The sequence below is a fragment of the Synechococcus sp. KORDI-100 genome (genome assembly GCF_000737535.1).
Lineage (GTDB): Bacteria > Cyanobacteriota > Cyanobacteriia > PCC-6307 > Cyanobiaceae > Parasynechococcus.
This window is the reverse complement of record NZ_CP006269.1, coordinates 2,020,166-2,242,963: the sequence shown is the minus strand read 5'-3', so window position 1 is coordinate 2,242,963 and position 222,798 is coordinate 2,020,166. Positions and strand designations below refer to the sequence as shown.

At 58.4% G+C, this 222,798-nt stretch carries 240 protein-coding genes, 5 tRNA genes, 1 other RNA gene and 1 pseudogene (2 of these 247 only partly in view); 122 read left to right on the top strand and 125 right to left on the bottom strand.

All coding sequences use genetic code 11. From position 1 onward, the window contains the following. Positions 1-766 carry the 3' portion of a bile acid:sodium symporter family protein gene (locus KR100_RS11605; RefSeq protein ID WP_038546137.1) on the top strand. Its footprint begins 176 nt before the window's first position, so the window shows 766 of its 942 coding nt (coding positions 177-942); the start codon falls outside the window, past its left edge; it ends in the stop codon at positions 764-766. A 1-nt stretch (position 767) separates the two neighbouring features. Here the strand turns inward: KR100_RS11605 and KR100_RS11600 are convergent, their stop codons facing one another. Further along, positions 768-1,088 carry a DUF3303 domain-containing protein gene (locus KR100_RS11600; RefSeq protein WP_038548761.1) on the bottom strand — a complete coding sequence of 107 codons (321 nt, stop codon included), beginning with the start codon at positions 1,086-1,088 and terminating at the stop codon, positions 768-770. Between the two features lie 366 nt (positions 1,089-1,454). On the opposite strand from KR100_RS11600, the gene KR100_RS11595 reads away from it, so the two are divergent. The 5 genes from KR100_RS11595 to KR100_RS11570 all read left to right on the top strand — a co-directional run bounded on the left by KR100_RS11595 (position 1,455) and on the right by KR100_RS11570 (position 7,746). Further along, complete coding sequence (locus KR100_RS11595; RefSeq protein ID WP_038546134.1) at positions 1,455-4,226, top strand: RNA helicase; 2,772 nt, start codon at positions 1,455-1,457, stop codon at positions 4,224-4,226. After that, the gene (locus KR100_RS11590) at positions 4,223-4,732 is read left to right on the top strand and encodes a DUF1997 domain-containing protein (RefSeq protein ID WP_038546131.1); all 510 of its coding nucleotides are present in this window, start codon (positions 4,223-4,225) and stop codon (positions 4,730-4,732) included. Before KR100_RS11595 ends, KR100_RS11590 begins: the two co-directional genes overlap by 4 nt. Before the next feature lie 113 nt (positions 4,733-4,845). Further along, positions 4,846-5,643, top strand: coding sequence for a hypothetical protein (locus tag KR100_RS16120; RefSeq protein WP_156098084.1), 798 nt, complete (start codon positions 4,846-4,848; stop codon positions 5,641-5,643). Between the two features lie 5 nt (positions 5,644-5,648). Next, positions 5,649-6,497 (top strand): ABC transporter permease, encoded by an 849-nt coding sequence (locus KR100_RS11575; protein WP_038546122.1) that lies wholly within the window; start codon positions 5,649-5,651, stop codon positions 6,495-6,497. After that, positions 6,490-7,746, top strand: coding sequence for a sugar ABC transporter (locus tag KR100_RS11570; protein ID WP_156098083.1), 1,257 nt, complete (start codon positions 6,490-6,492; stop codon positions 7,744-7,746). Before KR100_RS11575 ends, KR100_RS11570 begins: the two co-directional genes overlap by 8 nt. Before the next feature lie 11 nt (positions 7,747-7,757). Here KR100_RS11570 and KR100_RS15415 read toward each other — a convergent pair whose 3' ends face one another. Beyond that, a complete protein-coding gene (locus KR100_RS15415; RefSeq protein ID WP_081858917.1) occupies positions 7,758-10,688 on the bottom strand; it encodes a rhamnan synthesis F family protein in 2,931 nt (976 codons plus the stop codon). 80 nt (positions 10,689-10,768) lie between these two features. Between KR100_RS15415 and KR100_RS11560 the strand changes: the two genes are divergently transcribed. Continuing rightward, positions 10,769-11,575, top strand: a complete 807-nt coding sequence (locus KR100_RS11560; RefSeq protein ID WP_156098082.1) for a hypothetical protein — start codon at positions 10,769-10,771, stop codon at positions 11,573-11,575. Here KR100_RS11560 and KR100_RS11555 read toward each other — a convergent pair. After that, complete coding sequence (locus KR100_RS11555) at positions 11,551-13,659, bottom strand: rhamnan synthesis F family protein (protein ID WP_038546116.1); 2,109 nt, start codon at positions 13,657-13,659, stop codon at positions 11,551-11,553. The two genes, KR100_RS11560 and KR100_RS11555, sit on opposite strands and share 25 nt — an antisense overlap. Next, positions 13,659-14,354, bottom strand: coding sequence for a hypothetical protein (locus KR100_RS11550; protein ID WP_162176531.1), 696 nt, complete (start codon positions 14,352-14,354; stop codon positions 13,659-13,661). The genes KR100_RS11555 and KR100_RS11550 overlap by 1 nt, the downstream gene beginning before the upstream one ends. 54 nt (positions 14,355-14,408) lie before the next feature. Between KR100_RS11550 and KR100_RS11545 the strand changes: the two genes are divergently transcribed. Beyond that, a complete protein-coding gene (locus KR100_RS11545; protein WP_038546107.1) occupies positions 14,409-15,347 on the top strand; it encodes a hypothetical protein in 939 nt (312 codons plus the stop codon). A gap of 2 nt (positions 15,348-15,349) precedes the next feature. Next, the gene (locus tag KR100_RS11540; RefSeq protein ID WP_156098081.1) at positions 15,350-16,618 is read left to right on the top strand and encodes a sulfotransferase family protein; all 1,269 of its coding nucleotides are present in this window, start codon (positions 15,350-15,352) and stop codon (positions 16,616-16,618) included. Here the strand turns inward: KR100_RS11540 and KR100_RS11535 are convergent. The 9 genes from KR100_RS11535 to KR100_RS11495 form a co-directional block, all read right to left on the bottom strand. Continuing rightward, complete coding sequence (locus tag KR100_RS11535; protein ID WP_038546101.1) at positions 16,590-19,154, bottom strand: glycosyltransferase; 2,565 nt, start codon at positions 19,152-19,154, stop codon at positions 16,590-16,592. The two genes, KR100_RS11540 and KR100_RS11535, sit on opposite strands and share 29 nt — an antisense overlap. Before the next feature lie 14 nt (positions 19,155-19,168). After that, the gene (gene rfbB / locus KR100_RS11530) at positions 19,169-20,299 is read right to left on the bottom strand and encodes a dTDP-glucose 4,6-dehydratase (protein ID WP_239420327.1); all 1,131 of its coding nucleotides are present in this window, start codon (positions 20,297-20,299) and stop codon (positions 19,169-19,171) included. Continuing rightward, on the bottom strand, positions 20,296-21,171 hold the full coding sequence (gene rfbD, locus KR100_RS11525; protein ID WP_038546098.1) for a dTDP-4-dehydrorhamnose reductase: 876 nt from the start codon (positions 21,169-21,171) through the stop codon (positions 20,296-20,298). Before rfbD ends, rfbB begins: the two co-directional genes overlap by 4 nt. After that, on the bottom strand, positions 21,168-21,758 hold the full coding sequence (gene rfbC / locus KR100_RS11520; protein WP_038546095.1) for a dTDP-4-dehydrorhamnose 3,5-epimerase: 591 nt from the start codon (positions 21,756-21,758) through the stop codon (positions 21,168-21,170). Before rfbC ends, rfbD begins: the two co-directional genes overlap by 4 nt. Then, entirely contained in the window at positions 21,748-22,689 is a 942-nt protein-coding gene (gene rfbA, locus KR100_RS11515; protein WP_038546091.1) for a glucose-1-phosphate thymidylyltransferase RfbA, read from the bottom strand. Before rfbA ends, rfbC begins: the two co-directional genes overlap by 11 nt. A 54-nt stretch (positions 22,690-22,743) precedes the next feature. Then, positions 22,744-23,265 carry an isoprenylcysteine carboxylmethyltransferase family protein gene (locus KR100_RS11510; RefSeq protein ID WP_038546090.1) on the bottom strand — a complete coding sequence of 174 codons (522 nt, stop codon included), beginning with the start codon at positions 23,263-23,265 and terminating at the stop codon, positions 22,744-22,746. After that, positions 23,265-23,792 (bottom strand): L,D-transpeptidase, encoded by a 528-nt coding sequence (locus KR100_RS11505; RefSeq protein ID WP_038546087.1) that lies wholly within the window; start codon positions 23,790-23,792, stop codon positions 23,265-23,267. Before KR100_RS11505 ends, KR100_RS11510 begins: the two co-directional genes overlap by 1 nt. Positions 23,793-23,893: 101 nt before the next feature. After that, positions 23,894-24,301, bottom strand: coding sequence for a hypothetical protein (locus KR100_RS11500; RefSeq protein WP_051847512.1), 408 nt, complete (start codon positions 24,299-24,301; stop codon positions 23,894-23,896). After that, positions 24,298-24,858: an acireductone dioxygenase gene (locus KR100_RS11495; protein WP_038548747.1), complete on the bottom strand. Its 561-nt coding sequence runs from the start codon at positions 24,856-24,858 to the stop codon at positions 24,298-24,300. Before KR100_RS11495 ends, KR100_RS11500 begins: the two co-directional genes overlap by 4 nt. A gap of 103 nt (positions 24,859-24,961) precedes the next feature. Between KR100_RS11495 and KR100_RS11490 the strand changes: the two genes are divergently transcribed. Further along, complete coding sequence (locus tag KR100_RS11490; protein ID WP_239420326.1) at positions 24,962-25,636, top strand: precorrin-2 C(20)-methyltransferase; 675 nt, start codon at positions 24,962-24,964, stop codon at positions 25,634-25,636. On the opposite strand, the gene KR100_RS11485 is transcribed toward KR100_RS11490, so the two are convergent. Both KR100_RS11485 and dusB read right to left on the bottom strand, forming a co-directional pair. Beyond that, positions 25,609-27,615, bottom strand: coding sequence for a glycosyltransferase (locus KR100_RS11485; protein WP_038546081.1), 2,007 nt, complete (start codon positions 27,613-27,615; stop codon positions 25,609-25,611). The two genes, KR100_RS11490 and KR100_RS11485, sit on opposite strands and share 28 nt — an antisense overlap. Beyond that, on the bottom strand, positions 27,566-28,603 hold the full coding sequence (dusB, locus tag KR100_RS11480) for a tRNA dihydrouridine synthase DusB (protein WP_051847672.1): 1,038 nt from the start codon (positions 28,601-28,603) through the stop codon (positions 27,566-27,568). The genes KR100_RS11485 and dusB overlap by 50 nt, the downstream gene beginning before the upstream one ends. A gap of 6 nt (positions 28,604-28,609) precedes the next feature. Here dusB and KR100_RS11475 point away from each other — a divergent pair, with 6 nt between their 5' ends. Further along, positions 28,610-29,077, top strand: a complete 468-nt coding sequence (locus KR100_RS11475) for a DUF1823 family protein (protein ID WP_038546078.1) — start codon at positions 28,610-28,612, stop codon at positions 29,075-29,077. Here the strand turns inward: KR100_RS11475 and KR100_RS11470 are convergent, their stop codons facing one another. After that, on the bottom strand, positions 29,078-29,461 hold the full coding sequence (locus KR100_RS11470; protein ID WP_038546075.1) for a L,D-transpeptidase: 384 nt from the start codon (positions 29,459-29,461) through the stop codon (positions 29,078-29,080). 118 nt (positions 29,462-29,579) lie between these two features. Between KR100_RS11470 and der the strand changes: the two genes are divergently transcribed. The 6 genes from der to proC all read left to right on the top strand — a co-directional run bounded on the left by der (position 29,580) and on the right by proC (position 34,279). After that, on the top strand, positions 29,580-30,947 hold the full coding sequence (der, locus tag KR100_RS11465) for a ribosome biogenesis GTPase Der (protein ID WP_038546072.1): 1,368 nt from the start codon (positions 29,580-29,582) through the stop codon (positions 30,945-30,947). 3 nt (positions 30,948-30,950) lie between these two features. Further along, positions 30,951-31,859, top strand: a complete 909-nt coding sequence (locus tag KR100_RS11460) for an energy-coupling factor transporter transmembrane component T (RefSeq protein ID WP_038546069.1) — start codon at positions 30,951-30,953, stop codon at positions 31,857-31,859. 14 nt (positions 31,860-31,873) lie between these two features. Continuing rightward, positions 31,874-32,140, top strand: a complete 267-nt coding sequence (locus KR100_RS11455) for a PipX family protein (RefSeq protein ID WP_038548741.1) — start codon at positions 31,874-31,876, stop codon at positions 32,138-32,140. Positions 32,141-32,145: 5 nt separating this feature from the next. Next, positions 32,146-32,802 carry a YggS family pyridoxal phosphate-dependent enzyme gene (locus tag KR100_RS11450; protein WP_204207706.1) on the top strand — a complete coding sequence of 219 codons (657 nt, stop codon included), beginning with the start codon at positions 32,146-32,148 and terminating at the stop codon, positions 32,800-32,802. A 77-nt stretch (positions 32,803-32,879) separates the two neighbouring features. Next, positions 32,880-33,443: a cell division protein SepF gene (locus KR100_RS11445; RefSeq protein ID WP_038548737.1), complete on the top strand. Its 564-nt coding sequence runs from the start codon at positions 32,880-32,882 to the stop codon at positions 33,441-33,443. Positions 33,444-33,499: 56 nt separating this feature from the next. Further along, on the top strand, positions 33,500-34,279 hold the full coding sequence (proC, locus tag KR100_RS11440; RefSeq protein WP_051847670.1) for a pyrroline-5-carboxylate reductase: 780 nt from the start codon (positions 33,500-33,502) through the stop codon (positions 34,277-34,279). Between the two features lie 53 nt (positions 34,280-34,332). On the opposite strand, the gene KR100_RS11435 is transcribed toward proC, so the two are convergent. The 5 genes from KR100_RS11435 to hpf are packed head-to-tail and all read right to left on the bottom strand — an operon-like array spanning position 34,333 to position 38,978. After that, a complete protein-coding gene (locus KR100_RS11435) occupies positions 34,333-35,502 on the bottom strand; it encodes a glycosyltransferase family 4 protein (protein ID WP_038546059.1) in 1,170 nt (389 codons plus the stop codon). A 33-nt stretch (positions 35,503-35,535) separates the two neighbouring features. Further along, positions 35,536-36,891, bottom strand: coding sequence for an MFS transporter (locus KR100_RS11430; RefSeq protein ID WP_239420325.1), 1,356 nt, complete (start codon positions 36,889-36,891; stop codon positions 35,536-35,538). After that, positions 36,888-37,697: a DNA repair protein RecO gene (gene recO, locus KR100_RS11425; protein ID WP_038546053.1), complete on the bottom strand. Its 810-nt coding sequence runs from the start codon at positions 37,695-37,697 to the stop codon at positions 36,888-36,890. The genes KR100_RS11430 and recO overlap by 4 nt, the downstream gene beginning before the upstream one ends. Next, a complete protein-coding gene (gene deoC, locus KR100_RS11420) occupies positions 37,698-38,375 on the bottom strand; it encodes a deoxyribose-phosphate aldolase (RefSeq protein ID WP_038546050.1) in 678 nt (225 codons plus the stop codon). Positions 38,376-38,390: 15 nt separating this feature from the next. Continuing rightward, positions 38,391-38,978, bottom strand: coding sequence for a ribosome hibernation-promoting factor, HPF/YfiA family (hpf, locus tag KR100_RS11415; RefSeq protein WP_038546047.1), 588 nt, complete (start codon positions 38,976-38,978; stop codon positions 38,391-38,393). Between the two features lie 10 nt (positions 38,979-38,988). On the opposite strand from hpf, the gene lipB reads away from it, so the two are divergent. The 5 genes from lipB (at position 38,989) to queA (ending at position 44,671) form a co-directional block, all read left to right on the top strand. Further along, on the top strand, positions 38,989-39,690 hold the full coding sequence (gene lipB, locus KR100_RS11410) for a lipoyl(octanoyl) transferase LipB (RefSeq protein WP_038548734.1): 702 nt from the start codon (positions 38,989-38,991) through the stop codon (positions 39,688-39,690). A 31-nt stretch (positions 39,691-39,721) separates the two neighbouring features. Further along, positions 39,722-41,671 (top strand): AMP-binding protein, encoded by a 1,950-nt coding sequence (locus KR100_RS11405; RefSeq protein ID WP_051847505.1) that lies wholly within the window; start codon positions 39,722-39,724, stop codon positions 41,669-41,671. Positions 41,672-41,717: 46 nt separating this feature from the next. Further along, positions 41,718-42,161: a YlqD family protein gene (locus KR100_RS11400; protein WP_038546044.1), complete on the top strand. Its 444-nt coding sequence runs from the start codon at positions 41,718-41,720 to the stop codon at positions 42,159-42,161. A gap of 65 nt (positions 42,162-42,226) precedes the next feature. After that, positions 42,227-43,567: a dihydrolipoamide acetyltransferase family protein gene (locus tag KR100_RS11395; protein WP_038546041.1), complete on the top strand. Its 1,341-nt coding sequence runs from the start codon at positions 42,227-42,229 to the stop codon at positions 43,565-43,567. A 3-nt stretch (positions 43,568-43,570) separates the two neighbouring features. Further along, positions 43,571-44,671: a tRNA preQ1(34) S-adenosylmethionine ribosyltransferase-isomerase QueA gene (queA, locus tag KR100_RS11390; RefSeq protein ID WP_204207813.1), complete on the top strand. Its 1,101-nt coding sequence runs from the start codon at positions 43,571-43,573 to the stop codon at positions 44,669-44,671. Here queA and KR100_RS11385 read toward each other — a convergent pair. Continuing rightward, entirely contained in the window at positions 44,656-45,219 is a 564-nt protein-coding gene (locus tag KR100_RS11385; protein WP_162176529.1) for a carbonic anhydrase, read from the bottom strand. The two genes, queA and KR100_RS11385, sit on opposite strands and share 16 nt — an antisense overlap. Before the next feature lie 64 nt (positions 45,220-45,283). On the opposite strand from KR100_RS11385, the gene KR100_RS11380 reads away from it, so the two are divergent. The 4 genes from KR100_RS11380 to KR100_RS16115 all read left to right on the top strand — a co-directional run bounded on the left by KR100_RS11380 (position 45,284) and on the right by KR100_RS16115 (position 48,352). Then, entirely contained in the window at positions 45,284-46,834 is a 1,551-nt protein-coding gene (locus KR100_RS11380; RefSeq protein WP_156098079.1) for a cation:proton antiporter, read from the top strand. Positions 46,835-46,837: 3 nt separating this feature from the next. Next, complete coding sequence (locus KR100_RS11375) at positions 46,838-47,500, top strand: DUF1345 domain-containing protein (RefSeq protein WP_071839903.1); 663 nt, start codon at positions 46,838-46,840, stop codon at positions 47,498-47,500. Positions 47,501-47,605: 105 nt separating this feature from the next. Further along, positions 47,606-47,917 carry a hypothetical protein gene (locus KR100_RS11370; protein WP_038546033.1) on the top strand — a complete coding sequence of 104 codons (312 nt, stop codon included), beginning with the start codon at positions 47,606-47,608 and terminating at the stop codon, positions 47,915-47,917. 42 nt (positions 47,918-47,959) lie between these two features. Further along, positions 47,960-48,352: a hypothetical protein gene (locus tag KR100_RS16115; protein ID WP_156098078.1), complete on the top strand. Its 393-nt coding sequence runs from the start codon at positions 47,960-47,962 to the stop codon at positions 48,350-48,352. On the opposite strand, the gene KR100_RS11365 is transcribed toward KR100_RS16115, so the two are convergent. Continuing rightward, the gene (locus tag KR100_RS11365; protein ID WP_038546029.1) at positions 48,327-49,334 is read right to left on the bottom strand and encodes a hypothetical protein; all 1,008 of its coding nucleotides are present in this window, start codon (positions 49,332-49,334) and stop codon (positions 48,327-48,329) included. The genes KR100_RS16115 and KR100_RS11365 overlap by 26 nt on opposite strands. A 131-nt stretch (positions 49,335-49,465) precedes the next feature. Here KR100_RS11365 and KR100_RS11360 point away from each other — a divergent pair, with 131 nt between their 5' ends. From KR100_RS11360 to KR100_RS11345, 4 genes are all read left to right on the top strand, one after another. Further along, entirely contained in the window at positions 49,466-49,816 is a 351-nt protein-coding gene (locus tag KR100_RS11360) for a hypothetical protein (protein WP_038546026.1), read from the top strand. A gap of 29 nt (positions 49,817-49,845) precedes the next feature. Beyond that, positions 49,846-52,389: a heavy metal translocating P-type ATPase gene (locus KR100_RS11355; RefSeq protein ID WP_038546023.1), complete on the top strand. Its 2,544-nt coding sequence runs from the start codon at positions 49,846-49,848 to the stop codon at positions 52,387-52,389. A gap of 5 nt (positions 52,390-52,394) precedes the next feature. Next, positions 52,395-52,934, top strand: a complete 540-nt coding sequence (locus tag KR100_RS16110) for a hypothetical protein (RefSeq protein WP_156098077.1) — start codon at positions 52,395-52,397, stop codon at positions 52,932-52,934. A 185-nt stretch (positions 52,935-53,119) separates the two neighbouring features. Then, positions 53,120-55,069, top strand: a complete 1,950-nt coding sequence (locus KR100_RS11345) for a hypothetical protein (RefSeq protein ID WP_162176527.1) — start codon at positions 53,120-53,122, stop codon at positions 55,067-55,069. Positions 55,070-55,097: 28 nt separating this feature from the next. Here the strand turns inward: KR100_RS11345 and KR100_RS11340 are convergent, their stop codons facing one another. The 8 genes from KR100_RS11340 to psbD form a co-directional block, all read right to left on the bottom strand. Further along, the gene (locus tag KR100_RS11340; protein ID WP_038546015.1) at positions 55,098-55,697 is read right to left on the bottom strand and encodes a TMEM165/GDT1 family protein; all 600 of its coding nucleotides are present in this window, start codon (positions 55,695-55,697) and stop codon (positions 55,098-55,100) included. 83 nt (positions 55,698-55,780) lie between these two features. Continuing rightward, positions 55,781-56,302 (bottom strand): hypothetical protein, encoded by a 522-nt coding sequence (locus tag KR100_RS11335; protein WP_038546012.1) that lies wholly within the window; start codon positions 56,300-56,302, stop codon positions 55,781-55,783. A gap of 47 nt (positions 56,303-56,349) precedes the next feature. After that, positions 56,350-56,538: a hypothetical protein gene (locus KR100_RS16105; RefSeq protein ID WP_162176526.1), complete on the bottom strand. Its 189-nt coding sequence runs from the start codon at positions 56,536-56,538 to the stop codon at positions 56,350-56,352. A 68-nt stretch (positions 56,539-56,606) separates the two neighbouring features. Continuing rightward, the gene (cysK, locus tag KR100_RS11330) at positions 56,607-57,593 is read right to left on the bottom strand and encodes a cysteine synthase A (RefSeq protein WP_038546009.1); all 987 of its coding nucleotides are present in this window, start codon (positions 57,591-57,593) and stop codon (positions 56,607-56,609) included. Positions 57,594-57,688: 95 nt separating this feature from the next. Continuing rightward, positions 57,689-59,143, bottom strand: a complete 1,455-nt coding sequence (locus KR100_RS11325) for a PLP-dependent transferase (RefSeq protein ID WP_038546006.1) — start codon at positions 59,141-59,143, stop codon at positions 57,689-57,691. Beyond that, the gene (locus KR100_RS11320; RefSeq protein ID WP_038546003.1) at positions 59,140-60,288 is read right to left on the bottom strand and encodes a PLP-dependent aspartate aminotransferase family protein; all 1,149 of its coding nucleotides are present in this window, start codon (positions 60,286-60,288) and stop codon (positions 59,140-59,142) included. Before KR100_RS11320 ends, KR100_RS11325 begins: the two co-directional genes overlap by 4 nt. Positions 60,289-60,475: 187 nt before the next feature. Continuing rightward, complete coding sequence (psbC, locus tag KR100_RS11315; RefSeq protein WP_038546000.1) at positions 60,476-61,864, bottom strand: photosystem II reaction center protein CP43; 1,389 nt, start codon at positions 61,862-61,864, stop codon at positions 60,476-60,478. Further along, positions 61,848-62,903, bottom strand: coding sequence for a photosystem II D2 protein (photosystem q(a) protein) (gene psbD, locus KR100_RS11310; protein ID WP_006041823.1), 1,056 nt, complete (start codon positions 62,901-62,903; stop codon positions 61,848-61,850). Before psbD ends, psbC begins: the two co-directional genes overlap by 17 nt. Positions 62,904-63,089: 186 nt before the next feature. On the opposite strand from psbD, the gene KR100_RS11305 reads away from it, so the two are divergent. The 3 genes from KR100_RS11305 to KR100_RS14535 all read left to right on the top strand — a co-directional run bounded on the left by KR100_RS11305 (position 63,090) and on the right by KR100_RS14535 (position 65,081). Further along, positions 63,090-63,626: a photosystem I assembly protein Ycf4 gene (locus KR100_RS11305; protein WP_038545995.1), complete on the top strand. Its 537-nt coding sequence runs from the start codon at positions 63,090-63,092 to the stop codon at positions 63,624-63,626. A gap of 4 nt (positions 63,627-63,630) precedes the next feature. Next, complete coding sequence (locus KR100_RS11300) at positions 63,631-64,305, top strand: peptidylprolyl isomerase (protein ID WP_038545992.1); 675 nt, start codon at positions 63,631-63,633, stop codon at positions 64,303-64,305. 62 nt (positions 64,306-64,367) lie between these two features. Further along, complete coding sequence (locus KR100_RS14535) at positions 64,368-65,081, top strand: CAP domain-containing protein (protein WP_051847500.1); 714 nt, start codon at positions 64,368-64,370, stop codon at positions 65,079-65,081. Between the two features lie 12 nt (positions 65,082-65,093). Here KR100_RS14535 and ilvN read toward each other — a convergent pair whose 3' ends face one another. Then, positions 65,094-65,624 (bottom strand): acetolactate synthase small subunit, encoded by a 531-nt coding sequence (ilvN, locus tag KR100_RS11290; RefSeq protein ID WP_038545989.1) that lies wholly within the window; start codon positions 65,622-65,624, stop codon positions 65,094-65,096. After that, positions 65,621-66,583, bottom strand: a complete 963-nt coding sequence (locus KR100_RS11285) for an alpha/beta fold hydrolase (RefSeq protein WP_051847498.1) — start codon at positions 66,581-66,583, stop codon at positions 65,621-65,623. Before KR100_RS11285 ends, ilvN begins: the two co-directional genes overlap by 4 nt. Here KR100_RS11285 and KR100_RS11280 point away from each other — a divergent pair. The 5 genes from KR100_RS11280 to KR100_RS11260 are packed head-to-tail and all read left to right on the top strand — an operon-like array spanning position 66,561 to position 69,940. After that, on the top strand, positions 66,561-67,757 hold the full coding sequence (locus tag KR100_RS11280) for a N2,N2-dimethylguanosine tRNA methyltransferase (RefSeq protein ID WP_038545986.1): 1,197 nt from the start codon (positions 66,561-66,563) through the stop codon (positions 67,755-67,757). The genes KR100_RS11285 and KR100_RS11280 overlap by 23 nt on opposite strands. Positions 67,758-67,779: 22 nt before the next feature. Then, positions 67,780-67,878 carry a cytochrome b6-f complex subunit PetM gene (gene petM, locus KR100_RS11275; protein WP_028952579.1) on the top strand — a complete coding sequence of 33 codons (99 nt, stop codon included), beginning with the start codon at positions 67,780-67,782 and terminating at the stop codon, positions 67,876-67,878. Positions 67,879-67,933: 55 nt separating this feature from the next. Continuing rightward, complete coding sequence (locus KR100_RS11270; protein WP_038545983.1) at positions 67,934-68,896, top strand: NAD(P)H-binding protein; 963 nt, start codon at positions 67,934-67,936, stop codon at positions 68,894-68,896. 49 nt (positions 68,897-68,945) lie between these two features. Further along, positions 68,946-69,161 carry a hypothetical protein gene (locus KR100_RS16100; RefSeq protein WP_038545981.1) on the top strand — a complete coding sequence of 72 codons (216 nt, stop codon included), beginning with the start codon at positions 68,946-68,948 and terminating at the stop codon, positions 69,159-69,161. Further along, positions 69,158-69,940 (top strand): methyltransferase domain-containing protein, encoded by a 783-nt coding sequence (locus tag KR100_RS11260; protein ID WP_038545977.1) that lies wholly within the window; start codon positions 69,158-69,160, stop codon positions 69,938-69,940. Before KR100_RS16100 ends, KR100_RS11260 begins: the two co-directional genes overlap by 4 nt. Here KR100_RS11260 and KR100_RS11255 read toward each other — a convergent pair. After that, positions 69,879-70,571 carry a pseudouridine synthase gene (locus KR100_RS11255; protein ID WP_038548721.1) on the bottom strand — a complete coding sequence of 231 codons (693 nt, stop codon included), beginning with the start codon at positions 70,569-70,571 and terminating at the stop codon, positions 69,879-69,881. The two genes, KR100_RS11260 and KR100_RS11255, sit on opposite strands and share 62 nt — an antisense overlap. 56 nt (positions 70,572-70,627) lie before the next feature. Here KR100_RS11255 and KR100_RS16400 point away from each other — a divergent pair, with 56 nt between their 5' ends. The 3 genes from KR100_RS16400 (at position 70,628) to infA (ending at position 72,955) form a co-directional block, all read left to right on the top strand. Further along, positions 70,628-70,798: a hypothetical protein gene (locus KR100_RS16400; RefSeq protein WP_162176439.1), complete on the top strand. Its 171-nt coding sequence runs from the start codon at positions 70,628-70,630 to the stop codon at positions 70,796-70,798. A gap of 19 nt (positions 70,799-70,817) precedes the next feature. Then, positions 70,818-72,470, top strand: coding sequence for a hypothetical protein (locus tag KR100_RS11245; protein WP_038545972.1), 1,653 nt, complete (start codon positions 70,818-70,820; stop codon positions 72,468-72,470). Positions 72,471-72,685: 215 nt separating this feature from the next. Continuing rightward, the gene (gene infA / locus KR100_RS11240; RefSeq protein ID WP_028952574.1) at positions 72,686-72,955 is read left to right on the top strand and encodes a translation initiation factor IF-1; all 270 of its coding nucleotides are present in this window, start codon (positions 72,686-72,688) and stop codon (positions 72,953-72,955) included. Positions 72,956-72,958: 3 nt separating this feature from the next. Here infA and trxB read toward each other — a convergent pair whose 3' ends face one another. The 3 genes from trxB to KR100_RS11225 form a co-directional block, all read right to left on the bottom strand. After that, the gene (trxB, locus tag KR100_RS11235; protein WP_081858912.1) at positions 72,959-74,383 is read right to left on the bottom strand and encodes a thioredoxin-disulfide reductase; all 1,425 of its coding nucleotides are present in this window, start codon (positions 74,381-74,383) and stop codon (positions 72,959-72,961) included. Between the two features lie 108 nt (positions 74,384-74,491). Further along, complete coding sequence (locus KR100_RS11230) at positions 74,492-74,740, bottom strand: hypothetical protein (protein ID WP_038548717.1); 249 nt, start codon at positions 74,738-74,740, stop codon at positions 74,492-74,494. A gap of 96 nt (positions 74,741-74,836) precedes the next feature. Next, complete coding sequence (locus KR100_RS11225) at positions 74,837-76,240, bottom strand: DEAD/DEAH box helicase (protein ID WP_369793844.1); 1,404 nt, start codon at positions 76,238-76,240, stop codon at positions 74,837-74,839. Positions 76,241-76,277: 37 nt separating this feature from the next. Here KR100_RS11225 and KR100_RS11220 point away from each other — a divergent pair, with 37 nt between their 5' ends. Continuing rightward, a complete protein-coding gene (locus KR100_RS11220) occupies positions 76,278-76,535 on the top strand; it encodes a hypothetical protein (RefSeq protein WP_369793796.1) in 258 nt (85 codons plus the stop codon). Here KR100_RS11220 and KR100_RS11215 read toward each other — a convergent pair. Further along, positions 76,517-77,095 (bottom strand): EF-1 guanine nucleotide exchange domain-containing protein, encoded by a 579-nt coding sequence (locus tag KR100_RS11215; RefSeq protein WP_038545964.1) that lies wholly within the window; start codon positions 77,093-77,095, stop codon positions 76,517-76,519. The genes KR100_RS11220 and KR100_RS11215 overlap by 19 nt on opposite strands. Positions 77,096-77,219: 124 nt before the next feature. Between KR100_RS11215 and KR100_RS11210 the strand changes: the two genes are divergently transcribed. Genes KR100_RS11210 through KR100_RS11195 form a run of 4 tightly spaced genes read left to right on the top strand, consistent with a single transcriptional unit; the run spans position 77,220 to position 81,101 of the window. Further along, positions 77,220-78,359, top strand: coding sequence for a Re/Si-specific NAD(P)(+) transhydrogenase subunit alpha (locus KR100_RS11210; protein WP_038545961.1), 1,140 nt, complete (start codon positions 77,220-77,222; stop codon positions 78,357-78,359). Continuing rightward, positions 78,359-78,664 (top strand): NAD(P) transhydrogenase subunit alpha, encoded by a 306-nt coding sequence (locus KR100_RS11205; protein WP_038545958.1) that lies wholly within the window; start codon positions 78,359-78,361, stop codon positions 78,662-78,664. The genes KR100_RS11210 and KR100_RS11205 overlap by 1 nt, the downstream gene beginning before the upstream one ends. Continuing rightward, complete coding sequence (locus tag KR100_RS11200) at positions 78,664-80,091, top strand: NAD(P)(+) transhydrogenase (Re/Si-specific) subunit beta (protein WP_038545956.1); 1,428 nt, start codon at positions 78,664-78,666, stop codon at positions 80,089-80,091. The genes KR100_RS11205 and KR100_RS11200 overlap by 1 nt, the downstream gene beginning before the upstream one ends. After that, entirely contained in the window at positions 80,091-81,101 is a 1,011-nt protein-coding gene (locus KR100_RS11195) for an alpha/beta fold hydrolase (RefSeq protein ID WP_038545953.1), read from the top strand. The genes KR100_RS11200 and KR100_RS11195 overlap by 1 nt, the downstream gene beginning before the upstream one ends. Here KR100_RS11195 and KR100_RS11190 read toward each other — a convergent pair. Together KR100_RS11190 and KR100_RS11185 are read right to left on the bottom strand one after the other, a co-directional pair. Beyond that, positions 81,059-81,412, bottom strand: a complete 354-nt coding sequence (locus KR100_RS11190) for a ferredoxin (RefSeq protein ID WP_038545950.1) — start codon at positions 81,410-81,412, stop codon at positions 81,059-81,061. The genes KR100_RS11195 and KR100_RS11190 overlap by 43 nt on opposite strands. Next, positions 81,409-82,662 (bottom strand): 1-deoxy-D-xylulose-5-phosphate reductoisomerase, encoded by a 1,254-nt coding sequence (locus tag KR100_RS11185; RefSeq protein ID WP_038545947.1) that lies wholly within the window; start codon positions 82,660-82,662, stop codon positions 81,409-81,411. The genes KR100_RS11190 and KR100_RS11185 overlap by 4 nt, the downstream gene beginning before the upstream one ends. Positions 82,663-82,746: 84 nt before the next feature. Between KR100_RS11185 and KR100_RS11180 the strand changes: the two genes are divergently transcribed. Further along, positions 82,747-84,069: a sodium-dependent transporter gene (locus KR100_RS11180; RefSeq protein ID WP_038545944.1), complete on the top strand. Its 1,323-nt coding sequence runs from the start codon at positions 82,747-82,749 to the stop codon at positions 84,067-84,069. Positions 84,070-84,607: 538 nt separating this feature from the next. On the opposite strand, the gene KR100_RS11170 is transcribed toward KR100_RS11180, so the two are convergent. From KR100_RS11170 to KR100_RS16090, 4 genes are all read right to left on the bottom strand, one after another. Beyond that, positions 84,608-84,841 carry a hypothetical protein gene (locus KR100_RS11170; RefSeq protein ID WP_038545938.1) on the bottom strand — a complete coding sequence of 78 codons (234 nt, stop codon included), beginning with the start codon at positions 84,839-84,841 and terminating at the stop codon, positions 84,608-84,610. A 69-nt stretch (positions 84,842-84,910) separates the two neighbouring features. Beyond that, positions 84,911-86,101 carry an aminotransferase class V-fold PLP-dependent enzyme gene (locus KR100_RS11165; protein ID WP_038548713.1) on the bottom strand — a complete coding sequence of 397 codons (1,191 nt, stop codon included), beginning with the start codon at positions 86,099-86,101 and terminating at the stop codon, positions 84,911-84,913. 1,076 nt (positions 86,102-87,177) lie between these two features. Then, positions 87,178-88,119: a hypothetical protein gene (locus KR100_RS11160; protein WP_162176525.1), complete on the bottom strand. Its 942-nt coding sequence runs from the start codon at positions 88,117-88,119 to the stop codon at positions 87,178-87,180. 26 nt (positions 88,120-88,145) lie between these two features. Beyond that, a complete protein-coding gene (locus tag KR100_RS16090; protein WP_156098068.1) occupies positions 88,146-88,784 on the bottom strand; it encodes a calcium-binding protein in 639 nt (212 codons plus the stop codon). A gap of 399 nt (positions 88,785-89,183) precedes the next feature. Between KR100_RS16090 and KR100_RS11155 the strand changes: the two genes are divergently transcribed. Next, entirely contained in the window at positions 89,184-89,858 is a 675-nt protein-coding gene (locus tag KR100_RS11155) for a DUF4079 domain-containing protein (RefSeq protein WP_038545931.1), read from the top strand. On the opposite strand, the gene KR100_RS14530 is transcribed toward KR100_RS11155, so the two are convergent. Together KR100_RS14530 and KR100_RS11145 are read right to left on the bottom strand one after the other, a co-directional pair. Next, the gene (locus tag KR100_RS14530) at positions 89,843-90,142 is read right to left on the bottom strand and encodes a gamma-glutamylcyclotransferase (protein WP_051847494.1); all 300 of its coding nucleotides are present in this window, start codon (positions 90,140-90,142) and stop codon (positions 89,843-89,845) included. The genes KR100_RS11155 and KR100_RS14530 overlap by 16 nt on opposite strands. 23 nt (positions 90,143-90,165) lie before the next feature. After that, positions 90,166-90,411 (bottom strand): NifU family protein, encoded by a 246-nt coding sequence (locus KR100_RS11145; protein WP_038545928.1) that lies wholly within the window; start codon positions 90,409-90,411, stop codon positions 90,166-90,168. A 118-nt stretch (positions 90,412-90,529) separates the two neighbouring features. Between KR100_RS11145 and KR100_RS11140 the strand changes: the two genes are divergently transcribed. Next, positions 90,530-92,029 carry a malate:quinone oxidoreductase gene (locus KR100_RS11140; RefSeq protein ID WP_255347505.1) on the top strand — a complete coding sequence of 500 codons (1,500 nt, stop codon included), beginning with the start codon at positions 90,530-90,532 and terminating at the stop codon, positions 92,027-92,029. Positions 92,030-92,081: 52 nt separating this feature from the next. Here KR100_RS11140 and KR100_RS11135 read toward each other — a convergent pair whose 3' ends face one another. Both KR100_RS11135 and KR100_RS11130 read right to left on the bottom strand, forming a co-directional pair. Then, positions 92,082-92,828 (bottom strand): prepilin-type N-terminal cleavage/methylation domain-containing protein, encoded by a 747-nt coding sequence (locus KR100_RS11135; protein WP_038545925.1) that lies wholly within the window; start codon positions 92,826-92,828, stop codon positions 92,082-92,084. Positions 92,829-92,924: 96 nt separating this feature from the next. Continuing rightward, a complete protein-coding gene (locus tag KR100_RS11130; protein WP_038545922.1) occupies positions 92,925-93,245 on the bottom strand; it encodes a multidrug efflux SMR transporter in 321 nt (106 codons plus the stop codon). Between the two features lie 72 nt (positions 93,246-93,317). Between KR100_RS11130 and lepA the strand changes: the two genes are divergently transcribed. Then, positions 93,318-95,132: a translation elongation factor 4 gene (gene lepA, locus KR100_RS11125; RefSeq protein WP_038545919.1), complete on the top strand. Its 1,815-nt coding sequence runs from the start codon at positions 93,318-93,320 to the stop codon at positions 95,130-95,132. Between the two features lie 33 nt (positions 95,133-95,165). On the opposite strand, the gene KR100_RS11120 is transcribed toward lepA, so the two are convergent. From KR100_RS11120 to KR100_RS16990, 10 genes are all read right to left on the bottom strand, one after another. After that, on the bottom strand, positions 95,166-95,705 hold the full coding sequence (locus tag KR100_RS11120) for a hypothetical protein (RefSeq protein ID WP_038545916.1): 540 nt from the start codon (positions 95,703-95,705) through the stop codon (positions 95,166-95,168). Continuing rightward, complete coding sequence (locus tag KR100_RS11115) at positions 95,702-97,015, bottom strand: prepilin-type N-terminal cleavage/methylation domain-containing protein (protein WP_162176524.1); 1,314 nt, start codon at positions 97,013-97,015, stop codon at positions 95,702-95,704. The genes KR100_RS11120 and KR100_RS11115 overlap by 4 nt, the downstream gene beginning before the upstream one ends. Further along, positions 96,999-97,493 carry a hypothetical protein gene (locus KR100_RS11110; protein ID WP_162176523.1) on the bottom strand — a complete coding sequence of 165 codons (495 nt, stop codon included), beginning with the start codon at positions 97,491-97,493 and terminating at the stop codon, positions 96,999-97,001. The genes KR100_RS11115 and KR100_RS11110 overlap by 17 nt, the downstream gene beginning before the upstream one ends. A 101-nt stretch (positions 97,494-97,594) precedes the next feature. After that, positions 97,595-99,241: a hypothetical protein gene (locus KR100_RS11105; protein ID WP_038545906.1), complete on the bottom strand. Its 1,647-nt coding sequence runs from the start codon at positions 99,239-99,241 to the stop codon at positions 97,595-97,597. Positions 99,242-99,391: 150 nt separating this feature from the next. Continuing rightward, positions 99,392-100,957 (bottom strand): hypothetical protein, encoded by a 1,566-nt coding sequence (locus KR100_RS11100; protein WP_162176522.1) that lies wholly within the window; start codon positions 100,955-100,957, stop codon positions 99,392-99,394. 215 nt (positions 100,958-101,172) lie between these two features. Next, positions 101,173-101,823: a Tfp pilus assembly protein FimT/FimU gene (locus KR100_RS11095; RefSeq protein WP_255347504.1), complete on the bottom strand. Its 651-nt coding sequence runs from the start codon at positions 101,821-101,823 to the stop codon at positions 101,173-101,175. A gap of 10 nt (positions 101,824-101,833) precedes the next feature. Beyond that, positions 101,834-102,412, bottom strand: coding sequence for a prepilin-type N-terminal cleavage/methylation domain-containing protein (locus KR100_RS11090; protein WP_038545899.1), 579 nt, complete (start codon positions 102,410-102,412; stop codon positions 101,834-101,836). 164 nt (positions 102,413-102,576) lie between these two features. Next, on the bottom strand, positions 102,577-104,622 hold the full coding sequence (locus KR100_RS11085; protein ID WP_038545898.1) for a hypothetical protein: 2,046 nt from the start codon (positions 104,620-104,622) through the stop codon (positions 102,577-102,579). Continuing rightward, positions 104,619-105,188 (bottom strand): type II secretion system protein, encoded by a 570-nt coding sequence (locus tag KR100_RS15105; RefSeq protein ID WP_162176520.1) that lies wholly within the window; start codon positions 105,186-105,188, stop codon positions 104,619-104,621. Before KR100_RS15105 ends, KR100_RS11085 begins: the two co-directional genes overlap by 4 nt. Before the next feature lie 1,289 nt (positions 105,189-106,477). Then, positions 106,478-106,933 carry a type IV pilin protein gene (locus KR100_RS16990; RefSeq protein ID WP_081858909.1) on the bottom strand — a complete coding sequence of 152 codons (456 nt, stop codon included), beginning with the start codon at positions 106,931-106,933 and terminating at the stop codon, positions 106,478-106,480. A gap of 151 nt (positions 106,934-107,084) precedes the next feature. Between KR100_RS16990 and KR100_RS11070 the strand changes: the two genes are divergently transcribed. Continuing rightward, the gene (locus tag KR100_RS11070; RefSeq protein WP_239420324.1) at positions 107,085-108,356 is read left to right on the top strand and encodes a sensor histidine kinase KdpD; all 1,272 of its coding nucleotides are present in this window, start codon (positions 107,085-107,087) and stop codon (positions 108,354-108,356) included. Here KR100_RS11070 and KR100_RS11065 read toward each other — a convergent pair. Further along, positions 108,325-109,038, bottom strand: coding sequence for a response regulator transcription factor (locus KR100_RS11065; RefSeq protein ID WP_038548695.1), 714 nt, complete (start codon positions 109,036-109,038; stop codon positions 108,325-108,327). The two genes, KR100_RS11070 and KR100_RS11065, sit on opposite strands and share 32 nt — an antisense overlap. A gap of 82 nt (positions 109,039-109,120) precedes the next feature. On the opposite strand from KR100_RS11065, the gene KR100_RS11060 reads away from it, so the two are divergent. The 4 genes from KR100_RS11060 to KR100_RS11045 are packed head-to-tail and all read left to right on the top strand — an operon-like array spanning position 109,121 to position 111,012. Beyond that, positions 109,121-109,558, top strand: coding sequence for a hypothetical protein (locus tag KR100_RS11060; protein WP_156098058.1), 438 nt, complete (start codon positions 109,121-109,123; stop codon positions 109,556-109,558). Further along, positions 109,558-109,974 carry a hypothetical protein gene (locus KR100_RS11055; protein WP_156098057.1) on the top strand — a complete coding sequence of 139 codons (417 nt, stop codon included), beginning with the start codon at positions 109,558-109,560 and terminating at the stop codon, positions 109,972-109,974. Before KR100_RS11060 ends, KR100_RS11055 begins: the two co-directional genes overlap by 1 nt. Then, on the top strand, positions 109,971-110,474 hold the full coding sequence (locus tag KR100_RS11050) for a prepilin-type N-terminal cleavage/methylation domain-containing protein (RefSeq protein ID WP_038545889.1): 504 nt from the start codon (positions 109,971-109,973) through the stop codon (positions 110,472-110,474). The genes KR100_RS11055 and KR100_RS11050 overlap by 4 nt, the downstream gene beginning before the upstream one ends. After that, on the top strand, positions 110,464-111,012 hold the full coding sequence (locus tag KR100_RS11045; RefSeq protein WP_038545886.1) for a hypothetical protein: 549 nt from the start codon (positions 110,464-110,466) through the stop codon (positions 111,010-111,012). The genes KR100_RS11050 and KR100_RS11045 overlap by 11 nt, the downstream gene beginning before the upstream one ends. Here the strand turns inward: KR100_RS11045 and KR100_RS11040 are convergent. Together KR100_RS11040 and KR100_RS11035 are read right to left on the bottom strand one after the other, a co-directional pair. Then, positions 110,982-111,383, bottom strand: coding sequence for a hypothetical protein (locus tag KR100_RS11040; RefSeq protein WP_051847480.1), 402 nt, complete (start codon positions 111,381-111,383; stop codon positions 110,982-110,984). The two genes, KR100_RS11045 and KR100_RS11040, sit on opposite strands and share 31 nt — an antisense overlap. Continuing rightward, entirely contained in the window at positions 111,380-112,789 is a 1,410-nt protein-coding gene (locus KR100_RS11035; RefSeq protein ID WP_038545883.1) for a cell wall metabolism sensor histidine kinase WalK, read from the bottom strand. Before KR100_RS11035 ends, KR100_RS11040 begins: the two co-directional genes overlap by 4 nt. 82 nt (positions 112,790-112,871) lie before the next feature. Here KR100_RS11035 and KR100_RS11030 point away from each other — a divergent pair, with 82 nt between their 5' ends. After that, complete coding sequence (locus KR100_RS11030) at positions 112,872-113,693, top strand: ABC transporter permease (protein ID WP_038548686.1); 822 nt, start codon at positions 112,872-112,874, stop codon at positions 113,691-113,693. A gap of 22 nt (positions 113,694-113,715) precedes the next feature. Further along, complete coding sequence (locus KR100_RS11025) at positions 113,716-113,976, top strand: hypothetical protein (protein ID WP_038545880.1); 261 nt, start codon at positions 113,716-113,718, stop codon at positions 113,974-113,976. A gap of 23 nt (positions 113,977-113,999) precedes the next feature. On the opposite strand, the gene KR100_RS16615 is transcribed toward KR100_RS11025, so the two are convergent. The 3 genes from KR100_RS16615 to KR100_RS14520 form a co-directional block, all read right to left on the bottom strand. Next, positions 114,000-114,170: a hypothetical protein gene (locus KR100_RS16615; RefSeq protein WP_204207702.1), complete on the bottom strand. Its 171-nt coding sequence runs from the start codon at positions 114,168-114,170 to the stop codon at positions 114,000-114,002. Between the two features lie 66 nt (positions 114,171-114,236). Continuing rightward, positions 114,237-114,926 (bottom strand): tRNA (guanosine(18)-2'-O)-methyltransferase TrmH, encoded by a 690-nt coding sequence (trmH, locus tag KR100_RS11020; protein ID WP_038545878.1) that lies wholly within the window; start codon positions 114,924-114,926, stop codon positions 114,237-114,239. A 15-nt stretch (positions 114,927-114,941) separates the two neighbouring features. Next, positions 114,942-115,856 carry an FKBP-type peptidyl-prolyl cis-trans isomerase gene (locus tag KR100_RS14520; RefSeq protein WP_051847479.1) on the bottom strand — a complete coding sequence of 305 codons (915 nt, stop codon included), beginning with the start codon at positions 115,854-115,856 and terminating at the stop codon, positions 114,942-114,944. A 115-nt stretch (positions 115,857-115,971) separates the two neighbouring features. Between KR100_RS14520 and KR100_RS11010 the strand changes: the two genes are divergently transcribed. Next, positions 115,972-116,307: an MGMT family protein gene (locus tag KR100_RS11010; RefSeq protein WP_038545875.1), complete on the top strand. Its 336-nt coding sequence runs from the start codon at positions 115,972-115,974 to the stop codon at positions 116,305-116,307. A 3-nt stretch (positions 116,308-116,310) separates the two neighbouring features. Then, positions 116,311-117,648 (top strand): 16S rRNA (cytosine(967)-C(5))-methyltransferase, encoded by a 1,338-nt coding sequence (locus KR100_RS11005; protein ID WP_038545872.1) that lies wholly within the window; start codon positions 116,311-116,313, stop codon positions 117,646-117,648. On the opposite strand, the gene KR100_RS11000 is transcribed toward KR100_RS11005, so the two are convergent. Genes KR100_RS11000 through KR100_RS10990 form a run of 3 tightly spaced genes read right to left on the bottom strand, consistent with a single transcriptional unit; the run spans position 117,649 to position 120,940 of the window. Continuing rightward, complete coding sequence (locus KR100_RS11000) at positions 117,649-119,763, bottom strand: transglycosylase domain-containing protein (RefSeq protein WP_038545869.1); 2,115 nt, start codon at positions 119,761-119,763, stop codon at positions 117,649-117,651. It abuts the gene before it with no gap. Next, a complete protein-coding gene (chlG, locus tag KR100_RS10995; RefSeq protein ID WP_038545866.1) occupies positions 119,760-120,713 on the bottom strand; it encodes a chlorophyll synthase ChlG in 954 nt (317 codons plus the stop codon). Before chlG ends, KR100_RS11000 begins: the two co-directional genes overlap by 4 nt. An 11-nt stretch (positions 120,714-120,724) precedes the next feature. Then, the gene (locus KR100_RS10990; RefSeq protein ID WP_038545863.1) at positions 120,725-120,940 is read right to left on the bottom strand and encodes a DUF2862 domain-containing protein; all 216 of its coding nucleotides are present in this window, start codon (positions 120,938-120,940) and stop codon (positions 120,725-120,727) included. A 56-nt stretch (positions 120,941-120,996) separates the two neighbouring features. Here KR100_RS10990 and hisF point away from each other — a divergent pair, with 56 nt between their 5' ends. The 6 genes from hisF (at position 120,997) to KR100_RS10960 (ending at position 125,371) form a co-directional block, all read left to right on the top strand. Then, complete coding sequence (gene hisF, locus KR100_RS10985) at positions 120,997-121,767, top strand: imidazole glycerol phosphate synthase subunit HisF (protein ID WP_038545861.1); 771 nt, start codon at positions 120,997-120,999, stop codon at positions 121,765-121,767. A gap of 21 nt (positions 121,768-121,788) precedes the next feature. Next, entirely contained in the window at positions 121,789-122,016 is a 228-nt protein-coding gene (locus KR100_RS10980) for a hypothetical protein (RefSeq protein ID WP_239420323.1), read from the top strand. Further along, a complete protein-coding gene (gene ubiE / locus KR100_RS10975; RefSeq protein WP_038545858.1) occupies positions 122,013-122,714 on the top strand; it encodes a bifunctional demethylmenaquinone methyltransferase/2-methoxy-6-polyprenyl-1,4-benzoquinol methylase UbiE in 702 nt (233 codons plus the stop codon). The genes KR100_RS10980 and ubiE overlap by 4 nt, the downstream gene beginning before the upstream one ends. 81 nt (positions 122,715-122,795) lie before the next feature. Continuing rightward, positions 122,796-123,146: a hypothetical protein gene (locus tag KR100_RS10970; protein WP_038545855.1), complete on the top strand. Its 351-nt coding sequence runs from the start codon at positions 122,796-122,798 to the stop codon at positions 123,144-123,146. Between the two features lie 47 nt (positions 123,147-123,193). Then, positions 123,194-124,084 (top strand): glycine--tRNA ligase subunit alpha, encoded by an 891-nt coding sequence (gene glyQ, locus KR100_RS10965; protein ID WP_038545851.1) that lies wholly within the window; start codon positions 123,194-123,196, stop codon positions 124,082-124,084. Between the two features lie 48 nt (positions 124,085-124,132). Next, a complete protein-coding gene (locus KR100_RS10960; protein WP_051847478.1) occupies positions 124,133-125,371 on the top strand; it encodes a ComEC/Rec2 family competence protein in 1,239 nt (412 codons plus the stop codon). Here the strand turns inward: KR100_RS10960 and KR100_RS10955 are convergent, their stop codons facing one another. Genes KR100_RS10955 through KR100_RS10945 form a run of 3 tightly spaced genes read right to left on the bottom strand, consistent with a single transcriptional unit; the run spans position 125,372 to position 127,977 of the window. Further along, positions 125,372-126,811 carry a phage terminase large subunit gene (locus KR100_RS10955; RefSeq protein ID WP_051847477.1) on the bottom strand — a complete coding sequence of 480 codons (1,440 nt, stop codon included), beginning with the start codon at positions 126,809-126,811 and terminating at the stop codon, positions 125,372-125,374. It lies immediately after the preceding gene. Then, positions 126,808-127,440, bottom strand: a complete 633-nt coding sequence (locus KR100_RS10950) for a hypothetical protein (protein ID WP_038545848.1) — start codon at positions 127,438-127,440, stop codon at positions 126,808-126,810. Before KR100_RS10950 ends, KR100_RS10955 begins: the two co-directional genes overlap by 4 nt. Positions 127,441-127,443: 3 nt before the next feature. Next, positions 127,444-127,977 carry a hypothetical protein gene (locus KR100_RS10945; RefSeq protein ID WP_038545846.1) on the bottom strand — a complete coding sequence of 178 codons (534 nt, stop codon included), beginning with the start codon at positions 127,975-127,977 and terminating at the stop codon, positions 127,444-127,446. A 321-nt stretch (positions 127,978-128,298) separates the two neighbouring features. Between KR100_RS10945 and KR100_RS10935 the strand changes: the two genes are divergently transcribed. Continuing rightward, positions 128,299-128,580 carry a hypothetical protein gene (locus KR100_RS10935; protein ID WP_156098056.1) on the top strand — a complete coding sequence of 94 codons (282 nt, stop codon included), beginning with the start codon at positions 128,299-128,301 and terminating at the stop codon, positions 128,578-128,580. Positions 128,581-128,940: 360 nt separating this feature from the next. Here the strand turns inward: KR100_RS10935 and KR100_RS10930 are convergent, their stop codons facing one another. Beyond that, a complete protein-coding gene (locus tag KR100_RS10930) occupies positions 128,941-129,576 on the bottom strand; it encodes a hypothetical protein (protein ID WP_156098055.1) in 636 nt (211 codons plus the stop codon). A gap of 429 nt (positions 129,577-130,005) precedes the next feature. Between KR100_RS10930 and KR100_RS14515 the strand changes: the two genes are divergently transcribed. After that, positions 130,006-130,719 (top strand): CAP domain-containing protein, encoded by a 714-nt coding sequence (locus tag KR100_RS14515; RefSeq protein WP_051847476.1) that lies wholly within the window; start codon positions 130,006-130,008, stop codon positions 130,717-130,719. Positions 130,720-130,866: 147 nt separating this feature from the next. Here the strand turns inward: KR100_RS14515 and KR100_RS16080 are convergent, their stop codons facing one another. Both KR100_RS16080 and KR100_RS10920 read right to left on the bottom strand, forming a co-directional pair. After that, positions 130,867-131,208, bottom strand: a complete 342-nt coding sequence (locus tag KR100_RS16080) for a hypothetical protein (RefSeq protein ID WP_156098054.1) — start codon at positions 131,206-131,208, stop codon at positions 130,867-130,869. A 77-nt stretch (positions 131,209-131,285) separates the two neighbouring features. Next, positions 131,286-131,978 (bottom strand): hypothetical protein, encoded by a 693-nt coding sequence (locus KR100_RS10920; RefSeq protein WP_038545832.1) that lies wholly within the window; start codon positions 131,976-131,978, stop codon positions 131,286-131,288. 253 nt (positions 131,979-132,231) lie between these two features. Between KR100_RS10920 and KR100_RS10915 the strand changes: the two genes are divergently transcribed. After that, positions 132,232-133,119: a hypothetical protein gene (locus KR100_RS10915; RefSeq protein WP_038545829.1), complete on the top strand. Its 888-nt coding sequence runs from the start codon at positions 132,232-132,234 to the stop codon at positions 133,117-133,119. 6 nt (positions 133,120-133,125) lie between these two features. Here KR100_RS10915 and KR100_RS10910 read toward each other — a convergent pair whose 3' ends face one another. The 6 genes from KR100_RS10910 to KR100_RS10885 all read right to left on the bottom strand — a co-directional run bounded on the left by KR100_RS10910 (position 133,126) and on the right by KR100_RS10885 (position 139,172). Further along, the gene (locus tag KR100_RS10910; RefSeq protein WP_038548668.1) at positions 133,126-133,398 is read right to left on the bottom strand and encodes a DUF3104 domain-containing protein; all 273 of its coding nucleotides are present in this window, start codon (positions 133,396-133,398) and stop codon (positions 133,126-133,128) included. 77 nt (positions 133,399-133,475) lie between these two features. After that, positions 133,476-134,042: a recombinase family protein gene (locus KR100_RS10905; protein ID WP_038545827.1), complete on the bottom strand. Its 567-nt coding sequence runs from the start codon at positions 134,040-134,042 to the stop codon at positions 133,476-133,478. A gap of 81 nt (positions 134,043-134,123) precedes the next feature. After that, positions 134,124-134,498, bottom strand: coding sequence for a hypothetical protein (locus KR100_RS10900; RefSeq protein WP_156098053.1), 375 nt, complete (start codon positions 134,496-134,498; stop codon positions 134,124-134,126). A 439-nt stretch (positions 134,499-134,937) separates the two neighbouring features. Further along, positions 134,938-137,154 carry a bifunctional DNA primase/polymerase gene (locus tag KR100_RS10895; RefSeq protein ID WP_038545821.1) on the bottom strand — a complete coding sequence of 739 codons (2,217 nt, stop codon included), beginning with the start codon at positions 137,152-137,154 and terminating at the stop codon, positions 134,938-134,940. Then, positions 137,154-137,351: a hypothetical protein gene (locus tag KR100_RS10890; RefSeq protein ID WP_038545818.1), complete on the bottom strand. Its 198-nt coding sequence runs from the start codon at positions 137,349-137,351 to the stop codon at positions 137,154-137,156. The genes KR100_RS10895 and KR100_RS10890 overlap by 1 nt, the downstream gene beginning before the upstream one ends. Before the next feature lie 372 nt (positions 137,352-137,723). Further along, entirely contained in the window at positions 137,724-139,172 is a 1,449-nt protein-coding gene (locus tag KR100_RS10885) for a recombinase family protein (RefSeq protein ID WP_038545815.1), read from the bottom strand. On the opposite strand from KR100_RS10885, the gene KR100_RS15100 reads away from it, so the two are divergent. From KR100_RS15100 to KR100_RS15095, 3 genes are all read left to right on the top strand, one after another. Continuing rightward, on the top strand, positions 139,171-139,932 hold the full coding sequence (locus KR100_RS15100; RefSeq protein ID WP_204207699.1) for a hypothetical protein: 762 nt from the start codon (positions 139,171-139,173) through the stop codon (positions 139,930-139,932). The two genes, KR100_RS10885 and KR100_RS15100, sit on opposite strands and share 2 nt — an antisense overlap. Further along, positions 139,909-139,995: transfer RNA gene (locus KR100_RS10870), tRNA-Ser, on the top strand. The genes KR100_RS15100 and KR100_RS10870 overlap by 24 nt, the downstream gene beginning before the upstream one ends. 723 nt (positions 139,996-140,718) lie before the next feature. Continuing rightward, a complete protein-coding gene (locus KR100_RS15095; protein ID WP_071839894.1) occupies positions 140,719-140,949 on the top strand; it encodes a hypothetical protein in 231 nt (76 codons plus the stop codon). 11 nt (positions 140,950-140,960) lie between these two features. Here KR100_RS15095 and KR100_RS10860 read toward each other — a convergent pair whose 3' ends face one another. Next, a complete protein-coding gene (locus KR100_RS10860) occupies positions 140,961-141,350 on the bottom strand; it encodes a putative quinol monooxygenase (RefSeq protein WP_038545810.1) in 390 nt (129 codons plus the stop codon). 106 nt (positions 141,351-141,456) lie between these two features. Then, positions 141,457-141,726, bottom strand: a complete 270-nt coding sequence (locus KR100_RS10855) for a hypothetical protein (protein ID WP_038545809.1) — start codon at positions 141,724-141,726, stop codon at positions 141,457-141,459. Between the two features lie 68 nt (positions 141,727-141,794). Between KR100_RS10855 and KR100_RS10850 the strand changes: the two genes are divergently transcribed. Together KR100_RS10850 and KR100_RS10845 are read left to right on the top strand one after the other, a co-directional pair. After that, positions 141,795-143,021: a glycosyltransferase gene (locus tag KR100_RS10850; RefSeq protein WP_239420322.1), complete on the top strand. Its 1,227-nt coding sequence runs from the start codon at positions 141,795-141,797 to the stop codon at positions 143,019-143,021. Positions 143,022-143,051: 30 nt separating this feature from the next. After that, entirely contained in the window at positions 143,052-143,810 is a 759-nt protein-coding gene (locus KR100_RS10845) for a sugar transferase (protein WP_038545806.1), read from the top strand. 25 nt (positions 143,811-143,835) lie between these two features. Here the strand turns inward: KR100_RS10845 and cbiB are convergent, their stop codons facing one another. The 6 genes from cbiB to KR100_RS10815 all read right to left on the bottom strand — a co-directional run bounded on the left by cbiB (position 143,836) and on the right by KR100_RS10815 (position 149,487). Next, positions 143,836-144,864 (bottom strand): adenosylcobinamide-phosphate synthase CbiB, encoded by a 1,029-nt coding sequence (gene cbiB, locus KR100_RS10840; RefSeq protein WP_239420321.1) that lies wholly within the window; start codon positions 144,862-144,864, stop codon positions 143,836-143,838. After that, positions 144,845-145,924, bottom strand: coding sequence for a hypothetical protein (locus KR100_RS10835; RefSeq protein ID WP_038545803.1), 1,080 nt, complete (start codon positions 145,922-145,924; stop codon positions 144,845-144,847). Before KR100_RS10835 ends, cbiB begins: the two co-directional genes overlap by 20 nt. Positions 145,925-146,003: 79 nt before the next feature. Beyond that, on the bottom strand, positions 146,004-146,999 hold the full coding sequence (gene ilvC / locus KR100_RS10830; protein ID WP_038545800.1) for a ketol-acid reductoisomerase: 996 nt from the start codon (positions 146,997-146,999) through the stop codon (positions 146,004-146,006). A 36-nt stretch (positions 147,000-147,035) separates the two neighbouring features. Next, positions 147,036-147,638 carry an ATP-dependent Clp protease proteolytic subunit gene (locus KR100_RS10825; protein WP_038545797.1) on the bottom strand — a complete coding sequence of 201 codons (603 nt, stop codon included), beginning with the start codon at positions 147,636-147,638 and terminating at the stop codon, positions 147,036-147,038. A gap of 31 nt (positions 147,639-147,669) precedes the next feature. After that, the gene (locus tag KR100_RS10820) at positions 147,670-148,338 is read right to left on the bottom strand and encodes an ATP-dependent Clp protease proteolytic subunit (protein WP_038545794.1); all 669 of its coding nucleotides are present in this window, start codon (positions 148,336-148,338) and stop codon (positions 147,670-147,672) included. A 30-nt stretch (positions 148,339-148,368) separates the two neighbouring features. Then, complete coding sequence (locus KR100_RS10815) at positions 148,369-149,487, bottom strand: PIN/TRAM domain-containing protein (protein ID WP_038545791.1); 1,119 nt, start codon at positions 149,485-149,487, stop codon at positions 148,369-148,371. Positions 149,488-149,526: 39 nt separating this feature from the next. Here KR100_RS10815 and hemW point away from each other — a divergent pair, with 39 nt between their 5' ends. After that, positions 149,527-150,768 carry a radical SAM family heme chaperone HemW gene (gene hemW, locus KR100_RS10810; protein ID WP_038545788.1) on the top strand — a complete coding sequence of 414 codons (1,242 nt, stop codon included), beginning with the start codon at positions 149,527-149,529 and terminating at the stop codon, positions 150,766-150,768. On the opposite strand, the gene panB is transcribed toward hemW, so the two are convergent. Beyond that, complete coding sequence (panB, locus tag KR100_RS15090) at positions 150,650-151,462, bottom strand: 3-methyl-2-oxobutanoate hydroxymethyltransferase (RefSeq protein WP_071839892.1); 813 nt, start codon at positions 151,460-151,462, stop codon at positions 150,650-150,652. The two genes, hemW and panB, sit on opposite strands and share 119 nt — an antisense overlap. Positions 151,463-151,505: 43 nt before the next feature. Between panB and ffs the strand changes: the two genes are divergently transcribed. Further along, positions 151,506-151,602: signal recognition particle sRNA small type (gene ffs, locus KR100_RS15085), an RNA gene on the top strand. Between the two features lie 24 nt (positions 151,603-151,626). On the opposite strand, the gene ftsZ is transcribed toward ffs, so the two are convergent. From ftsZ to miaB, 5 genes are all read right to left on the bottom strand, one after another. Beyond that, positions 151,627-152,778 carry a cell division protein FtsZ gene (gene ftsZ, locus KR100_RS10805; RefSeq protein ID WP_038545784.1) on the bottom strand — a complete coding sequence of 384 codons (1,152 nt, stop codon included), beginning with the start codon at positions 152,776-152,778 and terminating at the stop codon, positions 151,627-151,629. An 86-nt stretch (positions 152,779-152,864) separates the two neighbouring features. Further along, on the bottom strand, positions 152,865-153,713 hold the full coding sequence (locus KR100_RS10800; RefSeq protein WP_038545781.1) for a cell division protein FtsQ/DivIB: 849 nt from the start codon (positions 153,711-153,713) through the stop codon (positions 152,865-152,867). Beyond that, positions 153,710-154,120 (bottom strand): hypothetical protein, encoded by a 411-nt coding sequence (locus tag KR100_RS10795; protein ID WP_038545778.1) that lies wholly within the window; start codon positions 154,118-154,120, stop codon positions 153,710-153,712. Before KR100_RS10795 ends, KR100_RS10800 begins: the two co-directional genes overlap by 4 nt. 33 nt (positions 154,121-154,153) lie before the next feature. After that, positions 154,154-155,218, bottom strand: a complete 1,065-nt coding sequence (locus tag KR100_RS10790; RefSeq protein ID WP_038545775.1) for a D-alanine--D-alanine ligase family protein — start codon at positions 155,216-155,218, stop codon at positions 154,154-154,156. 30 nt (positions 155,219-155,248) lie between these two features. After that, on the bottom strand, positions 155,249-156,652 hold the full coding sequence (miaB, locus tag KR100_RS10785; RefSeq protein ID WP_038548659.1) for a tRNA (N6-isopentenyl adenosine(37)-C2)-methylthiotransferase MiaB: 1,404 nt from the start codon (positions 156,650-156,652) through the stop codon (positions 155,249-155,251). Between the two features lie 83 nt (positions 156,653-156,735). Between miaB and KR100_RS10780 the strand changes: the two genes are divergently transcribed. Next, positions 156,736-157,818, top strand: coding sequence for an enolase C-terminal domain-like protein (locus tag KR100_RS10780; protein WP_038545772.1), 1,083 nt, complete (start codon positions 156,736-156,738; stop codon positions 157,816-157,818). Next, positions 157,818-158,885: a DUF1611 domain-containing protein gene (locus KR100_RS10775; protein WP_038545769.1), complete on the top strand. Its 1,068-nt coding sequence runs from the start codon at positions 157,818-157,820 to the stop codon at positions 158,883-158,885. Before KR100_RS10780 ends, KR100_RS10775 begins: the two co-directional genes overlap by 1 nt. Before the next feature lie 3 nt (positions 158,886-158,888). On the opposite strand, the gene KR100_RS10770 is transcribed toward KR100_RS10775, so the two are convergent. Continuing rightward, positions 158,889-158,961 (bottom strand) — tRNA-His (locus KR100_RS10770). 42 nt (positions 158,962-159,003) lie between these two features. On the opposite strand from KR100_RS10770, the gene KR100_RS10765 reads away from it, so the two are divergent. The 3 genes from KR100_RS10765 to KR100_RS10755 are packed head-to-tail and all read left to right on the top strand — an operon-like array spanning position 159,004 to position 162,061. After that, positions 159,004-159,435, top strand: coding sequence for a DUF4359 domain-containing protein (locus KR100_RS10765; RefSeq protein WP_239420320.1), 432 nt, complete (start codon positions 159,004-159,006; stop codon positions 159,433-159,435). Next, on the top strand, positions 159,432-160,679 hold the full coding sequence (locus KR100_RS10760; protein WP_038545765.1) for an amidohydrolase family protein: 1,248 nt from the start codon (positions 159,432-159,434) through the stop codon (positions 160,677-160,679). Before KR100_RS10765 ends, KR100_RS10760 begins: the two co-directional genes overlap by 4 nt. A 29-nt stretch (positions 160,680-160,708) precedes the next feature. After that, positions 160,709-162,061 carry an FAD-binding oxidoreductase gene (locus tag KR100_RS10755; protein WP_038545761.1) on the top strand — a complete coding sequence of 451 codons (1,353 nt, stop codon included), beginning with the start codon at positions 160,709-160,711 and terminating at the stop codon, positions 162,059-162,061. 2 nt (positions 162,062-162,063) lie between these two features. Here KR100_RS10755 and KR100_RS10750 read toward each other — a convergent pair whose 3' ends face one another. The 5 genes from KR100_RS10750 to murA all read right to left on the bottom strand — a co-directional run bounded on the left by KR100_RS10750 (position 162,064) and on the right by murA (position 166,422). Next, positions 162,064-162,582 (bottom strand): pentapeptide repeat-containing protein, encoded by a 519-nt coding sequence (locus KR100_RS10750; protein WP_038545758.1) that lies wholly within the window; start codon positions 162,580-162,582, stop codon positions 162,064-162,066. A gap of 20 nt (positions 162,583-162,602) precedes the next feature. Further along, entirely contained in the window at positions 162,603-163,823 is a 1,221-nt protein-coding gene (locus tag KR100_RS10745; RefSeq protein WP_038545755.1) for a folylpolyglutamate synthase/dihydrofolate synthase family protein, read from the bottom strand. After that, positions 163,799-164,986, bottom strand: coding sequence for an aspartate aminotransferase family protein (locus KR100_RS10740; protein WP_038545752.1), 1,188 nt, complete (start codon positions 164,984-164,986; stop codon positions 163,799-163,801). The genes KR100_RS10745 and KR100_RS10740 overlap by 25 nt, the downstream gene beginning before the upstream one ends. Positions 164,987-164,994: 8 nt before the next feature. Beyond that, positions 164,995-165,076: transfer RNA gene (locus KR100_RS10735), tRNA-Leu, on the bottom strand. Positions 165,077-165,120: 44 nt separating this feature from the next. Beyond that, positions 165,121-166,422: a UDP-N-acetylglucosamine 1-carboxyvinyltransferase gene (murA, locus tag KR100_RS10730; RefSeq protein WP_038545750.1), complete on the bottom strand. Its 1,302-nt coding sequence runs from the start codon at positions 166,420-166,422 to the stop codon at positions 165,121-165,123. Between the two features lie 156 nt (positions 166,423-166,578). On the opposite strand from murA, the gene KR100_RS10725 reads away from it, so the two are divergent. From KR100_RS10725 to KR100_RS10700, 6 genes are all read left to right on the top strand, one after another. Continuing rightward, positions 166,579-166,662 (top strand) — tRNA-Leu (locus KR100_RS10725). Between the two features lie 33 nt (positions 166,663-166,695). Continuing rightward, entirely contained in the window at positions 166,696-166,944 is a 249-nt protein-coding gene (locus KR100_RS10720; protein ID WP_038545747.1) for a hypothetical protein, read from the top strand. Between the two features lie 20 nt (positions 166,945-166,964). Then, positions 166,965-167,813, top strand: a complete 849-nt coding sequence (locus tag KR100_RS10715) for an RNA methyltransferase (RefSeq protein WP_038545744.1) — start codon at positions 166,965-166,967, stop codon at positions 167,811-167,813. Beyond that, entirely contained in the window at positions 167,810-169,252 is a 1,443-nt protein-coding gene (lpdA, locus tag KR100_RS10710; protein WP_038545741.1) for a dihydrolipoyl dehydrogenase, read from the top strand. Before KR100_RS10715 ends, lpdA begins: the two co-directional genes overlap by 4 nt. A gap of 34 nt (positions 169,253-169,286) precedes the next feature. After that, on the top strand, positions 169,287-170,171 hold the full coding sequence (gene trpC / locus KR100_RS10705; protein WP_038545738.1) for an indole-3-glycerol phosphate synthase TrpC: 885 nt from the start codon (positions 169,287-169,289) through the stop codon (positions 170,169-170,171). Positions 170,172-170,214: 43 nt separating this feature from the next. Further along, complete coding sequence (locus KR100_RS10700; RefSeq protein WP_038545735.1) at positions 170,215-170,883, top strand: hydantoin utilization protein A; 669 nt, start codon at positions 170,215-170,217, stop codon at positions 170,881-170,883. 30 nt (positions 170,884-170,913) lie between these two features. Here KR100_RS10700 and sodX read toward each other — a convergent pair whose 3' ends face one another. Genes sodX through KR100_RS10680 form a run of 4 tightly spaced genes read right to left on the bottom strand, consistent with a single transcriptional unit; the run spans position 170,914 to position 172,728 of the window. Continuing rightward, a complete protein-coding gene (sodX, locus tag KR100_RS10695; RefSeq protein ID WP_239420319.1) occupies positions 170,914-171,261 on the bottom strand; it encodes a nickel-type superoxide dismutase maturation protease in 348 nt (115 codons plus the stop codon). Between the two features lie 8 nt (positions 171,262-171,269). Further along, positions 171,270-171,743, bottom strand: coding sequence for a superoxide dismutase, Ni (gene sodN, locus KR100_RS10690; protein WP_038545732.1), 474 nt, complete (start codon positions 171,741-171,743; stop codon positions 171,270-171,272). A 42-nt stretch (positions 171,744-171,785) separates the two neighbouring features. Further along, positions 171,786-172,388 (bottom strand): FKBP-type peptidyl-prolyl cis-trans isomerase, encoded by a 603-nt coding sequence (locus KR100_RS10685; protein ID WP_038545729.1) that lies wholly within the window; start codon positions 172,386-172,388, stop codon positions 171,786-171,788. A gap of 7 nt (positions 172,389-172,395) precedes the next feature. Continuing rightward, a complete protein-coding gene (locus tag KR100_RS10680) occupies positions 172,396-172,728 on the bottom strand; it encodes a phasin family protein (protein WP_038545726.1) in 333 nt (110 codons plus the stop codon). A gap of 50 nt (positions 172,729-172,778) precedes the next feature. Here KR100_RS10680 and KR100_RS10675 point away from each other — a divergent pair, with 50 nt between their 5' ends. Further along, positions 172,779-174,245, top strand: coding sequence for an apolipoprotein N-acyltransferase (locus KR100_RS10675; protein ID WP_038548650.1), 1,467 nt, complete (start codon positions 172,779-172,781; stop codon positions 174,243-174,245). Between the two features lie 35 nt (positions 174,246-174,280). Here the strand turns inward: KR100_RS10675 and mnmA are convergent, their stop codons facing one another. After that, the gene (gene mnmA / locus KR100_RS10670) at positions 174,281-175,432 is read right to left on the bottom strand and encodes a tRNA 2-thiouridine(34) synthase MnmA (protein WP_038545723.1); all 1,152 of its coding nucleotides are present in this window, start codon (positions 175,430-175,432) and stop codon (positions 174,281-174,283) included. A 342-nt stretch (positions 175,433-175,774) separates the two neighbouring features. Here mnmA and KR100_RS10665 point away from each other — a divergent pair, with 342 nt between their 5' ends. Then, the gene (locus tag KR100_RS10665; protein WP_038545720.1) at positions 175,775-176,716 is read left to right on the top strand and encodes an RpoD/SigA family RNA polymerase sigma factor; all 942 of its coding nucleotides are present in this window, start codon (positions 175,775-175,777) and stop codon (positions 176,714-176,716) included. Positions 176,717-176,774: 58 nt separating this feature from the next. On the opposite strand, the gene pdhA is transcribed toward KR100_RS10665, so the two are convergent. After that, a complete protein-coding gene (pdhA, locus tag KR100_RS10660; RefSeq protein WP_038545717.1) occupies positions 176,775-177,863 on the bottom strand; it encodes a pyruvate dehydrogenase (acetyl-transferring) E1 component subunit alpha in 1,089 nt (362 codons plus the stop codon). A gap of 99 nt (positions 177,864-177,962) precedes the next feature. On the opposite strand from pdhA, the gene KR100_RS10655 reads away from it, so the two are divergent. The 7 genes from KR100_RS10655 (at position 177,963) to KR100_RS10625 (ending at position 184,606) form a co-directional block, all read left to right on the top strand. Then, positions 177,963-179,960, top strand: a complete 1,998-nt coding sequence (locus tag KR100_RS10655; protein WP_038545715.1) for an ARC6/PARC6 family protein — start codon at positions 177,963-177,965, stop codon at positions 179,958-179,960. Positions 179,961-180,005: 45 nt separating this feature from the next. After that, positions 180,006-181,496, top strand: coding sequence for a signal recognition particle protein (gene ffh, locus KR100_RS10650; RefSeq protein ID WP_038545712.1), 1,491 nt, complete (start codon positions 180,006-180,008; stop codon positions 181,494-181,496). A 79-nt stretch (positions 181,497-181,575) separates the two neighbouring features. Then, complete coding sequence (rpsP, locus tag KR100_RS10645; RefSeq protein WP_038545709.1) at positions 181,576-181,968, top strand: 30S ribosomal protein S16; 393 nt, start codon at positions 181,576-181,578, stop codon at positions 181,966-181,968. Positions 181,969-181,976: 8 nt separating this feature from the next. Beyond that, positions 181,977-182,972: a PhoH family protein gene (locus tag KR100_RS10640; RefSeq protein WP_038545706.1), complete on the top strand. Its 996-nt coding sequence runs from the start codon at positions 181,977-181,979 to the stop codon at positions 182,970-182,972. A gap of 68 nt (positions 182,973-183,040) precedes the next feature. Further along, positions 183,041-183,772: a Bax inhibitor-1 family protein gene (locus KR100_RS10635; RefSeq protein ID WP_038548647.1), complete on the top strand. Its 732-nt coding sequence runs from the start codon at positions 183,041-183,043 to the stop codon at positions 183,770-183,772. A gap of 146 nt (positions 183,773-183,918) precedes the next feature. After that, on the top strand, positions 183,919-184,395 hold the full coding sequence (locus KR100_RS10630; RefSeq protein ID WP_038545703.1) for an MFS transporter: 477 nt from the start codon (positions 183,919-183,921) through the stop codon (positions 184,393-184,395). Further along, positions 184,373-184,606 carry a carbohydrate porin gene (locus tag KR100_RS10625; RefSeq protein WP_239420318.1) on the top strand — a complete coding sequence of 78 codons (234 nt, stop codon included), beginning with the start codon at positions 184,373-184,375 and terminating at the stop codon, positions 184,604-184,606. Before KR100_RS10630 ends, KR100_RS10625 begins: the two co-directional genes overlap by 23 nt. Positions 184,607-184,611: 5 nt before the next feature. Here KR100_RS10625 and KR100_RS10620 read toward each other — a convergent pair whose 3' ends face one another. Then, positions 184,612-185,130, bottom strand: coding sequence for a hypothetical protein (locus tag KR100_RS10620; protein ID WP_038548645.1), 519 nt, complete (start codon positions 185,128-185,130; stop codon positions 184,612-184,614). Positions 185,131-185,190: 60 nt separating this feature from the next. On the opposite strand from KR100_RS10620, the gene era reads away from it, so the two are divergent. Next, positions 185,191-186,129, top strand: coding sequence for a GTPase Era (era, locus tag KR100_RS10615; RefSeq protein ID WP_038545697.1), 939 nt, complete (start codon positions 185,191-185,193; stop codon positions 186,127-186,129). Positions 186,130-186,151: 22 nt separating this feature from the next. Here era and KR100_RS10610 read toward each other — a convergent pair whose 3' ends face one another. Beyond that, complete coding sequence (locus KR100_RS10610; protein WP_239420317.1) at positions 186,152-186,499, bottom strand: septal ring lytic transglycosylase RlpA family protein; 348 nt, start codon at positions 186,497-186,499, stop codon at positions 186,152-186,154. A 269-nt stretch (positions 186,500-186,768) separates the two neighbouring features. On the opposite strand from KR100_RS10610, the gene KR100_RS10600 reads away from it, so the two are divergent. The 5 genes from KR100_RS10600 to larB are packed head-to-tail and all read left to right on the top strand — an operon-like array spanning position 186,769 to position 190,459. Continuing rightward, the gene (locus KR100_RS10600) at positions 186,769-187,671 is read left to right on the top strand and encodes a phytanoyl-CoA dioxygenase family protein (protein ID WP_038545691.1); all 903 of its coding nucleotides are present in this window, start codon (positions 186,769-186,771) and stop codon (positions 187,669-187,671) included. A 22-nt stretch (positions 187,672-187,693) separates the two neighbouring features. Next, positions 187,694-188,164: a phycobiliprotein lyase gene (locus tag KR100_RS10595; RefSeq protein ID WP_038545688.1), complete on the top strand. Its 471-nt coding sequence runs from the start codon at positions 187,694-187,696 to the stop codon at positions 188,162-188,164. Continuing rightward, positions 188,164-189,375 (top strand): tRNA (guanosine(37)-N1)-methyltransferase TrmD, encoded by a 1,212-nt coding sequence (gene trmD / locus KR100_RS15405; protein WP_081858906.1) that lies wholly within the window; start codon positions 188,164-188,166, stop codon positions 189,373-189,375. Before KR100_RS10595 ends, trmD begins: the two co-directional genes overlap by 1 nt. Then, positions 189,372-189,791, top strand: a complete 420-nt coding sequence (locus KR100_RS10585) for a TIGR03792 family protein (protein ID WP_051847470.1) — start codon at positions 189,372-189,374, stop codon at positions 189,789-189,791. The genes trmD and KR100_RS10585 overlap by 4 nt, the downstream gene beginning before the upstream one ends. After that, on the top strand, positions 189,788-190,459 hold the full coding sequence (gene larB, locus KR100_RS10580; RefSeq protein ID WP_038545685.1) for a nickel pincer cofactor biosynthesis protein LarB: 672 nt from the start codon (positions 189,788-189,790) through the stop codon (positions 190,457-190,459). Before KR100_RS10585 ends, larB begins: the two co-directional genes overlap by 4 nt. A 158-nt stretch (positions 190,460-190,617) precedes the next feature. Here the strand turns inward: larB and KR100_RS16075 are convergent, their stop codons facing one another. The 5 genes from KR100_RS16075 to KR100_RS10555 all read right to left on the bottom strand — a co-directional run bounded on the left by KR100_RS16075 (position 190,618) and on the right by KR100_RS10555 (position 194,188). Next, entirely contained in the window at positions 190,618-190,773 is a 156-nt protein-coding gene (locus KR100_RS16075; RefSeq protein ID WP_156098048.1) for a hypothetical protein, read from the bottom strand. A gap of 98 nt (positions 190,774-190,871) precedes the next feature. Further along, the gene (locus tag KR100_RS10575) at positions 190,872-191,810 is read right to left on the bottom strand and encodes a DUF1517 domain-containing protein (RefSeq protein WP_038545682.1); all 939 of its coding nucleotides are present in this window, start codon (positions 191,808-191,810) and stop codon (positions 190,872-190,874) included. 18 nt (positions 191,811-191,828) lie between these two features. After that, on the bottom strand, positions 191,829-192,053 hold the full coding sequence (thiS, locus tag KR100_RS10570) for a sulfur carrier protein ThiS (protein WP_038545679.1): 225 nt from the start codon (positions 192,051-192,053) through the stop codon (positions 191,829-191,831). 4 nt (positions 192,054-192,057) lie between these two features. Further along, positions 192,058-193,107, bottom strand: coding sequence for a thiamine phosphate synthase (locus tag KR100_RS10565; RefSeq protein ID WP_038545676.1), 1,050 nt, complete (start codon positions 193,105-193,107; stop codon positions 192,058-192,060). Between the two features lie 145 nt (positions 193,108-193,252). Beyond that, on the bottom strand, positions 193,253-194,188 hold the full coding sequence (locus tag KR100_RS10555) for a bifunctional riboflavin kinase/FAD synthetase (protein WP_038545673.1): 936 nt from the start codon (positions 194,186-194,188) through the stop codon (positions 193,253-193,255). A gap of 57 nt (positions 194,189-194,245) precedes the next feature. On the opposite strand from KR100_RS10555, the gene KR100_RS10550 reads away from it, so the two are divergent. Continuing rightward, the gene (locus KR100_RS10550) at positions 194,246-194,788 is read left to right on the top strand and encodes a DUF3611 family protein (protein WP_038548633.1); all 543 of its coding nucleotides are present in this window, start codon (positions 194,246-194,248) and stop codon (positions 194,786-194,788) included. Here KR100_RS10550 and surE read toward each other — a convergent pair. Next, positions 194,773-195,573 (bottom strand): 5'/3'-nucleotidase SurE, encoded by an 801-nt coding sequence (surE, locus tag KR100_RS10545; protein WP_038545670.1) that lies wholly within the window; start codon positions 195,571-195,573, stop codon positions 194,773-194,775. The two genes, KR100_RS10550 and surE, sit on opposite strands and share 16 nt — an antisense overlap. A gap of 71 nt (positions 195,574-195,644) precedes the next feature. On the opposite strand from surE, the gene pheS reads away from it, so the two are divergent. Both pheS and KR100_RS10535 read left to right on the top strand, forming a co-directional pair. Then, a complete protein-coding gene (gene pheS / locus KR100_RS10540) occupies positions 195,645-196,652 on the top strand; it encodes a phenylalanine--tRNA ligase subunit alpha (protein WP_038545667.1) in 1,008 nt (335 codons plus the stop codon). Positions 196,653-196,960: 308 nt separating this feature from the next. Continuing rightward, positions 196,961-197,572: a ferric reductase-like transmembrane domain-containing protein gene (locus KR100_RS10535; RefSeq protein WP_038545665.1), complete on the top strand. Its 612-nt coding sequence runs from the start codon at positions 196,961-196,963 to the stop codon at positions 197,570-197,572. Between the two features lie 118 nt (positions 197,573-197,690). On the opposite strand, the gene KR100_RS16810 is transcribed toward KR100_RS10535, so the two are convergent. Both KR100_RS16810 and KR100_RS10525 read right to left on the bottom strand, forming a co-directional pair. Beyond that, positions 197,691-198,236, bottom strand: a complete 546-nt coding sequence (locus tag KR100_RS16810) for a hypothetical protein (RefSeq protein ID WP_239420316.1) — start codon at positions 198,234-198,236, stop codon at positions 197,691-197,693. A 400-nt stretch (positions 198,237-198,636) separates the two neighbouring features. Then, positions 198,637-200,742 (bottom strand): hypothetical protein, encoded by a 2,106-nt coding sequence (locus tag KR100_RS10525; RefSeq protein ID WP_239420315.1) that lies wholly within the window; start codon positions 200,740-200,742, stop codon positions 198,637-198,639. Between the two features lie 179 nt (positions 200,743-200,921). Between KR100_RS10525 and KR100_RS10520 the strand changes: the two genes are divergently transcribed. The 3 genes from KR100_RS10520 to KR100_RS10510 are packed head-to-tail and all read left to right on the top strand — an operon-like array spanning position 200,922 to position 202,920. Then, the gene (locus tag KR100_RS10520) at positions 200,922-201,830 is read left to right on the top strand and encodes an NAD(+) kinase (protein WP_038548627.1); all 909 of its coding nucleotides are present in this window, start codon (positions 200,922-200,924) and stop codon (positions 201,828-201,830) included. Then, positions 201,827-202,504, top strand: a complete 678-nt coding sequence (locus KR100_RS10515) for a response regulator transcription factor (protein ID WP_038545659.1) — start codon at positions 201,827-201,829, stop codon at positions 202,502-202,504. Before KR100_RS10520 ends, KR100_RS10515 begins: the two co-directional genes overlap by 4 nt. 2 nt (positions 202,505-202,506) lie before the next feature. Beyond that, complete coding sequence (locus tag KR100_RS10510) at positions 202,507-202,920, top strand: DUF192 domain-containing protein (protein WP_038545656.1); 414 nt, start codon at positions 202,507-202,509, stop codon at positions 202,918-202,920. On the opposite strand, the gene KR100_RS10505 is transcribed toward KR100_RS10510, so the two are convergent. Further along, positions 202,907-203,629 carry a hypothetical protein gene (locus tag KR100_RS10505; protein ID WP_038545653.1) on the bottom strand — a complete coding sequence of 241 codons (723 nt, stop codon included), beginning with the start codon at positions 203,627-203,629 and terminating at the stop codon, positions 202,907-202,909. The genes KR100_RS10510 and KR100_RS10505 overlap by 14 nt on opposite strands. Positions 203,630-203,737: 108 nt before the next feature. On the opposite strand from KR100_RS10505, the gene KR100_RS10500 reads away from it, so the two are divergent. Continuing rightward, complete coding sequence (locus KR100_RS10500; protein WP_038545650.1) at positions 203,738-204,520, top strand: glycosyltransferase; 783 nt, start codon at positions 203,738-203,740, stop codon at positions 204,518-204,520. On the opposite strand, the gene KR100_RS10495 is transcribed toward KR100_RS10500, so the two are convergent. After that, positions 204,510-205,778 carry a bifunctional cobalt-precorrin-7 (C(5))-methyltransferase/cobalt-precorrin-6B (C(15))-methyltransferase gene (locus KR100_RS10495; protein ID WP_038545647.1) on the bottom strand — a complete coding sequence of 423 codons (1,269 nt, stop codon included), beginning with the start codon at positions 205,776-205,778 and terminating at the stop codon, positions 204,510-204,512. The two genes, KR100_RS10500 and KR100_RS10495, sit on opposite strands and share 11 nt — an antisense overlap. A 35-nt stretch (positions 205,779-205,813) precedes the next feature. Here KR100_RS10495 and KR100_RS10490 point away from each other — a divergent pair, with 35 nt between their 5' ends. Then, on the top strand, positions 205,814-206,089 hold the full coding sequence (locus KR100_RS10490; protein ID WP_051847467.1) for a hypothetical protein: 276 nt from the start codon (positions 205,814-205,816) through the stop codon (positions 206,087-206,089). Between the two features lie 123 nt (positions 206,090-206,212). Continuing rightward, complete coding sequence (locus KR100_RS10485; RefSeq protein ID WP_038545644.1) at positions 206,213-208,726, top strand: GH116 family glycosyl hydrolase; 2,514 nt, start codon at positions 206,213-206,215, stop codon at positions 208,724-208,726. Between the two features lie 106 nt (positions 208,727-208,832). Here the strand turns inward: KR100_RS10485 and KR100_RS10480 are convergent, their stop codons facing one another. Further along, complete coding sequence (locus KR100_RS10480) at positions 208,833-209,918, bottom strand: helix-turn-helix domain-containing protein (RefSeq protein ID WP_038545641.1); 1,086 nt, start codon at positions 209,916-209,918, stop codon at positions 208,833-208,835. Between KR100_RS10480 and KR100_RS10475 the strand changes: the two genes are divergently transcribed. Next, positions 209,917-210,405: a DUF3122 domain-containing protein gene (locus KR100_RS10475; RefSeq protein ID WP_038545637.1), complete on the top strand. Its 489-nt coding sequence runs from the start codon at positions 209,917-209,919 to the stop codon at positions 210,403-210,405. The genes KR100_RS10480 and KR100_RS10475 overlap by 2 nt on opposite strands. Continuing rightward, complete coding sequence (gene ribD, locus KR100_RS10470) at positions 210,405-211,469, top strand: bifunctional diaminohydroxyphosphoribosylaminopyrimidine deaminase/5-amino-6-(5-phosphoribosylamino)uracil reductase RibD (RefSeq protein ID WP_038548621.1); 1,065 nt, start codon at positions 210,405-210,407, stop codon at positions 211,467-211,469. The genes KR100_RS10475 and ribD overlap by 1 nt, the downstream gene beginning before the upstream one ends. On the opposite strand, the gene KR100_RS10465 is transcribed toward ribD, so the two are convergent. Further along, positions 211,466-212,137 (bottom strand): potassium channel family protein, encoded by a 672-nt coding sequence (locus KR100_RS10465; RefSeq protein ID WP_038545633.1) that lies wholly within the window; start codon positions 212,135-212,137, stop codon positions 211,466-211,468. The two genes, ribD and KR100_RS10465, sit on opposite strands and share 4 nt — an antisense overlap. Positions 212,138-212,230: 93 nt before the next feature. Then, on the bottom strand, positions 212,231-212,905 hold the full coding sequence (locus KR100_RS10460; protein WP_038545630.1) for an SOS response-associated peptidase: 675 nt from the start codon (positions 212,903-212,905) through the stop codon (positions 212,231-212,233). Positions 212,906-213,019: 114 nt separating this feature from the next. Between KR100_RS10460 and KR100_RS10455 the strand changes: the two genes are divergently transcribed. From KR100_RS10455 to argF, 3 genes are all read left to right on the top strand, one after another. Continuing rightward, the gene (locus tag KR100_RS10455; protein ID WP_156098047.1) at positions 213,020-214,228 is read left to right on the top strand and encodes a glycosyltransferase 61 family protein; all 1,209 of its coding nucleotides are present in this window, start codon (positions 213,020-213,022) and stop codon (positions 214,226-214,228) included. Positions 214,229-214,304: 76 nt separating this feature from the next. After that, a complete protein-coding gene (gene ftsH / locus KR100_RS10450) occupies positions 214,305-216,176 on the top strand; it encodes an ATP-dependent zinc metalloprotease FtsH (protein ID WP_038548618.1) in 1,872 nt (623 codons plus the stop codon). Between the two features lie 55 nt (positions 216,177-216,231). Then, positions 216,232-217,179, top strand: a complete 948-nt coding sequence (gene argF / locus KR100_RS10445; protein ID WP_038545624.1) for an ornithine carbamoyltransferase — start codon at positions 216,232-216,234, stop codon at positions 217,177-217,179. 17 nt (positions 217,180-217,196) lie between these two features. On the opposite strand, the gene KR100_RS16070 is transcribed toward argF, so the two are convergent. Then, positions 217,197-217,367, bottom strand: a complete 171-nt coding sequence (locus KR100_RS16070) for a hypothetical protein (protein WP_156098046.1) — start codon at positions 217,365-217,367, stop codon at positions 217,197-217,199. Positions 217,368-217,493: 126 nt separating this feature from the next. Here KR100_RS16070 and lexA point away from each other — a divergent pair, with 126 nt between their 5' ends. The 4 genes from lexA to KR100_RS16065 all read left to right on the top strand — a co-directional run bounded on the left by lexA (position 217,494) and on the right by KR100_RS16065 (position 218,784). After that, positions 217,494-218,114: a transcriptional repressor LexA gene (lexA, locus tag KR100_RS10440; protein WP_038545621.1), complete on the top strand. Its 621-nt coding sequence runs from the start codon at positions 217,494-217,496 to the stop codon at positions 218,112-218,114. A 65-nt stretch (positions 218,115-218,179) separates the two neighbouring features. Continuing rightward, positions 218,180-218,252: transfer RNA gene (locus KR100_RS10435), tRNA-Ala, on the top strand. 164 nt (positions 218,253-218,416) lie between these two features. Next, positions 218,417-218,572: a hypothetical protein gene (locus tag KR100_RS16610; RefSeq protein WP_204207695.1), complete on the top strand. Its 156-nt coding sequence runs from the start codon at positions 218,417-218,419 to the stop codon at positions 218,570-218,572. Further along, positions 218,572-218,784: a hypothetical protein gene (locus tag KR100_RS16065; RefSeq protein WP_156098045.1), complete on the top strand. Its 213-nt coding sequence runs from the start codon at positions 218,572-218,574 to the stop codon at positions 218,782-218,784. The genes KR100_RS16610 and KR100_RS16065 overlap by 1 nt, the downstream gene beginning before the upstream one ends. Before the next feature lie 372 nt (positions 218,785-219,156). Here KR100_RS16065 and KR100_RS14505 read toward each other — a convergent pair whose 3' ends face one another. Continuing rightward, entirely contained in the window at positions 219,157-220,191 is a 1,035-nt protein-coding gene (locus KR100_RS14505) for a reprolysin-like metallopeptidase (RefSeq protein WP_051847465.1), read from the bottom strand. A 351-nt stretch (positions 220,192-220,542) separates the two neighbouring features. On the opposite strand from KR100_RS14505, the pseudogene KR100_RS15400 reads away from it, so the two are divergent. Both KR100_RS15400 and KR100_RS16060 read left to right on the top strand, forming a co-directional pair. Next, a pseudogene (locus KR100_RS15400) lies at positions 220,543-220,897 on the top strand (Nif11-like leader peptide family natural product precursor). Positions 220,898-220,965: 68 nt separating this feature from the next. Beyond that, positions 220,966-221,232, top strand: coding sequence for a hypothetical protein (locus KR100_RS16060; RefSeq protein ID WP_156098044.1), 267 nt, complete (start codon positions 220,966-220,968; stop codon positions 221,230-221,232). Between the two features lie 182 nt (positions 221,233-221,414). Here KR100_RS16060 and KR100_RS10420 read toward each other — a convergent pair whose 3' ends face one another. Further along, entirely contained in the window at positions 221,415-221,717 is a 303-nt protein-coding gene (locus tag KR100_RS10420; RefSeq protein ID WP_204207693.1) for a hypothetical protein, read from the bottom strand. A gap of 176 nt (positions 221,718-221,893) precedes the next feature. Between KR100_RS10420 and KR100_RS16950 the strand changes: the two genes are divergently transcribed. Continuing rightward, the gene (locus KR100_RS16950; RefSeq protein WP_255347479.1) at positions 221,894-222,016 is read left to right on the top strand and encodes a hypothetical protein; all 123 of its coding nucleotides are present in this window, start codon (positions 221,894-221,896) and stop codon (positions 222,014-222,016) included. 43 nt (positions 222,017-222,059) lie between these two features. Here the strand turns inward: KR100_RS16950 and KR100_RS10415 are convergent, their stop codons facing one another. After that, complete coding sequence (locus KR100_RS10415; RefSeq protein ID WP_162176517.1) at positions 222,060-222,371, bottom strand: hypothetical protein; 312 nt, start codon at positions 222,369-222,371, stop codon at positions 222,060-222,062. A gap of 371 nt (positions 222,372-222,742) precedes the next feature. Next, positions 222,743-222,798, bottom strand: partial view of a DUF1651 domain-containing protein gene (locus tag KR100_RS10410; protein ID WP_369793794.1) — the 3' portion only. 238 nt of this gene lie beyond the right edge of the window; only the last 56 of its 294 coding nucleotides appear in the window; the start codon falls outside the window, past its right edge; its stop codon occupies positions 222,743-222,745.

Here is a 222,798-nt window from a genome sequence, read left to right as displayed (position 1 = left end):
CGGTCGGCGTCCATGGGCGATCCTGCTTGGAGCGACTGCGCAGTTCATCGTCATGCCCGCTCTTGCCGCGACGCTGGCCTGGCTGCTGCAACTGTCTCCGCCCTTGGCGGTTGGTCTGATCCTGGTGGGCTGTTGTCCTGGGGGCACGGCCAGCAACGTCGTGGCCCTGATTGCCCGTGCTGACGTTGCACTCTCGGTGGTGATGACCACCGTGAGTACGGTCGCCGCGGTGGTGATGACGCCAAGGCTGACGGAACTTCTGGCCAGTCAGTACGTACCGGTGAACGGTTGGGCTCTCTTTCTGAAGGTGGTGCAGGTGGTGCTGCTGCCGGTGGCGGTTGGCGTGCTGCTGAAGCAGGGATGTCCTGGGGTGGCGCGCCGCGTCGAACCCGTGATGCCTCCGTTGGCTGTTGTGCTGATTGTGTTGATCGTCGCGAGCATCGTCGGCAGTCAGCGCGCGGAGCTCCTGCAGCAGGGGCCGCAGCTGTTGCTGGCCTGCCTGCTTCTGCATTGCGGCGGTTTCCTGCTGGGGTACATCCTGCCGAGGCTGTTCAGGCAGCAGGAGGCGGTGAGGCGCACCATCAGCATCGAAGTCGGCATGCAGAATTCAGGCCTGGCCGTGGTGCTGGCGCGAAGTGGGGGGTTTGCAAGCCCGCTCACAGCATTGCCGGGTGCAATTTCAGCGGTGATTCATTGCATCATCGGCAGTGCTCTGGCTGCGGGCTGGCGACAGTCGGATCCCGCTTCGGATCCATCAGATCGCTGATTCAGCCGCCGAGCTTGGCAAAAAGGTCCTTGTGATAGTCGACCACGCTCTGACAGCTGATCACGGGCGTGAAATCAATCACCATGCCGAATTGTGCACGCCAGGGAGCGAAGTGGGCGAAGAGTTGCTTGTCACTTTCGGCGCGGCAGAGCACAACGACGCGTCCCTCTCCGGGGGCATGCACGCGGAACAGCAGTTCAAAACCTTCGAACTTATCTTCCTTCGCCATGGCACCACTGTCCCAGAGCTCAATGAACTGGGCGTAAGCAGCCTTCTGCATTTCAATATCGTCGAACTGAATGTCGGCCAGATAAAGCTGCATGTTGAAGCAGATGAACGCTCTTTCAGGATGACTTCGCATCTCTGAAAGCAGCGTGACCAATGCTTATATCTGTTCAAAGAAATCAAACGTCGTCGTTGCGCAGGGCAACCATCCGTGGAACCCAACGCCTGCCGAGCAGACGCGTTGCATGGGCTGAATCAGCTGTTCAGGGATTCACCGACGATGATTTTGTAGAGCCAAAGGGCACTGCAAGCCAGGCTGAGAGAGAGGACAACCGTGAGAAGGTCCAGCGTTGTCATGAAACTTCATGAATTTTTTCCCTTCTAGCGTCTGATTCTGCTGACCGCTGCAGAAAGCAACGGATCCAAGAGAAAGCAACGGATCCTGCCTTCGTAGGATTTACCTATGGGACCTAAGGCGCCGGCGGCGATGACTGAACCAGGCGCCGATGGGTCAGCCCCGCTGGATCCTGCCGCGGTCTTCGGGTTTCCTCTAGATGACTTCCAGCTGGAGGCGATCGATGCCCTGAATCAGGGCCACTCCGTTGTTGTCAGTGCTCCGACTGGTTCCGGCAAAACCCTTGTGGGCGAATACGCCATTCATCGCGCCCTGGCACATGGCCAGAAAGTCTTCTACACCACACCTCTCAAGGCTCTCTCCAACCAGAAGCTGCGGGATTTTCGCCAACAGTTCGGTGATCAGAACGTTGGTCTGATGACCGGCGATCTCAGCTTGAACCGCGAGGCTTCGATCGTCGTGATGACGACGGAGATCTTCCGCAACATGCTCTATGCGGAGGCTGATGAGCATGACGACCCACTAGCGGATGTGGAGGCTGTCGTCCTTGATGAATGCCACTACATGAACGACTCCCAGCGGGGAACGGTCTGGGAGGAATCGATCATTCACTGTCCGCCTCCTGTTCAGCTGGTGGCCCTGTCGGCCACGGTGGCCAATGCAGGCCAGCTCACCGACTGGATCGAGAAGGTCCACGGGCCTACACAACTGGTGCACAGCGACTACCGACCGGTACCGCTTCAGTTCAGTTTCTGCAGTGCCAAGGGGCTTCATCCCCTGCTGAATGAACAAGGCACAGGACTGCACCCAAACTGCAAGGTCTGGCGAGCACCCAAGGGAAACAAACGCAGGGGCCGTTCCCCGAAACCCCCGCAGCCAGAGCCCCCGCCAATCAGTTTTGTGGTGGCTCAGATGGCGGAGCGATCCATGCTCCCGGCGATCTATTTCATTTTCAGCCGTCGGGGTTGTGACAAGGCTGTGAGGGATCTCGGTGTTCAGTGTCTGGTGAGCCCGAAGGAACAGGCGCGCATCCGCGAGCGCCTGACGTCTTACAGCGAGGTGAATCCGGAAGCTGTCCGCGACGGCCTCCATGCAGATGCTCTGCTGCGGGGGATCGCCGCTCACCATGCCGGAGTCCTGCCGGCCTGGAAGGAATTGATTGAGGAGCTGTTCCAGCAGGGACTCGTCAAGGTGGTGTTCGCCACCGAAACCCTGGCGGCTGGGATCAACATGCCGGCCCGCAGCACGGTGATCGCTGCTCTTTCCAAGCGCACGGAGCGGGGCCACCGGCCTCTGATGGGCAGCGAGTTTCTGCAGATGGCTGGCCGGGCCGGCCGCCGCGGTCTTGATTCACGCGGTTATGTCGTGACGGTGCAAAGCCGCTTTGAAGGCGTCCGTGAGGCCGGGCAGCTTGCGACCAGTCCGGCTGATCCGCTGGTCAGTCAGTTCACGCCCAGTTACGGCATGGTGCTGAATCTGCTGCAGCGTCACGATCTCGAGAAGGCACGGGAGCTGGTGGAACGAAGCTTCGGTCGCTACCTGGCCAGCCTGGATCTGGTGGAGGAGGAATCAACCCTGTCGCAGCTGCGGTTGCAACTCGGTCAGCTGGAAGGGGTCGCTGGCGATGTGCCCTGGGAGGACTTTGAGGATTACGAAAAACTCCGCGGCAGGCTGCGGGAGGAGAGGCGCCTGCTGCGCATCCTCCAGCAGCAGGCCGAGGAGACCCTGGCCAACGAACTCACGCTGGCACTCCAGTTCGCCAGCTCGGGAACCCTGGTGAGCCTCAAGTCTCCCCAGTTGCGCGGACGGGTCACTCCAGCCGTGATCGTGGAGAAAGTGAACGGACCTGGCCAGTTTCCGCTGCTGCTCTGCCTGACGGATGACAACCTCTGGATGCTGGTTCCCTGCCATTCTGTCGTCAGTCTCCACGCCGAGCTCAGCTGTCTGCAGGTGGACAGCGTTGTGGCGCCGGATCTCCAGCGCTCCGGTGAACTGCGTCACGGCGATCAGCTCAGTGGAGCACTGGCGTTGGCGGTGGCGCACATGGCCGGTCGTCACGACATGACAACCCCCCAGTACGACCTGGCCGGCGAGGTGCTCACCCAGGCCAGGCTCGTCCAGACGCTCGAGCAGGAGCAAGACCTGCATCCAGCCCATCGCTGGGGAGACCGCAAGCAGCTCAAGAAGCACCGTCGGCGAATGGAGGAGCTGGAGGAGGAAATCGAGGAACGCCAGCGGCTTCTTCATCACCGTGCCAACCGGCACTGGGAGACCTTCCTTTCCCTGCTTGAGATCCTGCAGCAGTTCGGCTGTCTGGTTGAGCTTGAACCGACGGAAATCGGTCGCACCGTCGCTGCCCTGCGCGGTGACAACGAGCTGTGGCTTGGTTTGGCGTTGATGAGCGGTCACCTCGATGAGCTTCAGCCTGCTGAACTTGCGGCTGTGTTTGAAGCCATCAGCACGGAGGTGAATCGGCCTGATCTCTGGAGCGGTTTTCCGCCGCCACCTGCGGCTGAGGAGGCGCTTCACGATCTCTCCGGTGTCCGCCGCGAGCTGCTGCGTACGCAGGAACGCCTGAACGTTGTGGTGCCGGCCTGGTGGGAACCGGAACTGATGGGTTTGGTGGACGCCTGGGCCAGGGGGACAGCCTGGACCGATCTGATTGCCAACACATCTCTGGATGAGGGCGATGTGGTGCGGATCATGCGTCGCACGGTGGATCTTCTCGCTCAGGTGCCGTTCTGCGAGGCCATCAGCGAGCAGCTGCGCTCGAATGCACGCCTTGCTCTCAAGGCGATCAATCGCTTTCCGGTCTGTGAATCACCGGATCTGCTCAAGGAATCGTCTGGGCTCAATCCAGCGACTGAGAGAGCGGCATGACGCTGCGCTGTGCAGACACGCATGTCTGTGAGGTTTCGATCCGTTCAGCTGACCGGCGAACGCTGGTGGATCTGCTGTCGGATCCACAGGCAACCATGGAGGCTTTGCTGGATCGCAAGAAGCTGACATCGTTACCCGGACATCGCTTCCGTTACCAATCAAGCCCCTACAGAATTCTGAGTTTCAATCTTCAACCTGAGGTTGTCTTTGCCGCTGTCTGGACGGGGCAGGCACTTCAGATTGAATTTGAGCGTTGTGAGATTCACGGCCTTGGTGGCGTTCAAAAAGCAGTGAGCTTTGAATGCAGAGCCACACTGACGCCATTCGAATCGCTGATCAGAGCCAGTGCCAGTGCAGAATTGGCTCTGGCCAGTCGCCAGGCATTGTTCATCCTGCCCGACGCGATGATTCTTTCCATCGGTCGAAAGTCCTTGCAGCTTGTGTTTGCCAGATTGGAACGTCGATGCCAAAAGAGATTGCGAAAAGCCGTGATGCAGAGACGATGAAATTCTGCCCTTATAGAGTTGATTTGAATCCCACTTTTTGATGGAATGCGATTGTATTCGCTTCAAATAGATGCTTTGGTGGTAAGCTTCTGGGCAGTTTCTTCTTCCAGGCTTTGAATGTCGCCGCACCCCATGCAGTGACCCTCAAGCTTGAGGATTTGGTTCTGCGTTTCAATCGGAAAGAAAAGACACTCAATACAACCCCAATTAATAGAACATTTCACGTGGGAGAGCGTACCGCGATTCTTTGCGATAACCGAAGAATTCGTGATGAGTTGCTTGGCAGTATTTATGGATTGGTACAGCCTGTTTCCGGTTGCGTGACTCAGCAGGGAGTGGTCAGCTGGCCATTGGGATTGAAGGGCGGACTCGATGGGAAGCTGACACTTCTTCAAAACATGCGTTTTCTTGGTTCACTGTATGAAGACAGGCTTGCTCCTTTGAATTTAGAAAAGTTCTTGAGAACATTTCTGGATTGTGCAGAGTTGTCCCCTCGTGCTCGTCTTAAAGATCTGAAATCTAAAGATCAAAAAGTCTTTTATATGGTTGTTGCTCTTGCGTTCTCGTTTGATGTTTTTCTCGTCCCCTCAGCCCAGTTTTTAATGGGTAATGAAAAGGATCAATTGATTCAATATATGAAAACTGTTTTTGAGGCAAGAATTCAAAATCAGACGCTGATCACGACCAGCGGTAATAAGAGATTTCTGAGGGACTATTGTGATCGTGGTCTTGCAATCGGACCATCGGGACAGAAAATATTTGAAGGAAGTCTGGAAGACTGTCTTGTTTGGATGAAATCATCTGGATCTCAAGCCGATGGCATTGAGGATGATGACGCGATTGACGAGAGCGTGTTTTCTGCGAGTCTCAATAACGAAGACAGTGAGACAGAATTCCTCGAAATCATTTAACGATCATGCTCGAATTTTTAAGGACGTTAATTTCAAAATTGCAATCTCAGCTTGCTGTGATTTTGGCGATTTCTGTTTACGAAAGAGAGCGCAGGGCCGCTGACAGCCCTTTTGGTGCTTGGGAGGCATTGATTCAGCCCCTTCAGATGTTGCTGTTTTTGTTGATCATTCGTGTTGGTCTTAAATATCTCATCAGTGGTTCAAGCGTTCTCAGCGTTGATTTAACAACCGTCAGTGCTGATCTTTATTTTGATCCGTTCACGTTTCTTGTAACAGGCCTCTCACTTGTCTTCCTGTTTAGGACTGTGGCCTTGAAATCAATCAACGGGCTCAAGTTGAAAGCCCCACTGTTCTACATGCGTGTGAAGCCGCTTGATATTCTTCTGGCATCGGCACTGAATGATGTTCGGGCTCTGGCTTCGATGTCAGTCATCACGTTGATCCTGAGTTGGTGTATCAGGTGGACATTCCAGTTTGATCGCCCTGGATTGGCAATCAGCGTCTATTTGCTCACAGTCATCATGGCTGTTGGATTTGGTGTCTGTATCACATTTGTGGGCCAATTCGTCCCAGCTTTGAAGAGAATTGTTAAACGGATATTACAGCGCCTGATTATCTGGACGTCGGGCATCTTTTTTGCAACGTTTGAATTAGCTCCTCAAGTCAGGCCCTTGATCACTTGGAATCCGATTCTCCATGGTGTTGAGCTATTCCGATTTTCGATCAATGATTCCTATCCCACCCCCGCCATCTCGTTTCAATATCTGCTGATCTGCTCGTTGGCATGTGCTAGTTTTGCTCTGATCTTGTACAGGGTGAACGAGTCCATGTTGCTGATCAGCAGCGATGACTAAATCAATACCGCCCAATCAGAGTCCTTCCGATTCTCCTCTCCCAAGGCCGATTGAGGATGGGGCATCACCTTCCTCATTACTTTTCCCAAAATCAATTATTCAGGACGCTGCATCAAATCTTCAACTGGAAGATACGTGGCGTCAGCGTGCTCTAAGAGTCCTTAAAGGGATTTTTACTCCGCGCACCGCTGTTCTTGGATTTATTGGCCTATCGGCAATTTACTCATTCAATATTGGTCGAACACGTTATACATCGGTGTCTGAATTTGTCGTTCAGCAGCCGACGCCGATGAATAACACCGCCAACACAATCCTTGGTGCTGGCACGGCTGTTCCTCAGGCGATTAACTCTTTGCTTGATGGTCAATATCTAAAAGTTTATCTGGCATCACCTGATATTAAAAAGAAAATCTACCCGGAGATGCGGCAACTCGAAATGCTGTATGCACCCGAGCGCCCAGATCTATGGGCAGGATTGCCCGCCAATAGTGACTTTAATCAGCAAGTTGACTTTTTCAGGAGGCAACTCAGCGTTCAACCTCAACCTTTGAGTGGATCGATCGTCCTCAGGACCCATGGTTTTCAGCCAGAGCAGGCTCTCGCGCTTAACGAATCACTCCTCAGACAGTCCCAGAAGTTTGTCAACGAGGTTAACCAGTCAATCAGTGCTGATCAACAGGAGTTTGCACAGAAGGAGTTGCAAATATCCCAAGAAGAGTTGAAGAAAGCCAAGCAGAAATTACAGGATTTTCAGGATCAATATGGTCAGCTGAGCCCGGAGGTTGAACAACAAACAACATCTTCATTTATTGCGCAGCTTGAATCGAATCTTGTTGATTTAAAAGTTGAACTGGCAACTCTTAAGCGTCGCTACATTGACCCCTCGTCTCCAGAGGTCGCGTATGTTGCAGATCAAGTGCAGGAGTTGGAGCGGCAAATTCGTGAAGAGAGGCAAAAGGCAGTCGGTGCAAATGGCCGAGATCTCAATAAATTGACCTCTCAGGCAGAATCCCTCAAGGCTGATGTTGAGTTCGCCACCACGGCCTTGGAAGCAGCCCGGCTTGCGGTTGATAACAGTCGCCGTGAAAGCCAGAGACAAGCAAAATTCATTGTGATGCTCAGCAAGCCACAATTGCCCACCTCAGAGGATATGAACTGGCGTTGGCAATTCTTCCTGGCATCGATAGGGATTGTCGTTGTTGGTTGGGCTGTTGGTGGTTTTGTTGTTGCTGCAATGAAGAAGCAGTAATCTATCGATTTTCAGTCTGCTCGACTTATTTTCTCGACTTGACATTGAATGATCCTTGCCAGTTTGGGGTTTCTTGAATTAATCAGTTCAAACCAATTATCGATGTTTTGTTGGGTCGGATTGTCCCGTAGCAAGCTGACTTTGAGAAATGGAAAGTTTTGATCAATAATTAACGATCGCCAGGAGAAGTGAAGAATATTCCCGTTTGAGTGTCTGCTGTAGAGGCTTTCCAGCGTCATCCCGGCACTCATCATCCTCTTCGATAAGCCCACCTCCTGTTGTTTGACAAGATCGCGCTTTTGACTCCATGTATGGATGGATGACCAGAAGTCCGCAAATGCGGAGTGAGTGAATGCCGTTTTGCGGAAGGCGATCAATGATGATTGGAGGTGGTAGGAATACATCAGATCGTCTGTCAGCCCAACGACATCAGCAGGGCTGGCATTGAGTCGATTAAAAAGCTGTCCGAGGGGACTGATGGGCCCCCATAAACTGTCATTGGTGAGGATGACTTGTTCATAGTCCTCAAGCATTTGACTGCAAAATCTGATGCCTGTCATCCAGCTTCCGAAGTCGTAGCCATCATTTTCCCTGACGATCACAACTTGGCTCAGTGATTGCAGTTTTTTGAGCGTACGCGTCTGTTCTGCCAGTTGTGGAGTTGCCGCAATCACCACAAGATCTGCATGGCGTTGATAAGCTTTCAATAGAGGAATAATGTCATCTCTTATCATTCCGTCAGCGCTGTACTGGGCGAAGAACAGTAATGATTTCTTGCGTATGGAGTGTTTTCTCCCTCTTTGCCATGCATGAATAATTCGCTCTTTTGTGAGGGGTGGTGTTGGTTCTCGATCGATTTGTAGGCCATATGTTCGTGAATGAGAATGGATTGTCTGGCTGTAAAGAGGATCTCCATTGCGATAGAGATTGGTGTGTTCCTGTCTTAACAATCCTTGCTCCTTTTGTTGTCGTGCTAGATCCTCGCCGTGAAGATCTTTGCCTCGGCTCTTGCTCTCAAAATGAATGATTGTGGGATAAGGTGTGATTATTACGCTGTATCCAAGCTGGCGAAGTCTTAAGCACAAATCAACATCGTTGAAGGTTACTGCAAAGGATTCGTTGAAGCCATTGAGTTCATCGAAAATCTCCGTTTTGATCATCAGACATGCTGCTGATGCGGCGCTGAATTCTTCCTCGACCAGTAAAGGAGTCAAGCGATTCAGAATCGCCGGATGATCGATGGTCTTTCCTGGCTCGAGCAGTGCGCGTCGTTCACCTCGAACAATAACAACGCCGTTGTGCTGGATGCTGTGGTCCGGGTAGCGCAGCTGGCTCCCAACGGCGCCCACGCTCCGACATGCGAATGGAGCCATCAACTGGCTGAGGACCTCTGGTGATTGGAAGACAATGTCGTTGTTTAGAAACAGCAGGTAGTCTCCATGGCAGCTTTTTCGGGCGACATTGTTAATCTTCGCAAAGTTGAAGTCCGAATCAAAGTCGATAATTCTGATGTCTTCTATGTGCTTCAGATTGTTGACCCATTTGTTGGTTTTATCCTCTAAGCTTTGATTGTTGACGAGGATAATCTCGTATTTGATTGAACCGGCATTGGCTCTGATTGAAGCGAGGCATTGCCCTGTCAGTGTTGCTTGATCCCTGAATGGAATGATGATGGAAACAAGAGGATGATTGACAGGCTCATAGATCAATCTCTGGCATCCAGGGATCTCGGGATGGGGTTCCAGGTTCCCTCCTTCCCGAAGAAAGATGTGGCCATGTTTTGTGCAAATCCGATGGATTGCATCCACTTGTTCCGGAGTGAAAAGCTGCCGTTCGGCCGGCGAGGCAATATCCAGGACGGAGGGATTCTGCTTCGGACAGCGGATCAGCAAGGGTTGGCTGCAATGGCCGCTGCGTTGATGTCCAGCCATCAGCTGCAGCGCCAGTACAAGCACAAGTTCGTGCATGCAGCTTGCAGACGGCGGGCAGTGGATCGTCTTCAGGTGGCCAGCGGGAATTGTGATCAGGCCTCCCAGACCTCCGCGTGTCATCAACCTTGGAATCTGGGCGTTGACACGGCACTGACGATTGCCGTACTGGCTTGGATTCGATGGATTCCAGGCAATCCATTCATCGCTGCTGCAAAGACTGATTCCTGCTTGTTGATGCCACGCGTGCATCAGCTGATCGAAAGCATCGTGCACAAGTTGATCGCTGACATGACAGAAACTCACGGGAGTTTCAGGGTGAAATCCAGCAATGGTTTGAAACAGGTTCGCCAGGTCGTCCATCGGCGCTGTCAGGACCTGGTCCCAGCCCCTGCTGCGACCCATCCGGCAGGCCTCAGCCCGTTGACCATCGATCACCACCAGCCAGGGTTGCTGGATCGTGCACATCAGGGGGATCCTGTCCTGGTCCCTGGCGGCAGGACGGTAGAGATCGAGGCAAGCGGCAACGGCCTCACCGCGACGGAAGCCATCCCGCCCATGAAGGCTCAGATGGGCCAAGGCGCTCAACAGCTTTTGACGGCACAGGGCTCGTTGCGGCTGACGCAGTTCGGCGGCGTAGGCGTCGATGGCCAGGGCCGGCAGGTCGTCGTACAGCGGAATCTCACCACGAAGGATGCGATTGAGGACCCCGCTGCTGATCAACTGTTCAGGGGATGTCAGGCATGGATGGGCTGCGAGCAACGCTTCCCCATGCAGTCCGCTTGCTTCGGGTGTCCAGGTCTCAGGAGAGACAAGTAACTCAGGCGGCAGAAGCTGGGGATGGAGGAACCGCTGGTCGAGGTCTGGATGCCTTGGCTTGAGTGCCGCGCGGACCTCTGCCGCGTCCAACTGTTCGCGGCGGTAACGCCTCAGAAGCCTGATCAATGGACCGTGCTGGCCCTGCTCCTTGCTGAGGTTCAGCGCGCTCTGCAGGCGATCAGCTCCGCGTTGCATCTGTCATTGCGCTTGGCTGACACGCTAAGACCGCTCTCCCGCCTGCTCGTACGCTTTCTCCGGTTCCGATCGGATCGGGGATGGCATCAACCGCATTGCGACGGAAACCCTTGTTGCTCTGCTGCAGCAAAGAGAACTGGACGCCGCGATTTCTGCAGCATCCTCCGGCAGAGGGAGAGTCCAGTCTGGATCTGCTGGTGCGCGAGCTCGAATCGCTCCGGGCGGAAGGACGATCCGACCTTGCTGAGCGTCTGGTCAAGGCCGCTGCCAAGCAGGGTGTCGCTGATCCACGCCTGAGTCCTGGCTCAGCGCGTTCCGGACAGACCCTTGATGCCGTCGCCGCCGCTGATCTGCTCAAGGATCTGCTCCAGGTCTGTTCGAAGGCAGGTTGTTCGGGTGAGGCCCTGTCTGCAGCGGAAGGCCAGGATGGGGCTGCGCTGCAACGGGCCTGCATCCGAGAGATGCAGAATCTGCGCCAGAAGGGACATCAACGCACCGTGGTGGCCCTGGGACGTCGGGCGTTGCGCGCTGGCCTGGATCATCCCCGGCTTCGAAACAATCTGATCCGATCGGAGCGACTGCTCTGGCGGGACACGTTGATGGACAAGGTGGATGGCCTTCTGGCAGGCAAGCGATCCGCAAAAGACAAGGCCGAGCAGCTGATGCTGGAGGCGATCACGGAGGATCCAGACTTTCGCAGTTGCCGAGTCCGTCTGGAGCAACGCCTCAAGGAACGCCTGGACCGAGGGAAAACCGATCCCTTCCGCAAGGAGCTTCTCGATCTACGGGTGTCGATGGAACTCAGCCGACGACGACTCGAGCTCCTGGAGCAACGCTGCGGTGATGGGACCGATCCCGCGCTTCAACAGGAGGATGCATCGGCGTGATGGGCGTGCACGGGGTGATGCCGTTGCGGCAGATAGGACAGCAGTCGTTCATAGGCATGGGCCAGGGAGCCATCAGAGGCATGACCCATCTCAAAGTCATCGGAGGCTGGCAACGGAACGGCGGCCAGGTCCGGAAGCAACATCCTGCTGCGGGCCCAGAACATCGTTCCCCTGACGAAGGGCCTGTCTGGATCGTGAGGCAGGTTGTGACGTTTTAGGAGGCTGGTGACGAGCTCATCGTTGGAGCCTTCGTGTTGATCACGTCGGCTGCGTGTCATTAGGAACGTCTTTGGAGCCAGAAGACCGAGATCCGGTGTGTCTGCGAAGGTCTTCAGGATGCTGTTCACGTTGCATCGATCCCCAAGCAGGCCTTCCAGCAAGCCCTGGCGCCACCGCCGCCCTTTGCGGGCGCCGGAAACACGCAGGGACTTTTTCATGTGGATCTTGAGCAGGAGATCAGTGCTTGGTGCTTGGTTCTTCAGCAGGTCACGGACGACCTCAAAAAAGGGCCCGATGTCCATCCCCCTGTTCGAAACCGGCAGGAGCTGGACATACCTGAATCTCTCCTTGAGCATCGACTGCAATTTGTGGATGGACTCCGGGGAAACCTTGTGGATGGGGAGTGTGATGTAGAGATCAGTTCGCGGACCCCCTACGGCTTCAAGTTGACGCAGAAGTTCAAAGCCAAGATCGGTGTAATACAGATGCGCGATCACGGCGATTGTTGGCTCTTGTGGTTGATCAACGGTCTCTTTGATTGATAGGGATGTCAGCAGTGGATCGTGAAGTCTGTTCAGAAAAGCCTCCAGTCCCAATGTTCGGGCGATGGCATTGCGCTGTTGCAATGTCGGCGCTGGTTCATGAACCAGCTGTCGCAATTGAGGGGCCACACAATCAAGCCTGTGTTCCTCATACACAAGAACACCTTGCCTGCCTTCCATGACATCGATGAGCCCAGTACTCCGAGGTAACAGAAGTTTGCAGCCATTCAGATAAGCCTCCACGGCAGCAAGAGGGAATGTGTCTTCCAGAGATGACAGAAAAAAGATGTCGGACTGGCGCATCAATGTCTGCAGAGGCCCCTGCTGAAGATGTCCGTGATGGATCACCGCTGGAGAAGGTGAAATCGTTCGCTCGCGTCTTTGTCCGGCCCAGTGAAATTCAAATCCTTCTGAACGCATGGCCTCAGCACAGGTGTTGAAAAAAGCAATCCCCTTGCGCTCTTTCACTGTTCCACTCATCAGAATTTGTCCTGCACGCCTGCCGGAACGTGATTGTCGTGCGGTCGCTGTCAGCGGCGAACAACGCAGGGTTGGGTTGTGAATGATGGTCTGGCTTCGTGGACATCCATAGGCTGCGAAATCGTCAATCTGTCTGTCGCAACAGAGAAGGACATTCAACGAGGGCAAGATGGCGCGAATGCGTTGTTTCTGGTCCTCGGGCAAACGGTCAAGAATCCAACGGGTTTCGTGCAGATATCCATGAACGGGTCGTTGTTGTGTTCGCCGTTTCACGGCATCGGCGAGGTGAATCACATTGCAGATCTGCTGCAAGCCATTGATCACAACGATGTCGTGGTTCTCCAGCAGGTCGTCAATTGTTTTCGGACTGGCATCCACCTTGAGCTGCACTGAACAGAGACGAATGCCGCCGAGGTGATACAGAAAGTTCAGGTAATGGGAGATCGGTCGGAACACCCCGGTGCTGAGGCTGAAGTTGTTGCCAAGGACAAGCAGGGTCTGCAGCTTCGTTGAGATTGTGTTGAGGGATGCGTGGCCCCACTGCCGAGCAAGGCACTCCTCTAGCTCGGCATTCATGTACCAGTCATGCTGCGATCCCAGCCGCTGGCGCTCAATTGGGGATGTCTCGTCCCGGGTCGTTGAGAGCTGCTCGTGGTGATAGTGGGCTGGAGACAGGACGACACCCAGTCGCTCCAGTCGCTCCCGCTCATGGGCGATCAGGTTCTCAAATTCGCCCTTCGAGGCATGGGCTTGCTCGATGGCATCGAGCTGAAGCTTTGCCCTGTGAAAGTCAGCGTCGGCCAGATGCTGTCGGTAGACCTGCAGCAATGGCGTTTCAGCCATCAGTTTTGGTCGGCGGCCTTGCGGTCACCAGCCAGCTCAAGAGTGCGCTCGAGCATGGATTGTTGTTCGCTGAGCATCGCGTGTTGTTCCCGGCTCAGAAGCACATAGTGCTCAAGGTCCTGTTCCAGCCGTCTCAGGCGTTGGTCATCGGATTCCCAGCCGTCGTTGGACCGCCGCGATGAACACCAGCTCTGCAGCAGTTCATCGGGATCGTGGGGTTGACGCACGCGTTGCATCAAGTCGCTGTCGGCCTGCGTGCCAAACAGTTCGGCATGCAGTTCGAGGTCCTGGTAGGCACTGATCAATTCGGGCTGTGCCCTCAGCAGCTCAACAAGGACCAGTCGAGCCAGCGGCGAGATCCACGGCAGCTCACTGATGCTTCCGGGTGTGGTTGTTCCGTCGAGCCAAGTGACCAGCCTGTCTCTGTCGAGGCCCTCCAGACGCCAGTCAGAGACAAGGGTTCCGTGTTCGCGATGCGACAGAAGTTGCTGATAACCCTTGAGCATCATTCTGATGCGCAGAGGTTTCGCGTCACTGTTCCGCCAGTGTTCCAGCAGCGTTACGGGGTGTCGGTAGATCAGGAGCAGGGCTCCGTTGGCCTTGGCTGGATCACCCTTGTGACGTTGCAGACCGCAGGCCTCAAGCTGCTTCTGAAGCCCTGGACTCAGGGGGAAGGGAGAGGACCAGTTGCTCACCGGGAGTCCCACATGGCGTGAAAACCTTAAGTTGGCTCCGCGTCAGTCCTTTGGATGAACCCAGCCAAACATTTCCATGTGCATCTGGGCGCTCCTGAATTCGTCGATCACCTTCCTGACGGCCCGACCCTGGTGATCGACCCCGATCAGGCAAGCCTCGATCGTCTGCAAGCGGATCTCCAGCATCGCGACTTTCCTTTTCCCTGCCGATTCCACTGCGCCGTGGTTTCGGTCGCTGCGGGGCAGAAGCTGGAGTGGTATTCGTTCAATGACCGCCGCTTCGATGGCTCCCTCGCTTTGGAGTGTTGGTCTGGACGGCCTCCCAACCTGCTCTGTCTGCAACAACAGACGCTTCACGGCAGGGCCTTGCATGACTTGATCGAGACGGCTGATCTCCCCCTGGAGGAGCATCAGACGGGGTGTTTGGTGGTGCGACAAGGAGATCCAACGGCGGCGCTTGCCAGTGCCGGCGACTGGATGGAACGTCTCCAGATCATCGAACTGAGGAGCCCCGCTGCAGCCCTGAACTGGGCTTCAGTCCTGCGCGGACAGCTCGAGCCGCTGGGATTTCGTCCCTCGGATCGAGACATGCTCTGGCAACGCCCGGGGGTGCTGATGCTGCGTTTTCTGCTCGAGCGTCTCCAGAAACAACGGGAACAATTGGTCCTGGAACGGGACGAACAGATGCAGGGCCGTCAGGTCATGGCACAGCAAGTTATAGAAGTTATGCAACAACTTCAGGACGTTCTTTTGGAGCGCGACGAGCTCAAACAACATCTTGAGGATGTGCCGGTTCAGATGAGAGACATGAAGGCAAAGATGGAACAGGCCCACCGTCTGGAGCTTGAGCGGCTCCAGACCCGCTGGGACCGTCGTGAGTCTGAATTGCAGCTTCAGGCTCTTCAACAGGAATCATTCGTCGCCACGTCCTCAGCTCAGCTCACGCTCCTTACGGATCTGTTGGCCCGCTGGGGGACGGAACGGAGCGATTGACCGTGGAGACCACAGAGGTTGTTGAGCTCCTGGAGCAGCTGCTGAGCGGTTTCTGGAATCCGCGTTGGCAGCCGCAAGCTGGACTCCGTGCAGACGAGAAGGCCTTGTTTGAGGCACTTGTGGCACTGCCGCCACCGATGGATGCCAGGTTCATCGCAGACACCGGTTGGGTTGGGCCACAAAACGGGCAGCTCAAGCTGGGCCTGCTGCTGTTCCGCGAGCATCTGCAGATGGCTTGTCGCTGTCTGCTTCTGGATCTTGCCCAGCAGGCCAATCAACACATCGATCAGGCCTTGTCGCAGCTGTTGATGGTCTGCCGCGTTGTCGGTCACGGCCTTTCGGAGGACCGTGTCAGTCGCTTGCGCGCCCATGTGATGTCCAAGCTGCCATCGGTGCTCCAGGTTCAGACCGATTGGTATCGAGCGATCCGTTTCGGAGGCTTGCCATCACGGCTCACCTTTGTGCTGGGAATGCATCGCAGCGGTACGTCCGCCCTGACCGGAATGCTGGCGAAGGCAGGTCTCGATGTCCCGGATGACCTGATGGATCGTCCGGATGACGCGATCAATCTCAAGGGCTACTGGGAGTCGGAAGGACTGATGCAGGTGAATGATCGACTCTTTGACCAGCTCGGACGCCACTGGTCATCCAGTGATCGTTTGCCATCCGGCTGGGCTCAGACACCGGAAGCGGCGCGTTGGCAACGGCTGCTGATCGCTCAGCTCACAACAACGTGCCAGGGCACGCTGCATCCGGTGATCAAGGACCCAAGACTCTGCGTGCTGATCGAAGGCCTGCGGCCGCTGATGCATGCAGCGGCCGCACAACTCTCGTTTCTGATCCCGGTGCGTCATCCCCTGGCTGTGGCGCGTTCTCTGCGAAATGCCCAGGGGACAAGCCTTGAGCGTGGTCTTGCCCTGTGGATCGCCCACGTGTGTGAGGCCGAACGTCAAACGCGGGATCAGAACCGACTGATCATTGATTTCGATGATCTGATCCTGCGCCCCGACGCTGTTCTGTTGCGCTGTCGGCGCTTGCTGTTCGAACCGCATACAGACGATCCGCTTGAAAAAGAAGCGGCCAAATTCATTGATCCCAAGATGCAACGGCAAACTGGGCAGGAGGATGCGCAGGATCTCACATCGAACGAAAAAGACTTACTTTCTTTTGCTTTAAATGTGCGTGAATGTCTCGTGACCTCGCCACAGGATGATGCCGATTTGCATCAACGTCTTGACGACATCATGCCAAGGGATGTGACCAGTAGTTGAAGCTGTTGGTGTGGTTGAAACGGCGATCGCTGCTGCGCGGTTGATACGGGATGAAGCTGGATGTATGGCTGTGATATGGCAGATCGAAGCTCTTCAGCATTGAGATCAATCGCTGAACCAAGGACGATGAACTGAAATGGTCATCAATAAACTGCCGGCCAATGTCGGCTCGATGCTGTTGTTCGTCCTGACTGAGATCGAAATAAGCCAGAATCTCTGCGGCGAATGCCTCAGCACTGTCGGCCTGGGCGAGGGCATCACAGCGGCGTTCGTCATGGATGATTCCTTCAGCGCCAATGCTGGTCGTCACCATCGGCAGTCCGTGTGCAAGAGCACTGAGAACTTTTCCTTTGACGCCTGCACCCTCGAGCAAAGGTGCAACGCCTAATCCGACGGAGTTCAGAAGTTCACTGAGATCTTCCACGTATCCAAGAATCTCAACCGATGCGTCGGTTTTGAGTTCGATCGGGGGACTTTTGCCGGCAATCAGCAGCTGCAGATCTGGACGTTGGGCTTTCACCAAAGGCCAGATTGTCTCGACAAGCCAAAGTGCCGCTGTGACGTTCGGCGCGTGGGCAAAGTTGCCCACAAACAGAACGGATGTTGCCTTGTCACGCTGATGTTGACAGCGAAGCTGTGATGGGGCAGATACAACCGGATGTAACACCACCGAGGCGTGGGGGTGAAGGGTTTGGGCGAGAGCATCCTCCGCTTCGCTGATATGGAGAACAAGGTCGACACGTCCAAAAATCTCCGTTTCGAGCGCTTTGAGGCGATCAGATTTTCTGAGGATGCCGCGCTGTTCCTTGGGATCGCTGAGGTTGTCTGCTGTTCTCCGAGTACGCAGAAAATGCAAATCGTGGGTGAAATAGGCGATAGGCGTCCCCGGCGATCCTTGTTTCAAGGTCGCAAGGTGTCGAATATTCCCGGGCCTTGCGATCAGGATCAGGTCAAATTGCCGTTGATCTTTTTTAAAAACATCATCCAGGGATTCGATCTGAGGATGTGCAAGGACGTTGATGCCTCTTGAGCCCATGAGAAGAGCTTTGTCATCCATTCGGCAAAGGTTATCCATCGGTACATAACTGATGGCATAGCCAAGCTCCTGGAGGGCGAGGCAGTAATTCATCATGAACAGTGACCCTGCATCACCTTCAGGATCAAGAAGAAGATTCTCTATCACCAGAATATTGCCGAGACTGCCGCGATTTTTGGCTAAGGCAAGGTTCTGACCATTGACCTGGTGTAATCCAAGCCGATCTCTCCATTTATCAAGGAATTTCAATTGATTGGCTGTTTGATAAGCCTTGATTCCCTGCCCCAGATCTGTTCCGTTGGAAATACCTTCGTGGTGAATGGCTTGAGAGGTTGGCTGAAAAACAACTATCAGTCCTTGTTCTCGGATCGTGAGGGCCAGATCGGTGTCTTCGTAGTAGGCCGGCACATAGCGACGATCAAATCCTCCGATCGCGTCCCAGAGGGAACGCTCCACCATGATCGAGGCCCCACTGATGTAATCCGCGCTTCTGGCGTAGTTGAACTCAGGGTCAGTCGGCTTTTTCAGTCGTCCGTAGTTCCAGGCTGACCCATCGCGCCAGACAATCCCTCCGGCTTCCTGCAGCCGTCCGTCCGGGTAGATGAGTTTGGATCCCGCCAGGCCGACATTCTGCTGCTGCTGAAAGGTTTCAATCAGTCCGAGCAGCCATCCGGGCAACACCTCGATGTCGTTGTTCAGGAGAACGATGAAACTCTCGGACCGGCTGGTGGAGACCGCCTGATTGCAACTCTCGAGAAACCCCAGATTGCTGTCATTCACTGCAAAATCCAGGCAGCCCTGATCAGCCAGTTGCTGGAGAACGACGTGACCGTCCTGCTGTGGATGGGCATCGTCCACAACCTTGATCCGTACGTCGAAATGGTTGAGGAGGTGCTGGCGACTGATCAGCAGATCCCTCAGGACCGAGGCGATGCAGCGAAGTGTGAAGGCCGGTTGGCCATAGGTCGGGATGATGATGTCGACGGCCTTGCCGACAGGGTGTTCCACGAGGTTGAGGACTTTGGCCGCCTCGTAAAGGCCACGGCATGAACGCGCCAGGTCGACGATCGACTGGCACTGCACCATCGAATCGGACGCTCTGCAGTTCAGTTCAAACTCGGCATCGGGTTGCGTCAGATGATTGAGGTAGATGGTGTGCAGATTGGTGACGAGTTCACTGGTGCTCCATTCGTTGTTGAGGCGCAGTGCGGCACAGCTCTGCGGTGTGTTCACACGAGAACTGCGCTGAAACAGCCAATGGCTCAGGTCCAGAAGCGTGATGGCCTCCGTCAGTTCCGTGCGGAATGACAAGCGCTCTTCGACGCTGTCCGTTGAGCCCAGCAACTCGAACGTGTAGTCGGAGGGAGAGCCTGCCAGCGTGATGCTCCCTTCACCGAAGGGCAGGAAGACCATCGATGTGGCCCCCGCCTGGCTGATGCGCAGAGGCTGGTACGGCGCACAGCTGATCGGTTCGTTGAGCCTGATCTGGAAGTAATGCATGCTGCCGGGCCCGTTCACGTGACGCTCCCCAGCCGTCCTCCGTCGTACTGGGCTCGCTCGCGAACCTTCCGGCACCAGTCCTGATGCTCGAGATACCAGCGCACCGTCTGTTGAAGGCCGCTGCTGAAATCGTGACGGGGATACCAGCCGAGTTCCGTTGAGATCCGCGTTGGATCAATGGCATAGCGCCTGTCGTGACCAGGCCTGTCGCGGACGCTGCGGATCAGATCTGCGTGTGGGTGATGCTTGCCATGCGCAGCATCGAGCTCGGCACAAATCGCATCGACCACCTCGCGATTGTTGCGCTCGCCATGGCCACCGACGCAGTAACTGCGACCGGAACGCCCTCGACAGGCGGCCAGCAGCAGGGCATCCACGTGGTCGTCCACGTACAGCCAGTCACGGACGTTGAGGCCATCCCCATAAAGAGGAATCTCCTCACCGGCCGCCGCCTTGAGGGTCACCACTGGGATCAGCTTTTCCGGAAATTGCCAGGGCCCGTAATTGTTGGAGCAATTGGTCAGGACAACCGGAAGGTCGAAGGTGTGATGCCAGGCGCTCACAAGATGATCACTGGCTGCTTTGCTGGCGGAGTAGGGACTGCGGGGGGCATAGGGGGTTGTCTCTGAGAATCGTCCATCGGCACGAAGGGAACCGAAGACTTCGTCCGTGCTGATGTGGTGAAGCCGAAAACCGGAACGTCGCCCTTCAGGAAGAGATGCGTAGTGGCTGCGGACGGCCTGCAGCAGATGAAAGGTCCCGTTGACATTGCTGTTGATGAAGGCGTCGGGGCCTGAGATCGATCGATCCACGTGGCTTTCCGCCGCTAGGTGCATCACCAGATCGGGATCGGCACGGTCCACAGCGGCCTGAACTGCCGCTCCGTCGCAGAGGTCAACCTGCAGCAGTTGATGTCGCGTCTCTGCCTCTGATCCCAGGCTGTCGAGCAGCTGCCGAATGCTGGTGAGATCACTGGCGTAGCCCATCTTGTCGAGGTTGAAGACCAGTGCATCGCTGTCCGCCAGCAGGCGACGGACGACGGCGCTGCCAATGAAGCCAGCACCACCGGTCACCAGCACACGCTGTCTGGTTCCCAGCAACTCCCGGGTTGAGGGCATCGGGTGGTCGTGTGGAGCTGTCGTCATCTCGGGATGGCGCTCAAGACATCACGGAGAGCACTGCGCCAGTGTTGCCCCTCCAGGTCGAGGGCCCTGCGAGTGCCCGTGCAGTCGAGCAGCGAGTAGCTCGGGCGTCGAGCTGGTGTCGGGTAGTCCTCGGTGCTGATCGGCTGAACGCGGGCGGGTTTCTGGAGGAGGCCCAGTTCAGCTCCAAGCTCACCGATCGCAACGGCAACGTCGTACCAGCTTGCTGCACCGGCATCGCTCCAGTGCATCAGCGCAGGCAATGGCTTGGTCCCGGTGATGGCTCGCCAGCAGGCTGCGGCCAGGGTCTGGGTGCTGGTGGGGCATCCCACCTGATCGGCGACGACACGGAGCTCCTCTCTCTCCTGATGGAGACGAAGCATGGTGAGAGCGAAATTGCGCCCATTGGGACCCATCACCCAGCTGGTGCGAAGAATCACCCCCTGGTCTCCGCCTCCCAGGACCTCTTGCACGGCTTCCTCTCCTTTCGCCTTGCTCAGCCCATAAACGCCCAGGGGCTGACGGGGCTGGTCAACCCTGCAGGGAGTTCCCTGGCTGCCGTTGAAGACGAAATCCGTGCTGATCTGGAGCAGACGCCCCCCTGAATCCATCAGCTCTTCGGCAAAGGCGTGAGGCGCCTCGGCATTCACAGCCATTGCCAGTTCAGGCTCTGATTCAGCCTTGTCGACGGCGGTGTAGGCCCCGGCATTCACGACCCAATCCGGTTGATGCCGTTGGATCGCATCGCGACAGGCCGAGATGTCGGCCAGATCCAGTTCCCTGCGGCTGGTGGCAATTAGCTCAACGTCTGCGGGTCTGCCCGCCAGGAACGAGTGCCCAAGCTGCCCGGCAGCACCTGTCAACAACACCTTCATTGGAACGTGTCTCCAGAAGCGGTCGCGGCATCAAGGGAGGCTGCTTCAGCGTCCTTTGCGGAGAGGTTGACCTCGGCACTCTGCAGCCGCTCGAGCGGCCAGCTGATGGCCAGGGTGGGGTCATTCCAGTGAATCGCACGTTCGCAGTCGCGATTCCAGAAGCCTCTGGCCTTGTACTGCACTTCAGCCACTGGGCTGAGGGTGAGAAAGCCGTGGGCAAATCCTTCAGGAATCCAGAGCTGATGTGCATTCGCCTGGCTGAGCTCAGCTCCGACCCACAACCCGAAGGTCGGTGAATGTTGACGGATGTCGACAGCCACATCAAAGATCACGCCCTGGCTGGCTCGAACCAGCTTGGCCTGAGGCTCAGGGGGCAGCTGGTAGTGCAGCCCACGGAGCACGCCCTGCATGGAACGGGAGTGGTTGTCCTGAGAGAAGACCAGGGATTCGCCAACAGCAGCATCAAAGCGCTGCTGATTCCAACTCTCAAAAAACCAGCCCCGTTCATCGCCGAACACCCGCGGCTTGATCAGAAGCGGTCCTTCGATCGTCCGTCCATCGGTTGTTGTCAGCTGTTCAACGTCCACTGCTCACCTCCAGGCTGCTCTGCAGGGCAGCGTGATCGCTCACGTTTTCCTCCAGTAGCTGCCGCAGATACCTGCCATAACCGCTTTTCATCAAGGGTTGAGCAAGCGTCTCCAGCTGGCCGGCATCGATCCAGCCCTGGCGCCATGCCACCTCCTCCGGGCAGCCGACCTTCAGGCCCTGGCGATGTTCCAGGGTGCGGATGTAACTGCCGGCGTCGTTGAGCGAGTCGCAGGTTCCCGTGTCCAGCCAGGCCATGCCTCGGCCCATCAGTTCGACCCTCAGCAAGCCCTCCTCGAGGTACATCCGATTGAGATCGGTGATCTCAAGCTCGCCACGGTCCGACGGACAAACCCTGCGGGCCCTTGACACCACTGAGTTGTCGTAGAAATACAGGCCCGTGACGGCGTAACGACTCTTCGGTTTCTGAGGTTTTTCCTCGATGCTGAGCACTCTTCCGTTGGCATCGAATTCAACGACGCCGTAACGCTCTGGATCGCTCACCGGGTAGGCGAAGACCGAGGCCTCCTGATCGCGCTGGTCGCTGGAGACGAGCTGCGGAACGAGGTCGTGGCCATGGAACAGGTTGTCCCCGAGGACAAGGGCTGCCGGCGAATCGCCCAGGAAGCCGGCCCCGATCAAGAAGGCCTGGGCCAGACCGTCGGGACTCGGCTGGATCTCGTAGTGGATCTCCATCCCCCAGCGGCTGCCATCGCCCAGCAGACGTTCGAACGCCTCCTTGTCGTGGGGGGTGGTGATGATCAGCACCTCCCTGATTCCCGCCAGCATCAGCGTGCTGAGCGGGTAATAGATCATCGGTTTGTCATAAACCGGCAGCAGCTGTTTGCTGACGGCCTGGGTAATCGGGTGCAGTCTGGTGCCACTGCCCCCGGCGAGGATGATCCCCCTGCGGTTGCCGACTCCAGGCGTCATCCCTTTCCTGAAAAACGCTGTATTTCAGCATGGCCTGACGGTCGATTGATTAGGTCAGAGGCGCCAGTCAAGGCCGGGAACTCCAGGCACGATGGCAGGGACGTTCCGTTGGTACTGCCCGTAGCTGGGATGCATGGCAAGCAGGGCATGTTCCTCCCGGTGTGCCTTGCCCTGCAGAACCAGGGCGAGGCTGATCAGCAGCAGCAGGTGGAGAACACTCCCCAGGGCAATCACGACACCCAGCGAGCACACCAGGACCGACTGATAGAGGGGGTGGCGGCAACGCCGGTAGGGCCCTTCGGTGATGAGGCGATTGTCGTCGCGAGGAGCAGGGAGCGGGGACAGGCTGGATCCAAGAGCCAGAAACCCCTGTCCGGCCAGGGCGCAGCCAGCCAGCAGGATCAGGACTCCGAGCCCGAACAGAGGTCGTGGCCAGATGGCCAGCCCCCAGCTGGCCGGGGCTGGCCAGGGTGGCAGGAGATGGGCGGCGATCAGGATCAGCTGGGCCAGCAGCCACCATTCACCTTTCCTGTTGTCGAGCCAGCCTCCCCAGGTCAGGCCCCATCCCGAGAACATCAGTCGTTCACCACCAGGGCCTGAACGTTGCGGCGTTGAATCAGATCGGCCAGCTTCAACATGTCGCTGCGGCGGATCAAGCCGACGCAGCCGAGTGTGCCGCTGTTGGCATTGCGATTGGCGCTCGGGTCGAGGTGAATGCCGAGGTGGCCCCGTCCTGTGCGGAACAGCGGCTGGATCCCGATCCAGATCGGACCCAGTTCACTGGGATCCTGAGGGCCGAGGGGCTCCACCGGACCAAGGCTGTAACGACCCGCGGGGAGAGGAGCCCGTGTGCCGGCGATGTGTCGATCAGCGTCCTGGCGGTGGGCGCGACCGGTGACCGCCTCGAAGTTCAGGGCCGGTTGGCCGGGGCTTTCAAGGCGCAGATTCCAGATCGGATCTCCGGTTCGGGAAAGCTGGCGCGAGGTTCGCTCCAGCACGAGGATGGATTCAGACGGTGGCAGCGTCGCCAGATTGTCAGCGGCGACCGGCGCCTGCAGGGCAGGGATCAGCAGAGTGGCCGCCAGGACGCGCGCTGAATTCATCCATCAGAGAAAAAGTGAAACGAACCCTATGGAGATCTTCTTTTTTTTCCTCAGAAAAAAGTCGGTTGTTCAGGCGTCTCCGACTGGACCCGGGGCGGGATTCACAGCTCGTCGTTGACCAGTTCGAGCGCCCGATCCGCATCCATGGATGTCAGTCCGCAGTCGTCATCCAGTTCGTCCTGCAGCATCCCGGCGGCCTTGATCACCTGTGGATTGGTCAGCACAGTCGGGCTGATTCCCAGTTCGCGCAGGGCGATGGGCATGGCTTCATTGATCTGACGCTGACTCAGCCGTCCGGCCTTCACCAGGCACTGACCGTTGGCAAGCGTGCTGGCAGCAAATGATCGAATGCTTCTGGCCAGCTCGATCCTCGCCACTTTGCGAGCAACGGATGCATCGGATGCCAAAGCATCGTCGCTCGCCAGTGCTGCGCTGGCCAGAACGATGATCAGACCGAAGCACAGCGAGACCGAATGCATGGGCAGTGTCGTCAGCGGGGAGCTGGTCATTCCAGCTTTGGGAATCGCTCCGCAATCGGATCCCCGGTGAAGGTTGCCAGCCATTCCGCATTGGTGCCATGAAAACGCAGAACGCAGAACTGCGGCTGCTCACCCACGTCGAACCAGTGGCGTGTGCCGGCTGGAATGTGAATCAGGTCATCCCGTTCACACAAAACGGCCAGCACTTCCCCGCCGATGTGCAGACAGAACAGCCCACGGCCTTCCACAAAGAAACGCACCTCGTCCTCAGCGTGGGTGTGCTCACTGAGAAAACGTCGGCGCAGAGAGGTCCTGTCGGGATGGCTCGGTGTCACCCGCAGAACATCGACGCTGACGTGTCCGGCTTCGGTCATGACGCGTTTCACGTCTGCGCTGAAGGCCTGCAGAACCGTTGCCTGATCCGCCCCCTGCGGGACGGAGCTGCGCACAGGCCAGCGCTCGAAGCCGATCCCGCGGCCATGCAGTTCTTGCTGGATGGTCTGGGGATCGTCGCTGACCAGCACAGGCTCGGAGAACGTTGAATCAACATCCGGTGGATGGTCTGGAAAGATGCTGAGGCGACTCACCGTCTGACTCCGGACGACAGGTTCCCTGGCCATCATCGACCCGCAGAACTGGGGAACGCTGACCCTCGTCGGGGTTGGTCCGGGAGATCCCGATCTGCTCACCGTGGCGGCGGTACGCGCCATCGAACAGGCCGATCTGATCGTTTCCCCGGTGGCCCGTCCCGGCGAGGTCGGCATGGCGGCGCGGATCGCCAGTCGCTGGATCAAACCGGATCAGCTCCAGCGTTCGCACGTGTTCCCGATGGTGGAGGCCCCGCAGCCCCGCCAGCAGGCCTGGAAGGCCGCGGCCGATCTTCTGGCGGGCGAGGTCTCCGCCGGCAAACAGGTGGTTCTGCTTTGTGAGGGGGATGCCTCCCTGTTCGCCACCGGCAGCTACGTGCTGTTGTCTCTTCAGAAGCGGCACCCCAGTTGCACCGTTCGGGTGATTCCTGGAATCCCATCGTTCTCCGCAGCGGCAGCCGCAGCGCTCTGGCCCCTGGCGTTGCAGCAGGACCAGTTTGTGGTGGCACCCTGTCCGGATTGCGAGGGTGATTTCTCCAGGATGGCAAGCCAGGCCGAGCAACGAGGCCAGAACCTGGCCCTGCTCAAGCTCGGGCGTCGCTGGCGCTGGCTTCGACCTCTGCTCGAGCAGCGCGGACTTCTGTCGCGATCGTTGTTTGCAGAGAAGGTTGGTTGGCCTGACCAGGTCATCGCCCCTGCCGAGCAGATCCCAGCCGGCGAACGTCCCTATTTTTCATTGCTGTTGATCCGTCAATGCTGGCCAGAAGTGCTGCCCTGAGAGGCAATGGGGATGAGGCTGCGATGGAGTGGGCCAAGGTTGGGCCGGCCCTGCAGGAGTCGCTTCAGCAGAGCCAGAAGGGCTTTCCATTCCTGCGGAGCGCTGCGATCGAGCCAGCACTGATCGCGTCCGTAGAGCCACTGCATCAGGGCCCTGCGCTGCATCGTGTCCATGGGTTCCCAGTCCACGGCATGGGCTGACCCCCCGATCGCCTTCACCGAGAAGAGCAAAGCCGGAACCCGCCTGTCCCACTGCAGACGGCTGCTGGCAACCAATGGCGGAGCCGCTCCCCTGAAGCTGAGTTCGGCGCCGTTTTCGCTGATAGCGGTGATCCGGCACGGGTGTCGATGGCCGCCAGCGTCACTGATCCAGCCGTCCAGATCAACGGCGAACCAGGGGCTGGCCTCGTCAATCGCAGGGTCCCAGCAGGCTCTGAGGGCGATCAACGTTCCCAGCAGGTTGAGGCAGGCCCAGACCAGACCGATTGCGCCCTGGTCCATGGCCCCCGGCCCCAGCCTTGGAAGGGAGATCAGAAGCTGGATCAGGTTGGTCGCATTCAGTGCCGAGAGCACCAGCAGGGGACCGGCCAGGGCCCAGCTCCAGCCAGCTCGCGGACGGGTCTGATGTTTGGGTGTGACCTGGAAGCCCAGGCGACGTCCAAGGCTGCTGGCGATCACGGTGAGGGTGAGCGGCACGGTCAGCACCCAGCTGGTGAGTTCACCCAGCAACGCTGCCCGACTGCCTCGGTTCATCCAGCCGATGCTCAGAAGCATCGTTCCCCAGAGCGGAACAAGCAGGGTGAGGATGGCGCCGACGCTGATCTGAATCGGCGTGATCCTGAGCAAGCCGTAACTCAGGGGCATCAACATCAGGACCAGCCTTGGGATGTTGTTGATCCAGTGGATCACGCCTTCCAAATAGGCCAGTCGTTGTCCGATTGAAAGGTTCCTGGCCCGAAGCGGACCGTGTTCCAGATGCAAACTCTGCAGGGTACCGGCCGCCCAGCGCTGGCGCTGGCGAACAAAATCGAGCATCGATTCCGCTGCCAGGCCGGCGCTCAGTTTCTGTTGCAGATAGATCAGGCGCCAACCCCTTTCTCTGAGCGCAATGCCGGTGACGAAGTCCTCGGAGAGGGCCTGCTCAACGAACCCCCCCACCTGCTGCAGGGCCTCGCGTTTCACGATGAATGACGTGCCGGCGCAGACCACGGCCCCCCAGCCGTCACGAACCGGTTCGATCCAGCGATAGAAGCTCTCCTCATCCGGCAGCAGCCACTGCTCCATGCCCAGATTGCGCATCACCGGATCGGCATTCATGAAGCACTGAGGCGTCTGAACCAGGCCGATGCCGGGGTCCTCGAGCAGTCCGACGCAGCAGTCCAGAAAGCGTTGCTGGGGGACGAAGTCGGCATCGAACACAGCGATCAAGTCACCCCCGCCGAGGCGGAGTCCATCGTTGAGATTGCCGGCCTTGGCATTGGCCCGCTCCGGTCTGTGGCGGTAGTGGCACCCGAGGCGGCGGGCCAGCGCTTTGACATCGCTTCGGTTGCTGTCATCCAGCAGGAACACCGAGGTGTGCGGATAGGTCTGGTTCAGGCAACCCGTAAGGGTGCGCTCCAACACGTCAAGCGGTTCACCCCAGGTCGGGATCAGGATGTCCACGCGGGGCTTCCAGGCGCTGCTTTGAAAGGCCTTGGTCGTCTCAATACCCTGTTGACGACGGTCAGGGAATCTCCGCCATGCAAGCCAGAGGGGCAACAGGCCCGTCAGGAGCAGCCAGCTTTCCGCCATGAGCAGCAGCAGGCTGAGAAGGGTTGACGCTGGGGACTCGAGATTGAGGCTGTCTGTGCATCGCCAGGTCAGGTAGCGAAAGGTCAGAACTGTGATCAACAGGATCAGGCTGCGGCGGGCCCAGAGCGGGGAATCCGCCTCAGGTCGTCGCGTCAGCCAGAGGGGCCAGAGCAGCAGCAGCAGGCTCACTCAGAACCCTGATTTGATCGTCGATCAAGGCTAGGGCGGCCTCCGGTGTCGGCGCGCGCATGAGGGCCTGACGCAGCTGCGGAGCGCCTGGAAATCCGATGCAGGTCCACCCCATGTGCTTTCTGGCGATCAGCAGGCCGTGATCGCCTCGGGCCCGGACGAGCGCCAGCATTTGATCGCGCGCCAGTTCAACCCGTTCCAGCGGGCCAGGAGTGGTCGGGACTGGACGTCCGTTCAGTGCGGCGTCGATCTGACCCACCAGCCATGGTGCGCCCATGGTTCCCCTGCCCACCATCACCCCGTCCGCTGCGGTCTGCTCCAGGCATCTCAGGGCATCGTCCGGCGTTCTGATGTCTCCATTGGCGATCAAGGGAATGGAGAGGTGGTTCTTGACCTCAGCAATCGTCTGCCAATCCGCTGCCCCCTTAAACGCCTGCTCGCGGGTGCGGCCGTGCAGGGTCAGCATCTGGGCCCCTGCCTGCTGCAGCAGAAGGCACCATCGCACCGGGTCGAGGTTGCTCCCGCACCAGCCCAGGCGCGTTTTCACCGTGACGGGCAGTTTCACGGCGTGGGCGACGCTGTCGATGATCCGCGCCGCCAGATCCGGGTCCCTGATCAGTCCTGAGCCACCACCCTTGCGGGCGATCTTGCGGACAGGGCAACCCATGTTGATGTCAATCAGGTAGGCCCCGGCGTCTTCAGCACGTCGCGCCGCATCTGCCATCGCTGCGGGGCGGTGATCGAAAAGCTGCACGCCGATCGGTCCGTTCTCCTCGCCGAGCTCCTCAACCTTTCCGCGACCGAATCCCAGCTCCAGGCTTGTGGCATTCACCATTTCGGTGAACAGGAGGGCCTCGGGAGCCCAGCGACGCACCAGATCGCGGAACACGCGGTCGCTCACTCCGGCCAATGGCGACTGGATGACACGGCAAGCCAGCTCGCGAGGGCGGCCTCGGCCGGGGAGCATGAGAGGACGACAGGTCAGCATGGGCCCATGCTGCCGATCCACGTGTCTGACCACTGGCCGCTCAGTCGGGCTTTGTTTCTCCAGATTCTTGACGATCGCTGCAGTGACCAATTCGTCTGTGAGCGGATCTGGGAGCGACTGGGCTATGTCCCTCGAGGTGATGGCTGGCATGCCGGACCCTCGACACCGGCCGATTGGGCAGATGCATTCCCGACGGCGCCTGAGCTGATTGCCGAGCGTCCGGCATCCGTGCGGCTCACACGCTCCATCCCCAAACAACACAAACAGCTGCTCAAGCATCAGCTTGGCTTCACGGGCTATCGCATCGGCGAGTTGTATCCGCGGCGGACGCGGCGGGCCACAGCGGTGAGCTGGCTGTTGGCCTGGCTGATGCAACAGGGGGAGCCCCTGGTGGAGACGGGGCCCCTGGCGCCGGAGTTGCCGGTTCCCGAGAACCCCGTGGCAGGTCACCCCGGGGATCGACCGGTGCGTTGATCAGGCCTGGATCGAGATCGGCGTGCCGGTGGGTGTGTTCTGGAACAGCCAGCGTGCATGGGCCATGGGCATGCGCACGCAGCCGTTGCTGCGGGGGACCCCGAAAGCCTGACCAGCGTTCTCCTGCCAGGGAGCGGCATGAATGCAGATGGCCTCGTTGGCACTGACGCACATGGTGTAAGGAACGCCATGCACGACGTATGTGCGCCCCCGCATGGTGGTGGAGCGGTACTTGGTGTACACCTTGCTGTTGAAGATCGGGGTTGGAGTTGAGGCCTTACCGGTGCTGACCGGAATCACCCGAACGACTTCCTGATTGCTGTTGTAGACGGTCAGGTTCTGGTCGGAGAGGTCAACCACAAGGCTGGCGACGAGCTCGAGCATGGCGCTTCAAGACACTGACCATCACTTAGCCGTCTCAAATGAGACTCATTAGTCTCTCTTGGGAAGTTTTCCGTTTCGGCGCCTTTGTAAGGTCATGAATTGATCGGAGTTCCGCCCTTTGGCGCGCCCCGTCATCGCGATCATCGGACGCCCCAACGTCGGCAAGTCCACGCTGGTCAACCGCCTCTGTCGCAGTCGGAAGGCGATTGTCCACGATCAGCCCGGCGTCACGCGTGACCGCACCTACCAGGATGGCTTCTGGCGGGACCGCGACTTCAAGGTGGTGGACACCGGTGGACTGGTTTTCGACGATGACAGTGAGTTCCTGCCGGAGATCCGTCAGCAGGCAGCCCTGGCCCTCGAGGAGGCCAGCGTGGCCTTAGTGATCGTGGATGGTCAGCAGGGAATCACGGCTGCGGACGAGTCGATTGCGGAGTTCCTGCGGACGCAGTCCTGCCCGACGTTGTTGGCGGTGAACAAGTGCGAGGCCCCTGAGCAGGGTCTGGCCATGGCTGCCGAGTTCTGGAGCCTGGGACTGGGAGAGCCCTATCCGATCTCCGCGATTCATGGTGCTGGAACCGGCGAGTTGCTGGACCGCGCCCTCAGCTTCCTGCCACCCAAAGACCAGGAGGGAGAGCAGGAGGAGCCGATTCAGCTGGCGATCATCGGACGGCCGAATGTGGGGAAATCAAGCCTGCTCAATGCGATCTGTGGCGAGACCCGCGCCATCGTCAGCCCGATTCGTGGCACAACCCGCGACACGATCGACACCAGCATCGAACGCGAGAACCGAGCCTGGCGATTGGTTGACACAGCGGGGATCCGGCGGCGCCGCAGCGTTAATTACGGACCCGAGTTCTTCGGCATCAATCGCAGCTTCAAGGCGATCGAACGCAGCGACGTGTGCGTGCTGGTGATTGATGCCCTCGATGGTGTGACCGAGCAGGATCAGCGACTGGCCGGACGGATCGAGGAAGACGGCAGGGCCTGCGTGGTGGTGGTCAACAAGTGGGATGCCGTCGAAAAGGACAGCCACACCATGTCCGCCATGGAAAAGGAGCTGCGGGCCAAGCTGTATTTCCTGGATTGGGCACCGATGCTGTTCACGTCTGCGCTGACGGGGCAGCGCGTCGACAGCATCTTTGCCATTGCCGCTCTGGCGGTCGAGCAGCATCGCCGTCGGGTCAGCACCTCCGTCGTCAATGAGGTGCTCAAGGAAGCCTTAAGCTGGCGCAGTCCGCCCACCACGCGCGGTGGCCGCCAGGGGCGGCTGTACTACGGCACCCAGGTGGCCAGCCGACCTCCCAGCTTCACCCTGTTTGTGAACGAACCGAAGCTGTTCGGTGAAACCTATCGCCGTTATGTCGAACGGCAGATCCGTGAGGGGCTTGGTTTCGATGGCACCCCTGTGAAGCTGTTCTGGCGTGGCAAGCAGCAGCGGGATGCCGAGCGGGACCTCGCGCGTCAGCAGAAGCGTCAGGGCTGATCCATGGATTGGCTCCGTCAGATCCCCATGGGGCAATACGTCGACGGCTCCAGCGGTTGGATGCGTCGACTGGACCCTCGTCTGAAGCTCGCCTGGTCGCTTCTGTTCCTGCTGACGCCGGTGCTGGCAGGGCCCATCTGGCGGTTGGGTCTGGTGCTGGCGCTTCTGCTGCTGACTCTGGGCAGTGGTTTGCCTTTTCGTCTGTGGTGGCGTTCCCTGGTGGTTCTGACGCTGCTGGCAGCGGCCGTCGGCATCCTGTCCATGCTGCTCCCCACGGTGGATCCCCCTGCCGCTCTGGGTCTGCGGCCGGCCGATGAGCTGCCGGGAGCAGCAGCGGATGGTCCGGCCTGGGATCTGGTGCGCCTGGGCCCCTGGCAACTCGGCTCCTTTGCCCTTGGCCCCCTGGTGATCGACCGTGCCTCGGCTCTGCTCGGTTTGCGCACGTCGACGCTCATCTTCACGGTGATTCACAGTGTCAACCTCGTGCTGATCACCACCACGCCGGAGGATCTGGTCTGGGCGCTGAGCTGGTGCCTGTCACCGCTCCAGCGGCTCGGTCTGCCGATGGATCGTCTGGGATTTCAGCTGCTTCTGGCCTTGCGGTTCCTGCCCCTGGTTCAGGAGGAGCTGCAGAACCTGCTGCGCTCACTCATCAGTCGCGCCGTAAGTCTCAGGCGGCTCGGATTCAAGGCTGCCTTCGGCCTTGTGCTCGCTGTCGGTGAGCGCTTGCTGGCCAACATTCTGCTGAGAGCCGAGCAGGGAGCCGAGGCGCTGGTCGCCCGCGGTGGCCGGGTGATGGGGCCTGACGTGTTCCGCCTGCAACGCCATCCGCCGTCCCGCTGGTTGAATTTGATGGCAGCGATCACTCTGCTGCTGTTGCTTGGAGTGCGCGGAAAGTACGGTGAGCTGTAGGTGTGAGCCGCTGGATGAGTGCTGAGCGCTATCTCAATCACCCCACATTCGGGATGTTGTACAGGGTTGCTCCTGCGGGAGAGGGGCGAGACGTCTACGCCACGCTTTATGCCCAGCGCATGTTCTTTCTGGTGACCTTGCAGCCCAGGGGTGCCCAGTTCGAGGTGATTCCGTACCAGGACGCCCGCCACCACGCTGAAGTGCATCTCAACCGCTGTCGCCGCGAGGCGCCCGCGGAGGTTGAGAACTGGCGGCAGCTCTTCGATCAGACATTCATCTGACCGCTGTGCCCTCACACTCCGCTGATCGCTGGCGAGACCTGAGGGCTCAGTTGCCGGACGGAGCTCGCTTGCTGGCGGTGAGCAAGGGGCATCCAGCGGCAGCGATCAGGGAGATCGCAACCCTGGGCCAGCGAGCCTTTGGAGAGAGTCGGCTGCAAGAAGCGCAGCTGAAACAGGCCGAGCTCAACGACCTCTCGCTGCAGTGGCACTTCATCGGGCGCCTGCAGAGCAACAAGGTTCGCGCCGTGGTCCGCGCCTTTTCAGTGATTCATTCCCTGGATTCCTGGAGCCTCACTGAGCGGACCGCCCGGATCGCATCCGAGGAAGGCCGAAGCCCTGAGGTTTTCTTACAGGTGAAGTTGCGTCCTGATCCGAACAAGGGGGGGTGGTCGTCCGACGCGTTGCTGGAAGCTTGGCCCCAGCTCTGCTCGCTTCCGGCTCTGCGCATCCGCGGACTGATGACCATGGCTCCACAGGGATTGACCTCCCAGGAGCGGCGAATGTTGTTTGAGGAGTGCTCAGCGCTTGCGGATCGCCTTGAGCTGCCGGAACGCTCCATGGGAATGAGTGGCGACTGGCATGAGGCAGTGGCATCGGGCAGTACCTGGCTGCGGCTCGGATCCGCTCTTTTTGGTCCTCGTCAACCGGTGAAGGACGGGTGACAGTGACTTGCTCGCGGCTGATGTGAACGCTATTTAGGGATATGGCCCTACCTGTCTCAGGCCGAGAGGAATCCAAGGTGTCGCTGATTTCCCGTCTACGTGCCGTCGTCGCCGGAGATGATTACCTCGACGGTGAGCTTGATGATCTCGCTTACGACGATGATCAGGCTGAGGACGATCAGCGAGCCACCCACGCTGACGGGGGCGCACTGGCAACGATTGGAGACAGCAATCCCTTTGATCTCGGCGACAGCCTGCCTGGATCGAATGTGATCGGCATGCCGGGCATCAGCACCGCGTCGGCAGAGGTCAATCTCATGGAGCCTCGCAGCTTTGATGAGATGCCGCGAGCGATCCAGGCCCTTAGAGAGCGCAAAACCGTGATCCTCAACCTCACGATGATGGAGCCGGATCAGGCCCAGCGAGCTGTTGACTTTGTAGCCGGCGGCACCTTCGCCATCGACGGCCACCAGGAGCGCGTCGGCGAAAGCATTTTCCTGTTCGCACCGAGCTGCGTCACGGTCACCAACGCCTCCCACGAAGAGGCCTCAAGTCCGACGGTGGTCAGCCGTGAGACGGAAACAAGCGAATCGGAATCCCTCTCCGCCCCTTCTCCTGCATGGGGCGCCGCAGCCCTTTGAGGGGCTGAGAGCTGTCTGTTGTGACGACTGCCGTTGGGGTGATCGGCCTGGGTCGGATGGCTCAGGCACTGGTACAGCCGCTCCTTGAGCGGGGCGATCTCAGTCCTGCAGACCTGATCGCTGTGGTGAGCAGCGAAGCGAGGGTTGCGACCCTCCGATCTGAATTGCCGGAGGGAATACACCTGCACCTGGCGGCCTCCGAGCAGGCTGGGCAGGTGTGGCAGGCCCCCCTCCAGCTTCTTGCTGTGAAACCCCAGCAGCTGGAGGCTGTCGCTGCCGCTGCACCGCCGGAGGTGTCGGGAGACCCTCTGCTCATATCCGTGCTGGCTGGTGTGTCGCTGCAGCGCCTCCAACGCCTGTTTCCGAGCCATCGCTGTGTGCGGGCTGTGCCCAACACGCCTGCCCTGGTAGGTGCTGGTCTGACGGCTCTGGCCTGGGGGACGGGCGTCGAGGCCGCTCAGCAAACCATGGTCCTGGATCTGTTCCGCAGCGTTGGTGAAGTGCTCGAGTTGCCCGAGGCGAAACTTGATGCCTTCCTGGCGTTGACGTCCTCAGGCCCTGCCTTCATCGCTGTGGTGGCGGAAGCCATGGCCGATGGAGCTGTTGCCGCTGGCCTGCCGAGGGCGCTGGCCCACCGTCTCAGCCATCGCACCCTGGCCGGCACCGCAGCCTTGCTCCAGGACCGGGACCTGCATCCTGCCGAGCTCAAGGACATGGTGAGCTCCCCCGGTGGCACCACCATCGCTGGGTTGCGCGTCTTGGAAGAGTCAGGACTGCGATCCGCGCTCATCGAGGCGGTCGTCGCGGCGGCAGAACGCAGCCAGGAACTGGCATGAGTTGCTTCGCTCCCCTGCCCCGTTGACCACGATCTGCCTTCAGGCGGCCGTCTTCAGGCGGCAAGCGGTGCAGCAGGAATCAGGCTGCTGTACAACGCCTCGATGGCATCAAGATTGCTGCCGAGCGTGTATCGCTCGAGGATTCGCAGCCTGGCCTGACGGCCAAGTTCCCCGGTCAGGACAGGCTGGTCTCTTAGGACCGGCAGCAGCGTGCGCAGCTGGGTGGTGACCCCCTGGGTGCTCATCACGATGCCGGCACCTTGGTCGAGCACCTCCCCGTCAGCGCCGGCATCCGTTGCGACACAGGCAGTGCCGCAGGCCATGGCTTCCAGCAGCGCCAGGGACAGGCCTTCAACGAGGCTGGGGAGCAGGAAGACCTCGGCACATTGCAGCAGGGCAACCCTCGCCTCAAGGTCGTCCTCGTATCCCCACCAGAGCATGTTGGGATCGTCGTAGGTGTTCTGGAGAGTGCTGCGCAGCGGGCCATCCCCCACGATCACCAGCTTGCAACCATCCGGCGAGACCAGCCGCCAGGCCCGCAGAAGCGCCTCGACATTCTTTTCGGTGGCCAGGCGGCCCATGTACAGGAAGATCCGCTCCTTGCCCAGACGCTTGCGAACCCGTTGCTGCATGAATGAACCGAGGCCGGAGCTGGCCGGTTTCCAGCGCTCGGGATCAACGCCGTTGGGAATCACCGTCAGCCGATCTGCTGGAACACCCAAACGTTCGAGAACCTCCGCCTGCAGCCTCGAGAACACGATCACCCGGTCGTAGCGGGCCAGAGCCGGCGCGTAGAGCTGATAGGTGAGTTGCTGTGTGCCTGCCGTGAGATTGCGGAGGCTGGAATCGAAGGGCGGGTGGAAGGTTGCAACCAGAGGAACCCCCAGCTGCTGACAGAGATCCGGTAAACGGAAATCCAGCGGCGAGAGCGTCAGGCTGGCGTGAACCAGATCAGGCCTCAGCTTCTCGAGAAAGTCCCTCAACTCCCGCTGGGCTCCTGGAGAGGGAATCGTGTACACCTGGGATTTCACCAGGTACGGCAGGCTGACATCCGGATCGTTCGCCAGAAGCGAGGTTGTGGATTCTTCTGGATTCCGGGGGTTATCGAAATGGATGAAGTGGGTTTGATGACCGCGAACCCGGAGAGCCTCTGTCGTGGTCAACCCGTAGGAAACATTCCCGCAGAACGGGGTCTTCTTACCCAGCCAGGCGATTTGCGCCAACCTCGACGGCCCTCCTCCTGGGGAACAGGAAAGTTAGCAGCGCTTCCAGGGTCTCTCCAGCAAAGCCGCAAGACCGGCCAGGGCCGCCAGCAGTATCAGAACGGGTTCCAGCCCGATGCTGCTCACCAGAGTTCCGGCCAGCACCAGCGGCAGGCTGAGGGCGATGTTGATCAGATTGTTCTGAAGGCCGAAGACGCGGCCTCGTTCGGTTTCAGGTGTGTCCTCCTGGATGGTGGTCTGAGCCGGGATGGCCACGAGGGCCGCGCCAATGCCGAGCACCGTGCAGAGCATCAAAGTCACCAGCAGCCGTCCCTGAAGCTGGCCCAGCAGGGCCAGGCACACCGTGATGGCCGCCAGACCGCTGGCACCGAGATGGTGCCGGCTGATCTGATGCCCCAGCTGTGCTGTGAGGACCGCGCCGATCGCCATGCCGAGCCCGCTCATGGCCAGCAGGGTTCCAAACCCTGTCGGTCCCAGGCTGCCGATCGATCCCGCCAGGCTGATGGCCAGCACATACATCGCAGCCAACAGGCTGTAGAGCAGCACAAGGTTGCGCATGGCCCTGCGCACCGTGGCCCGCTTGACGAGAACCTGCAGGCCTTCACGAAGCTCTCGTCCGAGTCCGATGCTGCGCTGCGTCTGGGTTGTTTCGTTCAGTCGGATCGCGCTGAGGCTGAAAGCCGCCATGCCGTAACAGAACGGCAGCAGCAGAAATTCACCGCCGGACAAGCCGATCTTGAGGAAGGTCTGATTGAGCAATCTCAGGATCGGTTGGCCGAGTGCGAAGCCGATGATCGTGGCGGCCATGCTCGTGGCCTGATATAGGGAGTTCGCGGCCAGCAATTGGTTGCTCGGCACCAGCAGAGGGATCGCGGCTTGTTCAGCCGGCGCAAAAAACTGGGTGAGCACCGACTCCAGAAAGGTCATCAGCAACAGGGCCCAGTACCCCCAGCTGAGGCCGAGGAAAAGGGGTCCCGGCATCAGGCAGAACGGGGCGAACAGCACAAGCAGCGCCCGGATGGCGTTGGAGATCACCATCACCCGCCGTTTCGGCCACCGGTCTGCCCAGACCCCAGCCAGCATTCCCAGAAGGATGGCCGGGAGCGTGTTGGCCACGTAGATGCCCGTGGCCAGCAGGGTGATGCGCTCAGCTCTTGTCTCGATATCCATTCGAATCGCAGAGGCGATCTCCGCCAGGGCGCCATGGCTTTGCGGATCGCTGCTCACCCAGTACTGGGCGATCAAGAACACCATCAGAACGATGTAGAACTTGTCGGCCAGTTGCGAGAAGATCTGGCCGATCCAAAGCTTTCTGAAGCCATCGAGACGAATCACGGATCGCAGTCCGCGACCCCCGTCCGATGGAAGGCTGGAGTCCGTGGCGCTCAAGATCCTTCCTCGTCGCCGTCATGATCGCCCATGTCTGGCGAGAGCAAACTGTCCTTCAACATCGTCAGGGCACGGTTTCTGCATTGCAGATGGGTCTGGATCCAGATTTCGATGACCGTCAGCAGCCGCAGCCAGACGCCTCGAGGCCCCATCAGATCGCCGTTCCGTCGGCGTGGAAGATCGGCTCGGATCAGTCGCTGCAGCAGGGCGAGCTCAGAGGGATTGAGCGTCAGCCTCGCCTGCGGCTGAGAGCCGATGGCGAACCCATCCTCCGGCAGCAGGCTGCAGCGCCATTGCCATTGCCCGAGAGGTGGCTGTAGCGGAGCTCCCGTGAGACAGCAGCTCTGCAGCGGCAGGCTGTAACCCCCCAGGGTGAGCAGGTGGACGCAGGCCTGAACCGTTGATGCCAGCACCTCATCCCGGCTGAGCTCGCTTGATTCCAATCGCTCCAGGTGCAGGATCACGGTGCTGAACAATCCTGGGATCGGATCGTTATCGGCCGTGAGTCGCAGGCAGAGATCGCTGAGACCCTGCGATGCGGCCAATGTCTCCAGGCGGAGTCCCAATCTTGAGAAGCTTCGCTGGATTCGCAGTTGCCGCACGCGTGCCAGGCCACTGCGTCCGCCCACCTGCAGCTCCAGCAGGGTGAGCGGTGCTGCGGCCGCGAGACTGCTTTTGGGACGACGTGCTCCAGGAACCGCCAGCCGGGTGATGCCCTCGACATCGCTCAGCAAGGTGAGCAGGCGGTCATGGTCTCCCAGCGGACCCACCTTCAGGACCAGGCCTTCCAGACGTCGTTCGCCCACTTAACCGGCAGGTCGTCTCAACGCCTGAAGCAGCTGCGGGGCGCTGCTCGTCCCGAGCAGGGAGGCTCCGGCTTCCACCAGGTCGATCGCCAGGCCCGGCGTATGGATGCCGCCGGCAGCTTTGACGGCACAGCGGCCACGAGCGAGGCCAAGCAGCTGTTGCACCTGGGTTGTGCTGGTGGCAGGCCCGAAGCCGTTACTGGTTTGCAGACCGGCGACACCGGCATCGATCGCTGCGTCCACCGCCAGCGTGATCAGGTCTTCGCTGAGCCGGACCATATCCAGCACCACCCGTACCGGGAGTCCCAGTTCGCAAATACCAGCGATTTCTTCAGCGAAGGCACCGGAGTTTTGATTGATCAGGGCCGTGAAATCGGGAACCATGTCTAGCTCTTCAGCCCCCCGTGCCGCAGCCCATTCCGCTTCCATCTGCTTGAGCTCGCCTGGCAATGAGCCGAAAGGGAAGCCAACCACCGCCACCAGGCGTGGTCCTCCGGTTTTTCCAAGCCTTTCCCGCACGGGTTCCAGCAGACGCAGGGTGGTGCAGATGGCGCGCACGTTCTCCTGCCGGCCGGCATCACAGGCGGTGAACAGCTCCTCTTGCGTGAGCAGAGGGTCGAGAATGGCCTGATCCATCAACGGAGGCAGATCCGGCAGCTCCGTGGTCGACTCGGCCATTGCTGTCTGGAATCCTCAGGCCCTGGCCTGGATCACACCGTATCCGCCGTGATTGCGGTGATAAATCACCTGAAGCTCATTGCTGTCGCGTTCCCTGAACAGGTAGAAGTCGTGATCGATCAGATCCAGCTGCCGGCGCGCCTCGTCGAGGCTCATCGGGGGCATTGAGAAGTACTTGCGACGAACCCCTGGGTTGGGCAGTTCTGCCTCCCGGCCCTCGAGCAGTGATTCGTCCACCTGGCTCTCGGCACTGACGGCCTCGGTCCCCGGCGTGATGCTGGCCCGATGGCCATGGCTGTGGTGGTGATCACTGTGACGATCCTTCCAACGACGCAGCTGACGGCAGAGCTTTCCAGCGGCCAGATCGATGCTGGCGTAAAGATTCTCACTGCGTTCCTGGGCCCGGATCACGGTCCCGTTGGCGAACACCGTGACCTCAGCCGTCTGCTGCGGTACCCGCGGGTTCCTGGCCACGGACAGGTGGACATCCGCCTCTCGCACCACATCGCCGAAATGATGCACGGCCCGCTCCAGCTTGGTCTGGGTGTACGTCCTGAGGGCCGGCGTGATCTCAAGGTTGCGACCATGGATCAGCAACTTCATGCCTTGCTCCTTGCCGGTTGTTAACAGCAAGCTAGATCCGGTCGGCGCATCGGCACACCCAGACGGCGCTTTTTGTTTCGAGCCGCCGGATCCGGTGCCCTATGACATCGCCTGGGAGGACCAACATCGCTGGCAGGAGCGTCTGTTGGCTGATCCCACGGCACCGGAGGCGGTCTGGATCCTGCAGCACCGCCCCTGCTACACCCTCGGTCGAGGGGCCAGTCTGGAGCACCTGCATTTCGATGTAGCGCGGCCTCCGCATCCGCTGCACCACATCGATCGAGGCGGGGAGGTGACCCACCATCTGCCTGGTCAGATCGTGGTCTATCCCGTGTTGGATCTGCAGCGCCGCACGCCCGATCTGCATGTCCACCTGCGCGGGCTTGAGCAGGTGCTGATCGATGTGCTGGCAGAACTGGGTCTGCGGGGTGAACGCCAGGAGGGATTGACCGGCCTGTGGCTGGACGGCCGCAAGGTCGGTGCGATTGGAATCGGTTGTCGTCGCTGGATCACTCTGCATGGGTTGTCCCTGAATGTGGACTGTGATCTCAGCGGGTTCAACGCGATCACGGCCTGCGGGCTGGAGGGACGAGAGGTGGGGCGTTTGTCGGATTGGATCCCTGGATTAACAACAGATCAGGTGCAGCCCTTGATCCGCGATGCCCTCGCCGATCAATTTCGTCTTGTCTGGCAGGGGTCGCCTGGATCGTGATAGGCCTGACTGAGAGCTCAAGGATCCGCTGATGAGTGTGCAACCTGCAGGAGTTGCCAAGGTCGGCTGGACCGCGACCGAGCGCGAGCAGCTTGGGCTTCTAGGTCACAGCCATGTCGATGGGTTGACTCGGATTGATGCGGTCTGGCCCTGGCTGGCAGACCACCACGGCAAGCTCATGGCTGTGGATGCTCCCCATGCCGCCCATCCGGAATGTTTCAGCTTCGGCGAACTGGCACAGAGGATTTCTGAGGCGGCGGTTGGGTTTCGAAACCAAGGGATCGAGCCGGGCGATGTCGTCGCCCTCTTCGCTGAAAACAGTCCCCGCTGGCTGGTGGCGGATCAGGGGCTGATGCGAGCCGGCGCAGCCGATGCGGTGCGCGGGGCGTCCGCGCCGGTGGACGAGCTGCGCTACATCCTCGAAGACTGCGGTGCCACAGCTCTGATCGTGCAGAACGCCGATCTCTGGCGTCGTCTGCAGCTCGATCCAGAACAGCTCGGTCGACTCCGATTCGTCCTGCAGCTGGAAGGTGACCCTGTGGACGACCTTCTGAGTTGGGACGACCTGCTGCGTTCAGCGCAGGGAAGCGCAGAGCTGGAGCCGCAGGGTGATGCGGAGGCCGTTGCCACCGTTCTGTACACATCCGGGACCACTGGCCAGCCCAAAGGGGTTCCGCTCACTCACGGCAACCTGTTGCACCAGATGCGCTCCCTGGCCTCTGTGGCGTTCCCGGAGCCCGGGTCTCCCGTGCTGAGCGTGTTGCCGATCTGGCACGCCTATGAGCGAAGCGCCAGCTATTACTTCCTGTCCTGCGCCTGCTCGCAGACCTACACCACGATCAAACAGCTCAAGAAGGACCTGCCGCGCGTTCGTCCGATTGCCATGGCAACCGTCCCAAGGCTTTGGGAGGCAGTTCAGGCGGGTTTTGAGGATGTCCTGAAGACCTTCCCGCCCTCGCGACAGCGCCTCCTGAGGGCGGCCCTGGCCAACAGTGCCGCTCACTGCCTCGCCAAGCGTCAGGCCTGGAACCTGATGCTCGAGCCCGCCTCCGCTGCAGACCGTCTGCTGAGCGCGCTGACTGCAGGGCTGCGCTGGCCTCTGCACGCTCTCGCCTCCTCTCTGATCTGGCCAAAGCTGCGCCGCCAGTTGAGCGGAGGCCAGTTGCGCTATCCGATCAGTGGTGGCGGGGCCATTGCGCCCCACATCGACGCCTTCTTTGAAGCGGTGGGGATTGAACTTCTTGTGGGATATGGCCTGACGGAAACAAGCCCTGTGGTGAGTTGCCGCCGGCCGTGGCGCAACATCCGCGGCAGTTCCGGTTTGCCGATGCCCGAGACGGAGTTCCGCATCGTTGAGCCTGAATCGGGGGAGGCGCTGGGATTCCGTCAGCGCGGGCGTGTGTTGGTGAGGGGCCCTCAGGTGATGAAGGGATACCTGGGCAAGCCGGAGGCCACGGCCAAGGTGCTCGATGCGGATGGCTGGTTCGACACAGGGGACCTGGGCATGCTTCTCCCGGATGGCTCACTGGCCCTGACCGGTCGTGCCAAGGACACCATCGTTCTGAGCAGTGGCGAGAACATTGAGCCTGGGCCGCTGGAGGAAGCGCTTGTCGCCAGCCCGTTGATCGAGCAGGTGATGCTGGTTGGACAGGATGAGCGCCAACTCGGAGCGCTGCTGGTCCCGAGGCCGGAGATGATCAGGCCCTGGGCGCAGGAGAACAACCTTTCGGTTGCCAATGATCTCGGGGGATTCCCCGGCGATCCAGTGCTTCTCAAACTGCTGATGCGGGAATGCAATCAACTGCTGAAGCATCGCAGAGGAGCCCGGGGTGATGAACGGTTGGCAGGTGTTGTGCTGGTGGCTCCCTTCAGCATCGAGAACGGACTGCTGACCCAGACCCTCAAGCAACGCCGTGATCGGATCACATCCCGGGACTCCCGCCTGATCGAAATCCTCTATGGGAGAGGAAACCGTGATTGACCTCTGCGCCCGCGGCTGAGACGCTTGCGGCAATTCCTTTAATCACATGTCCGACGGCACCACCCTGACGATTAAGCGTCCAATCACCGTCCGCGCCGTGGTGACACCCACCTGGAAGGAGGAAGCCGAACGAGAGATCAGCAACAGCATTGCCGGGCTCGATCAGCAGCTGTCCCAGCTGGAGCAGGAGGGCCAGCAGGTGGTGGATGAAGTCCGCCGTCAGAGTGCCAATCCCCTCGATCCCAGGGTTCAGGACCAGGTGGCTCAGATTCAGCAGCAGGTGGCCGCCAAGCGCGCCGAGCTTGAGGAGCAAAAACGCACCTACCTGCAGCAGCAGTCCCAGGTTCGCGAGCTTGAGATGGATCAGATCGTTGAGCAGGGCCAGCTGGAGAGCACCTGTGAGCTCAAGGTCGGCGACAACCTGGTCGAGAAGATGCAGGTTGCCATCGTGGTGCGGGACGGCGTCGTGCAATCGGTTGAAGGCGCCTGATCCTGAGCGTTCACTGGCATCAGCCGGCTCGTACACTCCCCTGATCTGCCCACCCGGAGACGGTTTTGGCGACCTTCGACATCTTCATGCCAGCCCTCAGCTCGACGATGACGGAGGGAAAGATCGTCGAGTGGCTGAAGCAACCGGGCGACAAGGTCGGACGTGGTGAATCGGTGTTGGTTGTTGAGTCCGATAAGGCTGATATGGACGTGGAGTCGTTCCAGGATGGTTTTCTGGCCGCTGTCCTCATGCCTGCGGGCAGCACGGCGCCTGTCGGCGAAACCATCGGCCTGATTGTTGAAACAGAAGCGGAGATCGCTGAGGCCAAGGCCAAAGCACCGACCTCCTCCGCACCGGTTTCCGCCGCAGTTGAGGCACAGCCAGCGCCAGCTGCTCCGGCAGCTCCGGCTCCTGTGGTGGCAGCACCGGCAGCCACTCCGGCACCCGCGCCTGCCCCACCGGCACCAGCCCCGGCGGCTCCTGTGGTGAACGACGGCCGCATCGTGGCCAGCCCCCGCGCCAGGAAGCTCGCCTCCCAGATGGGTGTGGATCTGGCCACCGTTCGCGGCAGCGGACCCCATGGCCGCATTCAGGCGGACGACGTGGAGCGGGCCAGCGGTCAGCCGATCTCCGTGCCTCGGGTGGCAGAGGGTTCAGCACCGGCAGCCAACGGCCAGGGCGCAGCAGCGCCTGCGGCCGCGGCTGCACCGGCTGGCAACAGCTTTGGGCGTCCGGGCGAGACCGTTGCGTTCAACACCCTCCAGGGAGCGGTGAACCGGAACATGGAAGCCAGTCTGGCGGTGCCCTGTTTCAGGGTCGGATACACGATCACCACCGACAAGCTCGATCGCTTTTACAAACAGGTGAAGCCGAAGGGCGTCACGATGACGGCTCTGCTGGCCAAGGCAGTGGCCGTCACTCTGGCCCGTCATCCCCAGGTGAACGCCGCCACAACGCCAGCTGGGATGGCCTACCCCGCAGAGGTGAATGTGGCGGTTGCTGTCGCTATGGAGGATGGCGGTCTGATTACACCGGTGCTGCGTCAAGCCGATCGCACGGATCTCTATGAGATGTCACGCCAGTGGAAGGATCTGGTCAAGCGATCCCGCAGCAAACAGCTGCAGCCAGAGGAATACAGCACAGGCACCTTCACCCTCTCCAACCTCGGCATGTTCGGGGTTGATCGCTTTGATGCGATTCTTCCGCCAGGCACGGGAGCCATTCTTGCCGTTGCGGCTTCACGTTCCACCGTTGTGGCAGGAGCGGATGGATCGATTGCCGTGAAGCGACAGATGCAGGTCAATCTCACCGCAGACCATCGAGTGATTTATGGCGCTGATGGCGCAGCCTTCCTCAAGGATCTGGCCGAGCTCATAGAACTCCGACCAGAGAGTCTGGCTCTCTGAACCCTGGTGCCCGATTCCAGGGATCTGCTGCTCAGCAGTTACGACTACGCACTGCCAGCAGCCTTCATCGCCCAGGCTCCGATGGAGCCGCGCCATGACGCTGGCTTGTTGATGGTTCCAGCAGTCGGAGCAACAACGTCGGCTGCCCGCCATGGTCGGGTCTGGGATCTTCTGGAGGAACTTCAGGCGGGCGATCTGCTTGTGGTCAACGACACACGAGTGTTGAAGGCGCGCCTTCAAGTGCGCCGCGCTGGTGGCGGTCGGTCCGAGCTGCTCGTTCTCGAGCCCCGTGAAAACGGCCAGTGGTTGTGTCTGGCTCGACCGGCCAAACGGATGCGACCTGGTGATGTGCTCACCATCGACGGAACATCGATTGATCTGACTGTGATGGCAGTGGATCCTGCCAGCGGCGGGCGGTTGGTTCAGTTCCCGAGTGACTGTCGCGATGCTGCAACGATCGAGACCTTGCTGAATCAATACGGTGAAGTCCCCTTACCGCCCTACATCGATCGGCACGATCCAGCGGATGCTGATCGCTATCAAACCCGCTACGCCGAACGTCCTGGCGCCGTGGCAGCACCCACGGCAGGACTGCATTTCAGTGATGAGCTGCTGGCGGCACTGCAGCGCAAGGGGATCCAACTGGCGCGGATCACGCTGCATGTGGGGCTCGGGACCTTCCGGCCGCTGGAACGTGAGGATCTCAGCAACCTTGCGCTTCATAGCGAATGGGTGGAGGTCAGTGCAGATGTGATTGAGGCGATTCGCGCCTGCACGGGGCGAGTGATTGCTGTTGGCACCACCAGCGTGCGGGCTCTCGAGGGCGCGGCTCAGGCCCATGGAGGTGTGTTGGGCAGCTTTTGTGGTCCCGTGAATCTGGTGATCAAACCGGGCTACCGATTTCGCGTGATTCAGGGGCTGATCACCAATTTCCACCTACCTAGGAGTTCATTGCTGTTGCTTGTCAGTGCTCTGATTGGACGTCAGACACTGCTGAAGCTTTATCAGGAGGCCATTGATCGGAACTATCGCTTTTTCTCGTACGGAGATGCGATGTGGATTGCTCCGGAGTCTGTGCTCCCTTCCGCTCAAGCGTCGCCGTAAAGCGGATCAAGCCATGTGATGGAGAGTGGATCGATATGCAGAAAAGCGGGTTGAACAATCAGTGCTTTCCTGCTGACGGCATCACGGATGATCTCGCTGCTTTGAACGAGTGCCTCTGCAGTGATCCTCGAATGAGCGATGCAGGCTTGTTCGTAGGTGTTGAGATCGTCAGTTCTGAAACCGTGGTTGTTCAATCCTGATTTGATGTCGGACACCAATTCGCTGAGCGACGGGGAAAAGCTCTGGCCTGTGAGGTAGGCGGCTTTCACGGCACCACAGCCCTGATGGCTCATCACAAGGAGAACTCGGATGCCCAGGTCTGCAACGGCATATTCAATCGAGCCTGCGGATCCGAAGGTGTTCGTGTTTCCTGCATTGCGGATCACAAACAAGTCCCCGAAACCAGCATCAAAAATCACCTCGACAGGAACCCGGGAATCGGAGCAGGCCAGAACAGCAACCTGGGGGTGTTGTCCGCCGGCGAGTTGGTGGCGGCGTGCTTCGGTTGCGTGAGGATGAGCCGATCGTCCATCAAGGAATCTCTGCAACCCGACCTTTAATTCGACAACGATGTCCTCAGGTGAGATTTTCTGCCCTCCTGAATCGATATAAGTGGAACCGGATGTCAATCCCATAAATGCATTCGCTTTAACTATTTATTTCAATAATAATCAGCATTGGACACCTGGGAAAATGTCAGCATTTCCTCACCTGCGGTATTGGAATTCTGTTGTCTTAGACAGAATTAATCAACGATCTGGTTATTCAGTGTTCAGTACGACTTCGTTGTATTTTTTCGCATCTGAAAACAATATTCCTGATGTCTTAGAAAATTCTTCAAGAGATATTCCTTCTCTGGAGATTTCATTTCAGACCACACTTGTCGCGTTTGCCCTGCTTCTAATCGTTAGCATATTTTGCGATAAATTTGGAATAAAATTAAGTATCCCCGGCTCAATATTTCTATTTTTTCTTGGATTATTCATCAATATAGAAAATTTCACATTCGAGACAATCCCCCTTGAGCAGGTTCACGTCATCGCATTGTGTGTGCTGCTCTTTTTTAGTGGTCTAACATCAGACCGCTTGCTCCTAAAGAGAAGTAATTTGTTGTTTAGTTCAATGCAGTTAGCACTTTTTGGTACAGCGTTTAGCATGTTGTTCTGGTTGGTATATGTCAGATTCGGCTTGGGACTATTTCAGAGGTTCGGTTATGCGGAGGGTGTCGAGAATGGAGTTCTTACACTAATTACAGTCGTCATTATCTATTCATTGTCTGTTAGTGATTGGAATTCATTTTCTTTCGTTGCAAGAAAAGTAAAAAAGTTTCAAACTGTGCTGACCAATGTTTTCAAAGTTGAAACAGCTATTTCAGCTGCAATTTCAGTTGCTGTAGCGGAGATCCTTGTGCTTTTGTGGCTTCAAATTAATCCTGAATATACAACAACGAATTCACTTGTGTTATTACAAGATATTTTCAAGGGCATTCTTCTAGGCGTTGTTTGCGGAATGATCCTTGGCTATTTGTTGAATCTTGTCATTCGACATTTTGTAACTTCAAAGCCTCAACTGGTTCTTGTGGCATTTGGTTTTACGATACTTGGTTATGCATTTTCAGACTTGTCTTTGCGTCACGGGGGATATCTCTGTGCGCTCGTCATGGGGATTGTGACGTCTCTGTCGTACAGAAGTTCATCAACTGAAGATGAAATCGAGTTTCTGAGTGAGGAGTTGGAATCTTTGAATATTGCTTGTGAAGCGATCCTCTTTTTTGCCATAGGTCTTGGTTTAGATGCTAAATCGTTCTTGATTGATTTCCCTGTTGCTATTTATGTCTGGCTTGGAGTCATCGCCATTCGACCGGTTTGCGTTCGGCTTTTTCTCCGTAGCGAAACGATCGCTACTGATGAGAAAAGAGTTTTGTCCTCTTGGAGTCCTAAGGGCGCTGTTTCAATGGCTTTGGTTGTGCAAGCTCCAGTACTGTTGGAAGAAATGTTTCAGATCAATTTAATAGAATTAGCGCCTCTACAAGCCTATCAACTCATGGCAAATTCTGTGTGCGGCGCGGTCATTATTTCAATGTTGGTGAAGTCTGTCTTTATACCTAAGTTACATGAACGGATTTCAGCTAATTCAAAATTGGTTGCAGACCCTCTAGCTTAAACGATGCATCCCCGCTTTCTTTCCGATCGATTTCGTTTGATCCGTTCCTCGCTTGTCGGAATTGTCAGCACGTTGATCTTGATTCAGTTGGTGACTTTGAAAGAGGCCTTCACGATTTCCATCACGATGGCATTGGTCTGGGATCTGTTGACGCTTTATCTCAAGACTTGGACACTTTCCATGCATGAAACACGTCAAGTCTTTGCGCGTTGGCAATCAGTTGAATCCTATGTCGCATTACGCACAGTGGCTCTTGTTTTTATGAGTGTGGGACTGCTTTGTTTCTGCATCAATGATCTGCACGATAAGAAAAATATATTGCCGGATTATGTTCAAATTTTCTTGACATTTATCTCGTTGTTCCTTGCGTGGTTGCAATTACACAACGGCTTCGCAATTTATTATGCAAAGAGTTATTTTGAGCAAAATCCCCGTGCTTTGGAAGCCAACGAAGCCCAACAGGCATTTGTCTTTCAGGGTTCAGAACCTAGCTTTAGCGATTTTCTCTACGTGGCCTACTCCATAGGCTTGACTTACTCAATGACCGACTGCAGCGTTGAAGATTCTGCGATTCGTCGTGTTGTGATCATTCATTGCATCGCGGCCTTTTTGTTTGCTTCGACGGTCCTGTCGATCATTCTTTCGTTGGTGACTCAGGTCAGTTGAGTCGGCAATCGATGTGCTGAGATGCGCGAATCGGCTCATTGTTATCACAGGCACTTCACAAAAGCTCAAAAGGTCTCTAGATTTCACAGATCATGTTGAATTCCCATGTTTGAGCTGGAGTACCTCATTGCTTTCGGCATCGGTGCCGGTCTGGTCGCTCTGACGCCGATCGCTGCTTCCGTTGCAGGAAAAGAGAGTGGTGTGACCAAAACCATCTCTGGCGCTGGACGTGGTCTAACAAAGCAAAGTCTCAAGGTGGGACTTGTGATCGGCTCCAAGTTTTCAGGTGTTTTCTCCGGGATGAAATCTGGCTTGAGTGAAATTGGAGAGAGCTTTGGCGACATTCTCGCTGAGGCTAAGGCTGATCTCGCCGAGCCAAAAGCTGCTGTCAAACCAGCAACGTCCTCTAAATCTTGACCATTGGTTGAAATTCGGCACGTCTTGCCCGGGCGTGTGAGATTGAAGTTTCGTACGAAACTTTCTATAAAAACGCAGCAGTGTTTAAAAGCTTCTTTTGAATATTGTTTTCCAGAATACCTTTTCAGATATACGACAGGTCAATTCGGAGTTGTCATTACCTCATATCGACCGTTTGAAGAATTAGATGCAGCTAATTTAAGAGATTGGATTGATTGTTTTGTCGTTGAATCGATTGCTGTTGGACCTCAATTGCCACCAACACGACTAGAACAATTCAATCGTCGGGCTCGCCATATCACGGCCCAATCAATGATTGTTCTTGCCATTCTTGGTTGGATTCTCCCGATTCTGCCGGGAACACCTTTTTTTCTGCTTGCCTGGGCCTTGGGTTGGCGACCACCTGGATCTAAGCATTCTGTTCCAACTGATTGAAACGGAGTGTGAGCCAGCCAAGATGCATTTGCCCTTTTTGGCAGGTTTGTGTTTTTAAAGAATCAGTTAGATGCAGTGCGCGCTTTTGGCCAAGATAAAATAAAAAAACTACTTCCCCAATTTGTTTGATCACAAGATCTTTTTTGCTTACTCCAGGAAGAAAAATTGAAATTGATTGTTGAGATTCGTTTAATACGAAATTGGCTTTCGTCGAAATCTCCAAACGATTAAGTGTCATCTCGTTTAGATTGTCGATGGATGTTGTTGTCATCATGGATGCATCTAACTCCTCATTCAATTGAGCCATCACCTCGATATCAAGATCGCTCAGAATTAAAGCGCTTGGAGTAACAGCGTGCATGCCACATACGCTTAAACGTCGATTTAAGCTGGATTGGTTTTGATGATCCCCATCAAGAACCAAATAAAAACGGTGTATTTTTCGATCATTCGTGAGTGCTTGAAGGGTCTCAAAATTCTGTCTCCATTGTGGTGTCAGTCTCAATTGTTGAGACGTTGGTAGCTTGATTCGGAGGAAAGTTTCTACTGCAGATAGTGATTTTCTAGTGTTATCCCACCAATTAAGTAACGGTTCCAGAAGATTTTCGATCAACAATGGACCCTGTTGCGCCATTCCAAGTAGCTGGATGGCATGATTCGGATGCGGTAAGACAACAACCATATCTTCATCTTGATCGATTGTCGTGAGTTTTTGGCAGATAAAAATTAGTCGAGATATGTCTTCAAGACCTGGTAATTCTGGAAGCTCTGGAGATTGCTTCTTGCTGATGTCGAGGAGATCCCACCACTCTTTGGCATGGGGACTTAATTCATTCCAAAGATCTTCAAGGGTCTGATTATGATCAAATTGTATCCATTCATACTCTTTGTAATGGGTTGCCAGGTCGTCGAAATTTCCCCTGGCATCGAGCAAAGCCGTCCTTGAGTTGATGACGTTTGACTGGATCAGTTTGTCGATCAAAGAATGTAGTGTCCGACACCTATCGCTGCTGAGGAATCGGATCACGGCTGTCGGCAGGCTGGTGCATTTTTGGAAATCAACATATCAAATCACAAAAATCAGAGTAAAGTTGCGTGAACGATTAAGGCCCCATGTTCGAGTTTGAGATGGTTATCGCCTTTGGTGCCGGAGCCGCGCTAATGGCGATGGCTCCAGTTGTCCGCAAATTGGGGAATCAGGAATTAGGGGATTCGATGGGTCAGGCTGGTCGAAGCATGGCAAAAAGTGGAGTCAAAGTTGGAATTGTCGCAGCCAGTGCAGCTGGCAAAGTAGCTCGAGGTGTTGCAAAGAGCGCCGCAGAAGCAGCAGAATCCTTCGTAGATCTTGTTGAAGAGGCAAAAACTGAATCGTCTTCTGAAGATGTCGTCGAGAAAGAAGTAACCAAAAATGGTTCACCTAAAAAGTCGAAAGCAGCAACGATTACTGACGTCACCGTTGAATAATCCTTCTTTAACTCACCCAAATTTTCATTATGGCTGCTTCTTTCCAAGTCGACAAAACGATCGGATTTGATGTGATCGATGGATCTGGTGGACCAGAAGACCAAGCAGGTTCGCCAAGACTTCCACGCTTCATCGATCGTATTATGCATGCTTCAACAAAGCGGCTGCGATTCAGCGTTTCTCCGGGATTAAGTGATCCGGATAATTTCGAAAGGCACCTGAAAACTCTTAGTGAAGTTGAATCCGTTCGTTTCAATCGCTGGGCCTGTTGTTTTGTTGTTGTGTTTGCAAACCGACGTAAGGTTGATGTTTTGCAGTGGTTGAATTCTCTCCCGCAGAATAGTGGTGATATACCGCTGATTCCATTCGTGGAAACACCAACAACGGCTATTGAATCCTCACAATCTATGGATGAGGATGATGAGAAATTTGTACCTACTCGCATCATTTTGCCAGTCTGCTCTCTGGCTTTAGCAGTGCTATCTGGACCGCTCGCACTACCACCTCTGGCCGTTGGTGGTTTCATCATCGTTTCGGCTCACTTAAGTTTCAAAAGGGCTTGGGACGGCCTGAAAAAAGAAAGGAAAATCAATGTTGATTTCCTTGATGCATTGGCTGTTCTTCTCCACAGCCTTGAAGGGTTCCTCCTGGGGCCCGCGATGATGATCACGATGATCGAAGGTGGTGAGGCTGTTCGTGATGCCACGCAGCGAATCGCTCATTCGTCCAACACGGATCTGGTCTCAAGTCTTCAATCCGACGTTCGTCTGCTCACCGACGACGGTGAAGTGATTGTGTCGAGTTTTGATTTGACGGCAGGAGATCGGGTTGTTTTCTTGCCTGGAGACAAAATACCCATTGATGGTGTCATCGAATCCGGAGAAGCTTCGCTAGATGTTGTTAAGCTTACGGGTGAATCTGTCCCTCGACATTCAGGCCCTGGCGACGAAATCTTAGCTGGATTTATTGTGCTTGAGGGAAATATCATTGTCGAAACATTCGCGGTTGGCGATGACACCCGTGTGGGTCAAATCACTAAAATGATCGAAGAGGCTCCGGTTTTCGATACACGTGTCGGAAATTTCGCAGCCAGTGTTGCGAATCGATTTGTCATGCCGACGTTGGCTCTGGCAGGCCTCTCTCTGCTGCTGAGTGCAGGAAATATCGCTCAGGCCGCATCACTGCTGATGTTTGATCTTGGTACGGGTCTCAGGGTTTCCGTTCCAACGGCCATCATGGCTGCTTTAACGAGGGCAGGAAGCCAAGGATTGTTGATCAGAAGTGGTCGTGCTCTTGAGCAGCTTGAAACAATTGATGTGGTTGTTTTTGATAAAACCGGAACGTTGACCGAGGGCCATCCGTCGATTGTTCATGTTTCTGTTTTCGACGACTCCGGTGCTCTAATTCCATCACCGACGTCTAAACAGGTTCATGAACGTCTTCAACTTTCAACATCACTTGAACAGGGGCTGAATCATCCAATCGCCAAGGCCATCCGTGACTATGCGGAAGAGGCTGAAGTGTCTGTGATCGAATGCGAAAGCTGGGACTACCGGGTGGGACGCGGTGTTTGTGCCCAGGTCAATGGTCAGACAGTCCTCTTGGGCAACTCCAAGTTGCTCGAGGAAGAACGTGTCGAGATTCCTTCATTTGAAAGTGATCCCAAGCTTCGCGTTGCAACGCCCATCTATCTCTCAGTGAATGGACGACTGGCCTCGATCCACTACGCCCTTGATCAAGTTCGCCCGGACACTGCGGACATGATTGCTGAGTTGCACCGCCGCGGCATCGAAGCGCACATGTTGACCGGAGACATTGCTCCTGTTGCTCATGCTGTTGCCAAAGACATCGGACTGAAGCCTGAGGAAGTTCACTCCGATGCCCTTCCCGATCAAAAAGCGGAGCTGGTCCAGCACTTCACCGCTCAGGGAAAAAAGGTCGTGTTTGTCGGCGACGGCATCAACGATTCCGCAGCCCTCGCCTATGCCGATGTTTCGGTGTCCTTTGCATCGGGAAGCGACCTGGCACGCGAAACTGCAGATATCGTTCTAACCAACGACCGGGTTTCGGATCTGATCGTTGCTCAGGACCTGGCACGACATACGTTCTCTTTGGTCAAGCAGAACATCGGCATCGTTGGTGTCCCCAACCTGTCGGCATTGGTGATTGGTACCTTCCTTCCAGTCAGCCCCATTGCCGCAGTTTTTCTCAACAATGGATCATGTTTGGTCGCAGCGGCCAATGCCATTCGAGCACTCGGTTTCCAGGCCAAGGAGCTTCCCACGAGAAGCTCAGTGTCACCTGAAGTGTCCCCATCGGCAGAGTCAGACACGGCGGTTGATGTGCCGGCTGAGTCGCTTGTGAATCAGGTGGTTCCTTTGAATCAACCTCGCGGTTCTTCCCTCCCTCTGAAGTTGACGGAACTCTCAGAACGCGTTGGAGTGAGCTATCAGAAGATTTCAGCTCGTCGTCGCCGTGACGATTTCAGCTCCTGGATTGCTGAGCATGACCCAGATGGTTTCCAGTGGACATACTGCAAAGACAGCAATCTCTACAACGTGATGGCGGCCTGATTCCAATGGGTGCTTCGCTGAATCTGATCCATGCCACCAGGCATCGCTGGCGGTATCGAATCTTTTGTGGCGACAACATGGATTGGCGGCGCTTCTCAAGCGACCTCAACCAGGCATTTCCTTCTTCTATGTGGTCCTTCCGTTTGAACCAGGCGGCGAGCTCATTGGTGGTTGTTTGCAAGGCCGATGCGCAGCCCCAACCGCAATCAGATTTATCGCAACTGGTCTGGCTTCGAGTTCGTGCGCAACTGAGTCATCAAGGAATTGATGTTCCGGAAATTCCCCTCTCTCCAACAGAAATCGTTGAACCCACGACGGTTGAACGTTTACGGTTGCGTTGGTTCAGCAGCCCTGCACGATGGTTTGTTAACGGTTTGTCGTTGTCGTTATCGCTCTCAGCACTCTTAACATCTTTAGCGATATTTGTTATCGGTTTTGTCGGGTTGTTTTTGCCGCTTTCACCCGGTTTTTGGCTTTTGATGTTGGCAAGTTTTATTTTTGATCTGGCGATCAATCTTCGGCGACCTTTTGTTGAGGTGGCCTGATCGTGACGATTGCCACTCATCAGCGGTCGGACTCTTGGGAGATCAGAAGTGAGATTGATGGTCGTCTGAGAATTTACCATCCAGGATTGTCAAGTTCACTTGGCTTGCGTCGGCATTGCGCGTCCGTTCTGCACAGGACTCACTGGTTGATCAGTCATCGGATCAATGTGGTTTCATCAACAGTCGTGCTTCGTTTCCCGAGTGTTGAACGAGACCATTGTATTGCGTTGTTAACCCGTTGTTTTGTTGACCCTTTTACAGATCAAAACGTTGAATCGGCCCTCTCTCGTGATAATCAAATCACCGATATTGTTGAACGGCCACCTTTTCGTAATGCACTTCGTAGTGGTGTGATTTGTGCCTCTGTCTTGGCACTTGATTCTTTGTTTGTGATTCCGCCGCTGACCCTGGCGGTCCTGGCTACCTTCGTCAGCTTCCCTCTGATTCGCCATACCTTTCATGCCTTGCGTAAGAGATGCTCTGGTGATTCCGCTGCGATGGAATCTCTTCTCTCATCGTCCGTTGAGTTGACATTATCGTCGGCTTTGATCGGCAGTGGTTTGGCGAGGGAGTTGTTTGTTGATGAGTTGATGGGGCATTCCACATCGGCCATTCGCTCGATCAGTCAGGACCCCGAAGGACGCAGTCGTGAGTTTTACGACTTCATTGGTCGTTTAAAACGAAATATTCAACTGACGCTTGTCGAACCATCGTCACTCGTCCCTTTTGATTCACAAATTGCTCTTGGTGATATTGCAGCTGGCCAGCTCTACAACATCAAAACTGATTCTCACGTTTTCCTTCACTCTCGACTGATCAAGGGTGAGCTGTTGGTTGTTAATACTCTTGTCGATGGTTCCACTCTGCCATACAGGCTATTGCCTGGCGATGAGATTCAATTTGGCACTTATGTTCTTCAAGGTGATGCGCTCTGCAAAGTTCTTGACACCTTTGAAAAGACTCCAGTGCTGACAATTCACGACGCTAAGAATCAGTCAAAGTTGCGATCATCATCAGCACCATCCCAAAAACGTTATCGAGCCTTTGCGTCACCCCTTCAGCTCGGCTTCGGCTTGTGGTCTCTGTTGGGCGGTTTTACAGAACGGGCCATTGCTGTTTTGGCATTTGATCCATTCAAAGATATTCAATCTTCGAATCTTTCATCGGGGGAGACGGCTCTTGTTGATATGGCTTTGAACCAAGTGCACATGTCTGACGCTTTAACAATATCGTCACTCTCCTGCGTTGATCATGTTCTGTTCAGTATCAATACATTGCGGCATCTTGGTGATTTTCAGCTTCGAGAGGAGGCCATTCATTCGGATTGTGCCAAGGGTGACTTGATTCATATGTTGTATTCCGTTGCTGTGGCCATGCAAGCAGATCCGGCCATTGTCTTCTGGGGTGTTTTGGCTGAAACCGACCTCAAGCCTTTATCAGTTTCTTTTTTAAATGTCAGTGCGGGCTGGATATGTGAATCGATGTACGTTGTCAGTTTCGACGGGAAAGAACCTGTTTCAATTAAATTTGAACATGGAGAACTCTCAAAAGAGCTTGAAAATCCTAGTCATGATATTAAGATCTCGTTTGCTTCCGGTGAGGCAATGCTGGGGACGTTACTGATTCGATGGTCTCCGGATCCTGAACTTGCTTTTGTGATCAAGCAGTTGCATTCGCTCGGTTTGAAAACCGAGGTTGTTGGAGGGTTCCATGCTGCCGACTCAAAGGAGCCGACGCTTCGCCATCAGCGGGTGATTGATTTACAGCGGGGCGGTGCAACTGTGGCTTACCTTGGTGATGTGATTGATGATATCCCTGCCATGGCCGGTGCAGATCTGGCGATCGGGTTATCAGAAGATGATACGGGATTTATATCGAAGACTGTCTGCGATGTGATTCTTGGTGGAGATCTGATGTGGCTGTCTCGTTTGATTGCGCTGAGTCGACGATATGTTTCAGCGACTGATGTCAATTCGTCGATGATTTTAGTGACCTCAGTGGCAACGTCCTTGGCGACATTGTTTGCTGGATTAACACCACTTCAAGCCATCGTGTTGTTCCGCTTTGCTCCGATTGCTGCTGAAATCAATACGTTGCTTTCACTCAATCCTAATGCTTCCAGAGTGGATGGCTGATTGGCGATCGGCCGATTTCTGGATCATTTCACAAAGTCAGTAAAATCTTTAATCCCAGAATTGTAAAAAGTGCTCCACTGATCAAACAGATCCGTTTGTGGCTGATGCTCTGTTTTAGGTATTTACCTGATGTAACGGCTGCAACGGCTAGAACGATGTTGGCGCTGACGGCTCCAGTGAAGATGCTTTCTGTGGACAGATTTGGACCTGCAGCCAGTGCCAGAAGGGCAAGCTGGGTTCGATCCCCAAATTCAGCAAGAAAGGTGGTGGTAAACGAATCCCTAATCACGGCGTGGCAAGGCAGGCTGGTGATTGCTCCGGCTGTTTGTTGCCTATCGATTTGGGTGTTTTCTCGCTGATGGTGCTGCCGTGCGTCGAGGAAGGCTTTGATGCCGAACGCCAGAAATGTTGTGCCTGAAACGACGCGAATCACATCCATGGAGATGTGTGAACGCAACCAGACGCCGATTCCAATCCAAAGTGCCGCTCCGATTGTGAGAGCCAACACACTGCCTGTGAACACCCAGCGTGCCTTATGTCTTGCTGCAAGGACCAGGGCAGTCAGAAACGACTTGTCCCCAATTCCAGCAACTGCAACCGTGGCGAATGCAGTCGTAAAACCAGCCACGGTTCCAGACTAAAAAGATCTATCAAAACTAATGGGTTTGTGAAGACGATGTGGTATCCGTTAGTGCTCTCGGAACGTTGCGTTCAATTGTGTTGCGAACGCCTCACTTTCCATGCTGAGCGCTGACCCACCCTTCGAATGCGGAGAAACTCCAGCCCCATCCTGTGAAAGCCATCGATGCCATCACTGAGGACTTCCAAGGGCGGAAGACGTTTGAGATCGAGCAATGAACAGATCTCCTGGCTGGGTACTTCCACACCCGTGGTCTGCAGAAGATCAAGGACTTCAATGCGTTCCCGCAGAAGTCGCAGTTTTGAGTACTTCCTGAGATCTTCATCCTCTTGTCCAGGGGAGGCATTCAGTGGCACGAGGGGTGCGTCATCGATGACTGCGGTTGGTACCACTTCAGCGATCAGCGGCTCCTGAGGGTTGCTCTTGCCGAGATGTTGATAGAGAACACTCACTTGATCCTGTCGGATCCAGGTGCGCATTCCCTTTCTGATCGGCTCGATTCCCACTTCGCGGATCACCAACAGCAGATCAACGCGGCTGAGCCCTAGATCGGCTTCAAGCGTTCCAAGGCTGACCACCTGGCTGCTGTTCATCGCACGGACGCTCACAACCGTCGGAAGATGTCTGTTCTTATCACGATTCAACAAACTTGTCCGAACATCCAGAGCAGTTCCTGGCGGAACCACTCCGATGTGGCAGTCGGCCTGTCTGCGTTCTCAATGTCGTCGCCTGTGATGGTGAGTCGACGGCTCCCTGTGTCATCGCTGTCGCTCAGGATCAACAACGATTCAGGTCCATTTTGAACGGCCCCTTGGGGTGTGACTGTCAAGCAGCCACTCCCTCTTCAACCGCATTCAACAAACAGAGACGGCCAGCCTCAAACAGAAACAGCCAGCCTCAAACAGCCACTGGTTGTTCAATGATCCCTGTGGGCACGTCAGCAAACATCACCGAGGAGAGATAACGCTCAGCCAGGTCCGGCAGCACCACCACAATGGTCTTGCCGGCATAGGCGTCCTGTTCGGCGAGGCGAATCGCTGCGGCTGCAGCAGCACCGCAGGAAATGCCCACCAGCAGACCCTCCTCCTGGGCAAGACGCAACGCCATGGCGATGGATTCATCGTTGGTGACCTGTTCCACCTTGTCCACGACCGATAAATCAAGGTTCTTGGGAATGAAGCCGGCACCGATGCCTTGAATCTTGTGGGGACCGGGTTTCACAGCTTCGCCATTCATCGTTTGGCTGATGACCGGGCTGTTCGTCGGTTCGACGGCGACGGATTCGATGGCTTTGCCGGCCTCGTTCTTGATGTAGCGCGACACACCTGTGATCGTGCCGCCGGTGCCCACGCCCGCCACGAGCACATCGATGGCTCCATCGCAATCGTTCCAGATTTCAGGGCCGGTGGTCTTGAAATGGATGTCCGGGTTGGCGGGATTGTCGAACTGCCCGGGCATGAAATATTTGGCGGGGTCGCTGTCGGCGATTTCCTTGGCTTTGGCGATCGCACCCGGCATGCCTTTGGCTGCTTCTGTGAGCACAAGTTCTGCACCAAGCACCGCCATGACGCGACGACGCTCGATCGACATCGATTCGGGCATCGTGAGGATCAGCTTGTAACCCCTTGATGCGGCCGTGAAAGCGAGGGCGATGCCGGTGTTTCCCGAGGTAGGTTCAACAATGACCTTCCCTTTGGTTAACTTGCCGCTTTTCTCGGCATCCCAGATCATGTTGGCCCCGATGCGACATTTGACGCTGTAAGCAGGATTGCGGCCTTCGATCTTGGCCAGCACGGTGGCCTTGCAGTTCTTGGTGACGCTGTTCAGCTTGACCAGGGGGGTGTTGCCAATGGCCAGGCTGTTGTCGTCGTAAATGCGGGACATGGAATGTCAGTGAAGGACCCGAATAATCCAAATTAGGAATATCAATCGCGAGGAGCCCTGTTGTTAAGGGCAAGTTCAGACTTCGCCGAATTGATTCAGCTGGCCAGGGCCTGCTGGAAGCGTTCAAAGAGATCAAGGGGATCCTCCAGACCCACGGACACCCTCAGGAGATGACCTGAGACGCCATAGGTTGCGGCCCAGTCCAGCTCGTCGTAGTGGGCCAGTTGTGTGTAGGGACAAGCCAGGGTGAATGAGGTCCCCAGGCTGGGCCCCTTGTTCACTCTCAAGCCGTCGTAGACCCGCCGCGCCTGGCCTTCATCCCCGATCACTTCAAAGGACAGCAGACAGCCATGTCCTGCATTCGGTCGCATCAGCGCCTGGAAGTTGGGGCAGTCCTTGGGATGGAGAACCCGTTTCACGGCGGGATGATTCTCGAGGTGCCGGGCCAGTGCCAGGCAGTTCGCATCCAGTTGCGCCACACGTTGGCTCACATCACGGCTGGCGTCCTCCAGCGCGATGGCGTCGGCATCATTCAGCGTTGCCAAGGGCTCAATCTGATCCAGAAATTGATCGCTCCAGGCCGAGTGAGGACTCACCAGCAGGCTGCCGGCCATCACATCTCCCCGTCCGGCGAAGCTCTTGGTGAGGGAGGTGAAGATCAGATCCACATACGGGAGTGCCTGCAGATTGATCCCTGTTCCGATCGTGTCGTCCGCAATCACGGGGATGCCTCGGGCATGGGCAAGCTCTGCGATCGCGGGCAGATCAACACAGCGCAGCAGTGGGTTGCTGGGTAGTTCCACGATCACAGCCGCGGGCGACAGTCGTTCGAGGTTGGCGGCCAGTTCAGCGAGATCACTGCTTTGCATCAGCTCGCCGCCGTGGAAAACCACCTGCGGTTGCTTGAGCACATCGACGTAGGGAAAGCCCAGTTGCAGGGTGGGACGATTCGGCCGCAACGCTTGAATCGCCGTCAGCGCAGCGTGCAGTCCTGCCATCCCTGCCGTATGCAGGCTGATCCTGGCCACGTCGACGTCGTGGATCTGAGCCAGTCGCTCGCGGACGATGCGGCGAGCCTGCTGGCCAGCCCCCGGGGATGGCGCTGGTTCGCGATGGAGGGCGATGGCGACCTGTCGCGAAGTAGCACCCAGACCGGTGTGCTGCCAGAACGCCCGCGCCGGTGGTGTGGCCTCAGCATCGGCCTTGAGACAACACAATCCTGCTGACTGAACAACCTGTGTTTGGCTCGCAGGTGCTTTGCGCCGGCAATGGGCAGCGGAGGCGCGCGCCGCCGCCTCGGAGGAATAGGGCCAGGCAGACCCTCCTGGGCTGGCGATCTCATCGGCCAGTTCCCGCAGCAATGGATGCAGGCCGAAGCGCGGATAGATGGTCTTGAGTGCGTTGCGGCAGGCGGGATCGTTCTCTTCGTAGGCAATCACGTCCTGCCAGCGGGGCAGCGCCACAGACACCGCATGGGGGGCGTCGGGCAGAGGATGGCCGAGATCAGAGCCCTGCCAGCAGGGGTCGTTGCGCAGATTGCGGGGACTCACGCCAGACGCTCCAGGGCCTGCTCCAGATCAGCCTGGAGATCGGCAAGGTCTTCGCAGCCCACGGAGAAACGCACCAGACCATCGTCGATGCCGAGTTTCTTCTTCACGTCAGGAGCGACGGCGGCATGGGTCATCGTGGCGGGATGGCAGATGAGGCTTTCAATGCCACCAAGGCTTTCCGCCATCGTGAACCAACGCAGGCTTTTGCACAGGGAGTAGGTCTGCTCCTGACTGGTGTTGAAGCTGACGGTGACAATGGCCCCGCCGGCAGCCATCTGTTGTTGGGCCACCGCGTGCTGGGGGTGGTCATGGCGATGCGGGTAGCGTACCCAGCTGACGCTTGGATGCTCGGCCAGCTGATCGGCGAGGGCGGCGGCATTGGCCATCTGCTGGTTCAGCCGCAGTGGCAGCGTCTTGATGCCGCGGGTGATCAGCCAGCAGTCGAAGGGAGAAGGCTGCAGACCAAGGGCTTTCTGGGAGAACACCATCTTGTGGTGCCAGTCGGGATCGTTGGTGCAGACCACGCCGCCGAGGGCATCGGAATGACCGTTGATGTATTTGGTGGTGCTGGTGAGTGAAAGGGTGGCGCCGAGTTGAAGCGGGCGCTGAACAAGGGCGGTGGCAAAGGTGTTGTCAACGACCACAGGAATGTTGAGGGCCCAGGCAACGCCGCAGACCGCCTTGAGGTCGATCACCTTCAGCAGTGGATTGGTGGGACTTTCCAGCCACACCATGGCCGGTTTGCTGCGCTCGATCAGGTCGAGTGCGCCGGGTTGGGTGAAGTCGGCCCATTCGGTACGCAGCCCGAATTTGGCGAACACCTGCTCGAACAGGCGCACCGTGCAGCCGTAGAGGTTTTCCTCACAGAGCACCAGATCCCCATGTTGTAGTTGGGAGACCACGGCTGTGATGGCGCTGACCCCTGAGGCGAAAACGGTCGCGTGGTCCGCCTCTTCCAGAGCAGCGAGCACCCGATCCAGGATGCGGAAATTGGGGTTGCCTGAGCGGGTGTAGTCGAACCCTTCTTCGTTGCCATGGGCGAAGGTCGAACTCGGGAAGATCGGTGGCATCACCGTGCCCGTCTGGGAGGCAAAGCTTTCGCCGTGATGGATCACACGGGTGTTCAGGCCTGGTTCGGTGGACAAAGCCGCTGACGCGATCGATGAAGGCTAGAAAATCGCTGGCCAGGCCTTCGTTGACCAAAAGGATCGCTTTTCGTTGTAACGCGTTGGTCCTGGCGGGTTTGTTTTGGCGGAGTCGTGGTGGGCTTCAAAAAAAAGGCCCCACCTTGCGGTGGAGCCTGAGAGACGATCGCTTGAGAGATGCCGATTCTCAGTCGAGATCGGGCATGCCCAGCACAGGCTCGGCTTGACGGTCGATGCCTTTCTCGAAGCCAGCAGCGGCAGCACGGGCACGGCCGGCGTGCCAGAGGTGGCCGATCAGGAAGAAGAAGGCGAGCACGAACTGCGTTGCACCCAGCCACTGGCGAAGGTTCACGTAGTTCACCGAGTTGGGCTCGGTGATGATGCCGCCCACGGAGTTGATCGACGCGTTGGGAGCGTGGGTCATGTACTCAGCCGCACGGCGGACCTGCCAGGGCTGAATGTCGTTCTGGAGCTTGTCGAGGCTCAGACCGTTGGGTCCGCGCAGGGGCTCCAGCCAGGGACCACGGAAGTCCCAGAAACGCATGGTTTCTCCACCGAAGATGATTTCACCGGTGGGGGAGCGCATCAGGTACTTGCCAAGGCCGGTGGGGCCCATGGCGGAACCGATGTTGGCGCCGAGGCGCTGGTCACGCACCAGAAATGTGAAGCTCTGAGCCTGGGAAGCCTCAGCGTTGGTGGGTCCCCAGAACTCGGAGGGATAAGCGGTGTTGTTGAACCAGATGTAGGCCGAGGCGATGAAGCTCATGAAGCTCAGAGCGCCGAGGCTGTAGCTCAGGTAGGCCTCACCGTTCCAGATGAAGGCGCGACGCACCCAGCCGAAGGGTTTGGTGATGGTGTGCCAGATGCCACCGAAGATCAGGGTCAGACCCAGCCAGATGTGGCCACCGATGATGTCCTCCATGGAGTTCACACCGATGATCCAGCCTTCGCCGCCGAAGGGGGCACGGAACAGATAGCCGAAGATCACACCCGGGTCGAGGGTCGGGTTGGTGATCAGACGGACATCACCACCGCCTGGTGCCCAGGTGTCGTAAACGCCACCGAAGAACATGGCCTTGAAGACCAGCAGCAGGCAGCCGACGCCGAGAAGAATCAGGTGATAACCAATGATGTTGGTCATCTGATTCTTGTCCCGCCAGTCCTGGGAGAAGAACGAGGAATAGTTTTCGAGGATCTCCGGACCACGCAGGGCGTGGTAAAGGCCGCCGAGGCCGAGCACGGCGGAGCTGATCAGGTGCAGAACACCGACCACGAAGAAGGGGAACAGATCGGTGACTTCACCGCCTGGACCAACGCCGTAACCGAGGGTGGCGACGTGGGGCATGCAGATGAAGCCCTGCTCGTACATGGGCTTGTCGTAGGTGAAGTGACTCACCTCGAACAGCATCATGGCGCCTGCCCAGAACACCATCAGACCAGCGTGGGCCACGTGGGCACCCAGCAGACGGCCGGACAGGTTGATCAGACGGGCATTACCGGACCACCAGGCATAACCGGTGGAGTCGAGGTCTTTGCCGCCGGTGGCGACAAGACCGGGATTAGAGAGCGTTACCACGGGGCAGAACCTCTTCAGGGAAGACGAAGTTTTCGTGTGGCTGGTCAGCCGGTGCCATCCAGGCACGCAGACCTTCATTCAGAAGAATGTTCTTGGTGTAGAAGGTCTCAAATTCAGGATCCTCAGCAGCGCGGATTTCCTGTGACACGAAGTCATAGGCACGCAGGTTGAGGGCCAGACCGATGATGCCGATGGAGCTGGTCCACAGGCCCATCACCGGGACAAACAACATGAAGAAGTGCAGCCAGCGCTTGTTGGAGAAGGCGATCCCGAAGATCTGGCTCCAGAAGCGGTTGGCGGTGACCATGGAATAAGTCTCTTCTTCCTGGGTGGGCTCGAACGCCTTGAAGGTGTTGGCCTGCTCGCCGTCCTCAAACAGGGTGTTCTCCACGGTTGCGCCGTGGATGGCACAGAGCAGAGCACCGCCGAGGATGCCGGCCACGCCCATCATGTGGAAGGGATTCAGGGTCCAGTTGTGGAAGCCCTGGAGGAAGAGCAGGAAGCGGAAGATCGCTGCCACCCCGAAGGAGGGAGCGAAGAACCAGCTGCTCTGGCCGAGGGGGTACATCAGGAAGACGCTGACGAACACCGCAATCGGGCCGGAGAAGGCGATGGCGTTGTAGGGGCGAATGCCGACGAGACGGGCGATCTCGAACTGACGCAGCATGAAGCCGATCAGGGCGAAGGCGCCGTGCAGGGCGACGAAGGCCCAGAGACCACCGAGCTGACACCAGCGCACGAAGTCGCCCTGAGCCTCAGGGCCCCAGAGCAGCAGCAGGCTGTGACCCATCGCATCAGCGGGGGTGGAGACAGCAGCGGTGAGGAAGTTGCAACCTTCCAGGTACGAAGAGGCAATGCCGTGGGTGTACCAGGAGGTGACGAAGGTGGTGCCGGTCAGCCAGCCACCGATGGCCAGGTAGGCCGTTGGGAAAAGAAGAATGCCGGACCAGCCGACAAAAACGAAGCGGTCGCGCTTGAGCCAGTCATCGAGGACGTCGAACCATCCCCGCTGTGGCGCGCGTCCTACAGCGATCGTCATAGAGAAAACGGTGCGGATGTCCCGCAGGCTGTGGGATACCGGGCGACCTTAACAATCCTGAAGCGTCTGGTGGGAGGTGTTTGCATCACCTGAAATCCCTTGTATCGCTTTGTTTCTTAGGGTTTTCTTTGACATTCGCGCTGTGGCCCGCCTCGGTACACAATGACGGTTCCTCAAAGAGTCGTCATGTCGGCAGAGGTGCTCGAGCAACCGGTGCTCGGATCCCGGCGTTTGTCCAACTATCTCGTGGCCTCTGCGGTCAGCATCGGAGGGTTGGGATTTCTGCTGGCCTCTCTCTCCAGCTTTCTCGGCACCGACTTGTTGCCGCTCGGCCATCCAGCTGCGCTGATCTTCGTTCCCCAGGGATTGATCATGGGGCTTTACAGCATCGCTGCTGCTCTTCTGGCCACCTACCTCTGGTACGTGATCGGCGTGAATGTCGGCTCCGGTCTGAACCGATTCGACAAGCAGGCCGGTTTGGTCACGATCACCCGTCGTGGCTTCCGTCGGCCGATCAGCGTTGAAATCGCTCTCAAGGATGTGAAGGCCGTGAAGGTGGAGGTTCGCGATGGCTTCAATGCCCGTCGACGTGTTTCCCTGCGGGTACAGGGCCGACGAGACCTGCCGCTGACCCGTGTCGGCGAGCCCCTGCCCCTTGCCCAGCTTGAACAGGACGGCGCTGAGCTGGCCCGCTTCCTCGGCGTCAACCTTGAAGGACTCTGAACCGATGCGTCAATTTCGTCTCCTGGCCCTGCTGCTGCTGGTGCCCCTGGTCGTGAGTTGCAGCAGCTCCAACAGCGCGGGACTCAGCCAGAGTTGCGCCAACGCAGCTGCAGCCTGTCTTCAGGGAAAGGCCATCGTGGAGATGACCACCAGCAAGGGAGCCATCACCATCGAGGTTGATGGCGATGCAGCTCCCCTGACGTCCGGCAACTTCGTTGACCTCGTCGGCCGTGGGGTCTACGACGGCACGATGTTCCATCGCGTGGTCAGAGATCCCGTCCCCTTTGTGGTTCAGGGGGGAGATCCCACCTCGAAGGATCGCTCCACTCTCACCAGTCAGCTGGGCAGCGGCAGCTTCGTGGACCCGGAGAGCGGTCAGGCCCGCATGATCCCTCTCGAGCTGAAATTCACGAACGAAGAGACTCCGCGATATAGCCGGGTGGTGACCAATCCCTCCGAGCTCAGCACGCTCGCTCTGATGCATGAACGGGGGGCCGTGGCGATGGCCCGATCCCAGTCACCTGATTCCGCCAGCGCTCAGTTCTATATCGCCCTGAAATCCCTCCCCGAACTGGATGGGCGTTATGCCGTGTTCGGACGGGTGACGAACGGTCTGGAGGTGGTCGATGCCATCCGTCAGGGTGATCGCATTACCCAAGCCACGCTGAAGACTCCCTGAGAACGGCTGAGAAACTCCTGAAATCAGCGTCGAAGGCTGTTGCTGTCCACTAGGACGGAAAGATGGCGTTCACTCTCTCGAGCAGAGGCTCCTTCAGGAATTCGATCTCCACGGGTGGGGAGCAGTTGCTGGTTCCCATCGACATTGAGCCTGACCATCACTTCAGCCTTCAGGTCAAAGCTCGTGGCGATTGGCCCCTGGTGTCGATTGCAACCCCTTCAGGTGCAGCGGTTCAGGAAGCGTCGTCTTACGGCAGTGACCAGGCGCGCACAGGGCTGATCGATCCCGGCCGCATCGGCGATCAGTCTCTGGTGGCCAACGTCTCGATGCAGGGAGGCCGAACGGGACGGTTCAAGTTGACATTGCTGGACCTCGGCTCGCTCGATGACATCAGGGATGAGGTGATCCGCTTCACGAACAAGCGGAGGCGCAAGCATGGGCTGGATCGGCTGGCTGGGGACACCCTTCTGCATCAGGCGGCCCAGGGCCACGCTGATGAAATGGATGCTGTGGGCCGTTATCTGGGCCATGACAGCGCAGATGGCCGAGATCCCGGTGATCGAATCGATGAAGCCGGCTATTCCTGGCGTGCTTATAGGGAAAATGTGGCCACTGGTCAACCCACAGCCAAACAGGTGGTGAAGGCCTGGATGCGGAGTCCTGGCCATCGCGACAATCTTCTGAGCGACAACGTGTCAGAGATCGGCATCGGTTTTGCTATTGACGACGAAAGCGGGAGCCCTTACTGGGTTCAGAAGTTCGCTGCCCCTCTGTGAGCCTGGCTGGCGTCAGGCCGGAACCCGGCTGCCGCTGGGGATGGCTTTCAACAGTTCGGTGTTGACGCCGGAGGCACGCTCTAGGGCCACTTTGCCGGTGCGGGCAATTTCGAGAATGCCGTAGGGCGCCAACAGGCGTTCGAGTGCCACCAATTTGCCGGGATCTCCCACCACTTCCAGGGTGAGGGCTTCATCGGCCACATCCACCACCTTGGCCCGAAACACCTGAACCAGATCGAAGATTGCGCTGCGGGTCTGCGCTGGTGCAGAAACCTTCAGCAACATCAGCTCCCGTTCCACGGCAGGCCGCTGGGTGAGATCCAGCACCTGCAGCACATTCACCAGCTTGTCCAGCTGTTTGGTCATCTGCTGCAGGGTCTGGTCATCCCCCTCCACCACCATCGTGAGACGCGACTGGCCATCACTTTCCGCCGGACCGACCGCAAGGCTGTCGATGTTGAAGCCGCGACGGGCGAACAGTCCGGCAATCCGGCTGAGGGCTCCGGATTCATCTTCAACCAGCACCGAGAGGGTGTGCTTCATTCGCGCTGACCTGGCCCCACCGCACTGCTAATACCCAACGTACGGTCCAGCCAGGGAAGCAGGATGCCGAGAAGCTCTTCCGGCCTCTCGTCATGGGGGCAGTGGCCGCAGTTTTCGAGAACTTCAAGGCTCAACCAGGGGAACCGCGCGGCCGTTGTCGTGCCGATGCTCAAGGGCACAAATCGGTCCTGCCGTCCCCAGAGCAGCAGCAGCGGTGATCGTCCATCGAGCTGGCTGAGCAGTGCCGGTGCTGTGGCCCCCCGCGGCCGCGTTGACATGCCGATGCTCATGGCGCGCAGAGCCCGCGCGGCCGTGGCACGACGGGCCGGTCGAGCGATCAGCCGCAGCAGTTCCCTGTCGTGCTGGATTGATGTCAGGTAGGCCCCTTGCAGAGCCTGCTTCAGCAAGGGCGTGCGGCTGATCAGCGGAACGATCAGTTCCAGAGGAAGCAGCCTCAACACCCAGGTCAGCAAACGTCTCTGCAGCCCGCGCTTTCGAGGTGGACGGCGCCTCGGCAGCGGTTGAATCAAGGCTGGATCCGGCAGAGGAGCGGCGACCACCGCTTTCACCCAGGCGGGATCAAGCACCGCCGCCGTCAGGGCCGTGAGGCCCCCGAGGGAGTTGCCGATCAGGACAGCGGGCCGCTGAATCACCTGGCGGATGAACGCAAGACTTTGAAGCGCCCAAAGTCTGTTGTCCAGGGGACGACGGGGATTCCAGCCGGGTTGATCAGAGGCCCCGAAGCCGATCAGATCGAGGGCGTAGACGAGAAATCCGGAAGCCGCCAGCAGAGGTGCCAGGTGCCTCCAGTGGGCGCTGCTGGCGCCGAAACCATGCAGCAACAGCACAGGCGGCTGGCCCTGATCCGATCCGATCACGCGCCAGTGGCAACAGAGGTCGTTCCATTGCCAGCGACTCTGCTCACCCCAGTCGGCAGTGTGGAGTGCAGCGGCAGTCACAGCGCTGGAGGATCAGGACGTTCACTATCGCGAAGGAGCTGCCGCGCTGAGCCTTGGCAGCGGCTTTTTTCGACGTGAGTCGCGTCCTGCCAGGGATCTGTCGGTGTTGCTGGCCGCTCAACAGGCTCGCGATCGACGCGATGGGCAGCAGTTGCGCTGGCTCGATCTGATGAGCGGCTGCGGCATTCGAGCCCTTCGCTGGGGCTTGGAGGCGGCGGCGGGATGTCAGATCCAGCCGGCGATTCATGCCAATGATGCGGATCCCGATCGGTTGGCTGTGCTGCAGGCCAACATGGCGCCCCTACGGATTCGAGGCCGACCTCCTCAGCTCACGGATCGACCCGCTCATCAGCTTCTGGCGGAACTGCAGCTGAGGGGCGAGCGCTTTGATCTGATTGATCTGGACGCCTTTGGTAGCCCGGGTCCCTTGATCCAGCCTGCCCTGCAGGTCCTGCGTTCTGGCGGGATTCTGTTCCTTGCGAGCACGGATGGTCGATCACCGACTGGCCACGAGCGCGCTGGCGCCGTCCGCAGCCTCGGCAGTGCAGCGCGGGTTCATCCGGCCAGCTGGGAACAGGCACTTCGTCAGCAACTGGGGTTGATCGCGCGCCTGGCCTGGATGAATGGCCAAGGCATCTGGCCGTTGCTCAGCATCAGTGATGGCCGCACGTTTCGTACTGCCGTCCGCTTGCAGCAGCGCCCGGATCCAGGCCAGGAAGACAACCTGGGGCTGCTGGCGCGCTGTGAGTCCTGTGGCGATCAGCAGCAACAGAGCCTTCTGCGGCTGACGGGTTGGCAGAGCTGTTGTTGTGGTTCAGGGCAAGGGCGCTGGCTGGTGAGCGGACCTCTCTGGCTGGGCCCGCTTCAGGATCCGATCTGCATCGAGTCCCTGATGCAGCTGACCGTCCCCTTTGCCGCTGCCACCAAGCGACTGCTCAGGCGCTTGCAGGCGGATCCGGGTTGTCCCGCTCGTGTTTGGTCAACGGCGGAGTTGTCCAAACGCCTTGGTCTGCAGGGTCCGCCACCGCTGCAGGTGCTGGTTGCCGCCCTGCGGGCGGCCGGCCACCAGGCCCACGCCAGCAGCGTGATGGCTGGTCAGCTGCGCAGCGATGTCAAATTTCCCGAGCTGTTACAGCTCTGCCGCCATTGCAGCCAGGACGAGATTAAATGGTGATTGAAACGATTCATGCGAAGCCATGGCTCAGGAAATCTTCGGCATCGCAGCTGTTTTCTGGGTGCTGATTCCGATCGGCCTCGCCGGTGGTGCACTCCTGCTGAAGCTTCAGGGCGACTGAGCCCTCGATGGTCCCCTGGGACCTCTAGGCTCGCCGCTGCAAAGGCAAGGACCCCATGCAGGTTCTGGTGGTGGGTGGCACAGGCACCCTTGGACGACAGATCGCCCGCCGGGCCATCGATGAGGGTCATAGCGTCCGCTGCATGGTGAGAACCCCACGCAAGGCTTCGTTCCTGCAGGAATGGGGATGTGAACTCACCCGTGGTGATCTTCTGGAACCTGCCAGCCTTGACTACGCCCTTGATGGGGTGGACGCGGTCATTGATGCTGCGACAAGTCGTCCCAGTGACCCGCAGAGCGTTTACGTCACCGACTGGGACGGCAAGGTGAACCTGCTGCAGGCCTGCGAGCGCGCCGAGGTGAAGCGCTTTGTGTTCCTGTCCCTCCTGGGTGCCCACCGCCATCGCGACGTGCCGTTGATGGATATCAAGGCCTGCACTGAAAATCTGCTTGAGTCCTCAGATCTGGACTACACGATCCTCCAGGGTGCTGCCTTCATGCAGGGTGTGATCGGTCAGTTCGCCATTCCTGTGCTGGAGGGCCAGACAGTCTGGGTGAGCGGCAGTCCCACAGCGATTGCCTACATGAACACCCAGGATGTGGCCCGTTTTGCGGTGGCCGCGCTGCAGCGAACGGAAACCGTGAAGGGCAGCTTCCCCGTGGTGGGTCCCCGGGCCTGGAACACCGGTGAACTGGTGCAGCTGTGCGAACGCTGCAGCGGCAAAACGGCTCGGATGTTCCGGGTTCAGCCTGTGCTGATCCGTTTGATGCAGGGTGTTGCGTCGTTCTTTGAACCTGCGGTGAACGTGGCGGAACGCCTCGCGTTCGCGGAGGTGACCGGAGGCGGACAGGCTCTCGACGCTCCGATGGAGTCCAGCTATGCGGCCTTTAATCTCGATCCAGCTGAGACCACCAATATGGAGAGCTACATCCGCGAGTACTACGACACGATTCTCAAGCGATTGCGCGAAATGGAGGCGGATCTGGACAAAGACGCCAAGAAAAAACTGCCCTTCTGATCGACAACGATTGGTTTATTTGTACTATTAATTCGATTGTTCTGATTCCATGTCTGTCGCTCAGGTCAAGAATCTTCAGCGTCGCCTGCTGCTGCTTTCCGATGAAGCGGAACAAGGCCTGAACCGTGCCTGCGGGCATGAGTTATGGAGAAGCCTCGGGCCGGATGCCATCGATGGCGTGGAAGACACAACCCGTCGCGCCGAAGCGAATTACTGGTACGGCCAGTGGAATGTGGTTCGGGAACTGCAGGAGGTGATCGGTTGACCAGCAGCAGGATCGATCAAACCGAGGCTGTTGAACAGCGCTACGGAGCTGCCGCTCAGGAGCGCGAGCCTTGTCTCTGCACACCTGTTGGCTTCGATCCCCGCTGGTTGGAGGCCATTCCAAGTGCTGTCGTGGAAAGGGATTACGGCTGCGGGGATCCCACCCGCTGGGTGCGCTGTGGTGATCGTGTGCTGGACCTGGGCAGCGGCAGCGGCAAGAACGCCTTCATCTGCGCCCAGGTTGTGGGGGCCGAAGGAGCGGTGATCGGCGTCGATCGCAACGCCGAGATGCTGCAGTTGTCCCGTTCTGCCGTTGCTGATGTGGCGGCAGCCATCGGCTACACCAACGTGCAATTCATCGACGGAGCGATCGAGGCCTTGGATGCGCCTGATCCCTCGGGTCGTCCCCTCGTTGATGAAGCCAGCATTGATGTGGTGCTCAGCAACTGCGTGCTCAATTTGGTGAATCCTGCCGCCCGGGATCGCCTGCTGAGCAACATTCGCCGGGTGCTGGCACCGGCCGGGCGCATTGCCATCAGCGACATCATCTGTGATCAGCCGGTTCCCGTGCATCTGCAGCAAGATCCCGAACTCTGGAGCGGCTGCATCAGCGGTGCCTGGCAGGAGGATGAATTCCTGAAGGCGTTCGAACAGCTCGGATTCGAGCAGGTGCGTTACGTCGATCGCAGTGTTGAGCCATGGCGGGAGCTTGAGGGAATCAAGTTCTATGCCGCGACCCTGGTCGGCCAGCTCCCCGGCTGCGCCTCCGGTTGCTGCTGATTCCCTGGTGGTTCAGCAGCTGCATCAGCCGCTTGTGTTCGCTTGGGTTCACCGGCCGCCACTCTCCGGGTTTGAGGCCATCCAGGCTCAAGGGCGGATCGCCATCCATCAAATCGATCCGGCAGCGCATCAGTCGCAGGGTCGGTAGCCCCACGGCGGCGGTCATCCGACGGACCTGACGGTTGCGGCCTTCTCGCAGGGAGATCTCCAGCCAGTGGGTTGGGATGGTTTTGCGGAAGCGGATCGGAGGATCACGTTCGGGCAGGGCAGGGATGGCATCCCCTTCAAGCCATCGCACATGAGCAGGAAGGGTTTGCCGGCCCTGGATTGAAATCCCGTCGCGGAGTTGCTGCAGCTGGTGCTGATTGGGGGTGCCCTCCACCTGCACCCAGTAGCTGCGCCAATGGCCAAAGCGTGGATCGGTGAGTCGTTGCTGCAGCTTCCCTTTGCTGGTGAGCAGGAGCAGGCCTTCGCTGTCGGCATCCAGCCGGCCTGCGGGATAAACCCCTGGCAGCTTGATCAGATCGGCCAGGCAGCTCCAGCGACTGCCAGATTCTTGTGTGAACTGACTCAGGCATCCATAGGGCTTGTACAGCAGCAGAACATCGTGTTGATTTTGTTGGTGTGTCACTGCCGATGAAGACGGCGTCTTGATGTTCGTCGCCAACATTGTGGCTAGGTTGCTGGGTGGCATTGGTTGTTGAAGGAGGCACATCCCTTGGCAGAGCTCATCTACGGATTCGACGTCTCCTTCAACGAGCCACCACCACCACCACCACCGGATGGTGGCTCACCACCGCCGCCGCCGCCGGATGGTGGCTACAGCCCACCACCGCCGCCGCCGGAGCCCCCTCGTGATCCGGAGCCCCCTCAGGACATGGGGCCCCAAGAGCCGGTCTGGGAAGATCCAATTTTTGACGATGTCACGATTGCCAAGGTTGTTTGGCCAGGCGGCAAGCACTGGGATCGTGGGCTGTACAAGTTGAGTAACGGCCGTTCAGCCTTTGCCAGCAAGGGGTTGTTGGTAGGGCAGACGCCGTTTGATTACGAAGAAATCAGACTTCAGGGTGGGGGGTATTACGACGCTCCCAGTGGTGTTGTTGGCCATACCCATACGCGCAATGGCGGCGCCTTCATCATTAAGCAGGGCGATTCCTACAAGAAACAGCAATACGCCTGGGGCAATCAGGGCCCTGTAGCGAAGGCGTCGAAGTCCGATCTAGGGAACCAGATTTATGACATAGAAGAGAGGGAAGATGAGGATATGACCGGTGATGGCGTGATCGGCCGTCCGCAGGAAGACGAGGCGGAAGTGGAAATCTCCAAAGTCGCTTATGACAATTCGGACGCAGGTTTTGATCGGTCGATTTATGAGATGACCGATGGAACGGTTAAAATGGCCGAGCAGGGTCTTGGCGTTGGCGATATCACTCTGGAGGGAGAGATACTCGCGAACAAAGATGGATCTCCGATTGATGTGTCTGGCCTGGTTGGCATCCTGGGTACGAGGAATGGTTTCAGCCTGATTTACAATAAGGCTGGTAATGTTAAAAAATTGCCCTTCAAGTGGGGGAATCGTGGCCCGCAGATTGCTGGGAAACTGCGCCAGCTTCCAGCAAAACAGGTCGAGCTAATTGAAGAACGAGAAAATATTGATGCCAACGGTGACGGTCGTATCGCTGGTGAAAGTGAGGATGCTGAAGTTCAAGAGGTCATTGTTCCGGCAAGCCGAGATGGTTTCGATCGCGCCATCTACAAGACAACCAACGGTGATTCGATCTTGGGCGAGCCTGGTTTAGAGCCGGGTGATCTTCCATTTGATAATGACCCCCTGTTGAATGCTGATGGGAGCCCCTATGACGCAGGTCGAGCTGTTGGCGTCCTGGGGATGCGCAGAGGTTTAGCCGTCATTCTGAAGAATGGAGAGAGCTTTGCCATGCAGCAATTCAGCTGGGGTGGGCGTTCTCCGAAAGCCAAAGGTAAGGAACGTGATGTGACCAGACGTATTTATGACATTGAAAATCATGAGGATCGCGATTTCACTGGTGATGGAATTATTGGTAAGCCCTACTCAGGAAATGATCCTGAAATCTCTCGGGTGATTGTTCCGAGAAATGATGAGTATGAAGAAGGGCTCTACCAGCTGAATAATGGTGAGCTTATTTTCGCGGAGTCCGACCTTGAGCCTGGGGAGACGCCATTTGAAGAGACAATTATTACTGATAGGAGGGGAAATCCCTATCCTGGCGACAAAGTCGTCGGTGTGTACTCGATCAAAAACGGATTTGCATTGGTCGAGTACCACGGCGGTATCTATAAAGAGCAAGGATTCCGCTCCAAAGGCGGTGGGAGATCAAGGCCTTTTGGAAAGCCTCGTAAGGTCAAGAACATGGATAAAACTGAATCAAAAGCGAATTTCGATATCAACAATGACGGACGGATTGGTTCTGCAGATGGAGGTGACGGAGGACCTGATTCCCGTTTAATTGATCCGGTTGATGCCAACCCGTTCGCGGACCCCCTGGCCTGATGCTGCTGGGGGGTTAGGCGTCCCCCCGCCGAGCTCTCCAGAGATTGACGACGCCAATCGAGATCAGCAGCAAGCCGATGTTCATTGACAACGGAGGGAGAATCATCGTTGAGCTGTTGAAGCCGGGAGCCTAATGGCTTCCAGCTCCTGTGGAGAGCGGTCTGTTGGCCGGCTTCTAGACTGTTTCAGCGTTATTCCTCCAGGCAAGCCACCTCATGATCGAAACGTCGGGCGTGATCGAGAAGGAACAAGGCAACGGGTTCTATCTCGTCACCCTCGAGCAGCCAGCTGGTCATCAGTGCCTTTGCCGGGCGGCTGGAAAGCTCACCAAGTTTCGGATCAAATTGCTGGCTGGAGACAAGGTGCTGGTGGAAATCAGCCCCTACGACCTCACCCGCGGACGCATCACCTACCGGGAGCGCAATGCCGGCTCCCCCGGTGGCCGTCCCGGTGGCAACCGCCCGGGGGGGCCACGGCGGCGTTGAGCCTCAGGCGGGAACGAGCAGCTGCTCGATCGCCTCTTTGAACACGCTGCGCTGTTTCACGCCGCGCCACTGCTGCACCATGGCCTTGTTGTGGAACAGCTGCACGGTGGGTGTGCCGTTGACCCCGGCCTGCTCGGCGATCGCCTGATCCGCTTCGATGTCGATCACCACGGCCTGGGCGTGGCCATCGAGCTCCTCGATCACCCGGCGCAGCTGCGGCTTCAGCACATGGCAGGGACCGCAGGTGGGCGAGGTGTAGATCACCAGCAGGGGGTTGCTGCTGTCGTGGTACAGCTTGCGCAGGGCATAACTGCCGCGCTGCCAGGGTGCCTTCGGGTCGTAGGTGGCCTCTGTCGTGGTGTCGACGTTGGTTGGAACCTCGGCCTTCTCAGGCTCGACAACCTCGCGACGAACGCGTGTGGCCAGGTTGTGATGGGTAAGCCAGCGTTCTGCCGCCAATGCCGCCTTGCAGCCGCTGCCGGCAGCGGTGATCCCCTGGCGCCATTCCGCATCGGCCACGTCGCCGGCCGCGAAGACACCGTCGATGGAGGTTTCCGGACGTCCGGACTCGGTTTTCAGATACCCCTTCTCATCCAGATCCAGTTGTCCTTGAAGAAGATCGGTGTTGGGGGTGTGCCCGATCGCATAGAACAAGCCTTTGGCTGCCAGCGTTTCAACGTTGTCTGAGCCTCGGTCCCGCAGGCTCAGGGATTCCATCCATCCGTTGCCCTGTACATCCGTCACCTCGCTGTTCCAGTGGACGGTGATGTTGGGGTTGGCGAGCACCCGGTCGGCCATGGCCGCGCTGGCCCGAAGCTGATCGGAGCGCACGATCTGATGCACATGGCTGCCGTATTTCGTGAGATACACCGCCTCTTCACAGGCGGAATCGCCGCCACCGACGACAGCCAGTTCCTCGTTGCGGAACTGGGGGGTGGCGCCGTCGCAGATGGCGCAGGCGCTGATGCCCTGGCTCCAGTACTGCGCTTCCGAGGGCAGGTTGAGGCGGTTGGCGCTGGCGCCGGTCGCGATCACCAGGGCATGGGCCAGGATCAGCTGCCCGTCCGCTTCGATGCGGAACGGGCGCTGGCTCAGATCGATTGAGTCCGCATCGGCTTCCAGCAGATGGGTCCCCCAGCGCACGGCCTGAGCCTTCATCAGATCCATCAGATCCGGGCCGAGGACGCCGTCTGGGAAGCCTGGGAAGTTCTCCACGTGCGTGGTGGTCATCAACTGTCCACCGGGGATGCCACCCCGCTGAAAGCCAGTGATCAGAAGGGGTTGAAGGTTGGCCCTGGCTGCGTAGATCGCAGCGGTGTAACCGGCAGGACCGGAGCCGACGATGACCAGATTTTCGATCTGAGCCTCCGAGCGCTGATGGTCGGAAACCTGAGGGTTTGAGGGCTGAGCGGGGGCGCCTGCAGCCATGGGCTTATGCGGAATGAGTATGAGTTGACTCTAGGGGGATCCCGGCGCTGTTCGCGCCGTCAAATGCAACACGTCAGAAACAGCAGTCCGACTTGGTTCAGTCCAGCTTCAGGCTTCAGCGCCAAGGTCGCCGGCAAGGCCATCAACCAGTCGGTAACGCTTGCTCGGATTGCGAGGAACCACGAGGGTGTTCTCGTCCAGAAGCGACTGATTTTCACCCATGCAGGTGATCCATTCTCTGAATTCCTGGGTCACTGCATAACTGTCCTCGTAGCGCTCTTCGCTGTCGAGAATTGCAATCCTTGTGGATGCCCAGCCCGTGGCAACGCTGACTCTGCGTTCCATTGCGGCATCCATGGTGACGTCTCCTTGGCTCATCAGGTTGGGGGTCCATGGGCCTCAAAAAGGCCTGGATTTGCAGAAATTCGCATTTTTCTACCCCAAAAGATGTCGTCAGCGCTGCAAAAAAGATGGCAATTGAGGTGTTTTCAGTGGAATCACCCTTCCAGCCCCATCCCCCACGGCCTCCAGCGGAAGGCTGGGTCCAGACCAGCCGGCATTGGGGGTGTCGCCGCTGCCGGGGGTGTCCTCCGCGGCCCGGATCACGTAGGGCTCAGCGATCGACCAGCCTCGGGCATATCCCATCAGCAGGGGATCGGCCGGCGCGTACACATAGGAGGGATGGCGTGGGATCGGCTCATCCCTGGCGAGTTCGGGAGTCATTCGCACGGCACGGGTGATGCCCTGAACGAAACGGCTTCGGGTCACAACGGTGGTCAGGTAGGCCACAACACGCAGGCGGGGAGCATCGAAACCCTCTGAACACATGTCGATGCTCACCAGCCAGTCGGCGGAACCGTTTTCAAAGTTGGCCAGGCGCTGAGCAGCCTCGCGCTCCTGGGAGTGGACGAGATCAACACGGCTGCCGTCCTCTTCAAGCAGCCGGGTGATCTGTTCCGCATGGTGGATGTCGCGGGCGATCACCAGCCCAGCGGCGCGGGGATGCTCCTCGCGGATGCTGATCAGCCGCCTCTGGGCTTTGAGCAGCACCTGCTGCCCGATGCTGCTGCTGTCGGCCAGGCGGATGGCCCGCCTGAGATTGCGTGCCCGCCAGCTTTCGCGTGCCTCTGCCGACAGCGGTGAGACATCGCGATCCGGCAGTCCTTCGTGGCTGTGCTCGACCCAACCGTCCTGAAACCGGAATTCCAGTGGTCTCACATCACCGGCGGCGATCAGGTCGCGCGGCTCCACGCACAGATCCGGAATGATCTGTTCCACCACATCGCTTCCCTGTCGCAGGCGAACCCTCCTGGCAGCACAGAAGGCCAGATTGTCGGCCCGGAAGGGGGTGCCGGTCAGTCCCAGGCGCAGTCGAAAGCGACTGCTGATCTCCTGAAACGTCTGGCCCCAGACGGCGGCGTCCGGCTCCTCTGGATCCACGCCCAGATGGTGCGCTTCATCGGCAACCACCAGGGTGGTGTCCGGATCCCACTGAGCAAGGTCGTCCTGCAGGCGATCAAGCTGGCGCGCCGCTGCCTGATAAGTGAGCAGCAGGCCATGGCCCGCGAGTCCCGATGTGCTCCTCTCCGGCCAATGGCAGAGCTCAAGCCCGAGCCTGCGGGAGGACCGCTGCCACTGCTCGAGGATTGAGGTTCGATGGCAGAGCACCACCAGTCGCTCCAGACGTCCCTCCTGACGCATGCTGCAGAAGGCCAGCAGGGATCCCAGGGTCTTGCCAGCCCCAGGCCCGGCAAACACCAGCAGATCGCGATCCGATGCTGCTGCACTGTTCAGTCGGCGGCGCAGCAGCAGGGTCAGTTGTGTCTGCCACTCCCGCGGACGAATGGTCGCCGGCAGGTCAAAGGATGGGGCTGTGATGGCAGATCAGCAGAAGATGAGTCTTTTTAACCATTACTTTCCGCGATGGCATCTCTACTGTCCGGCCATGGCCAAGCCTCGCCCCTCCAGCGATTTCATCGACCAACTGCGGCAGCAGTTGGATCGTTGCTGGGGCAACGAATGCGACATCGATCCCCTGATTCTTCGCGAGCGCACTCTGCGCCGTCAGGGACGCTGGCTGCAGGCCCGTTGCATTGAGCAGGAACTGCAGCCGATCGTCGGGTTTGAGTGTGATCAGAGCGCTTCGGCGTGATTCACCAGTAAGCGTTCCACTTCCATCAGGGCTTCCTCAGAGGCGCTCTGGGCAGCCGCGAGATCTCCTTTGGCGGCTTCGAGCAGCTGCTCAGAGAGACGTTCGATCAGACTCTGGCGCCTCTCCTCCAGCATCGAGACGATCTCCGTTTCCACGAGGGTGCGCACGGCCTGGATCCTCAGATCATCGGCAGCAGCTTCATCGAAGGTTCCCTGAACCAGCTCCTGAATGAACAGGCGGTGCACCTCACTGCTGCGCAGGAAACTCTCCGTCGCGTTGATGATGCCGTCCACCAGCGTGCGATCGGGTTCGGACTCCAGTTCGTTGAGCTTGAACTCCCAGTCGAGGTGGCGACGCTGCCAGCCCGCAGCATGCAGGCTGGGCATCACGTTCTGCGAAAAGGTGTCGACGGACATTTCATAAATCCGCTCCGCCAGCCGCTCGCACCAGTCACGTCCATGACTCTTCAGGCTGGCTTGCATCGTGGCGCGCTCGACTGAGTGGCCGCCGTGGTGGCTGTGGCAGACGCCGTCAGGACACTCGATCGCTGTGAGACCCATGGGCTCGGAAGGGGAATGTTTCTCAACTAGCCAGAGGTGACGCCATTGCGTGCGGTTCTTCAGAAAACCTCCTGATCCCCCGCGGGCGACCCCGTAACCTCGCATCGTCGGAGGCTGTGACACCTTGCCCAGACTTTTGATTCCGGTCGAAACCGCACCGGGTGAAACACGCATCGCCGCGACACCGGACACGGTGAAAAAATTCTTGTCGCTCGGTTGTTCGGTGTCGGTGGAATGCGGAGCAGGCACCGCTTCGGGGTACCTCGATCAGAGCTTTCAGGATCAGGGAGCTGATCTAGTCCCCGCAGCTGATCCAGGCGCCTGGGCTGACGCTGATCTGGTGCTGTGCGTTCAGGCCCCCGCACCAGAAGCCCTCTCCCGGATGAAGTCGGGAGCCTTGCTGGTGGGACTGTTGTCTCCCTACAGCAATGCATCACTGACGACCTCGCTTGCAGCGGGCAATCTCTCAGCCATGGCCCTGGAGCTCCTGCCACGCATCAGCAGAGCCCAGTCCGCCGATGCGCTCTCATCCCAGGCCAACATTGCCGGATACAAATCCGTGCTGCTGGCCTCATCGGCCCTCGATCGTTATTTCCCGATGCTGATGACCGCCGCCGGAACGGTGCAGCCGGCGCGGGTGGTGATCCTCGGTGCCGGAGTGGCCGGTCTTCAGGCGGTGGCCACCGCACGCCGGCTGGGAGCGGTGGTTTATGTCAGCGACATCAGGCCAGCCGTGAAGGAACAGGTTGAGTCCCTGGGCGCCCGCTTCATCGATCCTCCCGAGATGGAGGACAAACCCTCGGAATCCGGCGGTTACGCCAAGCAGGCCTCCGATGCCTTCCTGGCGGCTCAGCGCCAGCAGCTTTCCGATCAGCTGGCCGAGGCCGATGTCGCCATCTGTACGGCGCAGGTGCCCGGCCGCCAGGCACCGAGACTGATCAGTGAGGACATGCTCGACCGGATGCGTCCCGGGGCTGTGGTCGTCGACCTGGCGGTGGCCCAGGGCGGCAACTGTGCCGGCACTGTTCCCGGTGAAACCGTTGTTCGCAACGGAGTGAAGCTGATCGGTGGGAATGACCTGCCCTGCACGGTTCCGAACCATGCCAGTGCGCTGTACGCCCGCAACCTGGTGGCTCTTCTCGAACCTGTGCTCAAGGAGGGCGCCGTTCAGCTCAACACGGATGATGAATTGATCGCTGGCTGTCTGATCAGCCTGGACGGCAGCATCCGTCGCCAAGACGTCCTAACTCCGGGAGGCAACTGATGGAATCGAGCTTCGTTGAGTTTCTCTGGGTGCTCCTCCTGGGCAGTCTTCTCGGGCTGGAGCTGATCGGCAAAGTGCCGCCCACCCTGCACACCCCGCTGATGAGCGGAGCCAATGCCATCTCCGGCATCACCGTGCTCGCGGCACTCACCGCCATCATCAAAGCCGGCGACAACGTCGTTCTACTGGTTCTGGGTTCGGTGTCCCTCGGCTTCGCCCTGTTCAACGTGATCGGCGGGTTCCTGGTCACCGACCGAATGCTGGCCATGTTCAGCCGTAAGCCCTCGCGCAAGGAGAACCGCTGATGACTGTCTCCCTGATCATCAAATACGCCATCGAGCTGGTTGCGGTTCTGCTGCTGGCCCTTGGCATCAAGGGCCTCTCCAAGGTGCGCTCGGCCAGAGGGGCCAACCAGCTCGCGGCCGTGGCCATGGGCCTCGCCGTGGTCGGGCTGCTGTTCAACTACATCGGCACCACCGGCATTGCCGCTGCGGCCTGGATCTGGATTCTCTTGGGAACCCTGATCGGCGGACTTCTCGGAGCGGTGCTGGCTCAGAGGGTGCCGATGACCTCGATGCCGGAGACCGTTGCGCTCTTCAACGGTTGCGGTGGTATGTCGTCCCTGCTGGTGGCCCTTGCGGCAGCCCTTTATCCCCAGGCACTCCAATCCACCGGATTCGTTGCCCTGGTCTCGATCGTGGTGTCGGTGTTCGTTGGTGCGATCACCTTCACGGGTTCGATCGTGGCGATGGCCAAGCTCCAGGGCTGGTTGTCCACACCGGCCTGGATGCAGAGCCGCGCACGCCACGGGGTCAACATCGCTCTGGCTGTGATCTCCCTGATCGCAGCGGTGCAGATGTTGGTGAGTGGTCAGGCATCGCAGGGGCTGGCCCTGCTGGTGATCGGCTCCTCCCTGCTCGGCGTCGGCGTCACCCTGCCGATCGGCGGGGCGGACATGCCCGTGGTGATTTCCCTGCTCAACAGCTATTCGGGAGTGGCGGCGGCCGCCGCCGGTTTTGTGGTGGGCAGCCAGCTGCTGGTTGTGGCCGGCGCCATGGTCGGTGCCGCCGGTCTGATCCTCACCCAGGTGATGTGCGATGGCATGAACCGTTCACTGGTTTCCGTGCTGTTCGGCGGAGCCCTCGGAGCAACCACCGCTGGTGGCAGTGGCGGTGGCGAGTACACCAACATCACCAGCTGCAGTGCCGAGGAGTGCGCCCTCACCCTTGAGGCGGCTGAACGGGTGGTGATCGTGCCCGGTTACGGACTGGCGGTTGCCCAGGCACAGCACACCCTGAGAGAGGTGACGCGGGTGCTGGAGAGTGCAGGGATTGACGTTGCCTATGCCATTCACCCGGTGGCAGGACGCATGCCCGGGCACATGAACGTGCTCCTTGCTGAGGCCGATGTGCCCTACGAGCAGCTCAAGGAGATGGATCAGATCAACCCTGATTTTCCGGCCACGGATGTGGTGCTGGTGCTCGGAGCCAACGATGTCGTCAATCCGCAGGCCAAGAACGACCCCAGCTCTCCGCTGTACGGCATGCCTGTGCTGGATGTCCAGGAGGCCCGCACCGTGTTTGTTGTGAAGCGCGGCATGAGTGCGGGGTATTCCGGCATCAAGAACGATCTGTTCGAGCTGGCCAACACCTCCATGGTGTTCGGCGATGCCAAACGCGTGCTCGGAGATCTGCTCACGGAGCTGAAGGATCTGGGACTCGGCAAGAAGTGATGGAGCGCGAGCTGGGGCTTCCGCCGTTTCGGCAGCGGATCCCCTGGCTTGGCGGAGATCTCCAGACCCTCCGCGACACGCTCAGGCCCGTGGATCTTCCGCCCGAGCGCGGCAGATCCATCGTGATTGATGTGCCGGCCCTGGCCAGCGGAGCGGCTGAGGCCGGCCAGCTGCTGGCGTTGCTCGATCAGCCCGCCTCCACCCCCCGCGGCCTTGTGCTGCTGCTCCATGGTCTCGGGGGGTCCAGCGCCAGAGAGGGGTTGCGCCGGATGGGAGCGGCCCTTTGTGAGGCTGGTTTCTCCGTTCTGCGCTTGAACCTGCGCGGTGCCGACCCGGGTCGTCATCTAGCGGGAGGCACCTATGCCGCCTGCTGCAACAGCGATCTGCTGCCCGTGATTGCTCTGGCCCGTGCGTTGGCCGATGGTCGGCCCCTGCTGGGCGCGGGAATTTCCCTAGGCGGAACGATGCTTCTCAATGCCTGCCTCAACGACGCGACCGTGCTGGATGGTCTGTTCTGTGCCAGCAGTCCTTTGGATCTGGCGGCATGCAGTGCATCGATCGAACGGCCCCGCAATCGCCTCTACCAGCACTGGCTGTTGAAGCGTCTTGTGCGCCAGACGGCAGCCGATCCCTTTGGGCTTTCAGAGAGGGAGGAGCGGTCGCTCTGCGGTGAGGCTCAACCCACCACGATCCGGGCATTCGATGCCGCCATCACAGCCCCGCGCTGGGGTTATGCCGATGTGGAGGACTACTACCGCAACGCTTCACCGTTGCCGCATCTGTGCTCTGGCCTGCCGGAGTCGTGGCCACCCACCCTGATGTTGCAGGCCCTGGATGACCCCTGGGTGCCAGCTGCGGCAGCCTTGCAGTTGGAGCAATCCCAGGCTGCGGAAGGGCCGCTGAGATTTGTGTTCACCCGCCATGGCGGCCACAACGGTTTTCATGGACGGAACGGTTGCTGGGGCGATCAGTTGGCGGTGGCCTGGTTGCAACGCATCGGGGTGCGTTGAATCAGCCACTCCTCGATCGGTTCTCCTGCGATCACGTGCTGCCGGAGAATCGGCTCGAGACGCTCAGGCGTGACCTCCCCGTACCAGCAGCCATCAGGCCAGATCAGCAGAACCGGGCCGCGTTCGCAGATGCGCAGACAATCCGCCTTGCTGCGCAGAACAATTCCAGCAGCCCGTCCTGGGTCCTCAAGCCCGAGTTGCTTCACGAGCTGTTTGAGTCGGTCCCAGGAGGCGGCGCCAACGGTTGGATCACAGCACTTGGCTTTGCTAGCCGTGGCGCAAAGCAGCAGGTGATGGCTGATGCCGCTCACGCCGCCACAGCGGGGAGCGTCATCCGGCGGGTCCCGCGTTGCACGGCTTCGCGCACGGTCTGTCTGGCCCATTGATCGACGCTGAGCACGTCGTCCAGCTGCGGCTGATCCATGAAATCCGCCTTGTGGCGCTCGCAGGCCGTTTCGATCACATCGGGAATGTCGAGGAAGTGAATGCGCTCCTCGAGGAACTGGGCCACCGCCTCTTCATTGGCGGCGTTCAACACCGCCGGCATGGTGCCGCCGGCTCGGCCAGCGGCGTAGGCCAGTTCCATGCAGGGATATTTGGCAGTGTCCGGTCCGCGGAAGGTGAGCTGCCCCACTTCGGTAAGGTCGAGTCGACGCCAGGGTGTCTCAAGCCTGGACGGCCAGGAGAGGCAATACAGGATCGGCAGTTTCATGTCCGGCCAGCCCAGCTGGGCCAGGACCGAGGAGTCCGCCAGTTCGATCATCGAGTGGATGATGCTCTGGGGATGAATCACGATCTCGATGTGGTCGTAATCCAACCCGAATAAGTAGTGGGCTTCGATCACCTCCAGCCCCTTGTTCATCAAGGTGGCGGAGTCCACGGTGATCTTGCGGCCCATGCTCCAGTTGGGGTGGCGCGTGGCATCGGCCACCGTGGCTTTCTCAAGGTCAGCGGCATCCCAGTCGCGGAAGGCTCCGCCTGAAGCCGTCAGCTGGATGCGCCTCAGCCCAGGGGTCGGGACCCCTGTGGAGAGCCGGGCATTCTCGGCCCAGGGCGTCCCCTGAAGGCACTGGAAGATCGCCGAGTGTTCGGAATCCGCCGGCAGCAGCCGGCTGCTGCTTTTCTTCAGCTCCGGAAGCACCACAGGCCCAGCTGCGATCAGCGTTTCCTTGTTGGCGAGGGCAAGATCCTTGCCGGCTCGGATCGCTGCCAGGGTGGGCAGAAGTCCGGCACAGCCAACAATGCCGGTGACCACCAGATCAGCCGTGTCCCAAGACGCGGCAGCGTTGAGCCCGGCGGCTCCAGCCACCAGTTCAGGCGTTCTGGCGGGTCGCTGATCGGCGGGGAGATCCTCCAGGCGCTGCTTCAGAACAGGCAGCAGTGCGGGATCCGCCAGGGCTACCAGCTCGGGCTGATGGCGCTGGATCTGCTGCACCAGCAGCGACACATTGCGGCCTGCGGTGAGCGCGACGACGCGGAACTGATCGGGGAACTCCTCGGCGATCTGGAGGGTCTGGGTCCCGATCGAACCGGTGGACCCCAGCACGCTGATCGCTTTCACAGGAGAGCGGCAAGTCGCACCAGTCTCCCATCAGAACAGGCGATCACTGGCAAGCTGTGCCGGAGATCGGCTCTGCGGGCAGCAATGGCGGCACGGGAACAATGGAGGACGAGCCTCGGCTTCGTGTTGGCGGCGGCGGGAAGTGCTGTCGGTCTCGGCAATCTCTGGGGTTTCGCCTACCGAGCCTCACAGGGCGGTGGGGCTGCTTTTTTGCTGTTGTACGTGGTGATCGTGCTGGTGGTCTGCCTGCCGGTGCTAGTGGCTGAGATGGTGCTCGGACGCAGTACGGGACGCAGCCCGCTGATGGCCCCCGTTCTGGCCGCTGGTCAGCGTTGGCTGGCCATGGGCTGGCTGTTTGTGCTGGCGTCCTGCGGAATCCTGGCGTTCTATGCGGTGCTGATGGGCTGGACCGGCGTCACCCTGGTTCAGATCCTGGCGTCCGGACTGCCGCAGGACATCGGCGAGGCCGAGCTGTTCTTCAAGGGGCTGAGCGGTGGACAAGCGGCGCTGCTGGGTCAACTGGTCAGCCTGCTCCTCACGGCCGCTGTGGTCGCGGCGGGGGTCCAGAGCGGGATCGAGCGGTTGTCTCGCTGGGGGCTGCCCCTGCTGTTTCTGCTGCTGATTGCCCTGGCGGCCTGGGCCGCAGGGCTCCAGGGTGCTGGGGATGGCTATCGAACCTTCCTGCTTCGCTGGGATGGCAGCCAGCTGCTGGACACCACCACCATTCGCAACGCTTTCACCCAGGCCTTCTTCTCGATCGGCACCGGGATCGGTTGCATTCTCGGCTACGCCGCTTATCTGGACCGACGCTCCCAGCTGCCGCGCCAGGCTCTCACCATCGCCGGCCTTGATACCGCTGTTGGTCTGCTGGCCGGCATGGTCACCTTCCCTGTGGTGATGAGCTTCGGGTTGAAAGAGGTGGTGAGCGATTCGACGCTCGGCACGATCTTCATCGCGCTTCCCGCTGGTCTGGCCTCCCTCGGTGCGGTTGGCCGGGTGGTGGCCGTGGTCTTTTTCGCTCTGGCCTACATCGCTGCCATCACCTCGGCCGTGTCGTTGCTGGAAGTGCCGGTGGCCTGCCTGATCGATCGGCTGGGCTGGTCCCGTCCTCGAGCTGTCTGGCTGTCTGCGGCCGTGATTTTTGTGGCAGGGCTGCCGGCGGCAACCTCCTTGACGGCCCTCGGTTGGATGGATTCCGTTTTCGGGGGGCTGTTGCTGATTCTTGGTGGCCTGCTGCTCTCGCTTCTGCTGGGCTGGGTCTTGCCCGATCGCTTTCGGAAGGATCTCGATGCCAGCGGTACCCCGCCGGTTCTGCAGGGGCTGTTGCTGGTGATGCTGCGCTGGGTGGCCCCGCCGGTCGTGGCGGTGGGCCTGGTGCTCAGCATGGTGGATCTGCTGAAGGGCTGACGCCTCGTTGACGGAGTGCATGGGAGCCGTCAGAAGCCTTGTCAGCTCTTGCGACCCAACCCATGCGGCTCATGTCGTGGCGTGAGGTGATCTTGAGATCCTGCTGGTGGGTTGGTGCCTTTCTTGTTGGCTGTGCCTCATTGAGTGAGCGAGATTTTCAGAGAGTTCACTGCGAACTCTGGGATGAAAGTGTGACAAATCGCCATGCACTCTCGTTGCCCTATGAAACTATTGCCAAGAAACCTCTCCCGAGGATGTCAACAGGAAAAGCCTTCAGTGAGATCACTGTGAACAACATTGAGGTTTACATTCAGGAGCTGGATTCAATCTGCTCTGGTATGAATGATGCAGGCGAACAAGATTGACATTGATCATCCTGAATGATCAATGTCAATGTTTCTGCCGGACAACACATGCATCATGGCTCCGATGCCGGCAGGTAAAAAACATCGGGGACGCCGACAGCTAAATGGCTTTCGTCAGAGATTCCGCGGTGAAGGCCATCACTCAGGACTTCATGTGCTCCATGGTGCCTTTGTCATGGTTTCGGTTGGCTTTCACCGCTCATCATGGTTTGCATTTTTCGGATTCTCACCAACATCTTTTTCCAGACATCAAGTTTCCAGGCCTGTTCTGGATCCTTCGTGCTGGCGGCGAGATCAGCTTGGCTCTGAATCTTGGCATCCAGATTTTCGCCGGCTTCGAAAGCTTTCATCAACTCCATTTCCAGCTTTGCCGTTTCCATGAAGTTCAGTTTCTTGAGCCAGAGCATCGCTGCTGATCCACGCTCAACCAGTCTGGCCTGATTCGATCGGCAGACGCTGGTGTTACGGGATCGGCCTCAGGTCGTGGCCAGTCGCTTCAAGGCCTCGATCAAGGCGTCCACCTCCTCGTCTGTTGTGAACGTGTGGGTGCAGGCCCGCAGGCAATCAGGATCCGCCAGATCTCGGATCCAGATTCCCTCGCTGCCAAGCTGTTTCACCAGGTCGCCGAGGGGCTGCTCGCTGCCCCACGTGAAGCTCACGAGTCCGCTCACCGGCGCACTGGAGAGAAGCGGCGTCACCCCGGGCACATCTGCGAGCCCCTGCCAGACCCTGCCGCTCAGCGAGCGGATTTGCTGCAGTCGCTGCTCTGGGGAGCCGGTCTGCTCAAGCAGATCGAGCGAGCAACGCAGACCTGCCATCAGGGGCACGCAACTGGTGGCCACTTCAAAGCGTCGACTGTCGTGGTGGAACGGATTGAGATTGCTGGGGTCTGCCTTGCTCTCATTGCGGAGACTGCGCCAGCCGATCAGGGTTGGATTGGCCTCCGCAAGCAGCCGCTCAGACAGCGCGACTCCGCCGAGTCCCTCCGGCCCGCAGGCCCACTTGTGGCCGGTGAAGCCATAGATGTCAGCCGCCGCGGCCGCTTGATCGGTAGGGATCTGGCCGAAGCTCTGGGCGGCATCCACCAGCAGGAAGGGCCGATGCGGGTGGTTGCTCAGGCGATCAGCCACCGCGGTGATCGGCATGATCTGGCCGGTGTTCCAGAGCAGATGGGACAGCACCACCAGCCGGGTCCTTGGCTGCAGGGTTTGCTCAAGAGCATCCATCACGCCGGCATCTCTGGCGCTCGGATCGCCTCGCAGGTTCTGCACCGGCAGGGTGTTGATCTGCAGTCCCTCGCGACGGGCCAGCTCGGCGCAGGCGGCCACAACACCTGGGTGTTCGCAGTCGCTGATCAGCAGGTGATCGCCAGGGCTGAACGGCAGACCCCAGAGCGGCAACACGCATCCACTGGTGACGTTCTCCGTAAGAGCAAGACGATGGGGGGCGACACCGCAGAGCTTGGCTAACTGCTGCCGGGTGCTGTTCAGCTCAGTGCCGATGAAGGGCCAGAGATCGGTTGTGAATGGCCCCAGTTCCTGAATGCGCTGCCAACAGCTGGTGATCGCGTTCAACGATGGGGTGGGGAGAGGTCCTTGCCCACCGAAATTGAAATAGGTCTTGTTGGCCAGTGCTGGGAAGAGATCTCTGAATTGAGCGCCGTTCAGATCGGTCACATCAGAGCTTCACTGCTGACAAAGTATATGACCTCAATATATTGTGACATCAGCGGCTCTTGGATTATAAATAACGCATCACCATTTGACTTTTATAGCCATTACGGGTGTATTACAAACAGCAAACCGATACCTATGAAGAGACTGTCTCTATTTGCTGCATTGTTTAACGCAGTTCCGTCACATACTGCTAGATAGGATTTTGGCCAGGAGTTGCATCACTGCGTCTGTAGTGGTGAGAGGGGTAAACCCAAAAAAATATACGAAATATAATATCCATTAGTCTCTCAAATTGCCTAAGGTGATTCAAGTAATAGTCGAGACGATGTCCAAATGGTGTAAGGATTTAATCGTTAATCTCGAAATAATCATAGGAGTTTCCCCATTGAGAATTAGAAATTGACAGTCTTAACAAGATTGAAGGGTATAAGATCACTCAAGAGAAAGTATTTGATTCTTTAAAAAGCCGTCTACAGGAAGCTTTTGCCTTGTATGCATTAGGCAATACAACTTACTTGTATTTGCTCTGAATTTGAACGGCAAGGGGTCGCATAATGGATTCCATCTTAATGTTATTTAGGTTTGTCTCAGCGCCTTCCAGCTGTGTCTGGTTAGGTTATCCTTTATTGTTATCAATTTGTTTGGATAATTGCTTGATGTAACGAGTCGTTCGTCCATAGAGTTGTCTCATTTATCAGAACTTCTCCCCTCCTCATCCTTGCATCTGCTGAATCAGGATCTGCAGCTTTTGAGCTGATGGCATGCAGTTTTAGTTCAGTTCCACCGGAGGAAGTGTGCAACAACATGGTGAACGCTTCAGGCACAGGCAGCAACTAGCTGATTTTTGGAATTAGTGAAGTTGATGCCTTATTGTCTGACCTTATGCCAGATCTGATCCTTGGATTGGTCTTGATCAGCAAGGTGAATAGCCTGCCTACTCCGATGCGCTAGACACAAGCATTCCAAATATGTAGAAGCGGAGTGACCAATTCTTATACTTGATTGGTCATGTACATCAAAAAAGCCCCGCTCAGGCAGGGCTTTGCTAACGCAAATTATGTAAGCGGCTAAATATTAATAGTTTGCTTCGGTAACAATTGTACAATCGGCTCGGAAAATGCAAGCGGTATAGCTGTTACAGAGTAATCCCCACAAGCAAGAGCTCCAATATCACCATAAGGTGAAATCTTACTTTCAAGTGTAAGCGTATTTTGCTTATCTGTGTAGAGGCCTACTGTCAAAGGGGTTGTCAATTCCAAGCCACCAGCCACTATAGAGGCTTTACAGCCATCCTCTGGAAGGTAAGATTCGCTACCAGGAAGCTTAGGGCCTACCTCAACGCCAAGTTTAAGCTTGAGAGCAACTTCATGCTCAAGCCCAAAGCCAGTTATATCGTCATCGATAGTCGCGTATGGCTCACCAGAAGTTTCAATCGTAGGTTCCGATTGAATCTTTGTGGCGATATCACCTTTAAAACCAACCTTAATGCCGATAGTTTTGTTTGTAGCCGCGTCTCCAATAACCAGCTTTGGCTGATAACCAACCTCAATTCCACCGTTTACTCTATTAAAACCATCATCATAGAATTCAAGTGGAATAGGAGTATAGGAGACTGATGGCAAATTAAAGGAACCTGTTTTCGTTCCAGTTGTCACAGTAGATTGAATTCCCATGTCGTAAACCATGTCGATATCAACACCAAGATCATCAATTGATATTGGCTTCAACGGGGGAATAAATGGCATCCGTACGTTCGAAAGCTTTGGTGTAAAATCAGCGAAAGGTCCAATATTGAAATATGAATCGGAGCCAGGAATGGGTATACCCTTTGCAGTACTACTTGCGAAATCTGTTAAATTATCAAAGTTCAGATTTGAACTTAAGGCACTACTTATTGTATCATTAACAAAAGAATGTCCTAAATCGGTCAATGTTTTTCCAAGATTGCTAGGGGTTAAGCTGGACGTAAATGCCTTAGCAATTTCAGGTCCTGTTGTCGGGATAGGCAAAGATGGTGTTGACGTCGGAAGTTTAATTACTGTGTGAGGTACATCTGGCGACTTGGGAATAATGTGAACAACTGGCGGCGCTGGTGGAGGTGTGGGCGGTGTCGGCGGGATTGGCGGAACATGGGACGGGAGAGAAGTTTTCGGTGGCGTCGGCTCCGGAAAGTGGAAGACCGGGAGCTTGAATTCTGGGAACCAGCCTCAATCAAGCGGCTCACCTTGAGTAGATCCCCTTCGAAGTTTCGATTTTTCTTGTTGCCTTCCACAGTAGTTGGTGGCTCTGGGTAACCATTGGGAAGGAAACGAATAACGCCACGCTGACCTCGATAAGGCTTATCACCAATAAATTTCAAATCTTTAACGTTGTCTACGACGTGAGACAGATCTAGGGTGTCACCCTCTGATGGATCAAAATCCATTATTGAGTGCACATGATGCTTGCCTTTCCTTGCAAGTCTTCGCTGCTCTCTATCCGTTGTTGCAATTGCATAAACATCAGCACCCGCCCCACCATGCAGCAGATCGTGGCCACCAGACGCAACGAGAGTGTCACGGCCAGGACCGCCAAAGAGGTTTCCATGGCGTCCCTTATGAGATGCTAAGAAATCATGACGCTTGGTGCCAACTTGAGATTTAAGCGTGAAGTACTTTTTTTGAAGATGATCCATTTAGAACAGCAGATAGAAATCACAAGCATTTACAAACCTAGTCTGAGAAGTTCATGTCGGCCATAACTCAACAGTTCTTTATCAAGAATCAATCCCCAGTTATGTATCAGCTATTACGGTGATTATTTGTTTGCGAGAACAAATACCCAGATCTAGTGCTCAGATCTAGGAATGTATCTTTTCAGCCATTGTTGGCTGTTCTGGTGCTCGTTTGTTGAGCTGTGGATCAGTTTCAGATGAGCCATAGAGAATTATCCAGAGACTGGCATTCAGATAACGACGATTAGAAGAAAAAGACATTCAGTGAAAAATATTGAGAGATTTTTGAGAGCCCATCCTCGTCGATGCCATTCAGGACATCATGAACGTTGTTAAGGCTCACCGAAGCACGCACCGCACGTGACCGCCGTTGATTGGTTGTGGCTCCTGCATCCGGCTTTGGCCGTCGTGATCATTTATCCGCTGATCGGCATGGTGCTGCGACTCGCCTGGCAGACCCGCCAGCGACGGGTCAACAAGGTGAAGCACCCGGCAGTTGTCGGCCACGACCACAGCCAGCTCGGTCGCTGGTTGGCCGCATCGGTGCAGTGTCTGGTGCTGATTGCTCTGGCGGTAGCGATTGGCAGCAAGGTGCCCCTTGCTGAATTCTCCGGCGGGATTGGTCGAGCCGGTCTGTTGGTTCTGGTGCTGCTGGGCAGCGTTGCCAGCCTGGTGGCACTTTGGTTTAGCCAGGCATTGTCGTTGCGTCTGGTCTTCGCGCTGATCAGCTGGGCTGGCGTGCTGGGGCTTGGCGCCCAACCCGAGGTGTGGAAACAGGATCACTACTGGTCGGGCGTTGTGGTCACCGGCCTGATGCTCTGTTCACTCGCCCTCCGCCCCGAGATCCTGCGCGACCTTCGCCTTCGGCGTCTGCACATCACGTTCTCCGTCTTGGCGGCCGCCCTGTTCGTGGTTCAGGGCATCACCGGCAGCCGTGATCTGCTGGAGATTCCACTGAGCTGGCAGAAACCGGCCGTGTACGCCTGCGATTTCGAGGCGAAGGTGTGTCCAGCACCGCCTCAGGGCGCCTCATAAACCCACACTTCGCGACCATCCATGAGTCGCCGCTTACGGCGCTGATAAGCCCTTGGGGCGTCCTCCCACTCATCAAGAGCACTCCACCGATCCTCGGGGATGAGATACACCTCCCCGGGCACCGTTCCCGATCCTGATCTGAGCATCGGATAACCGCGCACCTCGATCACTTCGGCGTTTTCAACAAGGCCGTCGGCTTCCCGTTCAGCCCCCCGGATCAGATCATGGGCGCTGCCGTTGGCCTTCAGGGTGCCGTAGACAAACAGGCGATCAAGCGACTGCACGAGGAAGCGGATACCCGGGCGGCTCAGAGCACCTGAACCACTTCGCTCACCTCCGGGATCGATTCGCGCATCTTGCGTTCAATGCCCATCTTTAAGGTCATGGTGCTGCTGGGGCAGCTGCCGCAGGCGCCCTGCAGCCTCACCTTCACGATCGGGCCATCGAGCTCCACCACTTCCACGTTGCCGCCATCGGCCATCAGGAAGGGCCGCAGTTCATCCAGCACCTTCTCCACGTTCTCGAGGGTGAGGGCCATGGTGTCGGTGCTCATCAAGCTGCGCTGAACTCGTTACAGCAAGACTACGGAGCTGCCCCATAAGGTGACGAGAGCGGTTTTCACCCCAGCTCCGGTGCAGAACGACGCTTCTTCTGGTTCAGACAGCTCTTCCGTGGCGGATGGCCACTATGACGCTGTGCTTGTGGGCGCTGGAATCATGGGCGCCACCCTGGCGGCCTTGCTCCACGAGCTCGACCCGGACCTGCGGTTGCTGATGGTGGAACGGCTGGACGCCCCGGCCCTGGAAAGTTCCGCCGCTGTCAACAACGCCGGAACAGGCCATGCGGCCAACTGCGAACTCAACTACACCCCGCTTCAAGCTGATGGCACGGTGGCCACCAGTAAAGCGGTGGCGATCAACGCTGCCTTTGAGCGCAGTCTTGAATTCTGGGGATCCCTGGCTGAACGCGGCAGCCTTGATCCCAGGGAGTTTCTGCATCAGGCGGCGCACATCAGTGCGGTCTGGACCGACGACAACATCGCTTTTCTGAAGCAGCGCTTCGGTCAGCTCCGTGAGCTTCCTGCCTTCGCAGCGATGCACTGGAGTGAGGACCGTCAGCAACTGATGGAGTGGATGCCTCTGGTGATGGAGGGCCGGGATCCGCAGCAGCCGGTTGCAGCCACACGCATCGAACGGGGCACCGACATTGATTTCGGGGCCTTGACCCGGGCCTATCTCCAGCCCCTTCAGAACTCCGGTGCCCTCACCATCTGGTACGGCACCGAGGTGCTTGATCTCAATCGCCTGCGCCGCACGGACATGACCGAGGCGGATTGGCGCCTGGAGTTGAGCGGTCCATCGGGCCGTTTCGACATTCAGACGTCCTTCGTGTTTCTCGGCGCCGGTGGTGGTGCACTGCCTTTATTGCAGCGTTCCAGCATTCCGGAAGCGATCGACTTTGCCGGGTTCCCGGTCAGTGGGCTCTGGCTTGTCTGCAACAACACAGCGTTGGCGGATCAGCAACGGGCCAAGGTCTATGGCAAGGCGGCCGTGGGAGCCCCGCCGATGTCCGTCCCCCACCTCGATACCCGCTGGATCGATGGCCAGCGCTCGCTGCTGTTCGGACCCTTTGCCGGATTCAGCAGCAAGTTCCTCAAGCAGGGCTCCCTCTTCGACCTCCCCAAGTCGGTTCGGCCGACCAACGTCTTTCCGATGCTGCAGGTCGGCGTCAAGAACGTCGAACTGGTTCGCTACCTGGTGAATCAACTGCGTCAGAGTCCGGAGGAGCGCCACGCGGCACTGCAGGCGTTCATGCCCATGGCCGATCCCGAGGACTGGAGCCTTTCGGTGGCGGGCCAGCGCGTTCAGATCATCAAAAGCAGCAAGCGGGAGGGAGGCCGTCTGCAGCTCGGAACCGAGGTTGTGGCCTCAGGCGATGGATCCCTGGCCGCCCTGTTGGGAGCCTCTCCCGGTGCCAGCACGGCGGTGACGATCATGCTGGAGGTGCTGGAGCGCTGCTTTGCAGACCAGCTGGAGACCCTGCAATGGCAGGAACGCTTGCGGGCTGTGTTGCCCTCCTATGGCCAGGATCCTGCAACCGATGGCTCCGTTCTGGCCGGAATGCGCCGCCGCAGTGATGCACGGTTGGGCCTTGAGGGAGCAGGCGGGTAGCCGCCTGGTGGTCACAACGGTGAGACCCATCAGCGAAAAAATGGTTGGTTGATCAGCACCGGCCTTTGATCCATTGACGCAAGGAACACTTGCGCTTGCTTTTCCCTTTCGAGCGCGTTGTGTTCTTTTTCGTCTTGGTTGTTTTTGTGGACTGCTTTTTCTTGGGGGTTTTCACTGCTTTTTCAGTGTCTGCTACCGCTGCGGCTTCAGCAGTGGTGACATCGCTGGTGCAATCCACCTGAAAGTTGGGGTGCACTTCAACAACGCGACGCTCCGTGCCGATGCTCTGTTCCGGCGCTTTGAATTGATAGGTGATTCTGGTTACGCCGTTTGCCTGATCAGGTGAGATCGTGCGTTGGATCGTCTCTCCATTGTCTGCGTCTCTGTGCGTGGGCGTTTTGACAAAGGCAACCCCCCCTTCCTTGATCAGTTCGTTCGCAAAAAATGCCGTCGGCGACTGGCATGCCTCCTCTAATTTGTCGCTGTTGAGTTTCAGATATTTGGCCAGCAGACCATCGACCTGGTGAATGGACTGGATATTGTCTTCAATCGCATTTTCGATGCGACGACGGCTTGCAATATCGGCGCTTCCGGCCAGTGATGAGGTCAGCATCTGCCCCACCGACGTCATCACCATGGTGACAAGAACTCCGGAGACCATCACTTCAGTGAGGGTGAATCCTTTCTCACCCTGATGGCGCTTTGCCCTGACTCGTAATTGGAAGCCGCCCATGTGAATGACCTGGTCGATATCCCATGAATACGCGCTCTTCTTTTGCTGACTGTTGAGCGACGTCAAGACGTGCTGTGAGCTTGCTCACAACGGATGATCAACACTTAATTCATAGGATTTTTCCGGGCTTCCGTCTGTCCTTCAGATGAAGGGTTTCCTGGCTCAGCGTCCGATGTTCACCAGCACGACGCCAGATGTGATCATCCCGATGCCGATGAGCTGGGCGACAGACAACGTCTGCTGATACGCCAGCCAGCCCACCAGCACGATGGCCACCGTGCCGATCCCGCTCCAGAGGGCATAGGTGAGTCCAAGCGGGAGGCTCATGACCACCTTGGACAGCAATCCCATGGCAATGGCGTAGGCCAGAAACACCAGAACGGTGGGGAGTGGCTTGGTCATCCCCTGCGAGAGCCGCAGACAGGAGGTGCCCACCACCTCGGCAGTGATCGCCAGCATCAGCAAGGGCCAGGGGTTGCTCATGGCTGCTGGTGCCCTCTCCCTAGGATTGCTTTAACGAAGCCAATCGAACCCGAGCCGGGTAACCGCCGCTGCATGACCGACGCACCCGTCTCACGGATTCGAAACTTCTGCATCATTGCCCACATCGACCACGGCAAGTCGACCCTGGCAGATCGCTTGTTACAGGACACCGGGACGGTGGCCAACCGCGATATGCAGGATCAGTTCCTCGACAACATGGACCTCGAGCGGGAGCGTGGCATCACGATCAAGCTTCAGGCCGCTCGGATGCAATACACCGCGGCTGACGGTGAGGACTACGTCCTTAACCTGATCGACACCCCCGGCCATGTGGACTTCTCCTATGAGGTGAGCCGCAGCCTTCAGGCCTGCGAAGGAGCACTTCTGGTGGTGGACGCCAGCCAAGGAGTGGAAGCCCAGACGCTGGCCAACGTTTATCTGGCGCTTGAGAATGACCTGGAGATCATTCCGGTGCTCAACAAGATCGATCTGCCGGGTGCCGATCCGGACCGAATCAAGGAGGAGATCGAAGCGATCATCGGGTTGGATTGCGACAACGCCATCCCCTGCTCTGCCAAAACCGGTCTGGGTGTGCCGGAGATCCTGCAGGCGGTGGTGGATCGCGTGCCGCCCCCGCAGGATGCGGTGGAGGAGCCCACCAAGGCACTGATCTTCGATTCCTATTACGACCCCTACCGGGGCGTGATTGTTTACTTCCGGGTGATGAGCGGCCGGATCAGCTGCAAGGACAAGGTGCTGCTGATGGCCAGCAAGAAGAGCTACGAGCTTGACGAGATCGGAATCATGGCGCCGGATCAGCGGAAAGTGGATGCACTGCATGCCGGCGAGGTGGGTTACCTGGCGGCGTCAATCAAGGCGGTGGCCGATGCCCGCGTCGGCGACACGATCACCCTGCTGAATGCACCGGCTGAGGCACCGTTGCCTGGATACACCGAGGCCAAGCCGATGGTGTTCTGCGGGCTGTTCCCCACCGAAGCGGATCAGTATCCGGATCTGCGCGATGCCCTCGACAAACTGCAGCTCTCCGATGCAGCCCTGAAGTACGAGCCGGAAACCAGCAGTGCCATGGGCTTTGGTTTCCGTTGCGGCTTCCTGGGCCTGCTGCACATGGAGATCGTGCAGGAGCGTCTCGAGCGCGAATACGACCTTGATCTGATCGTGACGGCGCCGTCGGTGATCTACAAGGTGAATCTGATCGATGGCAGTGAAGAGATGGTGGACAACCCGGCGACATTGCCGGATCCCCAGAAACGTGAATCGATCGAGGAGCCCTATGTACGGATGGAGATTTACGCACCGAATGATTACAACGGTGCCTTGATGGGGCTCTGCCAGGAACGCCGGGGTGAGTACATCGATATGAAGTACATCACCACCGATCGGGTGACGTTGATCTACGAATTGCCGCTGGCAGAAGTGGTGACCGATTTCTTCGATCAGATGAAGACGCGCACCCAGGGCTATGCCTCGATGGAATACCACCTGATCGGCTACCGCAGGAACCAGTTGGTCCGCCTCGATGTGTTGATCAACGGCGAGCGGGCCGATGCCCTCACCACGATTGTTCATCAGGACAAGGCCTACAATGTGGGTAAGGCGTTGGTGGAGAAGTTGAAGGAACTGATCCCCCGCCAGCAGTTCAAGATTCCGATTCAGGCGTCCATCGGCAGCAGGATCATTGCCTCCACAAGCATCAGTGCGATTCGAAAGGATGTGCTGGCCAAGTGCTACGGCGGCGACATCTCCAGGAAAAAGAAATTGCTGAAGAAACAGGCCAAAGGTAAAAAACGGATGAAGGCCATGGGTAAGGTGGATGTGCCTCAGGAAGCCTTCATGGCGGTTCTCAAGTTGAATGAAGCAAGCTGATTCAGCTTGCTGATCATTTCAGGATCTCCTGCATCAACTACACCAATACATCGCTTGTGGCACAAGTGATGCATTGTTGGTGATCGTTTTTCCACGGCTTGTGCCGATGTAGGTGATGTCCAACTGACGATTGATGATGTCGATCCGCCGTTCGATTTTGATGTTCCCACTGTCCATCAGAATCGAGCTTTTGACAGGAAAATCAGCAAGTGGCTCATCGCTTGAGCAATGGGATGTGTCGTAGCGCATCGGCGTATCGAGATCTGCGGCTTTCCCCGTGCAGGCTGTCCCCGGTTCACACTGCCATCCAAGAGCTTCCTGGCGCAGCAGGTTGAGGTCCTGACGAATCTTGTCCTGGATCTGATTGAGCTCGGCGGATTGTTCGCTTCGCTTGGCGCTGTCGAGTTGAGAACGAAGCACAACCGTCAACACAATCATCAGGATCAGGGAGGAGACGACCACTTCGGTCAGCCCGAAACCGCCACAACCATCCGCACGGTTTTGCTTGAGCCGCCACCATCGGGACTCATGACGGATGGTTCTTCTCAGCGGCAACGTTTCCTTGTTGATCAATCGTTCAGCCGTTTTGTGCTGGATTGGAACACCAGCATTTCGATGTCTGCGAGGTGGAGTGTGCCTCCAGCGGTTGAGCGGAGAATGCAGTGACTGACGCTGCAGCTACTCAGGCTGTAGTCCGGTTCAGGACCCTGCAGGTACACACGGTCGAAACCTGAACCCCCATCCACGGTCACGTTGTCGCTTGATTCTGATGCGGAGATCCAGGGAACAAAGCTGTCATTTCCAGCTTCACCATGAAGATGATCGCCACCACCGCGGCCGATCAAGCCGTCATGGTCGGGACCTCCCCGGAGGGTGTCGCTGACTGGGGTGCCCAGAAGAATGTTGCGACCTGTCCCCCCCGACAGGCTGATTCCTTTGATGGTGTTTCGATCCGGCGATGGCTGACCATCCATCACGTAATTGCCATTGGCCCCCTGCATCCCATCGCCGAGTATCACGGATCGATTCGTGCAAATGGTGCTGGTTCCGAAGACCGGTTCAGTGAGCACGGGCGCTGCATAGAAGCGTGGATCTCCCGGCAAGAGAGTTTTAACGCCATGGCCACATTCGGCGTCCTCCGTGCGACAGACCACATTGCAGGTTGATTCACTGCTTGGGATCGGAGGAATGTCGTTGATCCTGGAGATTCCCCCGCTGGTCAGGGTCTGGCTGCTGGCTGGAGCCGACTTGACGCGGTCAAGATTGTCCTGCATCGCCAGGCTGAATTCCACCCGCTTTTGATTGTCCGTCGACTGGTTGACCGTCAAACCGTCGCCTGTACTCAGATCAAGTTTGTCCAACACAATCGATTGCTGATAGGGCGTCCCTTGGATGTAATCCGCGCTGCCGTCTTTGCTGATGCTCAGCCGTGGACCACAGCGGATCAACACTCCGCCCTCCGGACCGCCCATCCACTGATTGGCTTCGCTTGCTGGCAGCGACTGGATCGACCGGACGCCGTACAACACATCCGGCATCGTGCCGACAAGATGCATTCGCAATTGCAGGCGTGTTTCAGGATGCTGGAGTAGAGGGCAGTCATCTGAGACGTTGTCTGGGCTGAGTCCCGCTGATTCAATCGAGTGGCTCATGGCGATTTCTGATTGGATCAGCTGTGTTGTCCGGTTCCAGTCGTTGTGAATTCTTCTCCTCGTTTCAGTGCGAGCGTTGCTTTTGGTATTTTCAATCATCACATTGGCCGTGATCAGAGAGAGTAATCCTGCGATGAAGGATGCCACCAGAAGCTCCACCAGGGTGAATCCCGTTTCGGTCGGAACGGATTGGTTTGTTTTGCTGGGATCCGGTCTAATAGCTGTTGTCATAACGGCATGGTGAGGACTCATCTGTTGCAAGTCCGTCGCGCATCATTCCGATCGGAGAAACAATTCGAATGCAGCGCTGCCTGGTGAGATCACGATGGCGAAGACGCAATTCAAGGCGCCCCTCTGAACTGAGCTGATGATTCTGGCTGAACCCTCGGAATGAGAATCGGATGCCGCCATCGGAGTCGTCCGGACGCGTTGAGGGTGTGCTCAGTAATTCAAGTTTGTCGCTACCGGAACCAAAGCTTTCTGCGAGGTCAAAGATGCCAGCACCAGCTGCGGAGGGGTCGTCTGAGCAGGGTGTTGCAGCGTTGCCTGAATCAATTGTGCTGATCAATCGTTTGTTGGCGTGATCGATCATCACTTTGCAGGTGAGGTTCTGGCGCATGGCAAACCGACGTTGCTCACCAAGCCAGTTTTCCAGTTCACGTGTGGAGGCCAGCAATCGCTGGCTGGCCCAGGATCGGGATAAATTCACCAATGCGATGCTGCTGAGAACACCCACAATTGAGATGATGATTGTGAGTTCAACAAGGCTGAATCCATTGTGGATGTTCGTGTGCCTGAACGATGGGTTTCTCATTCTCTCTGCATTTGAATGAGGCGCCATCGATTGCTTCCCAAGGCTGCAAATTCTTTCTGGCCATCTCCACTGCTCCCCCCGCAGATTTGGTAGGTATCACAGATTGTTTTCCCGGCATCTGTGGGCACGACCAGTCGTGCATAGTCTCCGGTGACTTTGTAATTCTTGGCGATGACTGATCCTGTGATTGTGATTGGGTAGGTTGAGTTACCTCCGCTCAGGTTCACGTCGAAACATGGCATGAAAAGAAAGGCATTGATGGAGCCTCCCCCTGACAGATTGAGTTGTTTGCCACCGCAGCCGCGTTGTGCGTAATCAACGTGTGCGGTTTTATATGTCGAAACCCCTCCGTAGATCACAAATTGGCCGAAATTGCCGGTGTTCACAAAGTTATTTCCAGACAGATTAATCTGCTCGCCTTCCATATAAAATCTGATGTCGCCATCGCCGGGCTTGAGTGTCATTGTGGTTGTGCCGGTTTGATTGATTCGCAGGATCCTGCAATGGGTTGTTTTCTTGTTGGTTGTTTTGTTGGTGATCGTGACGCAATGACTTGGATGGGTATTGTGGCCGATCGTGATTGATCTGTAACGCATATCCCATGGTGCAAGGTTCTTTAATTTATCGGATAATTCGTCGCCATTCTCGTCCCTGATGTCGTGCCAGGTTGGGGCTTGAGGGATGTCTATGTCTCCTGCAGACCGTACGCCATCGATGATTCCAGAACCGATCAGTTGATCCTGTAGAAGTGCAGATCGCTCTGTTTGAGACAGCTGTTCATTGTTGATGGCGGATGCGAGGGATGAACAGTCGTTGGAAATGGTCTGGTCTGCACTGGTCCAGCCTTCACACTTGTCTGCAGGCGGTGGATCGCAATTAACACAGTGCACGTTTGCGCCGCTCAAGGCGCTTGGACGCTTTTCGTCAATGACATCACCAACGTTGAGAGTGATGTTTTGCGTTAATAAGCTGTAGCTCCATCCACTTCCTGATGTTCCGCATGGCTCGTAGGGAGCGCGATTGCAGCACTTCGGAACAATGGTCACCTCCTGCTCAACGATTGCCGAAGAGGCGATGGTGGGATCATCCTCGGGACCTTTCAAACGTAATCCTTGGACCTGGAGGATTGCTGTTCCCCCCTGGATCTGATCACCAAGGAATTCGTAGTTTCTGAGTCGATAGATCCCTCTGCCTTTGGCGACTGGTTGGGATAAAAGCTCCATCATCTGATTGGGGCTTGTGGATCGGCCATCGCAAGCTTTCGTTGAACCTCCATAGGCTCCGAATTGAAAATCTCGCCATCCAGCACATACCGGGGCCTCTAATTGCTGAGCCGGCGAGTTGTTTTCAACCTGGCAACTTACCGTGAGTAAATAAGGAAATTGATCGTTCAATTCTTTGAGAAGAAGCGAAAGCCCACTTTCCGCAATGGCTTCTGCTTCGCTTGTTTGATTCTGTTGGATTGTATGAACAAGGCTTGAAAAGCTTCTCGTGGATATCATCATGGCGCCGACAGCGAGAATCAGCCCGCTGATGATCACCAGCGGAAGAACATAGCCTTGCTCTGAGACTGATTGTTGGTTCTTTCTCAGGTCGCCGTTGGTTATACCCATGCCCACAGCTTGCTGATGCTTTGCAAGCATCGCAACCTGTCTGTGACTGTTGATGATGGAATGATTATAGAAGTTTAATGATCGTTCTGTATTGGTTGGCTCCCTGGTGTTTTGCCTGAGGGAAGCTCTTTCCCTCAGGGTGTCCTCTGTGTGTCTAGGATTAATCGATTGCTGGGACCTTCATTGGCTCTGGATGTAATTACCCTCTGTCTTTTTCGAGAGGTCTTCCATCCACGGTGAGCTCAGCATCACCGAGGTGCTGTTCACTTGCAGTGGTTTGGTCTGACGCTCTTCTTCATTCAGCTTTGCGTAGTAGGTCGCAGCCGGCCTGAAGTCGTTGGAGTAACTGGCATCTTCACCAGGGATGCTGAGTTTCGTTGTCGGTAATCCATCTGAAAGGAAGTAGAGGGTGTCAGCTTCCTTGTCCTCAAATGAACGTTCCAATCCAGCCCATGGGTTGGTACCACCCCAGGTTGAGCCTGGTTGATCATCGAGGGAACTCACAAATTCAAGGGCGGAGTCGCGGTTGTTGCCATCTCCAATCGTCACAAGTCCGTTTTTGGACTTATCCCACTGCCGATTGTTGAAGTAACCGGGGGTGCTGAACACTTCAAGGCTGACTTTGGTGTCCTGGGGGAGTTGTTGGATCAACTCTGAGAGTTCACGCTGCAGTCGCTCCATGCGTGTTTCATTGCAGATCGCTTTGGATGTTTCGTAGGAATTACCTCGGTACAGGGGGTCTCCCTGAGGAGTGTGATAAGTGCGGTTTGTGTCGCCCATCTCGAGAGTGCCGTTCTTTCCAAAACTCCAGGCCATGCAGGCGCTCATCGAGCCGGAGCCATCCACGAGAAAACGGACATTTTTGCTGTTCACATCACGGAACCACTCGGATCCCAACGTGGTTGTGTTCTCTCCGGGTGTCATCAGGCGCTTGTCTGCCCTGGCATAGGCCGTGAGCATCAAAGGCTGGCTGTTCTTCGAGTCTGTGGAGCTGGCGACCGTGATCTGCGTGTTTTCAACACACACTTCCGTGCTGTCATCACAGGTCATTGGCCCGATCACACGAATCAGTTTTCTGCTGTTGTCGGTTTCAAACCGGAAGGCGGGTTCCAGATATTGACGGTTTGGAGTTGTGTTGTCGCTGACGGAAAAACCGTAAAAATCCTTCTGGTTGAGTGCTTGCAGAACATCAATCGCGGTGACCTCAAAGGCCTCTTTGTCGGGTAAAGGGCGCTCTGTATCTGTGCACTCTTTGTCGTCGTTGTAAGTGAGACAAGGCATCATTCCGATGCCATCAATCACAGTGGCCACGAATGGCGCCTTATCATTGTTGTAACGGCCATCCAATCCCAGGGGAGTGCCACATCGTTTGACAGAAAATGTGCGGGAACTGGATCCCTGGGCCATGCCATAGAGAACGGGTTGCCCGGTCACGTCTGCCATCTTCAGACCAAACAAGGGCAGGAATTTCGCTTTTTGCTGATCGGTCAGTTCGGAGGAGCCAGGAGTCAATCCATTGGCAAGTTGCTGGCATTGCAGAACCGCATCTCCATATTGGCCAAGATCTGTGTAAGCGAGTTCAGCATCTGGGGGGGTCCCATTGACCAGTGCATGCAAACTTCGCTCGATCTCAGAGCGCATCAGACGAACACCGTTGGCGGCATTTTGACGTTGGGTTGTTTTCTCGCCACTGCTCTTAATCAGGGTCTGGGTGGAGCGAAGTGCAAGCGCGCCAGCACCGATCACCAATGTTCCAGCAGCGAGTGCAATCAGAGCTTCATTCAGACTGAATCCTTGTGAATGCTTGTTCTGATGTCTCCTAGATACATGCGATTGGCGTGTCGGATTCAATTTCATGACAGAAAATGTCCGTAAATACCTGTTGAATTCATTGTGGCAATGACCTTGATGGTGAATCTTGATGGATGCTGAAGACTTTCTGAGAGCTAACTGATGAACGATCAGTTCTCTCTGCATTGGCTGTCTCGCCATTGCCCGCTGAAGATCTGTCCGTTTCCTGTCACTTCCAAACAACGGGTGACGAGTCTGCTGCTGCCATCGCCCTTTGTTGCCCATGGCTTCAGCGCCTCGGTTGATCGGATCAGAATTGTCATGTCGTTGTCGTTGGCTGTGGTGCCTGGAGGCGTGAATGAAAAGCTTGCAGATGTGGACGCCACTTCAACCGCGTTTCGTTCGCGAGTCCCTTCCAACTGCACCATACGAATCTGTTCAGGATTGAAATCCTGATTGATGGCTCTTGCCTGAATCTCTTTGATGCAATCGTCGAGGGCGTGATTGTCTCGTCGAGAGCCGTCATCCTGTTTCACCTCGAGCAGTTCAGAGGGTTGGTAGAACTTGCTGGTCTCAAAGGATATGCCGCTTTCTGAGGTCGAATTAAAGTTGATTTCGCAGCTTTCTTTATAGGCACCCATCAGAGCACGAATACCGAATAAGCCGCTCTCAACATTTTTGGTGTAGCGATCAACTTTGGATTGTGCTGTTCCCCGTTGAAATTCAGGGATAGCCCAGGCTGTTGTCATTCCAACGATGACAACAGCAACAATCATTTCAAGAAGGCTGAAACCCTGATCGCGCTCCCGGAGCTGTCTCATCAATGCCATGTCATGAAGCAGAAGCCTCATAGGGTGTGCAATAACTCTGGAAATTGGGGCTGAGTTCCAGAGAGCGGGTCTCTTTACCGATATTAGATTCTGGAGCATCAAAGTTGTAGGTGACCGTCACAATTGCCTTGTCCTCATCGAAGCTGTATGTGGTCTCGATCTCGGTAGTCTTTGTTTTCGGTGTCTGGAAGGCAGGGAACAGCTCAGTACCGTTGCTGCCGGCGTCGCCTCTCCAGTTGCTGGCGTTCATGGCGCCTTCCTGCTCCAGGGCAGTGGCAAGGTACTCAGCTGGATAACGACAGGCTCGGCTGGCGCCATTTTCACCATTTTTGTGCCCAGCGGGAATCTGGTCGTAGGTGAGAAGCGAATCCGCTTGCTGCACCAATTGAATGTGATTTTCGATGGCTTCCTCCACCCGACGGCGCTCGGCGAGATTGCTGCTGCCAGCTAAAGCTGAGACACCCATCCGTCCCACGGCTGTCATTACAAGTGTCAGCAGCACGCCGGCGATCAGGGTTTCGATCAGTGTGAATCCCTTCTGTGTTTTGTTTGTTCTGAGTGTGGTTAAAAGTGATGCCAACGAAGCTCACCTCCTGAGGTGACGGGATGGATGTCGATCTTTCTTCCTGTCCCTTTAGTGTCTTCGTTGGAGACGTGATTGATCTGAGCCTTCAGCTATGGGCCTGTGATCAGTCGCTATGAATTATCTGAATGAAGAATGAGAGGCCTTGCAGTTACAAGGATCTACCAGCGTTTGAAAATATCGAAGCCACTGCCTCGAATCCCACGGACGATTCTGCGCCCAACGCCTTCTGATTCTCCAAAGTTCCAGTAATCTTTGGCCTGTTCGACGTAGGCATTGCCATCACTGTCTTGACTGGTCACAGTAAGATCGCCTTCTGAACAAAGTGAACTCGCCCAGATCACGCCTCTTGTTTGCACGTCTTGTGTTCGAACTCGGCCGGTGTTCATTGAGACCCAGGCGGCCGGGAGGCTGTTGCCCTCAAATCCAAAATCCTTAGCGTCTTTGACAGTTGGGCATGAACGTCGTTCCGTATCGCCGTCTTGCGTGATCACAAGCCTGACAGGATCCAGGTTGCAAGACGGCATCTGCTCGCTTCCCCGATTGGCTAAGGAGTTGACACCACAAAGCTTGCTGCCGGAACCCAGAAAATAGGTTTCGTTCCCCAGGGACACACTGTCATCGACATTCAGGTGAAGGACAACAGCGCGGGTGTCGTTTTTGATAAAGATATTTGTATTCGTGGTAAGATTGAGCCGTTGAATATAGAGATGACAATCACCGGAATCGTTGTCTTGACAGATATCGCTGCTGTCAATCTTCACGATTTTGGGTGTATCAGTGCTTGTTGAATCGTCATTAATATTGTCTGTCTGTGTTGCAACCTGTTGCCAAGTCCAGTGATTGTTTCTGTTCATTTTGCACTGGCTGGCATTGCTGCGGTTACACGTTCCAATTTCTTTGATGCCAGCTTGTTGGTCTTTCCAGCGCCAGCGCTTGATGGTTCTACCAGGAATGCCGCTTCTCCAAGTTTTCCAACTTGACCACTGCCAGAAATTGCTGTTTGTATCATCGGAACGACAGTTTGCTTCTGGATTATTGTTGTCTTTGCATGTTCCTATTCTGAAATAGCCGTTACTTCTTTGGAATGTCTTGTAATCGATATCTGCTTGCCCTGAAGCAGGATCTTGATTGTCTTCTTCGTTGATCGTCAGAGAAGGGTTGGCTGTAATGTCAGCCCTGATGAGGCTTCCGTTCTCGCCAGGGCTTGTGCAGACAACGAAACCGCAACTGGACGCTGTATCATCAATTGTCCAGACACGATAGTACTGATTTGAGTTGATTGATACACTGTCGAAGCTCGATTTATCACGACTATAGGCCGATGACGCCGGGATGAATGCTGTGTCGGCTCCGCGCAGTATCGGCCAGACAACTTGTGTGATCTCACCTTGAATACTTGTAAACGACTGATTGCAAAGATCTGTATTGGCAGACTGGGTGAACCAGACAAATCGTCCGGGGCCGTTAATCGTAATGTCTGTTCCTGAGCCCCCACCTAAAGCATTAGAGGATTGGGCTGCCAAGACACCCCAGTCCTGCGGACGTGCAATCCCTGACTTAAGTTGGAGAGAGCGCGTCAGGCGAGCACGAGCCAGCACTGATTCTTCGTCATCCTGCACCCTTCGTACAAATCCCTCCACTTCAAAGGTCCCTTCTCCCTTACCTTCTGAGTAGGTGCTGTTGTAGCTCCTGAGGCGGTAACTGGTGACGACGTCGCCGATGTTATCGCCGCGGAGTGTTTCCTCATTGAGTTTGTATCCCGTCTCACTGGCCGGCCAGGGCAACGTAGGGTTCCCATTGGCGTCGGGCTCGGGAGCTGTTTTTCCATTGGCATCTCGATAGTCCGGCAAACCTGAAAGACCGGAACAGAACTGACCCTTGGAATAGGGTTGTTGCCATAACCAATCGTTATTCGGATTGTTGTTTTCTGTGAAAAGAAAGCCGCGATACTCGGATGTGCTGGCGTTGTTCAAAACAGCGAGAATCCGATTGAATCCATTACTGGCCGCTGTTTCAGCCATCTGTTGATAGCTTTCAGAACTTGCCAACTTTTTGGCTGTCAGTTGTCGTATCAGCAATCCTGTTGCACCTGTGATCAGGATCACGCCCATCAACAGAGAGATGACAAGGGAGACACCTTGTTCGTCCTTATGAAGTCTTTTTAAGACTCGATTTGATTTTGAAAGACGTATGAAGTTTTTCATGACTCTCGTCTGCAGGTCAATGCCTCTGCTGTGACAGCGCCTTCGGCGTCGCGACGCCCCAGCTTCAAATCACTTGCTCCGTTATTGAGATCGATGCAGGACATGGCATTGAACTCAGCTTTCTCCCCAGTCTCTGCGTCCGGTGACGCTGTGAAGGTGAACAAACCCGAAGGATCATCTGAGGATTTGCTGATTGTGTAATCGCAGGCAGGCGTGGTGATTGCTTCAGTGAGATTGCCATCATCGGCATTGGCAGGGCCTGCTTCGGTCATGACGACAGTCACTTCGCTGAGATCAAGCCATGTTGCGGGCTGTATTCCGTTGATGTCTTTGTACGAGCTCACTGTCGAAGAGAGAATACTGAGGATGTTGGCAACTTCTGTTTGGCAGGTTTTGTGAATATTGCTTATGTAAGCCGGTATTGCGAAGCCACTGAGAATGCCTAGAATTGCGACAGCAACCAGCATTTCAGTAAGGGTGAATCCTTTTATTGCTGTCTGCTTGGTGGTCACTTGACTAAGGGCAACTCTTTTCTTCAGTTTAATGCGAAACAAACCTGTTGACACCACTTGGGGTGAAAGGTTGGTGAGAATATCGGGTCGAACTACAGCTTGCTTAAGCTAGGGCGCTCTCTTCATGCTATTAAACGTGAAGGAGAGGTTTTTTGCCAGAACAATTAACTTTGGATGCGTAATTTCACGTATATTCGTCAAATTTCTGCTCAAGTCTGCAAACCTGAGGCGGTCTTGATGTTGAAGTAATTGTTGCGATTTTAGAATCGGTGTAACCATAAGGCGTCATTGTCTTTGCTAAGATTAAAACCATCACATTGCAATTGTCCGTTGTGTTGTAAACGCGCAGTCGGCGAAATAATTTTTCTGGTATAAAGAATATTTTCTGCTAGTTGATGCATTCTTCTCGCGAAAGCTGAAATATTGTCCCGATTTTTAACCGCATTAATGTATTAAATTGATTGATTGCAAGAATTTTACTGGTCAAATAATGGAGCTACTAGCTTCCTGTTTGATTTCCGAGTGTTGTTGTCTATTGAGAGGGGTAATTGCAAGAAGACAAGTCAGTATTTATAAAGAATTTCTGGCTGAATGTTTTCGCATGAGTGAATCTTGTTTCGAATTTATGCATGATATGACTTGTGAAGATTGGTGGGTTGCTGGAGTGATACTTCTTAGTGCTGCGAATCCTGATAGTTGTTAATTGGTCGAAGCGCCAAGTAGATACTGCGTCACTGAGCTAGAGCTTTTGGGCGCTTATGTATTTATTAATCACCAGTGTTTGGCTAATGTGTTTATGACTGGGCTTTGGCGTCTTGAGTGTTTCTATGAAATTTTCCCTAAAGTAGATTCTATTATTGTTTTAAGAAGCTTTCAAGGTTGCCCAAATGTGGATACATAGAGATGGTGTTATTAAATTTTATGCTCTGAATTGATCGGCTGGAGCGATAATATCAAGATGGGGAGTCTAATATCCTTTAGTCTTTACCCTTTATCCTTTATCCTTTTGCATGCAAATTAAAAGCGAAAGCTGCTTGTTTTGATTTAATAGTTCAGGTTGAATAACTGTTGTAGTCGCTGGTAAACGCTTTTTACACTGGAAGTACTGGATAAAGTTATTTATTGAAATACTATAACCTGTGATTTCATAAAGTTGATTGTTGCGCTTGCTCAAAAATGATCTTACAGCTTAGGTTCCTGAACGTGTGCTTGCTGATTTATAAGTTCAGTATTGAAATAGAAGTGTTTATGTGCGAATCGTATATTTCTTTGTCGGTAGAATATTTGCATCAGAAGTAGGCATTAGGAATTGCTTTTCTAACGCCTACACTGATCCGACTAGCTTACAGGCCAGTAGGTGTACCTTCTGTGACGACACCTGTTGAGTAGGTCATAACCCAATCCCCTGAGCCAACACCATCATTTGTGGAGTCCGCTACCCCTGCTGCGGAGATAGTCATGTCAGTTGCAGTTGGAGTGCATGTGTATGCCCAGTCGTTTTGGGGTGCTGCAGGAACTTCAATATCATCGCAAGCAGTTGTTGAGCCTGCTGCAACTGCATTTCCCTCGAGGTAAAGCATGTTGGCTTGTTTGAGACCTGCGCTTATGATTGTCTTTGCTTCGGTAAGTCTAGCTTTCTTGGTTTGATTCAAGAAATTAGGCAAGGCCACTGCTGACAGGATGCCAACGATCACGATTACGATCATCAGCTCTACAAGAGTGAAGCCCTTCTCGAGCAAGTTGCGGCGCTTTTTGCGGTTGATCAGCGCCAGCTGAAGCTTGGAATTGAGGGAGGTCATGGAAAAGTTGGTTGGATTAGGGCACCGGTGGTGCGGACATCCCAATCATTTCCACTCCCATTGGTGTTGTCAGGGAAGAATCGCTAAAGCTTCCCTAAGAGGGTTCTTAGGTTTGTTCTCAGCATCAATAAGGCCACGGTCGCTTCCGTCGTTGCGGATCTGGCTGCAGTCCACCTCGTTGCTTGCTGTGGTGGCGGGTTACAGCCTGTTGTTGTTGATCGGCAGCGCCTTTCGACAGGTTGATCGTCAACGCGACCATCAGCAGTTGGTGGACGCCATCAGCGAGCAGCTTCGCGCTCGTCCCGGCCTGGAGCCCATCGAACAGGCTTTGGGTATTGAGGTGTCGCTGCTCGAGGCGGGACAGCCACATTCTCCCGAGCTGACCAATGGCAGAGTTGGTGAACAGTGGATGGTCAGTCGCCGTTGGCTTTCGATCGCGGGCCGCTCACGACTTGTTGAGGTACGCCAGAACGTCACATCGCAAATCAAGCAGGACCGGATTGATCAACTGCTGCTGGTGGCAGCTGCCGGTGCCTCAATGTTGTTCACCTCCTTCCTGCTGCGTCTGGTGCTTCGTCGCGGGCTGGTGCTGCCCCTCGGCGATTTGAAGGATCAACTCAACAGCTTGGAAGCGGATCGTCTCGGGGATCGCATGCTGAATCCCAGCCATCAACCAGAGGAACTGCGCGTGATCGTCCTTGCCTTCAACGGGTTGCAGACCCGTTTGGCGGAAGCCTGGAGTCGCGAACGCACATTCGTTGATGGTGTGGCCCATGAGTTGCGCACCCCGATTTCGGTGATTTCTGCCCAAGCCCAGCGGCTTGATCGGGCGTCGTTGCCGCATCCATCCGCTGCTTCGGCGGGGCTGATCGCCTCAGAGGCGCATCGGATGGGTGAACTGGTGCGCGTGTTGTTGGATTTCGCTCGAAGTGATTCGGGCCGGTTGCAGCTGGAAATGCAGTTGATCGATCCCGAACAGGTGTTGGTGGAGGCCTTTGAGCGCTTGCAAGCACTGGCGCCGGAGCGTCTTCAACTGGCTGCGGCCAGCGCTAAAGCAATGCCTTTGATTCGTGTCGATGCCGCCCGCTTGCACCAAAGCCTGGCAGTGCTGATCGATAACGCCCTGAAATATTCCTCCGCTGCTGTTCTGTTGGCTGCCGATCTGGATGCTGCCAACGGAGATGTGGTGCTGCATGTGCTCGATCGCGGGCGGGGCATTCCCGCTGCGGAACGCAGCGTTGTGGTGCAACGTTTTCAGCGGGGGCACAGTGCTGTTGGCACGCGCGGTAGTGGCATCGGCCTCGCCACTGTCACGCTGTTGATGGAGGCGATGAAGGCTGACTTGCGGATCGCGGATCGCGATGGTGGTGGGGCTGACCTCCAGTTGCGCTTCAAGGCTTCGGCTCCCCCACCCGCGCCATGAAGCCTGCGCCACGGATCGTGTGCAGCAGCTGCGGTTGGCCGCTGACTTCGACTTTTTTGCGTAGGTAACCCAAGTAGACGTCGAGGGTGTTGGGGTCCCCCACAAACGGAGCACCCCAGATGGCCTCGAGGATCGATTGGCGCGATTGCACCGCATCGGCATGGCGCACAAGATGAAGCAGCAGGTCGAATTCCCGTTGGGATAGAGAGATTTCACGATCGCCTCGGGTCACGCGTCGGTCGATCAGCTGGATCTGCAGATCGCCGAGGCTTAGCTGTTCTGATGCTGAGTCGTCGGATCGCTGATAACTGCCACTGCGCAGCCGGGCCCGCACGCGCGCATGCAGTTCCTTGAGGTTGAAGGGTTTGGTGAGGTAATCGTCCACGCCGGCATCAAGGGCGTTGACCCGTTCGTCGACGTCGTCCCTTGCTGTGAGCATCAGCACCGGCGTGGTGTTGCCGCTGCTTCTGAGCCGACGGCACACTTCAACGCCGGAAAAGTCAGGCAACGTCCAATCCAGCAGCACCAGCTGAAACTGTTCCTGCCGCAGTCGCAGCAGGGCGTCCTGACCGTTGTCACAACCACTGGTCTGATACCCCGCGTCAGCAAGCTCTTGCACCAGAAAGCGGAGCAGCTCCGGGTCGTCATCGACGATCAGCAAGCGGGCCCCTTCGTCTCGCAAGGCTTCGCGGCAACACGGCAACACTAAGTCGCTTTGGGCGGGGAACCCTCAGAAGCATTACCTCGTGACTCAAGCCATGGTGATGCCACCGCCCACAAACGCTGAACAGGGCTTTGCCCTGCCGCTGGCCCTGACAACCTCCTTGCTGCTGCTGCTCAGCAGCCTCTCGTTGCAGACCCTGGCATTGCATGGCCTGCAACGGGGTCGCCATCACTGGCAGATCGCCTCGCGCAGCGATGCGATTCACTCGGCAGTAATGAAGTTTGCCCAGCGCAGCCGCGCCGAGCAGGCGTGCCTGCTGGCCTGGCCGTCGGACCACTGGTCCCAGCTTGATGACTGCCGTGGCGCAGATCCTCAGCAACTGCTCTCGGGTGAGGTGGATGGCCAACGCTGGACCCTGAAGGATTGGCAACCGACCGGCACCAATGGCCAGCTGGTTCTGAGCAGCCCTGATTTCGGTGAGGCCACCGTGCTGCTGAAGGTTTCCCCCGGTGGGGCCTGGCTGGGAGGGCAGGGTTGATGACCTTCAGCGAAGTGCTCGTGGCCGCCGTGGTGCTGGGCATCAGTGGCCATGTGAGTGTTTCAAGCTGGTCCAGAGCTGCAGCAGCAGCCGGTCGCGGCGAAACTCTGCAGCAGATGCTGCATCGATCAGATGAACATCTGCTGGTCATGCGCCGTCTCTTGAGCCGAGGTCCCGGCGATCGTCTCCTTGCTGCAGGGAATGCCTGCCGCTTCAACGCTGCGCGCTTGAGGGAGCGGCTTGAGCCCCTTCAGGCTGATGCGTCTGATCTGATCACAGAGCTGAGCATTGATGCCGCTGGCGATGGTGTCTGGCTGCAGCTGACCCTGAGGCAACCCGGCGGTCAGCCGCGGTTGAAGCGACGTCTGTACGTCACTCCAGCCGGCCTCGGGCTCTGTGAGCAGGGGGAGCCATGACCCGCGGTTTCACCCTCGTGGAACTGCTCGTGATTGTCGTGCTCCTTGGCGTATTGGCGAGTGTGGCCTTGATTCCGCCGGGCCCTCAGCGTGAACAGCTGGAGCTGGATGCGGCCCTGCGTCTGCTGCGGGTTGGGCTGGATCGCGGACGCCTGGCGGCTGAGCGCCAGGCGGAGCCCTGTGGCCTCAGTCTGGGTCCCGATGGTTGGCATCCGCCTCGCCATGGCTCACTGCCGGTTTGCCGAGCCGGGGTGACACGTCTCAGTGAAACCGCAGAGAGCCCGGTGCAGCTGCGCAGCAACCTGCCGGAGCTGGTGCGTTTCAGCAGCAATGGTCTGGTGCTCGATGGCGGCTTGGTGGTGCTGTCCCATCCAGCTCTGGAGCGCAGCGTCTGTCTGGTGATCAGCCTGCCGTTGGGGATCACGCGAACGGGTCACTACGCCACCGCGTCAGGCCAGGCCCTCAGCAGCTCCCGTTGCCGGCCCCCTGATGAGACCTGAACGGGTTGATACCGGCTTCACGCTGGTGGAACTGCTTCTGGCAGCAGGGCTTGGAGCCTTGATCTGCAGCCTGGCACTGCAGCTCCTGGCTGGTCATGCCCTTCAGAGCGGTGCCCTGGCGCAGCGCTGGCAGCAACGGCGCCTGCAGCGTCGCACCCTGCAGTTGCTCAAAGCAGACCTGGCCCAGGCGGATCACTGGCAGCTGAGGCCGCCCTTGAATCCGCAATGGCCATGTTCTCTCGGCACACGGCAACCACTTCTCGCCATCCATTCAGCTGATGGCTCACCAGCGGTGGTGTACAGCCTGGGGGCGCCGCCGTCGGCGATCTGGAGACGCCAGGTGCTGGTGCGCTGTGGCCCCTCGTTTGATCTGCAGGGCCGGCCCAACCGCCGGGGTGCCTACCAGAACCGTGTGGTGCTGGACCAGGTTGAGGCGCTGCATCTGGAACAGGATTCCGAGCGGCCGCTGCTCAGGCTCGAGCTTCAGCAACGGCTGCCGGGATCGGATCAGCTGCTGCGGTCGTCGGCTGTTGGTTGAGCGCCTGTTGGTTGAGCGGCTGTTGATTGAGCTGGGATCGCTTGGGGCTCGAGCAGGAAAAAGGCCACCACGCTGAGTTCCGCTGCGGCCAGCAGCACGTGATCCAGCCAGCCGAATTCCACGCCCATGCCCATCGCGGTGATCCAGCTGTTGACCACCACCATCACAACGGCGAACACCCCCAACAAAATGGTGGGGATGGCTTGCAGCTGGCGGCGGTCGTTCCAGAGCGTGAACAGCAACGGCAGCAGCAGCAGCGTTGACGCTCCATGCAGGATCCGCATCGACACATCGCTGTGCAGGTGCGGTGTGATCGCTGCCCACAGATTCACCGGGATCAGCAGGGAGCAGAGAACCAGATAACTGATCATCGGGGCAGGCTCACAGTGAAACAGCTGCCCTCGCCGAGGCGGCTACACACACCAATCGTGCCGCCCATTCCTTCCACCAGCAGCTTCACCACGGACAGTCCCAGGCCTGATCCGGATCGTTCCGGGGCATTGCTGGCGCGGTGGAAGCGTTCGAACACCATCTCCAGTTCGTCCTGCGGGATGCCGATGCCCTGGTCGATCACATCGATGCAGAGGACTCCCTCGCCGAGATGCATCACGAGCCTGATGGGTCGATCGGCCGGCGAATACTTGTCGGCGTTCTCGATCAGATCCAGCAACACCTGCCGCAACCGACCTGGGTCGGCCTGGGCGACGGAGTCGCGTTCATCGGGATCGGTCGGTAATTGGAGCTCCAGGGGCCGCTCGAGGGTGCTGCGGGCCATATCGGCCACCTGCTCCAGTTGATCGGCGAGATGCACGGGCTCGTTCTGGATCGAGAGTCGCCCGGAATCACCACGGGAGAGATCCAGGAGGTCGTCCATCAACCGCCGCATCCGGATGCTCTCCTCCTCGGCTGTGCGCAAACCACGCACCTGGGCCTCGGTGAGGTTGTCGCCCCGCTTGACGGTTCGGTTGAGGTACCCCTGAACGATCGTGAGCGGAGTGCGCAGTTCATGGCTCACGGCACTGACGAACTGCCGCTGTTGACTCCAGGACATCGACAGACGTTCGAGCAGGGCGTTGTAGGTGCGCCCCAGCTTGAGCACCTCCACAGGACCCCGCTCCAGGGGCAGGCGGGCGGAGGCCAGGGTTTCCGCGGTGACCTGATCGGTGGCTGCATTCAGCTGCTCTAGCGGCTGCACGATCCGCCGCACCAGCCAGCTCACGGCCAGCAGCGTGACCACCAGACAACCGCTCCAGATCAGGATCATCAGCGCCAGGTAATCGCTGAGGGCCTGTTGGTTGGTGCTCACCTCCTGGCTGATCCAGAGCCTGGCTCCGGAGGGGTAGCGCTCGACAAGTTCCGTCAGATAGAGCTGATCACCCAGCCGGATCAATTCCTGCCGTCCGGTGATGCGCTCTGGGTTTTCTCCCATCGCTGCCCGAATCGCCCTGTCTGAAATCTCCAGGTGATCGCTCTGCGGCAGCACCAGCGATCCATCGGGGTTTTCCACCCAGAGGCTGGTGCGCATGCTCGAGTGCAGCAGCAGCTCCTGCTGAACGAAGTCCCTGCCGGTGCCTCCCTTGCTGATGCAGGCCTGAATCGATGCCGCGCTGCGCCGCAGTTCCGAGGCGTTGTTCTGAATCAGGTTGCGCTGGCCGGTCCACAGCCCCACCGATGAGGCTCCGGTGAAACCCACAAACACCGCCAGGTAGGTGGCCAGCTGGAGCTGACCCTGCAGGCTGCCGAGCAGCTGGTCGCGCCAGGACGGTGATGACTCCATGGCGACATTTTCATCATGGTCAGGGGACAATGCAGAGATTCACAAGGAGCCCTTGGCGACAACCCCCAGCCTGTCCACCCGCATGGCCCGGTGGGGGCTGGTGATTGTGGCCATTTACGCCGCTGTTGCTCTGATCACCCCGCTGTTGATGGCCCTGGGCCTGCTGCCCGATGCCAATGCGGGATTGAGCAACCCGATCTATGAGGCTCCCAATCTCAGTCATTGGTGCGGCACGGATCGCCTGGGCCGTGATGTCTGCGTGCGCACCATGGCCGGCAGCGGTGTCGCGCTTCAGGTGGTGCTGCTGGCGGTCGGTCTGGCTCTTCTGATCGGGGTGCCTCTCGGCATGGTGAGTGGCTACCTCGGTGGCGCCGTCGACCGTTTGCTGGTGCTGCTGATGGACACTCTCTACACCCTGCCCGTGCTGTTGCTCTCCGTGGTGCTGGCGTTCCTGCTGGGAAAAGGGATCCCCAATGCCGCTGCAGCGCTGTGTGTGGTGTACGTCCCGCAGTACTTCCGGGTGGTGCGCAACCAGACCGCGCAGGTGAAAAGTGAGTTGTTTGTGGAGGCTGCTCAGTCGCTCGGGGCAGGTCCTTTGTGGATTCTGCGGCGCTATCTCTTCCGCAATGTGATCACCTCGGTGCCCGTGCTGCTCACTCTCAATGCCGCCGATGCCGTTCTGGTGCTGGGGGGACTGGGCTTTCTTGGACTGGGATTACCGGAGACGGTGCCTGAATGGGGTGGTGATCTCAACCTCGCGCTGGCGGCGGTGCCGACCGGCGTCTGGTGGACAGCCCTCTACCCAGGACTGGCCATGTTCATCCTGGTGTTGGGCCTATCGTTTCTTGGCGAAGGGATCGAAGCCTGGGTGAGCGGCGGCGAAGGCCGACCCGCGTCAGACTGACGGAATCCCTGCACTTGGGTCCATGCCCTGGTGGATCAGCGTCGTCTTGATCGGTGTGGCCGTGGGCCTGTGGTTGAAAGGCCGGGATAATTCCGACGACGTCATCGGTTTGCTCGAGAAACTGCTTGCGATCACAGCGGCTCTCGTGGTGCTGTTGTTTGGCCACAGCCTGCTGCTGGAGATGCTGATTCTGGTGGCGGCCATCAATCTCCCCCAGGCCGGACGTGAGCTCGCGCCCAGACCCAGATCGCGGGAGAGTGACAGCGTGTTGATCCACTTCTGAGGGGGATCCCAGGCTGTTCTGATTCAGTTGGTCGGCTGCTTCACCTCGCGGATGGAAATCCTGCAGGAGGAGGGGAAAAGGGCATGGGCTGCCTCCACGGCGTCGCCGAGATCCCTGGATTCAAGCATCTCTTCCCCCCATTCATTGCCGCAGTGATAGGTGACAGCGAACTGATGCAGTGGCTGTTGATCCATTGCAACCTCGATGGGTGAATACAGTTATGGCTCAGTGTTCCGTAGGATACAAGACGTTCCTTTGGATCAGCAGCGCAGCTTTACGTTGCGGGGTAGGTCCTCCATCAGTTCGCCCTTCGCGTTCAGCTTCGGGTAGGGGCGATTCTCCCGGCGACACCAGTCCGCCACCTCCGGGTAGGACCATTCGAACAGGAGTTCTGCATAGCGATTCGGCGTCAGGCCCTCCCCAGCACTGGGGGCTGTTCCGTTCTGCTGCCGTTGGCGCAGGGCCTCGAACAAGAGCGTGGCGCTGGCCACGGACACATTCAGGGACTGCACCATGCCGCGCATGGGGATGAACAGGGCTTCATCCATCAGATCGCGGGCCCGATCCGTCAGGCCCCATTTCTCGGCGCCGAGCACGAAGGCCGTTGGCCCTGTGAAATCGCATTCGCGATAGTCCTTTGCATTCACACCGAGGTGGGTGCCGTACAGCCGAAAGCCTTTCTCCTTGAGGTGCTCAATGGCGGAGGTGATGTTGGGATGGTCCCGCAAGGCCACCCATTTCTGGCTGCCCTGAGCGGTGCTGTTGAAGGTGCGCGGACGTCCGTCCAGACTCACGGCGTGGGCTTCCAGTGCCCCCACTGCGTCACAGCTGCGCAGGATCGCCGAGAGATTGTGGGGTTTTTCCACGTGCTCGAGCAGCACCGTGAGATCCGCCATGCGGCGATTGAGCACGGATTTGAGCCGCTCAAACCGGCGCGGCAGCAGGGGCATGTGTGAAGGCGGGCGTCAGAGGATCAGATTCGAGCCCTTCAGGCTCTTCACCCCAGGCAACTCCACAGCGAAATCTGCCGACTGGTCGCCGTCGATGTCGACAGACAGGGTGTTGTTCTTGAAACGTATGTTGCCGGCTGCACCGCTGAACGGGTCAGTGCCGATGAACTGCAGCTCATCGGCCATGGCCCTCAGCTTGATCTTGTCCTTCTTGCCGAAATCGAGGATCCGATCCCCTCCGCCGTTTTCCGCAAGTGAATCCTCCACGTCGGTGTAGATGAAATGGTCTTTCCCATCTCCACCGATCAGCACATCAGCTCCGCCCTGACCCATCAGCTGGTCATTGCCAGCCATGCCGATCAGCAGATCAGCCGATTCGTCGCCGTCCAGTCGGTCGCTGGTCTTCAGGCCGATCTTGACCTGATCGATGGCTTCAAAAGTTTTTTCGTTCAGGCCAAGCTTCTTGGTGTTCAGGCCGATGTCCTTGAGGTCGGGGAAGACAGGGGTCTGTTTCCCCTCCGGGATCGTGGCCAGCAGTTCCACCGTGAAGCGCAGGGGGCTGTTGGGGGGAATTCCACCCTGAGAACCTTCTTCGCCATAGGCCTGATCCGCAGGGATGGTGAGCTCCAGGACCTCACCGATGCGCCGGCCGTTCAGACCTTTGTCCCATCCTTCAATCACTTGCCCTGCTCCGATGATGAAGTCGAAGGGACTGGACTGTGGCGGCAGGATTGGCTCGCCATCAGCAGTGAAGAAGGTGGTCGCAGGGATGGCTGGCGCGAAGCTTTCGAAGTTGTAATTGGCGTCGAACTGTTCGCCATCCAGAAATGTTCCGGCGTAGTTCACCAGCAGGTTGTCGCCCTTGGAGACCTTGGCTCCCTTGGAGGACCGCAGCACTTTGGTCGTCAGCTTTTTGACGTCTTCGGACATGGATCAGTTCCCGGCCTTGTCACTTTGATCAGGATCTCCCGCTCTGCCGCTGCCGGACGGGCGGTTTGCCGATCAGCTTGGGCTGGTCCTGTCACGTTTTTGGCATCGTCCTGTCATGGCAGAGAAGGGTTTTGATCGACGTGTGTGGAGTGCGGTCGCCCGCATCCCAGCGGGACAGTTGGCCACCTACGGCCAGATCGCCGATCTGATCGGGGCCTGGGGGTGTGCCCGCCAGGTGGGCTGGGCTCTGCGCAGGCTCAAGTTGCCGTCGGATGTTCCCTGGCATCGGGTGGTGAATGCCCAGGGCCGTATCTCGATGAGCCTCAGCCGCGAAGGGAGCGACTGGATCCAGCGAGAACTCTTGTTGGCTGAAGGCATCCCCGTCGACGCCCAGGGTCGCCTGCCCTTGCGCCGGTTCCTCTGGCGGCCGGACGCTAGTTCTGGAGATTGATGGATGGCCCTCTTGCCCCCGAAAGCGATCACCGGTCTGGCATCGCGGCGATTGGCCTGGGAGGTGTTGCTGGCCGTTGCGGCAGGGGCCTACGCCGATGTGGCTCTTGAACGGGCCTTGCGGGACAGGCCACTTCAAGGGCAGAACCGGGGGTTGGCCACCGAGCTTGCCTACGGCGCCATCCGCCGCCGCCGCTGGCTGGATGCCTGGCTGGATCGGCTGGGCAAAGTTCCCGCGCTGAAACAGCCGCCCAAGCTGCGATGGCTGCTGCATCTGGGGTTGTACCAGTTGTTCTGGATGGAGCGGATTCCAGCGTCTGCTGCCGTGAACACCAGTGTGGAGCTGGCGAAATCCGTGGGGTTGGCGCGCCTGGCTCCTGTGGTGAACGGACTTCTGCGGGGTGCCTTGCGTGCCCGCGAAGCCGGCGAGGGTTTGGAGCTGCCGGCGGACCCAGCCGCTTCACAGGCTCTGCAGCATTCCCTGCCGGACTGGTTGACAGCCCTACTGATCCAGTGGCGAGGCCAGTCGGAGGCTGCCACGGTCGCCAGCGCCTGCAACCAGGTGCCGGCCCTGGATCTGCGGGTCAATCGACTCAAGGCCAGCCCGGAACAGGTGGCTGAAGCCCTGGCGGCTGTGGACATCGCCACACAACCGATTCCCGGCTGCCCGGATGGGCTCGAGGTGCTGCACCACAACGGCGATCTGCGTCGTTGGCCCGGGTATGACGAGGGCCATTGGTCAGTGCAGGATCGTGCAGCCCAACGAGTGGCCCCTCTTCTGTTGCCAGCCCCTGGAGAGCGCATCCTTGATGCCTGCGCAGCACCCGGAGGCAAGGCCACGCATCTGGCGGAGCTGATCGATGATCAAGGTGAACTCTGGGCGGTGGACCGCTCCGCCGGTCGTCTGCAACGGGTCGCTGCCAATGCTGCGCGTCTCGGCATCAGCAGTGTGCAGGCGCTGGCTGCCGATGCTGCTGAGCTCGCCTCCACCCGGCCGCAGTGGCAGGGCTACTTCCAGGCGATCCTGATCGATGCTCCCTGTTCAGGGTTGGGCACCCTCGCCCGTCATCCCGATGCCCGCTGGCGAATCACACCGGAGGCGATTGAGGCATTGCTGCCCCTCCAGGCTCAGCTGCTCCGCAGCCTGTTGCCGCTGCTCGCTCCCGGAGGGCGCATGGTTTACGCGACCTGCACGGTGCACCCAGCGGAAAACGCTGAGCAGATTGCAGCCTTGCTGAAAACATCTTCGGAACTCACGCTTGCCTGTGAACAACAGAGCTGGCCGGGCGACTCTGAGGGCGGCGACGGGTTTTACTCAGCTGTTCTGCAAAAGGTCAGCTGATCAGCGGTCCTGAACCTGGGGCACCAGCCAGTTGCGCGGGCCCTCAGCGGCTGGTGGAGGTGGTGGCTCATAGGCCGGTGGTGGTGGAGCCTCGAAGGCCGGTTCCGGAGCCGGAGAGGCTGGAGGCGCGTATCCAGGTGCCGCCGCAGGCGGAGGTGCCGCAAAGGGCTCGGTGGAGTAGTCCGGTGGTGCGTAGGGCGAGTCCTCGAAGCTCGGAACTTGCTCGTACTCGTAGCCGCGGTAAGGCGCTTCCTGGTTGCGCTTGGTCTTCTCCTTTTTGCCGGGTTGCTTGGACTTCTTCGTCAGCACGGGCTTTTTGGGGAAGTAGCTCACGGGGATTCCCCCCTTGATCTTGATCATGAACTGTTTCCAGGCCCAGGCCGCTTCGCCGCTATTGCTCTTGGTTTCGCGATTGTTGTCGTATCCGAACCAGACCGCAGTGGTCAGCTGTGGAATCGAGCCGATGAACCAGAGATCACGACCACCTTCGGAGGTGCCGGTCTTGCCGGCAACCGGTCGGTCATCAAGCTTGGCCGCAATGCCGGTGCCACCAGTCACCACACGCTGCAGCATCCAGTTCATGGCGTCTGCAACGTCACTGTCGAGAGCGCGGCTGCCGCGATCGCCGTCAACACGACGGCTCCAGAGCACTTCTCCGCCAGGCCCCCGGATTTCCTCAAATGGCGTGGCCTTCACGAAAACGCCCCGGTTCGTCACTGCGGCATAGGCCGTGGCCATGTCGAGGACGGTCTGCTCGTAGGCGCCGATCGCCATTGGGTAGTACTTACCGAGCGGACGGCTGGTTCCGATGTTGAAACCGTTGGCGATATCAATGATGGCGTCAAATCCCACCTTGTCCTGAAGTTCAACGGCCACAGTGTTGAGAGAGTTCTTCAGGGCGTCGGCAAGCGAGACCTTGCCCAGGTACTTCCCTCCGAAATTTTTGGGGCAGTACTTTCCCCAGCAGCGGGCCTTGTCAATGAAGATGGTCTCCGGCTTGATGCCGCTGTTCAATGCCGCTGCATACGGGAACAGCTTGAACGTCGACCCTGGTGATCTCAGTGCCTGCGTCGCCCGGTTGAACTGGCTCTGGCTGAAGCTCCTGCCGCCCACCATCACCCTGACCAGTCCGGTCCCCGGTTGGATCGACACCAGAGCTCCCTCGGTGTCGGACGGTGCGTTGCTGCGTATCACTTCTCGCGCTTTGGTCTGCCAGTCAAGATCGATACTGGTCCGGACCTCCAGACCCCCCACCTCCAACTGATCCAGGCTGAGGATCTTGGGCAGCTCCTGAGCCACCCAGCTGGTGAAGAATGGCGCTGCGCTGTTGAAATATTTTGGTGTGGCGGGTTTGAGGTCAAGGGGGCTGTTCCGGGCCAGTGCGGCCTCGCCCGCGGTGATGAACCCTGACTGCGCCATGCGGTCGAGCACAATGGCGCGTCGCTGTCGGGCGATGTCCGGATTCACCAGCGGTGAGTACACCGACGGTGCCGGAGGCAGTCCCGCAATCAGGGCGGCTTCGGCGACCGTCAGCTGATCGGGCTCTTTGCTGAAGTAGATCCAGGCGGCATCGGCAACGCCATAGGCGCTGGATCCCAGATACACATAGTTGAGGTACTGCTCGAGAATCTGCTGTTTGGTGAGCTGGCGCTCAAGTTTCATCGCCAGTGCCGCCTCTTTGAGCTTTCGCGTGATGGTGCGGTCTTGGCTGAGAAAAACGGTGCGGGCCAGCTGCTGGGTGATCGTGCTGGCTCCCTCCCGCACAGCCCCCTCCTTGAGATTGGTCACCAGAGCCCGCGCCACGCCCCAGGTGTCGATGCCGTTGTGCTCGTAAAAGCGCCGATCTTCGGCTGCGATGAAGGCCTGCTTCACCAGCAATGGCATTTTCCCGGTCTTCACCTTCTCCCGGGTTGCAGGGCCCAGCTTCTGAATCACCTTTCCATCACTGGCCAGCAGAGTGATGGTTCCTGGTCGATTGAAATTGGCGATCCCCCGAGAATCAGGGAGGGTTGAATCGACGATCTGGACCACAGCCCTGGTGCCCAGGGCTGCACCAACGCCGATGGCGGCGGCGGAACCAGCAATCAGAACCCAGTGCAGGCGGGTGCGGCTCACATCACCTGAATCAAAGGGCTGTGGCCGATGGCCAAGGCAGTCACCAACATGCCCAGAACGAGAAAAGGCTGGGCACTGGCCTGATATTTCACGTCGAAGGCAACGGGATCGCGCAGCAGCCAGATGTCCTGGAAGGTGATCTGAGGCACAACCAGCAACACCAACAGAACCGCCGCGAAATGTTGACCGATGACGATCAGAACGGCAACCATGGCCAACTGAAACCCGTCGATCATTCCGGCACTGATCCAGCTCGCACGCTGGATGCCGAACACCACCGGCAAGGACTGCAGACCGAGGGCGCGGTCACCCTCTACGCTCTTGAAATCATTGACGACGGCAATCCCAAGGCCGGCCAGGCTGTAGGCCAACGTGAGCAGGGCCGTGCTCCAGGTGAGCTTACCGAAAAGGGCTTGTCCAGCCCACCAGGGCAGAGCGATGTAACTGGCCCCCAGGGCGTAGTTGCCCAGCCAGCCGTTCTGTTTGAGCTTGAGCGGGGGAGCCGAATAGATGTAGCTCACAAAGGATCCCCCCAGTGCAAGCAGGAGAAGAAAGGGCGTGCTGTGGCCCGCCCATTGGTCCAGCCCCCAGGCCACGCCCAGACCTGCGATCAGCAGCACCCCGATCTGCACCTTCACCTGCAGCAGTGGGATCGCTCCGGAGGGAATCGGCCGGTAGGGCTCATTGATCGCGTCGATCTCCCTGTCGTAGTAGTCGTTGATCGTCTGGGTGTATCCAGCCAGCAACGGGCCGCTCATCACCATGCAGGCGATGGCTGCCAGCAGGTGATCGAGCTTCCACTGGTAATGACCACTGGCGGCGGCACCGCAAATCACACCCCAGATCAAGGGAATCCAGGTGACCGGTTTCATCAGCTGCAGCCGCAGCTTCCAGATGTTGCTGGTGCCCGAGGCACCCTTCATTCCGAGGAGCTGGCGGGCGTCACTCACAGTTTGCGGCCTCAGGCAGGAACGATCTCGTCCTCAAAGAACCAGCAGGTGGAGCCGTTGCTCAGCTCGACCACCACACCGATCCCTTTGCCATCTACGGTGCGGAAATCGGTGACGGTTCCGCTTGGATCCGCCTTGAGCAGGTTCACCAGGTTCTGGGGGATCCGATCACGCACACGGCTGACGCGGATCTTCGACCCGATCGTGATCGATGCAGCCTGTGACATGGCCTGCGAGGCTTGAAGAGTGGCGCAACACTAACAGTCGCTTTCGCGCCGAAACGATGGTGGCTCTGCGTTTGATTCCCTGCCTCGATGTCGCCGATGGACGTGTGGTCAAAGGCGTCAATTTCGTGGGTCTTCGTGATGCCGGTGACCCGGTGGAATTGGCCTGTCGCTACAGCGTCGCAGGGGCCGATGAGCTGGTGTTCCTTGACATCGCAGCCAGCCATGAGGGGCGTGCCACGTTGATTGAGATGGTGCGCAGAACCGCGGAATCGGTGACCATTCCGTTCACCGTCGGCGGTGGCATTCGCTCTGTGGATGGCATGACGGAGCTGTTGCGGGCAGGTGCAGACAAGATCAGCCTCAATTCGTCCGCGGTGCGACGCCCCGAACTGGTTGCGGAGGGAGCCGATCGCTTCGGTTGCCAATGCATCGTGGTGGCGATTGATGCCCGTCGGAATGCTTCCGGCCGTTGGGATGTCTTCGTCAAAGGGGGCCGTGAGAACACCGGGCTGGATGCGGTGGACTGGGCTCGGCGGGTTGTGGAACTCGGTGCCGGTGAAATCCTGTTGACCTCCATGGACGGGGACGGGACACAAGCCGGTTATGACCTCACCCTGACCAGGGCTGTGGCCGATGCCGTGTCCGTGCCTGTGATCGCATCAGGCGGGGCGGGTTGCATCGATCACATCGCCGCCGCTCTGAATCACGGTGCTGAGGGGGGGCATGCCTCAGCAGCCTTGCTGGCCTCCCTTCTGCATGACGGGATCCTGACCGTTGAAGAGATCAAGACTGCCTTGCTGGCTCAGGGATTGCAGGTGAGGCCTTAATTTGAAAGTGAAGAATTCTTCATGGAGATGCCTCCGGCGCATCCACTCATCGATTCCGTCTGGGCATTGCCGGTGGGACTGGTTGCCATCGGCGTGATCGTTGCGTTGATCACCTGGGCCCTCAAGTTGATGCAGTCAGCGATTGATCAGCAGGAATTTTCACTGATGCTGGCTGGCTGCATGGTGTGCTCCGCCGCCGTCGGACTGGCCACTGTGATGGTGATGGCCTTGAACGGCATCCCCCTGTGAAGCCAGGCGATCCCGCTGCCGTTGAGCAGTTGTTTGATGAGGTGGCTCCGCGGTATGACCGTCTGAATGACTGGCTGAGCCTCGGCCTGCATCGAATCTGGAAACGACAGTTGTTGCGATGGGTTCATCCCCGGGCTGGGGAAGTCTGGCTGGATCTCTGCTGCGGGACCGGTGATCTTGCCCTTCAGCTGGCCCGCACGCTCCGTCCGAGGGGTCGGGTGATTGCGTTGGATGCGGCCGCGGCGCCTCTGCAGCAGGCCCAACGTCGCCATCGCAGAGAGCCATGGCTGGCTGTGGACTGGCTGCAGGGTGATGCGTTGGACACTGGACTCAGCAGCGGCTGCGCTGACGGGGCCGTGATGGCCTACGGCCTGCGCAATCTGCGCGATCCCGGAGAGGGGCTTCAGGAGATGCGCCGCCTGCTCAGGCCGGGAGCTCGTGCTGCGGTGCTCGACTTCAATCGCCTTAATCCGGAGCTGGCGGCTGGCCGTTTTCAAACGTTTTACCTGCGCAATCTGGTGGTACCGGTCGCTGCAGCGAATGGCCTGCGGGATCACTACGCCTACCTCGAGGAGAGCTTGCGTTCTTTCCCCAACGGACAGGTGCAGGAATGCCTGGCTCTCGATGTGGGGTTTTCAACAGCACGTCACCGGGTGCTGATGGCTGGTCAGATGGGAGCGCTGCTGCTGCAGGCGTGAATCCGTGAATCTTCGTTTGCGTCGCTTGCGACACGGCCGGCGGATGCCCTAAACATGAAGGAAAGCTTAAGGAGGAGATCTGTGGCTTTCCCCCTTCCAACATTGCTGTCCACGATTGAGGAGTTGCTGCTTGAAGTGCAGTGGCTGGATGGACTGATCCTGGTCACGGACTCCGAGCGAGCCAGCTTCGTGTCGTTTTCCCAGGTCGACCCACTTCTGCGGCGGCTGCGCATGCGCCCCAAGGGCCATGAAGTGGCGGAAAAACTCTGCATGTCCCTGCTGGAATCCCATGGCAAAGGATCTGCCAAGCCTGTCCTGGTGTTTCAGGGTGATGGCAGTTTCTGGTTGGGAATGATGGGGCCTTGCGGCAGCAATCCCCACCGTCATCACGCTGTAGCCCATCTGCATCGCTGCTTCTCGATCAGCAACTGAGTCAACCGTCACTGGGCAGAATCGGGGATCAGGTTCTCGGTCTGTCCGTGCATTTCCAGGACATCATCAGTTCGCTCAACCGTTTCTGGGCTGACCAGGGCTGTCTGCTGCTCCAGCCCTACGACACTGAAAAAGGGGCAGGAACCATGAGCCCCCACACGGTGCTTCGGGCCATCGGTCCGGAGCCATGGGCTGTGGCCTATCCAGAACCCTGCCGTCGTCCCACCGATGGCCGCTACGGCGACAACCCCAACCGGGCCCAGCATTACTTCCAGTATCAGGTGCTGATCAAGCCGTCTCCCGATGGAATTCAGGAGACCTATCTGGCATCCCTGGACGCTCTGGGCATCAAGGCCGCCGATCACGACATCCGCTTTGTGGAGGACAACTGGGAATCCCCGACCCTCGGTGCCTGGGGCGTTGGCTGGGAGGTCTGGCTCGATGGCATGGAGGTGACCCAGTTCACCTATTTCCAGCAGTGTGGTGGTCTCGATTGCAAGCCGGTTTCGATTGAGATCACCTACGGCCTGGAGCGTTTGGCGATGTATCTCCAGGATGTGGAGAGCATCTGGGATCTGAGCTGGAACAGTGAACGCAGTTATGGCGATATCTGGTTGCCCTTCGAGAAGGGGCAATGTCATTTCAATTTCGAGGGCTCTGATCCAGATCGTCTCAAGCAGTTGTTCGCCATCTACGAGGCGGAAGCCGCTGACTTGATTGAGAAGCAGCTGCCGGCACCAGCTCTGGATTTCGTTTTGAAGTGCAGTCACACCTTCAACCTTCTCGAAGCCCGCGGGGTGATCTCGGTCACCGAGCGCACCGCCACGATCGGCCGCATTCGCAACCTGGCCCGCAAGGTGGCGGAGGCCTGGTTGGCGGAGCGGGAGGCTCTGGGCTTTCCGTTGCTCGAGGGGGGAATCATCGAAGCAGCTGCCTGAGTTGCTCTGCCGCATCGCTGTTCCGTTCAGTCGGTTGCCGTTGCAGTCGTGCTGCTGCTGTTGCTGCGTGGATTGATCTGGGGAACCCAAATCCCGGTGGAGGGGGATCCGATCCAGCATCTGAATCGCTCATCAGCGGAGCCAGTTGCGCTGATCGGCGATCTGTTGAGCGATGCGCGTCGCTTCGAGAACGGTTGCTCTGTGCTGGTTGCAGTCCGGCGCATTGCTGGTCGCCCGGTCCGCGGTCGCACGGAATTCAGCATGCGGCCATGCCCTGAGCGTTTGCTTCAGGGTTGGCGCGTCCGTGCGACGGGGGTCCTGCGACGCCCTTCACCGGGTCCGCATCGATTGTTGCCAGGGCCTGCCGAGCGATTGGCTCGTCAGGGCAGCTGGAGTCAGTTGCGCGTCAGCGAGCTCCAGGTGTTGCAGCGTCCCTGGACGCCAGTTGCGGATGCCCGCCGGACCATCGCTGATCGCCTGCAGCTGGTAGCAGGAGAGGAGCGTGGTGGTCTGATGGCAGCTCTGGTGCTCGGCAGCGCCCAGGTGCCGTTGCCGGCTGAGCTGCGGCAGGCGTTTCGTCTGGCCGGCCTGTCCCATGCGCTGGCGGCCTCCGGCTTCCACCTTTCGGTGCTGTTGGGGGCCTGCCTCAGCCTTGGGCGCCTGTTCGGGAGAGGCATTCGACTTCTCCTGGCAGGGGGGGCATTGATGCTGTTTCTCACGCTGGCGGGTGCCCAGCCCTCGGTGGTTCGCGCCGTTCTGATGGGCACTTCGGCCCTGCTGATCCGCGGGTCTGGTGAGCGCAGCAGAGGCTTCGGCGTACTGTTGATGAGCTTGAGCGTGATGCTGCTGATTCATCCAGCCTGGGCACGGTCGATCGGTTTTCAGCTCAGTGCAGCTGCCACTGCGGGGCTGGTGATGAGTGCCCCGGCTCTTGAGGCACGGCTCGCCGCAGCTCTACCTGGTGCTCTGGTCTGGCTGGCGCCAGCCCTTGCGATTCCTACAGCAGCGCTGTTGTGGACCCTGCCGCTCCAGTGGCTTCATTTCGGCTCCGCTCCTCTTTACGGGGTGCTGGCGAATCTGCTGGCGACACCGTTGCTGGCTGTTCTGACCCTGGCTTCGATGCTGTTGGCCTTGCTGAGTTTGTGGACTCCGATTGGGCTGATCCAGGGGCTTGCCTGGCCGGTGCAATGGCTGGCGGGCATCCTGATCAGCCTTGTGGGGTGGATCAGCAACCGGCATTTGTTGACACGACAACCAAAACTTGCTCAAGCATTGACGACGTTGTGATCAGTAAACGCGGTGTCCGGCCATCGCAGTGTGTCTTGAACTCTCGATTCCTGACAGCAGATATCTGACCGCATCAGCTGCGTGATCGATGCCAGTGGTGTCGAGATCTTCTGGATTGTGTTGGTCGTAGACCAGCCCCGGCAGGGTGCTCCACAAGCTCGCGCACTTCTCCGTCGCGTATAGGCCAGGGGCTGATGGATCACCAGCGGCCTCCATCATTTGCGCCATCAATGCCCAGCCAGCCACACGTTGCTTTGGTGCTGGGACGAAACCACAACCAAAACGTTTGAGTTGATCGGCGATCGATCCATCACTGGAGCCAATCGCTGATCCAATAGCGGCATCAGCAAAACGCTGCCGGAGGGGTACTTCTCTGAGATCCAGCCCATTGCGGTTGCACAGCTCCTGACACCGGGCAGCAAACGTTCGAGTGGTCAGCGTCCGGTCGCCAACGTGCCACTGGCGGCTTCCATCGGGGGTGCGCTGATCGGAATAAAACTCATCCAGCAAGATCACTGAATTCGCCCCGATCACCTGCCCGGCGTATTCGATCTGCTGCGTCGGCCGCAGTGCAATGAACACTGCGGATGGTGATCGGGTCCCCCAATCCATCCCCATCCAGATCCAACGCCCGCTCCAGTCGTATCGATGACGCTGAGAACCCTCCCAGGCCAACTGCATCCTCTGCTGGCTGAAAACAGACCCAAAGAACGATCCAGAAGTCAGCCCCCAGCGGCCGTAAACCTCTGATTCGATCTTGGATGAATCGAAATTGCAGCTGGCTTTGAGCTGCTCGATGTAGGCGTTGCGATCCGCAAGGTGCGGGTTGTCGAACAGCGTCGAGGAAATCAGAACGACATCTTTTCTGAACAGCTCTGAGCGGTGCGGCCGCCACGGCACCATCCGCGAGACAAAGTGCTCAAAAATCCACCAACTGCCCACGTTGTTGGGGTTGGCCGTCAGCACCATGCGGGGAGTGACTGCCTCATCTGTCGTCCGCATTGATGAGCGCAACCGGAGCAGCGGCGCCGGATCTGGGATCTGCCCTGCTTCATCGACATAGATATGGCTCAGGTCGACGCCCTGGAACCGGCCGTAGGCGTTCTCATCCTTGATGTAGTGCAAGAACAGCGTCGCTCCATTGGAGAAGCGGAACTCCTTTTTGCTGGCCAGATACCTGGTGCCTTTCAGCTCAGGTTGGGCATCGATCAACTGTTGAATTTCGCTCTGGAGTTTCAACAGACCAGCCAGATCACGACGCACCAGCGCAGCGATGTAACCCTTCCCGAACCGCATCGCATCACGGACGATCAACATCGACAACAAGGTGCTCTTGCCGCCTCCACGGCCACCAACGAGCACTAGATCCATCGCATCTGGCACTGACAGTGCAGCGCCCTGCCAAGGCAGCGGCTGGAAGCCCTCCACCGGAGCAGTCATAGGTTCATCAACTCCTGATCCAGCAATCGATCGAACGCGACCTCCATCCGTTGTTCCAGTGGGGTCAAAACAGGAGCAGGAGCAGGAACAGTCCTGTGGGCTGAACGACGACGTTGCTCTGCAATCAGCGCATCACGCATCCTGAGCTCAGCGCGCTGTTGTTGTTCTCGTTCGCCGAGTGCTGAAATCCGAGATCTCCAGGCTTTCAGTCGCTGCTGTTTCTCGAACTTGAGCTCTGCCGCTGATCTCTCCGTGATTGGTGGACCCCACCTCTCGCTGTGCAGGGCATTGATCAGAACGCTGAGGTCTTTGGCAATTTCACCCTTGGCACTGTCAGGCAGCCGGTGATCAGCGACGCTGCCCAGCTCAAGCCGAATCATCCATTCCCAACACTCCTCCAGGCCGCGCTGCTCTGCAATGTCCAGAACGATGGCTCTGAGCTGGTTGCGATTGGCGGCTCTCGCGGACAGGCCTCGGACTCTTGTGGTCAGCATCTCTAGAAACCGCGGTACATGCTGCATCAACGCCTTGCGTCTGGGAGAGATGGTTTGGGTGTGGCTGCAGGCATCTCGGTCCGGACCCGTGATGGCTCTCCCCACAGCCACGTCAGAGACGGAATCAGTTGTCATCGATCAGCCGCGTTGCCTTGCGGCCCGGTCCTCACGAATCAACCGGCGCTCTCTGGCCTTACGAGCCTCAACCGTCGCCATCAGAACAGGATTGCCAGCTGACTTGATCTGAGCGCGCAGCTGAGCGTTGGCTTCCTGATTCCGGCCCCTCAAGGAATTGAGCTCATCCTCAAAGGAATTCCGCATTCGGGATCTTTCACGCTCGACGGCAAGGCGAATCTGACGTTCGAGGTGCGGCGCCAGCTCAACCAAAGCGTCATCACCGATCTGGAGATCCATCAGCTGCCGGCCAATCGCCTCAGTTGGACGTTCTCCGGCCTGCAGCGCGATCAACGGATCGGGCAGATCACGATCCATCGCCTCGAGTCCAAGCGCTTCCAGAAGCTCAGGATGAACGGCTGCAAGATGTTGATTTGCACTGACCGATTGCTGCAAGAACGTGATCAGTTTTGTTGCACTGCGCGGCACAACATCATTCGAGAAACCTTTCGCCAAAAGGAACTCGCGAGCCTTGGCAAAGGCGACATTTTTGTCCATGGATTTCAGGTGAGAGCTACCTTTAAAACAAGTCTGACGGATGCCTTCCGTTGCAAAGCACAAAATCATTTGCCACGACAATTCAAGGCCGCAATGAATGGCTACAGCAGAGGCAATCCTTGACACCTGAAGTTGCAGCTGAGGCCGATCTTGCCTTATCAAAAGGCCTACTGATCTGTGTGATCACACTCATTGATGGCAGCATTTTGCGGCAGCGCTGTGATCAGGCCTATCCATCTGATGAAGGTGATCTACCGCTCCTGAATGGATATGGAATTTTGATCTTCAGTGCCGCTCGCAATCAATGGGTGACGTTCAATCTTGAGCAACCGGACAACCTTCTTTGCCGTCGTGCATTCAAATACAACTGATCAATTGATGATGATTGCCACGGTCCGTGTTCCGGATCGTCTGGATGACGTTATTCAATGCGATTCAATCGGTGGCGGCGACACAATCCTCGAGATCTTTGGACACCGTGGATCAACACTCGCGATCTATGCCCAAGGCGGTTGGTTATCGGTGCATCTAAAGCCGAATCCAGACTGGAAACCTGAGCTTCCAGAATCAGCCTTAGATCAAGAATCCTTGGACGCTCGCTGATGACGGGTTGCGAATGTGCCCCAGGATTGTGTCCACGGCTCAGTGCGTTCCGGCTGCGGTGCAAATGACGGCTCTTTGATTGCAGGCCGCTCTGGAACGTCAATCACAACAGCACCCTCAAGCGGGCTGACATATCCCGGCCCATCAGACTCAATCGTCGATGGATCTGCGTTGAAGCTTGGGCTGTGATGATCCTTCAGCAGATTGGAACGGATTGGCCCGACACTCGAATCCCAATCGTTGCCAGTGTTAAATCTCGGGCGTCTGTCGGCTGAAGGCATTGATTTGAACTCGCTACTCCATTCTCGCAAGACAAAATTATGCCGTTGCTGACGGGGTCCGATCAGAGGGTTGATTTAGTTAACAACTTCGTAGACTTCTAGCCTCCTGCTCACCACCTTGGGAGAACAGTGCTTCCATGGCTGCTGCATCTAATTCAATATCAGTAAAAGCTCCGCCTTTATCCATCTCTTCCAGCTCTTCTGCTAGTTCATCGCGATCAAACACATACCCTTCTTTCTTGCCATCCTTGATCACACGCTTGAGTGCTTTCTTGGGCTCCAGAGTGAAGTCAACTAACAGATCAGCTTCTTCTGAATCCGTCAGTGTTTCTCGGTAAGAGGCAATCTGCTCTTTGGTGTCACCACCGTGCTCGTGATCATGGTCGTGCTCATGATCATGGTCGCCCGTAACAGCATCAAATGCCTCCATCCCCTCAAACTGCTCAGCACTCAATTCAGGCTTGCCTTTGAACCGGGCGATCAAGCCACCCACCTTTTTCTTTCCCCAGCCCTTCTCCTCACCGTTGGCATTCAGATACAGCTTGCCTTTCTTGGCGTCGTAGACCACATCCGCATCAGACTTCATCAATGCCTTGAGTTCCTTCTTGCTGGAAGCAACCGCGAAGGATCCGTCCTCGACGCCATCAACATGGATCAGAGCATCGGAATCAAAGCTTTTGAGCTTGCTGGGTTTCTTGGCTGAAAACTCCAGCACCTCCTCACCATGATCGTGGTCATGACCGTGATGGTCGTGGTCGTGCCCTTTTGCCATAACGATCAATGCGCGATGAAACTTTCTAGCTGAGTTTCAATGATCAATCCTGAAGACAGTGACGCTTTCGCTGTTGACGGTTGATCAGCGCATCAAAAACCCCGCCATTGCTGACGGGGAGGGGTGTATGCGGTTTTTCGACAGATCAATGGCAACACATCAATGTCCCTCTCTCTTTTTCTTACGATTGATCGCTCTGCCTAATTTCATGGGTACGAATCCCTAGATCAATTTTTAGGGAATCTCAGATGTCGTTCATGCCATCCGTCAGGGTGATCGCATTACCCAAGCCACGCTGAAGACTCCCTGAGAACGGCTGAGAAACTCCTGAAATCAGCGTCGAAGGCTGTTGCTGTCCACTATGAATGAAAGATGGCGTTCACTCTCTCGAGCAGAGGCTCCTTCAGGGATTCGATCTCCACCGGTGGGGAGCAGTTGCTGGTTCCCATCGACATTGAGCCTGACCATCACTTCAGCATTCAGGTCAAAGCTCGTGGCGATTGGCCCCTGGTGTCGATTGCAACCCCTTCAGGTGCAGCGGTTCAGGAAGCGTCGTCTTACGGCAGTGACCAGGCGCGCACAGGGCTGATCGATCCCGGCCGCATCGGCGATCAGTCTCTGGTGGCCAACGTCTCGATGCAGGGAGGCCGAACGGGACGGTTCAAGTTGACATTGCTGGACCTCGGCTCGCTCGATGACATCAGGGATGAGGTGATCCGCTTCACGAACAAGCGGAGGCGCAAGCATGGGCTGGATCGGCTGGCTGGGGACACCCTTCTGCATCAGGCGGCCCAGGGCCACGCTGATGAAATGGATGCTGTGGGCCGTTATCTGGGCCATGACAGCGCAGATGGCCGAGATCCCGGTGATCGAATCGATGAAGCCGGCTATTCCTGGCGTGCTTACAGGGAAAATGTGGCCACTGGTCAACCCACAGCCAAACAGGTGGTGAAGGCCTGGATGCGGAGTCCTGGCCATCGCGACAATCTTCTGAGCGACAACGTGTCAGAGATCGGCATCGGTTTTGCGATTGACGACGAAAGCGGGAGCCCTTACTGGGTTCAGAAGTTCGCTGCCCCTCTGTAACCCTGGTCTCAGACGTTTGACAAGTGACTCACTCGTAAAGACAGTATCTCTGTTTTGCCGTTATTCGATAAATATGAACAGGCAGAAAACCGTCATTACTGACAGGGTTGAGTGCATGAGGTTTGATCGTCAGATGGATAGTGACATTCAGGGCTTATAGCTGTTACCGCAATAACTATTGATCAGCGATGCTGTATAGCCTCGTGGAGACATTGTTGAAGTAAAGTAGGTTGTATGTTGATCGGGGCCACAAGTCACAACAACATACTCAGTCTGACCAGTGAAACCTTCAAAGACAAGGTGATCTTCGTCGGATTCTTTATTGTCAAGGATTGAGATCCTTACACCACCAATTTTGACCTGGTCCGCCACGGGATACTCTCTGCCCTGATATTCCACAGTCCTCGGAGTTGAATAAGCAGGCACTGCAGAGAGAAGCAGTGCAAGAGCAGCGAAAACCAGGGTTGAACTAGTAGTAGGTTTTGCCACGGTTGAGATGAAGTTGCCCTGTTGGTAGCCACAAACACAAGGGAAGTCAGTTCAGCGAGCGGGGACAGTGCATCAGTTCAAGAACCACCACTACTACCACTTCGCTCTTGCTCACCACCCATTCCCATCAGCGATGCCAGGGCTGCAGCATCAAGCTCTACATCACTGAATGCACCTGAATCGTCCATTTCATCGAGTGCAGCACCGAGTTCAGCTTTATCGAATTTGTAACCCTCTTTCTTGCCTGCCTTCGTGATGCTCTTGAGACCCTTCTTGGGGTCAATCAACGTCTCGCCATACAGCTCAGACACCTCGGATTCACTTAAGCCTTCGCGGAGAGAAGCGATCTGCTCCTTGATGTCACCACCATTGCTTCCACCACCACCGGTGATGGCATCACCCTTATGAGCTGAAAGACCTTCGAAGTGATCAGCGGTGAGGTCAGGCTTGCCTTTGAAGGTGGCAAGCAAACCACCAACCTTCTTCTTTCCCCAACCTTTGGCAGTGCCGTTGTCGTTGAGGTAGAGCTTGCCTTTCTTCTCGTCGTAGACCACATCGGCATCAGACTTCATCAGTGCCTTGAGTTCCTTCTTGCTGGAGGCAACTGCAAAGGATCCATCCTCGATGCCATCAACATGGATCAGGGCATCGGAATCAAAGCTTTTGAGCTTGCTGGGTTTCTTGGCTGAGAACTCCAGCACCTCCTCACCGTGATCGTGATCATGATCGTGGTCATGACCGTGATGGTCGTGGTCGTGATCCTTTGCCATAACGATCAATGCGCGGTGAGGCTTTCTATCTGAGTTTCAGTGATCCAGCTGGAAGACCGTTCCAGATGCTGCACTGCTGATTCCGTAACTCAAGTTGAGCTGTTCACCCGGATCGAACCGGGTCAGCTTGTGGGGCTTCTCTGCATGGGGACTACCTGGACGAGCCAGCAACTGAGCCCGCCTTGTGGCCGGCCCTGGGCACCTCTCAGAAGGCTCTCACATAAAAACGTGGGGTACAACATATGCTGGAGGCATGAAGACCACCCCCGCCAAGCGACCATCAGGACAGCTCCAGCGCATCACCAAGCGGGCTCGTGGCAATGAGTACCCAGTGTTCCGCTGGCGCTACTACCGCCAAGGCGACACCAAGCTGGAGCGGGTTGATGTGGAGCTGGGCAAGCACGTCGACACCCTGCGCACGCGGGTGCTGATCGGCCTTGGTGAGCTTTCTGCACCATTGCTGATGGAGCGGTGGGCACGGTGGCGTTTCAACTACATCGACGAGCTGCCGGCATGGTCTGGCCAGCCCAAGGACGCCAGGGGGATCCAGAAGGCTGCATGGTGGCTGGAGCTGCCCAGACAGCCAGGTGATCCGGTCAAGCTGCGATTCCGCAGCCTCGGCCGCCGAGACGACGACGATTGGACGGCTCCGTCTGGCTACGACTTCCGCTGGAAGTTCCACCGTGAGCGTGTTGCCAAGGCAGAAGAGGACGGTCTTCTGCTCTGGGAGTCGCTGTCTGATGACCCGGTGCTGGAGCTGGCCAAGTACCAGTGGCTGATCGGTGAGATGACACAGCAGATCGAACGCTGTGAGCAGGGCCTCCAGAAGGTGCAGCAGCAGCGCCGCCAGGGTGATCTGGATCAGCGTGATTTCGAGGCTGATCAGCGTCATTGGCTGACCAGCCAGGATCGATGGGAGGGCCACCGCAGTGACATCGAGCGGGCCTGGGATTGGCACTTGGAGCGGATGGTGGCCGCCATGCCCCGCAGCCGACGTGATGAAGATCGTCGACGGATCCTGGCGCTGGCCGAGCGGCACCTGGCCGATGGCCGTCAGCAGCAGCGTTGGCGTTCCGAGCACTGGGACGACGGCACCCTGAGCTGGACTTGGACGCCACCCGCCGATCCCCGCCCCAATTGAACGGGGTCACACCCGCGGGACGATGTGAGTCACAAGGTCGGCATTGATCCACTGCACCGTCCCGGTGTCCACGTCGGCCACCTGAAACAACGTCGGCATCTTTGGGTTTCGAGCCCCACCGTCAACGTGGATCACGTCGGCCATCCACCACCGGTCTTCTTCCGTGTCCAACCCACATGGCGGCAAATGCCGAACGATGACGGTCATTCCCGCTTTCACTGAAAGGAACAACGGATCCGCCGCTCTGATCGGGAAGGGTGCGGAGTGATCAACTGACAAGGGCACCGCGCATGGATCGGCTGTACTAACAGCTCCACCCGGATCAACGCGGGGCATCCGGAACGAACGGGATCTGATCAGCTCGCGCCCAGCATTCGGCGGATCGTGCTGATCGTCTTCCCTGTCGCCTTGCTGATCGCTCCATAGCTCTTGCCCTGGCTGCGAAGCTGCTGCACCAGCGCCTGCTCTTCATCGCTCCACTTGCGCTTGGGGCCAAACGGCACACCTTTGGCGCGGGCTTCTCTGATGCCCTCCTGCGTCCGCTCCAGGATCAACTCCCTTTCGATCTCAGCAGCAGCGGCCAGGATGCCGACCACCAACTTCGCCATTTTTCCCAAGCCTTTGGTGTCGACCCTGCCGTCCAGGGTCTTGACGTGAATCCCTGCATCCAGCAGCTCGGCCACACGGGCAACGCAAGCCTCCATCGTCCGGCCAAGGCGGTCGAGCTTGGCCACAAGCAGAACGTCGCCTGCCTTGCATGCACCAATCGCGGCCTGAAGCTCATGTCGTTCGGAGTAGGCCGCCGCTCCGCTGATGTGTTCCGCAAACAGCTGATCAACTCCGGCATCCGTCAGGGCCTGCCGCTGGATGGTGAGGTCTTGGCCGTTGGTGCTGCACCGGGCGTAACCGATCGTCTTTGCCATGCCAGCATTGTGACATATACTTACGGCATAGCAAGAACTCAATGCTGGAGGTTAGTGGAGTCGCATGCCGCAACTGTTGAATTACGGCACGTCAGGAACTGGGCTGGTCTCCACCGTCAGACCCTGCGGTGGCATCGCTGTCAAAGCTCCGGGTCCACCGCTTTGAAGCCACGCTTGATAACAATCGGCACCCATCGGAGCCAGGCTATTTACGGTGCTCTCACTGACATTTACGACGCTGATCGCAACGTCGGCTTGATCCAGCATCACTCTCGAGACCCTTTGTGAATGCAAGCTCGCGATACCGAGCAGCGACCTCAGCTCATCCCGAGCTCCACGTTGTTTCGCATCAGCGATCTCTTGCCAAAGCTCACGGCTGATCGCTGCCATCATTGCGGCGCAAACGCCAGCCCGTTCTGCCGCTGACATCGTCGTGAGCGGATGTTCTCGAGCCATTTTTCGCACCAGTTTCCCTGCGGCCGTCTCAGAAACGCCAAGCCTCTTTGCGATTTCTTTGTTGGACTGGCCCTTGATGTGCCACTCAAAGGCCTTCTCAGCGCGCTCTTGCGACTTTCTGATTGAAGGTCTGCCAGCCATGGGCAAAAAATGAACTTTCCGAAACTATTTTGGCGGGCTGTTTTGGATCAGTCTCTATATAGGGGAGAGTCCTCTAGAAGGGTTGATGTGGTTGGAATGAAGTGGTGGAGAGGGATTTGATAGTTGGGGCCAACGGTTGGCAACGGTTGGCAACGGTTGGAGCCAACCAAGAGAACGCAGTGAGGGACTGGATTCCAACCAAATCAACTGTTTTGAACTCACTATCTCCATATAGGGGCCAAATTCCGGCGATTGTTCCAACCATGACAAAGCAGTCAGAGACTGGATTCCAACCAAATCAACCATCAACAGATCGATAGTTGTATCGCGTGCTTAGCGCCCCTTTGATGGGTGACAGCAGCTCTTTTTTCACCAGTGCATTGAGTTGCTTGCGTGTGTTTTCAACTTCGGAATGTGTTGGCTTGCGCGGGTGAACCATGGCGCCAGCAACCTGCGAAACAGTGACGCCATCGTTTGCGTTCCACATGCCGATGGCAGTTCCAACCCATTCGAGAGTTTGGCGCTGGCCTTCGGTGAGTTCTTCGAGAGCCGATGCTTTGCGATCGTCGTCGGTCAACTCACTGAGCTTCTGCTGGAAGTTTCCGAGAACATTGAAAGTGCCCTTCTCCCAATCACCACGGATCAAGAGGTCGGAATAGGGGCCCCGGCCTTCAAACACCATCCGGCGATGTGGGTTTTCTTTGTCGGCAACCCACTTAGAGCTTTGTGGATCCCTCTTCTCGAGAAAGTGCAGGCTGATGGTCCCGGAGACAGCGCCACCGGCAGAACTGTGACCACGGATCGCATTGATCCCCACAGGGCCAGTTTCCTTTGGTGAGTGGAACAGGCAGACGTGAGTGGTTTCCGTTTGGCTGAGGAGCGTCTGCACGTCGATCAGCGCACCACCGGCCTCGGGCTCCTGATCACTTCCATGAATCCGCTGAATGGAATGAAAAAAGGAGTCAGTGATCAGCACAACGCCGGGAGTTTCTGCCGTGTCTTGGATCAATCGATCCATACCGGCGTCATCCCAGGCGAGGTCATCCTCTTCGGTGTAGAGCTTGACGATCTGCGGATGAAGAGTGCCGTCGTCGTCCATCAGGCCTCGGGCCTTCAAATAACTCGAGGAATCAGCACCGGGTTGATCGACCCACCAAAGGATGAATTTCCAACCCCCAGGGGGTGACGATGCAGGCATCCATTCCGGGTTGCCCATGAAAGGTTGCTGATGGATCAGTGATGCCACCAACTCCGTGGCGAGCTTGGTCTTGCCGACCTTGTTGAACGCTGCAATGCCGGTGAGGCATCGCAATGCGATCAGGTTGTTGATCAGGAATTCCTTCGACTTGAACTTGGCCTTCTCTCCCCCACGGGTGCCCTTCTCTTCGGTCCCAGCGATCAGGTTGCGCTGATGCTGCAACAAGGTGGCGCGAACGTTTTGAGGGCTGGCGGAAACGCCAAGTTCTCGGGCAGCAGTTGCCGCACGAATCTGCCGGCGAATGGTGTTCTTCTCGAACGAGGGGTGGTTTGGATCCACCAAACCTTTGAGCATCAAGTCCCACTGATCAATCGGTGGAAGCTCTTTTTTCGCCTCTTCGCCCTTTCCCTTTGGAGTCGCTGTCTCAGCCTGTAGAGAGAGACGGTCTTTTATCTTGCGCCTCGCCTCTTTGTACCCGCCAGCCTTGGCGTGGTGATGCAGGGATCGAATCGTCGCGGGCTTGCCGCGATATTCAGAGCCGAACGACGCCCATTTGGCCAGACATTCAGCCTCATCGAAGTTGGGCATCGGCCGAGCCCAATCGACCCAGGTCGACAACAACCCACGATCGGTGTGATGCAGTGCCATGCCGATCGTGAGCCAGTCGTCGTAACTGCTGCGCTGGAGCGGGTCTACGAATTTGAGCATCGCCACCGCTCGGGTGGAGTCTTCACCGGTGGGGATGTAGGGCTCGAGATTGGATTCATTGCGGATGAGTGGCTCCAGCAACCAATCCGGTGCGGTCGCCATCTCTCGCTCTGCTGGGGAGCTGTGGGGCAGCCACCGATACGAACCGGTTTCCGGATGAGCGCCGGCGATCACCGATTGATGGCCTGCCCAACGAAGCTCGAGGCAAACGCTGCCGTTGTCCTTCCACTTGCGGCCATTGAGCATGGCGGGCCACCAGTCCTGATCAACCAAAAAAAACCGTTGACCGCGTGAAGGCTTGCCGGACGTGCAGCCGATCGTTGGCGGCAGATCTGTCGGTGGGCGGCCGAAGATTTCTTTGAACTTGCCGACCGCTGGTGGGCCATCAAAGTCAACAGCGACAACCCCGCCGGAATCAGGGCCAAGCTTCAAGCCCACAGCCTTGACGCAGCCATTGAGCTGAGACAAGCCATCGATGTCATATCCAGGGCTTGACTGCCACTTGACCAGCGGCTGGCCGGTTTCTGGATCAATCGGGCGTTTGTTGCCGTCGAGAGGAATCAGCGCCCAATCGAAGGGAGCTTCGGTAATCAGAGTAGCCCAATCCATCAGGCCGCCTCCGCAGGCTCTTCAAAGGCCCAGCTCCATTCGTCTTCGGACTGCCGCTCCTCCTCCGCCAGCGTCTCCGCTTCCACAAGCAGGCGATCAACTCGCAGGCTGATCCCAAGGTCCCAGCGTTCGTAGTGCTCATCAACAAGCGCGCCTGCATCGAGCAGCTTCTGCGTGCTATTTGTGATCGGTTTCATTATTCGTCAGTCCGAAAAGAGAATTTCTTTTCGTCCGCAAGCACCGCCCTTGGACGTGGACTGACAAGCCGCTAAGTTAGAGCCATCAGTCCTTCCCAGGCCTCAGAGGTTGGTCCCTCTGGGGTATTTTTTTTGAAAAAATGGCCTGGATTCCCTCGCAGCACCGCCGGTCAGGGGCCCTCAGAAAACGCCAGCACCGCCGGGTTTCACAAGGGTTCGTATTTCAACGCTAATCAATTTTTGTCGCCCATCAAGGCGCAATATTGCATTCAAATTTTTGTTATTTTGCCGGCCTAATCGTTGACATGCAAGGCTGACACTGAAGTCTTACAAGCTAGCTAGCTGTGGCACGTTGATTATTGATTTGCGGCGCTAATCGAAGGATTCAAGCGCTGCGGACATCTGCTCAGCGTGTCTCGCTGCGAAAACCAGGCCGGGCAAGCCGTGTTTCAACTGGATGTCGTTTTGATCTGGAGGCAGCGGCGCGAGGGCCGGTGCTGTTCTGCAACGGACGGCGCTGATCGTGCCAGTTGTTGGCGTCGATCCGATTGTCACGTCAATCTGATCGATCAGAAACCGCAGGATCCGATTCAGCTTGGCTTCGTTCTGCAACCAGAAGGTCGGCGACCGCAACGCACCAATCAGCACCCAGCTCGGCGTGTCGGTCTGATTGGCGCGCAGATCATTGATCTGCCGGCGCTTAATTGCGATAAGCGTTTCTGTGCCGCTGATGGCCTCAAGCATCTTGATTTCAGCGCGAAGCTCCGCAACGCCTCCAGGCTCTGCCTTTGGAGCCGTCAGAAGCGGGTAAAGCCTCTTCGCGTGTTCAGCCAAGGCAAATTGCGTCACGCCAAAAACGACATCCGTACGGATGCTTCGCCCGTAGAACGAACACGTTCGGGTGTGGCATCGCAGGTAAAGAGTGCTCTGCCGGCTTTGACGATTCGTCAGTACGCCTCCGCACGCGTTGCAACGACATAGGCCGGTGAACATTCGCGGAGTTTTCCCAGCCAGACCCTTGGTTGTTCTGGACTGAGAGAGGCGATGACTGATCTGCTCGGCTTCGTGATCGCTGATTAATGGCTCAAACGACTGCTCTTTGGCCACCTCGGTGAATTCACCAGTTGTCTTGTCCCGAAGCCAGGCAAGACGTCCTGTGAGCTGTGGAGTGGCCAGAAACCAGCGCTTCAGGGCCGTCACACTGACTTGCTTTTCGTATTTGTCGGCAATGAGCTTCACCACCGTGGAGAGGCTCTTGCCGGCGAGAAACCAGCGGACACGATCACGAACCTCCGGCAACCTGGTCGGATCCGGCTCGATGCCAATGAGCCGGCCACCGGAATCACGCACTTTCCGGAAACCAAATGGCACCTGCGCCACCGCTGGTTTGCCGTCCTTCCTGGCCTGTTCCAGCGCCCGCTTCACCTTCTGCCGGTAAAGCTTCGAGCGATGCTGATTCAGGGCAGAGACAACAGTTGAAAGCAGCTCACCATCCGGCGTGCGCATCTCCAGCTCACGGCCATTCAGATCCGTGATCTTCGTGTCGTTGGCCTGAGCGAGCTGAAAGAACTCAATGTCTGCCGAGACATCACGGTTCAAGCGGTCCTGATCCGCGACACGAACCTCGTCGACGACACCATCAGCAATCAGCTGACAGAGCCGCTGATAGCCGACGCGGTTGGTGTTGGTGCCACTGCCGACATCCAGGATTGATTCATCCGCCGGGACGCTGGCGAGCAGCTGTTTCTCCTGCCGCTCAAGCGCTCCTTGATTCGCCTGTTGCGGACTGCTGACCCGTCCGTAATTGATGAGCATCCCCATGAGCTCAACTTGCCACGCGGTGGATATTCGTTCAACGCTTTGCCGGCCTGGAGCCCAGTTGCTCACGGGATACCCCCAGCCCTGGATGGTGGGGCTGCTGGTGCTGGGTCTGCTGCTGTGGTGGCGCGCATGCATCCCTCCATGGCGTTGGCTTGGGCCGCTGTTGGTGTTGTCGGCGGTGCTGATCCACAGCCATGGGCAACTGGCCGATGGCGTTGTGAGTGTTCGCCAGTTCCGCCGCTCCTGGCTGCTGGCTCGCCACCGGGGGCGTGCCGCCTTGATCAGCAGCAGCGGCGATCACCAGGGCTGCCGTGTGGCCAGACGCCTCGCTGAAGTTCATGGCCATCACCAACTCGACTGGGTGCTGTTGCTGGATCCCGTTGCGACGGACACGCTTCCCTGCTGGCAGCACCTGGCTCGAACGGTGCTGGCGGAACATCAGGGGCAGATGCCGTTGGAGATGGGGCAAAGGCTGGTCAGCTCCGGACTGTCTGTGCAACTGCTGGCACAACGTGGGCAGCCGATGCTTCTGACAGCCGGTCGCCAGCGTTGGTGGGTCCTGCCGAGTCCGCAGGCCTTGTGGTCCCTGCAAGCAACGGGTTCCGATCGTCCCCACAGATCCATCAGGGGCTACTGGCTGGGGTTTCAACCGAGTCGAACTGATCGTCGATGGCTCGATTGCCGCAAGGCAGAGCTCAGATCAGGATCTAGTGTGTGTAAGCGCCAGCAGGCGTCTGGAGAGGTGGCAGAGTCCGGTTGATTGCGCACGACTCGAAATCGTGTAGGGGTCACACCCTCGTGGGTTCGAATCCCACCCTCTCCGTTGTGTGTTCATTGCAAGTGAAGCCAGGACTGTAAAAAGTCATTTTTGAATCTTTTCTGGTGGGCGCTTTTGCGACTTCCTTTCAATGCTTTGCCTGACAGCGTGTGATTTTGGCAAGTTTCCTCGAGCTTTGTTGATCTGACTGCTGAGTGGTCCATTATTGTCAACTGAATCAATGCGCTGCTGGCATTGCAGGGTTTTGTTTAATTGAAAGCTTTTTGGGTCGCTATTTGATCGACAGTTTGATTTTTCGCTGATGGAGATGTCTTTTGAGTGCAATTTGTGGGCGCTCTGGCAGTGTCAAGCGTGTATTTTTAAAATTTATGATTCAAGCTTTTGGCGCAACATGCACGTCGCTGTGATTTTTTTAGGAAATTGATAGTGGGAGGTATTGGTTTGCTTTTTTGAAGATAGAATGGCTTGGTTGCCTGCGATTCTTGTTCGTCTTTAGTTCGATAGTTCTGCTTTGATGTCTGCGCGGATTTTTAGCATCGGTGTGTTGAAAGTATCTCGGCGCTAATAATGTCTGGTGTTGCCTTCACTTGATTGTTTTATTCTTTTTGTGCTTAAAGACGGTTGACGTGTGCCCTTCGGATGCCAATTCTGCATGGATCTTGAAATTCATGATTTGAATTCAATCTGCGCGCTCTTGATATCAAAGGTTTGAAAGCTCGTGCAGCTCAGTTCTGGCGTCCCTAAGGTCCATAAGAATAAATAGGTGGTTTGCACAAACAACGCTGCTGGGTCTGGTTCCGTGGTGGGCTTTCCGATGGAGGCCACTGGAAGCCCGGTTTCGTTGGTACTGCCGCTCCTGAAGGCGGCATTCGCATCGAGCATCCATCGTTTGTCTCGGTTCGCGTTCCCGAATGGCGTGTTGCTGTTCAGGAGCCTGGAGATCTCAGTCAGGCCCCCAGAGGCATGCCTCAGTCTGGCCCCTGGCTGCTTGGAACTTGACGGTTCAAGTGTCATTGCAATCGTGAGAATCCACAGGCTGTTTCGTAAACCGTGAAGGTGATTCCGGTTTGCTCCATCGCTTTGAGACTGGCCTCACCGATGCTTCCGTAAAACTCAAGGCTGAAGGCCTCTCCAAGCCGTTCATGCTCCTTGAAATAATTGGCAATATGGGGGGCGTTCAAATGCTCCAGAAAGGCTTCGTCATTCACGAATGCCTCTGCCCAGGTGAACAACAGGGGGTCGTTTGGGTCTGAGACGAAGACATGGTGTGCTGTTCCGGATTCATTCTGTTGGACCAGATCATCGGTGGCCTTGCTCATCGAAATGTAGTCATCAACGCAGCCGGCCTTGATCCGAATCCTTGCCAGAACGATGAAGGCGGTCGGTGAAGGGGAGGGCATCAATCCAGAAAAATTGCCGGGACCATAGCAACCTCACGGGTTCCACGATTTGCGACGCCGGATTGTTCTGTCGACTTGATTCCAACCTGCGGCCATTCCTGATCAATCAGGAGTGAAACAGCAGCACGAGACCTTGCTGGACCTGATGAAATTCACGCTCTTCGCGGCTGAGATCAAGGCCAACATTCAGGCCTTCCTCAACGGCCTCTTCGAAGGGTGGGGTGGATGGCTGCGAAGCATCAGTCCAGAGGGCTGCGATGCCGACCGGGGTCGCGTGCCAGCGAAACCGATCGGTCACTCCAATGTCCGGTTCACTGAGCGAATCCTCCAGGAAACCGTTGATGGTGAGACTTGAACTGCCCATGGAGACCAGCATCGTGAGCCAACGCTATGGCCGCAATCAGCTGAGAGACTTCGTGACGTTGCAGTCATGGGTCGTTGATCGTGCCGGTGCCCCCTGATCTGCCGCAACGTCTTGCTCTGGTGCATGAGTGGTTCACGCCACGATCCAGCGGCGGTGCCGAGTTGGTGGTTGAGGCCATCGATCGCCTGCTGACCGGTCTGGAACGACAACCTCAGCTCGCCGCCTTGGTGGATGGGGAAAGCGGCTGTTCAGGCAGCTGGTTGGCGGGTCGTTCCGTCCTCACCAGCCCGATTCAGGCACTGCCCTGGGGTTGCAGCCATGTTCAGCAGTATCTGCCGTTGCTGCCATTGGCGATTGAGCAGATCGACCTTTCAGGCGCTGACCTCGTGATCAGCAGCAGTCACCTTGTGGCCAAGGGCGTGTTGACATCTCCAGATCAGTTGCATGTCAGTTATGTGCACACTCCTGTGCGCTACGCCTGGGACCAGATGCATGCCTATCTGGAGCGTTCCGCCCTCGTGCGCAGGGGGCTTGGACCCCTGATCCGCTGGCAATTGCACGTCCTGCGCCAGTGGGATCAACTCAGCGCGCAGCGGGTCGATCATCTGATCGCCAACTCGCGGTTCACGGCCCGTCGGATTCGTCGGTACTGGGGCCGGACCGCGGAGGTGATTCATCCTCCTGTGGCTGTGGAGCGGTTCCGTTGGGATGTTCCACGTGATGACTTCTATCTCTGCCTCTGCCGATTGGTCCCTTACAAACGGGTGGATCTGGTGGTGCAGGCCTTCAACCGTTTGGGACTGCCTCTGCTGGTGGTCGGTGATGGACCCGAGCGGAGTCGTCTGAAGCAGCTCGCCGGTCCAACGGTCACCGTCCTCGGGCGTCAGTCCCGCCAGCAGGTCGAGGGGTTGCTGAGCAGCTGCCGAGCCTTTGTGTTTGCCGGCCTTGAGGATTTTGGAATCGCCCCAGTCGAAGCCATGGCCGCAGGGGCCCCCGTGATCGGGTTCGGGCGAGGTGGCCTGCTCGACACCGTTCGCTGTCTCCGCCGGCATCCCTCGGAACCGACTGGCCTTCTGTTTCCGGATCAGACCGTGGCGTCTCTGGTCGAGGCGGTTGGTTGGTTCGAGGAGGCGCGTCTCTGGCGCCAGCTCGATGCTGCCGCGATTCGCCAGTGGGCCGAGCGCTTCCGTCCTGAGGCCTTCTCAGCCCGATTTGAAGACGCTCTGCGACGCGCCTGGACGCTGCATCAGCACAACTGTGCCGTTGCGGCGAGTGACCCTGCCGGGATGCCAGGGCTGCAGGTGTGACGTTGAGTATGCCGAGACACAGATTGAGCCTTGACGACGGCCTCCCGGCCATCACTCGCTCAGACAGCCCGACTGGCGATCGGTCGCGGCTCTTACAGGCCTCACCTGGCCGTGACGACTGCTCCGCCGTCGTCGCTGAACGCCTACAGCCTGATTCGCCAGCAGAGTCTGTTCGGTCGGGGTCTCAAGCGAACAGGTGATGTCCTGTTTTCGCTGACTGTTCTCAGCGTTGGTGCTCCGGCACTGCTGCTCCTCGCAGCCATGGTCAAGCTGAGCTCACCGGGACCTGTTTTCTACGTGCAGCGGCGGGTTGGGCGTAATTACAAACGGTTCGGATGCATCAAGTTCCGCACGATGCGTGCGGATGCCGATGCGGTTCTGGCGCATGTTCTCTCTGAGGATCCTGGCCTTCAGGCTGAATTTGAACGCGATTTCAAGCTTCGCCGCGACCCACGCATCACCTGGGTGGGGAGCTTCCTACGCCGCTCCAGCCTGGATGAACTGCCTCAGTTCCTGAATGTTCTTCTTGGAGAAATGAGTGTTGTGGGTCCTCGCCCGATTGTGGACAAGGAGCTGACGCGCTACGGCCACTACATGGATGAGGTGGCAGCCGTCCGCCCTGGCCTGACGGGACTGTGGCAGGTGAGCGGTCGCAACAACCTCAGCTACCGCAAGCGCGTGAAGCTGGATCTTGCCTATGCCCGAGGCCGCTCCTTCAGCCTTGATCTGGCGATCATCCTTCGCACCTTCGGGGTGTTGCTCCTGCCGATGGACCGCGGCGCTTACTGAGCCATCACCCACGCTTACTGAGCCATCACCCAAGGGGTGTGATCATCCCTAGAACGACAGCCGTTGTGATCCAGGTGAACTGAAGTTGGTCGGTGTGCCTGAGAATCGTCTCGACCGACGCCCGATCGGGTGGTGGCTGGTCTGCGGCGATCAAGGGTTTGTTGACCCAACGATCGCCATAGCGATTGGCTCCTCCCATGCTGATGCCCACGCAATGGGCATAGATGGCTTCTGATCGTCCGGCATTGGGGGATGGATCGTTGGATCCATCCCGTTCGGCCGCCTGAACAAGGTTGATCAGTTGCCCCCAGGGTCTGCTGATCAGGGGCAAGGTCAGCATCACGAGGCGGCAGGGCAGCCAGGTGAGCAGATCGTCCAGTCTTGCACCAGCGGTTCCCAGCCAGCGCAGTCGTCCAGTTCTGTAGCCGAGCATGGAATCGAGGGTGCTGGCGGCTTTGAACCCCCAGGCCAGGGCGAGTGGGCCAGGGCAGCTGCTGTTGATCTGCCAGAGACCAGCTCCCAGCAACATCCAGAACAGCGGTGCGAAGACGCCATCGACGGCATTCTCAGACGCACTCTCGGCAGCGGCTCTGACGATCTCCGCTTCGTTCAGCTGTGTCACATCACGGCCCACGATCCAGCTCAACCGCTGGCGGGCTTCAGCGAGGTCGTGCTGCGGTGGCCTTGGCAGAGCCTGGACGACGGCCAGAACGCCTTGGCGCAGGCTGCGCGCTGCCAGAGCGCTGGCCAATCCGATCACCAACAGCGGCAGGACAAAGGCGCTGTGCAGGCTGAGTTGCTCCAGGCTCCATCCCGCCAGGACACTGGATGTCACCAACACCAGGGTGATCAGCACTCCACCGAGCCTCAAAGCCCAGGGCCGATCGCCGGCGAACGCTTCAACGCGCTGACACAGCACAGAGATCGCCTTCCCCATCACCTGCACAGGATGAAGGCACCAGAGGGGGTCGCCGAAGAGTCGGTCGATCCCGCCAGCCGTGATCACCAGCGCTATCGGCGGCACCATGTCGCTGTCAGTTGGTGGTGGTGGCATGTGTCGATCGACGTCGTCGAAAACGCCATGTGATCAGAGCCGCCAGTCCGTAGATCAGGGCCACCAGAAGCAGCGAAATTTGAATGCCGATGGCCTGACCGATCATTCCCATGAACAGGCTGCCGAGGACCGATGCAATGGCTAAGGAGCGAAACAGGATGTCCCTGCGCAGAGGAAGATCGCCATGCCCTTGAAGATGGTCAATCAGATCAAATTCAATTTGTGTCACGGACGCTCCCAATGGAATGAAGATCAGAACATCCAGCCAGATCGGAACGTTGGGATAAAAGGCTATGAAAATCAGAACTGCACAGACGAGATAAAGGCCGACGGCTGACAATTTGGGCAGGAGCCTGTTTGTGAAGACCCGGCCCAACATGAAGGCGCCAAGGATGAACGAATAATCAACCGATGACCCGTCTTTGAGGCTGAGAACCCAGAGAGGTAAAAGAGCGAAAAGGGTGCCGATGCATAGACCCTGCAGCAGGCACCAGCGATCAGTCGGCGGCACGCCCGGGGTGGACGCGATGTCCTCTGTGGATCTGATCTGACTCTTTTTGAAACTGCTTCTGCTCAGCCAGGCCGGAGCCAGTACAAGCAGAATGGAAGGAGGAAAAAGCTTCAGGTATGGGTAAATAATGCCGCCAATCAGGGTGCCGCTCAGGCTGCCCACATCAGAACTCTGTTGCAGGGACTGGTTGGTGATTGCATCATCTTTCAGAACAATCCCTGTCATCGGAAGCAGGCCGATGATGCTGCCAGATGAGGCCAACAATGCAACCGCCAGCGTGCTGACAATGAGAATCCAGTTGGGAAGGAGTTGGAAGTACAGACAGACGACAAGCAGCTCCAGCAGGAGAGTCGCTCCCAGGAACACCCCAACCCCTTTGATGGAGCGAGCCAGAGGAAGGAAAGCCGGCAGGTTCTGGGCTCCAATCAAGAGGCTGTTGATCAGCGGTGATGTGGACAGCTCAGCGAGCAACCAGGCTGATGTGATGGCCACGACACTCATCGAGGCCATCCAGCTCGCCCAGCTCAGAAGTTTGATCGAGCTGCTCACCGGCCCTTGATCTGGCTCATTGCACGATGGTGCCTGCGGTGGGGATTGTCACCGCCACCACAGATCTGTCGGGCTGGGTTCAGGCTGTCTTAAGCCAACTGAACATCGAGCGCAGGCCTTTGCCCACCGCTTCGATGGGCAATGCCGCATCTCGCTCGCGAATCTTCTTCATTTCCGGCTTGCCGGCCTCACATTCCGCCACGAAGTTCTTGGCAAAGGTGCCGTCCTGAATGTCAGCCAGGATCTTCTTCATCTCCGCCTTGGTGTCAGCGGTGATCAGCCGTGGACCACTGACGTAATCGCCGTATTCGGCTGTATTGGAGATCGAATCGCGCATGGAGGTCAGCCCTCCCTTCACCATCAGATCGACGATCAGCTTCACCTCATGCAGGCATTCGAAGTAGGCCAGTTCCGGTTGGTAACCAGCCTCCACCAGGGTTTCGAAGCCGGCCTTCACCAGCTCTGACAAGCCACCACACAGCACGGCCTGCTCACCGAAGAGATCGGTTTCGGTCTCCTCCTTGAAGTTGGTTTCAAGGATGCCGGCGCGGGTGCCACCAATACCCTTGGCGTAAGCCATGGCCAGCCCACGGGCATTGCCGGAGGCGTCCTGCTCGATGGCGAACAGGGCCGGCACCCCCTGGCCGTTCTGGTATTCCCAGCGCACGGTGTGGCCTGGCCCCTTCGGCGCCACCATCACCACATCGACATCGGCTGGTGGCTTGATCAGCTCGAAGCGGATGTTGAAGCCGTGGGCAAAGCTCAGCACCTTGCCGGCACTGAGGTGTGGGGCGATTTCCTTCTCGTAGACGTCCTTCTGGAATTCATCGGGCAGCAGCACCATGATCCAGTCGGCCTTGGCAGACGCTTCCGCCACGCTCAACACATCGAGGCCATCGGCTTTCGCTTTGTCAGCGGATCGACTTCCCGCGTAAAGCCCCACCACGACGTCGATGCCGCTGTCCTTGAGGTTGAGCGCATGGGCATGGCCCTGGGAGCCATAACCAATGATCGCCACGGTCTTGCCGTTCAGCAGACCGAGATCAGCGTCGGAGTCGTAGAAGAGCTGAGCCATCCGGGGCGCGCTTGCCGTGCAGTGCAAACGACGAGCTTACGCTTCGTTGGGATGGGAGATGACTCTGTCGATGAGGCCATAGTTCTTGGCTTCCTCGGCGCTCAGGAAGTAGTCGCGGTCGGTGTCTTTCTCAATCTTGTCGAAGCTCTGGCCACTCATGTCAGCCAGCGAGCGGTTCAGCATCTCCTTCATACGCAGAATCTCCCGGGCTTCGATTTCGATGTCACTTGCCTGACGACGGCTGGTACCTCCGAGGGGTTGGTGGATCATGATCCGGCTGTGCGGCAGGGCGAGTCGCTTGCCCTTGGTCCCCGCTGCCAGCAGAAAGGCGCCCATCGAGGCGGCCAGGCCGACGCAGATGGTGACCACATCGCTTTTGACGTACTGGATCGTGTCGTAGATCGCCAGTCCGGCCGTCACAGAACCGCCTGGTGAATTGATGTACAGATAGATCGGCTTGCTGCTGTCTTCGGAATCGAGATACAGCATCTGGGCCACGAGGCTGTTGGCGATGCCGTCATTGACTTCCGAGCCAAGGAACAGGATGCGTTCCACACCAAGGCGGGTGTAGATGTCGACCCAGCGCTCCATCTGGCTGCCGGGGAGGCGATAGGGAACGCTGGGGGTACCGATTGGCATGATTCAGAAAACGGAAGGGGATGGCGACGGGTCAGGAGTTGTTGCTGCCGGGAAGTTCCTTCCGGCTGCTGAGAACGCGGTCGATCAGTCCGTAGTCGACGGCCTGCTCGGGGGTGAGATAGCTCATCCGATCGGAATCCTTGCTGAGCTCTTCCACGCTGCGACCCGTGTTATTGGAGAGGATCTCAAGCATGGCCTGCTTGTTGTGCAGCACTTCCTTCGCCCGGATCTGGATGTCGGTGGCCTGGCCCTGGGCTCCGCTGCGGGGCTGATGCAGCACGATCGAGGAGTGGGGCAGCGCGGCCCTCTGTCCCTTGGTGCCGGCCGAAAGGATCACGGCGGCGGTTCCCATCGCCTGGCCGATGCAGATGGTGTGGACCGGAGGCTTCACGTAGCGGAGCGTGTCGCAGATGGCGAAGGCTTCGGTTTCAAAGCCGATGGCATCTCCGGAGTACCAGCTGGTTCCTGTTGAGTTGATATAGAAATAAATGGGCTTCTCGGCGTTATCGAACTCCAGATACAACAGCTGGGCAATGATCAGCTCCGTCACATCGATGCCCAGCTGACGCTTGGAGTCGTCATCGGAGAAGAGAGGCAAGCCGAGATAAACGATCCGTTCCTTGAGCAGCAATGAAGGAAGGTCGGGGGGCGGCGTACGCATCACGGCGGAGTCGCCGTAATAGGGGGCCGATGTGGTCATCCTGCGCAGGCCATTTCAGGTGGATGGAGCCTAGCGGGGGTCTGCGGACCGGCGCTCGGCGGTTTTGGTTGGCTTGCTCTTGCGCCTGTCCTCGAGACGGGCAAACACCATGCGGCCGGTCGGGGTCTGCAGTGCACCGGTGACGACAACCGGTTTGCGCTGCCCGATCAGGGCACGGGCATCCTGAACCACCACCATCGTGCCGTCGTCCAGATAGCCGACGCCCTGGCTCTCTTCCTTGCCTTCCCGGACGATCTTGAGGCTCAGCTCATCACCCGGCTGGACCTCGGGCCGCAGGGCAATCACGAGTTCGCTCAGGTTCATCACCTTGAGCTCCTTCACTTCAGCCACCTGGGCGAGGTTGAAATCAGCGGTGACCAGTGTTCCTCTCGTGTCGGCTGCGAGCTGCAGCAGGCGGTCGTCCGTCCCCTCGCCGTCATAGCGGGTGCTGTTGATCACCAGGCGCCGGCCGTAGGTCTCACGCAGGTCCTTCAGCAGCTTCAGCCCTCGCCGTCCCTTCGCGCGTTTTTCAACATTGGTGGAATCCGCCAGCTGCTGCATCTCATCGATCACGCTCTGGGCCACGATCACCTGCCCTTCCAGCAGCCCGCAGGCCAGCATCCCCCGGATCCGGCCGTCGATGATCACACTCGTGTCGAGGATCTTGGCGCTTGCGGGCGTCAGCACACCATCGGCTACGAGCAGGGCTTCAGTGCTGGCAGGGTTGAACAGCCTCAGCAGGGTGCGGCCGTGCACCTCCGCCAGGTTGGTTCCGAGCACCCCGAAAAACACATTGCTGAGGATGGCAATCAGGGGCTTCAGCAGCGACACGCCACCCGGTAACGGCAGCAGCAGAACAGGCGCAAGCAGGAGGTTGGCCACCAGCAACCCCAGAATCAGACCCACGGCCCTGCTGATCAGCAGATCGGTGGGCATGGTGCGGACCTGCTGCATCAGGCGCTGACGCAACCGCTGAAACACCAGGCCCGCGATCAGCCCGAAGAAGGATCCAAAACCGGTGAGCACCCAGCGGACCCCTTCAGCATTGGTGGTCTCATCCAGCAATTCCGCAGGCAGCAGATGGACGCCCATCCAGCCCGCAGCTGCGCCGGATGCCATGAACAGCAGCAGGATGAGGGGATCCACCATGGGTTCCGGTCGTGGCAGATCAGTCCGAGTGATCGCAGCATGCCCCATCCCTTCCCGCCACGCAGCGCTTATCTCCACATTCCTTTCTGCCATCGACGCTGCTACTACTGCGATTTCGCAGTGGTTCCCCTGGGGGACAAAGCCAGTGGAGAGGCTGGTCCGGGCAGTGCATCCATCCGCGACTACCTGGCTCTGCTCCATCGGGACATCGCAGCCTCAGACAGCGGTCCTCCCCTCTCCACGATCTACATCGGAGGGGGAACTCCCTCCCTGCTCAGCCCTGATCAGATAGGTGCATTGCTTGACAGCCTCCGTTGTCGTTTCGGCATTCAGCAGGGGGCGGAAATCACCCTGGAGATGGATCCCGCGAGCTTCGATCAACGGCAGCTGCAGGCGGTGCTCGCCGCAGGCATCAATCGCGTCAGCCTGGGAGGCCAGAGCTTTGATGACCTGGTCTTGCAACAGCTTGGGCGGCGTCACCGGAGCTGCGATCTCCAGAACGCCTGTGGCTGGCTGCAAGCGGCATGGTCTGACGGAACCCTGCATTCCTGGAGCCTGGATCTGATTCAGAACCTGCCTGGGCAGACGCTTGATCACTGGCAGCTGCAGCTGCATCAGGCGGTTCAGACCGGGGCTCCCCACATTTCGGTCTACGACCTCTCCGTGGAACCGGGAACGGTGTTTGAACGGCTCCAACAGCGAGGGGAGCTGGATTTACCCGAGGAGGAGGATGCGGTGCAGCTGATGGGACTGACCAGTACCTATCTGGCTGATGCGGGCCTCAGTTGTTATGAGATCTCCAACCATGCCCGGCCCGGGCACGCCTCGCGTCATAACCGCGTCTACTGGAGTGGTGCCGGCTGGTGGGGATTCGGAATGGGGTCGACAGCCGCTCCATGGGGAGAACGCATCGCCCGGCCCCGCACCCGTGAGACCTATCGGGACTGGCTGAATCAGGGCAGCGGGAGCGGCGAGCGGCGCAGGCTGCCTCTGGATGATCTGTTGCTGGTGGGTTTGCGACGGCGCGAAGGGGTCAATCTCGAGGCACTGGGATGTCCAGCCATTGGGAACCTGCTGCAGCGCTGGCAGCCATTCATCGACAGGGGCTTGCTGGAGTGCGCTGCTGGACGTTGGCGCCTCTGCGATCCAGCGGGAATGGCTCTCAGCAACCAGGTGCTGGTGGAGGTGCTTCTGTGGTGGGAGGAGCAGACGACTGCTGCGACACCCAGCTCCGCAGAGCCTGCTCGAACAGCTCTCGACCCGCAAGCAGCGCTGGGCTGAAGGGAGGTTGCTGGGCGGTGAGACCCAGCAGATCAGCGGTCACGCGCACCTGGCCATCACAGTCGTCGCCAGCCCCGATCCCGATCACGGGGATCGTCAGTTGACGCCGGACCTTGCCGGCAAGGTCAGCTGGGACGTGTTCCAGAACCAGGGAGAAACAGCCCGCCTGTTCCAGCTCCAACGCCTGTGAGAGCAACCGTTCCTGGCTGACGGGATCTTCAGCCTGTCTGCGATACCCCATGCGGTGAACCGCCTGAGGGGTCAGTCCCAGATGGCCCATGACGGGGATCCCCATGCGCACCAGGCGATTGATCACCGACACCACTTCCGGTTCCGATCCCTCCAGCTTCACAGCGGCGGCACTCGATTCCTTCAGCAGTCTTCCGGCGGCCCGCACCGCGAGATCTTCGCCGCACTGATAGCTGAGAAAGGGAAGATCACTGATCAGCAGAGGCTGCGCTGACGGCAGCGACTGAAAGCCTCGCTCGACGGCCTGCGTGTGCAGCAGCATCTGCTCAAGGGTGACGGGGAGGGTCGTGGCATGACCGAGAGCCACCATGGCCAGGGAGTCCCCCACCAGAACGGCATCGGCGCCAGCCGCCTCAACCCAGGCCGCAGAAAGGCTGTCCCAGGCCGTCAGCATGGTGATGGATCGACCGGTCTGCTTGAACCGGATCAGATCGGCGGGGCGCATCGACCATCCGGGGGGCCTGAAGGGACCTTGCTAGCATCCGACCGACTCGGACCCATGCGGCTCGGACGCCCAAATCTGGTCAGGACCGGAAGGGAGCAGCCACACGGGATGCTCAGGGCAGGCGTGGACTCCGAGTCACCCCTATGACGCTGGGCAGGAGACGATCAGCTGTCCGAGCCGGTTTGTTGTTGGCGTTGGCGCAGGAATTCAGGAATGCGAGCGCCATTGTCCTGGGGTTCGCTCTTGCGCTGCATCGAAGCCTGACTGGCCAGATTGCGGGTTGTGGAACGCTCGCCTTTGTACTGCTGGCCATTGTCGAAACCAGTGGCGATCACAGTGACGTGAACTTCCCCTTCGAGGGATTCATCGACCACGGTTCCAACGATGATGTTGGCTTCCGGATCGACGACGTCATAGATGACCTCCGAAGCCGCCGTCATGTCCTCGAGGGTCATGTCCTTGCCGCCACTGATGTTGATCACGCAGCCTTTGGCGCCGTCAATGCGTTCTGCTTCCAGAAGAGGACTGCTGATCGCTGCCTGAGCAGCTTCGATCGCTCTGGAGCGGCCTGAGCCGATGCCGATGCCGAGCAGTGCAGTTCCGGCTTCAGTCATCACCGATCGGACATCAGCGAAGTCAACATTGACCAGTCCGGGGCAGGTGATGATGTCGCTGATGCCTTTGACGCCCATGCGCAGGACATCGTCCGCGCTGCGGAAGGCTTCCTGCAGCGGGGCTCCGGAAATCGCATCGCGCAGGCGATCGTTCGGTATCACGATCAGCGTGTCGACATGTTCCGCGAGACGGGAGATGCCCTCATCGGCCTGACGCATGCGTCGGCGACCTTCGAATCCAAAGGGCTTCGTCACGATGCCGACCGTGAGAGCACCGACCTCTCGGGCGACTTCAGCCACCACCGGAGCGGCTCCTGTTCCTGTTCCTCCGCCCATGCCGGCTGCGATGAAGACGAGATCCGCTCCCTGAAGTGCCTGCTGGAGATCAGCCCTGGATTCCTCTGCAGCTTTCTGACCGATGGTGGGATTGCCACCGGCTCCGAGACCTCGTGTGAGGGTTTGGCCCAGCTGCAGTCGGCGTTGAGCCTGGGACTGAATCAAAGCCTGGGCATCGGTATTCAGAACGTGGTACGAGACGCCCTCAAGCTCGCTGATGATCATGCGGTTCACAGCGTTGCTGCCGCCTCCGCCGACCCCGATCACCTCAATCCGCGCCGACTGGCTTGGCTGGATCCCGGCAGCCTCCATGGACGTGGACACAATTTCCATCGTTGAGGCTGAACCGTTGTGATGTGGATGCATTATGTCCGCGCTCAAGGGATCCATCCGATTTGAGTTACGTTCCTGCCGAAGCAAATAATCTGCAACGATCCGTCAGGATTTCCTGCTCAGTTCGCTGCCGCAGCTGGCTTCGGAACAGCAGGCTTCAAGGGGAGTTCCAGTTCGGGTCTGTCCGGGTTGCTGAGATCGAGGGTTCCCTTGCCTTTCGGCCCGAGGTGAGCCGGCATGCTGCGGCTGAGTTCCTTGATGACGGCGATCTGTTCCGGGAGCCGACTGAGGTCGTCACCGAGATCGACTGATCCGAGCATCTTGGTCGTCATCGTGATCTTGCCGTTTGGATCCAGAGTGATGCTGATCAGAGGACTGCCGAAGTCATTGCGCTCCTCCAACAGGGCGGCGATGACGGCGCGTCGGTCATCCGTCCAGCCATTAACGATGAGGGAATCGGAGGGAACCCGGTTGGAGGCGTCAGCGCTCGGTTGGATCCAGTGACCGCGGGCATCCACCATTCCTTTCTCCGAGCGGTTCTCGCGCTGTCGGGTGGCATGGGCAATCGGGAGCTGCCCCTCCAGTGCGATCACCAGCTGAGCTGGCAGTCCTCGTCGTTCCACACTGGCCGAGCGGACCGGTAGGTCACGGAGCAGGCGGCGCTCCAGCTCAGCGGGGCTGATATCCAGAAGCGGTTGTGGAAAGTTCAGGCCTCCAACACGGGCCACCAGCTCGGGCCGCAGACCCGTGTCACCGTGGATCACAACCTGGCTGCTTTCCTCGAGCGTCCAGCCGTGCCGGAGCAGCAACCAGCCGAGACTGGCACTGGCCGTGAGCAGGGCTACGACGCGCCAGCACTGGATCAGAAGATCCTGACGTTTCTCCCTGCGAAGCTGACGACGGCGTTCGAGTTGAGGTGATCGTGCACCCTTCGACTGCGCTCGAGCGTCTGTTGTGCGTCTAGTCACAGATCACAGCGTGCACGCGCCATCAGTTGCTCTCCCCAGCGCCTTGCCCTGTCGGCATCTGCAAAAGGCACATCCATCTCAACTCCCTTGCCGACAAGACGCAAACGACAGCGGCCCTGGGATTCGTTGGTCAACGGTGCATCACCAGAGGCCAGAGCCATCAATTCCACCAATTCCAGCTTGCAGACATCAAACGTTCCCCTGTCCTGAAAATGACCTGCCTCGAAGCTGCTCCAGATCAGCTGGCCATCCTTGAGGCGTGCACCGCCACAGCCATCGAGCTTGGCCAGTTCAGATCCTTCCGCCCAGGTCCGAAACAGGTTCTGCCGGCGTCGTTCCAACCAGCCAAGGGCAGCCAGCAGAACGAAGGCCAGCAGCAGTGGTAACCAGAGCAAGCCGTGACTCATGAATTCAAGCGGCGATCCGACAGGTCCTTCGGATCATTGTCCAGCGGTTTGCACCAGTTCGTGCACGAGCTGTTCGAGTGTTAAGCCGCTGTTTTCCCAGAGCATGGGGTACATGCTCTGATCTGTGAAACCGGGGAGGGTGTTGATCTCGTTGATCCAAAGCTCGTTGGTCTCTGCGCTGAAGAAGAAATCAACACGTGCCATGCCATGCACACCAACCGCCTCACAGGCGAGAAGAGCCTGCTCACGCACGCGTTGGCTCACATCGTCGGGAAGCGGCGCTGGAATCAGGGTCGTGCTGCGTCCCGAGGTGTATTTGGTGTCGTAGTCGTACCAGTCCGCGTCAAAGAGGATCTCCCCAACCACGGACGCTTTCAGCTGATCCCGCCCCAGCACGGCGCATTCGAGCTCCCGGGCTGACACACCCTGTTCAACCACCAGACGTGGATCGAGTTCCGCGGCCTGCTGCAGGCCGATCTCGAGCTCCTGTCGGTTGCGAACCTTGCTGATGCCCACGGATGAGCCCAGGTTGGCAGGCTTCACGAAGCAGGGGTAGCCGAGGGTTTCGATGCGTTTGAAGAGTTGTTCCCGGGATGGATCACTCATCAACTCGTTCGCCTGCAGACAGACATAGGGAACCTGGGGAAGATCAGCAGCGGCAAAGGCTGCTTTCATCGCCTGCTTGTCCATGCCGACGGCGGAACCCAGCACAGCGGCGCCAACGAAGGGACGCTGCATCAGCCTGAACAGCCCCTGGACCGTGCCGTCTTCACCATTCGGGCCATGCAGCACCGGATACCAGACGTCCACGGCGTCGGTTTCCCTGGGCAGGGAGCGAAAACCTGATGGTGGCAAAGGCTGCGGCAGGTCATGTTCATCAGCCGGCTGGCCGGATGCCAGGACCGCATCGGCGACAGCAGGGCCCCACCACCGCCCCTGCCGGTCGATGTAGACGGGCACCACCTCATACCGATGGCGATTGTCTCCACGTCTCAGACCTTGATGAACTGTGATGGCCGACCGGATCGAGACGGCGTGTTCGCCGGAATCACCTCCGAAGACCAGACCGATCTGGACAGGTGTGGAGGTCTTCGGCACGTTGACGAGCTGGAGAGCGCGCCAAACGTATCAGTGTTCCCCGGACTCAGGGAGGGGGGTGCCGGTCAAGGAGAAGGGGCGCACCGCGTCGATGCGCACCCTGACCAGATCGCCGGGTTGATGGCTGCTCTCATCGCAACCCCTGGCATTGAAAAACGTCAGTCGGTTGGTGCGGGTGCGTCCCATCAGTTGTGACGGATCCTTGGGATTGAGGCCTTCTGCAAGCACCTCCACAACGCGTCCTGTGTAGCGGGCATTGCGCTGGCGGGCGGAGGTCTCCACCAGGGCATTGAGTTCCTGAAGCCGTGCCACCTTAACGGCCTCGGGCAGCTGGTCCCCCCAGCTGGCAGCCGGAGTGTTCGGCCGCGGCGAATAGGCAGCGGTGTTCACCTGATCGAATCCGATCGACTCGACCAACCGCAGGGTTCTGCGGAACTGGGCATCCGTTTCTCCGGGGAACGCGACGATCACGTCCGCACTCAGGGCTGCATCAGGCATGCGCTGCCGGATGCGGTCAATGATCCGTTGGTAACGCTCCACGGTGTAGCCCCTTGCCATCGCACGCAGGACGTCGTTGTCTCCGCTCTGAAAGGGAATGTGGAAGTGTTCGCAGAGTTTGGGGAGATCGGCACAGGCGTCGATCAGGCGTTCAGTGAAGTAACGGGGGTGGCTCGTGGCGAATCGGATGCGTTCGATGCCCGCGACGCCGTGAACGTGATGGAGCAGATCGGTGAGGGTGTGTTGCCGGCGGCCTTCGGGGGTGATCCCCGGTAGGTCGCGTCCATAGGCATCGATGTTCTGGCCCAGGAGGGTGATCTCCCTGAATCCCTGAGCCGCCAGCCCTTCCATCTCCAGCCGGATCGCCTCAGGCCAGCGGGACTGCTCCTTGCCGCGAACGGAGGGCACGACGCAGTAGGTGCAGCGTTCGTTGCAGCCGTAGATCACGTTCACCCAGCCACAGATGGAGCTGTCGCGTCTTGCTGTGGTGATGTCTTCGAGGATGTGGTGGTCTTCGGTGGCCACCACCTGCTGTCCGCTCTGCACCTGCTGCAACAGAGTCTCCAGGCGATTGGCATGTTGCGGCCCCATCACCAGATCGAGTTCGGGCACACGTCGCAGCAGTGCTTCTCCCTCCTGCTGGGCAACGCAGCCGGCAACGACCAGCGTCAGATTCGGATTGCTGCGCTTCCGCTGCGCCTGACGCCCCAGGTAGCTGTAAACCTTCTGCTCAGCGTTGTCGCGGATCGTGCAGGTGTTGTACAGAACGAGATCAGCATCCAGCTCAGCACTGGCCTGTCGATAGCCCATGGCTTCCAGGATTCCGGCCATGCGTTCGGAATCCGCCTTGTTCATCTGGCAGCCGAACGTGGTGATCCAGTAGCTGCTGCGTTCAGCAGTCTGGGCAGCGGTGATGGTCGGGGCGGAGACAACCACGGCGTCAGCGGATCGCGAGCAATCGTCTCCAGTGTCGTCCACCAGGGTGTTGTGTCAGGTTGGTGATCGCAGTGTTGGCGGTCATGGCATGGGCCCTGCGACGGTTTTCGCTCACCAAGGCGGTCCCGCTGGCCATCAGTCGTGGAACGACCGCCTCAGTGGAACGTCTCGAGCTGACTTTGGTCCGGGATGGCCTGACAGGTCGCGGCGAGACCGGAGGATTTGAGACGGGCCATCGCGGCTTCAGCACCGACGCGGTGGAGCGTGAGCTGCAGGCGGTGCTGGCCGAGCTGGAGGCGCTCAATCCTGAACATCCCGATGCCTTCGAACCGCTGCTGACGTCTCTCAGTCCGCCGGCGGCCTGTGCCGTCGATCTGGCGGTGCTGGATTGGTACGGTCGCCGACTGCAGCAGCCGTTCTGGCGACTGCAGGGCTTGGTTGGTGATCACGCCGTGGCCACCAGCGTCACCCTGGGACTCGGCTCCGTGAGCGATGTGGTCCGGCGGTTGCATCGTTGGTGGGACCAGCTGCCCGCCACGCGCGTGAAGCTGAAGCTGGGCAGCCCGGATGGGCTCGATCATGACCAGGCACTCCTGGCAGCAGTGGCAGAGGCCCTTGACCAACGCGGCAACGCCATCGGCACAGGCCTGGAACTGCAGGTGGATGCGAATGGGGGCTGGAGTCAGGATCAGACCAAGTCCATGTTTGGCTCGCTCGTCGGCCATGGCGTGGTCCTGCTCGAGCAGCCCCTGGCTCCCCATCCTGATCCTGATCTGGACACGGCCGGTTTCGCAGCCTTGAAGCCGAACTGTCCCATTCCCCTGGTTGCGGACGAGAGCTGCTGGGATTTGCGGGATCTGCTTCGCCTGGCACCACATGTGGATGGGGTGAATCTCAAGCTTCTGAAAACGGGTGGCTTGTCACCGGCGTTGCTGATGGCCCGCGTGTCGCGGCAGCTCGGCCTCTCCCTGATGGTGGGGTGCTACTCCGACAGTCGGCTGTTGAACGGCTCGGCGGCCCAGCTGCTGTCCCTGATCCGTTGGCCGGATCTCGACAGCCATCTCAACCTCATCGATGATCCTTTTGAGGGACTGCCTCTGGTGGGTGATGTTCTGAAGCCTTCCAGTGGTCATGGACTGGGGATCACACGAGCGGAGGTCGCCTGATGCTGTCGGCCAGTGATCGTGTTGTGCTGCTTCAGCACGACGGCCTCAGGAGCCTCACCGGCAAGACGGGCCTGGCGATGCTTCGCCATCGTCCAGGTCCGATCGTGGCGGTGGTGGATCCCTCCCAGGCCGGCGGTTCGCTGCCAGCCATCACAGGGATTGAACGCGAGGTGCCCGTCGTGGGCACCGTTGAAGAGGCTCTTCCCCTGGACCCTGAGGTGGCTGTGATCGGTCTGGCGCCATCGGGAGGTCGACTGCCCGACCCCGTTCGACGTGATGTCCTGGTGGCTCTTCAACGCGGACTCAACCTTGCCAGCGGCCTCCATACTCGTCTCTCCGATGACGCCGAGCTTCAGGCCGCCTGTCGGGATGATCGCTGGATCTGGGATCTGCGCCAAGAGCCCGAGCAGCTTCAGGTGGCCCAGGCCAGGGCAGCGGCGTTGTCCTGTCATCGCTTGCTGGCGGTTGGCACGGACATGGCCGTCGGCAAGATGAGTGCTTGCCTCGAGTTGCTGAAAGCGGCCAGGCAACGGTCACTGCCCTGTCAATTCGTTGGCACCGGTCAGGCCGGCATCCTGATCGAGGGAGGCGGTGTCGCTCTCGATGCCGTGCGCGTGGATTACGCCGCAGGTGCCGTTGAAGCGGCTGTGATGTCCGCGGCTTCGACACTGCCGGCCGATGGCTTGGTGTTCGTTGAGGGTCAGGGGTCTCTCTGCCATCCAGGCTCCAGCGCAACCTTGCCGTTGCTGCGTGGCGCTCAGCCCACGGCGCTGTTACTGGTGCATCGGGCCAGGCAGAGCACGATCGAGCGGCTGACAGCCATTCCCCTGCCTCCGTTGTCCGAGCTGGTGGCGCTGACGGAGGGCCTAGCACGGCTGGCGCAACCGGCTGGCACCGTGCCGCCCCAGGTGTGCGGGGTCGCCCTCAATACCGCTCGTTTGGACGCAACCGCTGCACGCAGCGCTGTGGAGGCTCTGAGCGATGAGTTGTCACTCCCCTGCACGGATCCCGTTCGATGGGGTGCAGACCCTCTGCTCGAGGCCATGCTGCGATCCCGGATGAAATAGAAGGGCGAGCGAGGGGATTCGAACCCCCGAATAGCGGCGCCACAAGCCGCTGCCTTAACCACTTGGCGACGCCCGCCGCGTCGGTGAGAATCTACCAATTCGTGCTGCAGTCAACCCGGTGCCGCCTTCTGTTCATCAACGGCGGATCCCGTTTGCAGCACTGTCAGCCCTCGGTGTCGGTGCCGCCTGCGCTGCCGCTCTGGCCTGGACCAATCCCTCCAGCGAGGACTACCAGGACCATGCGAGCGAGCAGTTGGTGGAGTTCGCCACCCGCGAGCTCTGCGGCGAGAACGGACTTCCGATGCTTCTGAAGTTGTGGATCCGCAACTGTCCTGATCTCATCGCCTCCCAGAAACAGCTCCTGGCGGATCTGTCCGGGCGTTTCACCACCCGCTGGAACTTCGCCATCGGCAGTGTGTACATCACCAAAATCGGCGGGCAGGAAGTGTTGCCTGGCCTTCGCCTTCCCAAAGCTGAAGTGATCACCCTCGCAGTCGCCGGTCGATTTCTACCGTTGCGAACCGAGACCTTTACCGGTGGAAGCGAGTGAGTGCTGCTGAAGGCATCCTTGAAGCCTGGATGCCGCGGAGTCTGCTCGAGCCGCAATCGGGTCACATGATTCCCGTGGCCGGATCCGATGGGCTGAGTGCGGTCCGACTGCAGTGGAGCGATGGCCGCCTGAGAGCGCCTGCCCCCTTGCCTCATCCCCCGGCCGGTTTGCCTCTTGTTCTGCCCAGGCTGGCGGATCCCCATGTCCATCTTGATAAGGCTTTCACCTGGGCGGAGCACCCCAATCCGGCCGGCACCTACGGCGGAGCGATGGCCGCCAATCTCGTGGAGCACATCTCGCGGACCCGGGAGCTTGTTCTGAAGCGAGGCGAGCGGGCCCTGCAGCTGGCCTGCGGCCATGGACTGCGCGCCCTGCGAAGCCATATCGACAGCCTCGGGCCTGGAGCGGAGGGGAGCTGGCAGGCCTTGCTCGAGTTGCGTGCCCGTTGGCGCGACAGGATCGAGCTGCAGCTCGTTGCCCTCGTTCCGATCGAGCACTGGTCGACGTCAGCGGGACAGACCCTGGCCCGGGAGGTCGCCGCGGCGAGTGGTCAGCTCGGCGGTGTTGTCGTGCCGCCCTTCGATGGATTTCGCGTCAGGGAGGCCCTGAGAGCCCAGATTCGCCTGGCTCAGGAGCTTGGCTGTGGGATCGACCTTCACATCGATGAGAGCGATGCCCATCCGGCCGCGGGCCTGAAGCAACTGCTGGCCGTGGTGGAGCAGGAGGGAGCGTCGGTCCCGATCACCTGCAGCCATCTCAGCAGTCTTGGGCTGGCCCCCCGCCGCGTCCGCCAACGCCTCTGTGAACGGATGGCTCGGCAGCACATCAAGGCGGTTGCCCTGCCCCTGACCAACGCCTGGCTACTTGGCCGTCAGCCGGGCGACACACCGGTCACCCGGCCGCTCGCTCCGATCCGGCGCCTGCAGCGTGCCGGCGTCTGCGTGGCTGTGGGAGCCGACAACGTTGCTGATCCCTGGTTTCCAGCGGGCAGCTTTGATCCACTTGCCTTGATGGCGAGCAGTTTGACCCTGGCGCAGCTGGCTCCCTGGCAACGGCTTGGTCTGATGCCGTTCACCACGGCCGCTGCAGCGCTGATGGATCTCGACTGGGACGGGGTGGTCGCTGAAGGCGCTCCAGCCGATCTGATCGTGCTGGACGTCAGCAGCTGGTCGGAGGCGTTGATGCGTCCTCCAGAGCGCCGCATCCTGATCGGCGGGCGCTGGTGGTCGTCGACAACCCGTTAGACCTGCCAGGCAACCCAAGCGGTTCAGCCATGAGCCTCGTGTCCGACACGATCAAGTCCCTGAGGAGAACCCTGCTCGTTGATGAGGGACTTGAGTTCCTGGAGGACCCCTCCGACCTCAGGCGTCTGTCACGCGACTGCTTTGATTACTCACCGGTGCTGCAGGATCAGCTCGCTGGCTGTTGTGCCGACCTTGTGGTCCGGCCCCGTGATGTTGCCGCCGTGGAGCGGCTGGCTGCCGCTTGCTCAAGGCATCAGGTGCCTCTGACTGTGCGCGGCGCGGGGACAGGCAATTACGGCCAGTGCGTTCCCCTCGAGGGGGGCGTGGTGATGCTGACGGCAGAGCTGCAGACGATTCGAAACCTCGATCCGATCAGTGGGGTCGTGACGGTGGAACCCGGATGTGCAATGCGGGATCTCGACCAGTGGTTACGGCGTCATGGACGCCAGCTTCGCTTGCTGCCCAGCACCTGGCGCAGCGCCAGCATCGGCGGTTTTGTGTCCGGTGGCTCAGGCGGCATCGGCTCGATCCGCTGGGGATTCCTGCGCGACCCAGGGCATTTGCTCGGTCTTGAGGTGGTGACGATGGAGAACCGGCCCCAGCGCCTGACGCTGCCGGCCCATCAGGCGGAGGCCCTGAATCATGCCTACGGCACCAACGGCATCATCACGGCTCTGCAGCTCGCAACGGCTCCCGCCGTGGACTGGCACCAACTGGCGATCGATTGCAAAACCTGGGACGACGCCGTCGCCTTGATGCTGGCCTGCGGACGATCCGCCATCTCTCTCCATCTCGTCACCCTGCTGGAGCAGCCGCTTTTGCAGCATTTGCCGAAATGGAGCGGTCCGGCCGGAGCAGGGCACCGGTTGCTCCTGCTGGTGTCTCCGGATGGTGTGAGCAGCGTGCAGCGTCTCGCTGATGCCCATGCCGCTGAGCTTCGGGATCTTGGCCCCGAAGATCTCAATGGCGGCAATGGATTGCGGGAGTTGACCTGGAATCACACCACCCTGCATCTGCGCTCCGCTGACCCCAGCTGGACGTATCTGCAGATGCTGTTGCCCCAGCCGGAGTTGGTCGCCATGGCCAGGTTGCGGCAGCGCTGGGGCGACGCGTTGCTGTGGCACCTCGAAGCGGTGCGGCAACAGGGCAGTGTGCGCCTTGCGGCCTTGCCTCTCGTGCGCTGGTCAGATCCCCAGCGCCTTGAGCAACTGATGAACGACTGCCGTGATGCCGGTGCCGTTCTGTTCAATCCCCATGTGCTGACCGTTGAAGACGGTGGTTTGGGGGTGGTCGACGCCGATCAGGTGGCTGCCAAGCAACGGTTTGACCCTGCTGGTCTGCTCAACCCTGGAAAGCTTCGCGGCTGGGCGGAGCGCTCCTGATCTCAGCAGCCCAGGCTGTCTCGCGTGGAGACACCGGTGGACGGGTTGATGCCTTCTGCGTCACGGCAGAGACGTCGTTGGTCGTCCCGATCCAGGAGAGCATCACTGAAATCCGCACCATCAATGCGGGCATCGGTGAAACTGCTGCCCGAGGCGATGATTCCGGTGAGAACGGCATCGCGTAGATCGGTGCCGACGAAATCGGCGCGATCCATCAGGGCATCGGAGAGATCAGCACCACGGAAATCCGCCTCTGCGAAGGCACCCTGCGTGAGGATCGCACCGTGCAGATTGGCGCCGCGGAAGTCGGCGTTGCGTCCAACAGCCCCGGCGAAGGAGGTGTTGGCCAGGTTTTGATTGTGGAAGTCCCCACCGCTCTGGTTGGTGAGCGTGTAATCGACGGTTTCCTGAAACAGGGCGCGATCCTGCAGACCAACACCGGCGGAGGTGTCGAGAGCCTGGACCGGGCTGATCACGATCAGGACAGCTCCGATCAGAAGGGAAACGATCTGGGGTCCCATGGGCCTCGCACAACGTGATGTCACTCTGCCGTCACCAGGTTCCGGCGAAACAGATCTCCCAGCAGATAGAGCGAGCCGGCCACCACCGGTATCGGATCGCTCCAGCCCCCCTGAGCTTCGATCTGCATCAGTGCCGAGTCAGCGTCCTCTCCCTGATGAAGCTGACTGTGCCAGTCGGGATTGATCTGCAGCAGAGCGTTCACGTCCCAGCTGCGATGTCCTGGCACAGGAATGATCCAGGCCTGGTCAAGCGGCTGCAGTAAGGCCTTCAGCATCGCCTCGGCCTGTTTGTGAGCCTGAATGGCCAGCAGCCAGGTCACCCCGAGCTCCTGCGCAGGCCAATCCAATCGCTCTCGGGCGAGTTGTTCTGCCGCCGCCGGATTGTGAGCTCCATCGAGCCGCAGCGCCAGGCCTCGCCATCGGACCGTTTGCAGGCGGCCGCTCCAGCTGGTTTCAGCAAACCCCGAGCGAATGGCTGTGTCCGCTATGGCCCAGCCACGGGCGTTCAGTGCCTGGAGGGCTCCGAGGGCCACAGCGGCATTGCTGCGCTGGATCGTGCCAGCCAGACCCAGCTGCCACGTCTGCGGCAGTGGATCCACCCAATGCAGTTGTGCTGATCGCTCCCTGCAGAGGCGTTCGAGAACATCCCTGACCTCCGGATGCTGTGGAGCGCTGATCACCGTTGCGTTCGGGCTGATCACTGCCCCTTTCTCGTGGCTGATCTCCGTCAGGGTGTCTCCAAGGTGTTCGCAGTGGTCCAGGCCGATCGCCGCCATCGCGATCACAGGCCGATCGGGATGGGCAGTGGTGGCATCGAGGCGTCCCCCTAGCCCCACTTCCAGCACCAGCAAGTCCACTGCATTGGCTTGAAAGTGAACGAATGCCACGGCCAGGAGTTGTTCAAACGGAGTCAGCTGGTGCTCCTTGCTGATCGATTGCAGCTCGATCAGCCGCTTGCGAAGGGTGAGCTCGGAAATCTGTTCGCCGTCGATGCTGATGCGTTCACACCAGCTCACCAGATGGGGGGAGGTGGTCAGGCCTGTTGTGATCCCAGCCCGCTTCAGAGCAGCCGCCAGAAAGGCGGCGATGGACCCCTTCCCGTTTGTACCCGCCACCTGGATAGCTGGAACCGAGGCGCAGGGACCACCCAGTGCGTTCAGGGCAGCCTGCATGCGATCCAGTTGAAGATCCATGCCCCGCGTGTCGAAGCGCGGGATCAGGTCGGCGAAGTCGTCCTGCATGTGGCGTCCAGCCGTTGCAGCAGCAAGCGGACTTCGCGGGCGCTGATGATCAGTGGAGGCACCATGCGCAACACGTCGGGCCCTGCTGCCACCAGGAGAAGCTGATGCTCAAGGGCCGTTGCAGCGAGGTCGGCAGCGGTGACCCCGCACTCGGGACGGAGAACCAGGCCCTTCAACAGTCCCCAGCCTCGGACGGCGAGAAACAGATGCGGGTAGCGCCTGACCAGGACCTCCAATCCCTCCTGCAGCTGTGTCCCCCTGTCCTGGACATTGCGCAGCAGATTGCGCCGCTCGATCTCTCGAGCCACCGTCAGCCCGGCCCTGCAGGCGAATGGGTTGCCTCCGAACGTGCTGGCGTGATCACCGGGTTCAAAGACGTCGGCATCTCCGCGAACAACCAGTGCCCCAACGGCGTGACCGCCCCCGAGGCCCTTGGCCAGGGAAAAAGCATCCGGTTCGATCCCCAGCTGCTCATAGCCCCACCAAGATCCGGTTCTTCCCATCCCGACCTGGACTTCATCAAGGATCAACAGGATCCCGTTGGCGTCGCAGAGGCGACGCAGCTTTTTGAAAAAACTCCTGTCGCCTGGATTCACACCACCTTCGCCTTGAAGCGGTTCGATCAGCACGGCGGCAACCGCTGGGCCGTTGGATTCGTGCTCGTTCAGCAGGGACTGGAAGGCAGCGAGGTCGTTGTAAGGGAAATAGTCGAACCCATCGACAACGGGCTCGAAACCGCGGTGGTATTTCGGTTGCCCTGTTGCCGTGACGGCCGCCAGGGTGCGCCCATGAAAGCTGGCTGCAGCCGTGAGGATGACGGGGCGCTCAATGCCACGTCTGAGATGGCCGTGTTTGCGCGCCAGCTTGATGGCGGCTTCATTGGCCTCAGCCCCTGAGTTGCAGAAGAAGACACTGTCGCCGCAGCTGTGCTGCACGATCCAGTTCGCGAGCTCCTCCTGCTCAGGAATGTTGTAGAGGTTGGAAACATGTTGCAGACGTCCGAGCTGCCGACTGAGGGCACGGCGCATGGCACGGTCGCTGTGACCCAGGCAGCAGGTTGCGATGCCTGCGACCGCATCAAGAAAGCGACGACCGTTCTGATCCCAAACCCAGCAACCTGAACCGCGTTCCAGCCTCAGCGGGAATCGGTTGTAGGTGTTCATGACGGCAGTGGGAGCGGTGGGACTTGAACCCACATGCCCGAAGGCGCTCGATTTTGAGTCGAGTCCGTCTACCAATTCCGGCACGCTCCCGTCTATGGATTGTAAGTAGCCGTCGGAAATCGGGTCAGTGGATGTCAGCCGTTCTGACGCTCGATCCTGGCTCCGACGCCGAGCAGTTTGGCTTCGATGTTGTCGTAACCGCGATCGAGGTGCTTGAGGCCACAAACCTTGGTGTTGCCCTGGGCCCCGAGGCCGGCCAGAACCATGGCGGCTGAGGCTCTGAGATCGCTTCCAGTGACCGGCGCACCACAAAGTGAGGGAACCCCTTCGACGATGGCGGTGCTGCCTTCCAGGCGGATCGACGCTCCCATCCGTTGCAGCTCTGCCACGTGCTGCATGCGGTTCTCGTAGATCTTCTCGCTGATCACGCTGGTTCCCTTGGCTGTGGCCATCAGAGCCATGAAGGGAGCCTGGAGATCGGTCGGGAATCCAGGAAAGGGTTGGGTTGTCACATCGACGGCTCGCAGGTCTCCAGGAGTGATGGTGATGCCGCCACTGTCGATGTTGAGATCGCAGCCGCAATCGCGCAGTTTCTGCAAAACGGAGCTGAGATGCTCCGGAACGACAGGTTCAACTCTCAAGGTTGACCCGGTGATTGCAGCTGCCATCAGAAAGGTTCCGGCCTCAATCCGATCAGGGATCACGGAATAGTCCTGGCAGCCGTGAAGACGTTCAACACCCTCAATCTTGATGGTGGAGTTGCCGGCACCGGAGATTTTTGCTCCCATCCGGTTGAGCAGGTTGGCGAGGTCCTGAACCTCCGGCTCCTTGGCGGCGTTTTCAATGATGCTGGTTCCTTCGGCCAGAACGGTCGCCATCAGAATCGTTTCGGTGGCACCCACGCTCGGGCAATCCAGCACGATTTCAGCGCCCTGGAGTCGACGCAGTCCACCGGGGAGGGATGCTGTGACGAGGCCCTGATCCACATTCACGACTGCTCCGAGCGACTTGAGGCCACGGATGTGTTCAACGACTGGTCGGGCACCGATCCGGCAGCCACCGGGCAGCGGAACGCGGGCATGGCCGAGACGGCCGAGCAGGGGGCCGATGCTGAAAAAACTGGCCCGCAGGCTGTTGACGAGTTCGTAAGGGGGTTGTGACGACGACAGGTTTGCGGCGGTGAGGCTGATGCGGTCGCCTCGCCGTGTCACGGACACCCCCAGGGATTCCAGGATGGCCTGCATTCCGATGATGTCCGTGAGGTTGGGGATATTGCTGATCTCCACGGTCTCCTCGGTCAGGAGGCTCGCCGTCATCAGGACAAGGGCGGAATTCTTGGCTCCGCTGACTTTGAGAACACCGTTCAGGCCAGAGTCTCCGTCAATTGAAAGATGCGGCTTGAGAATCCCTTGAGACGAAGCGGCCGCAACCGTCATTTCTGCAATCTCGCTTTTCTCACAGCATCTTGACAAGGCTGAATGAGACCGTCTAGACGGCCGGCGTTCAAACTGGATCAGACCGCACCGGTTGTCAGACGGGAATTCATAAAGCGATGCCGTATGTTCATCGGTGTCGCAATGCGACAGACGCCAGCGGATGTGGCGGAATTGGTAGACGCGCTAGTTTCAGGTACTAGTGGCAGCAATGCTGTGGGAGTTCAAGTCTCCCCATCCGCATTAGTTTGACGGTTGTGTGTCGACAACGTCTCCATGATCGTCCTCAAGATCTCGAACGCTTCCGAAGTTGTTGCATCAAAAGTCGGGCGTTTTTTAGAGCTCCTGACACCTGATTCCGTCGATCACGCTGCTGTCGAAGATCAGGTGATTAAAAAGCTGGTGGAAAATCTCGCGGCTGAAGGTCTCAAGGGAGAGATCGCCTCGATCAACGGGCTCGACATCAACGGTGATGAGCTTCTGATTGCCGAAGGTCTCAAGGTGCGTCGTCACTCCAGCTTCTGACCCTCGCAGGACTCGACGCCTTGGTTTCACCCGTCATCACGAGTCGGAGGAATCCTCTGGTCAGACGACTGCGGGCTCTCACCCGACGTGAGGGTCGTGATCTGGAGCAGATTCTGCTGCTCGAGGGAACCCATCTGCTTGAGGAGGCACTGCAGACAGAACCGCCAAAGCTTTCGCTGATTGCGACCGAACCGTGGATTGAACGGCATCCTGCCCTGTTGTCCAGGTTGCCGAACGGAACAAGCATTCAACCGGTCTCTCAGGAGGTGCTCAGCGCGGCGCTCAGCACAGTCAGCCCTGATGGCGTGGCGAGCCTTTTGCCGCTGTCCCAGTTGCCTGCTGCCCCCTCTGAACCTAACTTTCTTCTTGTCCTGGATCGGCTGCAGGATCCTGGAAACCTCGGAACGCTGTTGCGCACGGCCCTCGCCGCTGAGGTTGAGACGGTCTGGCTCGGATCGGGCGCTGATCCGCTCAGCCCGAAGGCGTTGCGTTCCTCGGCGGGGGCCCTGTTGCACCTGCCCCACACGCGGCTCGGTCCAGATGAAGACAGAGCACTGAATCAGCTTGAAGCCAACCTCCAACAGCTGCGGGAACGCGGTCTTCAGGTGGTCGCAACGCTCGTTCCGGAGGCCGGCGACGCCCAGCGGGCCATTCCCTACTGGGAGCTGGACTGGGAACGTCCGACAGCGCTTGTTCTCGGGAATGAGGGACAAGGGCTGCACCAGCGGTTGCGGGCCTGCTGCACCCATTCCGTGACCCTCCCTCACAGCGAACGGGTGGAGTCATTGAATGTTGCCGCCGCCGCCGTTCCACTCCTGCTGGAGCGACGAAGGGCGAGAATGACTGTCTCAACGCAGCAGTCGGTGTGAGCGACGCCAGTTTCGATTTCGACGTCATCATCATTGGTGCCGGTTATGGCGGTTTTGACGCAGCGAAACACGCAGCCGAGCACGGTTTGAAGACGGCGATCATCGAATCGCGCGACATGGGCGGAACCTGTGTGAACCGGGGCTGCGTCCCCTCCAAGGCACTGCTGGCAGCCAGCGGCAAGGTTCGTGAACTGGCCGACGACAAGCATCTCGCCAGTTTTGGCATTCATGCCGCGCCGGTGCGCTTCGAACGGCAGAAAATCGCTGACCATGCCAACCAGCTCGTGCAGGCGATTCGAACGAATCTCACGAAGACCCTCGAACGGTCCGGTGTCACGATCCTGCGTGGCCTCGGTCGCCTGGAGGGCGAGCAAAAGGTGGGCCTGCGCGAGCCCAACGGTGTGGACCGGGTGCTGACTGCGAAGGATGTGATTCTCGCCACAGGGTCCGACCCTTTCGTCCCTCCCGGCATCGAGACGGATGGCCGCACGGTGTTCACCAGTGATGAAGCCATCAATCTGGAGTGGCTACCTCGCTGGATCGCGATCGTCGGCAGTGGCTACATCGGCCTGGAGTTCGCCGACGTCTACACAGCGCTCGGCTGCGAAGTGACGATGATCGAAGCCCTGGATCGGGTGATGCCGACCTTCGACCCTGACATCGCCAAGATTGCCGGGAGAAACCTGATTGACAGTCGCGACATCGATGCCAGATCCGGTGTGCTGGCCCGCAAGGTCACCCCAGGTTGTCCGGTTCAGATCGAGCTGGCCGATTTCAACTCGCGTGAGTTGGTGGAGACCCTGGAGGTGGATGCCGTTCTTGTTGCCACGGGTCGCGTTCCGAGCAGCAGGGGTCTGAACCTGGAATCGCTTCAAGTCGAGACCAACCGTGGATTCATCCCGATCGACGACGCAATGCGTGTCCTGGTGAACGGTCAGCCTGTGCCCCATCTCTGGGCCGTTGGCGACGTGACCGGAAAACTGATGCTGGCCCACACCGCGGCGGCTCAGGGCACCGTGGCGATTGACAACATTCTTGGACTCGACCGGCAGATTGATTACCGCAGCATTCCCGCCGCAACCTTCACCCATCCAGAGATCAGCTCGGTGGGGCTCACGGAAGTTGATGCCAAGCAGATGGCCGAACAGGAGGGTTTTCAGCTGGGTGCTGTCCGCAGCTATTTCAAGGCCAATTCCAAAGCACTTGCCGAACTCGAAAGCGATGGTCTGATGAAACTTCTGTTCAACAAATCGTCGGGTGAAGTGCTTGGAGCCCACATCTATGGCCTGCATGCCGCCGATTTGATCCAGGAGGTGGCCAATGCCGTGGCACGTCGCCAGAGCGTGCGCCAGTTATCCACGGAAGTGCACACCCACCCCACCCTCAGTGAAGTCGTTGAGGTTGCTTACAAGCAGGCCGCTGGCCAGCTCGTCGGCTGAGTCGTTTTTCAGAAATCTGAGCAGGAACCAGAGCATGGAGATCCGTCGCCGCCCCCCCAACCCCAAGGTGCGTGTTGCACACCTGGAGTACGCCGTCCCCCATGACGACGAGAAGCCACGGCACATCCTGGAGGAAATCATTTGGGAGAAGGATCGTGAAATCGATGTGGCGCGTCAGAAGGTACCTCTTGAGACGCTGAGATCACAGATTCAGGATCTGCCTCCAACCCGAGATTTCATTGCAGCACTCCGGTCGGTGACGACCCCACCGGCCGTGATCGCTGAGGTCAAGAAAGCCAGCCCCAGCAAGGGCGTGATCCGAGAGGACTTCGATCCGGTTGCGATTGCACGCGCCTATGCCAGCGGTGGAGCCAGCTGTTTATCGGTGCTGACCGACAGAACCTTTTTCCAGGGAGGTTTCGAGGTTCTGGTGGATGTACGACAGGCCGTCGACATCCCCTTGCTCTGTAAGGAGTTCATCCTCAGTCCTTATCAGCTCTATCAGGCCCGGGCAGCTGGCGCCGACGCCGTTTTGCTGATCGCCGCGATTCTCTCGGACCAGGATCTGGACTACCTGCGGAAAGCAGCGAAAGCACTCACCCTTGATGTGCTGGTGGAGGTGCATGACGAGCAGGAGCTGGAGCGCGTGCTGAACCTGGGTGGATTCCCCCTGATCGGGATCAACAACCGTGATCTCGCCAGCTTTGAGACCGACCTCGCCACCACGGAACGGTTGATGCAGCGTTTCGGACAGCAGCTCAGGCAGTCCGACTGTCTTCTGGTGAGCGAATCCGGCCTGTTCACGCGCCATGATCTGGATCGTGTTCAGTCGGCAGGAGCCAGCGCGGTGCTTGTGGGAGAAGCGCTGATGCGACAGCCGGATGTTGAGGCGGGGCTGCGATCACTGATCAACGGATGAGCTGCGGCGCTCCTGCAGAATTGATGGCCGGCGAAGAGGCGCAATGCTGATCAGTCTGTTGACGGGGTTCGCCGCCGGAGCGCTGCATGTTGTCGGCGGAGCCGATCATCTGGTGGCCATGGCCCCCTTGTCGCTCAACCGTCCGATGCAGGCCCTGCGATCGGGTTTGGCCTGGGGGGTTGGTCATGCTGCGGGAGTGGTGCTGCTGGCCCTGATGGCTCTGCTGATCAAGGATCTGGCCCATCTGGAGGCCATGTCTGCCTGGGCTGAATGGTTTGTGGGCGTGTCCTTGCTGGTGGTCGGCACCCTGGCCATACGCACAGCCTTCGGACTGGAGTTGCATACCCATGAGCATCGTCATGACGGCGAACGGCAACACCGCCATCTCCACCTGCACGTCCGCGGACAGAGCAATCACCGCCGCCATGCCCACGCCGCTTCTGGCCTGGGACTCCTGCATGGTCTGGCCGGCGCCAGTCATGTTCTGGCTGTGATTCCCGCTTTGGCGCTCCCCCCACTGGGAGCTCTGATCTATCTGCTCGCCTATCTCGGCGGCTCGATCGCAGCCATGCTGCTGGTGGCGACTGCATTGTCACTGTTGACCCTGCGCACCGGTGCCCGTTGTCTCCCGGTTCTGGTGGGCGTCACGGGGGGGCTGTCCATCCTGACGGGGATGATCTGGTTGCAGAAGACCTCAGCGGCAGTGTTCTGAGGGCCTGGCCAGGGCATTGACGCTGGTCGCTCAATCGCGATGAACAACCGATGTGACGACGCCGATCAGATGACGACGTTCCAGCGGACCGAACTGCCGACTGTCGCTGCTTTCTGCAGGATTGTCTCCGTGCAGCAGCAGGCGTCCCTGGCTGAAGCCAGTCAACCGCTTGATCACTCTGGTGCCGGTTCTGTCTGGATGCCAGGCCACCACGATGGAATCAATGATCGGCAAAGGGTCATCGGCCGACGACGGACTGATCAGGACCCGATCGCCGGGGATCAATGTCGGAGCCATTGAAAAGCCGTCGACACGCAGGTGTCGACGGCGACGAACGGCGAGCAGCAGCAGTTCCCTGAGGTTGATGGCAGGGGGCACTGAACGATTCAGGAGGCAGTGACCCAGGCGTCGCTCCGTCCCTTGGATTGCCAGAACATGTTGTGGATCTTCTCCACGGCAGCCATCAGTTCCTCAGCCTTGCCCTGGTCGATATGGACCTTGCAGGCACTGCAGAGCTTGGTGGCTTTCCAGATGGTGTCGTGCAGGTCGGGGAAGGTCGCGAGATGATCGGGCTTGAAATAGTCCGTCCACAGGATCAGAAGTTCCTTCTTCGTTTCCTTGGCCTGATCCTCCTTGATCGCGACGTAACGGGAGAAGGTGTTGTTGTAGGCAGCCATGGCAGCAGCATCGCCATTGGCAGGGGCTTCAAGGAATTTGAGCTTCTTGGTCATCGACAGAACAGCCTCGGCGGCCACACGGGCGGAGGCTGGGTCGTAGACGCCGCATGGTCCGTCGCAATGGGCATGAGCGACGGAGGCGGGGAGGACGCGGACGATGGCGGAAAGGGCCGAGCGCAGCATCGGAACAGAGGTACAGAGGCTGATTGAGAGCCTAACTGTCGATCATTGACGGATGTCGAGAAGTTCCACCTCAAAAATGAGAGTGGCGTTTGGAGGAATCACTCCACCGGCGCCACGGGTGCCGTAGGCCAGGTCGGGAGGGATCACCAGTCGGCGTTTTCCTCCAACCTTCATTCCGGCCACGCCCTCATCCCAGCCTTTGATCACCCGTCCAGCACCCAGCGGGAAGCTGAAGGGCCCGCGGCCGTAGCTGCTGTCGAATTCCTTGCCATTTTCCAGCGTTCCGCGGTAGTTGACCACCACGGTCTGGCCTGGACCAGCAACAGCACCATCACCGAGCTCCAACTCGGTGATGCTGAGCCCACTGGCCGTCAGGGTTGTGTCGGGAGTCTCGAGAGGGCCTCCAAGGGCGGATGCATCAGCGGTTGTGTCGTTGGGAGCCATGGCGAACAGGGTGGGGTTGGGGTCATCGGGATCCAGTTCGATCCGGCCGGCTTGCTGACGAGGCTCCGATTGGACCACGGCTGCCGGAACCGGAGCTGTTGTGGTGGAGGCGATCACGGTGGAAGGCGAGATCAACTGGCTCACCAGCGCCAGCAGCAGGCAGAGAACGCAGACGGTTGAGCTGATCAGGATGTCTCGCACGTTGAACTCAGATCTCCCGTGATTCTGACTTCCTGAGCTGCTGCTCGAGACGATCGATGCGACCACGCAGTTCATCAACCTCTTTCTGACTGGCCACTCCCAGGTCCTGAAGAAAGTGGTCGCGGTTCCGCTCGAGATTCCGCTCCATCTGCTCTTCAAGCTCAGGTGTTTCCCCGCGCAGGGCTTTGAGGACGTCTTCAACCAGGGCCGAGGCCTGATTTGGATCCAGACGGCCGCTGCTGACCCATTGCTGCGAGACACCTCTGAGGCGCTCCGCGACCAGGGTGGTGGTCCCAAGGCCGCGGAGCAGCAGTTGCTGAAGGGGATTGCCGGCGTCCATCGGAAGCAGTTGGCTTGGCTTCAGGATGACCCTGGCCGGGATTGATGACCATGGGCGATCACCGATCTGCCTCGCTCGGCTTGGCCGTCGGAGGTGGAGTGCTGGCAGGACTCTCTCCGGCATGGGCTGGACCGTTGACTCTGATCCCTGCTCTGGCCCTGCTCTGGGGCATTGCCGATCGACCTCGTTATGCAGCGATCTGGGGGCTGCTGGCTGTGCTCCTGAGCCACCGTTGGCTCCTGGCGCTGCACCCTCTCACCTGGATGGGCGTGCCTGCTCTGCTCAGCCTTCCGATCGCAGGGGCGATTTGGCTGGTCTGTGGATTGGCGGCTGCGGTTCTACTGGCCGTCTGGGCAAGCGCCGCTCGCTGGGTTTTGACGTCTCAACCCGGCAGCAGAGAAGAGCTGTCACCGATGTCAGTGCTGATTCTGGCGTTGATCTGGGGACTCATCGAAGTGGGCCTTGCCGGTGGCCCCCTCTTCTGGATCGGGATCAGCGGCAGCATCCTGCCGATTGATCCGGCGTTGGCCGGCCTCAGTTGCTGGGTGGGCGGCAGTGGGTTGGCGGCGCTGCTGCTGATCTCTGGCTGGGGACTGCATCAGTTGGCCCGGCAGCGGTTTGCCCTGCGTCTGGTCCTGATCTGGTTGATGGCGTTGTTCCTCGCCCATCTTCTCGGCGCTGCAGCGCTCTCCCGTCCTCCGGTATCCCAAGGCGAGCTGTCGCTGGCCGGTTGGCAGCCTGTGATTCCAACGAGAGAGAAGTTCAGCACGGCCCAGCAACGTCGCCTGCCAGAGGCCCTGCGGCGGGCTCTCGACACAGCGAGAGCGTTGGATGCGACGGCGTTGGTTGCTCCTGAAGGCACTCTGCCGTCGGGTTGGACTGTTGCTTCCCAGGCGCAGGATGTACCGCTGTTGGCAGGTGGATTCCGTCGCCAGGATGGCCAGCTGCGCAGCAGTCTTCTTCTGGTCGAGCCCGATGACGATCGCCCTGTGCCCCTGCTCGACAAACACAGACTCGTTCCTCTGGGAGAGGCTCTTCCCCCCTTGCCGCCAAGGTTGGCCGGGGGGCTTTCCGCTGTCGGCGGATTGATGCCCGGACAGGCATCACGCCTGCAGACAGGCTTTTCCGTTCCTGCTGCGGTGGCGATCTGCTACGAGATCAGCGATGGCCGATCCCTGGCCAAGGCCGTGGCTGAGGGCGGTCAATGGATGCTGTCCATCGCCAACCTTGATCCGTATCCAGTCCTGCTTCAACGCCAGTTTCTGGCCATGGCACAGCTGAGGGCGATTGAGGTTGGACGGGATCTGTTCAGTGTGGCCAATACTGGCCCAACGGTTGTTGTGCATCCCGATGGCCGCGTTGATCAGCTGTTGCCTTCCGGAGAGGAAGGCGTTGCGGCGGCCGACATCCAAACGCGGCAGGGGCTGACGGGCTACGCCCGCTGGTTGGACCTGCCCATGCAACTGCTGCTTGGCATAAGCCTGTTTCAAGGGGTTCTCAGCCGCCGGTCAGGCTGAGCCCGGACGCGTCGGGGAGGACGGATCCGCGCTGATCAGTCCACGCTGATCAGTCCACCGCCGAGAACGGTTTCACCGTCGTAGAAAACCGCTGCTTGCCCGGGCGTGATCGAGAACTGCTCCTCGGCGAACTCCAGTCGACAACGATGGGGACGTGATCTCTGGCGATCGTTGTCGTTCGGCTCAGCTGGCGTCAGCTGGGCGACGACCGGTGCACTGCGATAGCGAATCTGCACCTCCACGCTGATGGAATCCGATGGTGGTTCGATGGAGATCCAATTCACGGCTCCCACGCTGCAGCAATGGCAGCCAGCCTCGGCCCGCGGGGCGACGACAACCCGATTCATCGCTGCGTCGAGGCGTACAACATGCAAAGGCTCACTCCAGGAGACACCGAGTCCGCGCCGCTGGCCGATGGTGAAGTGTTCAATCCCGTCGTGTTCGCCGAGAACCGTGCCGTCGTTAAGCACGATCTGACCGGTGCGTGGGGGCAGATAAGCATCGAGGAAGGCCCGCATCGATCCGTGGTGATCCGCCAGGCAGAGATCCTGGCTTTCCGGTTTGTCCGCTGTGCGCAGACCATGGCGAGCGGCTTCCCGCCGGGTATCCGGTTTGGTGAGTTCTCCAAGGGGAAACACAACTCTGCTCAGTGCCTCCTGGGATAAGTCGTAAAGGAAATAACTCTGATCTTTCTGGTGATCCAGACCGCGCAGCAGTTGATGACGACCAACGCCGCGGCCGTGGCGGATGCGCGCATAGTGACCGGTGGCGATGCGCGCGATGCCGCGTTCCTGTTCAGCCCATCTGAGCATTGGCCCGAACTTCACCGAACGGTTGCACTGGGAACAGGGCAAGGGGGTGATGCCGTTGCTGTAGCCCTCCACCAGTCGCTGCACGATCTCCTCTTGAAAGGTGTCGCGGGAATCGACGACGTGATGGGGGATGCCCAGCTGATCGCAGATACCGGCAGCATCCACAAGCCCTTCGGCGCAGCAGGCCCCTTTGCCGCTCATCAGCCAGAGCGTCAGCCCTTCCACCTGCCAGCCGCTCTCCACCAGCAGGGCTGCCGTCAGTGAGCTGTCCACGCCGCCGGAGAGGCCGACGGCGACGCGGTGCTCGCCCGGCAACGTCTGGAGACGCTCCAGCGCAGCCCGACCTGCAGGCGTGATGGAGGGGGCGGTGGTCATCTCGGGACCGTTTCAATCTCTCCATCCTGCGATCTCACCTTCCCCGGGCAAATGCAAGACAGTTTTTCAACTGACCAGTGATTTTTAATCTTGCTTCGTCAATTGGCGTTCGGTCGTGAGAAAAAAATGAGTGTCGGGGTTGTGAAATCAACACCAACTTGTGTTGTTGGGTAGCGAAATACTCCAAGGCCAACCCCTTTCAGGCACTTGTGTTCGGATCAGTGATTTGTGAGGAAATCCCGTGAATGTTTCGGTTTGCTCGTTCGAATCTGAAAGGTTGTTGAAATCACTTCGCTTTTCTTTCTGAACGTAAGAAAGTCATCCCACGTATACGGCGTCGACATGGTTTCCACCGCCTCCAAGCCACTGGATACGCAGCGTCGCCGAAGTAGCGACCCCGTGAGTTGGTACCTGGCCACCATCGGGCGGATTCCTCTTCTCACGCCTGCTGAAGAGATCGAGCTGGGCAATCAGGTTCAGACGATGATGCAGCTCACGGAGGATGGCTCCCGTGATTTTGATGAATCCCAGCTGACCACACAGCAGCGCCGTTCAATTCGGATCGGTCGCCGAGCGAAGGAACGGATGATGAAGGCCAATCTTCGCTTGGTTGTGAGTGTGGCGAAGAAGTACCAGGGAAAAGGTCTTGAACTGCTCGATCTGATTCAGGAAGGCTCTCTGGGTCTTGAACGTGCGGTCGAGAAATTTGATCCCACCCGTGGCTACAAGTTCTCGACCTATGCCTTCTGGTGGATCCGCCAGAGCATGACTAGGGCGATCGCCTGTCAATCCAGAACGATTCGCCTGCCCGTTCATCTGAGTGAGCGGCTTACAACGATTCGCAAGGTCAGTCTCGACTTGGCCCACAAACTCGGAGCCATGCCAAGCCGGGTTGAAATCGCCGAAGCGATGGACATCCCCCTCGATGAACTCGATTCTCTGCTGCGGCAGGCGCTCACCACCAGCAGCCTTGATGCTCCCGTCAACGGCGAGGAGGGACGCAGCTTCCTGGGCGACTTGATAGCCGACTCGTCCCTGGAAGAGCCGCTCGACATGGTCGAGCAGCGGATTCATCATGAGCAGTTGGGTCGCTGGTTGAGTCACCTCAGCGAGCAGGAGCAGCATGTTCTGCGGTTGCGTTTTGGGCTTGAGGGCAATGAACGCCACACACTTGCCGAAATCGGCCGGCTGATGGAAGTGTCTCGGGAGCGCGTCCGCCAGGTGGAGCTCAAGGCTCTCCGCAAGCTGCGCAATCTCACAAGGCGTCTGCCTGGAGGCATCTGAATCCCCCGCGACACGATCGAATTGACTTGTTCTGTCTGGGTCAGCCAGCTCGAAACAATCAGTCTTCGGCCCAGATGTAGCTCGTGAGTTCTTCGGCTTCCGGCTCGGGTGCCGCAAGAGCAAATTCAACGCAATCTTCAACCACTTGATCGATCTCCTTCTCGATCGCGCGGAGTTCATCTGCGCTCACCATTCCTGCCGAAACGAGATCGTTCTCGAAGGCCTTCAACGGATCTCTCTGGGCCCAGAACTGTTTTTCCTGCTCGGATCGCAGTTCATCCGGATCCGCCAGCGAGTGGCCCCTGAAGCGATAGGTCAGGCACTCCAGCAATGTTGGACCCTCTCCAGCCCTGGCTCTCTCCAGAGCCCGTTCAGCGGCGGCGCGAACGGCCAGAACGTCCATTCCATCAACTTCTTCCCCCGCCATGCCGAAGCTGGCGGCCTTTCTCCAGATTTCCGGATCACTTGTGGCTCGATCATGCGCCATGCCGATGGCCCACTTGTTGTTTTCCACCACGAAAACGATGGGCAACTTCCAGAGTTGCGCCATGTTCAGGCATTCGAAGAACTGACCGTTGTTGCAGGTGCCGTCTCCGAAAAAGGCTGCTGTCACTGCGTCGCTTGATGAATCCCCCAGGGCATCGCGTTTGTAGCGGCTGGTGAATGCGGACCCGAGTGCCACTGGAATTCCTTCGGCGATGAAGGCGAAACCACCGAGGAGATGGTGCTCCTTCGAGAACAGGTGCATTGAGCCACCCCGGCCCTTGCTGCATCCGGTCGCCTTGCCGAACAGCTCACTCATGACTTCGCGGGCGGGAACGCCGGCGCTCAGGGCATGGACATGGTCTCTGTACGTGCTGCAGAACCAGTCGTGCTGGCGTTTCATCGCACCGATCACCCCGGTGCTGACGGCTTCCTGACCGTTGTAAAGGTGCACGAAGCCAAACATCTTGCCGCGGTAGTACATCTCGGCGCATTTGTCTTCAAAGCGTCGACCGAGGGTCATGTCGCGGTAAAGAGCCAGGCCGGTATCGCGATCCACGGTTGCTCGTTGAGCCGTGATAAGAGACGAGAGCCTTTCGCCATGGGCTCCGCCAGCCGCGGCAGTGCCATGGGGTGCAGTCTCGACAGCTAGGTCCTGGCCCATGACCGATCTTCTGGGAATCCGACTGTAAGGGTCAGGGGACTGAAATTGGGCAAAATCCCTGACTCTGACTAAAGTCCAGCGTCATCAAGACTGTCTCTGTTGGACCTGCCCATCGATCACTTCCGACTGCTGGGTGTCAGTCCTTCCGCTGCAGCCGACGCGATTCTGAGAAAGCTTCAGAGTCGTTGTGATAGCCCGCCCGATCAGGGATTCACCCACGAGGTGCTGATTCAGCGTGATGAGCTGCTCAGGCAGTCGGCGGACCTGTTGACCGACTCCGTGCGGCGGTCTGAGTACGAGGCGCAGTTGCTGGATCTGTCTCAGCATCACCCAGGCGACACCGTGGGACTGGACCTTCCCAGCAGCAGTGAGGCCGCTGGCCTGCTGTTGCTGTGGGAGGCAGGGTCAGCGCTGGAGGCGTTTCAAATGGCCTGCCAGGGGCTTCAGCCTCCCCAGGCTCCTGCACTGGGCAGCGGCCGTGAAGCCGACCTCACGCTTCTGGCTGCATTGGCTTGCCGTGATGCGTCGAAGGAAGAGCAGGGCCAGAGGCGCTATGAATCGGCGGCTCAGGTGCTGGCAGCCGGCATTGAGCTGCAGAGACGCATGGGCAAGCTGCCTGACCAGCTGCAAGCCTTGGAGAGGGATCTGGAGTCCCTTCTTCCCTACAGGATTCTGGATCTGTTGAGCAGAGACCTCAGCGATCAGGAGTCTCACCAGCAGGGTCTGCGGTTGCTGGATCGACTGGTGAAGGATCGCGGGGGTTTGGAAGGTGCGCCCGAGGCAGCATTCGGACAGGAGGATTTCGAACCGTTTTTCAAGCAGATCCGACGTTTCCTCACCGTTCAGGAGCAGATTGATCTGTTCAGCAATTGGCAGCTTGAGGGCTCTGGAGAAGCCGGTTTTCTTGCAGTTCTCGCGCTTACAGCCTCCGGGTTCTCACGCAGGAAGCCTGAACTGCTGGAGCAGGCCCGTGATCAGGTGAAGTCGCTGGCGGCGGCGGATCTCGATCCAATGCCGTTGTTGGGTTGTCTCGACCTGCTGCTGGGAAATGTCGCCTCTGCTGGCAATCACTTTCTTTCAGTTCGTGATCGCGAGTTGAGGCTGTGGCTGGATCAGCATCCTGGCGACCAGCTTTCAGCGCAGTGTGAGTACTGCCGTGTCTGGCTGGAGCGGGATGTGCTTCCCGGCTACAGGGATGTGGAGGCCTCGGATGTTGATCTGGATGCCTGGTTTGCGGATCGGGATGTTCAGGCCTACGTGGAACGACTCGATCGTCAGGAAGCCCGCCGATCCGATCCAGCCCCTGTGTCGTCGGGAGATTGGCCCAATTTGTTCGCTGAAGACTCCGCCTCTGCTTCGGAAGAGTCGGCCGCCTCTGCGCTCGGTGAACCCGACGGTCTGAGTGAGGACAGCGAAGGATTCCACATCGCGGTTCCACGGTCGGTGCTGATTGCGATCGGTTCCGGCCTTGCCGTCCTGGGTGTGCTGGCGGCCGTGATCAGTTCGAGACAGAACACTCTCGACCCACTCCCCGAGCCGTCTGCCCAGCTTGATTCTGGCGATCCAAGCGACACGGAAGAGCCTGTTGATCCGGTTGATCCAGCCCCTGAAACTGACGTTGAGGACACCCCTGCCCAACCTGATGCAGCCCTGAAACCGGAACCGAAGCCTCGGGAGCAGCTCAAACCCAAACCCCTCACAGCCGATCAGCCTTCAGAAGCGAACCTGCAGGCTCTGATTCAGGGCTGGTTGGATCTCAAGGCTGCCTCTCTGGCGGCGGAGCCAGACCAGGGAGCAGACCTCTCCGTGGTCGCCCGTGACCACATGGTCCAAAAGGTGTTGCAGGAGCAGGCCGCCGATGCATCTGCAGGACTCAGCAAAGCCATTGACGCCTCTGTGACGTCGGTTGAGCTGGTCAGTCGGACACCGCAGCGCATCGAGGTGTTGGCGCAGATCGCCTATTCCGACAAAACCATCAACGGAGTGGGCGCCGTAACCGAGCAAACGCCACCAGGCACGTTGAGCGTTCGCTACATCTTTGGACGGGATGGAGACCAGTGGAGGCTCCAGGCGTACATCCCCGCCAGCGAAGGCTGATCGGGTCTCTTTTTACGATCGCAGCAGCGTTATTGGTTTCCGCTGATGTTCGATGAGCTTTCAGCCCGATTCGAAGATGCGGTCAAAGGCCTCAGAGGCCAGGACGCGATCAGCGAAACCAATGTTGAAGGAGCCCTGAAGGACGTTCGTCGGGCGCTTCTTGAGGCGGATGTGAGCCTTCCGGTGGTGAAGGACTTCGTCGCCGAGGTCCGCGACAAAGCCGTCGGTGCCGAGGTGGTGCGCGGGGTCAGCCCGGATCAGAAGTTCATCCAGGTGGTCCATGAACAGCTGGTGGAGGTCATGGGGGGCGATAACGCTCCTCTGGCCAAGGCGGCTGAAGCGCCCACCGTTGTTCTGATGGCCGGTCTTCAGGGTGCTGGTAAGACCACGGCCACGGCCAAGCTGGGCCTTCACCTCAAGGATCAGGGGCGCCGTGCCCTGATGGTGGGTGCAGATGTCTACCGACCAGCGGCCATCGAGCAGCTGAAAACACTCGGTGCTCAGATCGATGTAGAGGTGTTCAGCCTTGGTGCTGAGGCCAAGCCCGAAGATATCGCGGCCGCTGGTCTGGCCAAGGCGAAAGAGGAAGGGTTCGACGCGCTCCTGGTGGACACCGCCGGTCGCCTCCAGATCGACACCGAGATGATGGAGGAGATGGTGCGGATCCGCACTGCCGTGCAGCCCGATGAGGTGCTGCTGGTGGTGGATTCGATGATCGGCCAGGAGGCGGCCGAACTCACCCGTGCCTTCCACGATCAGGTGGGGATCACCGGAGCGGTGCTCACCAAACTCGATGGTGATTCCCGCGGCGGTGCCGCCCTGTCGATCCGCAAGGTGAGCGGTCAGCCGATCAAGTTCATCGGCACCGGCGAGAAGGTGGAGGCCCTGCAGCCGTTCCATCCCGAACGGATGGCCAGCCGAATCCTCGGCATGGGCGACGTGCTGACGCTGGTGGAGAAGGCCCAGAAGGAGGTCGAACTCGCCGACGTTGAAAAGATGCAGAAGAAGCTGCAGGAGGCGACGTTTGACTTCTCAGACTTCGTGAAGCAGATGCGCCTGATCAAGCGGATGGGCTCTCTTGGAGGCCTGATGAAGATGATCCCGGGCATGAACAAGATCGACGACGGCATGCTCAAGCAGGGTGAGCAGCAGCTCAAGCGCATTGAGGCGATGATCGGCTCGATGACGCAGCAGGAGCGGGAAAACCCGGATCTGCTCGCAAGCCAACCCTCAAGACGTCGGCGGATCGCCGGCGGCAGTGGTCATCAGCCCGCTGATGTGGACAAGGTGCTGGCCGACTTCCAGAAAATGCGCGGCTTCATGCAGCAGATGAGCCAGGGCAACATGCCGGGGATGGGAGGAATGCCGGGAATGCCCGGAATGGGAGGCATACCTGGAATGGGAGGGTTCCCGGGCATGGGTGGTATGCCCGGCATGGGTGGTATGCCCGCTGGTGGGGGCGGACGGCCTGGCCGCGGCGGCGCGCCGAAGCGGCAGCGTCCGGCCAAGAAAAAGAAGGGTTTTGGAGAGCTGTGATGGCGAAACGGTAAAGTTGCTGTTTGGCGGGCGCTACGGCGCAGCCTGAACGACGACCACTCCTCACTCCAGCGCCACAATGATCAAGCTCCGCCTGAAGCGGTTCGGCAAGAAGCGGGAAGCGAGCTTCCGCCTCGTGGCCTGCAACAGCACGTCCCGCCGGGATGGCCGTCCGTTGCAGGAGCTCGGCTTTTACAACCCCCGCACCAAGGAAACCCGTCTCGATACCGAGGCCATCCGCCAGCGGTTGAGTCAGGGTGCCCAGCCCACCGATGTGGTGCGCACCCTTCTGGAGCGTGGAGGCCTGATCGAGAAGACCGTTCGATCCGCAGAGATTGTTGGAAAGGCCAAGCAGGCTGCCAAACGTGAGGCGGATGCGAAGCAGGCCGCCAAGGAGGCTGCTGCGGCGAAAGCTGCTGAATCTGAAGCGCCTGCTGCAGACGGCGACGCGGCTGAGACCACTGAAGCCTGATCCAGGCAGTGTCTGACGACGGCGACAACGGCCGCTTCGTTCTCGACCTTCCTGATCCCGACGCGGCTCTGGCTCTGGCCGGGGAAGCGGAAGCGACTTTGCATCGTCTGGGGGCACTCACTGGTGCCGCCCTGGTGTTGCGCGGCCTTCAACTGGTGATCACCGGCCGTCCCACCCAGATCGAACGGGCCGCAGCCGTGGTGGAGCTGGTGAGACCGATCTGGCAGGACGGCCAGGCGATTACGGCTGTGGATCTGCAGACGGCCCTCGGGGCGCTGAACACCGGCCGTGCCGATGACCATGCCGCCATGGGCGAGCAGGTTCTGGCACGAAGCCAGAGAGGCAATCTCCTCAGGCCTCGAACCCTGAGGCAGAAGAAGTATGTCGATGCCATGGAGCGTCACGACCTCACCTTTGCCCTGGGTCCTGCCGGCACAGGAAAAACGTTTCTGGCCACCGTTCTGGCCGTCCGGATGCTTACCGAACGCAAGGTGGAGCGCTTGATTCTTACCAGGCCAGCTGTCGAGGCTGGGGAGCGTCTGGGATTCCTGCCAGGCGATCTTCAACAGAAGGTGGATCCATATCTGAGGCCCCTTTACGACGCGCTGCATTCCCTGCTGGGGCCTGAAAAAACCACGGTGTTGCTCGAGAAGGGTGTGATTGAAGTGGCCCCTCTGGCCTACATGCGTGGCCGGACCCTGAGTGAGGCGTTCGTGATCCTCGATGAGGCACAGAACACCACGCCGGCGCAGATGCGCATGGTGCTCACCAGGCTTGGCGAACGATCTCGCATGGTCGTCACCGGTGACACCACACAGGTGGATCTGCCCTCTGGACAGCTCAGCGGTCTTGTCGAAGCCTCGGAGGTTCTCGATGGTGTGGAGGGTGTCGCCGTCTGTCGTCTGACGTCTGCGGATGTCGTGCGTCACCCGCTGGTGCAACGGGTTGTCGAGGCTTATGCGAAGCGGGACAGCGGCAAAGTGTCACGGTCAATGCACCGTTAGGGGGATCCACACTTCAAACCCTTGTCAGCACTGGCAAAGTGTCTGAAGTGACGAATGGTTCGGTCAACATGCCAGCCAGCAGCAATTTTCAACAGGCCATTCGCGAGGCTCAATCGAGTGCCCTGGTCGGCCCCAATGTGGTCAACAAAGCCCTTCCCTATGTGGGGGGCGGCATGGTGCTCACCTCGGTCGGCGTGATCGGCGGGCTTTCGCTGATGGCAACGCCCCTGTTCCTGCCCCTCTTCTTGGTCGCTCTCATCGGCAACCTGATTCTTTTCTTCGTCGCTCAGAACGTGGCGATGAAAGGAAACAACTCCACGGCACTTCCTCTGCTTGCCGTTTACAGCTTGATCACAGGCTTCACGTTGAGCGGCCTGGTGGCCTACGCAGGAGCTGTCGCCGGCATTGGCGCTGTCGGAACAGCTGCTCTTGCCACTGGAATCACGTTTGTGATCGCCTCAGTGGTGGGTCGCCGGATGAGCGACAGCGTCGGACAGGCCCTCTCGGGAGTGGTCGGGCTCGGACTGATCGGTTTGATCCTGGCGATGGTGGTCCAATTCATCGGCGGATTCTTTGCTCCCGAGATGTTCCACGGCACCAGCTTTGAGCTGATGATCGCGGGCTTCGGCACAGTGCTGTTCATCGGCGCCGCTTTCGTCGATTTCTACACGATGCCTCGCACCTACCAGGACGAGCAGTACCTGGCCGGCGCCCTAAGCATGTATCTCACTTACATCAATCTTTTTATCTTCATCCTTCGATTGATCATTGTCATCAACGGTGGTGGACGAAGAGACTGATCGATTCAGTTGATCTGAGTTTCAACATCACTTGCGTCCCAGTTTGTCTGGGGCTTTTTTGTGACTGAAATTACCGTTTCGTTTGCTTGCGGCATGGATGGCAGGCCGACTCATCCGCGCTGCATTGAGACGACGCAGATGTACCGGTGGAGCCTTCGTTTTCACTCCCTGAACAGAAACGCCAACGCAAACGATGGCGTTTCATTCTTCAGATCGCCCTGTCGGCGGCCTTGGGCGGTTTTCTCTTCGGTTACGACACCACCGTGATCAATGGTGCCGTCGGTGCGATTTGCGAGGTGTTCAATATTTCGTCTGATGATCTCGGTCGGTCGGTGGCGGCAGCCCTGCTGGGATCAGCTGTTGGTGACCTTTCTGCAGGATGGCTGTCGGATCGGATCGGACGTCGCCACAGCATGGTGGTGGCGGCGGTCCTGTTCCTGGCCAGCGCGATCGGCTCGGCTTTGGCGCAGTCTCTGTTCGCCTTGATCAGCTGGAGGGTGATCGGCGGCCTGGGTGTCGGCTTTGCCAGCATTCTGACGCCCGCCTACATCGCGGAGGTGTCACCAGCCGATCAGCGGGGGCGGCTGGGTGGGCAAGGGCGTGATCCGCAGCAGACCGTTTGATGCCATCGTCGTCGGTCTGAGCAATGCCAACTGGAGTCGTGCCATCCCTGACGGACCGATCTGGGAATCTGTGTTGGAGCTGGGATATCAGGTGATGTTGGGCGGTAACGCTTCGGTTCAGTTAAGTGTTCAATACGTTTTCAATCCGATGGGACAGGGCGAGATTGATGATGCGCTTGTGCTCGGGCTTCAGATGAGCATCACCTTCTGAGTCGCTCAGTCATGCGCCACAGCAAGGGCACTGGCGCTGATGGCTCGTATCTGTCCGTCGTCGTAACCCCATCGCTTCAGAAAACTGACGTCGTCCCCCCGGTTATCGCAACCTTCAAGTAGCTGTTCGAGCCGCTGCTTGACGAGATCCGGTTCCAGCAATCGCAGCAATTCGGTGCAGCGCGCTCTCACCTGCTCCGACCCTGCCTGCTGGGCTTCATCACCGGTGCGTTGATGCTGCAGCGCCATCGCGGAACTCATCGCCAGGTTGCGCACGCTGAGATCCACCACCCCTTCCCCTGCAGCGCGCAGCTGGCCGACCACCGGATCGGGCAGCCGATCCATCAGGGCGCTGTCTCCCGCCAGGCTCACCACAAAGAATCCGCGAGCTCCATCCCTGCTGGCCACCATCTCGCCGATGCGATCCGCCAGCACCTCATCGCTGATCTCCTCATTCTCCCACTGGCGCAGCCAGGAGGCCGTGATCTCCATCGCCTGCTGAAAGGTGGGTTGCAGATCGGCCATGGCACGCCACTCCAGTGGGCGCAGGTTATGGCCCGGAAGATGACGGCGCAGACTTGAACCATGCTCAGCACACCGTTGCCGGAGGACCATCGCTCCGGTTTCATCGCTCTGATCGGCCGGCCCAACGTGGGCAAATCCACCCTGGTGAACCAGTTGGTGGGGGAGAAGGTGGCGATCACCTCTCCTGTGGCCCAGACCACCCGCAATCGTTTGCGGGCCATCCTCACGACGGATGTGGCGCAGATGGTTCTGGTGGACACGCCCGGAATTCACAAGCCCCACCACCTGCTGGGAGAGCGTCTGGTGCAAAGCGCCCGCAGCGCCATCGGTGAAGTGGATCTGGTGGTGCTGTTGCTGGAGGGATGTGAGCGACCGGGCCGCGGCGATGCCTTCATCGTCAACCTGCTGCGCCAGCAGCCGCTTCCCGTGATCGTTGTCCTGAACAAATGGGACAAGGTTGCGCCCGACCAGCAGGAGCCCTCTGAAGCGGCGTACGACGAGTTGCTCTCTGGATTGGATTGGCCCAGGTATCGATGCAGTGCGCTCTCTGGGGAGGGATGCTCTGCCCTGACCGTGGACATGGCGGCGATGCTGCCGTCTGGTCCCCAGCTCTATCCAGCGGAGATGGTGTGTGATCAGCCTGAGCGGGTGCTGATGGGGGAGCTGATCCGGGAGCAGGTGCTGCTGCACACCCGCGAGGAGGTTCCCCACAGCGTGGCGGTGACCATCGACCGCGTTGAGGAGATACCAGCCAAGGGCAAAGGCAACGGGCGTACGGCTGTGCTGGCGACTGTGCTGGTGGAACGCAAAAGCCAGAAGGGGATCCTGATCGGCAAGGGGGGGGGCATGCTCAAAACGATCGGTCAGGGTGCCCGCCTGCAAATGCAGACCCTGATCGATGGGCCGGTGTACCTCGAGCTGTTCGTGAAGGTTGTGCCAGATTGGCGCAGCAAGCCACAACGGCTGAGCGAACTCGGGTACGGCGTCAATGCGCCCTGAGCGTCACCTTCGCGTCGAGGTCTCAGTCAAGCACCTCGATGCTCACGCTGGCAGTGCCGTCGTCATCGATGTCGAGGGCTTCCGCTGCGCCGTGGGCCAGGTCGATCACGGTTCCTTCCTTGAACGGCTTTCGGTCATTGATCTCCACAGTCACACTCTCGCCGGTATCAAGTCTGGTGACTTTCACCTCCGTCCCCATCGGCAGGCTGCTGTGGGCGGCCGTCATCGTGCCCTTTTCGAGAACTTCGCCGCTGGTGGTTTTGTTGCCGTAGAAGCCTGGGCCATACCAGGAGGCTTTCCCTTCAACGACCTTGGCGGTTGGTTCACTGTCAGCGTTCCCCTTGTCCTGGGAAGCCTCCGCCGATTCCACGGTCTCCACGGATTGATCGGCCTCGTTTGTTGGCGCAGCCTCGCTTGTTTCGGCTGTCGTGCTGTTCTGAACAACCTCTGTCGTTTCCTCAGCGTCTGGAGAGGTCTATTTCGAGGTCTGGTCAGTGGCGCAGCCGCTGACGCTGAGCATGATCAGGGCCGCTGCGAGGGGTTGGACTCGCCAGTGGGTGCGCATGATCCGATCGCTGGTCTTCTGAAGAACTAGCCAACGCGATTGGATCCGTCGATCACCCGCCTAATCTCCGGCCCATGCTCTCTTTGCTCACGCGCACCAAGAGCTTCCGGGACCCCTGGGTGGGACACCCGATGCTGAACCGGCGTTGGCAGTTGCATCGCCGTCGCGTGCAGCTGGCCGACACCTTCTGTCGTTGGAGGCGTTGGCTGAAGCCCAGTCACTGGGAGAGCCTGGAGCGCGATGGCTTTCTCGTGATTCCCAACCTTCTGCCGGACTCCGCCTTCGTTGCGCTCCGAAACGAGGTGGAGGAGCACCTGGCCAGGGCCAATGCTGCCCATCCGCTCGCATCGAACGATCAAGCTGGCTTTCAGCCGAAGCAGCCCTTCCCCGGCGGTTTCGATCGTTATGACGGCGGCACGCTCAACCGATTTCTGCACATTGATCCTGAGCAGCTTCCCTGCAGTGCAGCTCTCAGCCATGACCCTCGCCTCAGTGATTGCTCCCGTCAGGTGATCGGCCTGCCGGCAGACCACCGCAAGCTGGACATTTACCTGACCGTGCACGGCGAGGAAAGCCGCATCCCCGATCTTCAGAAGGATCTCCACCGCGATACGTTTTTCAGGGCCTTGAAGTTCTGGATCTTTCTGCGCCCAGTGACGGAGCAGGATGGCCCCTTCGAGATGGTGCCGGGCAGCCACCGCCTCACAACGGCCCGGTTGCGCTGGGAACAGGCCACCGCCAGTGCGGCAATTCAGCATCAGCAACAGCCTGACGTTTCCGGTTCGTTTCGCATCCGTGAAGAAGACCTCGACTCCCTCGGCCTGCCCCCACCTATGGCGCTCACCTGCCCGGCGAACACCCTTGTGTTGGCAGACGTGTTCGGCTTCCATCGCAGGGGGCGGGCCTTGCCGGGGCGTGAGCGCCTGGCCCTCTATGGCTGGAATCGTCCCTATCCCTTCCTGCCAATGAGCTGGTGAAGCCGGCTGAGAGGATGGATCGATGAGTGATCACCCCTTTCCACCTGAGGATCCGAAGACCTTCCTGACGCTCTGCGCTGGTGAATGGATGAGCCTGCGCAGCAGTTTTGAGCTCAGTGAAGGGGACGACGACTGGCACGCCAGTGAACGGGGGGAGCTCAAAGTCAGCTACGACCAGGGTGCGGACCAGAGCGTCGGGCGACTGGAGGTGGTGCCTCCCTCGGGACACGCCAGCAGGCTCGAATTCTCGGCGGATGGTCGTCTTGCGATCCAAGGCGGTGCTCAGGAGACGACTGGCCTTTGGCGCTTCTGGCCCGATGGAAGCATGGAGTTGACCCTGCCCCAGGCTGATGGGGTGGTGGTGCAGGAACGCATCTGGTTCACCCGCGCGAACCTGCGCCTGCGCAGCACCACGGCCGTGGATGGGGAGGGCCATCCTCTGCAGGGAAGTTTCTGCACGGACATCCGGCGCGTCTCGAAACCGGCCAGCTGATGGCGAGGGCGCCATACCGATTCGATGTGGTGAGCCTGGCGCCGCATTGTTTCGACAGCTTGTTGCAGCTCGGAGTGCTCGGGCGAGCCTTCAGCGCAGGAATCGCGGAACTGCATCGACATAATCCTCGGGACTTCACCGTCGACCGCTACCGCAAGGTTGACGATGAGCCCTATGGCGGTGGTGCCGGGATGGTGCTGAAACCCGAGCCGGTGTTTGCCGCGGTGGAATCCATTCCCCGTCGTGAACAGTCTCGGGTGCTGCTCATGTCACCCCAGGGACAACCTCTCCAACAGAGCGACTTTCAGCGCTGGGCCAGGGACCACGACCAGCTGCTGCTGCTCTGTGGCCATTACGAAGGCTTTGACGAGCGGATTCGCTCCCTGGCCGATGAAGAGGTGTCGATCGGTGATTTCGTGCTCACCGGTGGTGAGCTGCCGGCAATGACGATCATCAACGGCGTGCTGCGGTTGTTGCCAGGCACCGTTGGTACGGCGGATTCACTGGTGGAGGAAAGCCACAGTGCCCTGCTTCTGGAGCATCCCCACTACACCAGGCCTGCGGTGTTTCAGGGCATGGCCGTGCCGGAGGTGTTGCGCAGTGGCGACCATGGTCAGATTGCGGCCTGGAGGCAGCAGCAGCGTGAGCACCGTACCCAGGAACGCAGACCTGATCTCTATGCACGCTGGCAAGACGAGACAATGGAGCCCGACGCAAGCGAGGCCATGCAGCTGCGCATCGGCAATGGCTACGACATTCATCGTCTTGTTCCGGGTCGACCTCTGATCCTTGGAGGCGTCAGCCTTGAGCATCCCAAGGGGCTTGGGCTCGATGGTCACAGCGACGCTGACGTGCTTGTTCATGCCGTGATGGATGCTCTGCTCGGCGCCCTGTCCCTGGGAGATATCGGCAGGTATTTCCCCCCCACTGATCCGAAATGGAAGGGGGCCGACAGCCTGGAGCTGCTGGAGCAGGTGGTGGCGCTGGTGGGTGAGCGGGGTTGGCGTGTGGCCAATGTGGATGCTGTCGTGGTTGCCGAGCGGCCCAAGCTCAAACCGCATGTTGAGACGATGAGAGGGAACATCGCCCAGCGCATCGGCATTGCAGCCGATGCTGTTGGAGTGAAGGCCACCACCAATGAGCAACTCGGCGCTGAGGGACGAGAGGAGGGAATCAGCTGCCATGCCGTCGCGCTGCTTGAGAAGGCATGAACCGCATCAGCGCTGGTTGCCTGGCGATGCTGGTGGCCCTGACCATGTGGGTGTCCCCGGTGTTGGCTTCCGAGTTCGTTGTTGAAATGCTGCGGCTGGATGTTCCTGCGGCGCAACGTCAGATCTGGCTGGAGGCGGAGGCGAGCACCTGGCAACCCTGGCTGGAGCGCCAGGACGGGTTCCTTGGCCGCGATCTTTACTGGGATCCCAAGCTGGAACAGGGCATATTGCTGATTCGATGGGCCAGCCGCGATCAGTGGAAGGCGATTGGGGCCGAGGCGGTCGATCAGGTGCAGCAGCGGTTTGATGCGGAGGTGAACAGCTCCATCGGGCGTGAGCTGGACGCGGGATCAGCTTTTCCTCTCCTTGAAGCGACTGAACTGATGCCTCAGCTGTTGACCGGCCGGAGCGGATGAGCGAAGCGCGTCTCGACTTTCAGCGACGGCAGCGGCTTGGCATGGTCGAAGCGATCTGGGGGCAGCACAAGACTGCTGATCAGATCATTGCGATCCTGAGGCGGTTTCAGGATGCTGATGAGCTGGCCCTGGTCACGCGCGTGCAGCCCTCCAAGGCGGCCGAGGTGATCGCCGAGGTTGATGGGGCCTTGCATCATCCAGAGTCGGCTTGTCTGTCCTTCGGCGCTCTGCCAGCCCCATTGCCGATCGGGGCTGGTGTGGCGATCGTGAGCGGCGGCAGCAGTGATCGTGTCGTGGTGGCTGAGGCCTCGCTGGCGTTGCGCTGCCACGGCATCCCCGTTGATGAGGTGATGGATGTGGGCGTGGCGGGTCTGCATCGACTGATGGATGCCTTGCCGCGGCTGCGATCAGCTCGGGTACTGATTGCCTGCGCCGGAATGGAGGGAGCTCTGCCCACCGTGCTCGCCGGCCTTGTGCCTCAACCGGTGATCGCCGTGCCGGTGTCGGTGGGCTATGGGGTGAGTGAAGGCGGACGTGCGGCTCTCGACGGCATGTTGGCCAGCTGCGCGCCGGGGCTGATGGTGGTCAACATCGACAACGGCTACGGCGCCGCCATGGCTGCATTGCGCATCCTCCGGGGAGATCTCGAGAAGTTGCTCGATCCATAACGTCAATGAGCGCGATAAGCGTCTCTCGCCGTAGCGGTGCAACGCTTCAGCAATCACAAGGTTGTTCACCCAGGTGATGCTTTGAGAAGCCATCAAAGCTGTGCAGCCTTCGCAGAGTGCTGTGTCTTGAACGTCCCGGCAAGGTGGCCGGTTGTCGATCAGGCTGCGTCGTCGACGACTCGGCTCATGCGGGCGAGTTCAGAACTGTTGGCATCGGCGTCAACCCGCTGGAGACGGTTGACAAGATCATGAAGATCTGTCGCTGACAGTTCTCCATCGGTCTGCCATTCCATCGAGCGAGGGTCTGGGGCCAAGACGCAAGCAAACAAGTTCCTTGCAGAGAAGCTAAGAAAATGTCCTGAGAAAAAACACTTACGTATCGAGTCTTGACCCGAAGACTTTCTGAAGATCGTCAGAGGTGCTGAAGGTTTGGATAAGCGGTGATTAGTTCCTCAGCGCTCAATACATCACCGCGACCCTCAGGCTGCCAGATCACCTCCAGGGCCATCAGTTCAGAGGAGGAGGTTGAACCCAGGATTCTCAGGGTCTGGCGGAGGTCCTCTCCGGTGTCCGCGCCTTGGAGCTTGGCTGTGGCCGTTGAAGCCACCAGCAACGTCACGATGATGAACTCATTGGTGGCATCGGCATCACCCACCGAAGCTTTCAGCGTCGGTTCAGAGAGTTTCTGGCCGCCGACGTTGGAGGTCACTTCCGCCTGGAGTTTGCTGCGCTCACTCATCGAGAGGCGGTTGAAGGTGGACTCAGCAGCTCTGAATGGAACGGTTCCGTTCTCAGCATTTGCATAAACCCAGAGCTCGGGCTGCCTCAGCAGCGCGAGGGTTGTTTCCTGCAGGAGGCGCTGCAAGCCGGTCGATGAGGAGGTGTCGGAGGACGCTGCCAGGGCACGCAGGTCTTCCTGCACCTGCTTCGCGCTCGCCAGCAAACCGACCTGCACCTGAATCATGTTCACCTTGCTTGGAATCGCTGGCACCGGTTCGCTGTAGCCGTTGAGCGCAGCACCGCTTCCTGCTCCTCGAATGGCGTTCACGAGAACACCTGCGATCGCCATCAGGATCAGGAGTCCGAAGAGACCACCACCTCCGAATCCGAAAATAGGGATCAGAAACGGGAAGCCGAATCCCCCTCCACCGCGGTATCCGCCGCCGTAGCTGCTGCGGTATCCACCTCCTGATCGCGGCATTGATGGTGCCCGGAAACTGCCACCACCGATGCGTCCACCGCGCGCCGCGGAAGCCGGCTCGGCTTGGATCAGACACAACCCTGCAATCACCAGGGGCAACAGCACGGTTGCCAGCAATCGGCGATGCCAGGACTGACGTTTCGCGACCATGCGTCTTGATATCACTGATTAACTGTAGGAACCTCCTCCAACGATGGTGACGATTTCCAGAGTGTCGCCCTCTGCGACAGGCTCCGTCGGCCAGCGACTCTTCGGGATGATCACCCCATTGAGCTCGACCACCACAAGCGCCGGATTGTGTCCCAGAGCAGGAATCACCGTGCTGAGACAGGCAGGATCGGGTGACGGCTCCAGAAGCTGCGGCTCACCGTTCACGCTGAGGGTCAAGGGCATTGATTCAATCGCGAGGACTGGACAGGCTCTCCAGCAGCTGCAAACTCGCCGCTGAAGGATCGGATGCCGACATGATTGCGCCGATCACAGCGATGCGACGACAGCCGATAGCCGTGAGTTCGCTCAAATTCGAGCTGTTGATGCCGCCGATGGCAAACAACGGCATCGGTGTGCAGGTCATGGCCTGCTCAATCAGTGCTGTTCCCGTCGCCGCACGATCTGGTTTGACAGCTGTTGAGAACACGGGGCCGAGTCCGATGTAGTCGACGGGCTCCTCCATGGCGCCCTGCACCTCACGCAGGCTGTGGGTGCTCAGTCCCAGCAGTCGATCCGCACCGATTAAGGACCTGGCGACATCGACTGGAATGTCGTCCTGGCCGAGATGGACGCCATCCGCATCTGCAGCCATCGCCAGATCCACACGGTCGTTCACGATGAACAACGCTCCGTGGGTCCGGCAGAGATCCCGAACAGCGATGGCCTCCTTCAGCCGTTCCCGGTCGTCACCATGCTTGCATCGGTACTGGACCATCGAGACGCCGCTGCGAAGTGCTGCACTCACCTGCAGCAGCAGCTTGTCTGTGGGGGATGTGATCAGGCAGAGCGTGCAGCCCTTCAGCCGATTGCGGCGTTGCAGGCCGTCGCTGGCGTTGAGGCAGGTCACCTCAAGGTCGTAGAGCCCGTAGCGGATCACTGCGGCTTCGGAGGCGAGTGTGGGATCCGAAGAACGGGCGTATTCCTCGAGAACGCGAAGGGCCTCCTGAACCCTGCCGCAATTGGCAGCCACCACGGCGCGCGGGCTGCGGCGATCCAGCTGGGCAGGGTGGCCGAGGCCTGCACCACGATCGGTCGCCGTGGAGCGGGCCTGCTTATAGCTGTCGGCGTGCAGTGCCCCGAGTCGCTGGCGCCAATCCTTGAGGGTCTTCACAAGGTCGTCCCGTTCCAGCCCGAACCGGCACCAGTCCTCAACGACGCGCAGCCCCTCCCTGGCTCGATCGAGATTGGCGTCGATCAACCTGGCCACACGAGGATCCGCTGGGGTGTCGCAGCCCATCAATTCCGTGTCATCTTGTGGAGGATCGCACTTCCACCTGAGGCATGGAGAACAGCGGATCCGACAGCACGATGCATGTTCTGGTCTGGGGCATTGTCCTTCTGGGCGGTATCGGCGTCTTCATCGTGTGGGGTCTCGCCAATGCCTATCCCACGCCGGTCTGAGCCGACGCCTGCAGATATTGGCGTGCCTGATCAGCGTCCCGTCCGATCTGTTCGCTGAGGGCATCCAGTCCGTCGAATTTTTTCTGACCCCGCAGCCGCAGGACGGGTTCCACCGTGAGCAGACGATTTTCCAGCTCCAGACTGCGATCGAGCAGATGCACCTCCACGGCCGAGGGCGAGGTGGGATCCACGGTCGGTTGCGGGCCCAGATTCATCACTGCCGGCAGTCGACCCTCAGCCCGATCCAGTTCAACCCAGGCGGCGTAGACCCCCAGTGCGGGGAGAAACTTGCGGCCGTCCACCTGAAGGTTGGCCGTCGGCCAGCCCAGTTCCCGGCCCAAGCCGCGACCGCGCACCACGCGCCCCTGAAAGCGAAACGGGCGTCCAAGCAGTGCCCTGGCGGTCTCCAGGTCGCCAGCCTCGAGGGCTGATCGGATGCGGCTGCTGCTCATGCGACCGGCGTCATCTTCGATGATCTCCACCACATCAACCGCGATTCCTCTCGCTTCGCCGAGGCTCTGGAGTATGCAGGCATCCCCCTCCCGGTTGTGCCCGAAACGGAAGTTGGCGCCGACGGCGATTCGCTGAGCAGCCAGCGCCTCGCAGAGGACCTGATCGATGAAGGCCTCGGCGCTGAGTTGTGCCAGCTCAAGGTTGAAGGGCACCAGCACAAGCTGCTCAATGCCCAGAGGCTCCAGCAACTCGAGTTTTTCACTGGGAAGATCGAGACGCAGGCGCGCTTCTCCGAACAACACTTCCCGCGGATGGGGCCAGAAGCTGACCACGGTCGGCACTCCGCAGTGTCCATCGATGGCCCGCGCGATCACTTGCCTGTGCCCGGCATGGAGGCCGTCGAAGCTGCCGAGCGCCAGGGCCGTGGGCCGTCGTGCGTCCTGGGGGGAACAGAGGGGGATCAACGCGAGATGCGTATGGATGCCTTTGATGCCAAGTTTGAACGATGAATGGGGCCAGGCATGCCGGATCGACTTGATTTCCAGCAGTTGTCCTCCGGACTGAGGCGGATGGGCTGGATCCGCTTCTGGAGTCAGCTGGTCCTCGGAACCGTGGTTCTTGGAGTCCTTGTCTTCGCTGCCATCGGTGGCAGCACGGTTCGGGATGCCGCCCGTTCCGTAGGGTTGGGCACGGGGATCTCGCTGACCACCCTGGCGTTTGTTGTTCTGCTGTTCAGCCTCTGGCAGAGCTGGCTTGTGGTCCGCACCGGGCGCGCCATCGACAGCGCAGCCCGCCCCTCGCGCGGGGAAACGGCGCGTCGAATCAAACGCAGTCTTCTCGCTGACCTGATCGGTCTGGTTCTGGCGCTGCTCGGTTACCAGGCTCTGGCGGGACCCCTGTTTATTCAGGCCGCCTCTCAGACCCCAGGTGTTCAGGTGGACAACCTGCCGATCACCGCGACGGAAATCGTGGTCGTCCTCGGAAACGCTCAGGCGCTCTTCGCCCACCTGATCGGACTGTGTTGTTCACTCTGGTTGCTGCAGCGGGTTTACCGCACCAACTGACCGGAGAGTTTCAGCTCGGGAAGGCCTGCCAGGGGGCCGCGCCAGAACAGATCCGGCTGGATCGGTGTGATTGAAGGGGCGTTGGCATGGATCTGGGCCACGTCACTGGGCCAGTCGCGAGGACCTTCGCCGGCGGATTCGAGGTCGTTCACCACTTCGCCGGCGAGCCAGTAGTAATGGCGGCCGCGGGGATCAACGCGGCGACTGAACTGTTCGTCGTAACGACGAATCGACAGGCGCGTCCAGCGCAGAGCTCCCATGGCCTCTCGGGCGCAGGGAGGGACGTTGAGATTCAGCAGCAGATTGTTCGGCCATGCGTCCTCCAAAGCCTGCTCGGCGATCTCCACGGCCAGGTCCGCTGCCGCCTGAAACTGACGCCACTGGAAACAGGCGCTGCTGACGGCCATGGAGGGGATGGCTTCCAGCGTGCCTTCCATGGCTGCCGCCACCGTGCCGGAGCAGAACACGTCCGTGCCGAGGTTGGGACCGTGATTGATGCCGGACAGCACTAGATCGGGTTTCTCTTCGACCAACTCGAACAGCGCCAGCTTCATGCAATCCGCGGGCGTTCCGCTGCAGGCCCAGGCGGTTACGCCAGGGACAAAAAGCTCATCCGCCCGTTCCGCCCGGATGGGTGTCTGCAGGGTCAGACCATGGCCCGTCGCCGAACGCTCCTGATCCGGGCATACCACGGTGACCTTGTGCCCATGGGCCGCCGCTGCCGCGGCCAGGGTCCGGATGCCCTCGGCAAACACCCCATCGTCATTGCTGATCAGGATCCGCATCGGACGCCTAGTGGTGGTGGGAACTTAAGCGGGCCGGCTGCTTACAGTCAGCTGCCACCAGCCCAAACCCTGTGAGCGCCCCGGTCACGTTGCAGCAGATCACCGATCAGCTGGAGGCATTGGAGCAGGAAGCAGCAGCTGATATCGCTGGGGCCAGCGACGCCCAGCAGCTGGAGCAGTTGCGGGTTGGGCTGCTGGGTAAGAAGGGACGAATCTCTGCGGTGCTTGGCGCCATGGGCAAGTTGCCCGGCGACGAACGGCCCGTGGTGGGCCAGCGGGCCAATGTGCTGAAAACCCAGGTGCAAAGCCTGCTGGCCGATCGACTGCAGGTCGTGAAGCAGGTGGCGATGGAGGAACGGATCGCCAGGGAACGTCTGGACGTCACCGCTCCGGCGTCCGGCACGCCGATGGGCCATCGCCATCCTCTGATCACCACCACCGAAGAGATCGTTGATCTCTTTCTTGGGCTCGGATACAGCGTGACCGAAGGCCCTGAGGTCGAGCAGGACCACTACAACTTCACGGCCCTGAACATCCCTGAGGACCATCCCGCAAGGGATATGCAGGACACCTACTACCTGCGGAACGATCTTCTGCTGCGCACCCACACATCACCTGTTCAGATCCGCTACCTCGAGCAGAACCCGCCTCCAACGCGGATCGTCGCGCCAGGACGGGTGTATCGGCGTGATGCGGCCGATGCGACCCACTCTGCGGTGTTCCATCAGGTTGAGGTTCTCGCCATCGACGAAGGTCTCGATTTCAGCCATCTGCGCGGCACGGTGATGGCCTTTCTGAAGGCATTCTTCGGAGACGTTCCCATTCGCTTCCGTGCCAGCTACTTCCCCTTCACCGAGCCGTCGGCCGAGGTGGATGTGCAGTGGCGGGGGCGCTGGCTGGAGGTGATGGGGTGCGGCATGGTGGACCCCGCCGTTCTGCAGGGTCTGGGACTGGATCCGGAGCGCTGGAGCGGCTTCGCCGCAGGCCTCGGCGTCGAACGGTTCTGCATGGTGCGTCACGGCATCGACGACATCCGCCGGCTCTACACGAGCGATTTGCGTTTTCTTGAACAGTTCTGATCTGCGTCGGCCGTCTCTGAAGGGCGGGGACCGATCACTGCTCAACCCACTAGGCCACCATGAAGCTGGAATTGGAACAGAAGCCGACTCGACGGATGTTGGAGGCGTTTTGTTGACGTCTCGGGGACATACTCCGTGGACAAGGTCTCGGTTTGTGGAGGGCGTCACCTCATTGGTGATCTGCCGTCGCCGCTACAGCAGCTGCTCACAGCCTTGGCCTTGGACCTCCTCGACCTTCTCAGTGAGCTCTTCACCTCAGTTGGCAACTCTGAGCAGTGTGTTTAAAAAGGAGATTTGAGTTTGTGTCGATGGCACGTCTTGGCTGGCGGCTGACGGCCTCAGCAACGTTCTTGATCTTGGCGGGTCTTGCTTTGCATTTTGGCCTTTCCGGTTGGACGGCTAAGTCTGTCACCGCAGGGATCGATGCCACTGGACGTAGCTCCCTCGTCCTCTTTTCGATGGCCTTTGTTGCTTCGAGTGTGCAACGCCTCTGGCCTTCATCTATCAGCCAATGGATGCTTCAAAACCGTCGTTGGATCGGCTTGAGTTTTGCGTCGTCACACGCGATACATCTGGCGCTGATCGTGGCGATGTCGTTCAACTTCCCTGAACCGTTTTTAAGTGAGCAGTCTGCTGGGAAGTGGGTGCTAGGTGGTGTGGGTTATTTGTTTGTTGCCTTGATGGCCCTGACGTCAACGAATGGGGCTCAGCGATGGATGGGCATGACGTCTTGGAAGCGACTGCACCTGATTGGCTCCTATTGGCTATGGGCACAATTCGCCCTCACATATGTCGGACATGTGAAGAAGGGACCAAAAGATTTTTATGCGCCGTTTCTTGTGTTCACCTTGGCTCTCCTGGTGATCCGCTGGGTTGGCCACGTCAGGCCAAAAAGACCGTTAAGCCCTGTTGGTGGGTAAGTGCTCAGGGTGTCGTCTCATGATCACGACGCTCTTCAGGCTTGATGGGGTTCTCCGGAGGAGCGACCCGCGCTTCCTCGCGCGGTTCCAAGAAGGGATTCATGTTCAGCATCGTGGCTCAGTCAAACATCCAGCGGAATCCCATCGAGACACCGTTTTGTGTGGAGGAATAGCCATTGCGGCTGTTGTGGGCGGAATAGTCGATCCCGAAATAGCGATAAGCCAGTGAAATCTGGGCTGAGTTACCAAGGGCGTAGGCAACGCCGGCTTCGACAGTTCCAGAGAGATCCTGTTTGCCGTTAAGGCCAAAGCCGCCTGCATCCATGGCCAGGAAAGCTTGCCAGTCTTCGCTGAGAGCAATCGTCGTGTTCATGCCGATAAGTGGCTGCACCCAGGTGTTGTGCCATGTCTCACTCGCCTCATCTTCAAGATCTCGTTGAAGGCTGCGCGAAGGCAGGATGCCCTCGACTGTGATGTCATCTTTGAACGTCACATTCATATCCAGGGACGCATCAATCAATCTCATCCCTGCGAAGCCAACGAAGCTGATCGCTCCTGATGGCATTTTCGGTTTTTGAATGTCGCCGGCGCGGTAACGCAAAGCAAGGTCAAAGAGGGTTTGATCGGTATCAGTAACCGACTGGATTGTTCCTTTGGAGGTCACCCGACGTTGCGGCAGGCGAGGGTGCTGATCGTTGGTAATGGGGTTTGAGCTGTTCCAGCTCGACACCGTTTCAGAGGTGCTGAAGGAGAGAAAATCCAGACCTGCTTGAAGGCCAAAGCGACCTTTCTCGACAGCGATTTTGCCATTGAACACACCAGTGAGCATGTCCAGTACATCACTGAGATCCAGCGTTTCCCTGGTGCTGTTGTTGTCAAGTGTGGTTTTGGAGTTCGTTTCAAGAGGGAAGAACCCGAAGGTCTCCACATACACTCTTGTGCCACTTTCATTCTCTTCTGCATTGGCAGGAATTGACGCAGGGGTGAGCAGGCAAAGTGCCGTGAGGCCCGCAACAAGATGGAGACGCATAGGAAATAAAGAGGGGTTTCTCAGGAAGAAGCCATCAACGTGGTCGGCGCACAGGACCCATCAGGGGATTTTGCACCGGCCCAGCGACGCCGTAGGTGACCACAAAACCCTGACCGCCTGGAAATGTGGAGGTGCGACCGCTGTAAGTCTGGTTGATGACGACATCACCGTCGAACCAGTTATTGGCGCTCCAAAGGTTTCCTGCATCATCGACAATCACATCTGTCGTGATCTGTATGAGGCCACTTTGATAGTTATGAATCACGTCACCGGTGGTCTTTCCCGCAGGGCAATTGGCAGGGTTCACCCCGCAAATGTGGATCAGACTCTGACCATAAAGGTTGCCAACCCACACATTGTCATTACCGTCGACAGTCACTCCCCAGGGCACGTAGGCCGTTCCTTTGGCGATGTCGGTTCTTATGACCTTCATGTCTGGTGAAATCAAACCCACCATGCCCGCCTGAGTGAGATTTGGGTTGTAGAGATAAATTTCAGCCCCTGCCTCAAATTCCTGCATGATTGTTTTCGGCTGCGGTGCGTTGGCGGGAATGTTTGGAGGCATTTTCCCTCCAGGAGGTAGAGCTCCCTGAGGGGAATTGGATTGCTGCGCAACCCAAACATGGCCAGTGGAGTCAACTGCAACACCACGTGTTCCTAGGTTGACTTCGATTGTCTTGGCCTGGTCGGGTGATTCGCCTGGAAACACAGTGAGTTTGTTGTTGTAACTGCTGCTAACCCAAACTCTGTTTCGGGCGTCTACAGCAACTCCGAAGGGTGCCTGGAGTCCGGTGATATTGATACGTTGGCCTTTGGTGTAATCCCCTCCAGGGAAATAAATCATGTGGTTTGCAGTGTTATCTGCGATCCAAACATCTCCGTTTCGAGCTGTGCCGACGCCTTGAAGTTGTCCGACTTCACCGTCGATGGTTGCGGGGCCAAGAGCCTTGCCGGTGTTGAGATCAAATACTCCGACCATGTTATTGAAAGCGCCGACCCAGGCATATTTTTCGGAAACCCCAGTTCCCCAGCCCACACCATTAATACCTTGACCGTTGTAACCAGTGATGGCTGGTGAAAGGGCTTCACCACCAGGGCCGAAATGAGTCATACCGCCGCCTATGTTGTTGACCACGCCGGATTGAGAGCCGGGCATCCAGTTAGCCCCACTCCACAAATTTCCATTCCCGTCAAACATCAATTTTCCAAGTGCCAAAGCGCCGCCGCCGTCGAACGCAAGGGAGAGGGAAAAACTTTTGGGTTCAAATAATAAATAAGGAGCCGTTGCTGTTGTTCGCAGCTGGGATGATTGATTGATTGGGTAGGACGCTTCAAATAGTTTGTAAAGTGTTCCGGTGTTTTTCCAGGGCTGACGAGCGATCGAAATCATTGCTGACAGTGTGTCTGTTGTATTTGTCAGCTCTAGTAGTTGAGAACATCCTTGGGATTGGTTTGGTTGCCCGCACAGAGCAATCAGATCAGAAAGCACATTCATCCGAGCCGCAGTCTCAGAGTTCAGAAGATTTGTGCTTTTGAGCAATGTTGCTCCTTGGCGCCCAGTGCTTTGGTTCACCAGGTTCTTCACCTGGCTCGTTCCGATCGTCAAGGCACTGCTGCTCCCTGACAAAGCGGTGCCTTCAAGCAGCTGAGCATTCGGCCAAACCGAACCGACAGTGGTGAGCTCGTTAACGGCGACATTGTGCCGCTCATCACCGCCGAGCACCGTGAGCATTTTGAGTTGATCGGCACTGCCACCACCGATGTCTCCTCCCTCAGCCACGAGATAGTGCATGACCCCTTGTTGCGTCCGAAGCTTGACGCTGAACGCCCCGCTTTTGTTTGAACGCACTGTTTTGAGCTGAACGGGATCCTGTCCGCCTCTTGTCTGCCAGAGCGTGATAGTTGAGCCGCTGACAGGCTGATTCATCAGGGTGACTTGCCCTTGCAGGGTTGTGAGCGCTCGAGCCTCAACAGACACCGCTGTCCCTGCGGCCAGAGCGCTGAGTGAGAGGGCCTGTCCAATGGTGTGCAGAACTTTCATCGACTTCGTTGAACCTTTCTCCCTTTTAGGCAGGTTGCTGAGATCTTCACGAATCTCGTAACCAATCTCGGACGGATGGTTGCAGGCATCCGTCTGCAAACTCTCCGATCGAGCTTGGTCGTTGCCATCAGTCCCACAAGCTGCTGCTTCAGAACGTCAGCAAAGGGCTGTTCATCGCCGCTTCCCTGTTTGGCCTCTGATTAATTCAATCGTTACTGCTCTCGTCCCGGAAACCCTGATTCCCATAGGCTGAACAGGCCTTTCGCCGGATGCGATCAGTGCCTCGCATCGGACTGATCGTCAACGACAGCAAGCCGCTTGCTCTGCAGACGGCGGACACAATCCAGCAGCGGCTTGAGCAGGCTGGTCACAGCGTCGCCCGCGCCAGCAGTTCCGGTGGGCTGGTCGGCTTCGCCAATCCCGATCAGCATCTCAGGCTGCTGGGTTACAACGCCTGCGTGCCGGAGGGGTTTGATCAGGCCATGGCGCTGGCGATCGTGCTGGGCGGTGATGGCACCGTTCTGTCTGCGGCTCGGCAGACGGCTCCTGTCGGCGTGCCCATCCTCACAATCAACACCGGTCACCTCGGTTTTCTGGCGGAGGCCTACCTGGCCGATCTGGATCGGGCGCTTGAGGTGATTCTCACGCAGCAGTGGACGATCGAGGAACGCAGCAATCTCGTGGTGAGTGTGATGCGCGGCGATCAGCGGCGCTGGGAGGCCCTTTCCCTGAATGAAATGGCGCTGCATCGCGAGCCACTCACCAGCATGTGTCATTTCGAGATCGCCATCGGGCGCCATGCGCCTGTGGATATCGCTGCGGATGGTGTGATCCTCTCCACCCCCACAGGTTCAACGGCTTACGCCCTGAGTGCCGGCGGACCGGTGATCACCCCTGATTGCCCAGTGCTGCAGCTGGCGCCGATTGCTCCCCACTCGCTGGCGTCGAGGGCGTTGGTGTTCAGCGATCGCGAGCCTGTCACCATTTTTCCCGCCACGCCCGAGCGTCTGATGATGGTGGTGGATGGCAGTGCGGGTTGCTACGTCTGGCCGGAAGATCGGGTGTTAATCCGTCGCAGTGATCACCCTGTCCGGTTCGTGCGTCTTGTGGATCACGAGTTCTTCCAGGTGCTCCGCAACAAGCTGGGATGGGGGCTCCCCCACATCGCCAAGCCGGATCGGCCATGAATGCTGAGCCCCTGTTGCTGCTGGTCGGAGAGGATGCCGTGGCTCTGGCGTCTCGCCTGACGGCTTCGGGGTATGCCACCGTCGACTGGCTCAGTGCCGGTGTTGCGTCCAGTCATGTCAAAGCCGGAGATGAGCCTGCAGCGGCGATCCTCTCGGCGGATCACGCGCCCCTGATTGCTGATCTGCGTCAGAGGTTCGGCCCGATGCCGATTCTTCTGGATCTTCAGCACGACAGTGTGGAAGCACGCTCGGCTTGTCTGCGTTCGGGTGCGGACGACTTCTGGTTGTCAACGAACGGTCCGAGCGACCTGTTGATGCGTCTGAGGCTGCATCGCACGATTCAGGACCGCATCGGCAATCGCCCTGCCCTGTTGGTTGTTGAAGATCTCAGTTTGGATCCGATCAACCGGCAGGTGCGGCGGGGTTCCAGGCCGATTGCTCTGACCGCCCGTGAGTACGCCTTGCTTGTAGTGCTGATGCGTCAGACCGGACGGGTGTTCAGCCGAGATGAGCTGCTACGGCTGGTCTGGCAGGACGAGCGCGTTGGCAGCAGCAACCTGGTGGAGGTGTATGTGCGCTACCTGCGCCAAAAGCTCGAAGAGGGCGGCGAGACCAGATTGCTCAACACCATCCGTGGCCTGGGTTACTGCCTTGGCACCCCTTCACGGGCCTGAGCATGGAGGCATCAACGCCACCACCTCAGCACCTGCCGGTGACGGCGGAATGGTGTCTGTCAGCGGAGCGCTGCATTGCCCTAGAAGTCGCCAGAACCCCTGAGCAGCAACGTCTTGGACTCATGCAACGTCCTGAGTTGCCACCGTTGCGCGGGATGTGGTTTCCCTTCAACAGAGCCAGGCGTGCCCGCTTCTGGATGCACAACACTCTGGCTCCGCTGGACATGGTGTTTCTGCGCGAAGGACGGGTGATTCACATCGAGTCGGATGTGCCCGTCTGCCCTGACCTTCCCTGTCCAAGCTACGGGCCAACGGAGTGGGCGGATGGTGTTGTCGAGCTGGGTGCCGGTGAAGCCAGGAGGCTTGGGATCGGCACCGGGCAACCATCGCACATCCAGCGGATCAGATCAGATTGATATCGTCTGCCGAAAGTTCCGGCGAACCTTCCACGATCCCGAAGAATCCGCCCTGATCACCAAAACCCTTCTTGTCGCCGTTGGAGTTGAAATAAAGCTTTCCTGATTTTTTCTCGTAGATGAAATCAACGTCCTGCTTGGCAAGTTTCTTGGCTTGCTTTTTGTTCTTTGCTTCTGCAAATGTCGCCTCTTTCTTGTTTCCCTTCAAGAAAGACTTGCCTTTGATCACAATTTTGTCACCGTCGTCAATCTCGAAATCCGACACCTTGTCTGCTTTTTTCTTGCCGAAGTTGTTCTTTTGCTTGTAAACGAAGTAGTCGGCCCCATCCTTGCCGGTCATGGTGTCAACGCCTTTGCCCGAAACGATGGTGTCTGATGAATCGGTGCCGATCAGTTCCTTACCCTTTTTGCCACTTGATTTGATAGCTTTTTTGAGTGAGAGCTTGATTTTGCTGATCGAATCGAAGTCACTCGTTCCATCGTTGTCATCACCATCTGGGTCATCTCCGTCTGGTGTGCCATAACCGTCGCCGGACGGAGCGCCACCCTGGTCCGGCGTTCCGTAACCATCTCCAGAGGTGCTGCCGCCCTGGCCTGGCGTGCCGTAACCATCTCCAGAGGTGCTGCCGCCCTGGCCTGGGGTTGCGTAGCCATTCCCAGTGGCTCCTGTGGTTAAACCTGGAGTTGAATAACCGCTTCCAGTTGTCATGCTTTAAAGTATTTCGCGGAGATTAACCTTTCAGTCGAATAAAGTCAACATTTCTCCGTGCATAATGTTCTGCAAGTTTCTTGAACGTTGTCTTCTCAGGGGTCGGTGATGTCTTCGATTCAATTGGGAATTTCTGTCTACGGGCAGTCGCTGTTTCAACTCCGTCATTGCCTTGAAAGTTGCCTGAGCCAGCAAGATGAACATTTTCAATTGCAGATATCAATCCGTATCGATGGTCCCGCTGTAGATTCGGCAGCAGAGGATGTTCGAGCTTATCTGAGGTCAATCGCTGAGCAGGAACGGGATGTGAGTCTTGAAGAAGGAAATGAGCGACTGGGAACGTTCGGCTCGTATCGGAAGATCTTTTCAGATTCCCATTCTGATTATCTCTGCCAGGTTGATGCTGATGATGCCCTGGCTCCTGCAGCCCTGAGGCGATCGCTGGATCTGATGGATTCCTATGGAGATGCGTCGATTCTGTACACAGATTGTATTGAGATGGATGTTGATGGTTGTCCCATCCGGCTGTCAAAAAGACAGTCTTTGCCTTATTCAGAAACAAACATTCTTGTCCAATTCATGACATTTCATTTGCGTATCGTTCGTCGTCAGGCTTACGAGTCAGTGGGTGGTTATGACGCAGGTTTGAAATATGTCGGTGATTACGATCTCTCCTTGAAATTATCTGAAGTTGGAGATGTGATCTACTTACAGAGGCCTCTGTATCTTTATCGCGTTCACGACAATAGTGAATCTCAGAAGCATCGAGGTGATGCTGATCGGGAAGCATTCAGGGTCTGCCGTGCCGCTTTGAAAAGGCGTGAGCTCGATTCCGCTTACACCCTGATTCAGCATCAGGATGGATCCATGGAATTGAAGCTCATCGCCTGAGTTGATGGCCTGTTGGGGCAAGGCCTTTCAGGATGAACGCCGGATTCATCGGATTCAGCCTGGTTCCATCGCCGAGAGGCACTCCGCGCCATGCCTGAACCTGGCTGAGCCCAACAGTTAGTCCGGCCGCTTCCATCAGAGGCCGGCATTCAGCAACGGCTTCGAGGGTGGCAAGAGGGACCACGACAACTCCCTCTGGTTTTAAACGCGATAGAACGACTTGCAGCAGTTCGGCACGCTCGCGTCCGCCGCCGCCGAGAAGCACCCGGTCCGGTCGAGCGAGCTCGTGGGGAAGGTCGGCATCGGCGAGTTTCCGTGCATCGAGTTCCAGAACCGATGCGAGATGCACCCCCAGCCGCTTGGCATTGGCCTGGATCAAGGCGGCACCACCACCACGAAGCTCGACCGACAGCAACTGCAACTGGGGCCGAAGGCGCAGGGCTTCAAGCCCAACGCTTCCGGTTCCGGCCCCGATGTCCCAGAGAACCCCCCGTTCCGGCAGTTGCAGATCAGCCAGCAACTGAACGCGCACCTCGCGTTTGGTCATCAAGCCGGGATGGTCGTTGTGCTGCAGAAACTGGCCGTCTTCAATGCCGAACAACGGCAGATCATGGGGCGATGGCGGGAGGTCCGTCTCGGCGATCAAGACCGTCAGCGACAGACGGGAGAGGTCATCCGGCAAGGGTTCAGCGACATCGAAACGCCTCACCTGTTCGTGTGGATGGCCGAGATTTTCACAGATCCAGAGCTGATAGGCGGCATTGAGGTCGCTCGCCAGCAACGTGCGGCGCACTGTTTCGGCTCCGCCCTGATCGGGGTCGGTGAGAACGGCGAGGGCTTCTGGCCGTTTCTGCAGTGCCTTGGCCAACGGCTCAGGGGAACGGCCATGCAGGCTCACCCAGGAGGCGTCCTGCCATGGGCGCCCGAGGCGTGCAAAGGCGAGTTGAAGAGAGGTGGGAGAGGGGTGGAACCGCAGCCGTTCCACGCCAAGTTGACGTTGCAGGATCCGTCCGATGCCGAACCAAAGCGGATCACCGCTGGCCAGAACGACAGCTGAGGCTTCCCGTTTCAGAACATCACAGAGCGCTCTGGGGTCGTCCGTTGCGACCAGGGCTTCCTGGGGCCTGTCCAGCCATTGGGCCAGTGCCGGGTGCTGTCTGATCGGTGCAGCGACCGTCTCCGCCCGCCGGATCAGCTGTTGCAGGGCCGCAGGCAGCGATTCGGGAGCGCCGGCGTCTGTTCCGATCACATCGATCATGCAGGCATTCTGAAAGCAAGCCGGATGGTTCCCAGATGTCTGCGCAACACCATTCATCCCGACACCATTCATCGCAGACCCGTCGACAACGCCTGCATGACCTTCTGCTGGCCCTGATTGCCCAGCAGGGAGAGCTCACGCTGATGGATGAGGACGTTCCGGAGCCAGGCGTCTCCGCGGAACCAGCCCGATGGCTGGATCGCAACCGTCGCACGTTGCAGCGCTACCAGGCGCTGGTGCGCACCGCCGTCACGCTGGATGCTCTGTTGGATGCCGAGCATCCGTGGGATGACAACGCCGACTGTTCCTGAGCACCGAGCTGTTCCCAGGCGATGGGCTGGTGTCTGCAGGCCGGCATTCTCCTGCGATTGAGCCAGCCAAAAGCTGGCTGATCGGTTCAGGTCTGGCAGTCTGGGGCGACTGTTTGCTGATCCATGGCGCCTCTGGGTCTGTCCGCTCTGCGCAATCTGCTGCGCCGTCGTCCCCGTTCCCAGCCCTGGACAGCACCGGAAGCCAGCTGGAGCCGTTCCTTTGGCCTGGGCTGGCAGGAGCCCTATTCGGTCCGATACGCCAGCAACCTGGATGATGGGCCCTGGCACGGCATGCCCTTCGGTGGATTCGGTGCAGGCTGCATCGGTCGCAGTTCCCGTGGTGATTTCAACCTCTGGCATCTCGACGGTGGGGAGCACTGGTATGGAACGATTCCCGACTGTCAGTTCGCGGTTTGGGAGCGCAACGGCGACATACGTCGTGCCCATGCCTTGGCCACGGCTCCCGATGGGGATGCATCCCGTCCTGATCAAGCCAATCCGCTGAGTGCCTGGTCCTGGTATCCGGCCAGCACAGACGAGGTAGAGACCGGCCGTTATGCCGCCCGTTATCCGCTCAGCTGGAACCACTACAGCGCTGTTTTCGCCGCGGAGATCACCTGCGAGGCCTTCAGCCCGATCCTTCCCGGGGACTACCAGCGCACCAGTTATCCGTTGGCGGTGTTTCGCTGGCAACTGCGCAATCCCACCAGTGAACCCCTGGAGCTCTCGCTGTTGTTGAGCTGGCGAAACATGGTGGGCTGGTTCACAAACACCGATGCCTCGGCTGAGGTGCATTTCCGCGACGACGGCAGCCCGGAGCACAACTACGCCCCGGCGATCGGCAATGGAGAAGGCCAACGCAACCGTGCTGTTGATCAGCCTGGATTGACGGGACTTCTCCTCGAGGGCCGTGAATCCAGCCCGATCGCCGAAGGGGAAGGCCAATGGTGCCTGGCAGTGCCGGACAACCTTGAGGCTGTTCAGGTGATGCGTTGCAGCCGCTGGGACCCCAGCGGGGATGGTGCTGAGTTGTGGGAGTCCTTCGCCGCGGAAGGGCGAATTCCTGAAAGCGACAACGACCGTGCCAGTCGGCCGGGAGAGCAGGCCAGCGCAGCCATCGCCGTGAAGGTGACTCTTGCGCCTGGAGAGAGTCGTGAGATCCCGATGGTGATCAGCTGGGATCTGCCTGTCACCGGCTTTGCCTCAGGCACTCAGGACCTGCGGCGCTACACGGACTTTTTCGGTGCTGACGGTCGACAGGCCGTCAACATCGCTGCTGAAGCGCTGCGGGACTGGAGACACTGGCGCCAGCAGATCGAGCAATGGCAGGCCCCTGTCGTGGAACGTCGGCAGCTGCCCGAAAATTTGCGGATGGCTCTCTTCAATGAGCTGTATGACCTTGCCAGTGGTGGCAGTCTCTGGACGGCTGCTCGACCTGGTGACCCTGTCGGTCGCTTCGGCGTTCTCGAGTGTGTTGACTACGCCTGGTACGAGAGCCTTGATGTAAGGCTCTATGGATCATTCGCGTTGTTGCAGCTGTGGCCCGAGCTCGACAAGGCCGTGCTGCGCAGTTTCGCGCGCGCGATTCCGGCAAGCGATGCCACGCAGCGGCCGATCGGTTGGTATTTCACCCAGGGACGCGGTCGGGTTGAAGCCGACCGCAAGGTGGAAGGAGCCACACCCCACGACCTCGGCGCCCCCAATGAGGAGCCGTTCGATGCCACCAATTACACCGCTTATCAGGATTGCAACCTCTGGAAAGACCTGGCGAGTGATTACGTGCTTCAGGTATGGCGGACGTTCCTGCTTGCTCCCACCGGAGAGGATCTGAACTTTCTGGCGGAGTGTTGGCCGGCCGCGGTTCAGGCCCTTCGCTATCTCAAACGCTTTGACGTCAACAACGATGGCTTGCCAGACAATGGCGGAGCTCCGGACCAGACCTTTGATGACTGGCCGCTCAAGGGCGTCAGCGCCTACTGCGGTGCACTCTGGATCGCAGCGCTTGAAGCAGCCCTTGCCATGGCTCAGCGGTTGCAGTTGGAACTGGGACTGGAGACCAGTCAGGACCAACACGACTTCAGCCATTGGCTGGAGCAGTCGCGATCCAATTTCGACACGTTGCTATGGAATGGCGAGTACTACCGGATCGATGCTGAAAGCGGCACTCCAGTGGTGATGGCTGACCAGCTGTGTGGAGACTTCTACGCCCGTCTGTTGAACCTTCCCCCTGTCGTGAGTGAGGCCAACAGCCTCAGCACGCTCGGGGCTGTGAAAGAGGCCTGTTTTGAGCGATTTGATGGTGGACGTCTCGGAGTGGCAAATGGTCTGCGTCGCGACGGCACACCACTGGACCCGGATGGAACCCATCCTTTGGAGGTGTGGACCGGTATCAACTTCGGCCTTGCTTCCTACTACAGGTTGATGGGCGATAAGAACACCGCCGAAGCGATCTGCTCGTCGGTGGTGGATCAGGTCTACAGCGGTGGTTTGCAGTTCCGCACCCCGGAGGCGATCACCGCGGTGAAGACCTTTCGGGCTTGTCATTACCTCCGAGCGATGGCGATCTGGGGGCTCTGGGCCACGGAGACCGATTGGGCCACGATTCCCGGTGCCGCTCAGCCTGCGTTGTCATCGTGATCTGGGGGGCCGTGCGCTGCAGGGTGTCTTTTGGCAACTCACCGAAGATCAGTCGGTCGTCGCGGGCAACGTCATTGCGGCTTTGGAATCCGCAGTGAGCTGCGATTCAGCTTGACGACAGCATTCGTCCGGACTTCATCGTGTCCAAGGGGGATTCTCCAAATGCTTTGCGGTAGTCGCTGGCAAAGTGATTGCGACTGCGGAAACCGTAGTGGGATGCAACTTTTTGAATGCAGTTGCAGCCCATGTCCTCCATCCGCCGCGGACTTTGCAGGACGTACTGAACCTGCTGCAAACGAATCCATTTCAAGAGGTTCATCGGACCGACACCGAACACGTCCCGACAACTCACCGTGATCGTGGTGCTGGAGGTGAAGATGCTGCGGCAAACCTGGTTGAGAGTCAGTGCGGAGGTGCTGTTCTCGAAGGCGAAATGAATCAGGTCCCGAATCAGGGCGTGGCGGTGGGGTGACGGCGCCAGCCCAAGATCAACTCCATGCTCGTCACTGAAACTGTCCAGCAACTGGGCTTCGAGCAGATCGATTCTCAGGTCATTCGGCGCTTGGTTTGGCTGGAGTGGCCTGATCTGCAGCAGCGCACGGATACGTTGGAATTCCTTTCCTGGAAGCACTGCCGTATTGCTGGTTTCAAACGCCTCCATGAATGAGCCGGAGGCATCCAGCTTCTCGAGGGATTTGAAGAGTTCAAGGGGAATCAGCCCGATCGATAGGTGTGATCCAGGGGTCGTCTGAAAAAATGCCTCCGTCAGTCCTCTGCAAAACCCATGCAGCGAGTAGGGGGGGATTGGGTCTCCCCAGACGCGGTGCATGTCCGTTTGTGATGTGTTCTCGAGGCAGAACGCCAGGTAATTCGGATTGCGTTGTCCCTGCACCAGTAACGATTGATTGGACTTCATCGACACGAGGGTGAGGTCAGCCGCCCGCTCCACCAGGATTGATCCCTCAAGCTCACCAGGGGTCATCTGGACACAATGCAGATCAAACCCCAGTGATCTCCAAAAGCTGGTCAGCTCGAGAACGCTTTTGAAGTACCCGCCTGTCATCAGCTTGGGTTGTGTTGTCGAGAGATGATGCAGCCGCACAAGTCGGTCGTACCCACTCAGGAGATATTCGGTTTCCCTCTCCGGACAGGGACTTGTTGCATACGCTGGACCCTTGATGGACAGATTCATGCGTCGTCTGGTCTGCAGTTGCTTCGTTGCTGTTCTGATGTTGCTGCTCACCCCCGCCGTGGCCTGGGGGCAGATTCATCAACACGAAAACGAAGCTGGTACGGCGATGGTGCGCAGTCTTGAGAGTCTGCGGGATCTCGACTACGACAGCTGGCAGGCGGTCGCTTACCGCGAAGGCCCTCCAGGTCAACCTGTGGTGCTGCGCATCGTTGGCTATCCGGGCAAGGTGCGGCTCGATCACCCAACAGGTCTTGCCGTGTTGGCGGGACGCCGCGAATGGGAATTGACCGATATCACTCTCGATAACCCCGCTTTGGCCCGTGATGGTCGTGAGGCTGCAGCTGAATTCGCCCTGGATCCCTTGCTCAACGATCTCAGCAACAACAGGCCATTGCGCCTCGTTCTGCCAGGAGTGTTCACTGAACTACCGGTTCCGCCTTTTGTTGTCGGTGAATGGCGGGCCTTGCAGGAGATGCCGTTGAGTTGATGTGGGAGCACTGGATGCGTCGGGCCCTGCAGCTGGCGGCCCTTGCGGATGGCCAGACCAGTCCCAATCCTCAGGTGGGTGCTGTCGTGCTGGATGCCCGTGGAGAGCTTGTCGGCGAGGGATTTCACGCTCGTGCTGGCGATCCCCATGCGGAAGTCGGCGCTCTCGTACAGGCAGGTGCACGTGCCAAGGGCGGCACTTTGGTGGTCACGCTCGAGCCCTGTTGCCATCACGGCCGTACTCCGCCTTGCACCGAAGCGGTGATCCAGGCAGGGGTGCAACGGGTGGTGGTGGCCCTGCAGGATCCGGATCCAAGGGTCTCTGGAGCCGGAATTGACTGTTTGAGATCGGCTGGTGTCGAGGTCATCACCGGTGTTCTGCGGGATCTGGCTGCTGAGCAGAACCGAACCTTTCTGCACCGCGTGACGACCGGTCGCCCCTGGGGTGTCCTCAAGTGGGCCATGAGTCTTGATGGACGCACGGCTTTGCCGAGCGGAGCCAGTCAGTGGATTTCGAGTTCCAAGTCCCGCCGCTGGGTGCATCAGCTGCGGAGCGGATGCGATGCCGTGATTGTGGGTGGCGGGACCGTTCGCCAAGACGATCCTCTTCTGACCAGCCGCGGGAAACGAACACCGGAGCCTCTGCGCGTGGTGCTCAGCCGCAGCCTCGACCTGCCGTCCAACGCGCAGATCTGGGATGCAACGGTGGCGCCAACGCTGGTGGCCCACGGACCGGAAGCATCTGATCGACAGCTGCCCCCCGGAGCGGACCCCCTTCCGCTTGATGTGTGTGATCCGCTGCACCTGATGCGCGCACTGGCTCGTCGAGGCTGCAACCGGGTGCTGTGGGAATGCGGGCCGACGTTGGCCGCGGCAGCACTACGCCAGGGCTGCGTTCAGGAATTGGCAGCTGTGGTGGCACCCAAGCTGCTCGGTGGAGCGGCTGCTCGAACGCCTCTGGCCGACCTTGGCTTTGAGCGGATGGATGAGGTCAGTGAACTGGAGTCAATCAGTTGCCGTGCTCTCGACAGCGACTGGTTGATTCAAGGCCGGCTGCTCAACTAATCGCGGCTGCTGCTGCTGACGAAACGTCCAATCAAAATCCCCAGAACGATTGCGAGATAAAGCGGTCCAACGATGCTTGTGGCGACGCTGATTGTGCGTGCCATCGGCAGCATCGGCGTGATGTCGCCGAATCCCAGCGTTGTCAGACAAACAAAGGCGAAGTACGTGATCTGGGTGAACACATCACCAACGGCGAGCACATTGACCGAGCCCCCGATCATGTACTCCGCTGACAGTTCGAGAGGAGCGAAACTGCCCGGCTCGATTGTTTCCACCGCGCTCATGATCAGTGCGGCTGTCAGGCCGAGATGTAGATAACCAGCGACGGCTCCCATCAGCATCGCCTCATTGATGACGGGTTCTCGCGAGATCTGCATGATCAGTCGGCGAATGCTCCAGGCCACAAGCACCCCCCAACTGAGAGCCAGCGGCACGCCGCTGTACATCAGATCGAGGGGCGTCAGAAGCCACAGCCACATGGCAACGACGGCAACGGCGCCCAGCAATCGATAGACGAAGTTGGCCCAGGCATGGGTGTCAACATCACGCACCATCACCTGCGTCAACAGCAGGGCGATGAGTGAATACATCAAAAATTTGTAGCGAATGAGGGACGGAAAGGCGAGTCCACCCACAAGCAACATTGTCAGCAACAGGAGCAGCTTCAACTGGCCGCTGCTTTGAGGGCGAGGAGGTCTTGACTCGATCACCCGCAGCGACCTGAACACAACTCCTTAAGGGTCTGGAATCCACCAGGCCTGTCAAGGATTGAACGGTGCAATCCCTTCCAGAGCCAGCTGTTGGCTGGATGCTGACCCTGCCTGACGGGCGATCAGCGTGCGCGTCCATCCCTGGCTGTCCCCCGGTTCCAGCAAGGGCTCAAGCGCCTGTCGGTGCATGGCATCTCCGGGCTCAAGCCACGCCTCTTCGAGCCCATTGGGAATGATCACAGGCATGCGGTTGTGAACTGGCTGCACCAGAGGATTGGCCTCGGTGGTGATCACACAGCACGTTTCCACTTCGCTGCCATCGGACCCGATCCAGCGATCCCAGATCCCGCCCAGCCAGAAAAGTTGCTGATCGAGCCGCTGAATCCGGTGGTCTTTTTCGAGATAGCTGCTGCAGGGGATCAGACAGCGGTGATGGCGCCATGGACCGCGAAAACTGGCCTTCTCCGAGAGCGTTTCCGCACGGGCATTGAATGGCCTTGGTCCCTGCGTTGGGTCCTTGACCCAGCCTGGCATCAGGCCCCAGAGCACATGGGCGATCCGGGCTCGTCCGTGCTCCTGACGCAGAATCAGCACCGGTTCCTGGGGGCGGATCAGCGATCGGGCTGCGTAATGGTTGAGCCAATCCGCATCGTCATGGTCCAGCCATGGCCTGAGCTGGCTGATCAGTTCAGCCGCAGGCGTGTCCAGGCAGAAGCGACCGCACATGAGTCGAGCAGGATCTCAGATTGAGATCCTCATGAGTGACGTCAGGCAATCTTGAATCCTCTCAGTGAATCCCACAACAGCACGCTGGCCTCCCTGCCAAGGCGCTGGAGGATCGTGCCCGAGTTCACCGGTCTTGCTCCGGTCTGGTTGCAGAAGGTTCCTGGTGTTCTTCACACGAATGATGGTCTGATCGCCCTCAGCGATCCCTGCGATTTGACGGTGCTCCGTTGGAATTGGTTCGGTGGTCAGGAGGATAAAAATTTTTCGCTGAATTCATATCGGAACTGGATCTGGCTGTGCCAGCGCGATCGGAGAGAATTGCATCACTTTTATGGCAAAGATTCGCAGGCGCCATTTTTCAGATTAGATCCAGATAATTCGGGATTCCTTGATCTATGTTGGCCTGATATTTCACCTCCTATCCCTCAAGTCAACAGGACGCAGACATTGCTGGTTCCGGTGCGTCCATTTAATGAGTACTCCACGACGCATTTTGGTCATTTTGTAATTGAGCTTCTCCCCTTAATGCTTGTTGCCCAAAGGCTGAGGATTCCTGTTCTGACGAGCCTCTCTCTTCCGGTCTGGGCTCTTCAGCTTCTCCAGACAGCGGGGTTGAGCAGTCTGGTCGGTTGGATCAGGAGCATGGATTCCTTTGCGCTGTCAAGCCATCGATTGCCGAGGGCAACGATTCAATCCGCTGGCATTCGTTCTCGACTGATTCGGCTTCAGCCTTCCTTGGCTGCTGGATTGTTGACCAATCTCTCCAAGCGGCCAGAACGTTTCTTGCAGAGCCGACAGTCTGGAGACATCAAAGTGGCGGTTCTGAGTCGTCAGAAACATCCTGATCATCGTCGCTGGATCAATGAGTCTGAACTCCATAACAGCCCTACTCGACATGACTATGTGCAACTTTTTCCAGAAGAATTGGGTGTGATCGGGCTTCACCAGAGACTGCTCGACATCAGGACAGATGTTGTTCTCGCAGCGATCGGATCAGCGGCCTATCAGTTGTTTTTGAACCCGGAATCATCTCATCGGGTTCTGCTGCTGTGTGGTCGATTCGATTTGTCGTCTCCATCCCGTTGGTTCTCGACTTATGAGCCTTTCAGAGCGCGGTTCTGGTTCCTTTGCGAGGAGATGAACGGCCAGCACGACTGGAATGAAGCCTTTCGGCACGCTCCAGCGGATATCGATCGTGCTGTTTCCCTGCTGACCGACAGACCGTTTCTCGAGACTCCTGTCCGCGTCGGTCCTGCTGCATGTCTCGTGCCTCCCGGATGTCCGTTGCCTTCGATGCCTTCATTCGGCGTTGATTTCGGCTGATGACCGACCGTTCGGTTCTCCCACCCGTTGTCGGCTGAAGATCCCTCGTAGCGTGATCGGATACCTGTCTGCAGCCATGCCGATCCGTCAGGACGACAATCGCCCGAACCGTCGATTCAGCATCATCAATCTCGTGCTGATCGGGTTCGGAGTGCTGCTCCTGGCCAGCAGCTTCATTCCTAATCCTGCGGCGCAGGTTCCGCGGGTTCCGTACTCGCTCTTCATCGATCAGGTGAACGACGGAGCGGTCAAGCGCGCCTACATCACCCAGGAGCAGATCCGCTACGAGTTGGCTGAGCCTGAGGAAGGAGCGCCTCCGGTGCTGGCGACAACGCCGATTTTCGACATGGATCTGCCCCAGCGTCTGGAGACCAAGGGTGTTGAGTTCGCAGCAGCACCTCCGAAGAAGCCCAATATCTTCACCACGATCCTCAGCTGGGTCGTGCCCCCGCTGATCTTCATCCTTGTGCTGCAGTTCTTCGCTCGCCGATCGATGGGGGGAGGTGCTCAGGGAGCTCTGAGTTTCACCAAGAGCAAAGCCAAGGTTTACGTCCCCGATGAAGAGTCGAGGGTCACCTTTGCAGATGTGGCCGGTGTTGATGAGGCCAAGCAGGAGCTCACGGAGATCGTGGATTTTCTCAAAACGCCAGAGCGCTACGCGGAAATTGGTGCACGCATCCCGAAAGGTGTCCTGCTGGTTGGCCCTCCCGGCACCGGCAAGACCCTGCTGTCCAAGGCCGTCGCCGGTGAAGCCGAGGTGCCGTTCTTCATCATCTCCGGATCGGAATTCGTTGAACTCTTCGTGGGTGCCGGTGCTGCTCGCGTTCGCGACCTTTTCGAAGAAGCGAAGAAAAAGGCGCCCTGCATCATCTTCATCGATGAACTCGATGCCATCGGCAAGAGCCGTTCGGGCTCCATGGGCGTCGTTGGAGGCAATGACGAGCGGGAGCAGACCCTCAACCAGCTGCTCACCGAGATGGACGGTTTCACCGCACAGGACAAACCCGTGATCGTTCTGGCGGCCACCAACCAGCCTGAGGTGCTGGATGCGGCCCTGCTGCGCCCGGGTCGTTTTGACCGTCAGGTCCTTGTGGACCGTCCAGATCTCTCAGGCCGCAAGACCATCCTTGAGATCTACGCCGGCAAGGTGAAACTCGCTGACGCCGTCGATCTCGACAGCGTTGCCCAGGCCACCAGCGGCTTCGCAGGAGCTGATCTTGCCAATCTGGTCAATGAAGCCGCATTGCTGGCCGCCCGGGCGCACCGCACAAGCGTCGAGCAGCAGGATCTGAGCGAGGCGATCGAGCGCGTTGTGGCGGGTCTCGAGAAAAAGAGTCGCGTCCTGCAGGACGACGAGAAAAAAGTCGTTGCATATCACGAAGTGGGCCACGCGATCGTGGGCCATCTCATGCCCGGCGGCAGCAAGGTGGCCAAGATCTCTATCGTCCCTCGGGGGATGAGCGCACTTGGCTACACCCTGCAACTCCCCACGGAAGAGCGTTTCCTGAATTCCAAGGAGGAGCTTCAGGGTCAGATCGCCACCTTGCTGGGTGGTCGATCCGCTGAGGAGATCGTGTTCGGCAAGATCACAACCGGGGCGGCGAACGATCTCCAGAGGGCCACCGACCTGGCTGAGCAGATGGTGGGGACCTATGGAATGAGTGACACCCTGGGCCCGTTGGCCTACGACAAGCAGGGCGGCAACCGCTTCCTCGGCCAGGGCAACAACCCCCGCCGCTCCGTCAGTGATGCCACCGCTCAGGCGATCGACAAGGAAGTGCGTGGTCTGGTGGACAAGGCCCACGACGATGCTCTTGAGATCCTGCGCCAGAACCATGGTTTGCTTGAAACCATCGCCCAAAAGATCCTTGAGAAGGAGGTGATCGAAGGGGATGATCTCAAGCAGATGCTGGAGGCCAGTGTCCTGCCGAACACTGTCGAGGCTTGATGGCACTTGACGTCAAGCCCTTCCATCTCCGATAAAGCTCCTTTAGAGCGCTGGCATGGCCACAGGCGTTGCAGCTGCACTGACCGCCCTGAGCGGCCGTGACTACCTCTCATCCGCTGACTGCTCCGCGGATCAGACCCACGGACTGATTGATTTGGCCCACCAGCTGAAGTGTGGTGATCGCCGCATCGAACTAGGCAACCGCGCGCTGGGGCTGATCTTCAGCAAGGCGTCAACGCGAACCAGAGTGAGTTTCCAGGTGGCGATGGCCCGTTTGGGAGGGCAGACGGTTGATCTCCAGCCCGGCGTGACGCAGCTTGGGCGTGGTGAGCCGTTGCAGGACACCGCGCGCGTGCTTAGTCGTTACTGCGATGTGCTGGCGGTGCGTACCTTCGCCCAGCAGGAAATCGTTGACTACGCCCACTGGGCCACGGTACCGGTGATCAATGCCCTCACAGACCTGGAACATCCCTGTCAGGCCCTCGCAGACTTCCTCACCATGCAGGAAAGCCACGGCGACCTGGCCGGTCAGACGCTCGCCTACATCGGAGATGGCAACAACGTTGCCCATTCCCTGATGCTTTGCGGTGCTGTGCTCGGCGTGAATGTGCGGATCGGCTGCCCAGAGGGATTTGAGCCTCTGCCAGGCGTGCTCGAGCAGGCTCGTTCTCTGGCGCAGCAGGGTGCCCAGATCGATGTGATGGCGGATCCCTCCGAGGCTGTTCGTGGCGCTCAGGCCGTGTACACCGATGTCTGGGCCTCGATGGGGCAGGAGCAGGAGCAGAAAGAGCGTGAGCAGGCCTTCGAGGGGTTCTCCGTCGATCAGGCGCTGATGGATCAGGCGGCCAAAGGAGCCATCGTTCTGCACTGTCTGCCTGCCCATCGCGGCGAGGAGATCACTGCCGAAGTCATGGAGAGCGCGGCAAGCCGGATCTTTGATCAGGCAGAGAACCGGTTGCATGTCCAGCAGGCGCTGTTGGCAGCGGTCATGGGTGGTTTATGAGCCCTCGCAACGCTGAGTCAGTCTGAGAGGCTGTTCTCCAGCTGTGGCCGCTTCGAGTCCACCAGGTGCATGGATGAGATGAAAGCCTGTGAGCAGTTTCCGTTTCGGCAGAGCCGAACCATGTACCCCATTCCGTCATCGGTTGGAATCACGTCGAATGTGGCGTTGTGATCCGCTGTTGTGTTCATGGATCAGGATCTGATTTCACCTGTTAAAGGTCACAGAGCAGCACCAATCAAGGGAGTGTTTGTTCTCAAGGTTGCGGCGGGGAATGATGATCGGTACAAATGTATTGACGATCGTTTGTTCTTCCGGTGACAGGCTCTGGGCCCGATTCTCTGACCCCTGCGCAGCAGGAGCTTTATGACTGGCTGGCGGATTACATCGGTACCTATCACCACAGCCCCTCAATCCGCCAGATGATGCAGGCCATGGGCCTGCGATCACCGGCCCCGATTCAGAGCCGACTGCGCCATCTGCAGCAGAAAGGCTGGATCACCTGGCAGGAAGGACAGGCAAGGACGCTGCAACTGCTCGGGGGAATTGTTGGAGGTGGGATTCCTGTTCTGGGCGCTGTTGCTGCGGGCGGTCTGGTGGAAACCTTCGACGATGTGGAGGAGCGTCTTGATCTCGGGTCGGTGCTGGAAACGCGTGGACTCTTCGCTCTCACCGTGAATGGCGACTCGATGGTGGATGCCCACATCGCCGATGGCGATGTGGTGCTGATGGAGCCCGTGCTTGATCCATCCAGGCTGCGGCCTGGAACGGTGGTGAGTGCCCTGGTTCCTGGCAGTGGGACAACGTTGAAACACTTCCATCGCGACGGGGCTGTCGTGCGTCTTGAAGCTGCGAACCCTGCCTACGAACCATTGGAGATCCCTGCTGATCAGGTTCAGGTTCAAGGGCGTCTCGTGGCGGTATGGCGTCAGGTGTGACGGGAGCTGCGGTGTAAAGTCCTACACGACGGCGGCACGAGCCTGATGGCATCACCGGCGTTCATGGGGCCATAGCTCAGCTGGTAGAGCACCTGCATGGCATGCAGGGGGTCAGGAGTTCGAGTCTCCTTGGCTCCACTAGGTTTTCACCAAGTGGGACTCCCCGAGTAGAGCAAAAGCTAGAGCAAGAACGGAGAGGCAAAGCGGTTTTGCTCTAAATCCACCCTTGCGGACTCCAAGATCAGATCCCGCTGGAGCAGGTGCAGCGCCCCGCCCATCGTTGCGATGGCAGCGGTCAGATCGTGTTCAGCCATTCAGGCGCAGCACCACGCGATCGTCAGATGATCAGCCCGCATATCATCCTTGTTTGGGGGAGTGAAAAATTTGCAACAACCTCTGTAAGGCGATATGCCCTGAAAGCCCTGAAAGCCCTGAAAGCCCTGAAAGCAGAAGAGTGATGGTGCATGCCTCCGAGGGGATGAGCCCCACAAAACACAATTTTCAAATGAAACTCTTCACTTCGATTGCTGCCGCTGTTGTACTCGGTGCATCATTCGTTGCTTCCGGCTCTGCAGAAGCCAAAGGAAACTGCACGTTTACAGAGACTTCCGGAAAAACCATCGTTCAGTCTGCGGTAGTTCATGGGAGCCATGGGCAACATTTGGATTGAGTGGGGAGATGGGGGTAGAACAAATTTCATACGAATGTCCAATGGATCTTTTCGCGACGATGGCGGAAATGCTTGGGATTTGAATGAACATCGTGGAGCGCGATTACAAATGCGACGCCAGGATGGTGCAACAATGAGTTGTTTCAGCCCTTGGTAACAGTTTGTCGGGACGACTGAAGCCATCGAAAAGCGGCTGAAAGTTATACAAAACCCGCAAGGGGAAGACAGGGCAGTTTGATTGTGCTGATCGATCTCCCAAAAAACCTACATGCAATACCAAAGCATCATAAGGATGTGTAGATGCGATAAAAGCAATAGGAGTATAGAAGTAATTTAATTTGACGACTCAGAAAAACTCTCGCATTTGAATAGTTAGTCCCAGTTTATATAAGTCATTGCATTTTCTACTTCATCTACGAGCGCCCTTGTGATGAGTGTCGAGCCATGCTGATGATCCACCCTTACGTCTAATCCTTCTTTCAAGATTGTGTAAGGTTCGAGGTCGAAGCCAATCTGAATTCCGTCCTGTCTTGAATCAAAGTCTGTAATGACATCTTTGCCTCTAGACAATCTGAATATGTCCCGCCCTGCGTTGCCCGTCAAAATGTCATTGCCATTACCACCATCAAGTAAATCACCAAGCTTTCCACCAGATAAAATGTCGTTTCCCTCAAGACTGATTAGCACTGACTGTTTTCTTTTAAATCCAATTAACCTGTCATCTTTTGCATCTCCTATGATGAACTGTGGTGCTCTCAATAACTCTTTATCAGGCTGTTTAGATTTGCCCCAAATTCTGATTAAGGATTTTATGTCTATATCCTGGAACCAGACTTTTAGGTTGCCAAAGGAATCATAGCTGCTGTAGCCCATGAGCGTATCAACTGTCACCTCGTTCTCATTTTTTACCGCATGGTCTCCATCGTCCTTGTCCCATGGATGCTCCAGTCCAAGAAGATGACCTATCTCATGGGTAAATATATGCTTCCAATCTTGCATTTGAGACTTTGAATGTCGCCCCCTCTTGCCTTCTGGCTGTTCGTACACCATGTAAATTTCAATATAGTCACCTCCATCGCTCCAGTCGCCATTTAATGACCAGTTATCATCCAGTGTTGTTAAAGCAATTCTGAGATCCGCAGACCTTTCTCTATTTGTTTGTTTGATCGTTACACCAAAAGCATCATTAACCTGCTGGAATGTTTCTCGCATTGTGCGATATTGCCACTTTGCCGGCTTCTTCGACCGTGATTCCTCCCATTCATCGGTCTCAGGATTGTAAGGATTCATTCGATCCCCACCTGGCGAGATATAGATCTCGATGGTCCGATCTTCCCCAACAACTGCTTTCATATCATCGATCCATTTCCTCGAACTAATCATCTCGTCGAATTTAATTTTTTTCATTTCTATTAATCAATAATTCCAAAGAATCCTAATGTTGTAGTATGCTTTTCCCGCGATATATCCTGATTCCCTGTCATTCTCGCTTTGAACTGCTTTATTGATGTCGGTTACCACTTTTCAGTCTTCTTGTCGGGAAGCCTGATGTTGAATGAGTAGTCAGCTGAAAGTCATACAAAACCTGCAAAGGAAAGACAGGGCAGTTTGATTGTGCTGATCGATCTCCCGACAAAACCTCACACACGCCACCCCGTCAGCAATGACGGGGCTTTTGATGCGAGGTGATTTGTTCATCACGGAACACCACCTGACCACTGATATTGCTATCAACAGCTCATACACCCTCCATCACCAATGTCAGAAGAGCAACTCAAAGCCTTTCTAGAGAAGGTCAAAGCTGACACCAGCCTTCAGGAAAAGCTCAAAGCAGCAGCCTCCCCTGAAGCTGTTACTGAAATTGATAAAAGAAGCAGGGTTTTCAATAACCGCAGAAGACATTCAATCAATGCAATCGTCAACGGTTGAATTGTCAGACAAGGAGCTGGAAGCTGCAGCTGGCGGCTTTTGGGTGAGACGGGTGGCTGCTTCGTGTGTACTTCTGCCGGTTAATAACCCTTCTGGTCTTGTTACAATGACCTTACAGCGCATTAATTGTAGCCTACGCCCTCAAAGCCTCTGCATTGACAGGGGTTCTTTATTACTTCAATAGTCTGACTAACCCCATAAATCAGCCTTCAATGCTAGTTTTGATAGATCATTAGCAAAACTATTGTCCCCATGAAGATTGCATTGTTGTTAATATCCTTGGTCGTTGGTTCAATCCAAGCCTATGCGGCTGTTTACACGACAAAGAATGGCACAAAATATTATACCAAACCAAATGGAGATCAAATTTACGTTAAGCAATCTCTAATTCAAACACCACCAATTGAAGAGAAAAATGGGTGGTGTTTTTTCAAGCTCTTTGATGGCAGAGGAAATCCCATGAATCCACCAGCAGCATGGACTAAGTGCAGCAATCTTGAAAAGTTTGTTGGGAACTGATCGAAACCAAACAACTCAGTCTCAAAGATTGAACTTAATGCATTCAAACTGCAAAATGTGTTTTTTATTCGAGCAAGCTGTGCTGCCCAAGATACCTGCAAGATCACACCCCTCTAGGTGCAGTGTCTCACCTTTCAAGGCCCTGTGTGTCTGAGGGGGGCTTTCAACCCTTTCGATGCTTTCTACCCAGTGCTGAACAGCTTTGAAAAGAAGAGGTTCAACAGTTGGCTATGCAATACGAAAGAGTCGAAAGCCTTGAAAGACGTCAGGCACACCCCCCTGCTTTTCAGCGGTTGAAAGGAAACGACCTTTCTGCGTTTGTGGTCTGAGCGGGTCTGCTTCTCCACTATCCCTTTGTTGGCCAACGCATCAAGCACCTGCAGCGCCTTTTGACGGGCGTTGTCCCCCAGCTCTGGAGCCATTGCCTTGGCAACCTCTCCTGGCTCAATGGCCTTGCTGGTGCGCAACCAGTGCTCTTCAACCAACGACAGCATGTTGCTTTGCCGTTCGGTGAGTTTTGCCCGTGGTTCAACAGTTCAACAGCGGGGAACACTCATGGAAGTCACGTCTAACCCATGACCTTCGAAACCCGCATCGCACTGTTCCTGCTGAATGAACTCATCTCAGCACTGTGCGCCAACGATCCTGACGCCTTCAAGAGTTGGCTTTGTGGCGGGGGGTGCAGGACCTTGGTAAGCCTGAAGTGGAAGAACTGCTGCTGAACTGGCTTGCCCCGTTTCTGTCTGAAGAAGAGAAGGACAGGCTGGTGGGTTGGATTACCTGATTAATGCAATGAAGCAGCCGGATATTTACACACACACATTTTATCAGCGAGGCATTTTTTTGTAAATCGCTTTGTAGGCTTCCGGGAAAATCTCAGGCATCCGTCTGATTTCTTTCTTGATTGATTTCCAGCATTGCTCTGATCCATCACTGTACTCTTCCTCAACAATAGAACGTATGGCTGATTGCAAATCCATTCCCTCACCGACATAGACATCAACGTTATACGCCGCCTCGTAGCTCTGGCAGATCCCTGCTTTGGAAATCGTGCCCATCAACAATAAAGTCGCCGAAGCGGTAATCATTAACCCATATTTCATAGCCGCTTGATCAACTGTTTTCGTTGATAATAGCATCGATCGCTAGTTCAAGACAAAACAACTAATTGCTGGGGAACGTCTCGATCAGAGCTTCCGTCATGTCGTTAACGTCTTGGTAATATTTTAAGGTGTCGCTCTTGTGATCAGCAAGGCAAGATATTAAAGGCGCTAATCTTTTCTTCATTTGTTGATAAAATCTCAATCGATTGCGTTCTGCTTCTGGCCCTGGATAGGTTAATGCCATTCCATTAAATCTTTTCAATTGATCCACCACGCTATGAAATGATCTTGCGTATGAAGCGCATGGTGCCGGAACAAGCGGTATCGATATCGCATGATTAGCAATTGATAGGAAAGTAATTACGAACAGGATGTTGTTCATTCTTGATCTTGATGCTGGGGGGTGACTAACGCACCGGTGGTGAACACCGTTCCCAGCCCGTCTTGAGCATCGTCTCCCAGG

Bases quoted from the DNA above. Each gene is read 5' to 3' on its own strand.
- KR100_RS11600 (WP_038548761.1), bottom strand. From the start codon at position 1,088: ATGCAGCTTTATCTGGCCGACATTCAGTTCGACGATATTGAAATGCAG.
- KR100_RS11595 (WP_038546134.1), top strand. From the start codon at position 1,455: ATGGGACCTAAGGCGCCGGCGGCGATGACTGAACCAGGCGCCGATGGG.
- KR100_RS11590 (WP_038546131.1), top strand. From the start codon at position 4,223: ATGACGCTGCGCTGTGCAGACACGCATGTCTGTGAGGTTTCGATCCGT.
- KR100_RS11575 (WP_038546122.1), top strand. From the start codon at position 5,649: ATGCTCGAATTTTTAAGGACGTTAATTTCAAAATTGCAATCTCAGCTT.
- KR100_RS11570 (WP_156098083.1), top strand. From the start codon at position 6,490: ATGACTAAATCAATACCGCCCAATCAGAGTCCTTCCGATTCTCCTCTC.
- KR100_RS15415 (WP_081858917.1), bottom strand. From the start codon at position 10,688: ATGCAACGCGGAGCTGATCGCCTGCAGAGCGCGCTGAACCTCAGCAAG.
- KR100_RS11560 (WP_156098082.1), top strand. From the start codon at position 10,769: ATGGCATCAACCGCATTGCGACGGAAACCCTTGTTGCTCTGCTGCAGC.
- KR100_RS11555 (WP_038546116.1), bottom strand. From the start codon at position 13,659: ATGGCTGAAACGCCATTGCTGCAGGTCTACCGACAGCATCTGGCCGAC.
- KR100_RS11545 (WP_038546107.1), top strand. From the start codon at position 14,409: ATGAACCCAGCCAAACATTTCCATGTGCATCTGGGCGCTCCTGAATTC.
- KR100_RS11535 (WP_038546101.1), bottom strand. From the start codon at position 19,154: ATGCATTACTTCCAGATCAGGCTCAACGAACCGATCAGCTGTGCGCCG.
- rfbB (WP_239420327.1), bottom strand. From the start codon at position 20,299: ATGACGACAGCTCCACACGACCACCCGATGCCCTCAACCCGGGAGTTG.
- rfbD (WP_038546098.1), bottom strand. From the start codon at position 21,171: ATGAAGGTGTTGTTGACAGGTGCTGCCGGGCAGCTTGGGCACTCGTTC.
- rfbA (WP_038546091.1), bottom strand. From the start codon at position 22,689: ATGACGCCTGGAGTCGGCAACCGCAGGGGGATCATCCTCGCCGGGGGC.
- KR100_RS11510 (WP_038546090.1), bottom strand. From the start codon at position 23,265: ATGTTCTCGGGATGGGGCCTGACCTGGGGAGGCTGGCTCGACAACAGG.
- KR100_RS11505 (WP_038546087.1), bottom strand. From the start codon at position 23,792: ATGAATTCAGCGCGCGTCCTGGCGGCCACTCTGCTGATCCCTGCCCTG.
- KR100_RS11500 (WP_051847512.1), bottom strand. From the start codon at position 24,301: ATGACCAGCTCCCCGCTGACGACACTGCCCATGCATTCGGTCTCGCTG.
- dusB (WP_051847672.1), bottom strand. From the start codon at position 28,603: ATGCTGACCTGTCGTCCTCTCATGCTCCCCGGCCGAGGCCGCCCTCGC.
- KR100_RS11475 (WP_038546078.1), top strand. From the start codon at position 28,610: ATGCTGCCGATCCACGTGTCTGACCACTGGCCGCTCAGTCGGGCTTTG.
- KR100_RS11470 (WP_038546075.1), bottom strand. From the start codon at position 29,461: ATGCTCGAGCTCGTCGCCAGCCTTGTGGTTGACCTCTCCGACCAGAAC.
- KR100_RS11460 (WP_038546069.1), top strand. From the start codon at position 30,951: ATGGATTGGCTCCGTCAGATCCCCATGGGGCAATACGTCGACGGCTCC.
- KR100_RS11455 (WP_038548741.1), top strand. From the start codon at position 31,874: ATGAGTGCTGAGCGCTATCTCAATCACCCCACATTCGGGATGTTGTAC.
- proC (WP_051847670.1), top strand. From the start codon at position 33,500: ATGGCTCAGGCACTGGTACAGCCGCTCCTTGAGCGGGGCGATCTCAGT.
- deoC (WP_038546050.1), bottom strand. From the start codon at position 38,375: ATGGCCGAGTCGACCACGGAGCTGCCGGATCTGCCTCCGTTGATGGAT.
- hpf (WP_038546047.1), bottom strand. From the start codon at position 38,978: ATGAAGTTGCTGATCCATGGTCGCAACCTTGAGATCACGCCGGCCCTC.
- KR100_RS11405 (WP_051847505.1), top strand. From the start codon at position 39,722: ATGAGTGTGCAACCTGCAGGAGTTGCCAAGGTCGGCTGGACCGCGACC.
- KR100_RS11400 (WP_038546044.1), top strand. From the start codon at position 41,718: ATGTCCGACGGCACCACCCTGACGATTAAGCGTCCAATCACCGTCCGC.
- KR100_RS11375 (WP_071839903.1), top strand. From the start codon at position 46,838: ATGCATCCCCGCTTTCTTTCCGATCGATTTCGTTTGATCCGTTCCTCG.
- KR100_RS11370 (WP_038546033.1), top strand. From the start codon at position 47,606: ATGTTTGAGCTGGAGTACCTCATTGCTTTCGGCATCGGTGCCGGTCTG.
- KR100_RS11360 (WP_038546026.1), top strand. From the start codon at position 49,466: ATGTTCGAGTTTGAGATGGTTATCGCCTTTGGTGCCGGAGCCGCGCTA.
- KR100_RS11355 (WP_038546023.1), top strand. From the start codon at position 49,846: ATGGCTGCTTCTTTCCAAGTCGACAAAACGATCGGATTTGATGTGATC.
- KR100_RS16110 (WP_156098077.1), top strand. From the start codon at position 52,395: ATGGGTGCTTCGCTGAATCTGATCCATGCCACCAGGCATCGCTGGCGG.
- KR100_RS11335 (WP_038546012.1), bottom strand. From the start codon at position 56,302: ATGAACAGCAGCCAGGTGGTCAGCCTTGGAACGCTTGAAGCCGATCTA.
- cysK (WP_038546009.1), bottom strand. From the start codon at position 57,593: ATGTCCCGCATTTACGACGACAACAGCCTGGCCATTGGCAACACCCCC.
- psbD (WP_006041823.1), bottom strand. From the start codon at position 62,903: ATGACGATCGCTGTAGGACGCGCGCCACAGCGGGGATGGTTCGACGTC.
- KR100_RS11305 (WP_038545995.1), top strand. From the start codon at position 63,090: ATGTCGGCAGAGGTGCTCGAGCAACCGGTGCTCGGATCCCGGCGTTTG.
- KR100_RS11300 (WP_038545992.1), top strand. From the start codon at position 63,631: ATGCGTCAATTTCGTCTCCTGGCCCTGCTGCTGCTGGTGCCCCTGGTC.
- KR100_RS14535 (WP_051847500.1), top strand. From the start codon at position 64,368: ATGGCGTTCACTCTCTCGAGCAGAGGCTCCTTCAGGAATTCGATCTCC.
- ilvN (WP_038545989.1), bottom strand. From the start codon at position 65,624: ATGAAGCACACCCTCTCGGTGCTGGTTGAAGATGAATCCGGAGCCCTC.
- petM (WP_028952579.1), top strand. From the start codon at position 67,780: ATGGCTCAGGAAATCTTCGGCATCGCAGCTGTTTTCTGGGTGCTGATT.
- KR100_RS11270 (WP_038545983.1), top strand. From the start codon at position 67,934: ATGCAGGTTCTGGTGGTGGGTGGCACAGGCACCCTTGGACGACAGATC.
- KR100_RS16100 (WP_038545981.1), top strand. From the start codon at position 68,946: ATGTCTGTCGCTCAGGTCAAGAATCTTCAGCGTCGCCTGCTGCTGCTT.
- KR100_RS11245 (WP_038545972.1), top strand. From the start codon at position 70,818: ATGGGGCCCCAAGAGCCGGTCTGGGAAGATCCAATTTTTGACGATGTC.
- infA (WP_028952574.1), top strand. From the start codon at position 72,686: ATGATCGAAACGTCGGGCGTGATCGAGAAGGAACAAGGCAACGGGTTC.
- trxB (WP_081858912.1), bottom strand. From the start codon at position 74,383: ATGGCTGCAGGCGCCCCCGCTCAGCCCTCAAACCCTCAGGTTTCCGAC.
- KR100_RS11230 (WP_038548717.1), bottom strand. From the start codon at position 74,740: ATGGATGCCGCAATGGAACGCAGAGTCAGCGTTGCCACGGGCTGGGCA.
- KR100_RS11220 (WP_369793796.1), top strand. From the start codon at position 76,278: ATGAGTCTTTTTAACCATTACTTTCCGCGATGGCATCTCTACTGTCCG.
- KR100_RS11215 (WP_038545964.1), bottom strand. From the start codon at position 77,095: ATGGGTCTCACAGCGATCGAGTGTCCTGACGGCGTCTGCCACAGCCAC.
- KR100_RS11205 (WP_038545958.1), top strand. From the start codon at position 78,359: ATGGAATCGAGCTTCGTTGAGTTTCTCTGGGTGCTCCTCCTGGGCAGT.
- KR100_RS11200 (WP_038545956.1), top strand. From the start codon at position 78,664: ATGACTGTCTCCCTGATCATCAAATACGCCATCGAGCTGGTTGCGGTT.
- KR100_RS11195 (WP_038545953.1), top strand. From the start codon at position 80,091: ATGGAGCGCGAGCTGGGGCTTCCGCCGTTTCGGCAGCGGATCCCCTGG.
- KR100_RS11180 (WP_038545944.1), top strand. From the start codon at position 82,747: ATGGCGGCACGGGAACAATGGAGGACGAGCCTCGGCTTCGTGTTGGCG.
- KR100_RS11170 (WP_038545938.1), bottom strand. From the start codon at position 84,841: ATGCTCTGGCTCAAGAAACTGAACTTCATGGAAACGGCAAAGCTGGAA.
- KR100_RS16090 (WP_156098068.1), bottom strand. From the start codon at position 88,784: ATGGATCATCTTCAAAAAAAGTACTTCACGCTTAAATCTCAAGTTGGC.
- KR100_RS11145 (WP_038545928.1), bottom strand. From the start codon at position 90,411: ATGAGCACCGACACCATGGCCCTCACCCTCGAGAACGTGGAGAAGGTG.
- KR100_RS11130 (WP_038545922.1), bottom strand. From the start codon at position 93,245: ATGAGCAACCCCTGGCCCTTGCTGATGCTGGCGATCACTGCCGAGGTG.
- lepA (WP_038545919.1), top strand. From the start codon at position 93,318: ATGACCGACGCACCCGTCTCACGGATTCGAAACTTCTGCATCATTGCC.
- KR100_RS11115 (WP_162176524.1), bottom strand. From the start codon at position 97,015: ATGACAACAGCTATTAGACCGGATCCCAGCAAAACAAACCAATCCGTT.
- KR100_RS11105 (WP_038545906.1), bottom strand. From the start codon at position 99,241: ATGCTTGCAAAGCATCAGCAAGCTGTGGGCATGGGTATAACCAACGGC.
- KR100_RS11095 (WP_255347504.1), bottom strand. From the start codon at position 101,823: ATGAGACAGCTCCGGGAGCGCGATCAGGGTTTCAGCCTTCTTGAAATG.
- KR100_RS11085 (WP_038545898.1), bottom strand. From the start codon at position 104,622: ATGAAAAACTTCATACGTCTTTCAAAATCAAATCGAGTCTTAAAAAGA.
- KR100_RS16990 (WP_081858909.1), bottom strand. From the start codon at position 106,933: ATGACCTCCCTCAATTCCAAGCTTCAGCTGGCGCTGATCAACCGCAAA.
- KR100_RS11060 (WP_156098058.1), top strand. From the start codon at position 109,121: ATGCCACCGCCCACAAACGCTGAACAGGGCTTTGCCCTGCCGCTGGCC.
- KR100_RS11055 (WP_156098057.1), top strand. From the start codon at position 109,558: ATGACCTTCAGCGAAGTGCTCGTGGCCGCCGTGGTGCTGGGCATCAGT.
- KR100_RS11050 (WP_038545889.1), top strand. From the start codon at position 109,971: ATGACCCGCGGTTTCACCCTCGTGGAACTGCTCGTGATTGTCGTGCTC.
- KR100_RS11045 (WP_038545886.1), top strand. From the start codon at position 110,464: ATGAGACCTGAACGGGTTGATACCGGCTTCACGCTGGTGGAACTGCTT.
- KR100_RS11040 (WP_051847480.1), bottom strand. From the start codon at position 111,383: ATGATCAGTTATCTGGTTCTCTGCTCCCTGCTGATCCCGGTGAATCTG.
- KR100_RS11035 (WP_038545883.1), bottom strand. From the start codon at position 112,789: ATGGAGTCATCACCGTCCTGGCGCGACCAGCTGCTCGGCAGCCTGCAG.
- KR100_RS11030 (WP_038548686.1), top strand. From the start codon at position 112,872: ATGGCCCGGTGGGGGCTGGTGATTGTGGCCATTTACGCCGCTGTTGCT.
- KR100_RS11025 (WP_038545880.1), top strand. From the start codon at position 113,716: ATGCCCTGGTGGATCAGCGTCGTCTTGATCGGTGTGGCCGTGGGCCTG.
- KR100_RS16615 (WP_204207702.1), bottom strand. From the start codon at position 114,170: ATGGATCAACAGCCACTGCATCAGTTCGCTGTCACCTATCACTGCGGC.
- trmH (WP_038545878.1), bottom strand. From the start codon at position 114,926: ATGCCCCTGCTGCCGCGCCGGTTTGAGCGGCTCAAATCCGTGCTCAAT.
- KR100_RS14520 (WP_051847479.1), bottom strand. From the start codon at position 115,856: ATGTCCGAAGACGTCAAAAAGCTGACGACCAAAGTGCTGCGGTCCTCC.
- KR100_RS11010 (WP_038545875.1), top strand. From the start codon at position 115,972: ATGGCAGAGAAGGGTTTTGATCGACGTGTGTGGAGTGCGGTCGCCCGC.
- KR100_RS11005 (WP_038545872.1), top strand. From the start codon at position 116,311: ATGGCCCTCTTGCCCCCGAAAGCGATCACCGGTCTGGCATCGCGGCGA.
- KR100_RS10990 (WP_038545863.1), bottom strand. From the start codon at position 120,940: ATGTCACAGGCTGCATCGATCACGATCGGGTCGAAGATCCGCGTCAGC.
- hisF (WP_038545861.1), top strand. From the start codon at position 120,997: ATGGTGGCTCTGCGTTTGATTCCCTGCCTCGATGTCGCCGATGGACGT.
- KR100_RS10980 (WP_239420323.1), top strand. From the start codon at position 121,789: ATGGAGATGCCTCCGGCGCATCCACTCATCGATTCCGTCTGGGCATTG.
- KR100_RS10955 (WP_051847477.1), bottom strand. From the start codon at position 126,811: ATGACTGCTCCGGTGGAGGGCTTCCAGCCGCTGCCTTGGCAGGGCGCT.
- KR100_RS10950 (WP_038545848.1), bottom strand. From the start codon at position 127,440: ATGACAACTGATTCCGTCTCTGACGTGGCTGTGGGGAGAGCCATCACG.
- KR100_RS10945 (WP_038545846.1), bottom strand. From the start codon at position 127,977: ATGGACAAAAATGTCGCCTTTGCCAAGGCTCGCGAGTTCCTTTTGGCG.
- KR100_RS14515 (WP_051847476.1), top strand. From the start codon at position 130,006: ATGGCGTTCACTCTCTCGAGCAGAGGCTCCTTCAGGGATTCGATCTCC.
- KR100_RS10920 (WP_038545832.1), bottom strand. From the start codon at position 131,978: ATGGCAAAGGATCACGACCACGACCATCACGGTCATGACCACGATCAT.
- KR100_RS10915 (WP_038545829.1), top strand. From the start codon at position 132,232: ATGAAGACCACCCCCGCCAAGCGACCATCAGGACAGCTCCAGCGCATC.
- KR100_RS10905 (WP_038545827.1), bottom strand. From the start codon at position 134,042: ATGGCAAAGACGATCGGTTACGCCCGGTGCAGCACCAACGGCCAAGAC.
- KR100_RS10900 (WP_156098053.1), bottom strand. From the start codon at position 134,498: ATGGCTCGAGAACATCCGCTCACGACGATGTCAGCGGCAGAACGGGCT.
- KR100_RS10895 (WP_038545821.1), bottom strand. From the start codon at position 137,154: ATGGATTGGGCTACTCTGATTACCGAAGCTCCCTTCGATTGGGCGCTG.
- KR100_RS10890 (WP_038545818.1), bottom strand. From the start codon at position 137,351: ATGAAACCGATCACAAATAGCACGCAGAAGCTGCTCGATGCAGGCGCG.
- KR100_RS15100 (WP_204207699.1), top strand. From the start codon at position 139,171: ATGAGCTCAACTTGCCACGCGGTGGATATTCGTTCAACGCTTTGCCGG.
- KR100_RS10885 (WP_038545815.1), bottom strand. From the start codon at position 139,172: ATGGGGATGCTCATCAATTACGGACGGGTCAGCAGTCCGCAACAGGCG.
- KR100_RS10860 (WP_038545810.1), bottom strand. From the start codon at position 141,350: ATGCCCTCCCCTTCACCGACCGCCTTCATCGTTCTGGCAAGGATTCGG.
- KR100_RS10855 (WP_038545809.1), bottom strand. From the start codon at position 141,726: ATGCTGGTCTCCATGGGCAGTTCAAGTCTCACCATCAACGGTTTCCTG.
- cbiB (WP_239420321.1), bottom strand. From the start codon at position 144,864: ATGCCACCACCACCAACTGACAGCGACATGGTGCCGCCGATAGCGCTG.
- ilvC (WP_038545800.1), bottom strand. From the start codon at position 146,999: ATGGCTCAGCTCTTCTACGACTCCGACGCTGATCTCGGTCTGCTGAAC.
- KR100_RS10825 (WP_038545797.1), bottom strand. From the start codon at position 147,638: ATGCCAATCGGTACCCCCAGCGTTCCCTATCGCCTCCCCGGCAGCCAG.
- KR100_RS10820 (WP_038545794.1), bottom strand. From the start codon at position 148,338: ATGACCACATCGGCCCCCTATTACGGCGACTCCGCCGTGATGCGTACG.
- KR100_RS10815 (WP_038545791.1), bottom strand. From the start codon at position 149,487: ATGGTGGATCCCCTCATCCTGCTGCTGTTCATGGCATCCGGCGCAGCT.
- hemW (WP_038545788.1), top strand. From the start codon at position 149,527: ATGCCCCATCCCTTCCCGCCACGCAGCGCTTATCTCCACATTCCTTTC.
- panB (WP_071839892.1), bottom strand. From the start codon at position 151,462: ATGCGCCCCGCCGATCTGATCCGGTTCAAGCAGACCGGTCGATCCATC.
- ftsZ (WP_038545784.1), bottom strand. From the start codon at position 152,778: ATGCATCCACATCACAACGGTTCAGCCTCAACGATGGAAATTGTGTCC.
- KR100_RS10795 (WP_038545778.1), bottom strand. From the start codon at position 154,120: ATGAGTCACGGCTTGCTCTGGTTACCACTGCTGCTGGCCTTCGTTCTG.
- KR100_RS10780 (WP_038545772.1), top strand. From the start codon at position 156,736: ATGGCATGGGCCCTGCGACGGTTTTCGCTCACCAAGGCGGTCCCGCTG.
- KR100_RS10775 (WP_038545769.1), top strand. From the start codon at position 157,818: ATGCTGTCGGCCAGTGATCGTGTTGTGCTGCTTCAGCACGACGGCCTC.
- KR100_RS10755 (WP_038545761.1), top strand. From the start codon at position 160,709: ATGAGCCTCGTGTCCGACACGATCAAGTCCCTGAGGAGAACCCTGCTC.
- KR100_RS10750 (WP_038545758.1), bottom strand. From the start codon at position 162,582: ATGGGACCCCAGATCGTTTCCCTTCTGATCGGAGCTGTCCTGATCGTG.
- KR100_RS10745 (WP_038545755.1), bottom strand. From the start codon at position 163,823: ATGCAGGACGACTTCGCCGACCTGATCCCGCGCTTCGACACGCGGGGC.
- KR100_RS10740 (WP_038545752.1), bottom strand. From the start codon at position 164,986: ATGAACACCTACAACCGATTCCCGCTGAGGCTGGAACGCGGTTCAGGT.
- murA (WP_038545750.1), bottom strand. From the start codon at position 166,422: ATGACGGTTGCGGCCGCTTCGTCTCAAGGGATTCTCAAGCCGCATCTT.
- KR100_RS10720 (WP_038545747.1), top strand. From the start codon at position 166,696: ATGATCGTCCTCAAGATCTCGAACGCTTCCGAAGTTGTTGCATCAAAA.
- trpC (WP_038545738.1), top strand. From the start codon at position 169,287: ATGGAGATCCGTCGCCGCCCCCCCAACCCCAAGGTGCGTGTTGCACAC.
- KR100_RS10700 (WP_038545735.1), top strand. From the start codon at position 170,215: ATGCTGATCAGTCTGTTGACGGGGTTCGCCGCCGGAGCGCTGCATGTT.
- sodN (WP_038545732.1), bottom strand. From the start codon at position 171,743: ATGCTGCGCTCGGCCCTTTCCGCCATCGTCCGCGTCCTCCCCGCCTCC.
- KR100_RS10680 (WP_038545726.1), bottom strand. From the start codon at position 172,728: ATGGACGCCGGCAATCCCCTTCAGCAACTGCTGCTCCGCGGCCTTGGG.
- KR100_RS10675 (WP_038548650.1), top strand. From the start codon at position 172,779: ATGGGCGATCACCGATCTGCCTCGCTCGGCTTGGCCGTCGGAGGTGGA.
- mnmA (WP_038545723.1), bottom strand. From the start codon at position 175,432: ATGACCACCGCCCCCTCCATCACGCCTGCAGGTCGGGCTGCGCTGGAG.
- KR100_RS10665 (WP_038545720.1), top strand. From the start codon at position 175,775: ATGGTTTCCACCGCCTCCAAGCCACTGGATACGCAGCGTCGCCGAAGT.
- pdhA (WP_038545717.1), bottom strand. From the start codon at position 177,863: ATGGGCCAGGACCTAGCTGTCGAGACTGCACCCCATGGCACTGCCGCG.
- ffh (WP_038545712.1), top strand. From the start codon at position 180,006: ATGTTCGATGAGCTTTCAGCCCGATTCGAAGATGCGGTCAAAGGCCTC.
- rpsP (WP_038545709.1), top strand. From the start codon at position 181,576: ATGATCAAGCTCCGCCTGAAGCGGTTCGGCAAGAAGCGGGAAGCGAGC.
- KR100_RS10635 (WP_038548647.1), top strand. From the start codon at position 183,041: ATGCCAGCCAGCAGCAATTTTCAACAGGCCATTCGCGAGGCTCAATCG.
- KR100_RS10620 (WP_038548645.1), bottom strand. From the start codon at position 185,130: ATGGCCGATCTGCAACCCACCTTTCAGCAGGCGATGGAGATCACGGCC.
- era (WP_038545697.1), top strand. From the start codon at position 185,191: ATGCTCAGCACACCGTTGCCGGAGGACCATCGCTCCGGTTTCATCGCT.
- KR100_RS10600 (WP_038545691.1), top strand. From the start codon at position 186,769: ATGCTCTCTTTGCTCACGCGCACCAAGAGCTTCCGGGACCCCTGGGTG.
- KR100_RS10595 (WP_038545688.1), top strand. From the start codon at position 187,694: ATGAGTGATCACCCCTTTCCACCTGAGGATCCGAAGACCTTCCTGACG.
- trmD (WP_081858906.1), top strand. From the start codon at position 188,164: ATGGCGAGGGCGCCATACCGATTCGATGTGGTGAGCCTGGCGCCGCAT.
- KR100_RS10585 (WP_051847470.1), top strand. From the start codon at position 189,372: ATGAACCGCATCAGCGCTGGTTGCCTGGCGATGCTGGTGGCCCTGACC.
- larB (WP_038545685.1), top strand. From the start codon at position 189,788: ATGAGCGAAGCGCGTCTCGACTTTCAGCGACGGCAGCGGCTTGGCATG.
- KR100_RS10575 (WP_038545682.1), bottom strand. From the start codon at position 191,810: ATGGTCGCGAAACGTCAGTCCTGGCATCGCCGATTGCTGGCAACCGTG.
- thiS (WP_038545679.1), bottom strand. From the start codon at position 192,053: ATGCCCTTGACCCTCAGCGTGAACGGTGAGCCGCAGCTTCTGGAGCCG.
- KR100_RS10565 (WP_038545676.1), bottom strand. From the start codon at position 193,107: ATGGGCTGCGACACCCCAGCGGATCCTCGTGTGGCCAGGTTGATCGAC.
- KR100_RS10550 (WP_038548633.1), top strand. From the start codon at position 194,246: ATGCCGGATCGACTTGATTTCCAGCAGTTGTCCTCCGGACTGAGGCGG.
- surE (WP_038545670.1), bottom strand. From the start codon at position 195,573: ATGCGGATCCTGATCAGCAATGACGATGGGGTGTTTGCCGAGGGCATC.
- KR100_RS10535 (WP_038545665.1), top strand. From the start codon at position 196,961: ATGGCACGTCTTGGCTGGCGGCTGACGGCCTCAGCAACGTTCTTGATC.
- KR100_RS10515 (WP_038545659.1), top strand. From the start codon at position 201,827: ATGAATGCTGAGCCCCTGTTGCTGCTGGTCGGAGAGGATGCCGTGGCT.
- KR100_RS10510 (WP_038545656.1), top strand. From the start codon at position 202,507: ATGGAGGCATCAACGCCACCACCTCAGCACCTGCCGGTGACGGCGGAA.
- KR100_RS10505 (WP_038545653.1), bottom strand. From the start codon at position 203,629: ATGACAACTGGAAGCGGTTATTCAACTCCAGGTTTAACCACAGGAGCC.
- KR100_RS10500 (WP_038545650.1), top strand. From the start codon at position 203,738: ATGTCTTCGATTCAATTGGGAATTTCTGTCTACGGGCAGTCGCTGTTT.
- KR100_RS10495 (WP_038545647.1), bottom strand. From the start codon at position 205,778: ATGATCGATGTGATCGGAACAGACGCCGGCGCTCCCGAATCGCTGCCT.
- KR100_RS10490 (WP_051847467.1), top strand. From the start codon at position 205,814: ATGTCTGCGCAACACCATTCATCCCGACACCATTCATCGCAGACCCGT.
- KR100_RS10485 (WP_038545644.1), top strand. From the start codon at position 206,213: ATGGCGCCTCTGGGTCTGTCCGCTCTGCGCAATCTGCTGCGCCGTCGT.
- KR100_RS10475 (WP_038545637.1), top strand. From the start codon at position 209,917: ATGCGTCGTCTGGTCTGCAGTTGCTTCGTTGCTGTTCTGATGTTGCTG.
- KR100_RS10480 (WP_038545641.1), bottom strand. From the start codon at position 209,918: ATGAATCTGTCCATCAAGGGTCCAGCGTATGCAACAAGTCCCTGTCCG.
- ribD (WP_038548621.1), top strand. From the start codon at position 210,405: ATGTGGGAGCACTGGATGCGTCGGGCCCTGCAGCTGGCGGCCCTTGCG.
- KR100_RS10460 (WP_038545630.1), bottom strand. From the start codon at position 212,905: ATGTGCGGTCGCTTCTGCCTGGACACGCCTGCGGCTGAACTGATCAGC.
- ftsH (WP_038548618.1), top strand. From the start codon at position 214,305: ATGCCGATCCGTCAGGACGACAATCGCCCGAACCGTCGATTCAGCATC.
- argF (WP_038545624.1), top strand. From the start codon at position 216,232: ATGGCCACAGGCGTTGCAGCTGCACTGACCGCCCTGAGCGGCCGTGAC.
- KR100_RS16070 (WP_156098046.1), bottom strand. From the start codon at position 217,367: ATGAACACAACAGCGGATCACAACGCCACATTCGACGTGATTCCAACC.
- KR100_RS16065 (WP_156098045.1), top strand. From the start codon at position 218,572: ATGGTGCATGCCTCCGAGGGGATGAGCCCCACAAAACACAATTTTCAA.
- KR100_RS14505 (WP_051847465.1), bottom strand. From the start codon at position 220,191: ATGAAAAAAATTAAATTCGACGAGATGATTAGTTCGAGGAAATGGATC.
- KR100_RS16060 (WP_156098044.1), top strand. From the start codon at position 220,966: ATGAAGATTGCATTGTTGTTAATATCCTTGGTCGTTGGTTCAATCCAA.
- KR100_RS10415 (WP_162176517.1), bottom strand. From the start codon at position 222,371: ATGCTATTATCAACGAAAACAGTTGATCAAGCGGCTATGAAATATGGG.